Below are 228,395 nucleotides of genomic sequence, written 5' to 3'. Positions count from 1 at the left end.
TGACGCTGGTGAAGGATGCGCGCAAGGTCGGGCGGCTCGGCGAGGGGCTTGCCATATGGGCCGGCCGCTCCGCGCGCGAGGTCGTCGACGCGCCGATGCTTCGGAATGCGGTCGCCAGGGGATCGGTGCTCCGTCCGGGCGAGACGGTGAGCGCGATCAAGGCTGCGTTCCGGGCCGAGAAGGCCGGCGCGCTGGTGCGGCTCGGCAAGGACGTCACCCGCGTCGCCGGCAAGACCGGCACGCGCGGGGCGATGGATACGTTGCGCATCGCCGAAGGTCCGAAGGACGTCGCGCGCGCGGCGCGGCTTGCCGAAGCGCAAGGCAGCAAGACGCGTGCGATCATGAAGCTGCTCGGCCGCGGCGCGCTGCTCTTGATCGGCGGCGCCTTCAATCTGGCGATGTGGCTGTTTGGCGCGATGCTGACGCTGTTCGGTCTGCTGTCGTCCATCAAGGCGACCACCGAGCGCCTGACCCAGGCCTGGTGCGATCGCAGGCGGGCGCGCCGGCTGCGCAAGGCGCGGATCGCAACCGAGGCCGCGCTCGCCAACGCGGTCGCGACGGCCTGAGGCGCGAGCCGCTTCGGGCTATTGTTTGAGCACGATGTTGCCGGAAAACCGCTGCACACTTTTCCGGATCGTGGTCTAAGATCAATTCATTCCCTCAACATCCCCACGGAACTGAAGATGCCGAGCTTTCACAACGGCGCTGTTGAAATTGCCTATCTCGACGAAGGCGAGGGCGATCCGATCATCCTGGTGCACGGCTTTGCCTCCAGCAAGAACGTGAACTGGGTCTATCCGACCTGGGTCTCGGAGCTGCGCAAGAACGGCCGCCGCGTCATCGCGCTCGACAATCGCGGCCACGGCGACAGCGCCAAGCTCTACGAGCCCGCGCAATATTCGATTCCGGTAATGGCCGGCGACGTGCTCGCGCTGATGGATCATCTCGCCATCCCGCAGGCCGACATCATGGGCTATTCGATGGGCGGGCGGATGGCGGCGTGGCTCTCCCTCAACGAGCCGCAACGCCTGCGCTCGGCGATCCTCGGCGGCATCGGCATCGGCGGCCTGATCGAGGGCACCGGGCCCGGCGAGAACGTGGCGAAAGCGCTGGAGGCGCCCTCGCTGGACGAGGTCACCGATCCCGTGGGGCGTACCTTCCGTGCCTTCGCCGACCAGACCCGCTCCGATCATCGTGCGCTCGCCGCCTGCCTGCGCGGCACGCGCGACCTCATGACCCGGGAGCAAGCCGCGCGCATCGACGTGCCGGTGCTGATCGCGGTCGGCTCGACCGACGACGTCGCCGGCTCCGCCAGCGCGCTGGGTGCGATCATCCCAGGCTCGGAAGTGCTCGACATTCCCAATCGCGACCACATGCGCGCGGTCGGCGACAAGGTCTACAAGACCGGCGTGCTTGATTTTTTGTCACGGCGCGAGTGAAGAGCCAGCTGGTTCCACGGCAGGATCCGGGGGCCCGCTCCATGTGGCTGATTGCGTCGCTTGGTCATCCAGGTATAATTGTGCCATTGGCACCTTCGCGCAGCGCATGAGTGGATCTGGGCATCTCGATCATCTGATTGATCGCATCTACGAGGCCGGGCTGATACCGTCATTGTGGCCCGAGGTCCTCAGTGAGATCGGTATCGCGATCGGCGGGAATGGCGGCCTGCTTTTCGCAGTACGTGACGGCTACCTCAGCGCGGTCAACTCCCATAATTTCGACCAGACCATGCCCCTGTTCCTGAATGAGGGATGGAGTGAGCGCGATCCGTTGCTGCCGCGTGCCGCCGCGCTCAATTACGCCGGCTTCCTCAATGATGGAGACCTGCTGTCGGAGGAGGAGATCGCGACCAATGACGTGTACCGCGATTTCTACCGCAGGCACGGGCTCGGCTACCGAGCCGGGACAATCATCCCGATACCAAGCGGCGATTCGATCGCGATCGTCATGCCGCGACACCAGGACAACGGACCGGTGCCGCGCGACGTCGTCTCGTTCCTCGATGACTTGAGGCCGCATCTGGCTCGGGCGTCCCTGACCGCAAGCCGCCTTGGTTTCGAGCACGCGCGCGCGCAAGCCGATGCGTTGCAGGCGATCGGGCTGCCCGGAGCGATATTGCGCGAACGCGGCCGGTTGCTCGCGGCAAACGGCTTGTTCGAAGCGCTGATGCCGTCGCTGTTCCACGACCGCGCCGAGCGGTTGACCTTGACCGATGCTGCCGCGGACGAATTGTTCCTGGCAGCAGTGGGGACGCCGTTGGTCGGCAACAATCGGATCGTCAAGTCCGTCGCCATCGCAGCGGCGATCGATCGCGTCCCGATGGTCCTGCATGTCATCCCGGTGCGCGGATCGGCACGCGATATCTTCACGCGAGCCACCTTCATGCTCGTCGTGACCCCGGTCGACCGCGGCGCGGTACCGAGCGCGGAAGTCCTGCAAGGGCTTTTCGACCTGACGCCGGCAGAGGCCCAGGTCGCACGTGGCGTTGCACAGGCCGCATCGATCGATGCGCTCGCAGCGACGTTCGGCGTTGCGCGAGAGACAGTGCGCACGCAGCTCAAAGCCGTGCTTTCAAAGACCGGTCTGTCCCGTCAACAGGAGCTCGTCAGCTTGCTCGCCGGCAAGGCACTGCGCGGCGGCTAGACGGTTTTTCCATCCGCGGACATATCCCCTCATCGCCCGTCCTGATCCGACACGCGACGGTCTGGATTAGACTTTGGCCCGGTATGCGCAAACTCCCTCGTCACCCAAATGGGTGAAGACTCAAGTCAATCCTCCGGGTTGAAGTTTGTTGGGTTGGATCTTAGGCGAGAAGCGGCAACAATGGCCAGACCGGAGTTTCCGATATTCGAGGTGGTCCTGGTGCAGGGCCGGCGAAGAAGATGGGCCTGGAGCGTCTGCACCAGCGAAGGGGCGGTCGCGGCGCAGGGGCGGGAATCAAGTCGACCCGCCGCCAAGTACCAGGCTGAAAGAGCGCTTTTCATGCTGCTTCTAACCGCGCCCTATCGGTCGCGGCTTCCCGTATAGCGAGGCTCAGCGCGCTGGGTGAGATGACGGCCGATGCTTCACGCTGCCTTGTCGCCGAACGCGGCGGGAAGCGTGTTGAGGAACGACATGACGCGCTGCGTGCGCAGGGGCGGGCGGCGGCCCGAGGTGCGCAGCATCCACAGGGGCTCCCCAGGCGCGCGCCAGGGCGCCAGCACCTCGACCAGCCGGCCGGCGCGAAGATCTTCGTTGACGAGCCACGCCGGCCCCCAGCCGATCCCGAACCCATTCGCGATCAAAGCGAGCGACGCATGCGCGTCGTCGCAAATGTGCTTGGGCTTGGGCGTGAGGCGAATGGGTGCTTTGCCGCGCGGGTCGGCGAAGCGCCAGGTCAGGATCTGACCGCTCGCGGGATTGCGGAAGCCGACATGGTCGTGCGCGGAAAGCTCAACGGGAGTGGCCGGCGCGCCGCGCGCCTTCAGATAGGCGGGCGAGGCGCAGGCGATCCAGGAGAACGTGCAAAGCCGTCGCGCCTGATGGCCGGGCGTGCGGTCGAGGGGCCCTGAGCGGATCGCGACGTCGACGCCTTCCGCGGCGAGATCGAGAATCTCGTTGCGGAATTTGACCTCGATCTCGATTTCCGGCCGTTCCCGCAGGAACGCGGGCAGCCGCGGCAGGATGCAGGCGCGCGCGAACGAAGCGGGGGCAGTCACGCGCACCCGTCCGCCATCGTCGCGCGCGACCTCGCCAAGCGCGGATTGCACACGGGCGAGACTCTCGACCAACGCGCGTCCCGCCGTCATCAGCCTGTCGCCCTCGTCGGTCAGCGCCAGCGAATGGGTGGAGCGATGCAACAGCCGCAGCCCGCGAGCCTGTTCCAAGCGGGCAACCGCCTTGGACATCGCCGAGGTGGTCGTCCCCGCCCGCCGCGCCGCTTCGGCGAAGGAGCCCGCCTCGACCACGCGGACGAAGGCGATCAGACGGGAGAGATCGGGAGGCAAGGTCGTTGTGGACATGCAGTCCACACAATCATGGCTGCCCAGTCACTACAAGAGCCTTTCCGAACCCCCTAATTGGAGAGTGTCAGCGCGCATTCTGCGGCGCTCGAAACATGGGAAGACCGATGAACCCGATCGAAATCACCCTGCAAGCCCTCGACGCCGCCGAGCGCGCGATCCCATCCGGCCAGCCGGTCTACATGCTCAATCTTCTGCGATACCGCGCGCAGGCGCGTTACGAGGATGGCTTCGACGCCGCGCCCTGCTCAGGCCGCGAAGCCTTCAATGAACGCTACAGGCCGGCATTCCGGCGCCTGGCGGCCGGCAAGCCGCTCGTGCGGGTATTCTCCGTCCCGGTCCTGGCGCCCATCGTCGGCTCGCCGGGCGAACGCTGGGACGAAGCGGCGATCAATGAATACGGCGACTTCGCCACCTTCCGCGCGATCGTCGACACCGAGACCTACCAGCGCGACGTCGCTCCGCATCGGCACGCGGCGCTGGAGGATTTCCGGCTGTTCGCGCTCGCCAGGGCGGTGTGAGAAGTTGGCAATGACGTGACAGTTCGTAGGATGGGTTGAGCCCTTGCGAAACCCATCATGCGTCGTCAGCGGCGAACGGATTAATGGGTTTCGCTGGCGCTCTACCCATCCTACGGGCTTAGATCGGTTTAGTCGTCCTCGAAATAGACACGCTTGCTCACCCGTGACTCGAAATCAGCAACTACGAATTCCCAGCGACTAGAGCGCATGAAGTTTCCTGGGTTGTGCGCCATCGCTCGTCCAAAGAATGGCCGGTCGCCGGGGATGTTCGTTCGGAAGACGTGAAATGGAAGACCTTCATAAGTGCCTTCCTTGATTAAATCGTGCGGTCCCAGGTCGTTCTCGCTGACGTTCCACTCAACTAGCTGGTCGCGGCTGGGATGATGCATCCATTGCAGAACCGTAAACGGATTGACTGGTAGAACGACATCGGCGAGAGCCATCAGTTCGAGGCTTGTCTCCTCTGTATAGCAATGAAGATGAACCGACACCGGCGTGTCGCGCAGCGCCTCAAACAGAGGAAAAAAATCGAGATCGCAAGTCATGATGTGAGCTTCATCCATATTGCGGACGGAGGCGTGCTTAAAGACGTCAATAGCGAGTAGAATATCGACCCCCTTCTGCTGGAGTACCCGGCGTGAGGATCTGTTGCGGGTTATTCCCTCTCGCGTATGCATGAAGGGCGTTCGGTTGACGCGCGCGAATAGCTGCTCCTTAGCCCTGAGCTTAGCCGCGTATACGAGAGGGTCTTCGTCAATCTTCAAGGTAGGCAATGCATCGTAGTAGAACGTACGAGCGAAGCCCCCCGCGACTCTTCGATAGTCGACTTCGTAGTTAGTCAGCGAAATCCCAAAAAAGCGCTCGGCCTTAGGGGCCATTGATTCTACAAATCCACCGTCCACAAATAAGTACTTGGTCATCTTGCGTTCCGGTTTTCGCGGCTGGCCCGGGACGATACCCAAGCCCAGTCCCAGGCCCAACTTGATCACTTAAGTTCTCCCAACATTCCGCGACCGCTGGTAGCGCGTGTCACCTAAACGACGCACGTGGCGGCGAGTACGCGTAGGATGGGTAGAGCCCTTGCGAAACCCATCATGCTTCGTCAGCGGCGAACAGATTGATGGGATTCGCTAGACGATAATTGACTCGGCCCGATTGGGGGCGTTGTTTAACCGCCTCGCCGCGCGGCTCGCCGTGCTTCGGCATCTCTTAGTCTGCCGGGTAGGGTGTACAGCGCCTCAAGCATCTCAACCGTGAAGTCCTGGAGGTCCAGAGCGTCGTCTTTGCTAAGCGGCGTGTTGTGGACTGCATCATTTGCATCCTCGCGAATACAGTCGGCGAGCGCTTCGACGCCTTTAGGGAGTAGGTTGTTTGCGAAGAGCCACTCCAGCCTTGGCTTCAAATTAAAACGCGTCCGCTTGTCCGTCGGAGGGCCACCTGGCGCAGCGTTCATCGCGTCTTTTGAGATTTGATCGAGGATCTTACGAAACATAGCGCTTGCTGCGTTCCACGCGCCAAATGAGATGCACTCCGCTGCTTCGTCAAAAATCAACCTGAGATCTGGAGGAGTATGGTCAGGGGAACCGACAGCATCAGGCTTTGGTCGAATGACTTCGCCGAGCAACACCTCGTCATCAAGTAGGGCTTCGTACTTAACAAAACTAGCTGGCGTGTCCTTCCCCGGACGTCGACCAATTTCCCAAGCTGCAGACTTTTGGCATCTCCGGCATTGGAGAAAATACTCCCAGCCAGGCTCTGAATGCGCAGAGAAACCTCTCACATCATGGGTCATCTGTTTCGCGCCGCAGCGAGCGCAATCGGCGGTTATAAAAGCCATTTTCGCCTCCCCGGCGACTCAACCCAAACGCGACGCAGAACGCAATATCCGCGAGCGGTTGCTCACCGCTCTTTCAATTTGCTCCTGAAAGGGTCTTCCCGATTGACAAACCGCGTCCGGCAGCATTTTGGTCGGCTCGGGGTCAAATCTGACCAACGCTCTGTAGTGTGATTTCGAGCAGTGCGGCGGCCTGAGCGCGAGGATGCATGATCCTCATCTCACCCCGCCTTCCCGTCCTCCCCAACCCTCCGTCCCACCGCCATCAACACCACGAACGTCGCAACCCACACCATACGTGCGCCGTAGCGGTCGTGAGGCCCCGAGATCACGGCGCAGATGAAGGCGTTGCCGAGCAGCGCCAGCGTTACGGTCGCCGCCAGCAGCGTCAAATCGTCGAGCCAGCGGTTCGCCAGCGCATGCGCCAGCAGTGCGAGCAGCCCAAGCATCGAGGCCAGCGCCACCGGCACGTGCAGCCAGTTGATCGCGGTGAAGTCGAGCTGCCAATTCTGCTGCCGCGCCGCGCGCATCGGCGCGGCCTGGGCGGGGATATAGCGCTCGATGATGCCGCGGGTGTGCGGGATCCAGCCATCGGTGCCTTCGCCGGTCGCGACATGCAGCAATTGCTGGCCCATGGCGCGCAGCGCCGCGCCGGCCTGCCAGGCCGGATAATCCTTGATCGACTGCACGACGATGTAACCCATCTCGTCGTTCATGCCTTCGAAGCGGCCGAGCGTGTTGAACATACTCTTGCCCCACAGGAACTCGTCGGCGGTCGCCGGCAGCTCGTTGCGATAGGGACAGAGCTTGTAGCGCTCGCGCGGGCAGCGGTCGTCAAGATAGCGCGCGACGATGCCGTCCTGCATCATGCGGCCGAAGGCGACGCCGTAGCCGCCGGGCGTCCAGGCCAGCTTGCCGGACAGCGCGTAATTCGCCGAGACCAGCATCAGGCTGCCCGCGACGATGGTGAGGCTCGCCTGTGCCAATCCGGCCAGCGGAAGGCGCTGCTTAAGGAACGGCCGCGCCATCCAGCCCGCAATGCAAAGGCCGAGCAGCACGCCGAGCGTGGCGCTGTGGGTCGCCGCGGCAAAGGCGGTGAAGACGAACAGCGAGATCTTCTCGAGTGTCGAGGTGCGGCCTGCGCCGATCACCAGCAGGAACAGGGACAGGATCGAGAGCCCGGCAAAGATGTCGGTGAGCAGCATGCTCGCCAGCCAGGGCAACGCGGTCGCAACGATCAGGCACAGGCTGATCGCAACGAAGCGGAAGGTCTGCATCATCGAGAGCACGCGCAGGGTGAGCTGCAGCAGCCACAGCGTCGCCAGCGACTGGACCGCGAGGTTGGTCCAGAAACCAAAACTCTCGCCATAATGCAGATAGAGCCCGAACACCGTGGAGCGGCTGGGAACGAGATAACCCTCGTACCAGCGCGCCAGATAGCCGCCGGTATCCCATTGCAGCAGCGGATAGCCGTTCCAGAACGCCGGCGCGAGCATGAGGAGGGGCAGAGCCATTGCCGCTACGCGCAGCCAAGACGACCCCGCGGCGCGTGCGCGCAATTGATCGGTGGTGATGCTCAAATCCGTCCCCGTCCTCGCCTTGGACCCTGCTCGCAATAGCGGCTCGCAGAGGATTCACCAAGAGTTTGACGCAGCCCGGCTTGAATTTGGCAAAACTCTGACCACCTTGAGCCAACCTCGCGGCTCCCGGGCGTTACAAGAAACCATTAAGTTTCAATGTCTTGCTGAGCTTCGCGGGGCAAGGTGCTGTTCACTCTCAGGCAAGCCGGTCAGGACTTTGCCGCCTAGACTATGCTATAGAACCGGTCAAACGGGCTCACTCGAAGAGCAAATCCAAAGAGCAAATCCAAAGAGAAAATCAATGGCAGTGCATCAGGTCAATCCGGGGGGAAAGCTCGCATCGCTCGATCCGATCTGGGACCGGATCCGGGGCGAAGCGGAGGACATCGTCCGACGCGAGCCGGAGCTTGCGACCTTCATCTATTCGTCGGTGCTGCATCACAGCCGCCTGGAGGACTCGGTGGTTCACCGCGTCGCCGAACGGCTCGATCACTCGGCATTGTCCGGCGAGCTGGTGCGCCAGGCCTATGGCGAGGCGCTGCGCGACGAACCCGATCTCGGCAACGCCTTCCGCGCCGATCTCGTCGCCGTCTATGACCGCGATCCCGCGACCTCGCGCTTCATCGATCCCTTGCTCTACTTCAAGGGCTTTCACGCGATCCAGACCCATCGCCTGGCGCACTGGCTCTATCTGAGGGGCCGCAAGGATTTCGCGTATTATCTGCAGAGCCGCGCCTCCGCGGTGTTCCAGACCGACATCAATCCCGCCGCGCGCATCGGCCGCGGCATCTTCCTCGACCACGCCACCGGCTTCGTCTGCGGCGAGACGGCGGTGATCGAGGACGATGTCTCGATCCTGCACGGCGTCACGCTCGGCGGTACCGGCAAGGAGAACGAGGACCGGCATCCCAAGATTCGCCACGGCGTCCTGATCGGCGCTGGCGCAAAGATCCTCGGCAACATCGAGATCGGCCATTGCGCGCGCATCGCCGCAGGTTCGGTCGTGGTCAAGCCGGTGCCGCACAACGTCACGGTCGCGGGCGTGCCCGCCAAGATCGTCGGCGAAGCCGGCTGCGCCGAGCCGTCGCGCACCATGGATCAGATGATCAACGCCATGGGGCTGTGAGCAAGCTCTTGACGTTGCGAAGGGCCGGATTTTCCGGCCCTTTCCGTCCCCAAATTCTTTGACAATTCATGCTGGCGGTTCGTCGCGTCCCGTCCTAAAACGCGGCCAGCCAATTTCGATCGGAGACTTGCCGTGGACGTCAAAGAAGTCAGAAAGTTAGATGCGTATCTGAAGCGCGTATTCGGCAATCCCAAGATCCGCGTCGTGCCGCGGCCCAAGAAGGACGATTCCGCCGAGGTCTATATCGGCGAGGAATTCATCGGCGTGCTGTTCGTCGACGACGAGGACGACGATCGCTCGTTCCAGTTCCAGATGGCGATCCTCGAGGACGATCTGGTCGATCAGGAGTAGAGAAGTTACGCGCGCCCCGGACGCACCGCATCGCCGCTTCGGCGGTGCGGTGCAGAGCCGGGGCCCATGCAGAGGCGGAGCGCGGGCCTTCTGGATCCCGGCTCTGCGCAGCAGCGTAAGAACGCTGCAGCGCGTCCGGGACACGCATCGTGATCAGGCGCGCCCTTCTCACACCGTCATTGCGGATGCTGCTTCCGCGGAGCACCGCGCCCCGCTAATTCTTCGAAAGAATCCGCACCGTGCCGTGGCATCGGTAACGGTGATCCCCTCCGCATCGACGAGATCGGCTTGCACGACCATGTCGTGCTCCGTTCGCCCGACGAGGCGCGCGCGGCTCGCGGTCGGTCGCGATCTTGCCGACAGGCTGGATCTGCCGTGCTACCGCTGGGACGATCGCAGCGAAGCAAACGGCTGAAGCGTTCGCCCCAAAGCTCTACTTCTTTTCAAGACTGGCAACGCGGCCCGCGCCGCGCTCGATCGAACTTAACCGGCGCTATCGTTTAGGTCACGCGCGCCTGAGCTGGTTCTCAATTACAGACTTCCGAACCGTTCCCCGGCTCCCCGGGAGTACCCAACTTCACCAATCTGCAACCGGGTTTGACTGGGCGACAGCCCATCGTATTGCAGGTAATTTGTCCGCTCGTCTGAGCCCTCGCTGGTCTGGACTCGATCTGCTTCCGCTCCGCATCCCGCTTGTTAGCATCATCGCGAGCTGCAACCGGCTTCTTGTCCTGCACCTTCTCGCATTCATTGTCAGCATTGACGCGATAGCCGGCGCGGCAGGCGATCTTCACGCAAGTGTCGCCATCGGCCTTGAAGCCGTGATCACACACCAGCGGGCAGACCCGACCCGGCTTGGTCTTGATCGCATCGAGCGCCTCGAAGCTCGCGAGCTTGGTGTCGAGCTTCGTTCCCGCATATTTGTTGAACAGCGTCAGCGAACGTTGTGACGACGCATTCCAGTCGCCGTCTGCCGATGCCGCCAGACAACCGACGCGGCGCAGCTCGGACTGAACCAGCTTTGCCGTCTCTTGTGGAGACAGGCTCGGCGGTGATGAGGTTGGTGCGACAGCCGCAACCTGCTTGGTGTCGGTGACCTGCTGCTTCTCGCTCGCCTGCTTCTCGGCGGCGGCTTTTTCGTTCGCCAACCTATCGGCAAGCGCTTTTTCCGCGGCCTGCTTGTCAGCCAGCGCTTTTGCAACAGCGGCCTCGGCGTCCTTGCGGCGCTGCTCGGCTGCGATTGCTTTCGCTTCCTCGATCTGCTTGGCCTTCTCGGCGGGAAGGCGGGCGTTTTCAGCAGCCTTGGCGGCCGCAGCGGCTTTCTCCTGCTCGGCTTTCTTGGCCCGCTCGGCCGCGAGCCGCGCTTTCTCGTCTTCGGCCTGCCGGGCCTTTTCAGCAGCGGCAGCACGCGCATCCTCGGCAGCAATCCGGTTGAGCTGGGCCTTTGCCAGATCTGTGTAAAACCCGCTCGGATAGCGATTGAGAAAGGCGGTCCACACATCGCGCGTGCCAAGCTGGAGCGCCAGTTCGTAGTCGCGCCGGATTTCGCTGTCGGGATTGGCCTGCGGCCCGGCGGCAACCGGCTTGGCAGGGACCAGCGCCACATCGTCGCCGCCGAGCGAGCCGTACACATAGGGCTCCTGCTTGTAGCCGGTGGTCTTGAGCACGTCGTCGCGCACGAAGCCGAACGCCTTGCGTAAGTCCAGGCCGGGCATCGGCAGGCGTTCGACCAGGGCGGTAGCGAATGGGCTGTTCCTGGCATCGCCGTCCGAGGCGGTCGAGCCCGCCTTCGCCGCGAAGGCGATCATGGTGTTCGGGCTGGTCGGCTCGACCTTGGCGAGGCCGCGTCCGATGGCGCGCGAGGCAACCGTGCGCTTCATGGTCTTGGCGAACGGATTGTCGCGACAGGCATCCAGGATGACGAGGCGCAGTTGCTTGGCCGGCTCGATTGCAAACAGAACCCGATCGAGCGGGAACGCCTCGTCGAGAACGTCGGTATCGGTCTCCAAGGCGGCATCGGTCGGGATCAGATAATTGGTGCCGTCGAGCTCGATGCCATGGCCGGCGTAGTAGATGACCGCGACATCGGCCTCGCGGGCCTTGCTGCCGAATTCGCGCAACGCCTTGCGCATGTCGACCACGTTCAGGTCGTGCTTGACGTCGACGACGTCGAACCCGGACTTCCTGAACATGCCGCCGACCAGTACGGCATCGTTCGCGGGGTTCGCCAGCCGCGCCACGTTCTTGTAGGCCGAGTTGCCCATGATGAGCGCGACGCGCTTCTCGGCCAGCGCCGCGCCGGTCCCGAACCAGCTCGCAACAATCAACAAAACCAACAGCCGAAACCGCATTCCAGCCCCCGAATGCAATAGCGTCAGATTATTCGCACAATGCCCCAGTGCAATCCATGATCAGTGACACCAGTCACACATCGGTGCGGCGATCCGGCCCATCCCGGTACCGGGTCGAAACAAGCGCAACCGCATCATTCAAATCGATCTCATCTTGCTCCTGTTTTGCCCGACCGGTCAACGGCCGTTCGAAAAATACGAAAATGTCAGTTGCCGCCGATGCTCGGCTACTGTGCATGGGGTTGTTTTCGCAGTTTTTGTTTTGGGAGCATCAGCCCTGCCGATCGCACGGCAGAGCAGGGCGGCTACGCTCACCCCTTCGGTCCGCGCAGCTGCGCGGTCAGCCGGTCCATCGCGTCCGCCACGTCGTGCCAGTGCGACAGCCAGCTGCGCGGGAAGCGGAAGGTGAGGTCGGCGCCGCCGACGCGGCGCTCGGACAGGCACATGCCCGGCGTCGCCCCATCGCGCGTGCAGCGCGCGGTCAGCGCCGGGCTTGCCGCGGAATAGAGATCCTCGCTGCCGTAGGGCGTGTCGCTGCGGAACATCCGCATGGTCAGGCCGTCCGCTGGGCTTGCCGCGGCCGGGTCGAGATAGCGCGGATAGATCGTGGCCGAGCGCTGCTCGGGCGAGAGCGCATCGTGATGGGCCGCGATCGACAGGAAGATGCGGTCGATCGATTGCACCGCCGCTTCCACCGTGTCGGCGGTGACGTGCTTCGGCGCGCCCGGCGGCTCCAGCGAGGGATAGAGGAAGTCGAGATCGATGCGCTCCTGCGGTCCGGAGTGCCGCTGGATCTTCATGCGGATCGCGTTCACGGGCAGGTTGAACAGCGTGCCGCCGACGCTCACTGGCAGCTTGTCCGGGGCGTTCGCGCCGCGCGGGCCCCAGGTCGGCCACAGCAGATAGGCGACCAGCGCGACCGCGCCGGCCGCGGCAATGCCGCCGAGCACGATCGGGACGACGTGCGCCCGGGTGCGCGTGCGGGGGGACCTGAAGGGAGCTTCCGAAAACACCGTCATGAGCTGGCGCAAGAGATCCGGACGCCGGCCGTTGGCCGGCGAATCAGCGGCGAATATGCCACGCGGCAGCGATTTCGCGCAGCGTTCCGCACCTGCGGCGCGCGGGGACGGCCCTGCGCGGAACCGGCAGCGACGTTAACCTTCCCTTAAGGATAATGTAGCGTTAACCCGCACTCTTTGTCACAGGAAGGCGGTGGCGTTGCGTAAGGGCGGACCGTTCCGATGACACCTGAAGCTCTCAATACTTTCTTTGCGATCTGCATTGGCTTCGCGCTCGCGGGCGCGCTCGTGAACGGATACCAGGCGCTGGCGCAGCGCCCCGCCGGCTTCGGCCTGTTGCAGGACGGCGTGGCGCCGAAGACCTTCGCGGCGGTGCCGTTCCTGGTGTTCGCCGCGCCCTTCATCATCATGCGCAACACGCTGCGCGGCAGGCGGCTGGAAAGCCGCCGCGCCGAGTTCGTGATGATGGCAACCGTCATCGCCGGGTTCTGGAGCATGATGAGCGGCACCTTCTTCCTGATGACGCTGCGCGCGGCCGGCGTTCTGGGCTGACCCCCGGCCGGTTCACCCGGCGCGTCGGTTCCTTTGCCTCCTCGCCGCCGTTTCGCTATGGCTGGGGCGACGTGACAGGAGACCTCCATGGCGATCTACGAGCTCGACGGGCAGGCGCCCGACCTTCCCGCCGACGGCAATTATTTCATCGCGGACACCGCGACCGTGATCGGCCGGGTGCGCCTGAAGCCGGGTGCGAGCGTCTGGTTCGGCGCCGTGCTGCGCGGCGACAATGAGTGGATCGAGATCGGCGAGGGCGCCAATGTGCAGGACGGCTCGACCTGCCACACCGATCTCGGCTTTCCGCTTGTGGTCGGCCGGAATTGCACGGTCGGCCACAACGTCATCCTGCATGGCTGCAGCATCGAGGAGGGCGCGCTCATCGGCATGGGCTCGATCGTGATGAACGGCGCCAGGATCGGCCGCAACAGCATCGTCGGTGCCGGTTCCGTCATCACCGAGGGCAAGGAATTTCCGGAACGTTCCCTGATCATCGGCTCGCCGGCCCGCGTGCTCCGCACGCTCGACGACGCCCAGGTGCAGAAGATGGGGAGCGCCGCGAAGTTCTACGCGGCCAACGGTCCGCGCTTCAAGCAGGGCCTGAAGCGGATCGGCTAAGTGCCTTCGGACTCGCGGGCTTCCCTGGCGCTTGCGATCTTCTCGTGGCCCGCCGACCACAACGCGTGATCGTCGCTGCCGTCCGAATAAGGGTTTGCCTCAGCCGGAATGTTTTCGCGCGCGGCGCGTTCGCCTTCTGCAAAAGGATCGCGATCGGTCATCGGGATTTTTCTCCTTAGCTTTCAAGCTGAGGTGACGGCGTTTGTTCCGGAACTGGATTTCGCCGCGGCGGTTGACCGGTAAAGGAGAACTCTCCATGGCCGCATCGCCTGTCGCCGTCTCGACAAGAACCCTGATCCTGATCCTCGCGCTTGCGGCGATGCCGGCCGTCGCCTTCGCGCAGGCGGCTGGCGGCTCTGGCGGAACGAGCGGTGGCGCCGCAGGGTCGACCGGAGGTGTCGCCAATTCGCCGGCGCCGCCGCCCGGCACCAACAGCCTCGGCACGGCTCAATCGTCCGGCCCCGGCGGCGGAGGCGCTGCCGCCACTGGCGGCGGGACGGACGCCTCCGTCAATGCCGAGAATCGCATGCTCGACAAGAAGCTGAAGAGCATCTGCCGCGGCTGCTGAATGCTCGCGCGGAAGTGAGGCAGTGTGGCTGTCCGGAATGCCCTGATGGCGTTAGCTTGATCCCGCTTTGAAGCGTGGAGCGTGTCCACGCGGAGGATCGAGTGATGTTACGCAGGATGGTGATGGCGGCGCTGACCGTAGCAATGGTCGGGCTGTCAGTGCCGCAAGCGGCCGAGGCACGTGGGTTCCGACATGGCGGCTGGGGCCATGGTGGTTGGGGTCATGGCGGCGGTTGGCACCATGGCGGCCATTGGCGCGGCGGCGGCTTCTGGCCTGGACTGGCAATCGGGGCGGGCATTGCCGGTGCCGGTCTCTACGGCGGCTATTACGGCTACGGCTATCCCTATTACGGCGGGCCCTACTATTATGGTACCGGCTACGGCTACAACGACGGTTATGGCGGCTGCTACGTCGCGCGGAAGCGCGTCATGACGCCCGCGGGCTGGCGTATCCGCCGCGTGGATGTCTGCGAGTAGTGTCCTCGACGAGACCGACGAAAAAACAAGGTCGTTGACGCAGTATACCGTCAACGACCTTGCCAGCCCCGGACATTGAAATCGGCTCACGCCATCCGGTAACCGCGAGCATCGCGCGGAATCACACGGGCGAATGTGATCCAGTTCACAAGTCGAGAAAATTAGTGGCGTGCCGAGAGTTGCTTAGCCGCGCGAGCGCTTGCGCGCGCTGGCCTGGGCGCGCTGCCGCACCGGTTTCCTGCGGGTAACCGCGGGCGCCTCGACGTCGGTGGCTCGCGCGCTGGCGAACGACTGCCGCAGGCCCTCGATGGACTCGTTCAGCGATGCCACCTGCTCGGACAGACGCTTGGTGTCGGCCTGCTGCGCCGCCATCAGCCGCTTCATGGTCTGGAGCTGATCCTGCACCACCTGGAGCTGGTCGATCGATTCCTGCTGGGTCGCCTCCAGCCCCTTGGTCTTCTCGACCAGCTGCTCGGAGGCCTGCGCGGTCCGCGCCTGGAGCTGCCGCGATGCCACCACTCGGTCGGTCTCGGGTGCGGCGCCGGTATAGGCACGCCAGATCGCGATCGAGGTGACGCCGGCGATCAGGAGGAGGAGCGCTGCGGCGGTCAGCGCAATGGGCTGGGCGCCGAGGCGAAGCAGCGGGTTGGACGGTCTGTCCTGGGCGAGATCGATCATCGCTGACAAAACCCAAAATTGAAACTTGGTGAGTGGCGAAGACCGGCAGCCCTGAGGCGGCCGGGGCGTCCCGAAAGCGTTACGTGTCGGCAAGGAATGGGACCAAAAAGAGGCCAAAGGCCAAAAAACCAGCAATCAGCGGGCCTTGGCGCCGCCGAGGCTTCGCCCCGGCCTCAAGGCTGAAACGGCGAAAGCGGTCCGGAATAGGTCTTCGCGCGCGGCGCCGCGTAGGGGCCGAGCCGGGAGGTCTTCAGGCCGAGCCGCACCAGTGATTCCGCCAGCGTCACCGCCGCCGCGACGCCGTCAATCACGGGCAGGCCGTGCGTGGCGGCGAGTTCGGCGGCGAGATCGGCCATGCCGGCGCAGCCGAGCACGATAGCCTCCGCGCGGTCGTCACGGATCGCGGCCTCGATCTCCGCGGAGATCTTCGCCAGCGCATCGCTGTTGCGCTCTTCCAGCGCCAGCACGGGCACCTCGGCGGCGCGGACGCGGGCACAGCGATCGGCGAGGCCGTATTTGCGCAGATTATGCTCGATGGGCACGATGGAGACACCGAGCGTCGTCACCACGGCAAAGCGCGCCGCGATCAGGCTCGCCATGTGGAAGCCCGCCTCGCCGATGCCGATCACCGGCGCTTTGGCGACGGCACGGGCGGCATCGAGGCCGGTGTCGTCGAAGCAGGCGATGATGTGCGCGTCCGCGCCGTCGCGGTCAGCCTCGCGGATGCAGCCGAGCATGCCGGGCACGGCGAAGGCCTCGTCGTAAAATCCCTCGATCGAGACCGGGCCCATCGTCGGTTGCCGCGCGTCGATCTCCGTGCCGGGCAGGGCGACGCTGCGCGCCGCAGCGGCGATCTTCGCCGTCATCGACACGGTGGTGTTGGGATTGACGACGTGCAGCCGCATCGGATCAGACAAGCCCCTCAGACGAGCGCGTTGTTAGACGAGACCCTGGCCGGCGTCCGAGCCTTTGGCCGCCTGCCGCTTGTTGAGCACGTGGATGGTGCCGAGCGCAAGGGCGATCACCGTGAAGGAGACGGCCGAAATCACGGTGCCGAGCGCATAGATGTCGGGGTTCGTCACCGTGGTGGTGAGGCCCTGGAGATCGAGCGGCAACGTGTTCACAGCGCCGATCGCCTGGCTGGAGCGGGCGAGCTCGTCCCACGACAGCGTGAAGCCGAACAGGCCGATGCCGATCACCGAGGGCAGGATGATCGGCAGCACGACATGGCGGAACGTCTGCCATGGCGTGGCGCCGAGATCGCGCGCGGCTTCCTCGAGCCGCGGGTCGAAGCGGTTGAAGATCGCGAACATGATGAGCAGGCCGAACGGCAGCGTCCAGGTCAGGTGCGCGCCGAGCCCGGAGGTGAGCAGGCCCATCGAGGTCTCGAAATTCTCGTTCCAATGCGCCTTGATCAGGTCGTCGATGATGCGGAATTCCAACGAGATGCCGAGCGAGGTGATGATCGAAGGCACGATCAGGCTGGCGATCGCCGTGTAGAACAGGATGCTTTGCGCCCTGAACTTCCTGCGGAAGGCCATGCCGGCGGCGACCGACAGCACGACGGTGACGATCATCACGATGATGCCGAGCAGCAGCGAGCGGCGGAAGGCCGCGCCGAGATCAACGATGCCGGTGCCCTGGAACAGCTTTGCGATCCAGAAGGTCGACACGCCGTTCATCGGGAAGGTGAGGCCGCCCTGCGGCCCCTGGAACGACAGCACGTAGATCGCGATCATCGGCCCATAGAGGAACAGCACATAGGCCGCGAAGAAGATCGCGAGCACGTAGAACGAGCGCGGGCGTCCTTCCGTCATGCTCTAGAGTTCCTTCTTGATGTCGACGATGCGCGACATCATGGTGATGATCAGGAATGTGATGGCGAGCAGGATCACGGCGTTGGCTGCCGCGGCCGGGAATTGCAGCGCATTCACCCGCGTCTCGATGATCTTGCCGGCGGCGGCGATCTGCTGGCCGCCCATCACGCCGATGGTGATGAAATCGCCCATCACGATGGTGATGACGAAGATCGAGCCGATCACGATGCCGGGCTTGGACAGCGGAATGATGACGTTGACGAGGGTCTGGAAGCCGCTGGCGCCGGCATCATAGGCGGCCTCGATCAGCGACTTGTCGATGCGCACCATCGAGTTGAAGATCGGCACCACCATGAAGAAGGTGAACAGGTGCACCAGCGCCAGCACCACCGAGAATTCGGAGAACAGCAGCCATTCGATCGGGTGGTTGATCAGGCCCGTCTTCATCAGGCCCGAGTTCACGAGGCCGTTGCGCCCGAGCAGCGGAATCCAGGCGATCATGCGGATCACGTTGGAGGTCCAGAACGGGATCGTGCACAGCAGCGACAATCCCATCTGCCAGGTCTTGGACCTGACGTAGAAGGCGAGGAAGTAGGCCACCCAGAAGCCGATGAACAGCGTGATGGCCCACACCATGAAGCAGAGCTTCAGCGTCTTCAGATAGGTCTTGCCGATCGTGCAGAGCTCGGGCAGCTGCGCAAGGCAGCCCTCGAACGTGTCGGTGTAGCCGCGGCCGGAGAAAGCCGGCAGCAGCTGGTATTCGTTGTAATCCCAGAACGAGACGATGACGACGAAGGCGAGCGGAATGAGGAAGAAGGCGAGAAACACCAGCATCATCGGCCCGGCCTGAAGCCAGGAGATGAAGGACGGCGACAGGCGCGTCGGCTTGGCGGCGCGCACTGTGCCTGCCCCCGGGATCAGGCCCGGGGCTGCCTGTTGCAGGACTTCTTCGGACATGTCCGCTACGCCGCGATGAACTCGTTCCACTTGCGGACCATGTAGTCGTTCTCGTCCATCACCGCGTTCCAGCAGGCGACGCCGCCCATGCGGTCCTCGTAGGAGCCTCCGTCGCGCACTGCGCCGGCCTTCTCGAGCAGCGAGCCGTCGGGCGCCTTGATGTCCTTCTCGGCCGGCTTGCCTTCCATCCAATAGGCCCACTCGTAGGGCTCCATATGCGCCTTCGCGGTGGAGAGCACGGCGGAGTAATAGCCCTGGCGATTGAGATAGGCGCCGGCATAGCCGGATAGAAACCAGTTCACGAACTCATAGGCCCATTCGAGCTTCGCGCCCGACACGCCCTTGGAGACGCAAAAGCCGGAGGCCCAGGAGCGATAACCTTCCTTGAGCGGCTGGAACGTGCAGGGGATGCCCATCGAGCGCACCTTTGTCACCGCCGGCGACCACATCGACTGGATCACGGTCTCGCCCGAGGCCATCAGGTTGACGCTTTCGTTGAAGTCTTTCCAGAAGGCGCGGAACTGGCCGGCCTTCTTGGCTTCGGTCATCACCTTCATGGTGAGATCGATCTCTTCCTTGGTCATGTTGCCCTTGTCGGCATATTTGTACTTGCCGGAGGCTTCCACGACCATCGCGGCATCCATGATGCCGATCGAGGGGATGTTGAGGATCGAGGCCTTGCCCTTGAACTCGGGGTTGAGCAGCTCGGACCAGGAGCTGATCGGCCGCTTGATCAGGTCGGGCCGGATGCCGAGCGTGTCGGCATTGTAGACGGTCGGGATCAGCGTGACGAATTCGGTCGCCGACGTCGCGAATTTCTTGGAATCCTTGCCCTCGAGGTAGAGCACCTTCCAGGGCGCGGTGCCCTGGCCGCCGATCTTCTTGCCGCCGGGCGTCTCGCCCTTGGTGAAGACAGGGGTGATGTTGCCGAATTCCTTGATCTTGCGGGCATCGAGCGCGAGGATGTTGCCCGACGGCACGATCTTCTTCAGCGAGAAATATTCGGTGTCCAGCACGTCGAAGGAGTTCGGCTGGGTCATCACGCGCTTGGTGACGTCGTCGGTGGTCGCGGTGATGTATTCGATCTTGATGCCGGTGTCCTTCAGGCACTGCTTGGAGATGTCGTCGCCTTCGTTCACGGCGGTGCCGAGATAGCGCAGCACCTTGGCATCGGCCGACTTCACATAGGGAAAGCCGGTGATGGCGCCGGAGCCGGCGGCGAGGCCGGCAAGACTTGCGGTGCCCTTGAGCAGCGTGCGGCGGCTGAGGCCGGTCTTCCTGGTCGTCTCGGTCATTTCCCTCACTCCTCTAGTGTTGCGCATTTTTCCAAGATCAAGGGCGCTATTGCAGGCGTTGCGCCTTGGCGGGGTCCCAGGTGGCCAGCACGCGATCGCCCGGACGGAACGGGTGGACGTCGAAAGTGGCTTCGGGAACGTGGGAGAACAGGGCGGTGCCGTCGTCGAGCGTGAGCGAGACGGCGATGTAGGAGCCCTGGTACTCGGTCTGGGTCAGCAGCGCCGGCGCGCCGAACGCGTCGTCAGCAAACGGCACGATGCCGAGCTGATCGGCGCGCACGGCGATGAGCTTGCCGGCGTCGCTGAGCACGTTGTGGCCGCCGATGAAGCGCGCCACGAATTCGGTGCGGGGATGATGGAAGATGTCGCGGGCCGTGCCCTGCTGCTCGATCCGGCCCTGGTTCATCACCACGATGTGGTCGGCGAGCGCCATCGCCTCTTCCTGGCCGTGGGTGACCTGAATGAAGCTGATGCCGAGCTCGCGCTGCAATCGCTTCAGCTCGCCGCGCATCCTCACCCGCAGGAACGGATCGAGCGCGGATAGCGGCTCGTCGAGCAGGAGAATTTGCGGCTCGGTGATCAGCGCGCGGGCCAGCGCGACGCGCTGCTGCTGGCCGCCGGAGAGCTGCGCCGGCAGCCGGCCGGCATATTGGCTCATCGCCACCAGCTCCAGCAGCTCGCCGGCGCGCTTGTGGCGCGTCGGCTTGTCGATGCCGCGCATCTTCAGGGCAAAGGCGACGTTGTCGAGCACGGTAAGATGCGGAAACAGCGCGTAGGATTGGAACATCATCGCGGTGCCGCGATCGGCCGGCGGCAGGTCGGTGACGTTCTGGCTGCCCAGGATAATGTCGCCCTCGCTGACGGCCTCGTGGCCCGCGATCATGCGCAAGGTCGAGGTCTTGCCGCAGCCGGACGGGCCGAGCAGGCAGCAATAGGTGCCCGCCGGGATCTTCAGATTGACGGTGTCGACCGCCAGCGTCGTGTCATAGCGCTTGGTGACGGCGACCAGTTCGAGAGCGGCGGGAGTGGCCATGGCGTGTCCAAGGAGGGGCGGTGCTGCCGCCCTCTCCGCAAGGTCCGTGCCAACCGCTGCCTTGCCGGCCGAATTGCGAAACTGTGCAGCGGAGTCAGATCGTTAGATCGAATCCGGGCCCGCTGTCCCGTCCGCCCTGTGCGCAATCACCTGCACACGAAACGAGCGCGGATTGTATAAACTTTCGCCTGTGATTGCATACAGCTCGTCGACTAACATTCGGGAGCGAACGTCGTCGATCGAGCCCTCAAGCCCAACCTCGAACTCATGGCCGCCAAGCCCCGTCCCAAATCCGACGCGCCCGATGCGAACGATCGCGTCAGCCGCATCCGGGAGGGTGTGACCGCCGCGATCCTCGAGCATCGCCTGCTGCCGGGCACCAAGCTCGGCGAGGACGAGATCGGCGAGATCTACGGCGCAAGCCGCACGCTGGTCCGCACCGCGCTTCAGCAGCTCGCGCATGAGGGCATCGTCAACATCGAGAAGAACCGCGGCGCCTTCGTCGCGCGGCCGACGCCGGCCGATGCCCGCGAAGTGTTCGAGGCGCGCCGCCTGATCGAGCCCACCATCGTCGATCACGCCGTCGATGCGGTGACGCCGGACTGGATCGATCGCCTCCAGCGGCATCTTGCCGAGGAACGCGAAGCCGAGCTGCGCGGCGATGCCCGCGCCTCGGTCCGGCTCTCCGGGGAGTTTCACCGTCTCGTCGCCGAGATGAGCGGACACAGCATCTATCTCGGCTTCCTGAAGGAGCTGATCGCGCGCTCCTCGCTCATCATTCTGCTCTATCGCCGCCACGACACGCCGGCCTGCGGCACCGAGCACCACGCCGGCATCGTTGCCGCCATTCGCAAGCACGACAAGCAAGCCGCGCGCGCGCAGATGCTGTCGCACCTGGACGAGATCGAAGCCGAGCTGTTCCTAAAAGACCCCGTCGCAGACGAGCTGCGGCTTGCTGACGTGCTGGGGTGATTGCCGCGCCCCGGGGCGCATCATGCAATGATGTGCTGCTGAACCGGGGCTCATCTCTGTTCGCAAACCGGGTCCCGATTCAGCGACGCAGCGTTACACGCTGCACCACGCCCCCCCGGACAGGCTGGGCTCCAAAAAAGTTGCGGCCAGCCATTGGGGGATGGCTGGCCGCGCGCGAACCGGTCTGGGACGGGGAGGGGTGGGGATGTGACCGGGTCGCGTAACCTGTTGTCTCGTTCCTGATCTCTTGCCTAATCTCTGGCGCTGGCGGTGGAGACCGCCGGCTTGGTATCGCCGAGCGAGACCCAGACGTTGGGATCGCTCTGCGACTGGCGCTTGACGAAGCGGTAGCCGGTCTCGGTCCAGGCAACGACGTTCTCGTTCTGATTGTCGAGAACGAACTCGCCCTTGTCGGTCTTCACCGTCAGCACCGCGTGTCCTTCGCCTTTCTTGTCACGCACGACGGTGATGAGCAGGGCCTGGCGCGGCCATCCGGCATCGATCAGCATCTTGCGCTTCAACAGCACGTAGTCTTCACAGTCGCCGTAACCGTCTGATGGCAGCGACCATTTCTCGATCACGCCCCAGTGCTCCTGGTCGGTCAAAGGCTTGACGGTCTCGTTGACCCAGCGATTGACCTTGACGAGGTCGCGCCATGCGCCCTGCGACATCACGATGTCGCGCGGCTGCGCCGGTGCGCCCTGGCACTGGGCGGTGTTGTCCGCACAGAATTCGACCCAGCCGATCGGTGCGCGCGTGGTGTCACCGAGGCTCGCGTAGAGCAGACGGCCTTCGCCGGCCTGCGCTGCCGCGCTGATCCCGAAGAGCATGGCGGCCAGCGCCAGCCCTTTCCCCTGTCCCCTGAAGTCAAACATTGCGGCCCCCGTTTCTTGTTGGGACCACATTTCGCACGGAGCTTTTGCGTTGCCGCTAAGTCGACCAAGTCAAGTCGAGACGAATGCAAGTAAAACCTGCGGCGAATTCGATCTATACTTGAATCGAATTCTCATAAAATTTGAAACAACTGCAATTGATTCAAATTTTATCGATTAACGCGCAAACGCTGCCGGAACCGCCATTTCCATCTGCAAACGGGCCGCGCGTTAACCCGCCCTGGCGCCGTCACGACGCATGAAAAAGGCGGCGTCCGCATTGCGGAGGCCGCCTTCAGGGCTGGAAATTACGGAGTTTTGCCGCGCTGGCGCTTTACCGCGCGGTAACGCTCTCTTCGAGTGTCTCGATCGGCTGCTCGTGCAGGAACTCCAGCGCGAAGCCGTCTTCGAGGTTTCGGACCACGCGGCCCTGGACCCGTCCGAGCAGGACCGTCGATTTCAGCGGCGGCCGGTTCTCCGCGGCGATGGCGGCGCCCGATAGCGAGAGGTCGATGATGCGGCAGGTCATCTTGGTGCCGTCCTCGAGCGTCAGCACCGCGATCGGGTTGCGCGGCACGATACGGTCGTGACGGCGGTCTTCCGGCAGGTTGAGGATGTCGCGGTTGGCGAGCCAGGTCAGTTGGGCCGCAAGCTTGTCGCGCTTGCGGGGCGTCGCCCCGATCGTCATGGCGAAGCCGTTATCGATGATGCGGGTGATCTTGCCTTCGACGCGGCCGATATGGTCGAGATAGGCGACCACGCGGTCGCCGACATTGCCGATGCCGGGGGCGAGCAGCGCAAGGCCGCCCGGCGACATGTTGATCACCTGGCAGGGGAATTCGCGGCGGTCCGGCAGCATGTAGCGGCCGAGCAGGTGCACCTTCACCCGCTGGAAGCGCCGACGCTCCTCGGCGGCCGGAAGAAATTTTTTGTTCGCCAACGCCATTTTCAACACCCGACCCCCCGCCCGGGCGGAGTCCGGGACGACCCTAAGGTGCATAGGGTTAATGCCGCGTTAGGATCGGCCGCGGCGGTCACGGACAGACACAATACGTTCGAAAAGCCACATATGAGGTCCCGCGCGGCCGCCCAAGCCGGCCTCGTCGCTCGCCCAATGCGCGTGGGCGGAGCCCTATGTGCCGAGAGATGGTCGGCCTCGATGGACCTAGTCGATGCTGCGGCGGACATATCTCTCCACCTGATCGACGAGATCATCGAGCGTGCTATCGGCAGTGTCGAGCACGAGACGCTCTCGATCCCACGGTTCATAGTGGTGGTTCACTATCTCTTCCCAGCTTGGGAGCTGGTGGCCGCCAATATCGGCGACGCGGCCTTCCGACCGCTGCCGGTGGATAGCCGGGTCGCTGCAGATCAGTTCGATCTCGACTATGCGTGTCGAATGTTCAACGGCCGTCTGCCGCCAGCCGGCACGGCTTGCGAGCACCGGGTTTACACAGTCGGCGACAACGCTTCGGCGCAGCTTGAGATTTTTGGCGGCGATGGCATTCGCTATGGCATAACCCATAGCGCCGACCGGCAGGCCCGCCCGCCGCAAGGCCTGTTCGATAGCGTCGACACGGAGGTACGTTGCCTTGAGGCGCGTCGCCAACTCGCGGGAGACTGTCGTCTTACCAGTGGCGGGAAGACCACCGAATACGAGCAATGTAGGGGAATGATCGCTGGTCATGTCTGGTGGTCACTTGCCGTTCGTTTGCCGAGTCCCCGAGCACACTTGCAGGCATTTGTTTCGCGTCTGCATGCAACGAGTTCCAGTAGCCTTGATGGCACGGACGCGCACAACAGGGTAGCGGTCGCATTCCGAACTGCTCCACGAAAGGCCGTGCGACTCGCGCTTGGCACGCGCGCGCATCTCACATACGCTTCGCGATACGTCCGCGCCATAAATCATAACAAGCGGGCAGCGAGGAAACAGCCATGCAACAGATCCGCGTCTGCACCCACGCAGGTCCCGGCTCGGAGCCCGTCATCCGCACCGTGCCGTGGCCGAAGGTCGGCAGGAAGGCGGCGCTGATCAAGGTCGGCGCTTGCGGCGTCTGCGGCACCGATCTGCATATCCTGAAAGGACATTGGCCGAAGCCGCTGCCGTGGCCGTTCACGCTCGGGCATGAGCTCGGCGGTGTGATCGTCGAATGCGGGGAGGAGTTCACCGAGGACTTCATGAGCAAGCCGCTGACCGTCGGCTCGAAGGTGATGATCCCGCCGCTGATGCCCTGCGGCCATTGCTATTACTGCATCCACTATCCGCAGACCGCCAATAAATGCCTGACGCCGGTCTATTACGGCCGCTATCTCGGCTTCGACAAGGCGCCGCACATGTGGGGCGGCTGGGCCGAATATGTCTATGTCGATCTCGACATGCTGCCGGGCACCAAGATCTACAAGCTGCCCGACGACATGTCGCTGCGCCTCGGCGCACTGTCCGAGCCGCTGACCTCCTGCATCCGCGCCTTCAACCGCGCCAGCCGCGCCGGCGGTTTTTCCTGGGGCGATACGGTGGTGATCCAGGGCTCGGGGCCGATCGGCATTCTGGCGGTTGCAGCCGCCAAGGAGATGGGGGCAGGGCGCGTCATTTGCGTCGGTGCGCCGGAGCAGCCGCGGCTCAAGCTGGCCCGCGAGTTCGGCGCGGAGGCAACCGTGAACATCGAGGAGCTGACGTCGCCGCTTGAGCGCATCGATCGCGTGCGGAAAATCGTCGGCGGCTTCGGCGCCGATCTCGTGATGGACTGCTCGGGCCATCCGACCGCGGGCCCCGAAGGCATTGAGATGCTGCGCGACGGCGGCACCTATGTCGAGATGGGCCAGTTCACCGACGCCGGCTCGATCGAGACGTCCTGGCACCGCATCTGCACCAAGGACCTCAACGTGCTCGGCTCCTGGGGCTTTACCGGCAACGACCTGCCGCTCGGCGTCGACATGCTGTACCGCACCGCCGAGAAATATCCCTGGCTGAAGATGCAGACCATCTATCCGTTCACGGAGGACGGCGTTGCGCAGGCCGTGAAGGACGCGATGGCGATGAAGACGGTGAAGTCGACCATCGTGCCGTGGCCGGAGCTGGTGGAGTGATGGCCTGGCGCGGTAAGTGATCCGCGGGCCACGTGCCGGCATACCAACGAGAGCCACGATGACAGACGCATCCAACCCGCAGGCTCGATCGCCCTTCCATGCCATCCGCGCGATCGACTACACCGTCATCTTCGTGCGCGACATGGCGGCGATGCGGCGGTTCTACAAGGACGTTCTTGCCTTCCCGCTGCTGCGCGAGCTCTCTGCGAACTGGATCGAGTACGGCTTGGGCCCCAACACGCTGGCGCTGGCGAAACCGAGCCGTACCGCTGCCGATGCGCCGATGCCGTCAGGCAGCGCCGCGCTGCAACTGGCGTTCAGGGTCTCCGCAGCCGAGGTCGATGCGTGCGCCGACGAGCTGGTGCGGCAGGGCGTTGCGCTGGTATCGCCGCCGACGAACCAATCCTTCGGCCACCGCACGCTGTTCTTCCGCGATCCCGATGGCAATCTGCTGGAGATCTATGCGGAGATCTGAGCGCTGCGCGCTCAGCGCAGCCGGCTATGTGACGCTCCCGGTCAGCATGGCCTGCGCCCAATCCGGGCGGTTGTTGGCGAGCGCGCGCGCCGATGCGGCGTCCCAATCATATTCGAGGGCCAGGAGCTCGGCCTGCCAGCGCTTGTTTCTGTTCGTGAGGATTGCGTAGCGGGCGTGAGGTGAGCGGTGCTCGAGTTTTGCGGCGATGGGAAGGTCCGCGAAGACCGGGCAGCCAACGCTTCCCGGATTGAGGACCAGGCGGCCGCCGGGACCCTGAACGATCGCCTGGCGGTGGCTATGACCGCACAGCACCACGCGCGCCGCCGGTTCGCTCGCGAGGCGTGACTCCAGGACTTCGCGGCGTGCCGGCACAAAGCGGCCGTCGTCGAGCGATTCCTCCAGCAGGCACGTCGTGTCGCTCTCGGGCGTGCCATGGCAGGCCAGGATGGCGTCGTCCAGCCGCAGCTGGGAGGGCAGGCTGTGCAGTGCCCGGCGCTGCTCCGCGGTCAATGCGTTGCGGGCGAACAGGCCTGCCGGCGAGAGCTTGTCGTCCGCAAACTCCTCGATCCAGCGGTCATGATTGCCGCGCACGGTCGGCAGCGACAGCGCTTGCAGGGCTTCGAAAGTCTCCTTCGGCCACAACGGGCTGGTGACGCAATCGCCGAGGTTCACGATACGATCGACGCCGCGCGTCTTGATGTCGGCGAGCACGGCCTCCAACGCAGCAAGATTGCCGTGGATGTCGGAAATGACTGCCAATCGCATCGTTGTGCTCTCCATCTCTTCGGGTCCGGATCTCGGCTCAGTCGCGGCCAGATCCGGTTGCGCCGATGTTAGCCAAGGTCGCCGCAAAAATCCGCTGCAACCTCCAAGGCGCGGCTCTCCGCCAAGCCATGCAACATAGGCATGGTGATTCCCGCGCGCTTGGCGTAAAGAGCGGCCAGATCAAATCGCCAGCGTGCGGCCGGGCCGATTGCCGCGCACGTCAGCCTCAGGCCTCTCGGCTCGCTGTGCCGCGCCTGAATTAACCAAGGTTCTCCATCCCGTGTCTTTTCCGGCCCTGACCCCGCCGCTCGCCCGCGCTTTGGCCGAGCGGAACTATGATTCTCCGACCCCCGTCCAACTCGCCGTGCTCGCGGACGAAGCCGCCGATCGCGACCTCCTGGTTTCGGCCCAGACCGGCTCCGGCAAGACCCTCGCTTATGGTCTCGCCATGGCCAGGGACCTGCTCGGCGATGCCGAGCAGTTCGGATCCGCGGCCGCTCCGCTCGCCCTGATCGTGGCGCCGACCCGCGAGCTCGCGATGCAGGTCCAGCGCGAGCTCGCCTGGCTCTATGGGCATACGGGCGGGCGCGTGGTCTCCTGCGTCGGCGGCATGGATCCGCGCCGCGAGCAGCGCGAGCTTGCGGCCGGCGCCCATATCGTCGTCGGCACGCCGGGCCGGCTCTGCGACCATTTGCGCCGCGGGCGTCTCGATATCTCCGAATTGAAGGCGGTCGTCCTCGACGAGGCCGATGAGATGCTCAATCTCGGCTTTCGCGAGGACATGGAATTCATCCTCGAGACCATGCCGGATACGCGCCGCACCCTGATGTTCTCGGCGACGTTCCCGCGCGGCATCGTCGCGCTGGCCAAGCAATATCAGCATCAGGCGTTCCGGATCGAGGTCGCCGGCGACGAAGGCGGCCACGCCGATATCGAGTACCGCGCGATCCGGATCGCGCCCGCCGACGTCGAGCATGCCGTCGTCAACGTGCTGCGCTTCTTCGAGGCGCCGAGCGCGCTGGTGTTTTGCAGCACGCGCGATGCGGTCAGGCATTTGCAGGCGGCGCTGCTGGAGCGCGGCTTTTCCGTCGTCGCTCTCTCCGGCGAATTGACCCAGAACGAGCGAACCCTGGCGCTGCAGTCACTGCGCGACGGACGCGCCCGCGTCTGCGTCGCGACCGACGTCGCCGCCCGCGGCATCGATCTGCCGAGCCTCGATCTCGTCATCCACGCGGACCTGCCCAACGATGCCGAGGTGATGCAGCACCGCTCGGGCCGCACCGGGCGCGCCGGTCGTAAGGGCACGAGCGTCCTGCTGGTGCCGCCGGCGCGACGGCGGCGCGCGGAGCTGCTGCTCAATCTCGCTGGGGTGGACGCGGTCTGGGGCACGGCCCCGCAGGCGGACGAGATCCGCAAGCTCGACCACGAGCGCATGAAGGACGTGTTGTTCACCGAGGAAACGACCGCCGACGATCTGGTGCTCGCGCAGGCGCTGCTCGCCGAGCGGTCGGCCGAGGAGATCGCCGCCGCACTGGCGCGGCTCTACCGCGCGCGGCTGCCGTCGCCCGAGGACATCATCGATCCCGGCGAGCGGAGCGGTCGGCCGCGCGAGGAGCGCGGGCGCGACAGATTTCAGGGCCAAGGCTTTCAAGGCGAAGGTGGCGACGATCGTGCCGCCAGGCCGCGAGCGAAGTCCGGAAAAGCCTCGTCGAAGCACGGCATGGCCGACGGCAGCGTCTGGTTCCGCGCCGCGATCGGGCGGCGCAAGAATGCGGAAGCGCGCTGGCTGCTGCCGATGATCTGCCGCCGCGGCGGCATCGACAAGCGCGACATCGGCGCCATCAAGATCATGGACACCACGACCGAGTTCGAGATCTCCGCGCAGGCCGCGGAATCGTTCGCCGCAAAGATCAAGCGTCCGGACAAGGAAGACAGCATCCGTATCGAGCCGATGGCAGACGCGCCGCAGCGACAGGCACCGCCGGAGCAACGGTCACACGCGCCGGCTCGCGAGCGAGCCGATGGCGATCATCGCGAACGCCGCGACGAGCGACCGCGCGAGACGCGTGAATTCAAGCCGCGCGGCAAACCGCCCGGCGAGCGCGCGCCGCGATTCGACGACGCGCCGCCCTTTGGAAAGAAGAAGCATCGCGACAAGCAGGCCGGCGCGGAGCCCTCGGTGACGCCCTGGCCGATGAAGGGTGCACCGGCAAAGAAGCCGAAGAAGAAAAAGCATCGCGGCTGAGCCGTAGCCGTTCGGGACGGACGGCGATGATGCCGCCGGATGGCAGCGGCGACGTCATCTGCACCGGGGCGGTCGGGCAGGGGCGTTACGCCGCGGTGAGGTCGCGCAGCATATAGGTCGCGCCTTCCCCGTAGGAAGCGAGCTTCGCGCGCAGTGCCGCGTCCGCCGTCACCGGACGGAAGCCGAGATGTTGCCACAGCGGCTGCGTGGCGTAGACCGAGACCAGTGCGAGCGCCAAGATGCCGGATGCGCGCGCGAGCTCCACAATGCCGCCGACATATTCGCGCGCCACGCCGCCGCGCCGGTCCGGCAACACGGCGACATCGTGCACATAGAGGCAGTCCGCGTCTTGGGGGAGTCGTTCGAGCAAGTGGTCGAGCGGCGGGATCTGATGCAGCTTCCAGGGATGCGCGAGGCCGTAGCCGGCGATCGTATCGTCCGCAACGAGCACGCGGCATCCGTCAGGATAGATCTGCATTTTCTCCGCGAACACCTCGGCTCTTTCGGGAAGATCGGGATGAATCTGCGCCGCAATGGCGACGATCGCGCCGAGATCGGATATGCGCGCTGGGCGCCAGTACGGCTTGCTCATCTCGATCCGTGGTTCCGTCTCACATCATCCAGTTTATTCCACCGCGCGGTGGCGCGCAGCGAAAAATTTCTTTGCGGCCGCCTGAGGAATACGAGGCCGCGCCCGGCGTCCTACCCCATGCAAGCCAATTGCATGACAGGAGACATCATGACGTCCTCGATCCGCCTCGCGCTCGCGCTGGCTCTATCGCTCGCGATTGTTCCCGCCGCCTTCGCCGCACCGCCGACCAAGACCGGCAAGACCGACAAGGGCAATGTGCTGACCGATGCCAAGGGCATGACGCTCTACACTTTCGACAAGGATGCCGACGGCAAGTCGGCCTGCAACGGTCCATGTGCGACGAACTGGCCGGTGCTGAAGGCCGAGGCCAGCGACACCGCCGGCGACGGCTACACCATCATCACCCGCGACGACGGCTCCAAGCAATGGGCCTACAAGGGCAAGCCGCTCTACACCTTCGCCAAGGACCAGAAGCCCGGCGACATTACCGGCGATGGCTTCCTGAACGGCGCGTGGCACCTGGCGATGCCGTAACGGCGGGGTACGCAGACACGAGCGTCGGCTGCTCCACGCGGCAGCCGGCGCGCTGCGGTTATCTCGGATATTCCAGCTGCATCGCGACGAAGTCGGCCGTGCGTGGCCCGTAGCGGGCGTCGATGGCGCGCAGGGTCTGGTCCAGCGCCCGCGCCGGCGGCAGGTCGACGGCGGTCGGCGCCGTCTGCTGTGCCGGCCAGTCGGCGACGGCCGCGTCGGGCAGGATGCGAAGACCGCCGCGACTCGTCTGCGCCTCTGTCGTCGCCGCGAAGGTGAGGGCACGCGAGCGATAGGTGCGCGACCACGCATCGGCGACCAGCGCAAGCGACACCTCGTCGATAGCAGGCGTCAGGGGGATTCCGAGTTGCTCACGATTCCAGAATGCGAGCGTGTTGGCGATCGCGGTCAACGCGAACGGGCGGGTGAATTGGAATGCCTCGCTGCGGTGACGCGCATCCCACGCGGCAAGTCCGACCTCGCGGGCGACCGCCTCCGCCTTGGCCCGGCCGGCGATGGCCTCGACCAGGGTCAGGGCCATCGGCATGGATGCGGTGATGCCGGTCGTCGTCGCAACGCCGCGGTCGACCACCAGCCTGCGGTCAGCGACGTAGCGGATCGCGGAATGCTTTTGCAGGTCGCGCACGGAATACCAGTGCGTGGTGGCCTTGCGGCCGTCGAGCAGCCCGGTGTTGGCGACGACCTTGGCGCCGACGCAGACGCCGATGATTGTCGCGCCCTTGCCGGCCTGGCTTTTGATCCACTGCAAAGCCACGGCATCGTCTTCGCGGCTCATCGCGGGCACGATGACGTAGTCGGCGCCGTCGGGATGCGCGGCATCGAACGCGGCGATGGTCGCATGCGGCTGCACTTTCAGCGCGGGATAGAGCGCGACGGGCCCGGGCTGGGTCGCCAAGGTGAGCACGTCGGCGACGTCGGCGCGCGCGAGAATGCCGTATGGCATCAGATAGTCGGTCGTCTCGGTCATGTCGTTGATGCCGACGATGGCGATCAGCGGGCGCTTGCGCTTCGGCGGCTTCAATGCCGCAAGCGTGGCCTCAGTCTCCTCCTTGGATATCGAAGGCGCGGCTTCCGGGGTCGACGAGCCGGGCAGCAACAACAGCCAGGTCCCGCCGATCGCCGCCAGCAACACCACGCAGCCGAGAGCGCTCCATGCCAGAATTCGCCAGCTCATGATGTCACCCGACCGTCGTTAGCTCACGCGATGCGGAAACTAACCCTTCGCGGCACGATCAGGAATGACGCAGATCCCGCAAAAACGGTCGCATGCGCCGGCGCGGCCATTGTGACGGAGTGGGAACTATCTCAGCCCCTCATACACCATCAGCCCGCGGGCGATCTGCAATTTCCGGATCGCGCGCGGCAAGAGTTTCTCCGGCTGGTGCAGGTAGCGCCAGGAGGTGAGGGTGAAGGCTGAAAGCGCGCCGCATTCGTCGTCGAACGGCGCGAGCACGCCGGTCACGCTCACCGGCGTATGCGGGCGGGCGTTGAAGGGCAGCAGCAACAGCTCGAGAGCGGCCTTGCTGCCGTCCTCGCGCGCGGCCGTCACGCCGGCGATCGCACCCAACGCCTCGTCGGCGACGATGGTCGTGATCTCCTCGATCTCGCCGCGGCTCGCATCGTCGAACAGCGCCGCAAAGCCCGTGTCCTTGAGGTCGCGCCCCGCCAGCGCGCAGACGCGCGTGCCGGCGACGCGGAACGGGAAGCCGAGGTTCGGCTCGCAGGAGAGCACGAAGATGTCGCCGAGCAGGCCGCGGACCGCGGCCGGATCGATGTCGGCCCGGTCAGGGGCCCGTGCGGCGCCACGCTTGTCGTCCCAATAGGCGAAGAACGCGCGGCTCGACGGATGTTTCATGACTGAACGCTTACCCCGGGGTGCAACCTCGAAGGGACAGACCTGTCCCGCTTCAGTGCACCCGCGATCCCTTGTGTTGTTGTGCAGGAGGGGATTTGCAGCGTCCATGCCGCACGCGCGTTTTCGCCTCCCTTAAGCCCGCCTTTGCGTCGTTAACGTTAAATTAACTATGCGCTTTGCGTCGGCCGCCGCCCTGTTATGGTGATCGCGGTCGCAAGCCCCGCCGCTTTTCTCCAGGTTCTCGGCGAGGTCTGTACACAGGGCGTCAAACAGTTTGGCCACGGGCCGGGGAGGGGTGGGGATACACCTTCATTCCGGGCATCGGAAGGCCGACACGGACAGGCAGGGCTTTCCCAGGGGCCCTGCCTTTTCCTTTTGTGCACTTGCGCAAGGCCGGGAAAGGCGACTATCTGCAGGTGGATCGCTCCGATCGCCTGAAAGCGAAGCTGCCTTGGATTCCCCGCACGATTCGTCGCAAGATCCTCCGCTCGACCTGCCTGCCGCCCATGAGGAGGCTCCGCACGAGCCGGTGCTGACGCTGCCGCCGGCGCTGACCGCCTATATCGTCCTGCTGGCGGTGATCCATCTGCGGGTGCTGCTGCCGCCGGAATTCGATAACTGGACCATCGACGTCTTCGGCTTCATCCCGAAGCGCTACGATTCCTCCCTGCTCAATCTGGAGATCCCCGGCGGCACCGGGGCCAAGGTCTGGACCTTCGTCACCTATTCGCTGCTGCACGCCAATCTGACCCATCTCGGCTTCAACGTGCTGTGGCTGCTGCCGTTCGGCAGCGCGCTGGCACGGCGCTTTGGCGCCGTCAGGTTCTTCCTGTTTCTGGCGGTGACGGCGGCGGCCGGCGCGCTCGCCCACCTCCTCACCCATGAGCACGCGGTGGCGCCGATGATCGGCGCTTCGGCCTCGGTGTCGGGCGCGATGGCAGCCGCGATCCGCTTCGCGTTCGTTCGCGGCAGCTTCCTGTCGTTCAACCGCTCGGACGCCGATACCGCGGCAAGGGTCCCGGCGCTGCCGCTGTTGCGGGCGCTGCGCGACGGGCGGGTGATCGGCTTCCTCGCGGTGTGGTTTGGCGTCAACATCATCTTCGGCGTCGGGGCGATCGGCATCGATGCCGAAACCACCAGCGTCGCCTGGCAGGCGCATATCGGCGGCTTCTTCGCCGGCCTGTTGCTGTTCACCCTGTTCGATCCGGTGCCGCGCGTGCGAAACGATGCTGCGGATGCGTCATCACAGGACGTTTCAGACCGTATTTGAAGCGGCGCTTGCGGCGCGGCCCGAATTCATCCATCATTTGCGGGAAGAATGTTCCGAAGCTGCGAGCCGCTGGCGGCGATGCTTCGCAAAGCGCCCGAGCGTGAAACCGGCGCCAAACAAAACTGTTAGTTGAAGACTCGAAGACCAAGTTCGGACCGCCGAGAAGGCGGGCGGCTCGGATTCAGGGAGGCGACAATGACGGTACGTTCCATTCTCAACACCAAGGGCCACCAGATCGTAAGCGTCGAGCCCGACGTCAAGCTGGCCGCCGCGGTCAGGCTGCTCGGTGAGAAGAAGATCGGCGCGGTGCTGGTGATGAACCAGAGCCGGCTCGAAGGCATCCTGTCGGAGCGCGACATCGTCCGCGTGCTCGGCGAGCGCGGCGCCGGCGCGTTGGAAGAGCCGGTGGCTCAGGTCATGACCCGCAAGGTCGTCACCTGCAAGGAGACCGACACCGTCGCCGAGCTCATGGAGATGATGACGTCGGGCAAGTTCCGCCATCTGCCCGTGATCGACAACGGCAAGGTGGTCGGCCTGATCTCGATCGGCGACATCGTCAAGCGCCGGGTTCAGGAATACGAGTCCGAGCAGGAAGCCCTGCGCGACTACATCAAGACCGCCTGATCAGGCCTGCTCGTCCGCTTTCGGCGCGGTGCCCGCCGGCGCCGGCGCGAGCACATGGATCGCCTCCTGGATCGATTCCAGCGCGCGCTCGGCGGCGCGCGTGCCATATGCGATCAGGTCTTCGGAGCGGTGGAAGTCGAACCAGCCGAACTGGCCGACCCGCGGCGTGATCAGAAGGTCCGGCGGATCGCCGGCGAGGCGGGCCCGGGTGATGCGGTCCTGCATGATGTTGAAGGCATCGACCATCACCGAGGAAATGCCGGGCCGGCCGTTGCCGCCGAAAAACTCGCGCTTCACCGTCTTCTCCGGCGAGAACAGCCGCGGGAAGCGCCGCTTGGCCGTCCGTTCCTCCGCCTCCGGCATGGCCGGGGTGGGCATTGCCCCGTGCGAATAGATCGTCGTGGAATGGGTGAAGATGTCGCTGGAAAGATTTGCCGCGATGACGATTTCGGCGCCGAGCGCCCGGGCGGCCGAGACCGGCACCGGGTTGACCAGCGCGCCGTCGACCAGCCAGCGGTCGCCGATCAGGACGGGCGCGAAGATGCCGGGCAGGGCGTAGGAGGCGCGCATCGCATCGACCACGCGGCCGCGCGTCAGCCAGATCTCGTGGCCGGTGCGGACCTCGGTCGCGACGCTCGCGAACTTGATCGGGAGATCCTCGATCAGGATCTGTCCGATCGCCTCCTCGAGCCGGGTCGCCAGCTTCTCGCCGCCGAGCAGGCCGGAGCCGTTGAGGCGGATGTCGAGATAGCCGAGGATGTTGCGCATGCCTTGCAGGCTGCGCCCCCATTCTTCGAACGTATCGAGCCGGCCGGCCGCATGGAGGCCGCCGACCACGGCGCCGATGGAGGTGCCGACCACGACGTCGGGCACGATTCCGTTGGCAATCAGCGTTCTCAGGATTCCGAGATGGGCGAAGCCGCGCGCCGCGCCGCCGCCCAGGGCAAGGCCGATCACCGGCCTGCGGATACTGCCGAGACCGACCTTCTCGCCATTCGAGCCGTTTGCGCCCCGACCCTTCAATTTGTCCAGCACCGAAACTCTCCTACGCCGGGGCCAGCCCGTAGCTCAGACTAGGCACCGCACTCGCGCTCCGCCAGAACCAGGGCGAAGCATGGTTTATGCCGCTTTGGAGATGGCACGGGGCAGCAGTATGGCGAGGGGCGGTTGCCTGCGGGGTTAATCACGCAGGCGTCAACCGGGTTCCACCCAACCGTCGGGACCGTATTTCCTGGGGTTTCAGAGGCTTGAATTTGCCGCGTTTTCGGTGAAAAGCAGGAGGCATGACACGCGGGGGTGACGGCATCATCGGATGGCGGCGCAGCATCAGGCTGCTGCCGGCGCTGATGCTCGTCGCGGCCCTCGTTACCTCAGGCCAAGACACTGCGCAGGCGCAGCTTTTCTCCGATCGTCCGCCGCCGGTCCCGCCGGCTTCGGTGCCCGACCCCGGCGGCGCCGTCAGCCTGGCGCCGCCTTCCGGGCCAGGCGCCGGTCCTGCGAGCCTGCCGCCGACCCTGATGCAGCCGGCCACGCCGAGCATGCCGCCGCCCGCCCTCACCACCGTGCCGCCGGCCGCGCCGCTCAATGCGGCCGTGCCCGGACAAGGGGTGCTGTCGCTGAGCGCGAAATACGGCAAGGACACGCCGGCGATCACCAGCGGCCTGGTCTGGCGCGTGTTTGCCGACCGTCCCGACGAGAACGGCACCTTCAAGCTGATCCGCGAGGACCGCAACGCCTCGCCCAACATCGTGCTGCCGCCGGGCAATTACGTCGTGCACGTCGCCTTTGGCCTGGTCAGCGCGGTGCGCACCGTCAGCCTGAAGGCCGAGACCGACCGCGAATCCTTCGTGCTGCCGGCCGGCGGCCTGCGCATCGAGGGCCGGGTCGGCACCAGCCGGATTCCGCAGAACCAGATCTCGTTCGCGATCTACAAGGGCAGCCAGTTTGAATCCGGCGAGCGCGCCTCGCTGGTGCCGAACGTCGCAGCCGGCGACGTCGTGCTGATCCCGGAAGGCACCTATTACATCGTCTCCAATTACGGTGACGCCAATTCGGTGGTGCGCTCGGACATTCGCGTCCAGGCCGGCAAGCTCACCGACGTCACCATCACCCACCGCGCCGCCGTGATCACGCTCAAGCTGGTCAGCGACAGGGGCGGCGAGGCGCTCGCCAACACCGCCTGGTCGGTGCTGACCCCGGGCGGCGACGTCATCAAGGAATCGATCGGCGCCTTTCCGCGCGTGGTGCTCTCCGAAGGAGAGTACCGCGCCATCGCCAAGAACGAGGGCAAGGTCTACGAGCGCGGCTTCAACGTCGTGAACGGCGTTGACGGCGAGGTCGAGGTGGTCGCGCGGTAGGGTCTGGGCGGTGATGCCGCCCGGTCGGACGCTGGACCGATTCCCCTCGCACGGTGCTTCTCATTCCGTGCACCATCGATCCGTCTCCTGTTACCGCTCGTCCGGCGCGCTGGTGCAAGGAGGCTCGTCGGCAGCAAATCCAGTAATTCTGTTTTGAATGATTCTCAGCCACTCCAGGCTTCGCCGGGAGTCCATAAACACCGGCGCCGCCGGCTTATTCCTGACGCCTCGCGCATTCACCACAGCCGGTGGAAGATACCGATTTCCGATCATCAATCTTGTTCTCTTTCCATCCTGCTGGGTTATATGTCGGGCCTTCCGTCCAACGGGGAAGGCCGGCGCAGATTTGTGAATCTGCGAGACCGGCAGGGGAGCAGGGGACCAAGCTCGTCGGCATGTTCGAAGTGATCCTGACCAGGCGCAAGCGGTTCGGCTGGCGATGGCGTGTGTGCGACCAGTCCGGCAAGATTTTTGCCGACGGTTTCGAGCGCACCCGTCCGTCGGCGAAATATCATGGCGAGCGCGCATTGTTCTTCCTGTTGTCGCAGGCCTATCTGCGCAACCGCTCGGCGGCCTCCAGCGAGGACTAACAGCCGGGGCGCAGCTGCCGACGACCGGCTCCACCTCAGATGTCGACGACCAGCTTGCCGTTCGCCGCGTGATCGCGGATCAGCTCATAAGCATCGCCGACGCTCTCCATCGTAAAGCGCCTGGGATCGAGCAGCGGCACGAGCTTGCCGGCTTCGACGAGGCGAGTGGCCTCCGTCATGATGTTTCCGTGGTGCGCGCGGCCTTCGCCCGACAGCAGCGGCAGCAGCGTGAACACGCCGGAATAGGTGGCGGCGCGGAACGACAGCGGGGCAAGCGCGTGCGTGCCCCAGCCCAAGGCACTCACCACATGACCGAAGCGGCGCACCGCTTGAAACGAGGCGTCGAGCACCTTGCCGCCGACGGTGTCGTAGACGATATCGAAGCCGCGGCCGCCGGCATGCTGCGCAACGTAGGCTTCGATCGGGCTGTCGCGGTCGATGAACACCGCGCCAAAGGCTTCGATGGTGCCACGCTGCGACGCCGAGCCCGTGGCGAACACGTCCGCCCCGAAAGCGCGCGCGATCTGAATCGCGACATGACCAACGCCGCCCGCGCCGCCGTGGATCAACACCTTCTGGCCCGCCTTCAGGCCGGCGCGGTCGATCAGACCCTCCCAGGCCGTGATGACGATCAGGGGCAGGGCGGCAGCCTCCCGCATGCTGAGATTGGCGGGCTTCAATGCGAGAAGATCGGCGTCGACCGCGGCGAATTCGGCCAGCGATCCCGGTACGCCGCCGACCCCTCCGGTCATGCCGTAGACCTCGTCGCCCGCCTTGAACCGCGTCACCTCGCTCCCGCTGCGCTCAACGATCCCGGCCAGATCAATCCCGGGAATTGCCGGCAGCGGATGGCGCGCATGCGCGGCCGTACCGGCATGAATCTTGGTGTCGAGCGGATTGACCCCGCTCGCCCGCACCCGCACCAGCACCTCGCGCGGTCCGATCTCGGGTCGGGAAATCGTCGAGAGGCGTAAGGGGCCGTTGTGGGCCTCCAGCACGCCGGCACGCATCGTCGATCGCGTCATCATGACCGTCTTGCTCCAGTTGTCGGCGCCAATATGCTCATGAATTTTTGCATGAAAAGGAACGATGCTGTACGGTAGTCATACATTTTTGTATGGCTGGACGTGTGGTGGACTGGAGCGATCTGCGTATTTTCCTGGCGATTGCCCGCGAAGGCACGCTCGGCGCCGCCGCGCGGAAGATCGGCCAGACCCAGCCGACGATGGGCCGGCGGCTTCGCGCGCTCGAGACGTCGTTGGGTCAGACGCTGTTCCAGCGCACGGCGGACGGCTTCGTGCTGACCGACGAGGGCACGGCTGTGCTGCGTCACGCCGAGCGGATCGAGGACGAGGCGCTTGCGCTGGAGCGTCAAGCGTCCGGTGCGAAGACGCAGCTCGATGGGCTGTTGCGCCTGTCTTCGTCGGACTGGTTCGGCACGGTGATGCTGTCGCCGGTGATCGCCGCGTTCGGCAAGCGTCACCCCGCCGTGACGGTGGAGCTGCTGACCGATGCGCGGCTCTACAGCCTGCCGCGGCGCGAGGCCGATCTGGTCTTCCGCATCAAGCCGTTCAGCGAGCCCGAGGTGATCTCCAGAAAGCTGCTGCACATTCCCTACGCGCTCTATGGCAAGAAGGGCAGCAAACCGCCGCGGGCGGGGGACGGCAGCGGTATTCGCGTCGTGACCATGAATGCCGAATTCGCGGAGATGCCGGACGCGGTCTGGCTGAAGCGCATGCTGCCGAATGCGGACGTCGCCTCACGCAGCAACAACAGGCAGGTGCAGGCCGAGCTTTGCGCGAGGGGTGGCGGCCTTGCCGTGCTGCCGCGGCCGCTCGGCGACAGCGATCGCCGTCTGGTCGCGCTCGACATCGGCACGCAGCCGCCCGGTCGCGACACCTATGTCGGCTATCATCGCGACCTGAAGCGCCTCGCTCGTCTGCGTGCGCTGCTCGATCTCGTGATCGAGCGGCTGGCAGGACCGCCATCGTAGCCGCTGCATCAGGACCACAAGACCTTGCGGTGCCCGGCGGGTGAAACACCCGAGCCCTAGGTCAATCCGTGTCGCCATAAATATTCCGCTTTACCGAATTTCGGAAATGGCGTACGTGTCGCGCAACCCGGCCCAAGGGAGAGGGGCGTATCGCGATCGTCACGAACGCGGGCCGGGCGGCGGTGGACGCCGATGGCATCGGCGCGACGGGTCTTGCAGGGCGGGCAACCGTGAGCAAGACGCCTCGCGCACACGACCGGTGCGATCGGCGTACGGCAAAATCGTGTGGTCCTGGCGCCCGGGGTCTGTGCGCCAAGTGTTGCGGTGATGTGGCGGCCCGACCGGGCCCGCGCATCGATCAGCCGCAAGGCGACGGGGGCAATAGTGCAACGCTCCCTGGGGAGAGCACGACATAAGCCGTTCCAACCACTGCGCAGGGAAGGCCGGGATGTCCCGGTTGCCCTGTTCTCCGCTATGCAGCAGCACACGCAGTCTGCTCTTGGCATGGCGGTCCATGGGAGCCACCGGCTCCCGGCCTTCCCTGCGCCCTCTTTCAATTCAGAGGGCGAAGAGACAAGCAAAGCTCGGGCAACATGCGCCGCGAGGATGCGATCCCATGTCAATCATTCACCGCTCTCGTGCCCCGGACACAGCGCAGCACGAAGTAATGCGCTGCAGAGCCGGGGCCCATGCATCAGCGAGTGCCGTGGCCTGCTGGGTCCCCGCTCTGCGCAGCAACGCGAAGAGCGTTGCAGCGCGTCCGGGACACGAGGCTCGCCTTCGCACCACCGTCACAGTCGCTAACGCGCACTAACCAACACCCGACTTAAAAGTGTCATAATCGCCGAACGGAACCCGCGCTTGCGCGCTCTTTACATGTCGTTAAGTGCGCCTGCATTGGATGCGCCGGCAAAGTGCGTTGGGGACTGCCATGGATGCTGCGAGGAAAGTGCCGGGAAAACCGGCCGCCGAAATGTTCGACGACATCCCGGTGCTTCAGCGCAAATGGCATGCCGCGTTGAAGCCGGGCGACCGGCTGCCGCGCTACGAGGACGTCATGCTCGGCAGTCTTGGGCGGCTCGCCGATCACATCGCGATCTTGAAGAACGACGGCGCGCTCGAACTGTCGCGGAGCGGACGTTACGTGCAGAAATGGCTCGGCGATGAGCGCTGGGACATTGCCGTCGCCGAATTGTCGCCGGATTGCGCCACGGCGCTGTCGGAAGCAGCGACCAGCGCGCTTGCCAACGGGCGGCCGCACCGGGCCAGCGCGCATTGCGTGCGCGACGGCATGGTGCGGACCTACGACGTGCTGGCGCTGCCGACGGCCTCGCGCTGGGGCGCCACGCTGGTCGGCGCCTATGTCAACGAGCGCGGCGCGCAGTACAATCTGCTGGACGCGATCTTCGCCTCGACCGACGACGCGGTGATCTCGCTGGCCACCTTGCGCGATGCTGGCGGCAAGCCGTTCGATCTCCAGGTCGTGCATCACAACAACAGCGCGAGCACGCTGCTGAAAGTCGCGACCGGCAGCCTGTTGTGGCGGCGAATCGGCGAGGGGGCGACGCTGCTGGCCCTGCCCGAGATCATGGACTTTCTGCTCAAGACCCTCGCCGGCGGCCGCGGCGAGCAGCTCGAGATCGAGAGCGAGGGCCGGCACCTCCGTCTCGGTGCCACGGCCTTCGCCGACGTGGTTTCGCTGACAATCTCCGATGTCACCGCGCTGAAGCGGCGCGACGCCTCCTTCCGCCTGCTGTTCGACAACAACCCGATGCCGATGTGGGTGTTCGATGCCGAGACCAGGCAATTCCTCGGCGTCAACGACGCCGCGGTCCAGCATTACGGCTACAGCCGCGCCACCTTCCTGCGCATGAAGCTGCACGAGATCTGGCCGGAGGACGAGTGGGACAGCCACGCCGAGGCGCTCGAACGCCTCGGCGAAGCCTATCATTCCTCGCGCAACTGGCGGCACCTACGCGCCGACGGCAGCGAGATCGAGGTGCTCACCTTCGGCCGCCGCGTCGCCTTCGACGATCGCGACGGTTATCTGGTCGCGGTGGTCGACATCACCGAACGGCGCAAGGCTGAGGCGCGCATCGCGCACATGGCCCACCATGACGGCCTCACCGACCTGCCGAACCGCGAATATTTCCGGGAGCGGCTGAAGCAGGCCCTGGATCAGGCCGGGGACAAGCGCGTCGGCGTGCTCTACATCGATCTCGACCTGTTCAAGAACATCAACGATTCCTTCGGCCACCCCGTGGGTGATCGCCTGCTCAAGGAGGTCGCCGGACGCCTGACCAAGACGGTCCGCGGCCCCAATCTGGCGGCCCGGCTCGGCGGCGACGAGTTCGCGGTGATCCTCGGCGCCGACGTCTCGCCGAACGAGGCCAGCGCCTGCGCTGGCCTGCTGATCGACATGCTGAAGGCGCCGTATGACATCGACGGTCAGGAGATGGTGATCGGCGCCAGCATCGGCATCGCGCTGTCGCCCGGCGACGGCACCACGCCCGAGGAGCTGATGCGAAATGCAGACATGGCGCTGTACCGGGCGAAGTCCGACGGCGGCGGCGTGCACCATTTCTTCGAGCGCGAGATGGACCTGCAGGCGCAGAAGCGCCGCGACATGGAGCTCGACCTGCGTCGTGCGTTCGCCAATGGCGAGTTCGAGCTGCACTACCAGCCGCTGGTGACGATCGCATCCGACCGCATCTCCGGCTTCGAATCGCTCTTGCGCTGGCGTCATCCGGACAAGGGCATGATCTCGCCGGCGGAGTTCATTCCTGTCGCCGAGGACATCGGCCTCATCACCCAGTTAGGGGAGTGGGTGCTGCGCGAAGCCTGCGCAGAGGCAGTCAAGTGGCCCGGCGACATCAAGGTCGCGGTCAATCTGTCGCCGGCGCAATTCCGCAGCCGCAACCTGGTGCAGGTCGTGATCTCGGCTCTGGCGCAGTCCGGCCTGTCGCCGCGACGGCTGGAGCTTGAAATCACCGAGTCGATCTTCCTGGCCGAGACCGATGCCAATCTCGCCATCCTGCATCAGCTGCGCGAGCTCGGCGTCGGCATTTCCATGGACGATTTCGGCACCGGCTATTCCAGCCTGAGTTATCTGCGCAGCTTTCCGTTCGACAAGATCAAGATCGACCGTTCCTTCGTGAAGGATCTGGCGGAGCGGCCCGATTGTGGCGCAATCGTGCGCGCGATCTCGGGCCTCGGCCGCAGCCTCAACATCACCACGACTGCGGAGGGCGTCGAGACCGAGGACCAGCTCGACTGGCTGCGCGCCGAAGGCTGCAACGAGGTGCAGGGGTTTCTGTTCAGCGCGGCGCGGCCTGCGGCCGAGATCGCAAAGCTGCTCGCCGATTTCGGTCGGCGCGCCTCACGGGCGGCGTAGTCCCTCGGGGTAGCAATCGTAGACCAGCGCCTTGAACGCGGGCGTGATCCGGCCGCGCTCGGTCTGGGTCTGCTGCATCATGAGGTAGACCATGTCGAGCTTGGGATCGACGCCGAAATAGGTGCCGCTGCCACTGTCCCATTTCAACTCGCCGAGCGAGCCCGGCGGCGGCGGCTTCGCGTTGCCGGGATCGGTCCGTACCGCAAGACCATAGCCATAGCCGAAGCCGTCACCCGGAAAATAGAAGTAATCGCGTCCGACGCCGGAGCCGGGCCCGATGTGATCCGTCGTCATCGCCTTGAAGGCGGCCGGGCTCAGGTAGCGCTTGCCTTCGAATTCGCCGCCGTTGAGCAGCATCTGCGCGAAGCGCTGATAGTCGGTGATGGTCGAGAGCAGGCCGCCGCCGCCGGACTGCCACTCGGGATGGTCGAGACGCTCGCGCTCGCCGGCGAGCAGGATGAAATCGTTCGGCAGCGGCCGCGCCATCCGCGCCAGCTCGGCCTCCGTCGCCAGCGCGAACTTGGTGCTGGTCATGCCGAGCGGATCGAAGATGCGTGCTTTCAGGAATTCGTACAGCGTCTGGCCCGAGATGATCTCGATGACACTGCCGAGCACGTCGGTGGAATGGCCGTAGCGCCACAGCGTTCCAGGTTGCCGGGCCAGCGGCAGTTCTGCGATGCGATCGGCGAATTCCCTGTTGTTGAAGTGACCCCTGAAAATGTTGGCCATCTTGTAGGCGTGCTCGACCCACTGGCTGCCGATGTAATCGTAGCTGATGCCCGAAGTATGCCGCAGCAGATCCTCGATGTTGACGGGGCGGTCCGGTGGGTCGAGGTCCAGCTCGACCATGCCGCCGGGCAGGGTCACCTCGCGGCCCACCTTGGTACCGGCGAACAGCGGGACGTAAGCCGACACGGGGTCGGTGAGCGCGAGCTTGCCCTCGTCGATCAGCATCATCGCGCCGAGGCACGTGATCGGCTTGGTCATGGAATGGATGGCGAAGATCGTATCGGGCGTCATGGCGAGGCCCGTCCTGGTGTCGCGCACGCCGAAGGTCTTGAGGTAGACCGGCTTGCCGTGCTGCTGCACCAGGATCACGGCGCCCGGCAGGCGGCCGCTCGTCACCTCGTTGTCGAAGAATGCCGTGATGCGGTCGAGCCCGCCCGGCGACGGGGCGGGGATGTCGGCGGAGCGGCCTTGCGCCGCAGTGCCGGCGAGCATCGCGGCCCCGACCAGAAATTCACGGCGTCTCATCGGGCCTTCCTCCCTCGGCGGGATCAAAGCCGCAAGATGCCGCAAGGGTCAACACGCCATCGACTAAAAACGCGTCACGATTTCCGAAAGGAACGGTCGCGGACGGTCTTCGCTCGGCTTGGTCGGCGTGCCGATATGGATGAAGCCGGCGAGCTTCTCTTCCGGCTTGAGGCCGAGGCCGTCGAGCACGTCGCGATCGAACGCGAACCAGCTGGTCAGCCAGCAGGCGCCGTAGCCGAGCGCAGTCGCGGCCGTGACGATGTTCATGGCGCTGGCGCCCGCCGACAATTCCTGCTCGAACGCCGGCACCTTCGGGTGCGGCCTCGTGAAGCTGACGATGCCGATCACCAGCGGTGCATCCATCAGGCGCTTACGCTCGGTCTCGACGTCGGCCGCCGGCGCGCCGGGATTCTTCCGCGCAAAGACTTTTGCGATCACCTCGCCGGCGCGCTGCCGGGCCTCGCCCTCGAACACGATGAAGCGCCAGGGGGCCAGCTTGCCGTGGTCGGGCACGCGCGCCCCGATGGTGAGGATCGTCTCGAGCTCGGCCGGAGAGGGGCCGGGCCCGGTCATCTCGCGCGGCTTGACCGAGCGGCGCGTCTTCAGGAGTTCGATGGCGTCGGGCAATGCGATATCCTCATCGACTGGTCTGCGGGCGTGCCGTGCCGAGATAAGCATGCACGCCCGCAACCGGAAGTGAATTTAGAGCGATTTCAGCGGTCAGAAGGCGCGACGCGCCCGCCGGACATCCGGCGGGGTTGCCTCGTCGACCAGCGCGGCGATCGCCTCGGCGGTCGTCATCACCTTCTGACCCTCGCTGCCGAGCCGGCGGACCGAGACCGAATGCGTCTCGGCCTCCTTCTTGCCGACCACGAGCAGCGCCGGGATCTTGGCCAGCGAGTGCTCGCGGACCTTGTAGTTGATCTTTTCGTTGCGCAGGTCGATCTCGACCCGCAGCCCGGCGCGCCGTGCCTGCTCCAGCACCACCTTGGCGTATTCGTCGCCTTCCGAGGTGATGGTCGTGACCAGCGCCTGCACCGGAGCCAGCCAGAGCGGGAAGTTTCCGGCATAGTGCTCGATCAGGATGCCGATATAGCGCTCCATCGAGCCGCAGATCGCGCGGTGCACCATCACCGGCGGCTTCTTGCCGCCGTCATGGTCGATGTAGAACGCGCCGAACCGCTCCGGCAGGTTGAAGTCGACCTGCGTGGTGCCGCACTGCCAGTCGCGGCCGATGGCGTCGCGCAGCACATATTCGAACTTCGGCCCGTAGAAGGCGCCTTCGCCCGGATTGATCTCGGTCTTGATGTGATTGTTCTGCGACTGGATCTCGCGCAGCACCGTGGCCATCACGCGTTCGGCGTGATCCCACATCGCGTCCGTGCCGACGCGCTTTTCCGGCCGGGTCGACAGCTTCACGGTGAGATCGCCGGTGAAGCCGAAATCGGCATAGGTCGACAAGATCAGATCGTTGATCTTCAGGCATTCCTCGGCGAGCTGGTCCTCGGTGCAGAAGATGTGCGCATCGTCCTGGGTGAAGCCGCGCACGCGCATCAAGCCGTGCATGGCACCCGACGGCTCGTAGCGATGCACCACGCCGAACTCGGCGAGGCGCAGGGGGAGGTCGCGGTAGCTCTTCAGGCCGTGCTTGAAGATCTGCACGTGGCCCGGGCAGTTCATTGGCTTCAGCGCAAACCAGCGCTTGTCCTCGGCCTCGTCGCCGGCCGATTGCGCCGCGAACATGTTCTCGCGATACCAGCCCCAATGGCCCGAGGTCTCCCACAAGACCTTGTCGAGGATCTGCGGCGCGTTGACCTCGCTGTAATCGCCGGTCAGGCGGCGGCGCATATAGGCGATCAGCTGCTGGAAGATGGTCCAGCCCTTCGGGTGCCAGAACACCACGCCCGGGCCTTCCTCCTGGAAATGGAAGAGGTCGAGCTCGCGCCCGAGCTTGCGGTGGTCGCGCTTCTCGGCCTCCTCGATCTGCTTGAGGTAGGCGTCGAGATCCTCCTGCTTGGCGAAGGCCGTGCCGTAGATGCGGGTCAGCATCGGGTTGTTGCTGTCGCCGCGCCAATAGGCGCCGGCCACCTTCATCAATTTGAAGGCGTTGCCGACTTTGCCGGTCGAGGTCATGTGCGGGCCGCGGCAGAGGTCGAACCAGTCGCCCTGGTAATAGATCTTGATTGGCTCGGTGCCGGGAATGGCGTCGACCAGCTCGACCTTGAAGGCCTCGCCCTTGTCGCGGAACACCTGCTTGGTCTTTTCGCGGTCCCAGACCTCTTTCGTGAAGGGTTTGTCGCGCGCGATGATCTCGCGCATCTTCTTCTCGATCGCGGCAAAGTCTTCCGGCGTGAACGGCTCGTTGCGGAAGAAGTCGTAGTAGAAGCCGTTCTCGATCACGGGGCCGATGGTGACCTGCGTGCCCGGCCACAGCGTCTGCACGGCCTCGGCCAGCACGTGGGCGCAATCGTGGCGGATCAATTCGAGCGCGCGCGGATCGTCACGATTGACGAGCTCGATCTTGGCGTCGTCCTCGATGGGATCGTTGAGGTCGGTGAGCACGCCGTCGAGCGCCATCGCGACCGTGCGCTTGGCCAGCGACGGCGAGATGCCCTTGGCGATGTCGAGGCCGGTGATGCTCTTGTCGTATTCGCGCCGGGCGCCGTCGGGGAAGGTGAGGGTGACCTTGGCGGCGGGGGTCACGGGCTTGAGATTGGACAGGCTGTACTGGAAGCCGGACTCGGATTTGGGCTGATCGGTCATTGCTTTTCTCCTGAGGCTCACTCCTGCGAACGAGCGCAGGTAAGCGGGAACGAGCGATATATCAGGCGATTCGGCCTGCGCAATCCGGCAATTCCAAGAAAGTGGCGCGCAAAAACCGAGACGGCGCTTCAACTATTTGGCCGCGTGCCCTTTGACTTGCCGCGGGGCTGCTCTACATGCAGTTGCATGAAAAATCCTCCCGTTGCCGGCCGTTTCGCGCCGACCGCCCTGATGCTTGGCAATCTGGTCACCGGCTGCTCCGTGCTTGCCCCCGCGGGCATGCTGCCGGAATTGGCTGGGGGACTCGATGTCAGCATTCATGCCGCCGGGCTGCTGATCACCTTCGGCGCGGTGACGCTGTGCATCGGCTCGCCGCTGACGGCCTGGCTCACCAGCCGCATCGAACGGCGGACGCTGCTCACCGCGACGCTCGCTGTGCTCGCTTTGGGCAATCTCGCCTCGGCCTTTGCCCCCGATTACACCAGCCTCCTCGCCATCCGCCTCGTCATGCTCGCGGTCGGTGCGCTCTACACGCCGCAGGCCGCCGGCACGGCGGCGCTGATCGTCCCGGCCGAGCGGCGCGGCAGCACCATCGCCTATGTCTTTCTCGGCTGGTCGCTGGCTGCCGCCGTCGGTCTTCCGCTGATCACATTCATCGCCAGCCGCTATGGCTGGCGGGCAGCCTATGGCGAGATCGGCGTGCTCGGTTGTCTCAGCTTCGTGCTGTTGCTGCTGCGCTTGCCGGCGGGCTTGCAGGGAGTGCCGGTGGATTTGAAGACCTGGCGCGAGGTCGGCCGCGACACGACGATTCTGCTGCTGCTTGTGATCACCATGCTGCATATGTCCGGCCAGTTCGTTATCTTCACCTACATGGGCCCGCTGCTCAACAAGCTCACCGGCGCCGGCCCCGATGCGATCGGCACGGTGTTCGCGCTCTACGGCATCTGCGGCTTCCTCGGCGTCGTCATCGCCACCCGCATCGTCGACACCTGGGGGCCCTATCGGACCTCGCTGCTGTTCACCTGCCTGCTGCTGGCGGGGGTCGCGGGCTGGGCGATCGGCGCCGGTACGCTTGCCTTAATGACGTGCGGGGTTGCGATCTGGGGCCTCGGCTTTGCCTCGACCAATTCGATGCAGCAGGTCCGGCTGGTCGCCGCCGCGCCGTCGCTGGCATCGGCGACCGTCGCGCTCAACACCTCCGTCCTCTATATCGGCCAGGCGGTCGGCTCCGCCATCGGCGGATTGTTGTTCGCCCGCGGGCTCCTGCACACGCTCGGCTTCGTCGCCGTCGGTTTCGTCGCGCTGGCGCTGATCCTGGTGGTCCTGACCCGGCCCAATCAGGCCGCTGTCACGGCCTGACTTTCGCGCCTGGCGCGCGCAAGGTGCTTGGCAAACAGCGCGCGAGAGGGCTAGAACGCCGGTCATGGGGACCAAAGAGAGTTGACTGAAATGAGGATGATTCTGGCGGTTGCCGCGGTGCTCTATTCAGCCTCCGCGTTCGCGCAAGCCGACAAGCCACCGATGGTCGGGGACAAGCCCTTGGTGCAGGTCAAGCCCAAAGGGACCAAGGAGGCGACGGCGAAGCCGGCCGCGGCGCCGAAGGGCAAGCCGCAATCGATCGCCGTGCGGCTCCAGGCCTGTCTCGAGATCGACGACGGCACCAAGGACCGCCTCAATTGCTACGATGCCGTGATACCGCCGGCCCCGAAGCCGAAGCCTGCGAAGGCCAAGGGCTACGCCGATTGCCGGTTTTTCAAGGAAGAGGACGAGCGGCTGACCTGCTTCAACGGTTTTGCCGAGAGCATCCCGAAGCTGCCCAAGAACTGATGTCAAGAACTGATGCTGCGGACATGCTCAGCTGCCGATACGGCTGAGCAGCCGCAAGGCCAAAGCATGATCCGGAAAAGTGCGAAGCGGTTTTCCGAATAGATCATGCTTAAACAACAACCTGAAGCGCGATGACGGTTCATCCCAATCGCATCGCGCTTTAACGGCTGGATGCCACGCGCGCCAGCGCCAGCGACGGCGTCGCCGCCATCTTCACCAGCACGTCCTTGAGCGGATCCTGCGTCCAGGCGCGGGTGACATAGTCGCGATGGGTGATGCCGTCGGCGGTCTCGACGAACACCACGCTGCCTGGGCGGAGCGGCTGATCCATGTCCTCGGCGACGCTGATGCCCTTCTGACGGAGCATGCTCATCAGCTCGCGGTCGCGCCGCGCGGTGTGGCGGGTGTAGGCGCTGACGAAGAAGCCGGAACGGTGGCTTTCGATCCAGGACGCGAACTTGTCCAGTTCGCCATAGACGGCATCGAGCAGCACGACGCCGCGGACGCGCTCGCTGATGCCGCCGACCTCCAGGCTCCAGGCCGTCGGCAGGAAGCCGCCGCTATAGCCGACGATCACGATCGGCATGCTGGCGAAGGCGCGCGCGCCGTTGGGATCGCCGGTGACACGGGCGAGGTGCTCGGCCGCTTCAGCCATGAAGCGCTTGAAGCCGCCCGGTTGCCAGAACTTGCCGGCACTGGAATCGGCGGCATCAACCGCCATCTGCGGGGCGAGCAGCACGGCGTTGGCGCCGGAATCGGTGATCTGCTTGGGCACCAGCTGGCGATCGCGCACGTCGCGTTCGAGCGTTGCGCCGTTGCCGTGGAAGAACACCACGATCACGCCCGGCTTGCGCGCGTCGAAATGCTCGGGCACGTGCACCAGCACGCGGCTGTCATTGTAGGTTTCGTCCTGCCAGAACACGCGACCGGAATAGCTGCGGTGGCCGCGGCGGTCGCCCTTGGCAATGTTGAGGAACGGTGCGTCGGAGGCGGGGTTGTTGCCGAAATAGGGAAAGGCCGACGACTTCATGCTGACGAGGGTCGTCAGGCCCTCGCGCGCGGGGCGCTTGTAGGGGACCTGCGGCTCCAGCGAGGCGACTTTGTAAGGTGCCTGCTCAGGCGGCTGCTGCACAGCGCGCTTGGGCGAGAAATCCGACATCTGCCGCTGCAGGAGACTCTCGCTTGCGGACGGAAAGCGCTCACTGAACTGCGGGGCCGGAAAGCGATCCTCGAACGTGTCGCCGCTCGCCACCTTCTGGTTCGTCTTCGCAACGACCTGGACGTTCGCCTGTGAGTTCGCCGCGAGCGCGGCCGGGTTCGGTGCCTTGCCGCATTGAACCAGCGTCAGCGACAGCGGCACCAAGGCTGAGATCAGGCCGAGCCGGAGCGCACGACCGCGCGCATCGGAGGGGATCCGATCGGCACGCATGTCAGCTCTCGGTTTCGGAACGGCCCCGACCATCCACCCATGACCCCAAAGTCACGTCCACTCGGCAATCTCGAGACAATTGAGCCGACCGGCGTTTAGGCGACGTTAAGCGTCCGGAGAAACTTCCCCACATCCGGAACGCTCAAAAGGACCATGCAATCGTGTCCTGATTGTGGGGAGGGTGGACGGGGTTTTCCGGGGCTTATGCCGCTTTTTCTCTCGGTTACGGGAATAGCGGTGCTCAAGTACCCCGTTTCCATTGCCTCATTTAACCCTTGTTAACCCTGCTTGAATTGACTGGGCCAAACTGCACGATGCGCCCGCGAGGCACCACGCCTCAGGTTAAGGACCCCGATGACGGCATCAGATGCGGGAACCGAACCCTGGACTGGCCGGCTGACCGGAAGCGGGACAGGGGTCTCGGTTCTGGTCGCGACCGCCATCGTCGTGGCCGACATGATCGGGGTCGGTGTCTTCACGAGCCTCGGCTTCCAGGTCAAGGATATCCCGTCCGGCTTCTCGATCCTGCTGCTGTGGACCGTCGGCGGCATCGTCGCGCTATGCGGGGTGTTCGCCTACAGCGAGCTCGGGGCGATGTTTCCGCGCTCGAGCGGCGAGTACAATTTCCTCGGCCGTGCCTATCATCCGGCGTTCGGCTTTCTCGCCGGCTGGGTGTCGGCGACGGTGGGCTTCGCAGCGCCGGTCGCGCTTGCCGCAATGGCGTTCGGCGAATATGCCAAGTCGGTCGTGCCCGATCTGCCGCCGATCCCGCTCGCCATCGCCGTGGTGTGGCTGGTCTCGCTGGTGCAGCTGACCGGCGTGAGGCACTCCTCGACCTTCCAGCTGATCGCGACGATCATCAAGGTCGTGCTGATCGTCGCATTCCTGGTCGCCGGCTTCGTCATCGGCGTGCCGCAGCCGATCACCTTCACGCCGCAGCCGGGCGATCTCGCCCACATCGTCAGCGCGCCGTTCGCGATCGGCCTCGTCTTCGTGATGTATTCGTTCTCCGGCTGGAATGCCGCGACGTACATCATTGGCGAGATGAACATGCCGCAGCGGAATCTGCCGCGCGCGATGCTGGCGGGGACGCTGATCGTGCTCGTGCTGTATGTCGCGCTGAACGCGGTGTTCCTCTATTCCACGCCGGTCGGCGCGCTCGCCGGTCAGCTCGATGTGGCCAGTGTTGCCGGCACCGCGATCTTCGGCAGCCTCGGTGGCCGCATCGTCGGCGCGATGATCTGCGTCGGCCTGGTCTCCTCGATCTCCGCGATGATGTGGATCGGCCCGCGCGTGATGATGACGATGGGAGAGGATATTCCGGCCCTGCGCGTGTTCTCGAAGCGATCCACGAGCGGCGCGCCGGCCTATGCCATCCTGTTCCAGCTCGCGGTGGCGACGCTGCTGCTGTTCACGCGCAGCTTCGAGGCGGTGCTCGACTTCATCCAGTTCGCACTGTTGTTCTGCTCTTTTTTCACTGTCGCCGGCGTCATCAAGCTGCGCATCACCGCCCCCGATCTGCCCAGGCCCTATCGCGCCTGGGGATACCCGTTCACGCCCCTGGTTTTCCTGCTCGTGACCGCGTTCATGATGTACTACCTCTTGACCGAGCGGCCGGTGCAGTCGCTCTCGGGGATGCTCGTCATGCTGTCGGGCCTGTTGATTTATGCCGTTTTCCGCAGGCGGCCGGTCGCCGCTGGCAATTCACACACTCGCGAATAGATATGTTTCGACCCCTCAGAATTGCAGCCGCCGCTCTTGCCCTGCTGGCTGCGGCCGTCTCCTCCGCCAGCGCCGCCGACATCACCTTCGATGACACCGCGCGCTTCCTCGCGGGCATGCAGCCTTCGGCGGACTCGCCGCTGCTGCCGCTGACAAGGGAGCCGGGGTGGCAGCGCCATGCCAAGTTCTTCGACGGCGCCTTCGCCCAGCTCGAACAGCGCCAGCTCTCGAAGATCCGCGATTGGGCCGACGTCAATCTCGCCGCGCCCCGGCCGACCATGTTCTACATGTTCAGCGGCCCGGATTTCCTCTACGCCAACGCATTCTATGCCAAGGCCAGCACCTACGTGCTCGGTGCGCTGGAGCCGGTCGGTGCCGTGCCCGATTTGACGCGGCTGCCGCGCGGCTCGATCAGTGCCGCGCTCTACAATGTCGAACGTTCGCTCGGCTCGATCCTGAGCTTCTCGTTCTTCATCACCAAGCAGATGAAGGTCGACCTGCACGCCAATCAGGTCAACGGCACCTTGCCGATCCTCTATGTCTTCCTGGCGCGCTCCGGCAAGACCATCCGCAACGTCGAGATGGTCGCGCTCGACGCCAAGGGGGGTATGCATGCCGCTGGCGACAATCCGGGACCGAACGCCGCCCATGGCGTGCGCATCACCTTCGCCGGCAGCGACGGCGAGGCACGCACGCTGTATTATTTCTCCACCGACCTTTCCAATGCCGGCGCCCGCAACACCGGCTTCCTGAAATTCTGCGAGACGCTGGGGCCGGGCAACAGCCTGCTCAAGAGCGCGTCCTATCTCCTGCACTCCGGAAACTTCACCGTCGTCCGCGACTGGCTGCTCGCCAACAGCGCCACCATCATCCAGGACGATTCCGGCATTCCGCTCGTGAACTACGGGGCGCGGCAATGGCGGTTCTTCCCGTTCGGCCGCTATCTCGGCCCGATCGGTGAATTCCCCGGCCGCTACCAGGAGCGCTACGCCGAGTTGTTTACACGGGCTCAGCCGATCGACTTCGGCGTCGGCTACCGCTGGCGCAAGCACGAGTCGAATTTATTGCTGGCGGTGAAAGTGCCGGGCAGCGAAACGCCGCCAAGCGGGGAGGCGACCTCGTCGGCCGAGCCGGCGCCGAAGCCGCCGCGTCCGAAACGGCTGCGACCGCCCGAGTCGATCCCGCCGCAGTCCGGGCGCTTCTACTGGTTTCGCTAAAGCATGATCCGGAAAAGTGCGCAGCGGTTTTCCGAAAAGATCATGCTTAAACAACAACGTAAGCGCGATGACGATTCGTCCTAATCACATCGCGCTTTAGGCCGTGAACTCAAGAATCGGCCGGGCGGACAGCTCAAGGGCGTCCGCTGCGCCGATGAGATATGACTTGATACCCAACAATATCGGTCCGCGCCGGCCTCCGCGGATTACTTCCGCACGTGATGCTTGGTCGACGTCACCGTGCTCGCTGGCGGCGCGGGCGAGATGGAGAACGTCAGCCAGGTATTCCAGCCGGACGGCCGATTTGCCGCGTCGAATTCTCCATAAGCTTTCACGTTCAAGTAGCCCTGCATGTCTCCGACGGGAAACAGGTAGCCGAATTGCGGGCCGACGCCCAGGACGCGCGAGCGGAATGGGCCGAGAATCGGATGCTGACCGGAATCGTCGGTGATCTGCTGATAAGCATATCCAACGAAGCCCACGAACGCGTGCTTGGAGAGAAACTTGGATACGCCCCAGTCGAAATGAAAATCGATTCCGCTCTGGTACTGGGTGTCAGGGTTCTTGAAATTGTAGGTGAACCCGGCAACACCGGAGAACTCCTGCCCCGTCGCGAGATCGAGATAGGTGTATCCGCCGCCGGCATCGATGGCGCCGTGACCGAGGCCGGTGTTGGCCAGACGGGTCGATTGATAATCTCCGACGGGAATGTCGCCAGTCGCATACGTCATCCAGTTGTGAACGCCGTTGTGCCACTTCAGCGACATCACCGGATAGAGATCGCCGACCGACACCAGCGTGTCGGAGAGACTGCCGGTTCGAATCGAGCCGAACGGGCCGACGTTGGTAGTCAGCGTTCCGTCGATTCCGACGGCGCTCCGCGCGAATGTGCCGGTGAGACCCACGGCCAATTGTCCGCCCAGCACCGGCGTGCCGAACGTATAGCTCGGCGCCAGGATCAGAATATCGGCTTGTGCGTTGAGGCTGGCGTTCAGGCTGACATTGACCGTCGCTGGAAGTTTGCCCGTCGAGATCTGCCGCGACGCGGCGACCCCGCCGGAGCCGCCGACGGAGGTGTGATAATAGACGGTGCCGAGCGACCATCCAGGCATCATCGGCACGGCCGCCAGGCTGCCAAACTGGCCCGGAAGCCAGAACGAAATGCCGTTTTCGTCGGCGAGGGCCACCTGCGGAGAAAGCAAAGCAAGGGCGGCGGCAGCGAGAGCGCCACTCAACCGACGCGCGTGTGTAGCATTGTGCGTCATGGTTGCCGCCTCACAGCCCATCTGATGACGTCTAGCGATCCCGCTGGGGCGAACCGGGGCTTCCGACATGCGATTGCTCAATCCGACAATCCTCTCTTCAACATGGCCGCCTTGCGACCCTCTGCAGCTTCCTCGCTGTCGGCCTTCTTCATTTCCTTCAGCTCGATCGTCACCTGGCTGATCTTGCCGGAGAATTTGAACGGCACCTTGTAGGCTTCAGTTACGGGAGTACCTTCGTCGGCACCGACGTCCGCGCCTTCGTCAGCCGAGAAGCCGCAGCATTGTGTCCGATCGATCCGGCCTGTGGCAACACTCTTTCCGTTGACGAACAGCGTGCCCACGGCGCCCTTGCCGATTCCGCCGCCATCGTAGGCGAACTCGAAACGGATCGTAGACTTGCCGGCAGGTAACCCCTGCGGGGCAGATATCGTAAATCGCTGGAGACCAAGGAAATTGTAGGTGTAGGTCGGTTTGCCGTCCTTCAGATACAAGCTCCAGCCGCCGAACCTGCCGGCCTGGGCGAGGATGGCGCCGCTGGCTCCGGCCTTGGGAATTTCCACATCGGCGGTGATCACATGCGAGCGGTTCTTCGTGTTGATGAAGACGTTCTCCGACATGCCGAGCATGCCCTCGTGAACCGTCAGCGAGCTGCGGCCCGCCATCAAGTCGGGGCGGCCGACGAGGGCCGGGTTCAGTCGCTCCAGAGTTCGGTCGTCGAGCGGCAGCACGGAATATTTGACGGCTTCCTTGAGGAAGAGATCCTGAAGCTCTTTTAGTTTGTCCGGATTCTTTGCTGCCAGATCGTTCGTCAGGCTGAAGTCCGATCGCGTGTCGTACAGCTCCCAGATATCATGCTCGAGCGGCCTGCGGTTCGTCGTTTCCCACGCTGCACGGTGAATCGTGCCGGCCAGCCAGCCGTCGCTGTAAATTGCGCGATTGCCGAATATCTCGAAGTACTGAGTGGTATGCCGGCTCGCAGCGCCGGCATTGCCAAAACTGTAAGCCATGCTCACGCCCTCGATCGGGGCTTGTGGCGTTCCATTCACGCTCTTCGGTTCGGGAATCTTCGTGGCTTCGAGGATCGTCGGCACGATATCGATCACGTGATGCCACTGCGAGCGCACTTCGCCCTTCGCCGCAATGCCCTTGGGCCAGTGAACGACCATGCCGTTGCGGGTGCCGCCATAGCTCGAAGCCACCTGCTTGGTCCACGTGAAGGGCGTATCGCCAGCGACGGCCCAACCGGCAGCATAGTGACTATACGTCATCGGGCTGCCCAGTTCATCATAGTGCTTGAGAATGTCCTGAACGCTCTCCTGCACGCTGTTGAAATAGGTCATCTCGTTGAACAGGCCGTTCATGCCGCCTTCCGCACTCGCGCCATTGTCGCCGACGATGTAGAAGACCAGGGTGTTGTCGAGCTGACCAGTCGCCTTGACGGCGTCGACGAGGCGGCCGATCTCGGTGTCGGCGTATTCGCCAAAGCCGGCGAACACCTCCATCTGGCGAGCGAACAGCTTCCTTTCGTCAGGGCTCAGCGCGGCCCAATCCTTGATGGCTTCCGGCTTGGGCGCGAGCTTCGTCCCCGACGGCACCACACCGAGCTTGATCTGACGGGCCAGCGTCTCCTCGCGCAGCTTGTCCCAGCCCTGATCGAACTTGCCCTTGTACTTCGCGATCCATTCCTTCGGCACGTGATGTGGTGCATGGGTGGCGCCCGGCGCGAAGTACATGAAGAACGGCTTATCGGGCGTCAGCGACTTCTGGTATTGCATCCAGTCGATCGCCTTGTTGGTCATGTCCGTCATGAAATTGTAGTTGGGATCCTTGGACGGCTCGACCTGCGTCATGCCGTCATAGATGAGGGGAGCCCATTGGTTGGTCTCGCCGCCCATGAAGCCGTAGAACTTGTCGAAGCCCTGGCGGGTCGGCCAGCGATCGGTCGGCCCGGAGGGACTCACCTCCCATGCCGCCGTCTCGTGGTTCTTGCCGAAATGGGCGGTGCTGTAGCCGTTCAGTCTCAGCATCTCCGCGATCGTGGCGACGCTGTTAGGGCGCTGTCCGGTCTGCCCGGGAAAGGTCGTCGCGGTTTCCGCGATCGATCCAAAGTTGTTCATGTGATGGTTGCGGCCGCTCAACAACGCAGAGCGAGTCGGCGAACAGAGCGCCGTGGTATGGAATTCGTTGTAGCGCAGCCCTTCATTCGCCAGCTTCTCCACCGTCGGCATGCGGATCGGACCGCCGAAGGCACCGGATTGGCCGAAGCCCATGTCGTCGATCAGCACAATGAGCACGTTGGGTGCGCCGACAGGTGCCCTGACCTCGAAGCGTGGCGGCGGCGTTGCATTGCGGGCGTCGAAGACGGTGCTGTGCGGATATGACGGCTCGGGAATCGGCAGCACTGTGCGATCGGTCGGAAGCACGACCGCGGGTGGAGCAACCTGCTGGGCATTGGCCGGAATCGGCAGCAGCACGATCAAGGACAGCGCGGTGATCGCCGTCGTCATACGTCTCATGTCGGCTACCTCAGCGAAGGAGGAAAAATAGAAATCAATTGACCAAATGGCGGGATGCGACCAGCGCATCCGCAGATCGACAACAGTTCGATGCCGTCTCAGCGCCGCCCGGCGCGATTGACCGGACCGCCGCGATTCACCGGTGTTCCCACCCGTCCGACTCCCGGGGTTGCAACGGCCCGTGCGACCGGCCGCGGCCGTAGCACGACGCCGGGTCTGACGATGCATCCGACGGGATAGTCGACGTACTGGCAGTAGACCACCGCACCCGCCTGGTCTGTGCTCGCGGCTATGAAGCCGGCGACCAGTCCAGCTGTCAGCAGGGCAGAAAATGCGATTGAGCGCTTCATCCCGGTGTCCTCCATCGTTGATTGCCGAATTTGCCCGATCGAACGACCGGCGTATTGAGCCATATCAATTGCTTCGATGACGATCGTCGTTCGACACTTGTTGACAGCGTCGGCGCCTCATCATTGATTCCGAAGGAATTCGCTGGCGCGGCCCTCCCTCATTGGGGAGAGGTTGGCACGCGCTGCAGTGGAATGAGGCGACCCATTGCGCGCAGCTGATCCAGGGTCTTCCCAAAGCAGTCTAGTCCTGCAGGGCGGTCAGAAGGCGTCGCGATCACACGCGCGGCGTTCAACGTTGCGTTAAGCCGTCCCCCCTGACCTTGATAGACTGCCTCACCATTCTCCTTGACGGTGTGGATGTAGCCTACCACCCAAGTCTTGGCATTTTGGCTCCAGCAGATGATGCCCATCGGTATATCCTGGGGAAACGTTTGCGCGACCGATGCGGTCGGTATCATCGCCACCGACGCAATGGCGGCAAATGCCAAGCAAATTTTGAGCATCGCTCTTTCCTTCCAGCAACCTATTTCGAGAAACTTGGTACGGCTCTCCTGATGACTGCTTGAGCTAAATCAACAAAAGCAGGTCGATGGCGGGCTGGGCGATCGCGGAAGCTGAGAAGGCCGACCATCGCCGTCCAAACCCACCCTCTCGCTGGGAGGGTGGTCCTGCAGACTTGACTCGCAGAGCCTGCAGCCGAAGATAGACAAGCCTTATGCCGACCGGATGCAGAGGCTGAAAGGCTGTCGTTGGCACGCAAACGTCGCAAAGCCGGCAGCAAGACTGTCTTGCGGCAAGAACCTGCCGCCAAGCTGTCGCATGTTGTGTCGTCGCAAGCCTGGGAAACATCGAGAACCACGCACTTCTCGAAGCTCCATATATTGTCTTCGATCCTGGCAGTGGCGGCGGCTGTCCTCGTCATAGGCCTCGCCCTTCATCTACTTGGCGGCGGCCCGGCTTGGGATGCCCAATCACCGGCTGCGGCGGCCTATATCGGGAGCGACACCTGCGCCGGCTGCCACCAGGCCGAAGCACAATCGTGGGCCGCCTCGCAGCACAAGGCGGCGATGCAGCACGCCACCGACAAGACCGTGCTCGGCAACTTCAATGATGCGAGTTTCGAATATTACGGCGTGCGTTCACGCTTCTTCCGCAAGGACGGAAAATTCATGGTCGAGACGGACGGCGCCGACGGCAGCCTTTCCGATTTCGAGGTCAAGTACACTTTCGGCCTCGATCCGCTGCAGCAATATCTCGTCGCGTTCCCGGATGGGCGCGTCCAGGCACTGCCGATCGCATGGGACAGTCGGCCGCAAGACAAGGGCGGCCAGCGCTGGTTTCACCTTTCGCCCAATGAAGCCATCAAGCATGACGATATCCTGCACTGGACCAAGCTGAACCAGAACTGGAATTTCATGTGCGCGGAGTGCCACTCCACCGGCTTGCGCAAGAACTACGACGCCGCAAGAGATCGCTTTTCGACGACCTCGGCGGAGATCAGCGTCGGCTGCGAGGCCTGTCACGGTCAGGGCTCGCGCCACGCCGCCTGGGCGCGCGAGCAGCAGAGCTGGTGGCCGTTCGGCAAGCAACAGGACGCCGCCAAGGGCTTGCTGGTGCGTTTCGACGAGCGGCACCGCATCACCTGGCCGATCGATCCGCAGACCGGAAACGCAAGGCGTTCCGCCGAGCCGGCAATACTCCGCAAGGAAGTGGAGACCTGCGGCCTCTGTCACGCACGGCGCGGTGCCTTCGACGAGAATTGGGTTCCCGGCCAATGGCTGTCGCAAACCCATGTCGTCGAGCCGCTCGCGCGCAACACCTATCATGCCGACGGGCAGATCCGCGATGTCGAGGAGCCCTATAACTATACGCCCTTCAAGCAAGGCAAGATGTTTGCGGCCGGTGTCACCTGCAGCGACTGCCACGAGCCGCACAGCGCGAAGCTGCGTTTGCCGGGCGAGGGCGTCTGTCTGCAGTGCCATGCGTCCGACAAATATGCCGACGTGAAGCATCGCCAGCACGCCGAGGGCGAGCCGTCGCCGACCTGTATCTCATGTCACATGCCGGTCAGGACCTACATGGTGATCGATAACAGGTACGATCACACCTTCAGGGTCCCGCGTCCCGATCTGTCCGTCACCCTCGGAACGCCGAACGCCTGCAACGACTGTCACCGCGACAAGTCACCGCAATGGTCGGCGGCAGCCGTCGAGCGATGGTTCAGTCCGCTCCGGAAGGGCTTCCAGAATTACGGAACGGCATTCCATGCCGCCCGCACCGACCAGGCCGATGCCGCCGCGCTGCTTGCCGTCCTTGCGGCGGATCGCAAAGCGCCCGCCGTGGCCCGCGCCAGCGCACTCGACGAACTTGCATCGCGCGTAACGCCGGCGAACATCGCGACGGCCCGTGTCGCGCTGGCCGATCCCGATCCGATGGTGCGGATAGGCGCGCTCGACATGCTGGGCAACGTGCCCGTTGATCGGGTCTGGTTCCTCGTGTCCCCGCTGTTGTCCGATCCCGTCCGCGGTGTCCGCATCAGGGCGGTCTCTCTGCTCGCGGGCGTTCCTTCCGCAAGCCAGCCTCAGCCGGATCGTGCGCGCTTCGATCAGGCGGCAGCGGAGTTCGTCGCCGCCCGGCGCGCCAATGCCGAGAGACCGGAGGCCCGCACCGCGCTCGGAGATTTCCTCGCGCGGCGCGGAGAGATGCAGGAAGCCGAGGCCGAATACCGAGCGGCCCTCAGGCTGAGCCCGCAATATGCGACGGCGGCGATCAATCTCGCCGATCTCGATCGGCAACGCGGCCGGGACGGCGACGGTGAATCCGTCCTTCGCGCCGCGCTTGCGAGTTCACCGCGTGACGCGGCCCTGCACCATGCGCTCGGCTTGACGCTGACGAGGCTGAAACGGTCCGAGGACGCGCTCAACGAGCTCCGTCGGGCGACGGAGCTGGAGCCGGACGAGCCGCGTTACGCCTACGTCTACGCCGTCGCGCTGCATTCCGGCGACCGTCGCGGTGAGGCCTTGACCGTCTTGAAGGAAGCCTTGCGCCGTCATCCTAACGACCTTGATATTCTTCAGGCCCTGGTCTCGTTCAACCGGATGGCCGGAGATACGGCGTCGGCGCTGAAGTACGCGGAACAGCTCGCGACTTTCCGGCCAGCTGACCAGGGTCTTGCGACCCTGATTCAAGAATTTCGCCGAGCCGTCCGGCCCCGCGCGCAGTGAGCAAGACCCGGAGTAGTGGCCGCTGGGGCTTGGGTCGGCAACCGGTGGCTCGCGCAATGTGTCCACGCCTGAGCTACCAATGTACGCTCTGGCTCGGTACGATGAACGCCGTCGAGCTTGGCGGCGTCGCAAGGCTCGATGCCAGGTACCAACCCGAGCCGAGCACGAGCGCCAGCAAGGCGACGATCGCGAGCAGGTCGATGGTGCGGGGGTCGTGGTGCCGCCTGGAGCCGCGGGCGGGCCAAAGCCCAAGCCAATGCCCAAGTCCAAGCCTGGCGTGAAGGTGAGGGCTGATTTTCCAGCGCATTGTTGTTTCCTCCCCAAGGGAGCGTCAAAACAACGCGGGAGCAAAGTCCAAGGTTCCACTCGGGCTTCCGGCCCGCAATCGCAGCAGCTCAGGGCGCATTGACGCCGCGCCATCGGCCATAGCGCCATGGCAGGTACCAGCGCGCGCCTTGCGGTGCGGTCAGCGGCACGTTGTCGATGCCTGACGTGCCGAAGGGATGGCAGCGCAGCAGCCGCGCCAGCGTCATCCAGCCGCCGGCCCACAGCCCGAACCGTTCGATCGCTTCGTCGCCGTAGACCGAGCAAGTCGGCAGGTGTCGGCAATTGTAGCCGACCAGGGGCGACAGCGTGTGGCGGTACAGCCAGATCAGCGCACGGCCGAATCTGCGCGGGAGCCGAAGCGCCCCTTCGACTGAGCTGGAACAATACCCGCAGGCTGAATGCTTCATGTGCGCGGTGCTGCGATGTTAAGCGAGGTGTTGCACGGTTCCAATGCGGGGAACTGTAAGCTGTTGTTTGCGCGCCATATTTTGCATGCTTTCTGGGAGCAGTGCAGCAAGTACCTATGGACGATCTGTATTCCCCCGGATACCATTTTTGTGACGTTCGTGTGTAGACTCATCGGACGCAAAACGGGGCTTGCCTGAATCGCCTCTGGGGCTTGGGGAAGGGACCAGTTTGAAAGTTCTGAAGTCGCTCAATCTTCGCGGCTGGTTGCTGGTGGGAACCGCCGTGTGTGGAGTCGTGCTGGCTGGCGCCGTCGCGACACTCGGGTCGTCGGCCCGAGCGGGTAGCGCGCTCGAAGAGCGCAAGCTGCCGATGAAGTTCAGCTGGGTCGCCTGCGAGCCGAACTGCCGCGGCTGGGTCAGCGCGGTCGGTATCATCACCGCCGACACACCCAAGGCTTTCGAAGAATTTTCTCGCGGACGCCAGCTCGGCGGCGCCACCGTGGTGCTCGATTCCAGCGGCGGTTCCGTCAACGACGCGATCACGCTTGGTCGGCGGTTTCGCAATCTCGGCCTGCTGACCACGGTCGGCGTCAGCCTGCGCGGCGGGCACTCGGCCCGCCCGGCGGTCGCGCCTGAGGCCTATTGCGAATCCATGTGCGTGTTCCTGCTGCTGGCCGGCAAGAAGCGCTACGTGCCGGAAGCGGCTCATGTCCGCGTTCACCAGATCTGGATGGGCGACCGTGCCGACGATGCCAAGGCGGCGAGCTACAGCGCCCAGGACCTGATGATCGTGGAGCGGGACATCGGCCGGCTCGCCAAATATACCTTCGATATGGGCGGCACCGGCGATCTGCTCTCGCTCGCGCTCAGCGTTCCGCCCTGGGAAGATCTGCACGAGCTGGATGCCGGCGAGCTCAAGGTCACCAATCTGGTAACGACCGATCTCGTCGCCGACGTGCTGCCGCATGTGGACATCTCCGCGCCGGCGATGGCGGGGCTTGCCCCGAAGACGCAGGCAAGGTTCGGCGAGGAGCCGGAGCAGCCTTCCAAGTCGACCAAGACGGCGGAAGCCGTGGTGCCGACGGGCGGTGTGGCCGCGCCGGTTGCGCCGACGCCGAAGTAAGATTCTTCGCCGTCATTCCGGGGCGTCGCAAAGCGACGAACCCGGAATCCAGATGTTAAAGCGAAAGATTCCGGGTTCGCGCTGACGCGCGCCCCGGAATGACATCGATGGGCTCAGCCCTGTGCCGCAGCCGGCTGCTTGGCTTTGGCCTCGATCTGACCGATCGCGTCAACCACGGCATCGAAGGTCAGTAGCGTCGAGGCATGGCGCGCCTTGTAGTCGCGGACGGGCTCGAGGAGCTTGATCTCCTCCCATTTGCCTTCAGGAGGCGCACCGTTCTCCTTCAGCATCTTGCGAACAGTCTCGCGTAACTCACGGAGTTCGCTCGCAGTCGAGCCGACAACCCGACTTGCCATGATGGATGAAGAGGCTTGTCCGAGTGCGCACGCCTTCACGTCATGGGCGAAGTCGGTGACGGTGTCCCCGGTCATCTTGAGATCGACCTTTACGGTCGAGCCGCACAGCTTGGAGTGGGCGGTGGCGGAGGCATCGGGATCCGGCAGCCGTCCGAGGCGCGGAATATTTCCGGCCAACTCGATGATCCGCTTGTTATAAATGTCGTTCAGCATGTGATGGAGTCCAGCGCGTCCATGCCCACTTCGGCACCCGATCGGCCTTGGCGGGCGTCGTCCAGGGTCCTATATAGGGTCGGAACTGGTGGAAATACAGTCCAGCGCTAAGAGGCGGTGATCCGGATCCGTGCCGTCGGCGTTTTGAGCTCGGGACCCTTTCCGCCGAAACTGTTCTCTTCAGGCGTCCGGCGGCTTGGCCGCCCCGTCTGCCGGTGACACTCCGGCCCTCAAGGCCGTCGAACGGAGTCGATATGGACGCTGCAATCAAATCCATCCGCCCGGGCAAGCCCTCTGACCGGCAGCCCGAGAGTCGTCCGGCCGAGCTCGATCCCGCTGAATTCCTCGCGGCCGCCGTCCGCGCCGACCAGCCGCGCCCGGCGCGCGCCGAGGCGGAAGCGGCGGTGAAGACGCTGCTCGCCTATATCGGCGAGAACACCGAGCGCGAGGGCCTGCTCGACACGCCGCGCCGCGTCGTCGAGGCCTTCGACGAGCTGTATCAGGGCTATCACCAATGTCCGGCGGAGGTGCTCGACCGCACCTTCGGCGAGACCGCCGGCTATGACGATTTCGTGCTGGTGCGCGACATCGAGTTCACCTCGCAGTGCGAGCATCACATGATGCCGTTCTACGGCAAGGCGCATATCGCCTATACGCCGGTGGAGCGCGTCGTCGGCCTGTCCAAGCTCGCGCGCCTCACCGACATCTTCGCCCGCAGGCTCCAGACCCAGGAGCACCTGACGGCGCAGATCGCGGCAGCGATCGACGAGGTGCTCAAGCCGCGCGGCGTCGCCGTGCTGATCGAGGCCGAGCATACCTGCATGTCGGTGCGCGGCGTCGCCAAGCACGGCGCCTCCACCTTCACCAGCCGCTTCACCGGCATGTTCCGCGACAATCCGGCGGAGCAGGCCCGTTTCCTGTCCCTGGTGCGAGGCACGCGCTGACCTCGCGAATGGATCGGCAAGGTCGTGTCCGTTCACTCCCATGAGATCGAGGAAGGCCTGTCCTTCCAGCCGCGGTTCGACGCGGCAGGGCTCGTGACTTGCGTCGCGACCGACGTTGCCACCGGCGACGTGCTCATGGTCGCGCACATGAACGAGGAGGCGCTGCGCAAGACGATCGCGACCGGCGAGGCCTGGTACTTCAGCCGCTCGCGCAATGCCTTGTGGCGAAAAGGTGAGACGTCGGGTCAGACCCAGCGCGTGGTCGAGATGCGCACCGATTGCGACCAGGACGCGGTCTGGATCCGTGTCGAGCAGATCGGCGCTGCCTGCCACACCGGGCGGCGGTCGTGCTTCTATCGCAAGGTCGAGGGTGAGGACGGAGGAGCCAAGCTGGTCTTCGTCGATGCGGAGCGGCTGTTCGATCCGGACGCGGTCTACAAGACGTAATTGTCATTCCGAGTGCGAAGCGCGAACCCCGAATCCATCGCACGGCATCACGTGCGGTGAAATGGATTCTCCGGTGCGCAATTGCGCACCGTAGCTCGCACCTGCGGTGCGGCCCGGAATGACTTGGAGTGGGCGGCGGCACCAGGATTAACCCCGCATTAACCATACCTGTCCGAGGGTGAGGCGACGGGCGTCCGAATTGCCGGCGCCGCTCAACGCCGCGCGGGGCGGGCACTTCATCATGTCGGTCGACACTTCCAGCGCCACGCAGACCGCCGGTCTCGATCCGGCGCGGGCGCGCGTCGCCGGTGCGATCAAGCAGGCCTCGAACATCTCCGGCGTCAGCTTCCAGTACATGCTGACCACCGCCAAGATGGAATCGGATTTCAATCCCACGGCAGGGGCCACCACCTCGTCCGCGCATGGGCTCTACCAGTTCATCGACCAGACCTGGCTCGGCACCGTGAAGGAGGCCGGCACCCAGCTCGGCTACGGCAATTATTCCGACGCCATCACCAGGACGTCGTCGGGCAGCTACACCGTCGATGATCCCGTGATGAAGCGGTCGATCATGAAGCTGCGCGACGACCCGCAAGCCGCTTCCAGCATGGCGGCGGCGCTGACGCAGTCGAACGGCTTCAAGCTGACCGGCCTGCTCGGGCGCAGGCCGAGCGACAGCGAGCTCTACATGGCGCATTTCATGGGCGTCGGAGGCGCCGCGAAACTGATCGCCAATGCCGAGGACAATCCGCAAGCGGTCGGCGCGCGGCTGTTTCCGAACGCAGCGTCCGCCAACCGTTCGATCTTCTACGCCAGGGACGGCCGCGCCCGCAGCGTCTCCGAGGTCTATTCGGTGCTGGACGCGCGCTATGCCAGCGCGGCCAATTCGAGAGTGACCCGCAGCGCGATGGCGATGTATGGCGGCACGCCGTCGACAACGGAGGTCGCGAGCGCGAATGGCGTGCAGCCGACCGCGCCGATCGTCGACAACGCCGCCTATCTCCAGACCTTCCCGAATACACGTGCGGCGACGCCCGTCAGTGCGATATCGCCCACGACGGTCGCGGACAGTGCGTCGACCACACCGGCCTTCCGCTCGATCTACCAGCCCGGCGACACGCAGCCGGTCTCGACCACGGTGCAGAAATTGTGGGGCAACAACGCCTCGCTGACGTCAGTCGCCTCAGCTGCGCCCGACGTGCGTCCGCCGCAACCGCTTGATCTCTTCAGCGATCGCAGCGGCACGTTCTCGAGCTAGTCGCCGTCTCGTGTCCCGGACGCGCTGTAGCGTGAAACGCTGCTGCGCAGAGCCGGGACCCAGTGCCGCGAGCTCCTCTCGAAAATTCTAGGCCCGGCTCAGCAGCGCGTCACTGATGTGCTGCGCTGCGTCCGGGGCAGGCACCGCAGGCGGCTTTGTTCCCTTAACAAATCCTCAATAAAACCAGCCAGTTATGGTGAACGCTTTGTTAAGCGTCGTGGTTTATTTTGTGTTGCAGGTGACGAGCCGTCACCCTTTTCGTTTGTTGTGTAAGCCGGAAGCAGCATGATTGTTCGGCAGTTCATTAATTGGATCAGGACGGCGTCCGCCGGCGAGCGGGCCGAGGCAACGCGGGCGTTGGCCCGGGCCTGGCTGATCTCAGACCTTTCGGCAGAGGACCGCATCGCCGCCGAAGGCGCGCTGTTGATGCAGCTCGACGATGCCTCGCCCCTGGTGCGGCAGGCGATGGCCGAGGCGTTTGCACGCAGTCCGGACGCGCCTGCATCGATCGTGCGGGCGCTGTCGGCGGACCAGCCGAGCGTCGCGCTGCCGGTGCTGGAACATTCCCCGCTGCTGATCGACGCCGATCTCGTCGACATCGTTGCAACCGGCAATGACGAGGTGCAATGCGCGGTCGCCCGCCGCATCGCGCTGCCGGTCTCGGTCTGCGCCGCCATCGCCGAAGTCGGCTGCGCGGCGGCAGCGCTGGAGCTGATCGAAAATCCCCATGCCGAGCTTGCGCCGTTCTCCTGGAATCGCATCGTCGAGCGCCACGGCCATCTCGCGGCGATCCGCGAGGCGATGCTGGTGCTGGATGACCTGCCGTCCGCAACCCGCGCCGCGCTGGTGGCCAAACTCTCCGAGACGCTGGCGCAATTCGTCGTGGCGCGGAACTGGCTGAGCGCCGACCGCGCCGACCGCATCACGATCGAGGCGCGCGACCGCTCCACCATCAACATCGCGGCACGCTCGCGCGGCGAGGACATGCAGGGCCTGGTGCATCATCTGCGGGTCACGGGCCAGCTGACCGCCGGCCTGATCCTGCGCGCGCTGTTGTCGAGCAATCTCGGTCTGTTCGACGCGGCGCTGGCCGAGCTTGCCGATCTGCCACTGGCACGCGTCACTGCGCTGCTGCACGACCGCGGCGGCAACAGCCTGCATGCGCTGCTTAGGCGTGCCGGGCTGCCCGAGGCGACATTTGCGGCCTTCCAGGTCGCGCTCGATGCCTGCCACGAGCAGGGCTTTGTCGACAGCGACGACGGCGCGGCACGGCTGCGCCGCCGCATGGTCGAGCGCGTGCTCACCCATTGCGAGACCGACCGCGGCGCCACCGAGCCGTTGATGGTCCTGCTGCGCCGCTTCGCCACGGAATCGGCCCGCGAAGAGGCGCGGCTGTTCTGCGACGAGCTGGTCGCGGACGAGCATGCCTACGACGATCTGATCGCGGCGTAGCGAGATGCCGTAGGGTAGGCAAAGGCGCAAAGCGCCGCGCCCACCGCCTCTCAGTTTGATCCGGGATGGATCGTGGGCACGCTTCGCTTTGCCCACCCTACGAAACTGATCGCAATGATGGAGCCGGGCCTGCAGCCACCGTCATTGCTTCGTCGCAAGTGCTGCTCGCAATGATGGGGAGAGGGCTGAACCTTACTCTCCCGGCACGATGCTCGGCGCCAGGATCACCTCGAGATGCTCGGGGCGGTCGCGGTTGACGTGCGCGAGATAGTCGTCGGCGATCTTGCGCAGGCGGCGGCTGAGCTCGGCGGAGACGCTGATGCTGTCGAGCCTGGTGTTCTCGTGCACGATGGCGAGGATGGCGTTGATGTGGTGCGTGAACAGCTCGGCCGGGACCTTTGCCAGGTCAGGCGCGTGCTCGATGACGCGGCACAGGCTCTCGGCGATTCCCGCCGCGGCCGGATAGCCGAATGTCACGGCGTCGCCCTTGATGTCGTGGGCGGCGTGAAACAGCTCGTCGCGCCTTTCCTTGGTGAAGCCGTCATTGCGGATGGCGACATAGGCGGCCGACAGACGGTTGACCTCGGTCGTCATCCAGTCCTTGAACTCGCCGGAAAGACCCGCGAGCGCCTGCTCGGCGCGGCCGACCGGATCGTCCAGGTCCTTCTCGTCGACGCGGCGCAGAACCTTGCGCAGCGGGTTGGGCTGCGTGATGATCTGATGCGTGGCGAAGGCCTTGACCTCGATATCCTTTGCGCTGTTCTTCGCCATGATCTCTGCCTCGCCTGAAGACGTTGCGCTAGATGGTGGAGCGGGCCTTGTCGAGCAGCGAGGGCTGCTGCAGCACCTCGTGCTTTTCGCCGACGCGGCGCTCGGGACCCATATAGGCGGAATTGGTGTTGCGGCGCCGGTCCGGCCCGAAATAGGTCTTGGTCTTGATGAAGGGGCGGGGATTGGCGACCACGTTGAGGATGCGCTGATAGAGCCCCTTGGCCGAGATCGGCTTGGCCAGGAATTCGGTGACGCCGGCATCGCGCGCCACGGTGACGCGGCGCTTCTCGGAATGGCCGGTCAGCATGATGATGGGGGCGTAAGGGTTGCCCTTGGATTCCGGCTGCCGGATCATCTGCGCGAGCTCGAGCCCGTCGAAGATCGGCATCGCCCAGTCGGTGATGACGATGTCGGGCACGTAATGGCTGTACATCTCCAGCGCCGTGGCGCCGTCCTCGGCCTCATAGACTTCGCGCGCGCCGAAGGAATGCAGCAGCGTCCGCAGGATGCGGCGCATGTGCGGATTGTCGTCGCAGACGAGGAAGCGCAGCTTGTTGAAGTCGATACGAAACATGACGCCCGGGCCAAAAGCGGTCAACCTTCGTTAACCATATCGCGCCGGAGGTTAACGAAGGGTTGCGGCCGCGGCTGCGGCGGCGGCCGCGAGGTGGTTCTAGTAGCCGAACTGCTCGCGCAGGATGCGCTCTTCCAGGCTGTGGCCGGGGTCGAACAGCATGCGCATCGAGATGGTCTTGTCGGACAGGACCTCGACCCGGCGGACGTCGCGCACTTCGTCGTGGTCGGCGACCGCGGCCACCGGTCGCTTGTCGCCCTCCAGCACCTCGATGACGACATAGGCCGTGTTGGGCAGCAGGGCGCCGCGCCAGCGCCGCGGGCGGAAGGCGCTGATCGGGGTCAGTGCCAGCAGCGCCGCGTTGATCGGCAGGATCGGACCCTGAGCGGACAGATTATAGGCGGTCGAGCCGGCCGGCGTTGCCACCATGATGCCGTCCGCGATCAGCTCGGGCATGCGCTCGCGCTCGTCGATCATGATCCGCAGGCGTGCGGCCTGATAGGTCTGCCGGAACAGGGCGACCTCGTTGATGGCGTGGTGCAGGTGGACGCGGTCGTTGACGTCGGTCGCGCGCATCAGAAGCGGATTGATCTCGGATTCATGCGCAGCCTCGAGCCGTGCGCGCAGATCGTGGGTCGAATATTCGTTCATCAGGAAGCCGACGGTGCCGCGATGCATGCCGTAGATCGGCTTTCCCGTGCGCATGTTCTGGTGCAGCGTCTGCAGCATCAGCCCGTCGCCGCCGAGCGCGACCACGACATCGGCCTCCTTGGGGTCGCAATTGCCATAGTCCCTGGTGAGCTGGCCGAAGGCGGCCTGCGCCTCGTTGCTCGAGCTGGCGACGAAGGCGATCCGGTCGTATCGCTGGGGCTTGGTCATTGGCTTGTCGGACACGGCCGCTGGCTGGAGGAAGTTCCGCCCGGCTCGTCTATACGAGGTTTGGCTGCATTGTCGAGGATGACCGGCTTTCAAGGCAAACGGGCGATTGTCGGTCCCGAGAACAAAACGGGTTGATTTGAGCCCGGCGGGGATGCGCCATCGACCGTGATCCCGCAAACGGTCGCAATTTCTTGCTAGCTTCGGTGCGGCCCGGCGATGACAGCCGGGCAGGGAGAACGATCATGCCCACGATCTTGCCGAGGCTGCGACGAACCGGGCTCGTACTGGCTGTTGCGGTGGTCGCATGCGCAAGTGTTGTGCGCGCGGAGGATCCGCCGCAGCCGCGCGCCGAGATGACCGCGCCGGCCGGACAGAAGGGAGGGCGCGGCAGCGCTGCGCAAAGCGGGCCGCAGAGTTCGTCCCCGGCCGAGACGCACCGTCTCCCGCCGGATTCGACCACGAAGCAGACGTTGGAGCTGCCCGGCCGTACCCTCAGCTTCGCGGCGACCGCCGGCTCCATTCGCGTGTTCGACGGCAAGGGCGAGCCGCTGGCCGACATCGCCTATACGTCCTACCAGCTCGACGGCGCCGACCGCGCCACGCGCCCGGTCACGTTCCTGTTCAACGGCGGACCCGGGGCATCCTCGGCATGGCTCCAGTTCGGCGCGGCCGGTCCATGGCGGCTGCCGTTCGATGGCGATGCGCTGTCGCCATCGGCCTCGCCCGAGGTGAAGCCGAACGCGGAGACCTGGCTCGACTTCACCGACCTCGTCTTCATCGATCCCGTCAGCACCGGCTACAGCCGCTTCATTGCCAGCGGCGAAGACGCGCGCAGATCGTTCTACTCCGTCGACGGCGACGTCAACGCCATCGCGCTGGTGATCCGCCGCTGGCTCGAGAAGCACGACCGCCTGACCTCGCCGAAATACGTTGCGGGCGAAAGCTATGGCGGCATTCGCGGGCCCAAGGTGGTGCGCCAGTTGCAGCTCCAGCACGGCATCGGCGTCCGCGGCTTGATCCTGGTGTCGCCGCTGTTGGATTTCCGCGAGTTCGCCGGCACCAGCCTCCTGCAATATGTCGCGACGCTGCCGAGCTATGTCGCGGTGGCGCGCGAAGCCAAAGGGCCGGTCAAGCGTGCCGACCTCGCCGACGTCGAGGCCTACGCGCGCGGCGAATTCCTGGCCGACCTCGTCAAGGGCGAGGCTGACAAGGAGGCCACCAATCGTCTGGCCGACAAGGTCGCCGAGCTCACCGGCATCGACCAGGCGGTGAGCCGCCGCCTCGCCGGGCGCTTCGACGTCGGCGAATTCCGCCGCGAGTTCGACCGCAAGAACGGCATGGTGACGGGACGCTACGACGGCTCCGTGCGCGGCTTCGATCCCTATCCGGATTCCAGCAGCTCGCGGTTCGGCGATCCCTCAGGCGATGCGCTCCAAGCGCCGCTGACGAGCGCTGCGGTCGACGTGCTCACGCGCAAGCTCAACTGGCGGCCCGACGGCTCCTATGAGGTCCTGAATGGCAGTGTGGAAGGTCACTGGGATTTCGGCCGCGGCATCAACCCGCCGCAATCGGTGTCCGAGCTGCGCCAGATCCTTGCCACCGATGCCAAGCTGAACGTGCTGGTCGCGCACGGCCTGTTCGATCTTGCCACGCCCTATTTCGGAACCAAGCGGGTGCTCGATCAACTGCCCGCCTTCGTGACGCAGCGCGTCAAGTTCGTGGTCTATCCCGGCGGCCATATGTTCTATTCGCAGGGCGGCTCGCGGCAGGCGTTGCGCAGCGAGGTCGAGCGATTGATCAGGGAGTAGGCCGCCGCTTGCGCGGCGGATAGCGACGGGCGATCTCCTTTGCCACGACGCGCTCCGGCTTCACATTCGCGCCGGCGATCCAGATGTCACTGACCTTGCCGCGCTTGTCGCGGATCCGGCGCACCGGCTCGCCATGGCTGGAATAGCCGGCGGCCCAGGCGAGCTTGCCGGTGTCGCGGCCGGTGACCTCGATCTCGGCGGCATCCATGAACGGATTGTTGAACTGCGGATTGGCGACCAGCACGCGGTTGCCCGCGGCAACGAGGTCGGTCGCGCCCCAGATCGTCCACCAGCGCCCGGTCCAGTCGCGCAGGCGGCGGTCGGGTGCGCCGCGGGTCTTGAAGACGCGCAGGATCTGCATGGCGCCGTCCATCCAGAACGGCGCCGCGCCGTCGATGGAGTTGCTCAGGATGCTGATCGAAAGCTCGCAAGCCGGGATCGCGCAGGTCCGCGAGATGTAGCCCTGAAAGCCGCCGCTATGGCCGAACCAGTCCCAGCCGTCGGTCTTGCCGGCATTGACGCCGAGGCCGTAATAGCCCTCGAAGCTCTGCGGGATGCGCCAGTGATGCCGCGTCATCTCGCGGCGGCTAGCGACGGAGAGCACGCTCTTCCTCGCATTCGGCGCAAGCTGCGCGAAGAAGCGCGCGGTGTCGCCGGCGGTGGCAACGAAGCCGGCGGCCGAAGCCATCGCCTGCGCCGGATTGTCTCCGGGGATCACGCAGCGTACGCCCAGCGGAACCTTTCGTGTGTGGCCGCGCGCGAAGGAGGCGCCCTTGGGAAGCGGCGCATCCGGCTCGGTCTCGCGCAGGCCCGCGGGCCCGATGATCTCGCCCTTGATCCAGACCGAGTAGGGCTGCTCCGTCACCGCTTCGATGACGAGGCCGAGCAGGCCAAAGCCATGATTGGAATATTTGAAGCGGGTGCCGGCCTCGATCGCGGTCGGCAGCTTCAATTCCGCGAGCAGCTCGTTCGCGTCGAGGTAGGGGCGACGATCGATGAACTGGCCGGAATCGACGCCGTCGCGCGTCAGCCCCGCGCTGTGCGACAGCACCTGCGCGATCGTCGTCTCGGCAACGCGGGGATGCAGGCCGCCGACATACTGGCCGATCGTATCGTCGAGCCGGAGCTTGCGCTGCTCGCGCAGTTTCATGATGCCGGCCGCGGTGAAGCTCTTGGAATGGGAGGCGATGCGGAAGCGGTGGCGCGGGGTGAGCTTCTCGCCGGTGTCGAGATTGGAAAGGCCGAATGCATGCTCGGCGACGATCTCGCCGCGATGGGCGAATGCGACCATGACGCCTGGCTGCTGGATTGTCGTCAGTTGGAATTCGATCCAGGAGCCGACGTAGTCGATCGCGGATCGCAGCCACTTGTCCATTGCGCTACCGGTTTGCGGGGATTGGTGCGAGAGGCTAGCCGAGAAAGCGGAACGGGCACAACCCGGAAGGTCGTGCCCGTTCGCCTCATGAAGTTGCGATGTCGTCAGTACACGAGCGTCGCGCCGGTCGGCTTGTCGAGCGCAGCCGCAAGCGAGCGATATTCGGAGCTGTCGGTGCCGGCGAGCGAGGCGATCTTGTTCAGGTGATACTGCGCCTGTTCGCGGTTGCCCTGTTCGAGCTGCCAGAGGCCGTAATATTGCCAGGTGCGGACGTGGTTCGGATCGTCCTTCAGCGCCAGCTCGTAATAGAGCTTCGACGACTGGTAGTCGCCGAGCTTGCGATAGGAGTAGCCGATCAGATTGGCGACGTCGGCGACGTCGTCGCGCTTCAACGACTTCAGCTGGCCGATCGCGCCGGTGTAGTCGTGGTTGTCGTAGATCGCGGTGTAGGCGGTGCGATAGGCGGCGAGGAATTTGGGGTCGTTGACGGAAGAGCTCTTCTTCTTGCCCTTCTTGGTCGATGAGTCCGAGCTCGGCGGCGGCGAAGGGGAGTCGCCGCCCGCGGCATAGGCGCTGGACAGCACCGGTGCGGCCGCCAGCGACATAGCGACCAGTCCCGGCACGACAAGCATTGAGAGTTTGCGCATCTAAATTCTCCCGTATGGAACTTGGCGATCCTACACGATTGCCCGAAGACCGAAACACCCGTCCCGCAGAAACATTCCCGCTTCGCACCATCTGCTCGCCCGGATGCAGATGACAAGCTCGTCATCGAGATGAACGGGAGCCTGCAAGGGGCTTCAGACTGGGTTCAGTGCCTCGCCCCTAGGTTCCGGTCTACGATCGAAGGGTAGGCGAGAGGGTGCCGCCTCGAGATCCTTCCAAGAGGAGACCACCATGCTGAAGACCATTTCCGCAGCCTTGCTCGCGGCTTCCGTGATCGCAGCTCCGGCCTTTGCCGCCGAGGCCGGCAAGACCACCACGATCGCCCCGGTGATCAAGGCGGACCAGGGCCAGACCAAGGCGTCCACCACCGCCGCAAAGCCGGACGCCGCTGTCAAGGCCGACGCCAAAGCCGATGCCAAAGCTGCTGACGTAAAGGCTGCTGACATCAAGCCCGCCGACGTCAAGGCGGACTCCGAGACGGATTCCAAGTCGAAGGCGATGAATGCCAACGCGGCGGCGACGCCGGACGAGCACAAGTCGGCGCCCACGCACAGCCACGACGACAAGCATCTGTCGGCCAAGAAGTCGCAGAAGGCGCAGCCGGACCTGGCCAAGCCGGCCACCAGCGACAAGCGCAGCTGACGTCTGATCCCGCGCGGCGGCACCTTGCATTGCCCGCCGCCGCGTACGGACTTCAGGCCCGTCCCGGCGCCTGTGCGAAAGCGCAGGCGCAGGCGCAGGCGCCGGCGGCGGTGCGGTGCGTTCCCTTTGCGCGGCCTTGGGGCTAGAACATGCCCGGAGTCTGTGCACGTGGAGAGCGCGAGCTGTGGGGCGATTGGCGAAACGTACTGCGCGCCTGGCGTTGATCCTGACCTTGCCGCTGGCGCTTGCGGCCTGTTTCGGCGGCGATGGCGACCGTCCGACCTTCATGGGCGGGACCCAGGCCGGAGGGCCGCAACCGTTTCCCGACAATTTCCGCAGCGACACGCTGGCACTGATGCGCACCTATCTGAACAACCCGGTCGGCGTGCGCGAGGCCAGCATGGCCGAGCCGGTCCAGCGCGAGGTCGGCGGCCGGCAGTTCTATGTGAGCTGTCTGCACTTCACCCCGCGCGAGACCGACGGCAGCTACAAGGCCATGCGGGAACGTGCGGTGATCTTCGTCAACGGACGAGCGGACCGTGTCGTCGACCGGACCAGCGAGCTCTGTGCCGGCGCGGTTTACGCACCCTTTCCGGAACTCGAAAAGATGACGCGGTAGCGCAAAGCCGGCCTTCATGGCCTGGTGCTAGAACGGGATCGCCGGAGCCGCCGGATCACATTTCGGCGAGCTTTGAACGGGGCGGTTTGGCGTTGCGACAAATTGGGACGGCAGGTCTTGCGAGTCGACAAAAACAGTCGGCGGGATGGAACAAACTCGCGTTGTTGCCGACCCGTCACAGTAACGAACGATCAACGTTCCGGCATTGCCGCGGAGCAACCCAATTCACGCCACGTTGTTTCCTGAGTGTCGTAAATGAAAGAACGGGGATGATCATGAAATCGATTTTGCTGGGTGCAGTTGCTCTGCTTGCGCTGGCCGCGCCGGCCGCAGCGGCGGACATGCAGCCGCGCACCTATGCCAAGGCGCCGGCCTATACGCCGCCGCAGGTGATCTATAATTGGACCGGTTTCTATATCGGCGGTCATGTCGGCGGCGCGTTTGCCGGCGACAACAGCTTCCAGTCCAGCGACGCCCGGTTCATGGGCGGCGTGCAGGGCGGCTTCGACTACCAGTTCGCCCCCAATTGGGTGATGGGTATCGAGGCTCAGTACTCGTGGCTGCCGACCAACAACAACGGCGTCACGTTCCCGCTGGGCACGCAGGTGACGTCCAACACCGACCAGATCGGGTCGGTGACCGGCCGTATCGGCTACACCTGGGGACCGACGCTGCTCTACGCCAAGGGCGGTTACGCCTGGCGTAACAACAATCTCGGCGTCAACATCGCCGGCGTGCCGCAGGCCTTCACCACGACCGGCAACAGCAAGGACGGCTACACGGTCGGCGCCGGTCTCGAGTACATGTTCGCGCCGAGCTGGTCCGCCAAGGCCGAGTACCAGTATTATAATTTCGGCAGCACCACCTTCACCTCGGGTCCGGCCGAAATCGTCGGGGTCCGCGGCCGGGAGGACGAGCATACCGTCAAGGTCGGTGTGAACTATCGTTTCGGCTGGGGCGGTCCGGCAGCTTCGCGCTACTGACCGCGACTACGACCACGCTCTGACAAAGGCCGGCTCCGCCGGCCTTTCGTCTGTCCGCCGCCCGCCCGTCGGCCAGCCCTGCATTTGCAATGCGTGAACCATCTGGCGCGTCATTTGCAGACGAACATTCCGGCGCGCGCTTTCTCACGCGCGTCATGGATCTCGGGTAAAGCAAAAATAATTTTTGCCGCTTACGGAACTCGCGCTCCGGAACGCGTTATATGACAATTACCGGGCTGGTGGGACGACGGACATGCGTATCTTGGTGTCGGCGGTGGTGCTCTCGTGCTTCTTGGGCCTGCCGTGCTCTGCACAGACAATCCTCAAATCCGAGCCTCTGATGTTGGCACCTTACGAGGTGGCTTTCGTCAAGGACGCTTCGTGTCCGTCGGGCAAGGTGATGAAAGTCACCGGGGCGATCCGCGGGCTGCACCGCCGCAAGGCCTGCGTGGCCATGCCTGGTGAGCAGGCCTCGCTGGCGACCGCGACGCCCTGATCCCCCTGCGGCTTCCTTCGGCAACCCCTCACGAATTCAGCTCAAGCTCCATCCTGGACTGGCGCTCGGCCTCGGCCTTGTTCCTGGCGGGGTCCTCGCCCGGGGCAGCCCGACAGGGTTTGATCTCGTAATCATTGTCGAGCACCCGGCGCGGCCCCGGGCGCTCCTCGTCGGCGCTGACATCCACGACCAGGCCACTCCGCTGCGCGAGCTTCCAGACGTCGGACTCGCTCGGATAGGCCTTGCTGATCTGGGCGTCGTTGCAGAACAGGGCGTAGGGCATTGCTTTCCGCTCCGGAAAGCCCGTTAACGGCCCTACGTGCCCGGGTGTTCCAGGTGGCGGTTGATCACGGGCCCGTGATCGGGCGCGCCGGGCCTTGAGTCCTTAACGAGTCCTGAATCGCGAAAAAAAGAATCCCCGGGACTCATTTGGCGGAATCAGCGGATGTTTTCCGCCATGACGAGCCACCTGAACACCTCCTGCGGGCACATGCTCCTGCCGCTGACGCTGGCGCTCCTCGGCGCCTGCACTGCCAATCTTTGGCTGGTGTGGTCTTGGCTATAAGTCTTGGCTGTGGGATCTGGCTGTCGGCCCTCTGACGGGGCCACCTTACTTTTTGGCCAGCGGGCCAGGGGCGTCGCGGAGGGCGGCGCGCAATCTGGTCAGGGTTTGCGCACAATGTTCCTCGCGCTCGCGCTCGAACCGCTCCTGATGCTTGCGGAAATTGGCGATGCGGGCCTGCATCTCGGTGCGGAAATCGCCGGTCGTCCGCGGCGGCGAAAGCTGGATGGGCTGAGGCTGCGGAGGGGCCGGGGGTGCCTCGACCTCGACCATGACGGTCTCGACCGCGACGGCCTCGATGGTCGCCGCCGAAGCCTCCGGCGGCGCGCCCGGCCGCAGGAGCTCATCCGTCCTGCCGGTCACCGATTGGACGAAGGCCAGTGTCTGCGCGATCAGCGCGTCGCGTTCCCTGATCCATTTCATGATCCACCTCAGCCGCCGCCATTCCAGCAAAGCGGCTGCACCGAATCAAGACGGTTGACAAGGGTTGCATATTTTTCCCGGTCGCCCGAAAGTGGGCGAATGGAGTCCGGAAAAGAACGTTCGGCCGAAGTGGATGGCTTGAGGCTGATCCGCGCGTTCCTGTCGCTTCCGCCCGACAGGCGGGCGGAGGTGATCGCGTTCGTGGAGGAATTGGCGCGTGCCCATGGCCGGCCCGAGGAGGGCACCAAGGCATCGCCGAGATAAGCTATCGCTCGCGCGGGTTGACGTTGGGCTCGAACGGCGCGCCCACCACCCGAACCGGCCTCTGATCCGAGATCCTGGTGACGTCGATCACAGTCCGCTCGGCCACAGTCCGCTCGGCGACCTGCCTCTCGGGGGCCGGCTGAAACACCGGCTCAAGCAGCGTCAACGTCCCGGCCACGGCGCCACAGAATAGTGTCACCGTCGCCAGCAGAAACATATTCCGGTTTTCTTCGCGAATTCGCATGGGTCGAGAACGAACGACGTGCGTCGTTGGTTCCGCGCGGCCCTCTGTTCGGGACGCGAATGCCGTCGACAGCGCCAGCAGAAATCCCGAGGCGATGACGAACCGCACGGCCGTCATCACAACCTGACCACATCGGCGGCGTTCGCTGTATGATGTCCCGCATCGCAATTTCGACTCGCGCCCGTCAGATGATCGCCAATCGTCCCCCCGTGCTGGCTCACGAACGCTTCGTCGCCGACCGCGATAATTTCGCGGGCCTCGATCTCGCCGCGCGGTTCGAGCGGATCGAGCAGACCAACCTTTGGGGCGCGGCCAGCTCGGTGTCGGGCCTCGGCTCGGAGGACACCGCCACCGCTGCCATCCGCGAGGCGCTTCCGTCATTGCTGCAACGGCTCGGCGCGCGCTCGCTGCTTGATGCGCCCTGCGGCGATGCGGGCTGGATTGGCCGCATCAAGCTCGATCTCGACTACATCGGCATCGACATCGTGCCCTCGCTGATCGCCGCCAACAACCGGCGCGTGGCGGACGGCGAGCTGGCCGGCCGCTTCCTCGTTGCCGATATCACGCGCGATGCCCTGCCGCGTGCCGACCTGATCCTGTGCCGCGACTGCCTGGTGCATCTGAGTTTTGAGAACATCGCCCGCGCCATCGCGCGCTTTCGGGAGAGCGGGGCGCAATTCCTGCTCGTCACCACGTTTCCGGAATGGGAGCACAATCGCGATTGCGAGGACGGCGACTGGCGCGCGCTCGACATGACCAAGGCACCGTTCGACTGGCCCGCGCCGCGCGCGTTGATCGACGAGCGCTGCGAGGAGGGCGACGGCGGCTGGCGCGACAAGAGCCTCGGCCTGTGGCGGCTGGGCGATTTGCCGGATCGCGTCCGCTTGGCCACGGACGTGTGACGGCTGCGGTGTAACGACATTGCGTCGGTGATGGCGGTGCGACCGTCGTGTCCCGGACGCGCTGCAGCGCCTCCGTCGTCGAGGCTTGGTCGCTCGCGTTGTTCACACAGGTGGGGCAGTGGCTGGATGAGAACGTAGCCGGGCGATACGTGAAGCTCGTCATCGGCATGCTTCTCGGGCTTGCCGCGTTTTTCTTCGTCCCGGTGGTTCGCGGAATCCTGGGTCTTTGATGGTGCCGGCTGAGGGGATTGAACCCCCGACCTTCGGTTTACAAAACCGCTGCTCTACCGCTGAGCTAAGCCGGCGACGCCTGAAAGACGCGGGCAGGGCCGGCAGGCGCCGGGGCTGTCCGCCCGTGCGCGCCGCAATACCAGACTTGATCGGAAAGTGCCAGAACCCGAGAGGTCGTGGCACCAGCATGAAATCAGGCGGCCCTCGGGGCCGCCTGATCTCTCGCATCGATTTAGATCGACTTACTGGCAGATGTGCCGGCGGCCGTCTTGTCCCTTGAACCAGGTGCCGGGCGTGCAGACGAAGTCGTTACGCTCGGCATAAGAGCGGGTGTCCCAGCTGCGATTGTCCCAGGAATTATTCCAGCGATTGTCGTAGGCATAGGAATTGTCCCAGGCGCGGAACGGTGCGGTCGCGATCGCGCCGGCGGTGCCGATCGCGGCGCCAGCTACGCCGGCCGCGACGTCGGTCGGCCAGAAGCCGGTGCGGCTCCTGTTCCAGTCGTTATTCCAATCGGCATTGGTCTGCCGGTGGGACACGCGGCGCTGGCGGTTGCCACGATCGGTGTAAGGGTTGCCGGGGCCGAGATTCTGGCAGTTGGCGTTGGGGAATTGCGCCGAGCAGCGGCCGGGTTCGTTGACCACAGACTGCGCCATGGCAGAGCCCGCCAGCATGGTCGCCGCAATCGCCGTCGCTCCGAGAAGTCTAATCGTCATGGTTGTTGGCTCCCATTTTGTTGACGAGAGCTAAACACTCACGGCGCCGGACGTTCCGCTGAAACCGGGAATTTTGAACGCTCAACCGAAGGTGAGCGCGCGGCGCGGTTCCGTGCCGCCGCGACCTGCGGCGTTAACGCTTCACTAGCCCGCTTCCCAGCATTTGAGCGGCGCGCAATCCTTACGCATTAGGCTTACCGGAAGTTGGTGAGCGGGCCTTAACCCTCTCTACGTCGTGATCGGCTAGGTTGCAGCCGCATAACCGGGGTCTCCTCATGCGCGCTGTAGCGCTCGCCGCCTTTCTGATCGGATTGCCTGCGACCGCGTTTGCCGGCGAGGGCTTCGATATCGTCATTCCCGGCCGTCCCGGCGTGCCGATCATCATCAACAATATCGACGCGTCCTATGCGGTGGTCGAGGGTGTCTGGGGACTGGGCAAGAACCAGCAGGTGCAGCCTACGATCTACGGCGGACGCTATATCGCCGAGCGTCAGCCCGACAATGTCGGCCACTATTATCCGACGCTGGGCCTGCGGCCCGGCTACGGCCGGCTCGAAGTCGAGCCGCCCGCGAACCGCAAGTTGCCGAAGCCGGCCGAGAGCTATCACCAGAGCTGGGGCGCGCAATCGGCGCCGCTGCCGGCGCAGATGGATCCGCCCGTCGATCCGCCCCCGGTGATCTACGCGCCCGAGATCAACAATCGTCCGCGGCCGCCGCGACCGCGGCCGCATGTCGAGGTCCCCGGCAGGCCGCCGGGTTAAGAAACGTCAAAATCCAACAACACGGAAATCAACAGGAGAGAGTAATGCGTCAGATGATTTCGGGACTGGTCGCGGCGGCTGCCGTGATGTTCGCCGCCACCGCGCCGGCCGCGGCCTGCGGCTTCAATCCGTGCCAGCCGGTCGCGCCGGTCTATTCCGGCTGCAACACCGGCTGCGGCGGCTACGGGTACGGCTATGGCTATGGCGCCTATGAGCGTCTCGCCGAGCCGACCACGCAATATTACTACGTCAACCAGGGCCCGACCTACACTGGCCCGGGCGCCTTCGCGCCGTATCCGACCTACCGTGAGGACGCGGTCGTCGCGCCCGCAAACTACGGATATGGCTATCGCGCCGCAGTGGCTCCCCATCACCGCCCGTACTACCGTCCGTACCGTTACGGCTACGGTCCGCGCTACGGCTATCTGCCGCGCGTGAACTACGGCTACGCCCACCGCCACGCTCCGCGCTACGGCTACGCCCACCGCCACGCGCCGGCGCCGTACTACGGCGGCCACCGCGTGCTGCGCCGCTATTACTGATCTCTGATCGGTCCAAGTAACGAACGCCCGTCCGCGTGATGCTGACGGGCGTTTTGCTTTTCGATACAAGGCGAAGGAGCTAGCGCTTCATCAGCCCCAGCCGGCTCGCACCGACATAGAGTGCGAGCACGGCGGCATTCGACACGTTGAGGCTCTTGATCTCGCCGGGCATGTCGAGCCGCGCCACGACGCTGCAGGTCTCGCGGGTCAATTGCCGCAGACCTTTTCCTTCGGCCCCCAGCACCAGCGCGAGCGGCTCGCGCAGCGCGACGTCCGAGAGGTCCTCGCTGCCTTCGCTGTCGAGCCCGACGGTCTGGAAGCCGCGTTCGTTCAGCCCGGTGAGCGCACGGGCGAGATTTTGCACGGTGACGACAGGCACCAGTTCGAGCGCGCCTGAAGCGGCCTTCGCCAGCACGCCGGTCGCTTCCGGACTGTGGCGCGCGGTGGTGACGATCGCCTTGACCGCGAACGCGGCGGCCGAGCGCAGGATGGCGCCGACATTGTGGGGATCGGTGATCTGGTCGAGCACCAGCACCATGCCCTCCTGCTTCAGGGTCTCGATATCGGGCGAGGGCAGGGGGTCGGCTTCGGCGAGCAGGCCCTGGTGCACGGCGTCGGGCGAGAGCAGACGGTCGATCTCCTGAGGCCGAACGATCTCGGGCGTGACTGGGGTCGCGATGTTTTCGTCCGCGAGCCGCTTCGCTGCGTTTTCGGTCAGCGTCAGCTTGCGGATCCGCCGCGCCGGATTGGCCAGCGCCATGGTGACCGTGTGCCAGCCATAGAGGATGGCCGGTCCGTCGGGGTGCGAATCGCGGTCCCGCCAGGCCGGCCGGCCGGCCGATTTCCCTGGTCTGTTGAAGGGCTTAGCCCCGCCGCGGGAACCCTTTGGTGCGAATTTTCGATCCTTCATGGGCTCGCTTGTGTCACGGGTCCCGGAATATGGCAATTTGAGCGCCCGCGAGGGCGATTTTAGCTGTTCGCCTCGGTTGACTTTACCCCACCGCTTCGCCCATAACCGCGCCCGGTCGCGCCCCCATCCGGGCTGTCGCGGCCTCACGTTCCATGGCCGTCTTCGGTCCGCCGGCAAGGTCCGGCCCGATTGTGCTGCCGTCGAGCGGGGGAGTGTCCCGAGTGGCAAAGGGAGCTGACTGTAAATCAGCCGCCTCATGGCTTCGCAGGTTCGAGTCCTGCCTCCCCCACCAGCCTTCGCTCGCTTCGCGAGCTACGGCTAGGCAAGCCAGCACAAATGCTCGTGGCGCGAAGTGAGCGAAGGCTGTCGCGCCGTAGCCCGCAGGGCGTAGGCGGACACCGGCTCTCAGCATCGGTCATCCCATCATCTCCCTGGCCATAGGCATCACCTTGCGCCCGTGGCGTTCTATCGCGCGATCCGCACCACCATCTTGCCGAGCGCCGCGCGCGTCTGCATGGCTCTGAACGCCTCCCGGAAATCCTCGAGCGCGAAGACGCGGCCGACCACGGGCTTGAGCTGGCCGTCGGCGAGCCAGCCGGTCAATTGCGACATCAGGCGCTTCTGCAGCTCGGGCTCACGCAGCGGGATCTGAGCGAGGTCGACGCCGAGCAGGGCGCCGCCTTTCAGCAGCGGGAGATTGAAGGGCAGAGCGGGGATGGCACCGGCCGCAAAGCCGACCACGAGATGGCGTCCGCGCCAGGCGATGGATCGAAAGGCCTGCACCGAGATCTCGCCGCCGACGGGATCGAAGATGACGTCGGCGCCGTGTCCTCCGGTCAACTCCTTCAACGTGTCGCGCCAGCCGGCCTGCGTATAATCGATCACGGCGTCGGCGCCGTGCGCCTGCGCGAATTCGCGCTTGTCCGGCGTCGACGCCGCCGCGATCACCCGCGCGCCGAGCAGCTTTCCGATCTGCACGGCTGCGATCCCCGTGCCGCCGGCCGCGCCCAGCACGAGCAGCTGCTCGCCTGCGCAGAGCGAGGCGCGTGCACTGAGCGCATAGAGCGCGGTCAGATAATTGGCGCGAAACGAGGCGGCGACCTCGGCCGCAACGCCGTGCGGCAGCGGATGGAGCGCTGCGGGGCTGACGACGATCTCCTCGGCAAGCGCGCCGGAGCGCGTCATCCCCATCACGCGCATGCCGGCCTGATAGCCGCCGGGTGCCCCGGGCGCGTCCGTCACCACGCCTGCGAACTCCGTCCCGGGAATGAAGGGCAGGGGATCCTTGGTCTGGTAGCGCCCTTCGATCTTCAAGCCGTCGACGAAGCCGATGCCGGCGGCTTCGACGCGGATGCGCAACTGGCCCGGCTCCATGGATGGAGGTGGGACGTCCTTGAGCTCGATCTGATCGATTGGGGCGTATTGCTCGACGACAACGGCTTTCATGTCCCGACCTGTGCTGTTCCAGTTGTCCTGACAGGTCCCACGACCGGCCTCTTGCGTCTACCGCCACATCCCCCGCATCCGCGCGCCGATGTCGATCTTCGGCCCCTGCGCCGCGGTACGCGCGCCACCCGCGGCGGCCTTCGGCCATGCGGTGCGCTCGAACAGGTAGACCAGCTGCTCCGGGATGAAGCGGGTGCGCGAGGCGTAGACGTGGCGGTCGCCCTTGGCAGCCTGGCCGTGGGTGAAGAAGCGCTGTGGCACGACGAGGTGGAGATCGTCCTTGGCGCGGGTCATCGCGACATAGAGCAGGCGGCGCTCCTCTTCCAGTTCAGCGCTGGTGCCGGCGCCGAGATCGGACGGCATGCAGCCGTCGACGACGTTGAGCACGAACACCGATTTCCACTCCTGGCCCTTGGCGGAATGGATGGTGGAGAGGATCAGATAGTCCTCGTCGCGCAAGGGCGGACCTGATTTGTCGCTGGTCGCATCCGGCGGATCGAGCGTGAGCTCGGTCAGGAATTTCTCGCGGCTGGAATAGCCGCTCGCGATCTGCTCGAGCTGCATCAGGTCGGCGCGGCGCGTCTCCGAATCCTCGTGGATGCGATCGAGATGCGGCTCGTACCACAGCCGCACACGCTCGAGATCGACGGGCCATTCCGAATAGCGCAGGTTCTGGGTCGTGCGGACGAAGTCGGTCCAGTCCGCCCCGGTGCGCGCCGGCACCGGAAGCTGGCCGAGCGTATGAAGCGGATCGGTGCTCTCCGCCATCTGGTCGAGCACGCGCTGCGCAGTCGCAGGTCCAATGCCAGGCAGCAGATGCAGGATGCGGAAACCGGCGACGCGGTCGCGCGGATTTTCGGCAAAGCGCAGCAGCGCCAGCACGTCCTTGACGTGCGCTGCGTCGAGGAATTTCAGCCCGCCGAACTTGACGAAGGGAATGTTGCGGCGGGTCAGCTCGATCTCGAGCGGACCCGAATGCGAGGACGTCCGGAACAGCACGGCCTGGTGCTTGAGCAGCGCGCCTTGCTCGCGGTTCGCCAGCACCTCCTCGACGATGTAGCGTGCCTGGTCGGCTTCGTCGTGCACGGTGACGAGCTGCGGTTTGCGCCCCGAGCTGCGGTCGGTCCACAGGTTCTTGGTGAAGCGCTCGCGGGCGAGACCAATCACGCCATTGGCCGCGGCCAGCACGGCCTGGGTCGAGCGGTAATTGCGGTCAAGCGTGATCATCTCCGCGCGCGGCGAGAAGCTCTGCGGAAATTCCAGGATGTTGCGCACGGTGGCGGCGCGGAACGAGTAGATCGACTGCGCATCGTCGCCGACAACGGTCAGTCCGCGCCCGTCGGGCTTCAGCGCCAGGAGGATCGAGGATTGCAGGCGGTTGGTGTCCTGGTATTCGTCGACCAGCACGTGGTCGAAGCGGCCGCCGATCTCCTCGGCGATCAGCGCATCGCTCATCATCTGCGACCAGTACAGCAGCAGGTCGTCGTAATCGAGCACGTGCTGGGCCTGCTTGGCCTCGACGTAAGCGGCGAACAGTCCCTTCAGCTCGGCAGCCCAGCCCGCGCACCAGGGATAATGCTGCCCCAGCACCTTCTCGATCTCCATCTCCGCGTTGACGCACCGCGAGTAGATCGACAGGCAGGTGCCCTTGGCGGGAAAGCGGCTCTCGGTCCTGGACAGGCCGCGCTCGTGCCGGACCAGGTTCATCAGGTCGGCGGAATCCTCGCGGTCGTGGATGGTGAAGGCGGGATCGACGCCGATCCGCTCGGCATATTCGCGCAGCAGCCGCGCCCCGATGCCGTGGAAGGTGCCGGCCCAGGTCAGCGCCTCGCGCATGATCGCGGCGTTGTTCTCGCCGAGCACCTTGCGCGCGATGCGCTCGACGCGGCCGGCCATCTCGGCTGCCGCGCGGCGGGAAAACGTCATCAAGAGGATGCGGCGCGGATCGGCGCCGGCGACGATGAGATGCGCGACGCGGTGGGCCAGGGTGTTGGTTTTGCCGGAGCCGGCGCCGGCGATGACGAGCAGGGGCGCACCCAATGTCGTGCCGTCGGCCACGCCATGCTCGACGGCGCGGCGCTGCTCCGCATTGAGCGTGTCCAGATATGTCGCCACGAATCGCCCCGGTGAAAGGCCGAGAGTCGGCCATCCCATCGCGAATCGCAATGCAGCTGGACGAAACCGGGTTTAGGATTTAGGGGGAAAGACAGCCCAAAGTTCCCGCAACCCATGGCCGAGATGACCGAGCTCAAGCCCGACCAGTTCGAGATGCGGCGGCTGGAGTCGCTCAGCAACACCATTTTCGGCGTCGCCATGACGCTGTTGGCCTACGATCTGCCCAAGGCCGCGGTCTTCAGCACCGCGCCCGACTGGAATGATCTGGCACGGGTCTATTCCGGCAAGCTCGCCGGCTTTGCGCTCAGCTTCATCATCGCCGGTGTGTTCTGGATCAGCCATCACCGCCGACTGGCACGCCAGCCCGTCGGCAGCCGCGGCATGGTGGTCCTCAATCTGTTTTTTCTGCTCTCGATCGTGCTGCTGCCGGTGACCAACGGCCTCTACACCAATTACGCCACGAGCAGCGCAGTGGCGGTGCTCTACGGCCTGCATTTGACCACGATCGCCGGCCTCAATGCCTTGCTGTGGTGGACGATCCTACGCGGCTGGGGCCGCGAGATCATGGCGTCCCTGTTTCCGGTTGCCGTGTTCATCCCGGGCACGATCGTTGCGGCGTTCGCGCCGCATTTCGCGCCTTTCGTGTGGTTCCTCGCGTTTGGCGGGCTGCTGATCCAGCGCTTTTACGTCGAGCCGAACCCGTCGGCCGGCACGTAAAGCTTGACCGGGCGGATTTCGTAGACCGCGGTCGGATTGACCGCCCGCAGCTTCCGCGCCGCGGCGATCGCCTCCTCCTCTGTGGCGCATTGCATCAAATGAAAGCCCAGAAGCTGCTCCTTGGTCTCGGCAAACGGCCCGTCCAGCACCATGCCCGCGCCGGGGCCACGCAGGGTCCGGGCCTTTCGGGTCTCGTCCAGACGGGCTGCCGGTCCAAACTGGCCGCTTTCCCTGAGCGGCGCTTGAACCTCGATGACTTTGGCCACGACGGCGGCGTCCTGCTCCGGCGTCCAGGACATGACCTCGTCTTCCACATGGTAGGCCAGGATGGCGTAAAGCATCGTCACCTCGTTGTTTTTCTGCACAGACACCAAGGACGTTGCACCGCAGGCGGTGCCGACAATCCCGAAGCAAAATATTGCGCCGCCCGCAAGCGACGAAACCGTCCTGAAACCCGATTGCACCCTTGCCGCGTGAACGCGGCCGGAAGCGGTCGCGACTGATGGACCATAAACAACAAGGTTTTGCTGGAGGCGGCAATGTCGGGTCACAACACCAGGATCATTTGCGACGCACGTCGCGCCAAACCATCGGAGACGGCCGATCTGCACGATCAGAGCGGCCATCACCGCTACTACGGCAGCTCGGCCGAGAACGGCGGCGAGCGCATCGTGGAAAGCCGGCGCGGCAAGCGTCCGCGCGCCACCAACGTCTGCGGCTTCTGAAGCTTGCGGCTACCGTCTGCCTGCCATGGACGTCCTGCAGATATCGATCGCGGCGATGCCGTTTCTGGTCTCGCTCGTGAGCCGCAACGGCAAGGCCATTGCGCCGTGCCTGCTCGCGAGCATCGCCACACTGGTGCTCGGCGGGGAGCCGCACCGGGCAGTCATAGCCTGGTGTGTCGGCATATCGATCGCGGCCGTCGCGTTGCGCGAGCGGCTTCGCACGGGCTGACCGAACGAGCGCTCCAACGAGCGCCAAGAAAAAGGCGCGGCGGGGAAACCCCGTCGCGCCCGATTTCGTGCTCGCTGGTCCAGGGCTGAGACCGCCCCGATGCCAAGCTTCTAATCGGAGCTTAGCGGGCGACCCCAGCGAGGTGACAGCGCTTGGTAAGAGACACTGGATCACCTCCTTTCGTTGGTTTCGGAAGATCTCAATATAGGCGGCATGGCGGCGGCTGTTAAGGGGGGCGGCGAGTCCGGAAGGAACCGGTGCGATTCGCAGGGCCGAGGACATGCCGGAACGCGGCGTCCTCAGCAGTTGAGACCGTCGCCCGGCCGTGTTAGGGAGCCCGTAGCGCGGGTGTAGCTCAATGGTAGAGCAGCAGCCTTCCAAGCTGAATACGAGGGTTCGATTCCCTTCACCCGCTCCAATGTTTTCAATCACTTATCGGATTTCTTGATTCCCATTCCGACAAGACGGCAGAATCCATTCCGACAAATGTTCACTTTCTGGCCGTCTGCTTGCGCCGCTTGATGCGCTTCATCTGTGCGTCCTGCTTGGCCTCGTCGTCATGATGAAGGTAGTGCGCCATCGCTTTGGTCGATGACCATTGGCCCTTCTTCATCAGTTGCGTTTCTGTGAGGCCGGACGTGCTCGCCTCGGTGGTCCCGCCATGCCGGCCAAATGACGTGAAGGTGAGCTCAGGACGCAAGCCCGCGGCCAGAATGATCTTCTTCGAAATGCGCTCGACCTGAGTCAGCATTTCGCCCTTGCCGCTCCAGGGCAAACTACTACCATCTCGCCGCAGCATCAGGCCGCCCGTCGGCCGCAATGCTTTCATGGCGTTAAGCTCGGCCATTAGCAGGGGATAAAGCGGTTTGCCCTTCCTGTCGTAGAGGGGCTCCCATGAGCCCGTGCTCGTCTTGTAGTTGATGACATAGACGTGGTTCGGGCGGCTTTCCGGCCGATAGTGCTCCGCCATGAATCGGATGAAGATATGAGCCTTGCGCTGCAGCCATTCCCAACCGATCAGGACACCCGTTGCCAATGACGGATAGCCCAACTCGATCGCTTTCGCACGGAACGCTGCCAGCTCGTCAAAATTAGCATGTGGTGTTTCGCGCGAGGTCGACTGCAGGCCCATCCTCTCAAATGGGTTCTTCGCCGGAAACAGATGTGGGTGCGCCCGTGAGATCGTGTTCCATGCGCCGCGAGCGGTCTTCATCGCGTGGTTCACGGTCGTGCGGCGTTCGACCCTTTCGCCGTTGACATCTTTGTAGAGTAGCTTCTCGAACAGATCGTCCGCAAACGCCGTATCGATGCTCGAAACGCGGAGCGTGCCAAGGCGCCTTCCGTCCTTCAACAGATATTCGCATATCATCTTGATGCCGGTCTCATGCACGCGGCATTGACCGGGGCTCAAAGGCTGCAAACGCTTTGCCGTCTTCTGTTTCCACGTTCGACGATACTCGTGAAACATCCAGTCCAGCGTTCCGATCACTACTCCAATGCCCACGGGATTTGCATCATCACCACCCGTCAGCCAGCTGTCGAACGCAGGCAGCAAGATCTTCTCGGCGCGCTGCACAGCCAACTGGTAATCGGTGCCAAGCGGTTCGTTCTTGACTGGGCAACCTTTTTTACGTGCCCACGTTGGCAGGTCAAAAAAATACGCGAGGCTCCCTTTCTGAAGGCGTTTTCGCCTTGTGTAGCGAGGCAGCGGCAGCGCCGAGCGTCCCATCCTCATCATAGCAAACTCCTGGACACCTCCGGATCGTCCTCAGGATCTATTGGAATCGATCTTTCTTCCCGTATCAACACGGAAATGCGTCCGTCAGGCCAAATCTCGACGCGCACGACTTTGCCACCACTGTCGAGGACACCTCTAACAGCGCGCTTAATGTCTGCTTCAGTAAATCGGACTCTCGACATCCAAGGCGGTGGGTGCGGAAGCTAAGGCGCAGTTGTTCGTTCATTCAATCATGACCCGCAGTGATTGCTCCACTGAAAGTAGAAGAAGCTTGGTGTGTGGTGAAGCATCTGAAGGGGTTTAGACTCGAAGTAAGGAAGAGCGATCAAAGGAAAGGCTAACGATCATATTTCGTTGAGATAGTAAAAGCGGTGAGCTGTGGACTGCGCTGCCATTCTCGCCTGTGAGCGAAAGGCAGCAGCGAGCCTCACGCTTGAACGCGTCCATTTCCTTCGAGATCGTGCAATAGCTGATGTTACTCATCGTGACTGATCGTGCTGCATTGCCAATTTGCGATAGCGATCGCGGTACGACTGGCTGAAGAATCTCGACATCCCTCCTGCCGGCTACCGCATCCTGATACTTCTCCGCGATCTGCTCATGCAATCTTGCCTCCATTGATCGAGGGATCTCGCGCGAATATTGTCATCACGTCGGTTCCGTATCCGCTCAAAGCTCAGAGCGCACAAACGAATTGTGCTGACACTTCAATGCAAGGCGATTGCACCGTTGTGCGACGGATTCTGGCCGTATCGTAACGATGAGGAGGACGGTTCGAACCGATGATGACCTACGGCGGCCCCAAAATGCTGGTTGTTTCCTGAAGCGTCTCGTCCCTCGAGTTTCCATTCGCTATCTCCCAATCACGGCTGGAGTACAATCAGGCCGTCCGCCCCCAACTGACACGACCGTCTTGCCGACGTCGGCCGATGGACCGCGGATCGGGATCCGCCCCGCCTTTAGCAAGAAGAGGGTCGCACTCGATCTTGAATAGCTTGGGACGGGCCCTTTCCTTGGGGCGGCGCTTGTGAAACGCCGGCTATTTTAAGCCATGAGGAATGGCGGCCCGGCCGGAGTTCAAATCCCGTCCATCGCCCGAACAAGCAAATAACCGAACTCGATTGACATTTTGCTGCATTAATTATGCTATGAAACAATGGATATCGAACTTGCCAGAACTTTCATCGAGATCGTTTCAACCGGTAGTTTCATCAAAGCTGCGGACCGCTTGCATGTCGCGCAGACCACGGTCAGCGCGCGTGTGCGCCTCCTTGAGCAGCAGCTCGGGCGGCCGCTGTTCGTTAGAAACAAGGGCGGTGCGAGCCTCACCCCGGCGGGCGAACAGTTCCTTCGTTTCGCGCCGACTTTCGTGCAATTGTGGCAGCGGGCAAAACAGCAAGTGGCAGTGCCGGAAGGACACAGCGCGGTCTTGACGATTGGAAGCGAAGTCAGCTTGTGGCGACCGCTTTTGACCGATTGGGTGAGGGAGATGAGGCGATCACACCCGGATATTGCGCTTCGCGTTCACGTCGACGTCCCTCAGGATTTGGTTACGCACGTTGCTGCCGGGCTTGTAGATATCGCGATCATGTACGCTCCCCAGCATCGACCAGGGTTGGAGGTCGATCTGGTCATGGAGGAAGAGCTCGTTCTCGTGGCAACCGATCTCGCAAAGTATCACGAGAATGATCCTCGATATGTTCACGTCGAATGGGGTTCAGAGTTCGCTCTTCGTCATGCGGTAAGCTTTCCGGAAACCGTGCCGAGCCTCGTAACAAATCTCGGTCCGCTTGCGCTGAGCTATATCCTCCTGGAGGGAGGTTCCGGATACTTCCGAATGCATGCGGTTCAGTCACATATTGCCGAGGGCGCACTTCACCTGGTTCCTGGCGCGCCTCGGTTCTCGTTCCCCGTTTATGCCACACATGCGACCAATGTTGATGCCGCAGCGTTGGAGGCGGCACTCGTCGCGCTGCGCAAGGCCGCAAGCGTCGGGAAGTAGCTCGACAGGAAAGAGTGGCGACTCGTTCAGCAGGAACACGTGCAATCGCGTCAGCATTGGCGAAATGCTAATGGCGACGGTCGCCAAGACCGTCACCATGCATCATCGTCACGCTGTGCCGCCGATTAGGTCGGCGGTGATACTTCGCTCGCTCGCACTTCAAGTACCGCGAGCCTTCGTTCCCTACCACGCTCGGTCCAATGAATTGACTGCCCAGGTCCAAGTCCAATGAGGGCGGTGCCAATCGGACTAAGAACCGAGATGCAGTGAGCGGTTCTGGCTTCGTGCGGAAGAACGAGACGACCGCGACGAAGATGTGAGGTTCCAAGCTCGACGAACTTCACCTCGCATCCGAGTCTTACGGCCGAACTCCATGCTGCGGTGTCTGAAATCAAATCGGCGCGATCGATCTCCTCTCGAAGGGGGCAATCGGTATCGACGCTGCTCATCGGCGAGTCTTGAAGCAGGCTGAGCAGCTTTTGTCGGTCCATCCTCGTTAAAACTATGGACGGTCGGTCAGGACGTCTCTGCCCAGCGTTGGTCATGGTACTCTTCTCCCGGAGAGCAGCATCTTCCTATCGGCAGCGCTCGACGACAAACGAGTTTATTTGACCGTTCGATGCAATGAAAATGCTGGGCTGAGCGACACAGATCCAGTGCGACAGCGTGGCTAGAAAGCGCGCTGTGCAATAGCGGCAGGGCCACCGTGACTACCGCACGACCGTGGAGATTCCGGGTTGGGTTTCACGGGCAGGACCAACTTGATCCGCGATGGGTTTTCAAGCTCGTATCTCATCGCGGTTTCATTCCGCGGAGATCGGATGGTGTCTAAGTACGAAGGTAGGAAGCAGTTCGCGACAAAACGGCGCGGACCAACGGAGTATCTTGATTTCGCGGGCTGTCGCGCCAACTATGTTGGCATGAATATCATTGTGCTCGATCAACAATATTGCGTCGAGGGCTACCTGCAAATAGGCAGGTGACCCGGGCAGCCTTAATGGCTGTCCGGGCATAACTGTTTCTAAAACAATCTTTCCTGCTCTGTCACGAGATGCGTAGCACGCGCTGCGCGCTCGTTTGACATGAGCCTGTCGGCGAACGTGCGCCGCGATACGAAGCTAGGTCAGTCGGCGACGGGGCAAGCTGCCGCACTATCGAGCTAACACCGAAGGAGTTCAAGCGATGACAGAGGCGAGAGAGATCGGGGGAGTGTACATGAATGCGGCGAGCGATGTAGTTGCGACCATTGCGGACCATAGTCGCAAAACCGTGCAACTGGCCGGCAACAATACGTTGCAGTCATTTGCATACCTTGCCCGACTTGCAGGCGCCAAAACTGGAATGGAAGCGATCGAGGTTTCAGACGGGTATTATCGAAATCAGGTAAGTGCGCTGGGGCAGCACGCGAACAATCTAATCGATCTAACCCGGAGGATGCGAAGCATATGTCTAGCCCCCTCTGAACGCCAAGAGGCGGACGAAGGCGTCTTACCAGCTCATGAAAACTGAGGAGTATTGCGCGATGCCGAACATCCGAGTCGAGTCCACCGGGCAATTGCCCTCGATCGGCATAGCGCGACGAGACCATGCGCGCCTTGAACGGTTAGCCGATGATGCCGTGAAAGAACGTCATCCGGTAGGCAGGTTCCTGATGTCAGAGATTCGTCGGGCCGTCGTGTTCGATACGAACCAGATACCGGTTGGTACTGTGCGTCTCAACGAGTGGGTGACCTACAGGGTCGATGGTGGTCGGCACTCCGAAAGCAAAATCCTAGTGTGCCCGCACGATCTTAGAAACGGGCTGATGGAACTATCGGTCCTCTCACCGCTTGGTGCCGCCCTTCTCGGAATGAGCGTTGGGCAGCGTATGAAGTTCTTCAGTATCGGGGGCGGGCTTCATTCCGTCATTGTCGAAAGCGTCCTGGCACCGGCGGGAGCACCCGTGTTGTTTCCGGCACAATCCCGCCGCAGAGCCGGTCGGGCTCCCACTAGCTCTCCGGGGCCCGATGACGACGGCCCTCAGGCGGCTTAGGAGCGCATGTGTTGGAAGAGAGCTGGATCGCTCGACAATTCTTAAAGGAGTGGGAAATGCAGCGCGACAGAGTAGCTGAGATCAGACCGCCGATTGCCATTGATGCTGATCATTTCGCCAGACTATCGGCGCTCTCGTCCATGGCAAGCGGGCCGATGGCCGAGGTATGTGAGTATCTTCGGGAGGAGCTCGACCGAGCGCATATCGTCCCCGCAGATAAACTGCGTCCCGATATCGTAAGTTCCGGCAGTAAGGTGCAATTTCGAGATGAACAGACCGGAAAGATTCAAGAAATCGTCCTAGTTTATCCGCATGATGCCGATATCGGACGCCGACGTGTGTCGGTGCTGACGCCGGTCGGCGCCGCACTTTTGGGGCTTTCGGCCAATCAGACGATTTCATTCCGCACCAGAACCGGCGAAAGGCGCGAGCTCACCGTGCTCAAGGTCGGCCGCGACGACTAGTTGGCGCCGAAGAGAGAACGTGGGCGCGATGGATGCCGTCGCGCCCACTTTGATCCAATCAGCTCTTTGCTGGGCTGCGATTGATTGGCCTACCTAATCCGACCGATATCTATCGTGTCGCGGATGCGCATCGTGCTCGATCTTCCAAAGGGTCCACACGAGGGCAATGCCCAGGCACACAATAATTGCCAAAAGGAGCAATGTCAGTTGGGGCGCTGTGAGCGCGGGGGTGCCCATCGAATGCTTGACGATATGTTCGAGCGGCAGAGGCATTGCATCCGTTCCAATCGTCCGCGTTCAGTGTCCCCATGGGGCCTCCTGAGTAGTCGCCCAGTGTGCGGGTCTTGCAAACGAAAAATGTTGTCAGTTCTCATCGAGGAGAATGTTAGGTGCAACGGCCGGCAAGTCGTGCGCCCATGGTCGTTTAGACTGAAGAAGCCTCGCGCCAGTTTCCTTTGGCTAATCGGCATCAGCTGATGATCATTTTCGCTTGTCAAATGTTGATCGACGTGCAGGTTGACCTCGGCGTGATCCGCGCGCCAGGAGCGGGAAAAATGCCGACCGACCATGCCCCCGAGGAACCATTGCAGGGCCGGCGACGTTCCGAGCTTCAACGTATGTCAAACCAAGGACTCTGATGTACAGAAGGATTCTCCTGGCTTTTGATGGATCACCGGATGGCCGCGACGCACTCGTTCATGCCCAGAGTGTGGCGGCCGCGTGTGGTTCGAGAGTTCATCTCGTTGCGATCGTTGAATCGCCCGAGCGAATGCTCACCGTCGAGGCAGGGGCATTGTCCTTCGTGAATCAGGGAGTAGAGACGCAGGCAGTGCTCGACGAGGCTGTGAGGCAGCTCACGGGCACCGGATGCGCGGCAGCAGGCAAGCTGGACTACGGGAAGCCGGCGGAGCAGATAATGCTCGCCGCCGTTGAGACAGGCGCGGATCTGATTATCGTCGATCGCCGAGATCACGGAGCGCTCGCCCGCTACTTCAATGGCCTGGCAGATAGGTCGACCTTGTCTCCACTGCCATGCAGCGTGCTTGTAGTGGCGAAGTCTGAGCGCACGCAAGCAGTTTAATGCCCATAAGGCTCTGACGAGGTTACCGGGCGCGCAGCCTCAGCATTTCCTTTTGTCAGACCCCAGTGCACCACAAACCCCTCCCGGTCTGACGCCGACTGATGATGCTCGCCTGAATCGGGTTCGCAGCATTGTAACTGTGCGTCAAAAGTCCGCAGCTGCCTTGGGATCGTGTCTTTAGAGCATACATGAGAGCAATGATGTTTAATCGAGTTTCCAAGCAATCTCCTCGCAGCCCGGGGTATCGACAAATCCGCTCGTGAACCGGGCGTGCGCCGCATCGCTTGCTCGCGCCCGGAGGTCCGAAGCCCCAAATCTGGTCCCGCAATGAAGCAGGGGCCTCGTCTTGCGGTCACAACCCTTGCCGCAGGAAATCCATTCGCCAAGCCACGCATTCAGCGCGGTCGCGGAGAAGGTCCGCGGGCTTGGTTGCCCGCCGAGATTGGAGAGATTAGTCGTGACAAGAAGAATTGAGACCCGAGAACAGCGCGAGAGACGGGAACTGGATGAGGAATTGGACAGGCAGCTGGAACAAACATTTCCCGCGAGCGATCCGCCGAAAATCACGCGCTCTGCTCCAGCTAGGGGAGGCAGGTAGGCAGAACGGTCCGGCCCGCGTGGCTTCTGCGACCGCGGGTCATTGACGCCCTGACGGGGGGCTTTCCCCATACTCTCCGCGCAGACAATACAGGCGCGCGGGCGCTGCGATTAGGTGTTTTTGTATCCGCGCGCGAACTTGGCCTTGATCCATCGTGAGCGCGAGAAAAGTTTGCTTGTCACGAGACAGTCAAGTCTCGCATCGCGTTCGGTTGCCGGTCAATGCGAGACTAAGACGCTCGGGAGGTGCTCCGGCCGAGCAAGATCTCCCTAAGAACGACGGCATCGTTGTGAGCAGCATCATGCGCTGCGAAAACGAGGGTAATACGCCCGCGTTGGGCAAGGGCGCGTAGCTCGTCAAGCCGCTCGCGGTGCTGGCGCATCTCTTCCAAGTAACGGCGGCGGAATTCGGTCCAACGATCGGGATTGTGCCCGAACCATTTCCGCAGCCCGGTGCTAGGCGCGATGTCCTTGGCCCACAGGTCGATCGCGGCGTCCACTTTCCTGACACCGCGGGGCCAAAGACGGTCCACCAGAATTCGCGTGCCGTCACCGGAGTGAACATCATCGTATGCGCGCTTCAACTTGATATTCTCCGCGACAATCTTGCTTCCCATCGATGCCTCTCCCTTCTCTCGACCGGTCCGTTCGATTCCGAGCGACGAGCTAATCTGTTCCGATTCTACTAGATGATCTTGTGACTGTATCTGCCTGTGCAGTCTTGCTGACGACGTTGATCGGCTCGCCGGAGGCCTTGGTCGAATTCCGCACGTTGTTTGCGGAAATGGCGATCGAGATGAATAGCGCCCCGACCACCACCCACACCGTCAAGCCACCGATCCCATCCTCTGCCCACGGCGCTGCCGATGAGGGGCGGCCATGCGACGGCAATAGATCGATCAAGCGACCAGCCAGCACGATTGCCTCCGACGGAGACCATTGCTCGCTCTTCGATCGTGAAATCGTCGCGGCAAAGCTTTGTATTGCCTGAGCCTTTGAAAGGTTGGTTAGGCGAGCCGCCTCCTGCCAGGGATCGACGTCCTGGCGTGCGAGTAGTGACAAGACGCTCAAGTTGCTCTGATCTGTCTCGCATATCGAGGCAAACAGGAATGCGTCGTATTGAGAGTCGAGACCGCACAGTCCGGCCATGATATCCTCCGATGACCTCATTGCTTCATCGGCGCTGCGGCGTCCTTCGCGCCGTCGGCGGCATCTGATTGAACATCACAAGATTGATCGATGCCTCTGTGGAACCTTGGGCACAGGGGCACCCCGCCGGGTGTCGTCGGGGGCACCATGCGACTTCACGGAAAAGCGCGTAATCTTGAGGGGATCGCTTGCCGGAAATGTGCCCTCCAGCTCATCGTTCAGTCGACGATCGATCTCTCTCTTCTCCCAATGCGCAAATGATTCTCTGGCGGTCACGACAATCTCTCTTCGTTTCTGCATGTGCCGCGCGACACGAAAGATCTGCTGGCCCCACGTGGCTATGCGGCGATGGCTTCAAGCTGCTCGACTTGCTTGCGGTGTAGCAGCAGCAAGTAGATTAGCTTTGCATTCAGTTTTGAATCGAAGATGTCGACGACGGCATCCTCGATCATGTCGGCCAGCATGGCCTGATTGCGGCTTGCAAATCTGATCCGGCTTCGGAGGCTGCAATCGATACTGGGAACGGCGTCCGCTGCCTTGGCGCGAAGCATGCCGGTCCCGCCTCTCGCGGCAATCTCCTTTCTGAGCAGGATGCAAATCGCTCCCTGGCCCATTTCGGCCTCTAAAGCCATGTCTGCAAGATGAGTGCAAGCCGCGCGACCGATCGCCGCGTATGCGGCCAAGCCGATGTGTTCGCCGTCAAGCAGTTGCTCGAGAAATCTCAGTATCTCCTCTTTGGACCAATAGCCAAAGTAGCCGGAGCTGAGTGCATTCGCCCTGAGAGGAGAGGGCGCAAGCTGCCGTATTGTGACGTCTGCGTTTGTCTGTTGAGGTAGCCGGGCTTTCCGCATGATGTCGTTTCCCTGCGAGAACGAGAAAGAATCCGCAGTCCTTGGCTCATTGAGCCATCGTTGGGCTGCCGCGCACCAGTACCGGCTATTCGGTCGAGTTCTACAAGCGAAAAGTATTGCAAGTTTTCATCAAGAATGTTGTTGGCTTGTGGGAGCACGAGGGTGCGCTCGCGCTAGGCGCCTGTCGCGCTTTCCTGACCTTGCGCCCACGCAGCGAAGATGCGAGCGGCTGTGGCGGCTGAAGTCAGGCCGCGCGTGCTGCAGAACGCTCTCGCTCGATGCGTTCAGTGACGTCGCGGGCCATGGCGACTGAGCCAAGCACGCCGTCGCCGCCCTTCACGAGGGCAAAGGTCATCTCAACGTAGAGTTTGCGTCCGCTCTTATGCAGGGCCCGTGTCAAAGTCGGACGACCTTGCAGCTTCATGACGCCGGTTGACATCGCTGCGTCAAAGCCCCGCCAGTGCGGAGCGCGCAAATGCTCCGGAATGATCAGATCGAGACGTTGGCCGAGCGCCTCTTCAGAGGAGAAGCCGAACATGGCCACGGAGGCGCGATTCCATCGCGCGATATCACCCGATCGGTCGGCGTAGATGACGGCATCAGCAATTTGATCGAGAATTGCCTCAGACAACAGTTCGTTTTGCATGGGGCCCTCCGGTGAACGGTGTCCAATAGCCCTGATCGGGCGGTCGATCGTCAACTCTCGCGAGGCGCCGGAGTTCACGGTTGCGGCACTAGAACCGTTGAACACATCGGAGGCGACGCTCAAGCGTCAGACTCAGGAGGATAGATCAATTTTCTTGATCGTGATGCGCAAACTTTTTCGCTTGTGTTGAGTGAGCCGTGAGCGAAAATAGCGAGGTTCGACCCGCCAGGAGTCCGCCATGAATACGCCCGACGACCATCCGATTGCACTTCCTCCAGTCATGCTTTCAGAAGCGGATCGAGACAGGCTATACGCCATGGCTATCTCCGCGCTGACGAACAGCCGTATGGCGTCGTCCGCATCGAACGTACTACGGGAGATATCTCGGGCGAGAATCGTCCCTGATGACGAGCTCCCAGAGAACGTCGTAGCAGTCAACTCGCATGTGGACGTGCGCGATAATGTTACCGGCACGACAAGGCAGGTCGTCCTCGTCATGCCCCACGAAACGTCGGAACAACCGAACGCGGTTTCGGTATTGAGTCCCCTGGGAGCAGCCTTGATCGGACTATCGGAAGGCCACTCGGTCGATTGGTGTTCAGCAAGCGGCGAGCCGAGCAGCGTGACGGTCCTCCGGTCGACAGCGAGTTCGGAAAAATCGCCAGCCCGTGCCGATCGGCATGTATCGCGCGGTCAGTCCCGTTCATGAAGGATTGGGTCCCATGTGGCACAATTTCGCGGCCGCGCACGACGTCCGTGCTGTCGAGCGTGCTGTCGAGGTCGAGTGTCACATCCGATTGAACGGCGCTTCGTTCCGGCCGAGCTCGCGGTGCTCGGCCGGTCTCTTCGGCGAGTTCTGATATCATTGCCCCTCGCGCCGGCTAGAATGGATCGCCGCGACGAGCAGCGATCCTCTGTGCTCGTTGTCTGCCTCGAAGGTCAGGAGAACTTCTCGGCAAACTGCTTTGCCAGAGCGTCGGCGGTAGCATCTGCGATTTGATAGATGTGATTCTTCATCTCTTCCCAGGTTTGAGCCTCGGCATCGTACTGATGATCGGTCAATTGCTGGATCTGCTGGATGTGATGACTACCGTGGGCCTGGAGCAGGCCGTTCACTGTATCCTTCTGCAGATATGGGTTTGCCTTGCTCAGAAAGCTTGCAATCTCCTCAGCGTTCGACGTCAGAGACTGAGTCGCCGCGCCTTGCCTGGCGGCGTCGCCTGCGACCGTCGCTGCAAGATAAGCTTTTACGGCACCATAGTGCCCCGCAAGGAGCTTGAAGAAGGCGTCCTTGGCCGCTGCGCCGTAGAATGGCTCTACGGTCGCGGCGATGGATTGAGCGTTGGCAACGGCTTGTCGTTCTGCCGTTTTTGCGATCGCTCCCTGTTTTTCGATCGTCGCGAGCGAGACGGCTCTTACCCAGAAAATGTGGCCGATCCAAAGATCGCGGAGCGTGGCCGCCGTCTCGGAAGTCTTGTCGGTGCGAGCGTTTACCTTGTTTGGGCGCGAGCGCCTGGCGGCGGCGAACGCGCTGTTGGAGAGAGGCAGAAGACCGGCAATAGCGGCGCCGACGGTGAGAAGCTCACGACGATGGGCAAGCTGCCGTACTACGTCTCGCGACATCAAAACCTCCTTGGGCGGACCTGAGCCGCTTTGTTGTGTGCTTGAGAGAACTGTATTCATCTGTGGTTGAGGGACGCAAACGAAATTCGTTGCCAGTTCAATGCAAGTTCGATGCAGGTGGATGTTCGACCGACAGCGTCGGATCCCTTGTCGCTTCGTCGCATGTCACACCTTCGAGCATTCTCGAATTGTGCGTTGGTGCCGCACGAAATCCTGCAGCAACAAAACTGATATCAAGTGTTGATACATTTCGTTTGTCAAACTTGATCCCGGACATACGTTGATGACGGCTTAATCGTGCAGATCGTTGCGCCGAACCGCGTGCTGCTGAGGAATGCCGAGATGATGCGAACTTCCGCAAGGTTTCTTTTCGAAACGCTTCGGCGAGCCTTCGATGGTCGGTGGCGTCGACACCGTCCTGAAGGCTCAATGGCTATCGGCCATCTTTGCGCCAGCAGCTTGAACGTGTCGATGAAGGTGCCGGCCGCTCGCGCCGTCCATTGGGCCAAGATTACCAGATGCTCGGGCGGTCAGGCGTGTTGCTGCTGGCCGCGCACGCAAGTACGGAGAGGAAACCCGCAATGTATAAGAAAATCCTGTTGGCTTTCGACGGCTCGCCCGATGGCCGCGAGGCACTGGCGCAGACCGAGACGTTGGCGTCAAGGTGCGGCGCGACGGTTCATCTTCTGGCGATCGTCGACGCTGCCGAAAGCATGCTCATCGGCGAAGCGATGACTTATATCCCGCAAAATCAGCAGTTTGTGATGCAGAAGGTGCTGGACGAAGGCGTCAAGCGTTTCCAGCGCGCTGGATGCATCGCGACCAGCGAGATCCGGCATGGGAGGCCGGCCGAACAGATAGTGCTGTGTGCTCGCGAAATGGGCGCCAAGTTGATTGTTGTGGGCCATCGAGATCAAGGGACCCTTGCGCGCTGGTTGAGCGGATCGGTGGGCGAGTCGATCTTGCATCAGCCGCCCTGCAGCGTTCTCATCGCTATAAAGCCCCAGCGGACGGCGAGCAGCGTCGCGCCGATACCGCAATCGAAGGCGAGGAGGAGAGCATGAGCTTCGTGTTCAGAATCTCTCGTCTGTCGGCGCTCCTGCTGTTTGCCGCTGCCGTCGCGATGCCGTCGGGCGAGGTTCTTGCAAAGGAGATCGTCTTGGGAGCGTCGGTACAACTGACGGGACCCGTCGCCAATACCGGCCGCTACTATCGCGACGCTTATCAGCTCGCGGTCGATCGCATTAATGCCGCGGGGGGCGTCAGGATTGGAAACGATTCATACAAGCTCACGCTCAAGCTGTACGACAATCAGTCCGACGTGAACTTGAGTGTGCGTCAGTACACGCAGTTGGTCTCGCCGGACAAGGTCGACTTCCTGCTGGGGCCGTTTGCGAGCAATTTCGCGCTGGCGGATTCGGCCGTCTCCGAAAAATACCGAGTTCCAATGGTGCAGGGGGGCGGCGCGTCCGACCAGATATTCTCGCGCGGCTTCAAGTTCATCTTCGGGACGCTGGCGCCGGCCAGCAACTATTTTGGCTCGACGATCGAGATGTTGAAGGGGCTCGATCCTGCGCCCAAATCGGTCGCGCTGCTGTATGCGGACGATGCCTTCGACGTTTCGGTGGCGGAGGGGACTCGACCAAAATTAAAGAAGGCGGGTCTGACGCTGGTCATGGACGAGCGATACAGCACGAACGCCACGGACTTCAGTTCACTTCTGTCGCAGATCAAAAGCAAGAACGTCGATGCGGTGCTGGTCGCCGGTCATGAGACCGAGATCCTGAATTTCGTGCGACAGGCGAAGAGCCTGGCCGTCGCTCCGAAGATGTATTCCTTCACTGTGGGCGTTCCCAGCGAGGATTTCCGCAAGGCGCTGGGTAAGGATGCCGATTACGCCTTCGGCATGACGGCCTGGCTGCCTTCGGCAGACCTGAAGGACCGCTGGTTTGGCGATGCCGCGCAGTTCGCGGCCGTCTACAAGGCGAAGTTCGGCTACGACCCCGATTATCATGCCGCCTCCGGCGTCGCCGACGTACAAGCCCTGGTGCAGGCTGCGGAAATGGCAGGCTCCACGGATCCCGTGAAGGTGCGCGACGCGCTCTCGAAAGTGAAGTTCGACAGCCTGTACGGTCCGGTCGAATTCAATGAGAGCGGCCAGATCGATCTGCCCCAGACGGTCATTCAGGTTCAGGGTGACCGCTTGGTCGCGATTTTCGGCGGCAAGGGCAAGATCGCGCCGCCGAAATATCCCATGCCGGCCTGGGACGTGCGCTAGGCAGACTGCAAACGGGCCTTCGGCTGAGAAGAGGAAGATGTGGACCTGCTCGCGCAAGTTCTTGTCAACGGAATGCTCCTGGGCGGTCTGTACGCTGTGATGGCGCTCGGTCTCGCCCTGGTCTGGGGCGTGCTCAATATCGTCAACCTCGCGCATGGCGCGTTCATCATGCTCGGCGGCTATATGTCCTGGTACCTGTACACTTATGCCGGGATCGACCCGTTTCTGGGGCTGCCGCTGACTGCCGTGGTGATGTTCGCGGTGGGATACGGCGTGCAACGAGGCCTTTTGAACCTGATTGTCAGCGCGCCGATGTTCAACACTCTGCTGGTGACCTTCGGGATCGAGGTCGTGCTCACCTACCTGGCTCAGTTGGCGTTTTCAGCCGACTTCCGCACGATCAACCCGTCCTATGCCGGCAACAGCATCGCCTTGAGAACGGTGGTACTGCCGGTGTCGCGTCTTCTGGCGTTCGGCATTGCGATTCTGCTGACCGTCAGCATGTGGCTCTTCTTGCTGCGCACACGGCTCGGACGTGCGATCCGCGCCACCGCGCAAAATCTGGTCGCGGCCCGGCTGTACGGCGTCGAGCCCCGGCACCTCTACGCCATGACGTTTGGAATCGGGATTGCGCTGGCTGGCGCCGCCGGAGGCCTCTACGGAACGGTGTCGCAAATCAATCCCTATATCGGCGCGGCGCTGACGGCCAAATCCTTTGCCATCTCGATCATAGGCGGACTGGACAATCCGCTCGGTGTGATCGTCGGCGGCTTATTCCTGGGAGTCCTGGAGTCCCTGACAGCACTCTATATCGGATCGACCTTCTCCGACGTGGCAAGCTTCGGCGTGCTGGTGTTGGTGCTGATCGTTCGCCCCAACGGTCTGCTCGGGAAAGCGGCATGAAGGCGGCACGCACCATGCTACTTCTGGCCGCGATTGCCGTCCTGGCAGCGGTGCCGTGGTTTGGTTCGGACGTGCTCATCCAATTTGGCATCAATGCCCTGCTTCTGGCCGTTCTGGCGCAAGGCTGGAATGTCATTGGGGGCTATGCGGGCTATGCCTCCTTCGGAAATTCGGTTTTTTACGGGCTCGGTAGCTACGGCGTGGCCATCGCGATGGTGCAGTGGCAATTGCCTTTCGGGGTCGGCCTCCTGTTCGGCGCGGCGCTTGCGGCCGTGTTTGCCGTGCTCATTGGGATACCGGTGCTGCGGCTGCGGGGGCACTACTTCGCGATCGCGACGCTGGCGCTCGCCCAGGTCATGGCCGCGATCGTCTCCAACGTGAAACTGGCCGGGCGGAACATCGGACTCGTCTTGCCGCCCCTCAACAACGACCCGCTGTTTTACGAGTTGTCGCTGCTGCTGCTCGTGCTCGCGACTCTGACCGTCTACTGGCTGACGCGCAGCCGCTTCGGCTTTGGATTGATCGCCATCCGCGAAAATGAGGAAGGCGCGGCGGTGATGGGTGTCAATACGACCCTCTACAAAACCGTGGCTTTTGCCATCTCGGGTGTATTCAGCGCGCTGGCGGGCGGCATTCACGCCTACTGGGTGACGTTCATCGACCCGGAAAGCGCGTTCGATATCGGCCTGAACGTCAAGATGATCATCATGGCGGTATTTGGCGGACCCGGGACGGTTTTCGGCCCCGTCGTCGGGGCTCTTTCGCTTTCGGCGGTTTCCGAGCTTCTGTCGAGCGAGATCACCAGTCTCGCGGGCCTGTTCTTCGGCGTTGTGGTCGTCGTCGCGGTCGTCTTGATGCCGCGCGGCCTGGCCGACATGCTGCGGCGCTTTCGCAGCACGGGCTGGCGTTACTTCGCCGAAAATATTCGGAGCCACCAACTGTGACGGTGATGCTCGAAATCAGCCACGTCACCCGACGCTTTGAGGGGCTGGTCGCCGTCGACGACGTCAGCTTCATGCTGCTGCGCGGCGAGATCCTCGGCCTGATCGGTCCGAACGGTGCAGGCAAATCCACGCTGGTCAGCCTGATAAGCGGAACGCTGGCTCCCAGCTCCGGCGACATCCTCTTCGAAGGAAGGTCCATTGTTCGCTTGCCTGCATATCGCCGTGCAAGACTGGGTATAGGCCGCACCTTTCAGATCATGCGTCCCTTTCCCGGTCTATCGGTTCTGGACAACGTCGCCGTGGGGGCACTGTTCGGACGGGGAGGCGGACAGGCCCAAATGTCGAAAGCCCGCGAGCAGGCCCGCGCTCAGTTGGATTTCGTCGGACTCGCCAAAAATATCGATCAGCGCGCCGACGAATTGGGGGGGCCCGGCCGCAAGCGGCTCGAGCTGGCAAAGGCGTTGGCAATGAAGCCGAAGGTTCTTCTGTGCGATGAGGTCATGGCGGGTCTCAATCAGGTCGAGATCGAAGACGTGATCGAAGTGATCCGCAAAGTTCGCAATGAGGGGATCAGCGTCCTTGTCATCGAGCACGTCATCAAGGCCATCAGGAGTCTGTCGGATCGGTTGCTGGTGCTGAATCATGGCGTGAAGATCGCCGAGGGCGATCCAGGCCGCGTTCTGTCGAACCAAACGGTCGTCGAGGCCTATCTCGGCAAGAGGCGGGCATGAAATTGGACCCGGCAGCCAAAGCGGTCCCGCTGCTTGACGTGCGCGGGGTAAGTGCGGGCTACGGCGGAATGCCGGTCTTGCAGGACGTAACCCTGAAGATCTACGCGGCCGAGGTCGTGACGCTGGTCGGCAGCAACGGGGCGGGCAAGACCACTCTGCTGCGCGCGCTGTCGCGCGTGCTTCCCTGCCAGGGCAGCATGAACTTCAATTCCCAGGACCTCTTGCCGATGACGTCCGACGGTGCCTTTAGAGCCGGCCTCGTACAGGTTCCTGAAGGTCGTCAGCTCTTCGACCGCATGAGCGTACGGGACAATCTGTTGATGGGCGCGTTCGTACGCGCGGACAGGTCCGGAATAAGCCGAGATCTGGACAGAATGTACTCTCTATTTCCGCGCCTGGCGGAACGCCGGCGTCAGCTTGCCGGCAGCTTATCGGGAGGCGAACAGCAGATGTGCGCGATGGCCCGCGGATTGATGGCCGCTCCGATCCTCTTGATGATCGACGAGATGAGCTTGGGACTGGCACCGGTAGTCGTGGAGCAGTTGATCGATGCGCTGGTGGCGATCCGCAGCGAGGGCGTGACAGTTCTGTTGGTCGAACAGGACGTCAATCTGGCTCTGTCGGTTGCCGACCGAGGTTACGTCATGGAAAGCGGCCATATCGCTCGCAGCGGGTCCGCCAAGCAGCTCATCGACGATCCAGAAGTCCGACGTGCTTATCTCGGGCTTTGAGACATCGGCCTGCGACGGAAGGACCGTATCGAGGAAGGTCGATTCGATGCGAAGGGGCGGTGGAGAGATAGTTTCGTGCCATGCCGGAAAGGGGAGTACGTTGAAATGCCGGTTTTGCCCAAGCCGCAATTCGAGCATACCGTCATCAAGCAGGACACGATCGCTAAACTGAAATCGCTGCAACGGAGCAACGACGGCTGCAACGTGCACGGTAGCGCCGAAACGGTGATCTGCGACTTCCTCGACGCAGTCGGCTACGAAGAGATCGCACGCGAATTTCGGAAGGTCCACGAGATGTATCCGGTGGTGGTTCCCAGATACTCGAGGCCTTCCTGGCGATCTTAGGCGAGTGACACGGGCGGCGGGCGCAAAGGCTCGCTAAGGTCTGAAGCGGACATGGCGCTCCGCTGCCGGCGAAGAGGCTGGTCCCGCTCCTTTGGCCCAAGTCTTCAATCGCCAGAGAGCCACATGTGACATCGCGCCATGCAAATGGACCGTGGACCGCAACGTCTCTGATGTCGGCCTGGAAGAAGGACGCGAATTTCAACGATCAAGAATCATGCATTTAAGCTGCAATTAAAATCCATTGCCGCTCGGGCGCTCTGATGGAAGATAGATGCAACCACTTGCTTTGAAGGTCGTGAGGCAAGCAGGTCTAGCGTTCCAAGCTTGATCGGAATTGGCGATGACAACCATGTCGACAGTCGGTGACGCGCACGATGGGGGGCAGGGACGCCCGGGCGGCTGGCGTCGCTATCTCTATTCGACTAACCACAAGGATATCGGCACGATGTACTTCGTGCTCGCCATATGTGCCGGTTTTATCGGCGGAACCTTTTCGGTTTTGATTCGGATGGAATTGCAGCTTCCCGGCCTGCAGATTTTCACAGACCCCCATATCTACAACGTATTCGTGACAGGCCACGGCCTGATCATGATCTTCTTCACGCTCATGCCTGCGATGATGGGCGGATTCGGCAACTGGATGGTGCCGCTCATGATCGGAGCGCCGGACATGGCGTTTCCGCGCATGAACAACATTTCATTCTGGTTGCTGCCGGCGTCGTTTCTTCTGCTCATCATTTCGATGTTCGTCGAGGGCGCGCCTGGATCAGACGGCGCCGGCACCGGGTGGACGCTCTACGCCCCGTTGTCGACCGCCGGTCATCCGGGACCGGCAGTCGATTTCGTGATCCTGTCGATGCATCTCGCGGGTGCGTCGTCGATTCTCGGCTCGATCAACTTCATCACGACGATCTTCAATATGCGAGCGCCCGGCATGACGATGCATAAGATGCCGCTGTTCGTCTGGTCGGTCCTCGTTACGGCTTTCCTGTTGTTGCTCTCGCTGCCTGTATTGGCTGGTGCCATCACCATGCTCCTCACCGACCGCAATTTCGGGACGACGTTCTTCGCGCCTGAAGGCGGTGGAGACCCGATCCTGTATCAGCATCTGTTCTGGTTCTTCGGTCATCCCGAGGTCTACATCATGATTCTGCCCGGCTTCGGCATCGTGAGCCACGTCGTATCCACGTTCAGCCGCAAGCCGATTTTCGGCTATCTCGGGATGGTCTATGCGCTGCTTGCGATTGGGGTCATCGGATTCCTCGTCTGGGCCCATCATATGTACACCGTCGGCATGTCCAGCAGCGCGCAGGCGTATTTCGCCTTGGCCAGCATGGTTATCGCTGTGCCGACGGGCATTAAGATCTTTTCCTGGATAGCGACGATGTGGGGTGGATCGATAACCTTTAGGACGCCCATGCTGTGGGCAATCGGATTCATCTTCGTGTTCACGATCGGAGGAGTTACCGGCGTTGTCCTTGCCAATCCAGGCATCGACCGATCGCTGCAGGACACCTACTACGTCGTTGCGCATTTCCATTACGTCCTGTCGCTTGGCGCCGTGTTCGCAATTTTTGCAGGCTGGTATTATTGGTTTCCGAAGATGACCGGATACATGTTTTCGGAAACCCTGGGCAAACTGCACTTCTGGCTGACGTTTGTCGGCGTCAACATTGCGTTTTTCCCTATGCATTTTCTCGGATTGTCGGGAATGCCGCGACGAATCGCAGACTATCCGGACGCATTCGGCGGCATGAATCAGATTGCCTCCATCGGATCCTATCTCTCCGCCGCCGGACTGATCACGTTCTTCGCAACTATGGTGTATGCCTTCGTCCGGAAAGAGAGGGCAGCGAGCAACCCGTGGGGACTCGGCGCGACTACGCTAGAGTGGACGCTTTCGTCTCCGCCGCCGTTCCACCAATTCCAAGTATTGCCTCGGATTTCGGGAGATCACTAGGGACCCTGCGCACGTTGGCGCGAAGAAGCAGGCGGCTCATATCGCCGCGGAAGCAAGAGGCATGACAGGACGAAGAGCGCTCTTCATCGATGGAGCCAATTTGGATCGGACGGCCAGAAGCCTTGGCTTCGAGATCGACTACAAAAGATTGTTGCTCGAATTCGAAAAATCCGGGAGCATTGTCCGTTCTTACTTCTACTTGGCGATAAGAGAAAGCGCGGCCGGCGACGTTCAGCGTCTCACTGACTGGCTCGAGGTCAATCGGTTCACCGTCCGTATGAAGTTGATCAAGCGCCATGAGGATGAGGGTAGGAGGTCGAGGCGCAGCATTGGTATGGACCTTGCCATTGACGCGCTCGAGATCGCCCCGCGAGTGGATGAACTGTTCCTTTTCTCTGGCGACGGCGATTTTCGTGCCCTCGTCGAGGCGGTTCAGCGTTTGGGGGTCAGAGTCACGGTCGTGTCGAGTGTACAGACCACACCGGCGATGGCATCCGAAGAGCTGAGGCGGCAAGCAGACGCGTTCCTCGAATTAGCAACGCTAAGGAATTCAATCCAGAGATAGACGCGGTGGACGAATGGCGAGAGTTAGCAGCGCAAACTCGATGCAAATATCCAAGTAATTTTCGGGGCTTTGAAATGCCCCCGCTGGCAACCCGCGAGTGCGGCGGAAATCGGCGTAAAGGTAAAGGTCTGCGTGAATAGCACTCCACGCGATGCGCGAGAGTGGCGAGATACAAGCGGCGCCTGAATAGATCTTGCGGGACCGCAATCGCCGATCGAGCCGCGGCGCCGCGCACGGGCACGGGATAGGCTGCAGCTTTATAGAAAGGCGGGGCATGGCGTGGGTGGCCGGCCTAATGCTCCCGCGCAAAGCCTGGTGTACGGTTATAACCGTCTACGTCAGCTCGCTTTGCGGATCGCGATCCCCTTGGAGTTGATACGGCCCATCAAATCTTTCCAAGACTTGACGAAAGACTGGGCGCCGTCGTTCTGCAGCTTGGCAGCGAGTACGTCGATATCGATGCCGGCCTTCAGGAATTCGGCGAGAACCCTCTCGCAGTCTCCTCCGTCAGGATCGAGGGCCGTGTCGACCTCGCCGTGGTCTTCAAAGGCCTTGAGGGTAGCGTCCGGTATCGTATTGATCGTGAAAGGTGCCGCGAGCGCTTTGATGTAGAGGATATCGGGGGCGTGCGGATCTTTGGTGCCGGTGCTGGCCCATAGCAGGCGCTGAGGTAGTGCGCCGGCGTTGGCGGCGCGCAGGAAGCGCGGGGAGGCCAACAACTCTCGATAAGCCTTGTAGGTCCGCTGAGCGACGGCTATGCCGAGCCGGGTTGTCAGCGCGCCCGGAACCTTGCCGGCGACTGCGACATCCCAGCGGCTGACGAAGAGCGAGGCAACCGAGGCCACTGCCGGATTCAGCCCCGCCGCGATGCGCCGCTCGACGCCGCGCAGGTAGGAATCGGCAGCCGCGACGTATTGCTCGCGCGAAAAAAGCAGCGTGACGTTGATGGGAACGCCGGCAAAGATAGCCGCCTCGATGGCAGGCAGCCCTTCCGCAGTGCCGGGAATCTTAATGAACAGGTTGGGCTTGCCGCCACGCCGGTGAAGCTCGAGCGCCGCCTCGACGGTCTTGCCGCTGTCATGAGCTAAGGCGGGCGAGACTTCCAGCGACACCCAGCCGTCGATCCCATTTGTCCGGGCGAAAACAGGTTGAAATAGCTCGGCGGCGCGGGTCAAATCTGCAAGGGCCAGATCGAAAAAAAGATCCTCAACCGATTTTGTCGGCAACGCTTGCCGGGAAATGTCGACGTCATAGGTTGTGCTGTTGTTGATCGCATGATTGAAGATTGCGGGGTTCGACGTGAGACCAGACACCGAGAGCTCGTCGATGTAATGTTGCAGAGTGCCATCGTTGAGCAAATCGCGAGTGATGTTGTCGAGCCACAAGCTTTGACCGAAATCGTGAAGCGTTCTTGTCGGATTCATCGCGCTACCTCCGTGTTGAATGCGACGGGCATAGACGCGGCGCGAGGCGACGGATGTGCTCCGGTCGTCTGGCGACGGGATTGGATGACGCCGCTGTTCACACCGAAGCACCTCAGATATCCAAACACCGCGGTTAACGTCGCGCCGTTAGTGTTGTCTCTTGTCCGCCTTTGACAAGCGATAAATATTGCGCGTCAACCTCAGAAAAGATGATAAGTGCGGATGGACTTGCATCCTTCGATCGCAGCTCGAGCGGCCACTGTTTAATACGGCGTTTCGGTCAGCGGACAGAGCGGCGGCACAACAAAATAGTCAATACCATGTCTCTGAAACTCGTTCATTAGTTGGCACCCGATCAGCAAAGTCAGTGCATGCAAGGCAATTGCAACAGCCCCGACTGGTGGCTGCTCAAGAGCGCAGGCGTAGCCGGTAGGAAGTACGATCGGGCGCTGCGTGCCACGGGCAACCGCTACGGCGACCGGCGACTGTTCGGCCGTCATGAGGGCACGATGCGATTATCTGACCTCTGTCCGACGGAAGGGGTCCGCCATATCGTCGTGACCGCTGCGACTGCTGAAGAACATCAGCGCCATCAGCCCGCAACCGACTAGCATGGAGAAGAATGTTCCGAGGCCAAGGGCTATCCAGCCATGCTTTCCGATTTCCACACCGGTGGTCGCTCCCCACGTGATAAGAGCTCCAGCGCCGGTGAGCAACAATATGGCTGTTAGAATGGTCAACAGAGCGATTTCTGCGCCTTTAGTCTTCCTCATATCCTGCTCCCGTTCTTTCGAGGTTTGCGTGGGCTGCAAGTTTGATGCGGCCGGACTGATCCGTGGCATTTACGAGGAAACACCGTGGCTCTAAGCCGCGCTCGTATGGTGGGTCCAGCGTCGCCGATGGACCGACCTATCTGGCTGTCATCCGAAACCGACAGAACGGTTAGATCTCTTTTGCGCCTGCCGGGTGACTCGAAGTCGATCCGCTGACGCTTTTCGGCTTCGAAATTGGCGATTGATCTCTCCTATGCCGCAGATGGTCCTGGGTCATCATCAAGAGGCTTGCTCTGCCGACGCGACGCCTTGGGCAGGAGTGGCACTGCCTTGGCGTCTGACTGGGCCACGTTTTGCACCCTGACAACGTTCAAACAGCCGGCAACGAAGTATGGCATTTGGTCGCCGACCTGAAGCCCGATCAAAGCCGCACCTAGCGGTGTCAAAACTGAAATGCGGGCAAGATCCGCTTGACACTCCTCGGGCCAGACCAGTTGGACCCTTCGCGGAGGAACGCCCCAGTTGGGGTAGTAGGTGACCCACGATCCTATGGTCACGAATGAGGGGAGATCCTCCGACTCTTCGGGTACGATCTCGGCCCTGTTGATCTCACCCATAAGGAAGATCCCGTCCAAGTCTCCTTGTCGGGCGGCAATGTGGGCGAGCTGTTCAAGCCGTGGATAGTCAGATGCGGTGAGCGCGATTTTTGGAAGAGGCAGCATGACAAACTCCTTCTGCTTCAATTCGATCTCTCGGGTGGAGATCACGAAAGCTGGAAAAGAGCCCGGACGGCGCGCACACCGTCCGGCTAACCGCCTGCATGAAGGAGACCGGCGTGAAGATCAAAGCGCGCCGCGCGCGTATCAATGTCGATGCTATAAGCCATAGTACAACTAATATGGTGTCCTTAGCCCGTCGGCGACATTGCGGCGAAACCGCGCAGTCGCTTGCACTGAAGCCGAGTGAAACCCCTGCTGGGTGAAGTAGGCGGCGGCCATACACAAGTGCACGCACATAGTACGCTGAACAGTATGTCGGTCCGCATCTGAGGACCCTAACGTTCTGTCGCCTGAACAGGGCCGGGCCGGCCTTTGACGTGAATGTGAGCCGCAATTCCGCAGCACGTCGTTATATTGGGCTGTACCCACCCGCGTGGAACAACGAATGGCATCCACGACATGCGACGCCGCTCAGAGTTCAGTGAACCCAAAAACGGCGAGGCCGTTGTGCTGAACGGCTGGCGGGTGATCGCGCTCTGCGGATTGTACGCGCTTTTTGGCGCTCTGGCGGGCGCAATTGCTGCCCTGGTTGGCACTTTTCCTCATTGGATCTGAACCGTTCGATTGTGAACGAGTGCTGGCCTTGGCCCCGGGTATGCCGGTCGACCTCGCACAACGGCGTCCAACCTTACAGTGGCGATGTGCGTCTGTCTCGGCTAAGCAAGCTGGGTCGCGAATACATACTGTCCACCTAGCAGCTGGGGCAGCGAAGGCATGTTCCTCCTTGCCGTTCTCGTCCTTCCTTTCGTCGGAAGCTTCATTGCGGCCCTCCTGCGGGTCCATGCCCGCAATGCTGCGGCATGGCTCGCCGGAGGAGTTGCACTTGCAGCCTTTTGCATCATTGCTGTGGCCTATCCGAGCGTGACGCACGGCGGGGTCGTCGGCTGGCGCACGGCGTGGGTTGCCGAACTTGGGCTTTCGTTCGCACTGAGACTCGATGGCTTCGCCTGGTCGTTCGCCACGTTGGTGACCGGCATCGGATTTCTGGTGGTGCTGTACGCCCGCTATTACATGTCGCCTAGCGACCCCGTTCCGCGGTTCTTTTCTCTCCTGCTCGCCTTCATGGGGGCGATGTTGGGGATCGTGCTCTCCGGCAATCTGATCCAGCTCGTTTTTTTCTGGGAGCTGACCAGCCTGTTTTCGTTCTTGCTGATCAGCTATTGGCATCACAATGCGGCCGCCAGGGACGGTGCACGGATGGCGCTGGTGATCACCTCGAGTGGCGGACTCTGCCTCTTTGCCGGCGTGCTGCTGGTCGGTCACATCGTCGGCAGCTATGACCTTGACAAGGTGTTGACGTCAGGAGAGGCGATCCGTTCGCACGCGCTCTATGTCCCCGCGCTCGTGCTGATCCTGCTCGGCGCCCTGACCAAGAGCGCCCAATTTCCCTTCCATTTTTGGCTGCCGCACGCGATGGCTGCTCCGACTCCCGTATCCGCCTATCTGCACTCGGCAACGATGGTGAAGGCGGGCGTGTTTCTTTTGGTCAGACTCTGGCCCGCGCTCGGCGGATCGAACGAATGGCTGTGGCTGGTAGGATCGGCCGGTCTGGTCACCTTTTTACTGGGCGCGTTTCTCGCGGTATTCCAGCAGGATCTAAAGGGCCTACTGGCTTACTCGACCATCAGCCATCTCGGCTTGATCACGCTCTTGACCGGACTGGACACGCCGTTCGGGCAGATCGCGGCGATCTTTCACATCATGAACCACGCCACCTTCAAGGCCTCGCTGTTCATGGCTGCCGGCATCATCGACCACGAAACCGGCACGCGCGACATCAGGCGCCTGAGCGGTCTCTACGCGTTCATGCCGATCACCGCGACGCTGGCCATGGTTGCGGCCGGATCGATGGCCGGCGTGCCGCTGCTGAATGGCTTCCTCTCGAAAGAGATGTTCTTCGCCGAGACAATCGAAGTCCATGACAATTCATTCGTCGATAAGGCGCTTCCCTACATCGTCACTGCGGCAAGCACTTTCACCGTTGCCTATTCTCTCCGGTTCATTCGCGACGTGTTCTTCGGTCCCGCCCCCGTCGGCCTTCCGCACACGCCTCACGAGCCGCCCCTCCTGATGCGGCTTCCAGCCGAGCTTCTCGTGCTTGCATGCGTCGTGGTGGGCATCGCTCCGGCGTTGACCGTTGCACCGGTCCTCGACACCGCCGCTGGCGCCGTGCTCGGCTCCAACATGCCGGAGTACAGTCTCAGGATCTGGCACGGCTTCACGCCCGAATTGCTGATGAGCGGCCTGGCGATGGTTGGTGGCGTCGGCGTCTATGTGATACTGCGCTCCTACCTTCTCGTTAACGAGGGGCCGCCCCTGCTCGGCCGTTTCAGCGGGAAGCAGATCTTCGACTGGACGATGGTGACGCTATCCTGGCGTCTCGCACGCTGGCTCGAGAGCAAGCTCGGAACGAGACGTCTCCAGCCACAATTGAGAGTCCTGGCCGGTACAGCGTTCCTCTCTGCCTTGCTGCCGCTCTATTCGCGCGGCGTCCCGCTTGCGGATCCCCTGCGCACTACATTCGACCTTGCGTTCGTTTTGCTTTGGACGGTCGGCGCCGCCTGCGCGGTCGGCGCCGCGATCCAGGCCAAGTTTCATCGTGTCGTCGCTCTGATCCTGCTCGGGTCTGCCGGTCTCGTGACCTGCGTCACCTTCGTATGGCTATCGGCTCCCGACGTGGCCCTGACGCAGATCGTCGTCGAGACGGTCACGACAGTGCTCCTGCTACTCGGCTTGCGATGGTTGCCAAAACGTATCGCCCCGGCCAGGGCGGAAGCGCCAGCCGGCAGGATTCGATGGCACCGCGTGCGTGACTTCGCGATCGCGCTCTCCGTCGGCGTCGGATTGGCGACGCTCGCGTTTGCAGCCCTGCAGCATCCCGATACGAACAGCATTTCGCGCTACTTCGTCGAAAACGCCTATACAAAGGGTGGCGGAACGAACGTGGTCAATGTCATCCTGGTGGACTTCCGCGGATTCGACACAATGGGTGAGATCACAGTTCTCGCCGTCGTTGCGCTCACCGTCTATGCGCTGTTGCGCCGCTTCCGTCCGGCGCCTGAGAGCATCCCCATTCCCGAACAGCAGCACGCCCAGGACAGCCACGACGAGGCGCATCCCGACCGACAGAAGGGGGACACCGCCAAGGATACGACGGAGACGGCGGCGCTGATGATGAGGCTGATGTTTCCCGTGATCGGGGTCGTAGCGGTCTTCCTGCTGTTGCGCGGGCACGATCTTCCGGGCGGAGGCTTCGTGGCCGGTGTCGCCATGGCGACCGCGTTCATCCTGCAGTACATGGCTCGCGGCACGACATGGGTGGAAGCTCGTCTGCACGTCATGCCGGTGCGCTGGATGGGGATTGGACTTCTGCTCGCTGGCTGCACGGGGGCAGCCGCCTGCGTGTTCGGATATCCGTTTCTGACCTCGTACTTTGCGTATGCCGAGCTGCCGCTGGTCGGCCGCGTCCCCACGGCGAGCGCATTCCTTTTCGACGTCGGCGTGTTCTCACTCGTGATCGGCGCCACGGTGCTGATGCTCATCGCGATCGCCCATCAATCGCTGCGTCGCTACGCGGTTCCGCCTCAGAGCGGCCGAGGCTTGGCCGGTGAGCCATCGAGGGAGGAACTGGTCTGATGGAGTGCGTGCTCGCGATCGGTATCGGTACGCTCGCGGCGTCCGGCGTTTGGCTGATCCTCAGGCCGCGCACCTTTCAGGTTATCATCGGGCTGTCGTTGCTTTCCTACTCGGTCAATCTGTTCATCGTGGCCATGGGGCGAGTGCGGGCCGGGGCTCCGGTGCTCATCGCAAAGGAGGCTGGAGATCCTGCGCGGTATGCCGATCCGCTCCCGCAGGCGCTTGTACTGACTGCAATCGTCATCAGTTTCGCGACCACCGCGCTCTTCCTCGTGGTGCTGCTGGTATCCCGCGGCCTCGCCCGGACCGATCATGTCGACGGCCAGGAGCCGGAAGCGTGAGCGGCGCCTCTGGTCTGATCATTGCCCCGATCCTCCTGCCCCTGCTGGCAGGTGCCGGCATGCTGCTGCTCAACGGTGAGAGGCACCGGTGGATCGTGGCCGGCCTCAACGTCGGCGCAACCGTTGCCCTCGTTTGCATCGCCACGATCCTGCTCGGAATCTCCGATACCGGCACGAGCGACGTCTATCGTCTGGGCAATTGGCCTGCGCCGTTCGGAATTGTCCTCGTTCTCGATCGGCTGTCGGCTCTAATGCTGTTGCTGACCAATATCCTCGCGCTGGCCTCAGTTGTGTACTCCCTTGCACGCTGGCACCGGGCAGGCGCGCATTTCCATTCGCTGTTTCAATTCCTGCTGATGGGCCTGAACGGCGCTTTCCTCACGGGCGATCTCTTCAACCTGTTCGTGTTCTTCGAGTTGTTGCTGGCGGCCTCATACGGCCTTCTGCTGCACGGATCCGGCCTTGCACGGGTGAAGGCAGGGCTGCATTACATCGTCGTCAACCTCGCCGCCTCGCTGTTGTTTCTGATCGGGGTCAGCCTGATCTACGGCGTGACCGGAACGCTCAACATGGCGGATCTCGCGGCACGCGTGCCGGCGATCGCCGCCGAGAGCCGCGGCTTGCTTGAAGCAGGTGCGGGCGTGCTTGCGATTGCCTTCCTGCTCAAGGCGGGAATGTGGCCCTTGAACTTCTGGCTGCCGACCGCCTACGCCGCCGCAAGTCCGCCGGTGGCGTCGATCTTCGCGATCATGACGAAGGTCGGCGTCTATATCGTGCTGCGCCTGTCGCTATTGCTTTTCGGCGAGGACGCCGGCGCATCGGCCGGCTTCGGCAGGGAGTTCTTGTTGTTGGCCGGCTTGGCAACGGTCCTGTTCGGAGCCATCGGCACCCTGGCCTCGCAAGACACCGCCCGGCTCGGCGGTTTCTCGGTGCTTATATCCTCTGGAACGGTGCTCGCCGCCACGGGGATGGGACAGGTCGGCGTCACCAGTGGAGCGCTCTTCTACCTGGTCAGCTCGACGCTCGGCATCGGCGCATTCTTTCTCTTGGTCGAGCTCATCGAGCGCGGCCGTGAACCTGGAGCGGACATGATCGCTGTCACGCGGGAAGCTTATGGGGAGGAGGTCGAGACAGACGAAGCCGACGGAGATGTGGGCATCGCGATCGTGGCCACCATGGGATTGCTCGGCGTCGCTTTCATCGGCTGTGCGCTGGTTATCGCCGGCTTGCCGCCGCTGTCCGGATTTATCGCCAAATTCGCGCTGCTCGTGGCGGCGCTGCATCCAGCCGACCAGCCGGGCGGGGCCATCCCCGGCGGCGGATGGGCTCTCCTCGCGGTGCTGATCCTCTCGGGTTTCGCGACCTTGGTCGCGATGGCACGCGCGGGGATCCGCATCTTCTGGGCCTCGCCCGATCGCACTGTGCCGCGCGTGCGCGTGATCGAGATGGCGCCGATCATGTTCCTGTTGTTCATCTGTGCTGCGCAAACCGTCTGGGCGGGTCCCGTGATCCGCTTCATGCAGGCCGCGGCGCATTCCCTCCACTCGCCGGCTGACTACATCAGCGACGTACTGGACACCGGCTCTAGCAGCCGACAAGGGGAGGGCAAATGACACGCTTGCTGCCCTTTCCCATTGTCAGCGTCTGCCTGCTCGCGCTGTGGCTGCTGCTCAATCAAGCGGTCACCCTCGGGCACATCCTGCTTGGCTGCGTGGTCGCGCTCGTCGGCGGACGGATTCTGACCGTACTGGAATTACCGAGCCTGCGGGTCAGGCGACCCGGCGTCATTCTGCGACTATTGGCACTGGTCACCGTCGACATCGTCCGCTCGAATCTAGCGGTGGGGCGGATCGTTCTCGGCTTTGGACGGCGACAACGAGCGCCGGGCTTTGTGGAGATTCCCCTCGACATACGCCACCCGTATGGACTGGCCTCACTCGCCTGCATCATTACGTCGACCCCAGGGACTCTGTGGGTGAATTTTGACGCCCAAAGAGGGGCGCTGACCATCCACGTTCTGGACCTTGTCGATGAAGAGGAGTGGGTCCGCACGATCAAGCACCGTTACGAACGTCATCTGCTGGAGATATTCGAATGAGCCAGCTCATGCTGACCTGCTCGCTCCTGGTCGCGCAGGTGTTGCTGGGATTGGCGATCGGCTGCGGCGCTTTGCGCATCTTCCTCGGACCGCGCGCGCAGGATCGCGTTCTCGGTTTCGACACGTTGTCCGTCAACGCGATGTTGTTGCTTCTGACGGTTGGGATTCGAACGGGCGAGGCGCTCTATTTCGAGGCGGCTCTGGCCATGGCCCTGTTCGGCTTTGTCGGTACGGTTGCCTTGGCCAAGTTCCTCCTTCGCGGCGAGGTGATCGAATGAACGGCATCGAGCACTTGCCGCCTTGGGCTGCCGTACTCACTGCGGTCTTCCTATTGACAGGCGCTGCCGTCACGCTGATCGGCTCGCTGGGCCTTTTGCGGCTCGGCACCTTCTACGAGCGGGTCCATGCGCCGACGCTCGGAACGACTCTCGGCACCGTCTTCATCGCCGCCGCTTCGATGATCTGCTTCTCGGTTCTGCAGACCAGACCGGTGCTGCACGAAATCCTGATCGTCGTACTCGGTATCGTGACCACCCCGATCGCGCTGACCATTCTCGTCGGCGCAGCCCGCTTTCGTGACACCGCCGAACGGGCACAGCCGGCGGAACCACAGGATAGGTAGGCCGGGAGCTGCTCACGCGCCGGTTCCAGACGGAGCGCCGCCGCGCAAGGCCGGCTAAATGTCGCAATTGATCTTCCGCGGCGCATGCTTAAATCCATTTTAGGCATGATGCTGAGCTGCGTGCACGTTCGCCGCGACTTCAGCCGGCCGATCGTCGGCCCTTGCCGGCGGCCTGATTTTGCGGATGTCGCTCGAAGCTCTGCGGCATTCCAAATAGAGGACCTGATGACCAAAGTGCGACCAGACATTCAGGAGAACCGGCTGCAAATCGGCATGTGACCCGGGCGATTTCGTATCGCCCGGGCACGGCAACTCAACGATTCTGACCAAGCCAGGAGTTCTTCATGTCCGTCTTTTTGGCGCTGCTCGTCCTGACCTCGTGGATTCTGTTCATCTGGATTTACGATCCCGACGATTTCCGCGCAGCCTTCGCGCGCCGGCCTCCGCGGATTCCGCATCACCCTGAAGGGTGACGCTGAAAGCTGCTTTGTCACCTTGCGCTGCCGCGCGCACGGTCATCGATCGCGACACGCTCCTGCGCTGCGGATCTCGGGGCCGCCTGTGTGTGGCCGGGCCATGAGCCGGCTTTCAAGCAATCAAATCGCCGCCTTGCCGGGATCGCCTCTGCGTGGCTGGCCAATATAAGGGTTCTGACATGATCATCGTCGCTGCGACGGATTTTTCTACGCGTTCTCATCGCGCTTTGCGTCAAGCGGGCCTTCTGGCTCGCGCCCGCCGTGCCGAGCTGCACCTTGTTCACGTCGTTGATGAAGACCTGCCTGCCGATCTGGTCCACATGGAAGAGTGCGAGGCTCAGCGGGTGCTGACAGAGCAAATTGGGTCCATGCCCGAGCTGCCTGACGCGCGTTGTCATGCGACCGTGATCAGGGGGCACCCCTTCGACGGGATCTTGCGCGCGAGCGCCGCGGTCGGTGCCGATCTCATCGTAATGGGCGCCCATCGCAAGCAGTTTCCGCGCGATATCTTTACAGGGACCACTATCGAGCGTGTCATTCGCGGAGGAAAGTATCCGGTGCTCATGGTGAACAACGAAGCGCAGCGGCAGTACGAACGGGTTCTGGTGCCGGTCGACATGTCTGAGACATCGGCCGACGCGATCCGCTTCGGTCTGTCCGCCGGGCTGTTGGACGACGGAGCGACGCTTCTTCACGCCTTCTCGCCGGTGGCTAAGAGACGATTGCTCAGCTCTGGTGCGAGCTCCGATATCATCAGTGGATATGTCGATAGCGAGCGCCACGGGACGATGGAGGAAATGAGCGCTTTTCTCGTGGCCAATGAGTTCGGCCCCCACCGATGGTCGCTTAGGGTCGACGAGGGCCTTCCCATGCAGGTGATCGCGCGTGCGGTTGCGGAAAAGCGGCCGGACATGCTTGTAATGGGTACTCACGGCCGATCTGGGTTGCTCCGAGCGTTGATTGGCAGCGTCACAGAAGAAGTTCTGCGGTCCGTGAACGTGGACGTTCTTATCGTTCCTCCCACACGCCATGACCTCAGACCTCCAAAGGTGGCCACGGCTGCCTCTTCTGAGGCGTGACGGATCGATCGGGAGTTCTCCGTGCAGGTCTCCAGCGCCAGGCGCGGAATCCCCTACACAGCAAGCATGGTGTCCGCAGGCATTCCCATGTCCGCGGATCGCCATGCACCGCGTCCATCCGAAATGGCTCAGCGGCGGCTTCGCCCAGTGTCGCGAACAGATGATTTTCGTTGGGTTCGTTTGGCTGGTCGCGTGATTTTTGGGGGATCGCTGGCCGGAAAAGTGTCCCGCAGTTGCCGGTCCAGTTCCTCGTCCAGCTCTCGCTTTTCTCGCTGCTCGGATGTTTCGTGTTCCTTCGGCATTATCAATCTCCGCGTTTAGCAGGCGATCGGCCGTTTTTGTGCCAGAGAACTTCGTGGCAAACGCACATGGTACTACCAAAAAGCGAGCGGAATTGAGGTTTTTGCTTCGGAAGGGCTCTGAATACTGCCCGTGGAGCATGTTTGCCGCAAGCGCGCGGCAAGGCAGGCCACGCCGTCATCTGCTGCTCACCTGGATTTGGCGTGCCGGTGGGGCGCAAACTGCGTGGCAGGCATAGCCCTTGCTGTACTGATCGCCCAGCAGGAGGACGTGTTTTCGGTGCAGGAATCTTTGGCGCTTGACGAGTGAGTGACTGCGATCATCTCTGGGAAGGGTCTTGTGTTCTTCTTGACGCGCTATGCGTTCCTGACGAAATGTCGCATTTGACTTTGTGCCAGCAATGCCCACTTGAACTTTATCATGTTGAGCTTCGCAGCATTCTTTCAGCGCCTGTGTCTCGCAGGTTACCCGATCGCGCGAGAATAGCCCCGAGCTCAGCGGGCTTGTCCGCTCCGAGCTCGGGGCGCTCCCAGCAGGCAAACTAAAGCGCATCGCGTTCGGTCGAGCCCAAAACGCCTGCAAGCATATCGGACCGCGCCGTACGTATAGGGCGTAGGTGTCCGATGTATGAATCAAGTCCGAGCACCCGAATCCGCCAGTCCAGATCGGCCCAGAAGCTCTGGCCGCTTCATTTTGCGGCCGAGCTCTAATCAAACTGGCGCGCGACGGGAGCCACATCACCAGACAAAGCAGAATCTGCGGCCTGAATCGGCCCAAGGCGATCTTGTCGGGCCACCACCCGAACGAAAAACGGAGAACAGAACGATGTCAACAACATCAGCTAACACGATGCGCAGCGAGATCAAGCCGCCGATTACGCTCACAGCCGATGATTACAAACGGCTGTCACTGCTTGCGCGAGCAGCGGAGAACAAAATGCCTGATGTCGCCTCTGTACTAACCGAGGAGTTGGAGCGGGCACACGTGCTTGCGGATGGTCATCCTGCACAGACTGTTTGCATGGGCTCTGAAGTACGGTTCCGGGACGACTCGAACGGGACCGTTCGGACCGCGACGCTCGTTTATCCGGACGATGCGGACATCTCCCGACGAAGGATTTCCGTCCTGACGCCCGTCGGTGCCGCACTGATTGGCCTTAGTGCCGGTAACTCGATCACTTGGGAGACGCGGACCGGCGATCTCCGGCGATTGACGGTCCTTGAGGTCGGGGGGCCACAAATTGCCTGAGGCACCGAAGGGCACTGGTAATCGCGATGAAACACCGCGGGGCATGCTTATTCGGCGCCCCGCGGAATCAATAACGTCTGCGCTCGGCGCTCGAAACTAGAACGCTATAAACAGAGACGGGTGACAACACTGTGTTGAGTACTTCCCACCACTACGTGGATCCAACGGACGAAGCTCGAGACTTTCTTGAGAGCTTGATCCGCGAAGACTTTGAGCACTGTTATCCCGACGATACAATTGAACAACTTCGGCGGCGGGCCTCCCATTCGAGGTACGACAAAGGACTTCTTCGCGATTGGATGGGCTTAGCGGCGGCGCGAGCCGGGACGTTTTCGGCGCGCATGCGACCTATTCGCGCCGCTTGAACGGATGGCTATTCTGCGGACGAGGAGCGTGGGCTTTTGTGAATGCAGTCGCATCAGCCGAACTATGAGACCGTGCGGAAGATCTATGTCTGCCACTATGACTGAGCACGATGCCTGACGCCGGCCTCACTAAACGACGGCCAGAACAATCGACTTTTGAGGAATTCCTCGATACCGCTGCGGTAGCATCAGCATTCGGGAGGTGAGACGATCGGTACTGGGCGTTGCACGCATTAGCGATGTGGATAAAGGTTAGCAGGTGGACGCGATGGCTCATGTCTCGGCGAAGGAGATCATCAAGGTAAAATGTACGCTATTTGGTCAAATGTTCGAGTCCGGCCAGATCGCGGAAATGGTCGCTCTCTTCTACACCCCGGATGCGGTTCTCGAGGGGCAAAACCTTCCTCCGCAGCGCGGGCGCGCCGCAATTGCGGCGGTGTTCGAGGAGGCGACCCGATTCTACAGAACGATTACGATCGAACACGAGCCGCCGGTGGTCTATGGAGAGATCGCTTTCGGGAGCATCTCCAACACGAATGTACTTATGGACGGAAGCGTGGAGCTCCATCGCGGCCTTATGATCTGGAAGTTGGTCGATGAAAGCTGGTTCGTGGAGCGGGACTGCTTCTTCGGAATGGAAACCGCCATCTTGTCCGGTGATGCCATATAGTGCATCGTTTGACGCTTGAGCATAATCGCCACGCGCCATATCGCCTTTGCTTGGAGCGCGCTCTTAGGGGGACTTGATTGCCGGGCATCTCTCGCACTCATGCGATAAGCGTCCAGGACTACAGGCTGCATTATCTCTCGCTTGCGGCCAGGCACGGTTCGATGCGGGCTGCTGCGGATGTTCTCGGTGTCGCGCCGTCCTCGATCAGTCGTCAGATCGGCCAACTCGAGCGTGATCTCAAGATCGACCTCGTCGAAAGAGGCACGCACAAAATGCAGTTGACTGAGGCCGGAATGGCCGTGGTCGCATACTACGATTCCCGGGTAAAAGAGTATGAGGTTCTGCTTTCTCGTTTGGCCGACATGCGGAACTCGGCCACCGGGACAATCAGATTGGCAGTGGGTGACGGGCTTCTTACCGAAGGGATGTTGAGTTCCATCAGATCGATAAGTGACGGACACGGCGAGTTCATGTTGGACGTTGTCGCAACATCTGCCGGTGAGGTGCAGCGGATGGTCATGGACGACACTGCTGAAATCGGAATCCTTCTCGATTTCCCTGACAATATCAGATTGCGCGTGCAAGGCTCCGTTGTCCAGCCGATCTGCCTTATTGGAAAGCCCCAACATCCCTTGCTGCGGGCAAACCGATCAGTTTCGCTCGTCGAAATATCTAAGGAGCGCTTTGTACTTCCCAGCTCGAATCATCGGATAACCGAGATATTGAGTTCCGTATTTCGTGACAAAGGCGTGTCCTTGCAGGTCGCGTTGTCCTCCAACTCGTTGCAAACGGTCATTGACTCTGTGGTCGCGGGAGTAGGCATCGCAATGTTGCCTCCAATACTCGCGGCGCGAGAAATCGCATCAGGCACTCTCGTTGCTGCCCCTATCGCCTGTGAGGAACTCGCAAGCACGAAGCTCTTCGTGGTCAGCCGGATCGGTCGTAGGCTGAATGCCACCGGGGTAAAGCTCATGGCGGGCCTATGCGGCGCATTGCAACGGGCGGTGGACGACGCGAGTGATCAGCCCTTGGTAGGGGGAGATCATCAGGCCTGAAGCACGTCGGCGGCGCGAACGCCGTGAACGTCGGCGCGAGGCACGCGAACGAGCCAGGGCGAACGCCTCCTGTAGGGCTGCCGCGAGGAGATTCTGGATCACCGATGCCGGCGCGTTCGAAAAACCACAAGAGCGAGCAAATTACCGGCATGCTCCGGTACTACCGCATTCACACGGGTCGCTGCGCCGCTCGTGCCCGCCGCAGCGTCTCCGACGGCAGCTCGCAGAAGTGACGCTTGTAGTTGAGCGAGAACTGGCTGAAGTGCCAAAAACCGTGCCGCGCCGCGATGTCGTAGACGCGGCCTGCGGATCATCGTAGCGCTTGAGGTCGCGGCGCACACGATTGACCCGCATCGTGCGCCAATAATGCATCGGGCTGGTGCCGAGCAACTCCTGTAAGCAATAGCCTAGCTTGCGCGGGCTGACCGCGACCGCCTAACAGGCGGTCAGAATCGAAACGGGACGAACGTCGTTTGCCAACATCATCTCACAGGCCGGGGCTACTGTCCGCTTGGCTTTGCCACCAAGGAGGAGAATACGCCAGCGGCTACTATCCCAACGTCCATGCCGGCGGCGACGGCGTGCCGCGCTACGCAGCCCAGAACCGCAATCGAGAACACCCTGGCACTCCTTCGGTCACACCCATATCTGCAAGCCGGAGGGCTTTCCGATCTAAGGCTTTATGAAGTCGCGGAGCTCCGGCATTTCATCCTTTCAGCATCCACTGCCAAATCGAGAATTGGGCGCCGCGATTCACGATGATCTTAACTGTCTGGGTGCCGCAGCAAGGATCGGGCCGAATCCATTTTGCGCTTCCATGTGAGCATTTTAGCACGATATATCGTGCCGCGGAGAAGAGAGCGATGTTTGGAAGGCGGAAGGGGCGCTCACGCTCACTCGATGCCCGTGGGCGGCGACAATGGTATGAACGCAGCGAGGAATCTGGGAGAGCCATTGACACCCGCATCGCAGAGCTGAGATCTCTTCCGCGGGACCAACTCGCGGATGCGGCATTCATACTCTCCATGGCGGCGAAGAGACAGTCCGAGCTGATCTTGGAATCGATCCCGGAGTCGGCGAAGGGCGAGTTCGCGTCCAGCTCGTCACGCAGCGGGGTTCTGAAGACTCACCACGCGGAAGAAGCTGTCTCAATCTTGCGCCATCATACCGCGATAGCGCGGAGCCTGATAGAGTTCCTGTCAGAGCGGTCGCCTGACGTCCGGTTTAGCGTTCAGCAGAGGGAGGCCGTTGTGCTGCTCGCTGCGATGTTCCGTGAACAGCGGCTCGAAGGCATTCTAGAAGGTCTCAGGCTGGGTGGGCTCCTGAACCAGCCGACCGGGGATCGCCATGCCGGTTTTGACCGGTGGGCCGAAAATGACGAAGGCGGCTAGCTTGCGCTCGGGTGACTGGCAAGGAAGTCGCCCGGTGCCACGGCATTCGCAGAATACGGCAGACTTTCGTCGTCAACCCGTCTGGTTTCGACCTCTGACGGCCGCGCTTTCCTTCGCGCGCTCGAAATGATCCGGCGATAAAGTAGCGTTGAACGCCAGCACTCGTTCGCGCTCTAGCTGAAGTCCCTCGCTCAGCGGCAATTTGAACCCGTCGTCGATGAGACGTTTATACTCCATGACAACCTGCTGATCGGCGCCGACGAAGTCGCGTGCAAGCGCCATCGCCGCAGTTCGCAACTCCCCGGGCTCCACCACCCGATTGACCAAGCCGAGATCGAAGGCACGTTGAGCGTCCACAAAGTTGCCCGATAGGCTGATTTCTTTGGCCCTCTGCGGCCCGATCTGGCGGGACAGACGCTGGGAAATGCCCCATCCTGGCATCAGCCCCACGCGAACATGAGTGTCCGCGAACCGGGCCGTACGTGATGCAATGACGACGTCGCATGCGAGCATCAACTCCATGCCTCCCGTGATGCACAACCCGTTCACCGCCACAATGATAGGTTTGCGGCATTTTTCGATGGCAACAACGGGATTCTCATCCGGAGCCATGACCTCGCCCCCGCGTTCTGACGCCTCGGTCAAATCCATGCCCGCGGTGAAGGCTCGTTCGCCCGCGCCGGTTAGTATCACGGCTCCCACGCGGTGATCAGCATCGATTTCCATAAGTTTGTGATGGAGCGATTTGCGCATCTCGGCGGATAGCGCATTCAGCTTGTTGGGCCGATTCAGCGTAAGTACGACAACGCGGCCGTCTTGTTCGACCAGAAGTGTGTTGCTCATGAGGGCTGTGCTCCTGCTTGCACGCGCGTCGCTCGCTGCGGACCAGATGGTTGTATGAGAGTGCCAGTGGGACCCTAGGCGCCCGAAACTAGACCGGCTTCGAGCCCGCAGCTTCGAGCCGGCGCTTTGCCTCCTTGACCACATCTTCCGGGAGAGGACCTTTGAGCGCCGCCGCGACGTTGTCCCGCACATGATCAACGGTCTTCGTGCCGACGATGGCGGTGTCTAACGCTGGCAGGGCTAACGCAAAACGCAGCATAAATTCCATCCGGTGCATGTCCTCCATGAAATCGTCGAGTTGCGCTCCGTCCCATCGGCCGCTCATTTCCTCGCCCGACATCATGTAGTATCTCTTGTTCCAGTCCAACGGAGCGCCTCGCGCTACGGCACCGCGAATAATGATGCCGGCTCCCGTTTCAGACGCCTTTGTGATGATGTTCTCGTGCTCGCGCTGTACGGCGGAGTAGGGGACTTGGAAGACGTCAAAGACGCCTGAATCCACCTGCTCTATGAGATTTGGAAAGACCCCGGAAACTCCGATGAAGCGAAGCTTGCCTTCCGCCTTCATCTTCAGAAGTTCGCTCAAGGCGCCGTCGATCTCCCAGCTCTTTTTATTCAGGCTGTGATGAAACTGTACAATGTCCAGATAGTCGGTCCGCATCGTGCGGAGACTGTGTTCGACACCCGCGCGGATGTTTGCGGCCGAATTGATGTGAGGAGCGCTCATCGGTTGGCCTGGCACGCAGCCGCACTTGGTGGCCAGGACAAATTCCTTGCGCCGATGTGATATCGCTTTGCCGATACGGGCCTCGCTCGTGCCGTAACAGACGGCAGTGTCGATGAAGTTGATCCCGCAATCGAGTACCGTGTTGAGCACCCGTCCGGCATCCTCATCCGAGATTTCATTGGCGGCGGGAGGGCCGCCGAGATCCATGGCTCCGAATCCGAGCACTGTTACTGATAGGCCCGTGCGGCCGAGTACTCGGCGTTCAATACCAGTCATTGTAATCCACCTCGAAGACGTTCGGCCCATATGATGCGACCGCTCGGGTCGCAATGGCGCTACTCACTGATCATGATTGCACGAACGTGCGAGGTTGCAAAGCTCGTCCTCCACGCGAATATCGACCCACATCGAGAACAAAGGCCCTTGCCTTCATCGCTTGCCCGGTTGGTATGCAGATCAGCAGGCCTGGCCTTGCGGAGAACTTGGCTCCGCCGTCAGATCCCGATTTCGTTGCGGTCGTCGAAGGCTTCGACTTCGTCCTTGAACTGAAACTGGACGGTTCCCGCTCGCTCGATTTTGTTTGACGAAAGTGGTCGAGCACGGTGGGGCCGCAGCGCTCCAAGGGCGGGGGGAGCGCCTATTCCGTGCCGAGGCCTGCGGGCGACAAAAAAGGCCGATTTCGAATGACGAAATCGGCCGAGTCTAGGGAGGAAACGCCCGTAAAGGCGCAAGCGCGAAGACGCTAGGCTTCGCGAGCAGCGAACCTCTAACAGGCCGGCGAAGGCCACACAAGATAAAATCGCACGATCGTACTAATATTTTTTGGTTGAAGAGTGCGACGCCGTTGATCTGTCGGGGACGGCCAGTTAAAGTGAATCGCACGATCGTGCAAATAAAGGCTTGATCCTAGGCCCCGCCACAGGCTTTCCTGCGTGTGGAGCAGCATTTCACCTTCGGAGGTAAACCAGCTGTGATCTACGAAATTCGTACGTACGAAGCGGCCGAGGGCAAGGCCGCCGCGATGAGGGATCGCTTCATCAGTGTCGTGGCATCCAAGTTCTTCCCGCGGCATGGCATTGAGCTGGTAGGTGCCTTTGTCGCTCCTGCGGAGGACGGTCGATTTACATACATGACCAGGTTTCCGAGCGAGGAGGCTCGCAAGAAGGCTTGGAACGCATTCGCGGCCGATCCGGAATGGGCCAAGGTGAAGGAGGAGACCGAGAAGAACGGGCCGCTGCTCAAGAATCAATTTATTTCGGTCCTCTCGCCCACAATGGCCGGACTGGTACTCCAGTGAACCCGGTGGCCGGTTACGAAAACGATGCCCGAGCCAGGAGCGTTCAATGAAAGCCGCGCAATTCGAATATGCGAGGCCTGATACCATTGCCGAGGCGTGCGAGCTTTTGGCGCAGCACGACAATGCGAGGGTGCTCGCCGGCGGTCAGACCCTCGTTCCGATGCTCGCGATGCGATTAGCGCGTCCGTCCAAGCTGGTGGACATCTACCGCATTCAATCTATCAAGGGTATCGAGCCTCGCAATGACGCGATTGTCATCGGAGCGGCCACCAGACAAGTGGAAGTGGAGAGGAGTGCCGCGGCACGTCGCTATCTGCCGCTTCTATCTCGCGCTCTACCTTGGGTCGGACATCCTCCGACTCGCAACAGAGGAACCGTAGGCGGATCAATCGCCAATGCTGATCCATCGGCCGAAATTCCACTTGTCGCGGTGACGCTTGGCGCCGAAATCGAAATCGCCAATCTGGATGGCAAGAGCTCCATGCCCGCGGACGACTTCTTCATCGGCGCAATGGTAACGTCTGCCATGCCCGGCGACTGTCTCACATCCGTGCGCTTTCCTGTCTGGCGGGAAAAACGGATCGGGACTGCCTTTCAGGAGGTGAGCGCACGGAAGTCTGACTTCGCGTTCGTTGCGGCCGCTGCTCAGGTGGCTTTGGACGAGGAGGGGCAGTGCGAGAGGATCGCGCTCGGGGTCGGAGGTCTCGGCGATCGTCCTATCTCGCTTGATGTCGGATCCGCGGTAGGGGCGCGGCTCGACAAGGCTTCCATCGAAGAAATCGTGCGCGGAGCATGCCGACACCTAGAGACCTACGGCGACCTTCACGCATCGGCGGAATATCGGAGCCGAGTTGCGGTTGCGCTCTGCTCTCGCGTCCTTCACGAGTCCGTGGTCGACGCAGGACGCTCGCCGGCGGATTTGGAGAAGGCACAATGAAAGTGTCTCTGAATGTGAACGGTCGCGAGCGCGAACTCGACGTCGAACCCCGAAAGACGCTGTTGGACGCTCTCAGGGATGATCTGCTGCTGGTTGGTACGCATGCAGGGTGCGAGCATGGAGTTTGCGGCGCTTGCACGATCCTGCTCGACGGCGAGCCAGTTCGATCTTGTCTGATGTTCGCGGTCCAGGCCGACGGCCATGCGATCACCACGATCGAGGGACTGGCAACGGCTCCGGGTGAGCTGAACATCATCCAGGACGCTTTTTGTGAAACGCATGGACTTCAATGCGGCTTCTGTACGCCGGGCATGATCCTGGCCTCTCACGCCTTGTTGCAGCGCAACGATGATCCCACCCGCGAGGAAATCGTCGAGGCGATATCCGGCAACATTTGTCGCTGCACCGGATATGGCCAGATCGTCGAAGCCGTCGAGCTTGCCTCCGAGCGTCTTCGAAAGGCCAACGCCCCCCGCATGAAGCCTGTGGAGACGGCAGCGAAGGGGGCTGATCATGCCCCGCAATCGGGCCTTTTGGAAGCAAGCGAGCTGGATGTCTCTCATGGAGTTCGCAATTGACCGCTCCGAAACCTCTTCCGCCTCGCTTCATTTCCGCCAATCGTCGGGTCCGCGAGGACAGGCGCTTCGTGGCCGGGCACGGCCGGTTCGTCGCCGACGTCGTGCGCGAAGGCATGTTGCATGTTGCCCTTCTGCCTTCGCCGCATCCGTCGGCGAAGATACTCGACATTGATACCTCGCAAGCACTTGAGATGCCCGGCGTCAGGTACGCCCTCACGGGAGAGGAGCTTTCGAGAGCAACCGACCCCCTCATGAATGGATTGGACACTCCGAACGTGCGGCGCTACCCGCTTGCGGTCGGTCAGGTCAGGTACGCCGGCGAATGGGTTGTTGCGGTGGTTGCCGACACCCGCGCGGAAGCGGAGGATGCGATCGAGAAGGTCAGCGTCCGGTACGAGCCTTTGCCCTTCGTGCTCGATTCCGAAAAGGCGCTTGATCCGTCGAGCCCGCTCGTTCATCCGCCCCACGGCTCGAACGTCCTGCTGGACAAGACGTTCGTCTGGGGGGAGGTGGAGAAGCATTTTGCCGATAGCCCGCGTCATCTCTCGTTCCGTGTCGCATGGGGGCGGAACTCGACCGTTCCGATAGAGACATTCGGCGTGGTCGCCGAATGGGATCCGTGGCGCGATATGCTGGATGTCTGGGCATCCATCCAGATGCCAAAATACCCTGACCAGATCGCGCGCGCTCTTCGCCTGCCGGCCAATAACGTGCGCGTCCATCAGGACGTCGATGTTGGCGGCAGCTATGGCGTGAAGCGCGGCATCAAGCATACTGTTCTTGTCTCCCATCTTTCTCGCGTTCTCTCCAGGCCGGTGCGCCTGATCGAGGACCGCCTCGAGAACATGAGGGCGGGCGACGCGCACGGCCCGGAGCGGATCTTTGATGTCGAGGTCGCCTTTGACGACGACGGCATCGTCAACTCAATGAAGATGAAGGCCCTCGATAATGTCGGCGCCTACGCCGGGCGGTCGCCCTTTCAATTGGGCAAGCCGATCGGAGCGATCGTCGGTCCGTACAAGATCAAGAGCGTAAGGTATCGCGCTCAGGCCGTCATGTCGAACAAGGCGGCTCAAGAGGCGGTCCGGGGATTTGGGCAGGCTCCGACGAACTATGCAATCGAGACCGCCATCGACAAGGTCGCTTCGGTGCTCGGGCTGGATCGGATCGAAGTTCGTCGTCGCAATTTCATCCGGAAGGACGAGTTTCCCTACCTCATTCCGAGCGGAACGCGGTACGACAGCGGCGACTATCACACCGTGGTCGCCAAAGTACTCGACCACGCGGACTACAAGGCGATGGTCGAGCAACGTGACGCGTTGCGTGCTTCCGGAATGATGGCCGGTATCGGAATTGCCGCATGTCTTGAGCCATCGGGCGGCAACTCCTCCTTCGAGCCCCTTTTGAACGAAAAGAACAAGACCACGACGTGGATGGACTCGTGCCGTATCATGATCGATGCGCTGGGCTTCGTGACCGTGACGATCCACACGACGTCCGCGGGGCAGGGACACGAGTCGCTTGCCGCGACGGTGGTCGGAGAGGTTTTGGAGATTGATCCGGATCTCATCCGCGTAGTCCGGCCCGATTCACTTGCCAGCCTGCCGTCGAACACCCCGGTGGGAAGCCGGATGGCGATCATGTTGGGGGGAGCGGCCTATCATGCCGCCCAGAAGCTGAAGGCCAAGCTTATCCGTATCGGCGCGCACCAGTTAGCATGCGACGCTGGCACCGTCGCTTATTCGGATGGCGCGGTATCGAATGCGGACGGCAAGATGCTAGCCTGGACGGATCTCGTCAACATCGCTCATCGCAACTTCCATCTGCTTCCCGAGGACATGGAGCCGGGTCTGGAAGTGACGCACGTGATGCAGGTGCCGACTGGAGACAAGCTGCCGGTGGACGGCCGGGTACAAATGTATCCGTGTCACTCCTTCGAATTTCATTTGGTGCTGATCGCCTTCGATCCGGTGCTCGGCAAGCCCGACATTCTTCGCTACGTGATCGGTCACGACTGCGGGACAGTCATCAATCCGCATATCGTCAAGGGGATGACGCTTGGCGGAATCGCTCACGGACTGGGTGCGGCTCTGCTCGAGGAGTTTGTGTATGACGCCGAAGGCAACATCATGACCCAGAGTTTCATGGACTACCTGCTGCCTTCGTCTCACGAGATGCCAAAGGTCGAGATTGTCCACCATTGCACGCCGTCTCCCTACACCGTGTTTGGTCAAAAGGGATCGGGCGAAAGTGGATATCTCGGCTCCCCTGCGGCGATTTCAGGCGCCCTCAATGACGCCGTGTCGGCCTGCGGTATCTCGTTTTCCAAATTGCCGATACGCATCTCCGCCATCAGCGACGCCATCGCGGCATCCGCGCTCAACCAAGGAAGATAAGATGATCATCGATTGCCACGCCCATCTCGTGCCGCCGGCGCTGCTGGATGCGATCCGCGCGAGCAAGGCGGAGTTCCCGTCGGTCAAACTGATCGAAGATGGCGGAAGCTTGGGATTCGCCTTCGCGGGAGGCAAGCCCACGAGGCCGGTATCCAAGCCCTTGACTGATGTTCCAGGCAGGCTGCAGTGGATGGCTTCCAACAAGGTCGATCGTCAGGTTGTGGCAGGTTGGCTGGACATGTTCGGCTACGAACTCCCTGCCGAAGAAGGTCTGCGCTGGTCACGTTTGATCAATAGTTCGCTGGCGGACATTGCGAAGGCCGAACCCAAGTTCGTTCCACTCGCGACGGTGCCGCTCCAGGATGGTGGGCGCGCTGCCGAACTGCTTAGGGAGACCCATGGAATGGGCTTCAAAGGCGTCATGATCGGCACACAGCCGAAGGGCAAGGGCGGTGTCTTGGACGACCCCTCGCTCCTTCCGTTTTGGCAAGCCGCGGACGAACTCGGATCAATCGTGTTCGTCCATCCCGTATTTGAGAGCGGCGACGATCGCGTCCACGACTACGGCATGGCGAATGCTGTCGGACGCATCACCGATACGCTCATCGCGATGTCCCGCTTGATCTACGCCGGGCACGTCACGCGGTATTCGAACACGAAGATCGTAGCCGGCATCGGGGGCGCAGCGTTGCCCTACGTCATCGGCCGCCTGCGTCGTAATTACTCGCTGGACAACAAACTTGGCGACCCGGATGCAGCCTTGGCCGCGATGTACTACGACACCATCGTCCAGGATCCCCGAACCCTTCGCTATCTGGCGGACATTGTGGGAGCCGACCGGATCATGATGGGGTCCGACATGCCGTTCCCCATCGGAGATCTGGCGCCGTGCAAGATCGTAGAGGAGACGAAATTCTCCGAGGCAGAGCGCAAGGCGATCAACGGCGGACTGGCGGCGAAATTGTTCGATATGTGAGGTGATGCAATGAAGCTAGACATCGGCGGAGACGAAAAAATCTCCGCGTCGGCCGAGAGGCTGTGGGCGGCGCTCAATGATCCCGAAGTGCTCACAAGATGCATTCCGGGGTGCAAGAAGATGACGGAGATTTCGCCGGATTCCTACAAAGTCGAGATGCAGTTGCGGGTCGCTGCGGTGGGCGGATCGTTCGAAGGGGAGATCGCGCTCTCAGACAAGGAGGCTCCTCGAAGCTGCAACATCAAGGTATCCGGCGCCGGTACGCTGGGCCACGGCAACGGCACGGCGCGCTTCGACATCGAGCCAGACGGCGAGGGCGCCGCAAAGCTCGTCTACAAGGGGGCCGGAGAGATCGGAGGGCTCGTCGCCGGCGTAGGCCAGCGGATACTCTCAAGCGTCTCAAAGCACCTTGTCGGGCGTTTTTTTGTAGCGCTGCGCAAGGAGTTCGAGGCTCCCTTGAATGGAACCGGTGAGCAATGAGCGGATCTGACGGGTGCGTGGTTCGTGTTGCTGTGGATCCGGGTGTCGCGCTCGAAGTTGAAGTCACCGGAGCGAAGGGCCGGCCCTATTTGGTGTTAAGCAACTCGCTCGGTGCCACCCGCGCTATGTGGGATGAGCTGGTTCAGCGTCTCAGACCGGCCGCGCGGATCGTGAGATACGACAATCGAGGCCATGGCCGTTCGGATGCGCCCATGGCGCCTCTGACCCTGGACAGATTGGGCCGGGACGTTCTGACGCTCATGGATCATCTCCAGATCGAGCGTGCGGTATTCTGCGGGCTTTCGTTGGGCGGGCTGGTTGGAATGTGGCTCGGGGCGAACGCGCCAAAGCGCCTGGATGGCCTGATCCTGGCAAACACGGCCGCGAATTTTCCGCCTCCGGATTTGTGGAAGGGGCGGGCGGCCGCGGTCCGTTCCTCGGGAATGGCACCGCTGGTCGAGGCGACCCTAGAGCGCTGGTTCACGAAACGATACAGAGAAGCGGCGCCCACACGGGTGGCCGAGATCGGCAAGACATTACTGGCGACGAGTATCGAGGGTTACGCCTCCTGCTGCGAGGTGCTCGCGCAATCGGACATGCTGCCCGACCTCAGCCGAATAAATTGCCCGGTCCGCGTCGTAGCAGGGCAGCACGATCCGTCAACCCCGCCGAGCCGTGGGAGCGAGATCGCTTCACGCATCGCGGGCGCCGATATGATCACGCTTGATGCGGCGCATCTTTCCTCCATCGAAGCAGCGGACGACTTCGCTGTTCAGGTGCAGGAATTCTTGAACAAGACAAGAAAATGAAAAAAGGAGAAAACGCCATGAGGGGGACGATGAGATTGGCAATTGCGCTGGCGGCGATAGCGCTGTCTGTCGGGTCCGCCCGCGCGGAAGGGTTGGCCAAGATTTCGATCGTCGTCTTTGGCCCGCCCTCGCTTGGGGCGTTTCTGCCGCCGGTCATAAAGGCACAGAAGCTCGACGAGAAGAACGGACTTTCCATCAATTTCCAGGAGCGAACTCCGGACGCTTATACGGCGCAGTTCAACTCCGGCGAGTTCTCAGTTGGCGGCAGCGCGGCACTGCTTTCCATCGGGCTCGCGGATGTTCGCGGTGTCAAGGTCACCTATCTGTTTAATCTGTTCGACTATTGGGGCGGCGTGGTCACGTCGCACGAGGATATCCAGACCATCAAGGACCTGGAAGGGAAGGACATTGCTGCCGCGAAGGGCACCACGAACTACGTGATGTTCGATTGGTTCGCTCGCCAACTCGGCGCTGATACGTCCAAGTTCTCCGTCGTCAATACCGCCACGCCGGGATTGATAGGATACGCGCTCGCGGACCGCGCGACCGCTGTTCAACTTTGGGAGCCTGCGTACACTGCGCTGCATGCGAAGATGCCTGGCATCCGGATGCTGGATCTCAAGATCGTCGATAGTTGGGAGAAGGCGACCGGCAGCCGCAATATCCCGTATCTCGGCGTCGCGGCGCATGCCGCATGGGTAACGCAGAACGGGAAACTCATCCCGAACCTATACGCGACCTACAAGCAGGCCGCGGAATGGGTCGCTACCAATCCGGAGGAAGCTGCCAGGCTGATCGCAATCCGCGGTGGTGAAGAGGAAAAGAAGGCGATCACCGAACTGGTCCGCGCAAACGATCGCCTGGGGATGAACGTCAAATGGGCGTCCGACGTCGCGAACGAGATCCGGAGCGTCTACAGCGCCGGTCGTTCGATCGCGTTCCTTCCCTCCGAACCTTCGAGCGAGACCATTTATTCCGGTCCGAAACAATGACCGGAACCCTAACCACGACGGGCCTCGTGCGGTGAGGGTGGCAATGGCGGAACGGCTGGTGTCCTATGCCCTTCCTTTCATCGTGGTCGCGGGGCTGTGGCAGCTCGCTTCGCTCTTTTTTCCGCCCTTCCTCTTTCCATCTCTCGTGACCGTATTCTGGAGATGTCTCGAGATCATTGGAACCTGGTCGCAGTTCGCGGATGTGCTCGCGACCGTCTTGAGGATCCTAGCCGGCTTGACCGGGGCATTCCTGATCGGCTGCGTCCTTGCCATCATGATGGCGCGGTCGCGCCGGGTGGATAGCTTCATCTCTCCAGTGCTGACTCTATTTCAAGGGATCCCCGCGCTTTCGTGGGTCGTGTTTGCTATCATCTGGTTCCATGGCATCGAAAGCCGCATACTGTTCATCATGATCATGACGACGCTGCCGGCGTTCGCGTTTCAGGTGCTGGGTGCGCTTCGGGCGATGTCGCGCGATCTCTTGGAAATGGTCATGAGCTATCGTCCTAGTCGAGCCAAGCTTCTCCGCGTCATGATCTTACCTGCCGTGTTGCCGGACATCCTGACCGCCTGGAAAGTCAATCTCGGCAATGCGTCCCGCGTCGTCGTCGTAGCGGAGTTGGTCGGCGCGACGGGGGGCGTGGGCTACGAGTTGTTGCAGCAACAACAGCAATTCGACATGGCGGGCGCGCTCGCATGGACCCTGCAACTCGTGTTCTTCGTTTTGATCGCCCAAGCCATCCTGTCCCTAATAGAAAGCCTCGCGTTCCGCTACCGAGTGACATCGGAGCGAACGCTATGACGCAGCCGGGAGAAAGGGCCATTATCGAGCTGGAAGGCGTCTCCAAGGCTTTCGATAAGTCCGGAGGCGTTCCGTCTTTCGTTGCCGTGGAGGATCTAAAGCTCAACGTGCCGGAGGGCCAGATGTTGGCCCTTCTCGGTAAGACCGGGTGTGGCAAGTCCACGATCTTCAACATGATCGCCGGACTGACTGCGCCGACTTCCGGACGCGTGCTCGTGGACGGAATGGACCCGTTCGGACAATTCGACGCTTTCCGGGGAAAGATGGCCATCGTCTTTCAAGGCGATCGCCTCCTACCCTGGCGTACTGCCGTCCAGAATGTTGAATTGGGCCTCGAGATGCTGGATCGTTCGGTTGCGGAGCGCCGTGCCGTTGCGATGCGGTGGTTGGAAACGCTCGGCCTGGCTGGTCACGCTCACGATTTTCCGCATGCATTGTCTGGCGGTATGCGACAGAGGGTCTCGATAGCGAGGGCATTCGCGGTCGATGCAAAGATACTGCTTTGCGATGAACCGTTTTCGGCGCTGGACGAGATGACGGGGCGGGCGTTGCGAGCCGAGTTCGCCAGGTTGGTGAAAAGCAACAACAAGACAGCCGTATTCATTACCCATTCGATCGACGAAGCTCTGGCGATCGGCGATCGAATCGTTGTTCTGAAACGACCGGCCAAAGTCGAGATCGACCACACGTTCGAACCTGTCCAGACCGAAACCGACAAGGAGAATATCCGCAACATGATTCGGACGGCGCTGATTGCGTGATCGACACGTTACGGCCCTAGCTTGTCACCGCGTTAACGCCAGCGGGAAACGGGACGAGGAGTTGTTGCTATTCGACTTTCACGCCGGACTCCCGGGCGATATTCCCCCACCGCTCGAAGTCCTGTTGCAGAACCGCGGTGAATGCCGACGCGCCGTCGCCGACCGGTACGAGGCCGATGTGCTTGATCTGCTCGGAGGTCTCAGGCGACTTGATGATGCGCGAGAGCTCGCCATCTAACTTGTCGACGATCTCCTTTGGCGTTGTCGCCGGCACGAATATTCCGATCCACCCTTGCGCCTCAAACCCTGCAAAGCCAATCTCGCCAAGCGTGGGAATTGCCGGAAGCAGAGGCGAGCGCGTCTCGCCGCTGATCGCGAGACCCCTTATCTTGCCGCCGCCTATTTGAGGAGCTGCGGTAGCGACTTCCACGAATGCACCACTGATCTGCCCACCAAGCAGATCGTTTGTCAGGGGGGCCGCACCTCGATAGGGCACGTGCGTCATCTCGATCCCCGCCTTCTTCTTGAGAAGCTCACCATAAAGATGCGACGTCGTGGCGGTACCATAGGAGCCATAAGAAAACGTCCAGGGGCTCACCTTAGCCGCTTTGACGAAGTCTTCCATCGTTTGGTCGGGCCGCAGGATCGGAACGGCAAAGACCGCGGCTATGAGCGCTGCCTGCGTGACCGGTCGGAGATCACGGAAGACATCGTAGGGAAGCTTCATTCCGACATTTGGCGCTTGCACGAGCTGGGAAATACCAACCAGCACGGTGTACCCGTCTCCGGGCGCCTTCGCGACATAGTCGTTTCCAACGATGCCGCCGCCGCCTGACTTGTTCTCCACGACGACAGGCTGCTTCCAAGCCTCGGACAGTCTGGTCGCGAGCAGGCGGCCAATTGCGTCGGCGGCGCCGCCGGCCGGATAGGGCACCACGAAAGTGAGGCGGCGATCGGGGTAGTTCTGTGCTGACGCGCCGGAGACCGCGACCGATTGCACGAGGAAGGCGATCGCGGCGAACGCGAACAGCACATGGCGGGACGATGTCATTCGGCGTCCTTCTACTGCAAGGAGGAGAGGTTGAGATCGCTGGCGCAGGGCGGCGGGTTCGCCGTGCCTGCCAATTGTCATCGTGGTATCCAAAAAGAGCACGATCGTGCGATTATTGCCTCCGATCTCCTCTTCAAGTCAAGGCGCTGCAATGTAAAAGCGCACAAGTGTGCGAATTTTTATTGACTGGTTTTTGCAGGTGTGAAATCAGGGGTGCTTGGGCCGCATTGCATGCGGCTACACGCCATTCAAGGAGCGAAGCATGGCCGAAGACATTCGCGTCGAGAAGCAAGACGGCTGGATCGAAGTGACGATTCACCGACCGGACAAGCTGAACGCGATCCGAGAGCAGACGGCGATCGAGATTCTGGAGGTCATGACCGAAGTTGAAGCGGATCGGTCCCTCCGGGGTCTGATCATTACCGGTAGCGAGAAAGCCTTTTGTACCGGCGTCGATACGAGTGAGCAGAAGAACGAGCCAGAGGAGGCGTTCGAGCTCTGGCGTCGACGCAAGCGCTCGCGAAAGGTCAATCAGTTTTTCCGAGCCTTGCCGGAGTTCACGAAGCCCGTGATTGCGGCCGTGGAGGGCTTCGCGCTCGGCGGAGGCTTCGAGATCGCGCTTCTCTGTGATTTCATCGTGGCGAGCGAGAGTGCTCAGTTCGGTCTTCCTGAGGCCAAGCTCGGGCTGATGCCGGGCGGCGCCGGCACTCAAACGCTGCCTCGCCTGCTCGGAAAGCCACTGGCCAAGGAACTGATCTGGACTGGCCGGCGCGTCAAGGCGGCGGAAGCACTTCAGCTCAGGATTGCCAACCACGTCGTGCCGGCAGGCAAGGCGGTAGAAAAGGCGCGCGAAATTCTCAAGGCGATCGGCGAACAAGGGCCGCTCTCGGTCATGTTCACCAAATCGGCCATCGAGCGCGGGCTCGATGTGAGTCTCTCGGAGGGCATGTCGGTCGAGGCGGACGCGTTCTTCGCGTTGAGCTTTTCCCAGGATCGAAACGAGGGTCTTGCGGCATTCCGCGAGAAGCGTTCACCAAATTTCAAAGGCAACTAGAGCGAGGCAAAACCGATGGCCAAACGTGACATCGCCGTGGTCGGATACGGCGAAACGAAGGTCGAGCTCCGTGGCGGCAGGAGCTCGTATGATCTCGCCGGAGACGTCTTCGAGCAGATCCTGAAGACGACGGGCGTTCCGAAGAGCGAGATCGACGGAATCTGCGTCTCCGAGACGATGAGTGAAACATCCAATCCGTTCTGGCCAGTGTACATGGCGGAAATGCTGGGTCTCGCGCCGGCCTGGACGCAGGTCAACGGATTGGGCGGGGCGTCGACAATCGCTGGAATCGCCCGTGCGGCGTCTGCCATTCGCGACGGCCTGTGCAACACGGTGCTCGTCATCGCGTCGGATGCGCAATCCAGCTATCCGGCGACCGAGCAGGGGGCTTATCGCTGGGAATTCCAGTATCCCACCGGCCTGCGGGGGCCCGTCGGGGTATTCGGGCTTTTGAGCCAACGCTATCGTCTTCAGTATGGGCTAAAGGATGAGGCGCTTGCCAAGCTCGCTGTCACGCAGCGCAATCATGCGCTAATGAACCCCAACGCTTGCGCCAAGCTGAAAACGCCGATCACGGAGAAGGATTATCTCGGCTCTAAATATGTTTCCGAGCCGCTGCGCATGCTGGACAGCGTTATGGTCTGCGATGGAGCCAACGGAGTTCTGGTGACGTCCACCGAGAACGCGAAACGCCTCGGGCTGAAGAAAGCCGTGTTCCCGACTGGCTATGGCGAGATTGCTAACTTCAACGGGGACAAGGCGAAGTCCGACATCACCGAGACCGGGTTCTCTGTGGCCGGACCGAAGGCGCTCAAACAGGCGGGACTTTCTCCAAAGGACATCCAGCTCTTTGCGCCGTATGACGACTTCCTGATCGCGATCTTGATCCAGCTCGAGCAAATCGGTTTCTGCGGCCGCGGCGAGGGATCCGATTTCATTCTGAAAACCGACATGACGTACAAGGGGACGCTGCCGCTCAACACCAGCGGAGGACAGATTTCGGCCGGCCAACCTGGTTTGGCGGGTGGCGGACTCAACCTCGTCGAGGCGGTCCGTCAACTGTTCGGAGAGGCCGGCGAGCGGCAGGTCAACGATGTCAAGAATGCGATGGTCACCGGCATTGGCGTCATTCCGTACGGCCGCAACTGGGGCGTATCCAACGTGATGATCTTGGAGAAGTGAGATGAGCGAAGCGAAGAAGGTGGCGAGGCCGCTTCCGCGTCCCGATGTCTATCTGAAGACGAAGCCATTCTGGGATGCCGCGAAAGAACACAAGCTTCTTTTGCAGTTCTGCAGGGATACGAACCAGTATCAATGGTATCCAAGACCTGTCAGCATCTACTCCGGGACCCGAAACCTGGAGTGGCGTGAGGCGTCCGGAAGGGGAGCGCTGTACACCTGGACCAATACTTTGGTGCCTTGGCCCGGGCACGAGGACCGTGTGCCCTATGTCTGCGCGCTGGTCGATCTGGAGGAGGGCGTGCGGATACTGGTAAATCTCATCAACTGTGATCCAGCTAAGCTTCGCGACGGGCAACCGGTCAAGCTCGCCTGGGAAAAGCTCAGCGACGATTACAACGTTCCAGTGTTCGAGCCGGCGTAACAGCCGTCGCTTACCGGTGGGGCGTCGTTTCAGGATTGGACGATGCCCCCCGGCATTGCGTATGTGTTGGATGCAGATCGACGCACACATGCAGGTTCGAAGTGCCCCGTATCACGAAGAAGCCGGCCGCCGGCAGCGAAGAGTCCTCGCGTCCCAAGACTCTCAAGCGCCGCAAGGAGCTGCTCGGAGTCGTGTACGAGGCGGTGTCTGAACATGGTGTCGACGGTGTGACGATGCGGCGCATCGGCCAGACCGCCGGTATCAGCACCGGAACGATCAATTATCATTTCAAGAACAAGCACAATCTCCTGATTGCAGCGCTTGAGGCCGCATATGAGCTTCCCGAAGACTGGGAGGTGTACAAGGGTTCGCCATTCTCGCAGCTGCAGCGTTTGGTGTTGGGGTACGTTCTTCGGGCACCGCGCGACCGTTTCTGGCGATTTTGGATAAACTATACGGCTCACGGGACCCGAGACGACGAGATGCGTCGGCATCAGAACGATCGATACGAACGGCAGCTGAAATTCTGGGTCTCCCTTCTGCGGGATGGGATCGCTGCCGGTGAGGTGGATGCGAACATTGATCCCGACATTGCTGCGAACGAGCTGCTCCTGATCGCTCAGGGTCTGGTGGTCCGCCAGCTGCAGCTTCCGACCCAGGCCACGCGCGACGAAGCACGGACAATCCTCTCCGAACGTTTCGACTTATTGTCTGCCAAAAAGTCTGCACGCCAGGCTGCTGCCTCGCACTGAAGATCGTCTACTGGCGTCATAGTACGTTCTTATACGCGGCCGATTGGTGCTCGCGCGGGGACTGTCTCATTAACGTTTGTCCGGAATGCTGATAGCGGCATCGGTATGCGTGCCGGACGAGAGCGGGTTGCCAAAAAGCGCACGATCGTGCGAAAATACTCTGGCCGACGCGCTCCCGCTTCTCTAAGATGCTGCGGTCGCGGATGGGCCTAGTCTCCATTCGGATCAACAGATCGGCATCGAGGGTACAGGGCAATGAACATCGAGGGCAGGCGGGCCGTCCCGTCACGTCGCGAGCAGGCCATGAAGGGAGGAGATGCGGCGTCGCTCCTCGCCCGGATGCCCGAGCGGTATAGTCACGTTGTCCGGGAATGGGCCAGGCGCGAGCCCTCTCGGCTCGCCTTGAGAGCCGGAGCCAGCCGGTTGAGTTACGGCGATCTCTGGGATGCGACGGAGGTCGCCGTGCGATTGCTGCGCAAGCTCGGCGTCGGCGCCGGCGACCGTGTGGCGCTGGTCGCGGAGAACGGGCTGCAAATCGTTCCTTTGCTTTTGGCCGTCAGTGAAATGGACGCTTGGGCCGTTCCGTTGAACGCCCGGATGTCTGTTCGGGAAATCGAAACCATAAGAGTGTTCGCCGGATGCCGGAGGGCTTTGTACTGCGTAGCCGACTCGCAATCCGCGGCCACGCACGCCCAGGCTGATCAGATCGAGCAGGATGTGTTTGTCCTGGGCAACGTTGCGGTGAGCGCGAGAAACGCGTCTGCGGAGGTCGAGCCAGTCTATCCGGACAAGGCTCGCCAAACGGCCGTTTTGGTCTTCACTTCCGGAACGACCGGCGAACCCAAGGGGGTCATGTTGAGCCACCAGGCTCTGATCTACATGGGCGCCAATATGGTGGACGTGCGTAACGTCACGGCGGATGACGCGTTCTATAACTCGTCGCCGGTAAGCCATGCGATCGGTCTTGGGACGGTATTGATGACGGCCTTTTGGGCAGGAGCAAGTGCGGAGCTCGTCTCCCGTTTCACCGCCCAGCATTTCGTTGAGGCGTTGAGGGACGAGCGTATTACCGGCGTGACAGCGGTACCGACCCTCTTCGCGCGGATCCTGGAATATGCCGAACAGAACGACATTTCCTTGCGATCGAAGCGCCTCCGTATCATCGCCACGGCCGGTGCGCCGCTGGATTTGGCGTTGAAGGCGCGCATCGAGGAAGCGTTCGGGCTGAAGATGGGCAACTCCTACGGCATGACGGAGTGCAATCCGGTGGCACGTTCTCCAGGGGGCGTCGACACCAACGAGGTTGGCGACGTCCAACCGGGCATCGAGATCAGGCTCGTGCGTGAGGATGGGCGGGACGTCGCGCCAGATGAGAGCGGCGAAATCTGGGTGAAGGGGCCGTCCCGGATGCTGGGCTACTATCGCAATGAAGGCGCCACGAGCGCTGCGTTGAGAAGCGGCTGGCTCGCGACCGGCGATCTCGGCAGAATGGACGAGGACGGTAAGCTCTACATCGTCGGTCGCTCGAAGGAACTGATCATCCGGAGCGGATTCAACGTATATCCGGTGGAAGTCGAGTCGGTGCTTTCGCTTTATCCCGGAGTTGCCCAGGTCGCCGTTGTGGGCAGAGAAGTTCCTGGGAACGAAGAGGTCGTGGCCTTCGTGCAACCCGCACCGGGCTTTTCGCTGGACATCGCAGATTTGACGCGTTGGGCTACGGAGCGACTCGCGCCCTATAAGCGGCCGGCAGAGATTATTCTCAACTCCGATCTTCCGGTGGGCCCGACCGGCAAAATCTTCAAGGTACGCCTAAAGCAGCTGGCGGCGTCGACAAGCAGACCGAGTTGAGATTGCGTTTCTCTCCTAACAGGATCAAGATTCCCATGTATTCGAGGGTTCAACTCTTCATCGACGGCGAATGGTGCGACAGTATTTCAGGCAAGTTTATTCCTGTTCTTGATCCCGCTACGGAAGAAGCGATCGGCGAGGTCGCCTGTGTCAATACGGCGGATCTGGATCGTGCGATTGCTGCAGCAGTCAAGGGTTTTCGGCTTTGGAGAAAGACGTCGCCGCTAGACCGATCGGCAATCTTGCGCGAAGCCGCCGCATTGCTGCGCCGCAGAGTCGAAGCCATCGCCGGCGTCATGACGAAAGAGCAGGGCAAGCCGATCGCGGAATCGCGGACGGAGATATTCGCATCGGCCGATATGCTCGAATGGTTCGCCGAGGAAAGCCGCCGCACGTACGGGCGCGTGATACCGGCCCGAAGCGAAGGTGTACTCAACCTTGTCTTGAAGGAGCCGGTAGGCCCCGTCGCGGCATTTACGCCCTGGAATTTCCCCGTCAGTCAGGCAGCGCGAAAGCTCGGGGCAGCGTTGGCGGCGGGATGTTCGGTCGTCATCAAGCCGGCGGAAGAGACGCCAGGATCTCCCGCGGAATTGGTAAGGGCACTCGCCGATGCGGGGTTGCCGGCAGGTGTCGTCAATTTGGTCTACGGCAACCCGGCAGAGATATCCGGCTACGTGATCCCGCATCCGGCCATAAGAAAGGTTTCATTCACTGGATCAACGCCAGTCGGAAAGGCGCTTGCTTCGCTTGCGGGGCAGCACATGAAGCGCATTACGATGGAGCTTGGCGGTCACGCGCCTGCAATCATATGCGATGATGCCGATCTGCAGACGGCGGCCACGGTGCTCGCCGCAGGCAAATACCGCAACGCGGGCCAAGTCTGCATCGCGCCGACACGCTTTCTCGTCCAGGACGGAGCATACGATAGCTTCGTGGAAGAGTTCCTCGCGAGAACGAGGCAGTTGAAGGTCGGCAATGGAGCTGAGGCGGAGACCACCATCGGGCCTCTGGCAAATCAGCGCAGACAGGCCGCGCTCGAGTCGCTGGTGGACGACGCAGTACAACGTGGGGCATCCATCTTGGCCGGAGGAAGGCGTCAACACAACAAGGGGTATTTTTTCCCGCCCACCGTCCTCGCCGACGCTCCTCATGACTCCCGCATCATGAACGAAGAGCCGTTTGGCCCGGTCGCGCTCGTGTCACGCTTCAAAGATATCGACGAGGCCTTGGCGGAGGCCAATCGGCTGCCGTACGGGCTCGCGGCCTATGCATATACTCGCTCCATCCGCACATCCACGGCCTTGGCGGAGGGCATCGAAAGCGGAATGCTGTCCGTAAACCATTATGGCCTCGCTATCCCCGAAACGCCTTTTGGAGGCGTCAAGGACTCCGGCTTCGGTTCGGAAGGCGGATCAGAGGCCGTGGATGCATATCTGGCAACAAAGTTCGTCACGCAAGGAAGCCCCGCCGTCGCCTAGCGGGTCCGGAGCAATTTCATGAGTCATTCAAACGCCAGGCCGAGCCGGAGCGGCCCCTTGAGAAACGTCCGGGTTATCGAGTTTGCCGGGATTGGGCCGGGCCCTTTCGCCGCGATGCTGCTTTCGGATATGGGAGCCGACGTAGTGACCGTCGCACGGCCCGGGCAGGGCCGGCGGGCGGAGGGTGATTTTGTCCACCGGGGGAGGCGCGTCGTCGAGCTCGACCTCAAGTCTGAGGACGATAAGGCCTGCGTCGGGGACCTGATCGCATGCTCTGACATTTTGATCGAAGGCTTCCGGCCGGGAGTGATGGAAAGGCTTGGGCTAGGGCCGGATGAAATGCTGTTGCGTAATCCCAGGCTGGTATACGGACGAATGACCGGCTGGGGACAGGATGGGCCGCTTGCCCAAGCCGCCGGTCACGACATCAATTATATCGCGATAACTGGGGCGCTGGATTGCTTCAGGTCGAAGCAAGGCGACCCCGTCTCACCGCTCAATCTTGTCGGCGACTTTGGAGGAGGAGCGCTTTATCTGGTGGCCGGCGTTTTGGCTGCGCTCAATGAGGTTCATGCTTCAGGTCTAGGCCAGGTGGTCGATGCCGCAATGTGTGACGGCGTTTCAAACATGCTGACCTACTTTCAGAGCAGACGAGCGCTCGGTCTATGGCACGATCTGCCTCGCGCCAACGTCCTGGAAGGCGCGTCCCATTTTTACAACAGCTATGAATGCTCGGATGGCAAGTATATTGCCGTGGGCGCAATCGAACCGCAATTCTATGCACAACTTCGCGAGCTGGCTGGTCTGGATGACGTCGCGTACGACCGGCAGCGAGATGCCGAAAAATGGTCGGAGCTAACAAATAAAACAGCGGCGATCTTCAGAACGCGGACCCGCGACGAGTGGGCCGTGTTGCTCGAAAAAACCGACTCCTGCGTGCAGCCGGTCGTGTCGTTGTCCGAAGCTCCGAGCCATCCGCACCTAGCGGCGAGAGGGATCTACATCAAGGTAGGTCGTTTCGACCAACCGGCACCGGCGCCTCGCTTTTCGACGACGCCTTCATCGGTTCAGGGCCCCGCCGGAGCTGAGCCCATTTCAGCAGCCGAGATCCTCGACGGGTGGCGGAAATAGTTGTTTTAGTTGCTCATGTCTCGCGCAGCCGCGCTCAGGATCGCGTCAAGTAAGCCTGAAAACCGTTCGTCGATTTCGCGGCGGCCCAGTTGCATCAGGCGCATGGTCCCGAAATGCGGAAGCGAACGATGCCGGCCTTACGCAATTTCACGAAGTGATGCGAAAGATTGGATTTTCTGCTGAGCGTTTGGAAGGTGCTGCAACGCAATTCGTTCCCAGGGCCGGCATGCGCCAAGTGGCAGGCGATAACGAGTCGCAGGGGCTCGCTCAGGCAGTTGAGCAACGGCGCAAGAGGGATCTGCTCGGAACTCGGATGCCATGGCAAACGGGGCATGCGGCGTATCAGTCAGAATGCGATCGCAGGTCTAACGACTGGTGACGCTCTCGTCGCCCATCAGGTATGCGATCGCAATATTGCACGACCGTGCGAAGTATTCTAGGCCTCCGCTACAGAGGAGTGGTTGATGAAGATAGTTGTGCCGGTAAAGCGGGTGGTCGATTACAACGTCAAGGTCCGCGTCAAGGGCGATGGATCGGGCGTTGAACTCGCCAACGTCAAGATGTCGATGAACCCGTTCGACGAAATCGCGGTCGAGGAAGCGCTGCGCCTGAAGGAAGCCGGCAAGGCGACCGAGGTCGTGGTGGTCTCCATCGGGCCGGCGCAGGCGTCGGAGACGATCCGCACGGGTCTTGCCATGGGCGCCGATCGCGGCATCCTGGTGAAAGCGGAAGGCGCGGTCGAGCCGCTCGCTGTCGCCAAGATCCTGAAGAAAATCGCGGAAGAAGAGCAGCCGGGTCTCATCATCCTCGGCAAGCAGGCGATCGACGACGATTCGAACCAGACCGGCCAGATGCTGGCTGCACTGCTCGGCTGGTCGCAGGCGACGTTCGCCTCCAAGCTCGAGGTCGAAGGGTCCGGCTTCAAGGTGACCCGCGAAGTCGACGGCGGCCTGCAGACCGTGCAGCTGAAGGGACCGGCGATCGTCACCACGGATCTCCGTCTCAACGAGCCGCGTTACGCCTCGCTGCCCAACATCATGAAGGCGAAGAAGAAGCCGATCGCGGAGAAGACCGTCGCCGATTACGGCGTCGACATTGCCGCGCGTCTCGAGGTCCTCAAGACGACTGAACCTGCGGGCCGCAAGGCCGGCGTCAAGGTCAAGGACGTCGCCGAGCTGGTGTCGAAACTCAAGAACGAAGCCGGGGTGCTCTGATGACGACGCTTCTGATTGCCGAACACGACAATGCGTCGCTCAAGGACGCCACCAACAAGGCCCTGACCGCAGCTAGCGCGCTCGGCGCGGATGTCGAGGTTCTCGTTGCCGGCCAGAACGCCAAGGCCGCGGCCGATGCCGCTGCCAAGCTCGCCGGCGTGAAGAAGGTGCGGCTCGCCGACGGCGACCTCTATGCGCACGATCTTGCCGAGCCGCTGGCCGCGCTGATCGTCTCGCTGGCGTCCGGCTATGACGCCATCGTCGCGCCCGCAACCTCGCGCTTCAAGAACGTGATGCCGCGCGTCGCCGCGCTGCTGGACGTCATGCAGGTCTCGGAGATCATCAAGGTGGTCGCCCCTGATACCTTCGAGCGCCCGATCTATGCCGGCAACGCCATCCAGACGGTGAAGTCGAAGGACGCCAAGAAGGTCATCACGGTGCGGACCTCGACCTTCGCCGCTGCGGGCGAGGGCGGCAGCGCGCCGGTCGAGGCCGTTCAGGCTGCGGCCGATCCGGGCCTGTCGACCTTCGTCGGCGAGGAGGTCGCCAAGAGCGATCGTCCCGAGCTGACCTCGGCCAAGATCATCGTTTCCGGCGGCCGTGCCATGCAGAGCCGCGAGAATTTTGCCAAGTACATCGAGCCGCTCGCTGACAAGCTCGGGGCCGGTGTCGGTGCGTCTCGCGCGGCGGTCGACGCCGGCTATGCCCCGAACGACTGGCAGGTCGGCCAGACCGGCAAGGTCGTGGCGCCCGAGCTCTATGTCGCCATCGGCATTTCCGGCGCCATCCAGCATCTGGCCGGCATGAAGGACTCCAAGGTGATCGTCGCGATCAACAAGGACGAGGATGCGCCGATCTTCCAGGTTGCTGATTACGGCCTTGTCGCCGACCTCTACCAGGCGGTTCCGGAGCTTACTAACGCCCTTGAGTGATCCAAGCGGCGTGCCGAACACGGGGTGATCCGCAAATCCGATGGAATCTACAGCGGAATCTTAACCGTTGCCTGTAGGCCACCCTTAAAGGGTCTTTGGTAGATCCCGTAGCTGGGGAGAGCCAAGGATGCTTCGCGACAGGGTCATTGGACAGATGTTTGCCGCGCTCAGCGCGACGAACGAGGCCATTTTGCGAACTCCTTCTCCGGAAGACCTTTATCGGTCCGTCTGCGAGGCCGCCGTAGACGGAGGGGGCTTCGTTGCCGCGGCCATTCTGCTCGAATCCGACCGGGAACTTCATCCGGTGGCTGGCGCCGGCGAGGCCTACAAGGTGCTCCGCCGTTGCCGGATCGAAACGAGTTCCAGCGCGGCCGAGGGACGAGGATTGGCCGGGGAGGCCTTCCGCACCGGAAAGGCGATCGTAACCAACGACTTTCAGTCTGATCCCAGGTTACAGCTTTGGCACCCTCTTGCGGTCGCCATTGAAATCCGGGCGGCAGCGGCGGTGCCGATTAGGCGTCGAGATTGCACTGTCGGCGTCATGCTCGTCTATCTTAGCGAGCCGAATGCAATTACTCCGGACGTCGTGGTTCTGCTCGAACGGATGACAGACAACATCAGGTTTGCACTGGAGAACTTCGATAAGGCTGAAGAGCTTCGGTCCGTCGAATATGCGAGGAACCGTTTATCCCGCATGTATGCATCCCTTTCCGCGATGAATGAAGCGGTTCTTCGAGCGAAGACCCTCGATGAGATGTTCAGTTTGGTTTGCGACGCCGCTTCCGACAGCGGACGCATGTTCGGATCGGCAATATTCCTCCATGATGAGCGCTCGACGAATCTGCAGCTCGTTGCTTGCGCCGGAAAGCAAAACCATCTCTTTCGGGAGACCAGCCTTCCATACGATGCGGATGGTCCGGCATTGGGCCTCCATGGTCCAGCGCTGCGGACCGGGAAACCTGTCATCTGTCTGGACCCCAAGCACGATCCGCGTGCGAGACCGTGGATCGACCTAATTAACAAAGGCGGCGTGACCAGCCTCGGCTTTTTTCCGCTCTTCAGAGGAGAGTGCGCTATCGGCGTATTCCTTTTCTCGTGCAGGGATACGGACGATTTCCAGCAGGACGGTGAATCGCTGGATCTCATGGCGCGCATGGCGCAGAATATCACTTTCGGCATCGACATGTTCGCGGAGCATGCGGAGAGAGAAAAGCTCGCGCGAATGCTTGGGGCACTCAGCGACACCAATGAAGCCATCTTGCGCGCCAAGACTCGGGACGAGCTTTACCCCCTTGTTTGCGAGGCCTCGGCCAGAGGGGGACAGTTCAATTCGACGACTATTTTCGTCGCGAATTCGAATAAGGACCATCTAGAGGTCGTAGCCTCGTTGGGACCGGTCGGTGATCACGCTCGCGAATTGAAGATCCCCGTAAGGGGAGATAGGCCGGAAGTGCATGGCCTGGCTCCGAGCGCCTTTCGAACCGGGAAGTGCTGCGTTGCCAACGAGTTTCAGCGGGACGAGCGCACCGCATTCTGGGCCAGGGAAGAGCAGGAAAATCGGTTCGGGAGCTTCTTTTCCTCTTCGCGTCGCAGGCGATGATTTTGGCGTTCTCCTGTTTCTTTCGTCCGAGAGTGGCACCTTCACACCGGACTTTGTCGAACTTCTCGAGCGTCTAGCCGGCAGCGTCTCTCTGGCGTTGGAGAAATTCAAGAAGGCGGACGAGAAGCGGCTTGCTGACGAAAGGGTGGCGTATCTCGCTTCACACGATCTTCTCACCGGGCTTCCGAACAGGGCGACATTTGGTGCTCTATTGCGCGAGGAGATCGAGATTGGTGCACGAGCCGGAGATAGATTTGCGCTGCTGTTCATCGATCTCGATCGGTTCAAGATCATCAATGACTCGCTCGGGCACGAAGCAGGCGATCGTTTGCTCGTCGAAACGGCACGTCGCCTGAAATCGTCTCTGGGAAGCGATGATGTTATCGCGCGGCTTGGTGGTGACGAATTCGTCGCCATCGTGAGAAATTGCGATCCGCGGTCGATCGAGGATATCGTCTCGAGTCTGTTGAGCTCCGTCGCCGAGCCCATGCGGATCGACGAGCATAATTGCTATACGACGGCTAGCATCGGCATATCCCTCTTTCCGGATCACGGTGCCGACGAACAGACGCTGTTGAGGAATTCAGATGCAGCGATGTATAGGGTCAAGATGGGCGGCAAGAACGGCTTTTGGGTTCACGATGGAGGGGTTGAATCCCCGCCGCTGCAGCCTCAGCCGGCCGACCACGAAGAGGGGCGTTCGTCGCGCCGGGGGCGCAGGCAGCGCTTGGCCTGAGATACGGATCGGATTGCCTACCCCGAGGGTCGATCGTCGACAAGCCCATCCGCTGCGACGGTGGCAGATCCCGTCAACTTGACGTCGCCGAACTCGTCTTTGGCCACCAGCTTCAGCCGTATTCCATCCGCATTTGCCTCCTCGACCGACCCTTCGCAGGTGATCGTTGCGTGAATCTGCGTTCTCGCCACGAACCTCACTCCATAGGTTCTCAATGCATTTGGCCGCAGCACGCCGGTGAGTGCTTGCCCAAGATAGGCCATGACGAGCATTCCGTGCACGAACACGTCCTCGTATCCCGACGCTTTCGCGAAATCCGAGTCCACATGGATGGGGTTCTGGTCGCCGGAGCCGCCGCAATAGAGCGCTAAACGATGCCGGTTTATCGGAGAGTAGGTCTTTCGGAACACGCTCGAGCTCGTGCCGGGGAGGAATGTCATGGATGGCACTAGAGGGATCCTGTCCAGTTGCGGAGGGGGCTCCATGCGTTGTTAGAATGCCTTTAACACGCAATCAAGATTTGTACGATCGTGCGATTGTGGCATAAAGGGGCGAGTATCGGCACTCGTTGCTGCAGTGCAGCGGGTTCAGCCACAAGAATTCGTCCTAGGCAGGAAAACGCGATGAAGGCTTCCGCTGAGATACTGAGCCTGGAATTCGCATCCCTCGCGGATGCCATAGGCGCGCATGCCGTCGAGCGCCCGCAGGATATAGCGCTAATCCTTGGCGAAGAGATGATGGACTACGGAACGCTGTATTCATTGATGCAACGCGTTGCCTGCTCGTTGCAGCGGGAGGGCGTCGTTCCTCAATCGACCATCGCGATATGCGCCCAGACATCGCTGAACTATGCGCTCGTGCTGTTAGGTGCGGTGATGATGGGGGCTATCGTAGCGCCGCTAGTCACGACTTCCACTCCGGAAACCCTGGCGACGATGGTTTCCGATGCAGATGCGAAATTGCTCTTCGTCGATGGCGCCTCGCGCAGGGCGCTGTCGAGCTTGGTCAGGTCACCAAAAATGGTGGATCTTGAATCTCTCCGAACGGACGAGCCTTTGTCCTGGCTCGAGCCGGAAGGCTCTTTGCCGCAGCCGGTGGAGATTCAGCCGGAATGGGCTTTCAACATCCTTTATTCGTCTGGAACCACGGGCGATCCCAAGGGAATTATCCAGACGCACGCGCTTCGATGGGGCGTTCTGCGCCAGCAGGCTGGCCGGGGGTTAGGTTCCTCGACGGTAGCTTTGGCAGCCACGCCACTCTACTCGAATATCACTCTGATGTCGGCTCTGCCCACGCTGGCGCGGGGTGGTTCCGTCGTTCTGATGGACAAGTTCGACGCCGGCGCATTCCTTGCGCTCGCTGAACGGAGGCGAGTGACGTACGCGGTTCTCGTCCCCATTCAGTACCGCCGTATTCTGGACCATCCGTTGTTCGATGCCACAGACCTATCTTCGTTTCAATCCAAGTCCTGCGCGGGAGCGCCCTGTTCGCCAGAGCTCAAACGCGAGATCGCGCAACGCTGGCCCGGTCATTTCTTCGACGTCTATGGCATGACGGAGGGTGGAGCGGTGTGCACGCTCTCGGTAACCGAGCGGCCTGACAAGGTTCATACAGTTGGCAGGCCGCTGCCGGGCCACGAGATATTCATCCTGGACGAGCAAGGAGTGCCTTTGCCCAACGGACAGCACGGCGAGATCGTGGGCCATTCCTACAACATGATGTCGGGATATCACCGGCAGCCGGAGAAGACCCTTGCGGCGGAGTGGCGATCGCCGGACGGACGGCGGTTTATCCGAACCGGCGATGTGGGTTATATCGACGCGGATGGCTTTCTGGTGCTGATCGATCGCAAGAAGGACATGATCATATCAGGAGGCTTCAACATCTATTCCAGCGATCTTGAGGCTGCCTTGAGCACTTGTGCAGGGGTAAGGGAAGCCGCGGTGATCGGCGTTCCGAGCGAACAGTGGGGAGAGACGCCTGTCGGCTTCGTCGTGCCCAAGGAAGGCTGCCTGATCTCCGCAGCTGCTATCCGGGAGGAGGCGAATTCCAGGCTTGGAAAGACGCAGCGAATGTCTGAGGTCATCGTGATTCCCGAATTGCCGCGCAATCAAGCGGGCAAGGTGCTGAAGCGGGATCTCCGCGACCTTCATGCGCGGGAGTGTCAGCCTATCGGAGCGGCCCGAGCCGTGTCTTAGGTCGCAATAGCCGCGTGCCCCGCCATTCTGAGAGCGGAATGTAGGCGAGAGCCTGCAGCTCCCCACGTTTCGGCCCAAGCGCTCGTTGAACGGGGAAAGTCTTCGGTGCTGCGCGCCGCGCCAAATATTGCACGGTCGTGCGAATAGGGATAGGCTGGTTTCGTCGTAAACGTCGCTTGGGAGAAGCGGATGGGGGCATTGAGAAGAATAGACGAAACCTTCGTGGGTCGACGCCGATCGCCGACGTCCATAAAGGTCGAAGCCTCCCAACTGAGGATGTTTCTTCGATCGATCGGTGAGGATCAGCCTATTTTCCACGACCTGGAGGTTGCGCGTGCCGCCGGATTGAGAGGAATCCCGATACCGGCCACATATCTGTTTTGCCTGCACATGTTGAGTGCGAAGGAGCCCTATGAACTGTATCGAGACATTGGCATCGAGCTTGGCCGGCTGCTCCACGGAGAACAGAGCTTCACGTATCGTGCGCAGGTCTGCGTGGGGGACGTTTTGACTTTTGAAGCCCAGATATCCGACGTCGTAGACAAGAAGAACGGTGCGATGACGGTGGTGAGTCAAACAATCCGCGTGAAGAATCAGGACGAGCAGCACGTCGCGGACATGGTGTTGAACACCATCGTGCTCAACCCCGGCTGCGAGAACGCTGCATGAAGCCGTTCAGGGGCGCTGAACATCGTCAGATCTCCTTCTCCGAGCTCTCTTCGCTCGTCGGTCAGGAATTAGGCTGCTCGGAGTGGGTCGAGATCACTCAAGCCGACGTCGACAAGTTCGCTGACGCCACGGGCGATCACGAATGGATCCATGTCGACGTGCCGCGTGCGACAAAGGCATTCGGGGCGCCGGTAGCGCACGGTTACCTCACTCTGGCGCTACTTCCCATGCTGTCCCAAAGCATGATCGAGACCATAGGAATGCGCAATGGCCTGAATTACGGGCTGGACCGGTGCCGGTTCACCAACATCGTGCATGTCGGGCAGCGGGTCAGGCTTCGACAAATGATAGTCGACGTCACTCCCAGGGGGGACGGGTTCCTCGTCGTCAAGGACGTCTCTATCGAGATCGAGAACGAGAAGCGCCCGGCTCTCGTGGCAGAGGTCTTATTTCTCCTGTTCCCGGAAAGCGATGGCGATGTGCCGGCCGAGGTAATCAGCAAATAGAGGGCCCCGGTGCAGTGCCAGCCTGTTCGGCGGCCGATCGGGGAGCATGCGACGAAGGGGGCTCGAGGCTGGACCGGACCTTCCCGAGGGCCGAGGGGACGAAGGCTTGCATCAAACAGCACCGCTTGCGAGCGCCGCCGGCGCTTCACCGAAAGTTGGATTTTATGGTCAAGAAATTTACGGGAAAGCCGGCATTTCTGCTCGTTCACGGCGCATGGCATGGCGCCTGGTGCTTTGCCAAGGTGATTCCGTATTTGGAGCGTGCCGGACATGTCGTAACGGCGCGCGACTTACCTGGGCACGGAGGGCGCGCTCGGTACCCGAACGCGTTTCGACGCCTTCCGTTCGACGATGAGGCCTTCGCGACCGAGCCTTCTCCAATCGCGGCGGTGACGCTTGCCGACTACGTCTCGGATGTCATGCAGACGCTGGACGCGCTCGTCGGCCTCGGTGGACCCGTTATTCTCGTGGGGCACAGCATGGGAGGAATTCCCATAACGGCTGTCGGCGAGGCAGCGCCGGAACATGTCCTGAAGCTTGTCTATCTGACAGCCTATATGCCCGCGTGCGGTGTCCCGGCGATCGCCTACAGTCGGGCTCCCGAGGCCCATGGCGGCAAGGTGGGGGCCGCAATGAAGGCGGATCCCGCGCGCGTCGGTGCGCTGCGCATCGATCCGCGCTCGACCGACCCCGCCTACATGGCAAACCTCAAGCGGGCGTTTGCGGACGATGTATGTGATGACGGATGGACGGTGGCGCAAAATCTTCTGAGCCCGGATGCTCCGGCCCTGCCGTTTGCCACCGCCATCGAAACGACGCGCTCCCGATGGGGAAGTATTCCACGAGCGTACATCAAATGTCGCGGCGACCTCGCCATCGTGCCCCGCACGCAGGAAAAGTTCGTCACGCTCGCGGATGAATTTACGCCTCAGAACAAGACCGAGGTCTACGAGCTCGACTCGAGCCATTCGCCCTTCATTTCACAACCCGAGAAGCTGGCAGCCACCCTCCTTGAGATCGCGTCCAAATGAGCGCGTCATTCGCAGCTCCTTCTTCCGAATTCCCCGATCTGACAGGGGCGGTGGGTTACATCGGGCTTGGTAACATCGGCGAACCGATCGCCACCCGCATAACGGAGGCCGGATTCCGGACGATCGTCTGGAATCGGACCGCTTCGAAGTCGCGCGGCCTTTCCGAGAAGGGAGCCGAAGTTGCGACTTCGCCCGCGGAGATTTCCTCCCGCTGCAAGGTCGTCTGCTTGTGTCTGACGAACGTCGAAGCGGTGGAAGCGGTCGTCTTCGGACCGGATGGGCTCGCCACGCGCACAGGATTCATGAAGATCCTGATCGACAACTCCACAATCCACCCGGATGTGACGCGCAAAATGGCCGAGAGGCTGCGTAAGAAGACCGGAGCGAAATGGTTGGATTGCCCCGTATCGGGCGGACCGGTCGGTGCGAAAGCCGGCACGCTTGCGGCCATGGTCGGAGGAGACGCCGAGGATCTCGCATCGGCCAGGAACGTGATCGCGAGCTATGCCGGCAGGATCAGCCATATGGGACCCGTTGGGTGTGGACAGGTCGCTAAGGCCTGCAACCAAGTCATTGGTTTTGGAACGATGGCCGCCATCGCCGAAGCACTCGTTCTGGCTCAACGCTCGGGCATTCCGATGGACGTGCTGCCTCAATCGCTCGCCGGAGGCTTCGCTGACTCGAACGTCCTCAAGGAATATCTGCGCGCGACCGCGGCGCGAGAGGCAGGGGGAATAGCAGTGCTCATTCGGGCATTGGTCGATGCGAGGTCGGGCATGGCGGGAGATCGATATCGCGATCGGTTCTCCCTCCTGCTGAAGGATATCGCCATCGCTGTCGACCTTGGCTTCTCCACGGGCACGGAGACGCCAATGGCGGATCTCGTCGAGCGTCTGTATCGGGACGTCGGCGAAAAAGGCGCTCCGTAGAGCGCCACGGGCATGCCGCCGCCCCTCCGCATCTGCAGTTCTGTCGAGCAAGCCGCTTGCAAATTAGCACGAGTGTGCGAATAATCTCCGGCCCGCCCGGCGATACGAGGCGGCCGGAGGAGATACACGGGATGCGACAAAATCTGCTGTTCGCCGCGGGTGCGGCTCTCATTTGTCACTTTATTGCTACGGCGGCGCTTGCCCAATCGAAATACGATCCGGGTGCGTCCGACAGCGAGATCAAGGTCGGCAACATCATGCCCTACAGCGGCCCAGTGTCGGCGTTGTCCATCGTCGGCAGGGCGGAGGCCGCATATTTCAGAATGATCAACGAGCAGGGCGGCATCAATGGCCGGAAGATAAACTTCATCTCCTATGACGATGCCTATAGTCCGCCAAAGACCGTGGAGCAGGCCCGACGCCTGGTCGAGGACGACGAGGTTCTGTTCATGGCGGGCTCTTTCGGGACGGCCGGCAATAGCGCGATTCAGAAATACATGAATGCAAAGAAGGTCCCCCAAATCTTCATCGCCAGCGCGGCGGACAAATGGGCCGACCCGAAGCACTTCCCATGGTCAATGGGCTGGATGCCGAGCTCCAGGAGCGAAGCTCGCACCTACGCAAGGTACATCCTCAAGAATATCCCCGACGCGAAGGTCGGAATTCTCTATCAGAACGACGATTTCGGGAAGGAATACCTGATTGGATTGAAAGAGGGGCTTGGCGAGAAAGCGTCTTCCATGCTGGTCGCAGAAATTGCCTACGAAGTGACGTCGCCGACCATCGAGTCCCAGGTCGTCCTTATCAAGTCGAAGGAGCCCACGGTTCTCGTGAACGCGGCGACACCGAAGTTCGCAGCTCAGGCGATCAAGAAGGTGGGAGAGCTCGGTTGGAAGCCCGTTCAGTTCTTGACCAACGCATCTTCCCAGTTCGCCAGCGTGTTGAGGCCCGCGGGTCTGGACAACGCGCAGGGAATCCTGAGCGTGCAATACATCAAAGACCCGGCAGATCCAGCATGGGCGGATGACCCCGACGTGCAGGAATGGCGGGCATTCATGCAGCGCTACTATCCGGATGGGAACAAGGACGACAGTCAAAATCTCTGGGGATACGGGGTGGCGAAGGCCATCGCTCAAGTCATCAGGCAATGCGGCAACGACCTGACCCGTGCGAACGTGATGCGACAGGCCGCCAATCTCGATTTTTACAACGGCGTGACGCTGCCGGGTGTCAAGATCAAGACCAGTCCGACGGACTTTCGGCCGCTTGAGCAGTTTCAAATGATGCGCGTCAAGGGCGAGAACTGGGAGCGGTTCGGAGAGGTCTTGGGAGAGGCATCCTCCGAGTAAAAGGCTCCCATGCGTTAAGGCCTTCGCGCGCTATTGACACAGGATCAATCGGCATGCAAACAATTCGCACGAGCGTGCAAATACTGCATTGGGCCGTTCCGCCGGTGATGGGCCTGGCGGGGGAGCGGCCTCATGATGCGCCGAGCGGGGTGTCTGCCTCGGTCGATGAGACCCTCGAAGATGAGGAAAGGGATGGAAATGAGTGAGCTCACCGAAGCCAATACCAGCAAATTCGTCGAACTTGATGGTCTTAAGATCCACTACCACGAAGCAGGCAAGGGCCCCGCTGTCGTTCTGCTGCACGGTGGCGGGCCAGGAGCGTCCTCTTGGAGCAACTTCAAGGGAAATATCGGGGAGCTGTCGAAGAAATACCGGGTGATCATGATGGATCAGCCAGGCTTCGGCAAATCCGGACGACCGATCTACGAAGGCGAGAAGCTCGGCGCATTCGCCGCGCGTGCGCTGCGGAATCTCCTCAAGCACCTGGGTGTCGAGAGGGCCCACTTGATCGGAAATTCGATGGGTGGGCACGTTTCCATGAAGTTTGCGATCGATTATCCGGAGGCCACGGGCAAGCTCGTGCTGATGGCGCCGGCCATCCAGGTGACGTTCCTGACGCCCGCACCCTCGGAAGGCTCGAAGCATCTTTTCGGGTACTATCGCGGTACTGGTCCGAGCCCGGACAAGATGCGCGCCTTCCTGAGTACGCTGGTTTACAACCAGGCGATGGTAACCGACGAACTGGTGAAGCAGCGGTACGAAATCTCCGCCGAGCCGTCCACGGTCGAATGGACCCAGAAGATGTTCTCCAACCCCGGCCGGTTCGAAGAGCTGTGGCGCGAACTGGACAAGGTGCCGCAGAAGACGCTTCTGCTTTGGGGGCGCGACGACCGTGTCACTCCGCTGGAGCGGGCGCTGTTCATGGTCCAGCAGATGCCGAATGCGGAGCTGCACGTGGTCAGCAAGTGCGGCCATTGGGTCATGATCGAACATCCGGAACTCTTCAACCGTCTCTGCCTGGAGTTCCTCGACAGGGAGTGAGGCGTTTCTGGGCGGGCCTTCGGCCCGCCTTTCATTTTGAGGAGCCGAGATGGATACAACTCTCCAGGAGTCGGAAACCGTCGTCTTGGCGATAACGGAGGTCAAGCCGCGAACGATCGATCGCGCCTTGGCGCTACTGGAAAGAGCCGTTGCGGACCATCCCGCACAATCCGGGTGTGCCGGAGTCTGGCGTACCGACGCCGGCGCGCTCAATCAGATCATCTCGCTGTGGACGGGTTCGGATCAGGCGGAGGCGGTGCGACAGAGCGCGGACGTTCTTTCCTCATTGAACGATATTCGCGTGGGCGGACGGCTCCTGAAGCTGACGGCCGCGCCGTTTTCGCCACCGCTTCTGCCGCGGCGATTGGGCGGCATCTACGAATTTCGCTTCTACACGTTCAGGCCAAAATCGTTCGCAGGGATCGTTGACCGATGGCGTGGCGCGATCGGCCGGCGTCTCGAATTCTCGCCGCTGCTGGGCGTGTGGTGCGAGGAAGGCGCCTCGGTCGACGAACTGGTTCATGCATGGGCATACGAGGACGCTAATGCGTGGCAGAGCGTTCGTCGTGAGGTCATGGCAAAGGGCGTCTGGCCACCGCCGGCCACAGCGGAATCGAGTGAGGCGCTTCTGCGCCAGACCAGTGTGATGGCGCTCCCCGCGTCGTTCTCGCCAATCCGCTAGAGAAATTGTGTTCGCGGCGTGAAGGTGCGTCAGAATTGTCACTTGCACGATCGTGCGAATAATCTACATTGCCGCCCATCGCACGCCGATAGAGCGTCCTCGGTAGGGAGGTTTTGGAATGAGACTGACCGTTCGAACGATGCGCCGAATCGCCTTTGCGATGGCGACCACGATAGGAGTTCTCCCTTCGGTTGGCAGCGCCGGACCAGATGTCCTCCGTATCGCATATATCGACGATCTTTCGGGGCCGCTTGCGGTCATAGGGGAGCGGGGCCTGAAGCACATCGAGTTCATGGCCGAGCGTATAAACCGCAGTGGAGGGGTGGCCGGACATCCCGTGGAGATCGTGCCATTCGACAACGAGAACAATGCCGAAAAGACGCTGATACTGCTCAAACGTGCGATCGATAGCGGGATTGGCGTTGTTTCACAGGGGGCTAGTTCGTCGATCGGATATGCCGTATCCGACATGGTGACGAAGCAGTATCGAAGGCAGCCGGACCGTCCGGTCGTGTATTTGGACTGGTCGAATGCAGATCCGGGCCTGACAAACGACAAGTGCAGTTTCTGGCACTTCAGGTTCACGCTCAATAGCGATCAGCAGACCAAAGCCATGATCTCCTATTTGGCTTTGAAGAGCGAGGTCAGGAAGGTCTACCTGCTCAATCAGGATTATTCGATGGGGCAGTCCGTCGAGGCCAATCTCAGCGATGGGCTGCCGAAGGTGCGGCCGGATATCCAGATCGTCGGCACGGAACGCGTTCCATTGGGGAAGGTCAAGGATTTCGCTCCCTACGTGGCGAAGATTCACGCGTCGGGCGCGGACACGGTCATTACCGCGAATTTCGGGCCAGATCTGTCCTTGTTCGCCAAGGCTGCCTCGGCAGGAGGACTCAAGGCGACGCTCTACACCTTTTATGGCAACACGCCGGGAATGGCGTCGGCCTTACGCGCCGAGGGCAAAGGCATGGTGAACGTGGCTGAGTGGAATAGTCACGTAAAGGCTCCCGAGTTAGAAGCGCTTGCTGCCGACTACAAGGCCAAGAACAAGGCGGATTTCGCCTACTGGCGCATGGCGCTCCAGATGATCATGCTGCAGAAGGCCGTCGAGAAGGCCAATTCTATCCAACCGCTTGCGATCGCCACCGCCCTCGACGGGCTCGTGTATCAATCGCCAATCGGCCCGATCATCATGCGCAAGTCTGATCACCAGGTGGTGGAGCCTGTTTACGTCTCGGTGTTCACCGACGATGCGAGAGTTGATCTCGAGGGAACAGGCTTTGGCTTCAAGATGATCGGCGCGATCGACGCATCTGAGGTGGATGTGCCTACGAGCTGTCGGATGAACGGACCCAAGTCATGACCGCTCCAGGGGCCCCCTCGCAGGAGCGCATATGCAGCTCATAACGGTATCCCTCTTGAACGGAGTTTTCTACGGCCTGCTGCTCTTCATGCTCGCAAGCGGTCTCACGCTGATCTTCAGCATGATGGGAGTGCTCAACTTCGCTCATGGCGCGTTTTACATGCTTGGCGCCTATTTTGCGTTTCAGGCCGGCAGGTGGATAGGCTTTTGGCCGGCATTGCTGATCGTGCCGTTGGTCGTCGGCACCTTGGGAGCGGCTGTCGAGCATTGGGGTCTCCGCAGGATCCATCGGTACGGTCATGTGCCCGAATTGCTGTTCACATTCGGCCTTGCTTTCGTCGTGCACGAAGTCGTGCAGGCGGTCTGGGGACGTTTGCCGGTGAACTACCCGGTCCCGCCGAGCCTTTCGTTTCCGGCTTTCAGCGTCTTTTCGGCCGAGTTCCCCGCCTACCGCTTGTTCATGATGGCCGTGTCGCTTGCGCTGTTCGGAGCTCTGAGGCTGGTCCTGACCCGCACACGGATCGGTCTTCTCGTGCAGGCCGCCTTGGTGCAGCCGGATATGCTTTCGGCTCTCGGACATAATGTACCCCGCATTTTCGCGCTCGTGTTCGGGCTTGGCTGCGGGATGGCCGGTTTGGCTGGCGTCATCGGCGGCAACGCCTTCGTAACCGAGCCGGCAATGGCGGAATCGATCGGTACGATTGCGTTCGTGATCGTGGTCATCGGCGGATTGGGATCTCTGACCGGCGCCTTCATTGCTTCACTGCTGGTCGGCATTGTTCAAACGTTCTGCGTTGCGAGCAGTCTGACGATCGGTGGGCTGTTGGGGTATGTCGGCGTAATTCCTCGAACCGTCTATGGGGATCTGTTGCGGATCAGCTTGCCGAACTTGGCTCCGCTGTTGCCTTACGCGCTGCTCGTCTTGACGCTGGCGATCAGGCCGCGAGGTTTGATGGGACGGCGCGAATGAGCATGGCCATATCGACCGGGAGAGCGGGGATATTTCCTTCGGTCCGCGGCCCCCGGGTCGCCCGAACATTGGTGATCTGGTTCTTATCGGCACTTGCGTTTCTTTGCGTGCCGGCTTTCGTCCACAGCGATTTTCTTCCGGCGCTCCTGGCCCAGGCGGCGATCGCGGCCGTGTTCGCACTGTCCTACAATATGTTGTTCGGGCAGACGGGGCTTTTGTCCTTCGGCCATGCTGTTTTCATGGGGCTCGGCGGCTTCGCGACGGTGCACGGCATGCGTGCCATTGGCGCACACGATCTGTTCGTGCCGCTGCCCGCGGTGCCCATCGCCGGCGCCTTTGGCGGCCTCCTGGCCGGTGTACTCTTCGGTTGGCTTGCCACCCGTCGAGCAGGTACGGCGTTTGCCATGATTACCTTGGGCTTCGCCGAACTCGTGGCTGCGACCGCCTCCGTATTCCCCAGCATCTTCGGCGGAGAGCAGGGCGTCAGTGTGGACCGAACGACTCTGCCGCCGTTCATCGGACTGGATTTCGGGCCTCCGGTCCAAGTCTATTATCTCACCATTGCGTGGTCATTCGCCTGTATCCTTGGCATCTATGGGCTGACCCGAACCCCGCTTGGCCGGCTCGCCAATGCGACACGCGACAACGCCGAGCGGGTGGCGTTCAACGGCTTTGATCCGACGCGAATTCGCTTCCTGATGTACGCATTGTCGAGCCTTTTCGCCGGCGTCGCGGGAGCGCTTTATGCGATCAACTACGAGATCGTGACGTCGCAGAGCCTCGGAGTTCACGCTTCCGGGATGGTCCTGGTCATGACGGTCGTCGGCGGAGCAGGCCAATTCGTCGGCCCGGCCATAGGGGCCGTGTTGATCACAGTGCTGCAGGTCGTCGTCGGTTTCTATACCGACGCGTGGCTGCTCTATCTTGGTTTGATCTTCATGATGACCGTATTGTCTGCGCCGGAAGGGATCTGCGGCCTGATTGCAAAGCACCGACGCGCATTTGCGCCGAGAGTGCTGGCTAGAACATTCCCTGCGGCCGCAATTCTCGCGATCGGCGCGCTTTTGATCGGCACTGGATCTATCGTGCTGGTCGAATTGAGTTGGCGCATTGCCGGCCTTACCGATGACAAGACGCTTCACATGGCCAGTCTCGTGCTTCATCCATCCCAGCTTCGCAGCTGGGCGTTCGGGACCGTGCTGACGTTGTGCGGCCTGCTGCTCATCCGTCATTTTCGATCGGTCATAGCAAGCCGTTTCGCCGCGCCAGCCATGGGCGAGAAAGGTGCCGCGAGATGACGCCGGTGCTACGTCTGGACAACGTCCGAAAAAGCTTCGGGCCCGTAGAGATCATGCGGGGAGCGACACTTGAGGTCGAGCCGGGCGAAATACATGCGATCATCGGACCGAATGGCGCGGGAAAGTCGACCCTGTTCAATCTCATCAGCGGACGTCTGTCCGTCTCGTCGGGAACGATCGAGTTCAAGGGGGAGAATCTCGAAGGACTGAAGCCATTCGAGATCTTCCGACGGGGATTGAGCAGAAGCTTCCAGGTCTCGAATATTTGTCCGCGGTTGTCGGTATTCGAGAACGTGCGATGCGCGCTGCTTTGGCGCTACGGTTGGCGCTATACGTTCTGGAGGAGCATTGACGGGCTTCCTGACGTCAATCAACGGGCGGAGGATGTCATAGCGGAGATCGGCCTGTGCATGCGGGCAGCCGAGCCGGCGGCCGTCCTCACCTACGCCGAGCAGCGTGCTCTCGAGATTGGCGTTACGATCGCTTCGGGTGCGGATCTCATCCTTCTCGACGAGCCGACGGCGGGAATGAGCGCACAGGAAGCCGAGCAAGCGGTGGCGCTGATCCGGCGCGTCAGCGAGAGACGCTCGCTGGTGCTGATCGAGCACGACATGAATGTGGTGTTCGACCTGGCGGATCGCATTTCCGTGCTCGTATACGGTCGCATCATCGCGACGGGGCGGCCAGAGGAGATCAGGAACGATCCCGCGGTAAAGGAAGCCTACCTTGGGACGACCCATTGATGCTTACGGTCAGGCAACTTAACGCCTTCTACGGCAAGAGTCACATCCTGCGGGGCGTGGATCTCGACCTCGAGAAAGGCGAGATCGTTGCGATGTTGGGGCGGAATGGCGTAGGCCGTTCGACCACACTGAAGGCGATCATGGGGTTGGTTCACAGAACCGGCTCAGTCAGGTTCGACGGCAAAGAGACGATCGGCTACCAGCCGTTTTCGATCGCTCGGTTGGGCCTGGGGTTTGTACCGGAAGATCGGGCGATCTTTTCGAACCTGACTGTCGCACAAAATCTCTTGCTTGGCCTGAAGTCGGGAAGGCCCTCAGAGCGCTGGACACTCGATGATACTTGGCAGGTCTTCCCTCGTCTGAAGGAGCGTGAAGATACGCCGGCCGGAGTCCTCTCTGGCGGTGAGCAGCAGATGCTTGCGATCTGTCGTACTCTCATGGGAGGACCGCAGGCGATCATGATCGATGAGCCGACGGAAGGACTTTCTCCTCAGATGGTGGAGCGGGTCGGCGACATTCTTCTGCGGATCGCGCAACGTGGGATTTCGATATTGCTCGTCGAGCAAAAGCTTGCCATCGCGCTTCGCATTTCACAAAGAGTCTACGTCATGGGGCAGGGGCGGATCGTTTTCAGCGGCTCAGTTGGTGAGTTCGCAAGAGACGGTAACGTTGCCAAGCAGTGGCTCGAGGTATGACATCGGCCGCATTGGGTCAGCGAGACATTCGTGTCTGCGACCTTCCCGTTCGGTTCACGAGCATCAAGGAAGCAGATGAATCAAGCCTCGGAAGAGGGGAGCGTAAAGATCGAAGCTCGCGGGCATATTCTGCTCATCGTTATCGATCGACCCGGGAAGCTCAACGGCTTCTCCGCGAAAATGTTGACCGAATTGGCACAGGCTTACGAGCGTCTGGAGAAGGATCCATCGATCTTCTGTGGCCTGCTCTACGCCGAGGGAGCAAACTTCACCTCAGGCATCGATCTGGCGAAGTTCGTGGACAGGATGGCGCGCGGACAACGCGCGTTGCCGTTTCCCGAGGGAAAAATCGATCCATGCGGCCTCAGGCGTCCGTTCCGGACCACCCCGTTGGTCGTGGCCGTGCAGGGGATCTGCTTCACGATCGGCATCGAATTGATGTTGGCCGCCGATGTCGTCGTCGCGGCTGACGACTGCCGCTTCGCCCAGTTGGAGGTGAAGCGGGGGATCATGACGGCTGGCGGCCCGACGATTCGGATGGTCGAGCGCGCCGGCTGGGGCAATGCCATGCGATACCTGTTGACCGGCGACGAGTTCGATGCCGCGACCGCGTTCAGGCTTGGTCTGGTTCAAGAGGTGGTACCAGCCGGGACCCAGTTCGATCGCGCCTTGAACATAGCCGAAAGGATCGCCGCCCAGGCTCCCTTGGCCGTATCCGCCACCATTGAAAACGCCCGCACGGCCGTCGAGCTCGGACCGGAGGCAGCGGTCGCGCAGATCATCCCCACCCAGCAGAGGCTGCTCGCTTCAGAGGATGCGAAAGAGGGGGTGAGAAGCTTCGTTGAACGTAGGGTGGCAAAGTTCGTCGGCAAATAGTCGAGCAGTTTGGTTGTCTCAGGAGGGCATATGGGCGAGTTCATAAAGACCGAAACGGCGGGGCGGACCCTGACCGTTACCATGCAGCGTCCCGACGTCATGAACGCATTGCATGCGCCCGCATGCCGCGAGCTTTCGGCGGTCTTGGACGCTTTTCAGGCCGACCCGGATCTTTGGATCGGCATAATCACAGGTGCCGGAGACCGCGCGTTCTGCGCCGGTCATGACCTGGCGGAAGGCTTCGATGACCCGATGCCACCTACCGGCTGGGCCGGCATGGCCGAACGGAACGATATCACAAAACCGCTCATCGCGGCCGTGAACGGCCTCGCCTTCGGCGGCGGCTTCGAGGTCGCGCTGTGCTGCGACGTCGTGGTGGCAGATGAGCGCGCGATCTTCAGCATGAGCGAGCCGCGTGTCGGCTTTGTTGCGCTCGGCGGAGGCGTTCAGCGGCTCGCAACCCGGCTTCCGAAGTCGATCGCCATGGAACTGCTTCTTACCGGTCGTCGCATGACCGCAGAGGAAGCCCTGGGCTGGGGTATCGTTTCACGTGTCACGGCGGCCGGCGAGGTCATGGCTACAGCGAACCGTCTCGCCGAAGAGATGCTCAAGTGCTCCCCCTTGGCCTTGCGCTACACCAAGGAGCTCGCATACGAGCCGATGGATGGAAGCGAAGCTACCGCTCGGATCGCAGCCGGCCGAAAGCGGGTAGGACCCGCATTGCGGGGCCTGGAGGATACCAAGGAGGGAATCGGGGCTTTCCTTGAAAAGCGCTCGCCGATCTGGCGCGGTCGTTGAACGGATCGCCCATCGCAACCTTCAGTTATCCTTTGAGGTGCAAAGAGTTTGAGGTGCAGAGAGAGCCGGAGCCTGCAATGGCACCGGCACGCAGTGGGGACGATGTCCAGGGTCCGGCGATCAAGCCAGGTCGCCCCTATTGATGGGCTCGGCCAGGCTCTTACTGAGACCAACTTGTCCGCAATTGCGGGAGTTCCGGAGCCCGGAAATCGGCAGCTCGACTAGGCGGCCGCCTTACCTCGACGGGACAGCACGGTGAGTTCTCGCGAACCGTCGACCTCGGCTTTACGCTCGCCGGTTTCCGTTTCAAGGCGTTCGAAGTATTGCTCGAGTAGCTTGCGGCAGTGGGCTTGGCTCCTTTTGTCGGGCTGAAGTATCTGCCGCACCATGAGGCCATGTGCAAAGATAAGGAGCTGCTCGGCCGTATCTGCCGGGTCGAGCTGCTCCGGCAGTTCATTGCCCTTGACGGCCTCTTTTACCAGCTTTGTCCAGAACGCCTGCTGCTTCTTGAACCAATGGACCTGATGGTTGCGGAGCTCCTCGTTCCTCGAACCGTAAACCGTGTAGTTCATCCAGAACCGCCAGAAACGGTCGTTCGGCTCGTGCAGAATATATCCGAAGGCAAATCCCTTCAGCCGTTCAAGCGGCGTGTGCGAAGAGTCCGCATCCGGGAGTGTCTTCTGATAGGCCGCCTGGAGCGCTTCCATGACCAGCCTTTCCTTATTGCGGAAATGATAGTTGATCGTCCCGGTGCTGACTTTCGCCCTCGTCGCGATCTGCCGCATGCTGGCTGCATCGATGCCGAATTCGGAAACGACCTTGTAGACGGTTGTCAGCAGATCGGCTTGCCGGGCGATTCTGCCTGGACGCTTCTGCGGTTTTTTTGCCGTTTTGGCCATGATGTTCCTTCCGCCCGGGAATCCGGCGATTCAAGACCTTTTCACTAGAAAACAGCCGGGACGCAATTGCAAGCCGATGCCTCCGGCAATTGGCGCCTTATCCAGCTCCGGCGCCTTGCCGAGGAGGACGCGGGGGCGACGGATATGCGTGCGGGGGGCGATCCGAGGGCCTCGCTGCATGAACGCGAATGGCTCCGTTGCATTTCGCACAGTCGTGCAAATTGTGCTTGCCCCGAGGTGCGTCCTTGGCCTATGGAGGATTAAGCCCACGAGGGTAGGACCGGAGGATGAAGGTGCGTCACATTTCGCGCCGGCACATGTTGAGAGGGGCTTGTTCGCTTGCGGCGACGGCGTCTTGGGGCATCACCCAGGTTCAGGCTGGGCGTCAAGAAGTGGGCGTTACCGCCACCGAGATCAAGCTCGGTACGACCGGCGCTTATAGCGGTCCGGTCTCGAGCGCGGCGGTCTACAGCGAGGCACAAACGGCATACTTCCGCATGGTCAACGAGCGCGGAGGAATCAACGGGCGAATGATCAACCTGATCTCGCTCGACAATGCATTCAGTCCGGCTAAAGCGCTCGAGCAGACGAGGCGGCTTGTCGAATCCGACGAGGTGTTTGCGATCGCCGGATCGTTCGGATCAGCTCCCGGTTTGGCAGTCCAGAAGTATCTCAATTCGAAGCGCGTTCCGAATCTGTTTCTCACCTCCGGCATCGAGAAATTCAACGATCCGAAGAACTATCCGTGGATCGTACCATTCTATCCGCTGTACGTGGCCCAGGGAAAAGTTTTCGGCAGGTACGTGCTCGAACAAAAGCCGTCGGCGAAGATAGCTCTTCATTACTCCAACGACGATCTGGGCCGGGACTTCGTCAAGGGCATCAGGGCCAGTCTTGGCGATCGGGCTCAGGCGATGATCGTCAGGGAGTTGTCCCACGAGCTCAGCGAGCCCACGATCGAAAGTCAGATGGTCGAGCTGAAAGCGTCCGGAGCCGACGTCCTCGTGCAGATCACCCAATCGAAATTTGCGGCGCAGGGGATCCGAAAGGCGGCTGCGCTGGATTGGCGGCCACTTTACGTCATAGCGGGGAACGCGAGCTCGATTGGTACAACGCTTGTTCCGGCTGGATTAGACAACTCCATCGGCCTCATCACTGCGCGCTGGGAGCGCAATGTCACGGATCCCGCCGAAGCCGACACGCCCGCGGTGAAGGATTACATCGAGTTTGCCAGGAAGTATCTTCCGAACGTCGCTCTCGAGAATACCACCACGGTTCCTGGCTACAACAATGCCTACATGATCGAGCAGGTACTCAAGCGATGCGGCGACGAACTCACGCGGGAAAACCTGCTGAAGCAGGCGACGACCATTCGCGGCATCGTGCCTCCGCTCTTCGTCGACGGGATCGAAGTATCCATTAGCCCGACCGACTACCGTGCGATTCACAATCTTCAGCTTGCCAGATTCGATGGACGAACATGGGTTCCGATCTCGAAGCCCGTCGCGCTCGACGATCTCTAAGAATGTCCTGAACCTTCGATCAAGAATACCTCAAGGAGCGCACAGCGTGATCACGTTTGAATTGTCAGAAGAGCAGCAGATCGCGCAATCGACGCTTCGCGAGTTCGGGCAGAATGTCCTGCGTCCGATGGCGCGAAAGGCGGATGACGACGCAAAGATCGGACGAGACGTGCTCGATACACTTTGGTCGACCGAAATCGTGCAGGCGCAGGCCGCGGAAGAGGGGCGCTCGCCTGTCCTGAATGCCATCTTGCTCGAGGAGCTTGCCGCGGGGGACGCGACTTTGGCGCTGGCGCTCGCGGCGCCGATGGGATTCGTCCAAGCGATTGTGGACCAGGGCTCCTCGAAGCAGCGCGAGGCGATCGTCAAGGAATTCGCAGGTCCGGCGTACAAGGCGGCGGCCGTGCTGGTAATGGAGCCTTCGTTCGACGCCGACGTCTCTCGTCTGCGGACCCGGGCCTCCAAGGCCGGTGACGACTACGTGCTCGAGGGGACGAAGGCGTTTGTGCCGCTTGCGGCCGAATGTTCACATTTTCTCGTCGTCGCAGAAAGCGGAGAAAGCCTCGACGCGTTCATCGTGCCGCGCGGCTCGAAGGGAGTGCGGGTGCAGGACCCGAAGGGAACGCTCGGCCTCGTCGGCCTGGGACTCGCAGAGGTCCATTTTGAGGGCGTCAGGGTGCCTGCTTCCATGCGACTGGGTGAACATAACGGCTGTGACGTTCAGAAGATCATCGATGCCGGAAGAGTGGGGCTGTCTGCCATCGCCACGGGCCTTGGCCGCAGCGTCCTTGAATATGTCATTCCCTATACCAAGGATCGCGTCGTCCACGGCACGGCGCTGGCGCGTAAGCAGGCCATCGCCTTTCGAATCGCCGACATGCACATCGAGGTCGAGGCCATGCGCTGGATGAGCTGGTACGCCGCATGGCAGTTGGAGACGTCGCAAAATGCAACGCGATCGGCTCAACTTGCCTACACCTATGCGGCGGAGCAGGTGCTCGGCATCGCGGACGAGGGGGTGCAAGCGTTCGGCGGCCACGGCTTCGTTAGGGCTCATCCGATCGAGATGTGGTATCGCAACGCGCGCTCACTTTCCGTTCTTGAAGGTATTGCCGGCGTTTGAGAGGAGACGGGACATGGTGGATTTCAGCCTTACTGACGCCGACAAGAAGATTGCCGCTCTCGCCAGAGACGAGGCCGAGATCGGTCGTACGTATTCGCGGTACTACGACAAGCACGAGGACGAAATCGAACCCAAGGTTTTCGCCGAGGTGAAGGATCGTCCCGATCCACTCGAGATGCTCGACGCTATCGAGGCCGAGACGAGCGGCAGGGTGATCGTCGAGCACCTCGTCACGATGGAGACCGCTCGGGGCGACGTCAGGATGCGCAGGATCAAGAAGCATCTTGGCGACAAGATCGTTCGGTACGCGGGCAACGACGAGCAACGCAAGCTGTTCGGCAACAAGCTGTTGTCAATTGCTCTGACGGAGCCGGGGGCCGGATCGGATCCGTCGATGATCCGCGGCAGTGCCCGCTACGACGAGGCGACGGATGAGTGGATCCTCAACGCGGAGAAGATCTACTGTTCGGCCTTCGGAGCGTCCGATGGTGCCTTGGTTCTCGTGCGGGGACAAGAGAAGAACGGCGCGCGACCGTTCATGGGCTTCGTCATCGAGAAAGGCATGAAGGGTCTCACCGAGCTCGGCCAGGTCAAGAAGATGGGTATCCGCAGCTGGGATACGGCCGATTTCGTTCTGCAGGACTGCCGGGTGCCGTCAATCAACAAGATCGACGTCGACTTCAAGAAGACGATGATCGTATTCAACGGAACGCGTCCGGGCGTTGCTGCGATGGGCCTCGCCGTCGCGGGATCTCTGCTGGAATTTACGCGGGAAAAGCTCCTCGGCAAGGAGCAGGTGCTGGATTATGCAAAAGGTATCAGGGCGCGCTCGGCGATCGAGGATCGACTGATCCGAATGGAAGCGCTCTATGAAGCGACTTCGCTGACAATCCTTCGATGCAAATGGCTGGAGCACGTCGGAGGGACCAACAACGGCGCCACGAAGGTCGAGGCGGCGATGTCGAAGGCGCTCGGGGGCAAGGCGGCCCGCAAGATAACGCAAGGATGCATGGAGCTGCTGGGGCCGGAAGGCCTGTCGGAAGAATACCTTGCCGAGAAATGGTTCCGAGACGCGCGCATTTTCGACATCTTCGAAGGCGCCGGCGACGTCAACCGGCTCATCGTTGCGCGGTCTCTTCTGGACTATTCCCAGAAGGAATTGAACTAGCAGGCAGACAGTTTCGTCTCGAAAGGACATCGCATGACGGACGTCGAAAGAAGGCGGGGCGGTCCTTGCGAAGGGCTGACCGTGCTGGATCTTTCCACGATGGTCTCTGGACCCATGGCAAGCCAGATATTCGCAGATCTGGGAGCAGATGTCGTCAAGGTCGAAGCGATCGGCGGCGACGTGATGCGGGCAGTCTTCCCGCACCACAGGGGTTTGGGCGCTTATTTCTCCCAGTATAACCGAAACAAACGCAGCATCGTGATCGATCTCAAGTCGGAGGAAGGCCGCCGGCTGGCAAAGCAGCTGGCGCTGCGCGCCGATCTCCTGATCGAGAACTTCCGCCCGGGCGTGACGGATCGTCTTGGCCTGAGCCACAACCAGCTCAAGGCGGAGAATCCCGGTCTTGTTTATCTGTCGATCAAGGGCTTCGGGGAGGACGGTCCCTATCGCGACCAACCGGCGTACGATCAGGTCATTCAAGGTCTTGTCGGCTTCATGGGCATCCAGGGCGCCGGAGGAAGTCCTGAGCCGATACGCAACGCGGTCGCCGACAAGGTCTCGGCCATGTCGGCAGCGATGTCGGCCTTGGCGGCGCTCTGGGAACGCGAGAGGAACGGGGGCAAAGGCCAGAAGGTCGTCGTCAAGATGCTTGATGCCTGGGCCTCTTTCATCGCGCAAGAGCAGATGAAGAACCACACTTTCCTGGACTCCCGAGAAGCGCCGCCGCCACTGCGCCAGATCTACAGGGTCTTCGATACGCTGGACGGCAAGGTGATCGGATTGATCATCCAGGACGATCAGTTTCGCGGGATCTGCAGGGCCGTGAATCGGGTCGATCTGCTGAACGACCCTCGTTTCGCGAAGCCGGGAGATCGACTGAAGAACGTGGGTGAGCTCAATGACGAGCTGGCGCCGAGCATTGCTCGGATGACGTCTGCAGAGTTCCTGCAGGCGGCCCGCAAGAACGAGGTGCCCATGGCACCGGTGAACAGCCTGGAGCAGTTCTTCGAGGATCCGCAAGCAAAGCACAACGGAACGTTTCCGGTGTTCCAAGACGCCGAATTCGGCAGGATTCGAACGCTCGGCTTTTGTGCCGAGTTTGGTGAGACGCCGGTGACACTGGACGCGCGCGCGCCAAAAATCGGCGAGCACACCGACGAAATACTTCGAGGCATCGGCATCGCAGGCGAGGAAATACAGCGCCTGCGCGGAGCAGGCGTCGTGAGCTGAACCGAGGTCAGGCGTGCCGAACAGCGGAGCCAATCCGCCCGGCCGGGGGAGGTGCCATGGAAACGTTCGACGTCGTCGTGGTGGGGGCGGGACCGGTCGGGCTCACATTGGCCATCGATCTCAGCCGGCGAGGAGTGCGAACGCTCCTGGTCGAGCGGGATCCCGTGACCAAGCCATGGCCGAAAATGGACCGATCCAACGCCCGGACCATGGAATTCTATCGCCGCATGGGCATTGCGGATGAGGTCCGGAAGCTGGGATACCCGCCCGATGCGTCCATGGACGTGTTCATCGTTACGAGGTTGAGCGACACTCCTCTCGCACACCTTCGCTATCCCAGTGTCGCGGAATGCAGAGCGAAGATCGCAAGCTGCGTGGATGGTTCTGAGCCGCTGGAGCCTTATCAACTCGTTTCTCAGAACAAGCTCGAGCCGCTGCTGAAGGAGGTCGCGGAGGCAACCCCAAACCTGACCGTTCGGTACGCGTGCGAACTGACGGATTTCGAACAGGATGAACGAGGTGTTTCGGCCCTGATGTCCCAGGACGGACTCAAACGGTCGGTGCGATGCTCGTACCTGGTCGGCTGCGACGGCGGCACGAGCACGGTGCGGAAGCGCCTGGGCATCAAGTTGGAGGGGCAGGGCGGCATCCGCGCCACTCGGCAGATCTTTTTCCGGTCGGAGCAGCTCTACGAGCTTATCCCGATAGGGAAGGGACGGCACTACTATGTCGCCGATCAGCAAGCGAGCGCATTCGTGGTTCAAGGCGATCGCAAGGAGTTCACTCTGAATTCCGCCCTACCCGAAGGAGCTGACATCGAGCAGGAGGTACGTAAGCGAGTCGGCTTCGAATTTGATTTCCACCTTATCAACGTCTCAGATTGGAAGCTGCATCTGCTGCTAGCCGAGCGCTATCGCGAGCGCCGGGTTCTTCTGGCCGGCGACGCCGTTCATTTGGTGATTCCGACGGGCGGACTCGGAATGAACACCGGAGTAGGAGATGCGCTCGATCTCTCATGGAAGCTGGCAGGCACGATTGCGGGCTGGGCCGGTCCTGCACTTTTGGACAGCTACGAGTGGGAGCGCCGAAAGGTCGGAGCACGCAACGTCAAGGCTTCAGGTTGGGCTGCAGCCGGAATGGGCATGTGGCGCGCGCTTTGGCGCCCGGAGGTGAATCAGGATTCGCCGGCCGGTTCGCAATTGCGGGCTGAAATCGGACGGACGGCTGACCTGCACCATCGCCGTGTTCACGAAATGGTTGGTGTCGAACTGGGGTATAGCTATCACGGCTCCAAGATCATCGTGTCGGAAGCGCACGACGATTCCGATTGGGATACGACCAGATATACACCCCATGCAAGACCCGGGGTGCGGCTGCCGCACATGTGGTTGAAGGACGGGCGCGCGGTACAGGACGTGATCGGAAGTGGCTACACGCTCCTAGACCTTTCGGGAGGTGCCGACGTTCGCGTCATAGAGCAATCCTTCTGCGAGCTCGGCGCCCCGCTCCAGATCCTCAGACTCGACGAGCCACGTCTTCGAGACGTCTACGAGCAACCACTCCTTCTTCTTCGCCCCGACATGCACGTGGCCTGGCGCGGCTCCTCATGTGATCAGGGGGCGGCCGGATTGGTGAGACTTGTGACCGGTCACGGGGATGCCGCATACGGCGCGACAAAGCCTGGCACGCGGGAGATCGCAGAATGACGTGGTCGACCGACGTATTGGTCTGCGGAAGCGGCCTTGCCGGCCATTGTGCGGCATTGGCGGCCGCGGAATGCGGTGCCGAAGTGGTTCTGATCGAAAAGACGGCGTCTGCCGGCGGAAGCTCGGCACTGGCCGGGGGCGGGTTTGCCTTTGCCGGCACCGATCTGCAAGCCGCCCGCGGAATCGTGGACGGACCGGAAGCACTCAGGCGCGACATGAGCGAGGTCGGCGGCGGAAAGGCGGACCCCGCACTCATCGAGACCTACGTCGCCCGGCAACTCGAGACTTACGAATGGCTGCGCAGCAACGGCGTGGTGTTCTCGCTCGGGATCTCGTCGACCCCAGGAGCGGTCCCTCGCGTCCATAGTACGGCTCAGGGCGCAGCCATCAAGGCGCTTCACATGCGAGTGGAGGCCGAGAATCGCATCCAATATGTCGATCGAACCGCCGCGGGGCGGCTGATTACAGTAGATGGAGCTGTCGTCGGCGCGCTTGTGAACGTCGACGGTGCCCCAAAAGAGATCCACGCGCGCAAGGGTGTCATCCTGGCGACGGGCGGCTTTTCTCGCAGTGCCAGACTGATCGAAACCTATGCGCCGGGCCTTTCGGCTGCGTTCAAACTGGGGGGCACCGGAAACACGGGCGATGGCCTCCTGATGGCCGGTCGCGTCGGTGCCGGCCAAGCCGACATGGGCTATATCACCGCCACCTTCGGCGTTGCGGCAAGCCGTTTTCCGGACACCGAGCAGGGACCGGACGAGGACTCAGTTTTGCTGTTCCCGATCTACCGAGGCGCCATCATGGTGAACCGCGATGGCGTACGGTTCGCCGACGAATCGGCAAATTACAAGTCGCTAAGCGCGTCATGTGCTCGCCAACCCAACGGCATCGCATTTCAGTTGTTCGATTCGAACGTCATGGCGCAGTCTGTCTCGACGTCGTCCATCAACAATTATGAGGGAGCGCTAAAAAGAGGATTGATACTGACTGCACTCGATCTCGACCAGCTCGGCAAAATGATCGGCGTGCCGGAGGGAGCGCTGCAGCAGACCGTTCTCAGATACAATCGCGACCTGCTCGATGGCGGAGTGGATCGCGATTTCGGCAGGCGCGCGCCGGCCTATGGCAGCGCGTCGCCGCTGTCCGGCATAGACTCGGCGCCGTTCTACGCGTTTCCTTGCGCGAATGCGATCACCGCCACCTATTGCGGTCTTACAGTCAATTCCCGGATGCAGGTTCTCGATGTATTCGGCGAGATCATTCCAGGTCTGTTTGCGGCCGGCGAAATCCTGGGAGGTTTTCACGGCAGGTCGTATCTCAGTGGATCGGCCCTCGGAAAGGCGGCGATCTCGGGCAGGGTCGCAGGCGCGGCGGCCGGCGATCGGCCGAGGCCAGGCATGCCATCGAGACCCGATCCCGATCGCCATCTTCGTTCCGCTCGATGACAGCCGCACGATTTCCCTGGAAGGAGACAGCAGATGGGGACTGAGCACTCACCGACGGTCTTTGCCCCTCGATTTGCCGGAAAGGTTGTCGTCGTCACCGCGGCGGGAGGTGGGATCGGTGGAGCGACGGCGTTGCGGCTGGCGAGAGAAGGCGCGCAGGCGGTCGTGGCCGTCGACGTGTTGCCCGCCGTTGATCGCATCGAGGCAATGATCGAAATCGCGGGCGCCTCGGCGGTCTGCATGAAAATCGATTGCACCGACGAGCATGCGGTCGCTGCCGCCTTCGATCGCATCTTGTCGCGATTCGGACGCGTGGATGTGCTCGTCAACGGCGTCGGCGGAGGGGGTGGCGGGCGAAACACGGAGTTCGTCGAATCCACATCGCAGACATGGCGAAAGATCGTCGATGTTACCCTCCTCAGCACGATGCTCTGCACTCGCCAGGTCGTTCAGGGAATGCGGGACCGCAAGTATGGAAAGATCGTCAACATCGCTTCGAGCATCGCGCTTGTGCCGACGCCCAAGATGGTTGAGTACGCGTCCGCAAAAGCGGGCGTCATCGGCTTCACGCGGAGCCTGGCCGTGGAATTGGCGCCCTTTGGAGTAAACGTGAATGCGGTGTCACCGGGTCCGATCAAAACGGCTGCCACGGATTCGCTGCCACCCGATGTGCTTGCGCGAAGCGTGAATGCGGTGCCGATGGGGCGGATCGGTCTGCCTGAGGAGATCGCCAGCGCGATCGCCTATCTTGCGAGCGACGAAGCTGCCTACGTGACCGGCCAAAATCTGGCCGTGAACGGCGGTCGCGCGCTGAACTGAGGACAGCAGGCATGGACAAGCTGCAGGGAAAGGTCGCCATAGTGACCGGCGGAGCGGGCGGGATCGGGAGGGCCTACGCGTTGCGCCTGGCGCTCCTGGGAGCCGACGTGGCCATCGTCGATGTCGATCTCGACGTCGCCTCGAAGCACGGCGAGAAGCTCTCCGCCGAGAGTGTGATGGAGGAAGTCAAACGCCTTGGCGGTAGAAGCATCGGAATCCAGGCCGATCTCTCCCAACGGGACGCTGCGCGGAGCGCGGTAAATACGGTGTTTGAGCAGATGGGGCAAATAGACATACTGGTCAACAACGCAGGGGGGGCGATTACTCCGATTGATCGAAGTCGGGCTTCCGAGAGCCCGTTGGAGGACACTGAGAAGCTCTTTGCAGCCAACTTCTACAGCATGGTCCATTGCTGCCAGGCGGCTGTCCCGGTGATGCGCGGACGGGGCGGGGCCATCGTGAATATCGCCACCAACGGCGTTGATAGAACGCCCTCGAGCGGTCGTTTGGCGATGTACAATAGCGCCAAGGCCGCGGTTATCCGATACACGCAAACGCTCGCGGTCGAGCTCGGGCCGGAAGGCATCCGCGTCAACTGCATCTCGCCTGGGATCATCGAAAGCGCGCGCATCAAGGCGCAAGCCGCGTCCCGCAATTTGGGAACGAAAGCCCATGCTGATCTGACACCCATGCGCAGGCTGGGAACACCGGAAGATTGCGCCGGGGTCCTGGAGTTTCTTGTTACCGACCTGTCGCGATACGTCACCGGTGAATGCATTCGGGTGTCGGGGGGCGCTACCCTTGTCTCCGCGGTCTAGGCGCCGGCGGTGTCAGGCCTGGACTGCCTTCCACCATCGATAGAAAGAAGATGACCTGCCATGGAAAGAACCACGCCGGCGAGGGCCGTTCCCGCCTCCACGGTCTTGCTGGTTCGCGATAGACCGGCTTTCGAGGTGCTGATGGTGACCCGGCACCAGCAGTCTACATTTGCTGCCGGCGCTCTGGTCTTCCCTGGCGGAAAGGTTGACCCCGAGGATCGCAATGACGGATGGGGAGAGACGGTCGATGGCTGGCACTCGGTGCCGACTGATCAGCGTGCTCTGCGAATAGCCGCCATTCGTGAGGTGTTCGAGGAGACGGGCCTGCTCATGGCGCAAAGCTCGGCTTCTCGTGACTGCGCCGCTGAAACCGCAACGACCGCGCGCCGCGAAATCCGCGAGGGTCACCTTGATTTTCTGACCTTTGCCCGTAGCGCCGGGATCGTCTTTGACGCGAAACAGCTCGTGCCGTTCGCCCATTGGATAACGCCCGAAGCGATGCCGAAGCGGTTCGATACCCACTTCTATCTGATTGCCGTCGCTTCGGAACAACAGGCCGTTTCCGATGGTCTTGAGATCACAAATGCGGAGTGGATCGCGCCTGCTGAGGCGTTGCGGCTCGGCCGGGCCAGAGAGCGGATTGTCGGCTTTCCGACCCGTCTTAACCTTCAGTTGCTGGCGGAGAGCCGCAATGTCAACGAAGCGCTATCGCGCGCTCAGCAACGGCCCATCGTCACGGTCCAATCCAGGATCGAGCAGCGCCCCGGGGGCAGGGTGCTCACCATTCCCCGAGATGCTGGATATGGGTCAGTGGAAGAGCCCCTCTCGGAAGTGGCAGCCAGAGATCACGCCAGTGTCAGTGTGCCTCGTCGTTCCTAACTGAGGCCTGAAGGCCGCTGGTGGGACTTCTGAAGTCAGCCAATCCGAGACTCGCTTTCTTCATCGCGCGGTCAATCGGTCGAGGATCTGGCGGGAGCCGCGTGGCAGGAGGAAGATCACCAGGAACAGCAGCACGCCGAACACTGCGCCAGAAAGGCCCTTCGAGATGCTCTCCGCCATGTTCGGCACGAAGATGATGAAGGCCGCGCCGACGAACGAGCCGGGCAGCCAGCCGACGCCCCCGACCACCATGCCCAGGAACAACGAGATCGCCAGGGTGATGGTGTAGCTGTCGGGCGCCACGAACTGTACCGCGATGGCGCCGAGCGAGCCGGCGACGCCGGTGATGCCGGCGGACACGCCGAAGGCCAGCGTCTTGTACAAGGCGACGTTGACACCCATCGAGGAAGCCGCGATCTCGTTGTCGCGGATCGCCATGAAGGCGCGGCCGGAGCGGGAGCGCAGCAGGTTGACCGAGAAGATGTAGATCGCGAGCGTCACGGCCAGGGTGAAATAGTACAGCCACATGTCCTGAGACATCGGCAGGCCGAACGGCGCGTCCGGCTTGGTGACGACGAGGCCCTGCACGCCGCCGGTCCAGTGCTCGAGGAAGTTCAGCTTCAGCAGCTGCGGCATCGCGGTCGCGAGCGCAAAAGTCGCGAGTGCCAGGTAGATGCCCGACAACCGCAGCGCCGGTTTGCCGAACAGGTATCCGAAGCCGAAGCAGATCGCGGCGGAAACCGGAATTGTCAGCGCGTAGTTGACGTTGAAGTGCTCCATCAGCACCGCGGAGGTATAGGCGCCGACGGCGTAGAAAGCGCTCTGGCCGAGCGAAAACTGGCCGCTTCCGCCGGTCAGGATGTTCAGCGCCAGCACGGCGAGCCCGTAGATCAGGAGCATCGTCAACTGGAAGATGATGAAGTTCTTGACGAACATCGGCACGATCAACAGCGCCAACAGCACCACCAGCGAGGTGCCGGTGCCCAGCGTCATGGCCCGCTTCGGAACCGCCTCGACCGCCGCGTGGCCTTCGGCGACGACTTCTTCTGCTGCGCTCATGATCAAACTCGCTTGACGATGTGCCGGCCGAACAGGCCAGCGGGTTTGACGACCAGGACGGAGATGATCAGCGCGAGCGCGATCGGGAGCTTCAGCTCATTGCCGACGCCGGGGATGTAGGTGCCGGCGAGATTCTCGAACACTCCGACCAGGAAGCCGCCAACCACGGCGCCGAACGGGCTCGACAGTCCGCCGAGCACCGCGGCGGCGAAGCCGTAGATCAAGACGCCGCCCATCATGTTGGGCTCCAGGAACACCACCGGTGCGATCAGCATGCCGGCGATCGAGCCGATCGCGGTCGCCATGCCCCAGCCGAGCGCGATCATCCAGCTCGTGTTGATGCCGACGAGGCGGGCCGATTCGGGCACCGATGCCGCGGCGCGCATCGCAAGACCGATCCGCGTGTACTGGAAGAAGAAATACAGCGCGAGCAGCAGCGCTATCGTGACGCCGATCATGCCGGCCTGGTGGGTCGAGATCAGCTGGCTGCCGAGGAACGGCGAGGAGCCGAACGGGGTCGGATATTGCTTGATGGTGAAGTCCCAGATCAGGCCGGCCGAGGAGTTGATGATGGCGAACAGCGCGATGAATCCGGCGACATTGGTCAGCACCGGTGCTTTGGCGAGCGGCTTGAACAGGATGCGCTCGATCGCGATGCCGGCGACGAAGGAAAATGCCAGCGTGATCAGGAAGGCGGCCCAATAGGACACGCCCCATTGCATCAGCTGCCAGGAGATGAAGGTCGAGAACATCGCCATCTCGCCTTGCGCGAAGTTGAGATGGTCGATGGCCTGGTAGATCATGACCACGGCGAGCGCCATGCAGGCGTAGATCGCGCCGGTGGCGATGCCGGCCAGGACCTGGTTGGTAAACAGTTCCATTGTCCCGGCTCCCTCAGTAACCCAGATAGGATTTGCGGATTTCTTCGTTGTTCGCGATGTCCTTGGCCTTGCCCGACATCACGATGCGGCCGGTCTCGATCACGTAAGCCTGGTCGGCGAGCTCGAGCGCGAGCTGGGCGTTCTGCTCGACCACCAGGATCGACACCTTGTCCTCGCGGTTGATCTTGCTGAGGATGCCGAACAGGTCGCGCACCACCAGCGGGGCGAGCCCGAAGGAGGGCTCGTCCAGCAGCATCAGCCGCGGCCGCAGCATCAGGGCGCGGGCGACCGCGAGCATCTGCTGCTCGCCGCCGGACAGCGTGCCGGCCTGCTGGGTGTGGCGCTGCTTCAACACCGGGAAATGCGCATACATGCGTTCGATGTCGGAGACGATGCCGGCGCTGTCCTTGCGGGTGATGGCCCCGAGCTGGAGGTTCTCTTCCACCGTCATGTTGGTGAAGGTGCCGCGGCCCTGCGGCACGTGGGCGATGCCGAACCGCACGATGCTCTCGGTGGAGCGGTTGCTGAGCGGCTTGCCTTCAAACTCGACTCCGCCGGTGGAGCGCACCATGTTGCAGATCGCGCGCAGCGTGGTGGTCTTGCCGGCGCCGTTGGCGCCCAGCAGCGTCGTCAGCGAGCCCTCGTTGAGCGAGAAGGACAGGCCGTGGAGCGCCTGGACCTGGCCGTAATAAGCGCGCAGGTCCTTGACGTTGAGCAGTGGCGTCATTGGTCCTTGCTCCCGAGATAGGCCTTGATGACGTCGGGGTCGGCCTGCACCTGGGCGGGGGTGCCTTCCGCGAGCTTCTTGCCGAAATTCAGCGCGACGACGTGGTCGGCGATCGACATCACGAGGCCCATGTGGTGCTCGACCAGCAGCACGGTCATGTGGCGCTCGTCGCGGATTTTGCGGATGAGGTCCCCGAGCACGTAGACTTCCTCGTGGTTGAGGCCGCCGGCCGGCTCGTCGAGCAGCAGGATCTTCGGATCCGCCGCCAGCGCGCGCGCCAGTTCGACGCGCTTCTGCGTGCCGAACGGCAGGCCGGACACGACGGTATGGGCGACATCCTCGAGGCCGAGGTACGCGAGGATCTCCTGCACCTTCCTGTTGATGCTGGCCTCGCTGCGCCGGACCCAGGCAAGCCTCAAGGAGTCGCTGATGATGTCGCTGGAGGTCTTCGCATGGGCGCCGACGCGAACGTTGTCCATTACCGAGAGATTCGGAAACAGCGCCACGTTCTGGAAGGTACGGCCGATGCCGATCTCGGCGATCCGGTGCGGCGGCCGCGTCAGGATGCTTGCGCCTTCCATCAGGATGTCGCCGGACGAGGGCTGATACAGCCGGGACAGGCAGTTGAACAGCGTGGTCTTGCCGGCGCCGTTGGGGCCGATCAAGCCGAGGATCTGGCCCTTGTGCATGTCGAATGACACGCCGTTGAGCGCGACGATGCCGCCAAAGATGACGTTGACTTGGCGTACCGCGAGGAGCGGAATTCTATCGTCGACGATCGAGATTTCCTTGGACCGCCAATGCATGGAGCTCCCCTTGGATCACAGGCTGTGCCCGGATAGTCGCAAATATCGGAACGACTAAACAGGCGTCCTTTCTGATCTCGTAGCTGAGCCTAAAAAATCGCACAAGTGTGCAAATTGAATTTTGTGTCTGGCTGTGAGGGATTTTCGGGGAAAAAGGCGTGCTGCGGCAAAAGAGCCCAGGAGCGAAAATTCGCCCTGGGTTTTCAGATCTAGATATCACCGAGATCAGACCGCGCGGCGCCGCGAAGCGTCGCTGTTCACCAGATCGAGCGCCACGTCGACGATCATGTCCTCCTGACCGCCCACCATGCGCCGTCGGCCAAGTTCGAGCAGAATCTCACGTGAGTCCACGCCGTAGCGCTGCGCGGCCCGTTCGGCATGCCTGAGGAAGGACGAGTAGACGCCAGCAAAGCCGAGGGAAAGCGTCTCCCGATCGACTCGGACCGCGCGATCCTGAAGGGGGCGGATGAGGTCGTCGGCTGCGTCCATCAACTTGAACAGGTTGGCGCCATGGTTGAGGCCGAGCCTGTCCGCCACGGCGACGAACACCTCGATTGGGGTATTGCCGGCACCGGCCCCCATTCCGGCGAGCGAGCCGTCCACGCGCACAGCCCCCTGGTCGACGGCAGCGAGCGAGTTTGCCACGCTGAGCGATAGGTTTTCATGAGCGTGAATACCGACCTCTGTCTCGGGTTTCAGCGCACGCCGTAACGCTTGGACCCGAGCAGCCGCGTCATTCACGAGCAGGGCGCCCGCGGAGTCAGTGACGTAGACGCAGTGGGCACCATAGGACTCCATCAGTCTCGCCTGCTCGGCCAGTGATTCCGGCGGAATCATATGCGCCATCATGAGAAAGCCGGCGACGTCTAGCCCGAGATCCCGCGCAGCCGCGATGTGCTGCTTGGCGACGTCCGCTTCTGTGCAATGTGTCGCAATACGAACCGAGCGGACGCCTGCCTTGGCCGCCGTCCGGAGGTCATGAATCGTTCCGATCCCGGGGATCAGCAACGTCGTCAGTTTGGCATGCTTCAGGACCGAGGCCGCAGCTTCGATCCACTGGAGATCAGAATGTTTTCCGAAGCCGTAGTTGAACGAGGAGCCCTCTAGGCCGTCACCGTGAGCGACTTCCACGGCGTCCACCCTGGCTGCTTCCAGCGCGCCGGCGATGCTCCTCACCTGATCGATGGTGTATTGGTGACGGATGGCGTGCATACCGTCACGAAGCGTGACATCCTGAATATACAGGCGGGGCTTCATGCCACTTTCTCCATTGTCGCTTGCGACGCGAGGCGTTCGGCCGTCGCGAGAGCTGCTGAAGTCATGATGTCGAGATTGCCAGCGTAAGTCGGCAGATAGTGGCCTGCTCCCTCGACTTCGAGGAAGATGCTGACTTTGGTCAAATGCTTCGCCGTTGAGCCGGGGAAGGCCTCTACAGGGTCGAACTGAACGTCCTGCTTCAGTCGATATCCCGGGACGTATCCCTGAACCCGCTCAACCATCTCGTGGACCGACGAGCGGATCGACGCGGTGTCATCGGTCTCAGTCAGACAATAAACCGTGTCGCGCATCACCAGCGGTGGCTCTGCGGGATTGAGAACGATAATCGCTTTGCCGCGTTTGGCGCCGCCAACCGACTCGATCGCCCTGGCGGTGGTTTCGGTGAATTCGTCGATATTCGCTCTCGTTCCAGGTCCCGCCGAGAGCGATGCAATCGAAGCAACGATCTCGGCATAGGGGACAGGCGCAACCCGGCTCACGGCGGCGACCATGGGGATGGTCGCCTGACCACCGCATGTGACCATGTTCAGGTTCGGTTCCCTCAACACCTTGTCGAGGTTCACAGGAGGAATGACATACGGGCCGACCGCCGCCGGCGTGAGGTCAAGCACGAGCTTTCCGTCCTTCTTGAGCTCCGCAGCATGGACTTCGTGAGCCTTGGCAGAAGTCGCGTCGAAAACCAGACCGATATTTGCATAGATGTCGGACTTCTGAAGTCCCTTCAGGCCTTCATGCGTCGTGAATATTCCGAGGCGCTGAGCTCTCGCTAACCCGTCCGAGGATGGATCGACGCCCACCATCGCAGCCATTTCAAGCGCTTTTCCGTACCGCATCACCTTGATCATCAGGTCGGTGCCGATGTTTCCCGAACCTATGATGGCGACCTTCATTTTGGCCATTTATGATCCTTTCGAAGAGCGAAGATGTGGTCGACGGTCAGGCGAAGCGGACTTTTACGGAGCCGAGATCCGAAATTCGCGCCTCGTACTCCTCGCCCGCCGCGGCGCTCACCATCGGTCCCAGCGCTCCAGTCAAGATGACGTCGCCCGCGCGCAGGTGATCGCCGTCTTCATTCGCAGCCAGCCGGCGCACGAGCCAGAGAGCCGCCTTCAGCGGATGTCCCAGGCAGGCAGCCCCGGATCCGACCGAAACAACATTGCCGTTCTTCGTCATGACCATTCCGCAAGTGAGAAGATCGACGTCCGTAAGCCGCCTGATCGAGTTGCCGAGCGCGAAACGGGCGCTGGAGCCGTTGTCGGCGATCGTATCCACGATACTGATCTTCCAGTCCTGGATACGACTGTCGACGATCTCGAGCGCGGGTGCGGCGAAGGCGACGGCGCGCATCAGTTCGGACATTGTCGTGTCGCGACGTTCAAGATCTCGCTCGAGGACAAGCGCAATTTCGGCTTCGATCCTAGGCTGAATGAGAGTCTTGGCCTCTAGGAAGCCGCCTTGCTCGACCTCCATGTCGACAAACAGGGCGCCGAAGTCCGGCTCGTTCACGCCTAGCTGTTGCTGAACTGCGCTCGACGTTAGCCCGATCTTGCGGCCGACAAGGCGACCGCCGGCTCCGAGCCGCCTTGAAGTAAGCTCCGCCTGCACCTGATAGGCCGCGGCCACATTTCCCTGTCCCAGTCGTGCGACGAGGGGGGGAATCTGCGTTCGCCGGCTTTCGGCTTGCTGCAGAGCGTCCGCCGCTTCCAGAATGCTGGCGTCCGTGGTTTTCGATGCGCTTTTCGACATTCTTACTGCCTTTCTGCTGCGGCCCCACTGGGCCTCAATGTCCTTCGGGACCGCCGAAGACCGCCGGCGCTCCGATGCAACTCTCAGCCTCAGCGGACGTCGCGGGCAGATAGACACTATCGACGGCTTCGAACTCGCTTTCAGACAAGTCGACGCGGGTCGCGAACATCATGGGATCGAAGTGCCCGCAGAGTACGGCTGGGTAACGCCACTCGGCACCGGCGAGGCACTTGTCGCCGCATCGGAGCTCGAAGCGCAGCGGATGCTTGCTCCCTGAGCCGCGGCCGCTCTGAAATCCGTCACCGATGCAGTAAGCCTCGAGCCAGATTTCTCCATTCCCTCGCCGTTGCAGCGACACTTCGATATCCAGAAGACCATAAGCGGCGTCAGCCTCGTCATCGGAGTAGAAGTAGGTGTGTGGTATACGCGCGTAGCGAGTTGGGCCCAGCGCCGCCTCGCTGGGTACCTCCGCGTCCGACCGGCCCGGGGTTCTGGGCGGGATACGGCCGAACAGGGCTAACTTCGGCTCGGAACGGCATGTCTTCATCGATTGAAGTCCTTGAATGATACGCCTATCCGCTCGATCATAGGCCGAACAGCGCAGCGGTGTTCGCGGCAAAATCGACTTGAGGAAGGGCGGCTTGCGCGAAGGCCGCGGGTCTGGGCTGCCGGATCAGAAACGGGTAGTCGGAGCCGACGACGAGCCGATTTCTCCCCACACGTGAGGCAAGATAGGACAAGGCCTCGTTGTCGTAGGTGATGGTGTCGTACCAGAAGCGTTTCAGTGTCATCGCCGCAGCTTCGGGAAGATATTCCTTCAGGAGGCTGCCCGCCGAGCAGGCGAAATCGATCCTTGGAAAGATCCAGGCGGTGGCGCCTCCGCCGTGGCTGAGCAGCACCCGCAGTTTGGGAAATCGTTCAAAAATCCTGCCGCCGATCAGGGACACTGCCGCGTAGGCGGTTTCGAGGGGGAAGGCCGAGATGGCGGCGAATTCCCTCTTTCCGCCGATGCGCTCCAAGCCGGTCGGATGCAGCGGGTGGACGAACACGACCAGTCCGAGTTCTTCGGCCGCCGCATAGACCGGGTGCAATCGTTCGTCCCCCAGCGGGGTCCCGTCGATGTGAGTGCCGATCTCGATTCCAAGCAGGCCGTGCGAGCGGACATCGTAGAGCCGTTTTGCCGCAAGTTCGGCGTCCTGCATCGGTACCATTCCGATGCCGCGGAACCTGTCCGGTTTAGCGGAAATCATCCTGGCGATCTTCGCGTTCATGATGCCGCACAGATGATCGGCTTCCTCGGTCGGAAGCCAATGCGAAAGCAATTCCGGCATAGGCGAAAGGACCTGGACGTCGACGCCGTCGTTCTGCATGTCCTTGATCCGTCGATCGACGTCCCAGGAGCGTGAATCGATCGCCCGGAAGACCTTGCCCCGGACCATCACCGCAGCGTCATCGTGCCCGCGGATCTCGATGCTTGGCCACGCATCGCTCTTTGCCGCATCGGCCGGCAGGACGTCCGGGACAACGTGCGTATGGACGTCAATCTTTTGCATTCCCGCCCTCCGGGGGTCATCGAGCGGCCTGGAAGGAGCCTTACGGCCTCCATACCAGTTACCGTGCGGTCAGACGGTTTTTCATTTCCCATCTTTACATTCTCGTTGGACCGTCTATATGCATTTGTCAACGAGAATTTGAACGATCGTGCGAATAGCGAGCAAAGACCGGGAGGTCTTAATTGTCTGACGGCCAGCGATCCATAGCGATCATCGGAGCGGGGCAGGCGGGCGGCCGCGCCGCAGAGGCTTTGCGCGCCGCACAATTCGGCGGGCCCATCACATTGATCGGGGGCGAGCGGCATCTGCCTTACGAAAGGCCCCAGCTCTCCAAATCCATGTTGATCGACGGAGCTGCTCCAAAGTTTATTCGGTCTTTTGAACAATGGGCTGAAATCGACGTCGACCTCCAAGTCGGGACGCATGCGGTCGCGTGTGATCCGGAACGTCGCGTTGTTGCGCTGCAAGACGGTCGGGAGTTTCGGTTCGACAAAATATTGCTGGCGACCGGTACGCGGCCGAGGCGCCTGACCACCCTGGAGGTTGGACCGGTTCCCGTCGCTTACCTCAGGGACATCGACGACTCGATCGCGTTGCGGAACAGGATGGCCGCAGGGGAGCGCGTGCTTCTTGTCGGAGGCGGGGTGATTGGCCTCGAGGTTGCTGCCGCTGCCGTGTCGCGCGGTTGCCCAGTCACCGTCGTCGAAGCGGCAGCAGACGTCTTTGCGCAGGTGGGATCGTCGACCATCAGCGCTTTTTTTCGGCGGCTGCACGCCGACCGGGGCGTGTCGTTCATTTTGGGAAAGACGGCGGTCGCCAATGTCGAAGGTGGAGTTCGATTATCGGACGATACGTTCTGCGCGGCAGATCTGATCCTGATCGGAATAGGGGTTGAGCCCTCGCTCGATCTGGCCCGCGCGCTCGGCTTGCCTTCCGAGTCCGGCATCCGGGTCGATTCTGCCGGCGCGACGGACATCCCGGGAATCTACGCAGCGGGCGACGTTGCGCTGCAGTGGAGCCGGTTCAACGAACGGTGGATGCGGATAGAGAACTGGGCGAACGCTCAGGATCAGGCTGCCGCCGTCGCCAAGTCAATGATCGGTCTGGAGCAATGTTACGAGCCGACGCCGTGGTTCTGGACGGACCAGTACGACGTGAACCTTCAGGTAGTTGGCACCTTGAACGGCGTCGAGGAGATCGTTCGCGGCAACACTGAAGGTCCCAAATTCTGCGTCATCGGTCTCCGCGACGGCGAGGTTGTCGGCGGCGCCACGATCAATTCGCCGAAGGACATGGCCGTGCTTCGGCGATTGGTGAGTATGCGCAAGCGCCCATCACGGAGCGATCTCGAAAACCCGACCTTTGATCTCAAGCGAGCACTCGTATCCTGACTAAAGGAGAAAGACATGAACGCGACCGCCAACCCAAACGAGCCTGCCATTCTCGTCGATCAGTCGAAGAATATCTTCAAGGTGGCAAGAAGAAATTTTGTCGATCCGGAGATTCTCGTCGCCGAGAGGGAGCGGATCTTCGAGCGTAGCTGGCTCTATCTGGGACATGGCTCCGAAATCGCCAAGGCGGGCGATTTCGTTACCCGTAATGTCGCCGGCCGCGGTATCCTGTTCACACGCGATGCGAAGGGCGAGCCGCGCGCAATTCTCAACACATGCCCCCATCGCGGCATGCAGGTCTGCCGGGAAAAGAAGGGGAGCGCAAAATCCTTCCAGTGCTTTTATCATGGCTGGATTTTCGGCCTTGACGGCAAGTTGCGGAGCCAGCCCGGCGAAGAGGGCTACAATGAGGACTTCAAGACACGCGAAACCTCGCACATGACGCCGGTTCCGCGCTTCGAATCCTATCGCGATCTCTATTTCGTCTCGTTCGATCGCAACATCATGCCGCTTTCCGACTACTTGGCTGGCGCGAAAGAATACATCGATCTGATTTGCGATCAGACCAGTCGCGGCATGTCGATCACGCCGGGTACGCAAGAATACTCGATCAGGGCCAATTGGAAGCTCCTGACAGAGAACAGCGTCGATGGCTATCATGCGACGACGACGCATGCGTCCTATTTTGACTATCTCGGCGGAACGACGGGAGCGCCGATCGGCGATCCGGCCACCCGTCCTCCAGGATATGGCTACGACCTCGGAAACGGGCACGCCGTGATCGAGTATCCCGCGCCCTGGGGACGACCTGTTGCTCATTGGATCGCTGCCTGGGGCGAGAAGGGGCGTACCGAGCTTGACAGCATCTTTGCTGAACTTGCGAGCCGGGTAGGACAACAGCGGGCCACGCGCATCGCTAAGCTCAATCGCAACCTGTTCATCTTCCCCAATCTCGTCATCAACGACATCATGGCGGTCACCGTCAGGACCTACTATCCGTCGGCCCCTGACTACATGCAGGTCTCCTCGTGGTCTTTGGCCCCGCAGGGAGAGAGCGAATGGCTGAGCAAGTATCGTCTGCAGAACTTTCTCGAATTTCTCGGGCCCGGGGGATTCGCGACGCCTGACGACGCGGAAGCACTCGAGCATTGTCAGCGGGGCTTCTCCAATTTCAAGGATGTGCCCTGGAACGACATCTCGAAGGGAATGAATACCGACAGGCCGCTACATCGCGACGAGCTCCAGATGCGCGCGTTCTGGACGCAATGGAATCGGATGATGTTCCCGGCACCCGTTCCGCAGAAGTCATCGGTTGCAGCTTGAGGAGGAACGACAATGACAACCGAAGTGACCCGCGCGGATGTTGAGGATTTCCTCTTCCATGAAGCCGATCTGCTGGACCAGTGGCGGCTGCCGGAATGGCTCGAACTCTTCACGGAGGACGCCGAATACCAGGTTCCCTGCATGGATCTGCCGGCCGGCGCCAATCCTGACACCAGCTTGTTCTATATTGCGGATGACCGTTTTCGGCTCGGCGAGCGCGTCAAGCGCCTCATGAAGCGAACGGCTCACGTGGAGTTTCCTCACTCGAAGACACGTCACATCGTCGGAAACGTCCGCCTCAAGTCGCGTTCCGACCATGACATCGATGTTTCGGCCGTGTTCACGACCTATCGCAGCAAAGACGGGGTCACCGATCTCTATCTGGGCAGCAGCGCCTATCGACTGATGCCACATGATGGGAGCTTCAAGATCAAGAGCAAGCGATGTGTTCTGGATGCGGATGCGCTGCGGCCAGCCGGCCGCATCAGCATCGTGCTCTAAGCCCGACACATCAACTGGAGCAACCAATTGTCCCGAAAACTGGAAGGAATGGCGGCGATCGTAACGGGTGCCGCGCAGAACATCGGATTTGCGATTGCGGAGCGGCTACAGAGCGAAGGCGCAAGGCTGCTCATTGCAGACGTTGACGAGGCGGGCATTCGATCGGCGGCGGATCGCCTCGCAACGGCTGGTCGACCGAGGCCGGTGGCGTTCGCCGGCGATCTGTCGAAGGAAGCCATCGTCGAGTCAATGGTCGAATCGGCGTTGAAGAATCTGGGTACGATCGACATTCTGGTCAGCAACGCGGGCGGGGGAATTCTTCGTCCGTTTCTCGAACATACGCCAGAAACTCTGCGCACCACCGTCGATCGCAATCTTTGGACGGCGGTATGGAGTACCTACTACGCCCTGCCCGAGATGCGGAAGAAGAAATACGGCCGCGTCGTCAGCGTCGGCGCAGACTCCATCCGGAACGGTTTGTGGAACCACGCGGGGTACAATGCCGCGAAGGGCGGGGTTCATGGAATGACCACCGGCCTTGCCCGGGAGTTTGCTACCGAGGGCATTACTTTCAACGTCGTCGCCCCCTGTATGGTGGCGACGGAGAACGTGAAGAAGGCCATGGCGAGCGCGCCAGGGTCGATGCGGAAATATCTCGACGTCATACCGATGGCCCGCCCTGCCGAGATGGAAGAGGTCGCATCCATGGTCGCGTATCTGGCCTCGCCGGAAGCGTCCTTCGTCACGGGCCAGGTCATCAGCGTCAACGGCGGGAGCACGATGCTATGAGTTCCGCCGAGACCAGCAATCGTGTGAAGATCTGCCAATCTGTCGAGTTGAACGAGGGAGACATCAAGGGCGTCGATTTGCCAGACGGTCAGCGGGTGGCCCTGTACAGGGTGGGCGAGACGATCTACGCCACTTCCGACACCTGCACGCATGGCGAGGCGTCACTTTCCGAGGAGGGCTTGCTTTCGGGCCACGTGGTCGAATGCAGTTGGCACTTCGGAACGTTCGATGTCCGGACGGGGGCAGCGTTGACGTCACCGTGCACTATCGCGCTTAAGACCTTTCCAGTGGAAGTCGTCGATGGAGACGTCTATGTCTGCTATTGAGCGGAAGAAGCGTCAGGCGAGCCGATCCGGCGGGAAACGTACTCAGGCGGAGCGGTCGCAGGCCACTCAGAAGCTCATCCTGGATGCTGCGGTCCGCATCATGGCGCGCAAGGGAACGGCAGGGTTGAGGACGGGCGACGTGGCCAAGGAAGCCGGCGTCTCGGTCGGAGCTCAATTGCATCATTTTCCGACCAAGCGCAGTCTGGTGGTTGCGGCCTTCCAGCACGTTAACGAGCGCTCCACCGAAATGAGCAACCAGCGCGCTCGGTTTGCCCGGCGTGCGCCGGATCCCGACGCCATCATCGCGGCGATCGTCGCGGACGCTTCGGATTTCTTCTTCGGCAAGGGGTTCTTTATCGAAATGGGTCTCGTTTTCGGCGAGGCCGACGGAGAGTTGCGGAAATTCGTCCGGAAATCGTCCCGGCGATCCCGGTTTTTCGTCGAAAAAACCTGGACCGCCGCGTTGGAGGACAGAGGACTACCCAACGACATTGCGAGCGACATCCTCGCGCTAACACTTGGCATCGTCCGCGGCTTCGTGATGCGGCGTCTTATCGATGACGATCCGGCTCGGCGTGAGCATTTGGTTCGCGTATGGACAGATATGGTCAAAGCCTATCTTTCGACCCAGCTCGCGGCAGAGCAATTGGCGAGATTTTATGCCGCGGCGGATCGCGCCGACGATGACCCCGGATGCCGAAACGCGCCTGTCGTGGCCCTCGCAATGACGCGGACGGCCGGCATCGGGCGACGAAAAAAGACGAAGGAGCGGCCATGAAGAATATCTCCATCGCCCAGGTCTGCTATGTGCGTCTTGGGGTCTCGAACCTGGCGGAGAGTGCGCGCTTTGCCAAGGAAACGGTCGGGCTCGAACCGGTAGGGGGTGCCCATGGCGAAGCCGCGTTCCGCTCAGACAGCATGTACCATCGCGTCTGCCTTACGGAGGGCTCGCCCGATCAGCAAAGCCTGGGGCTCGAACTGACGGACGAGGCCGACTTCCATACAGCCAAAGAGTTGCTCGCAGCGGCAGGATATCCAGTTCGTGAGGCCGATGCGGATGAGTGCAAACGTCGTCATGTGCGACGCGCATTGATCACGCAAGACGGATCGGGCAACGAGATCGATATCGTCGCGCGGCCCGCGCAAAGCGGACGTCGCTACTTCCCGTCGCGGGATGCGGGAATCACCGGTTTCCAGGGGGTGGGCCTGCGAACCGTCGCGCTTTCGCAGGACCTGAAGTTCTGGACCGAAGTGCTGAACGCGCGCGTGAGCGACAGGGCGGGCGACATCACATATCTTCAGATCGACGACCGGCACCACAGGGTGGTGCTCTATCCGTCGAAACGCAATGGCATCCTGGACGTCGCATTCGACGTCGAGAGCTTCGATTGCGTGATGCAGGCCAACTATTTCCTCAAGGAACGTCAAATCAAGGTGCTGCAGGGCCCGGGCCGCGAGACCGCCTCGGGACAGACTTTCGTTCGCTTCCATGGACCGGACAACCTCATGTTCTCGTATGTCCATGGGATGGACAATGTCGGTGGCCGCAGACCGCGTCAATTCAACCTGCGAAACGAGTCGTTGTGCCTTTGGGGAAGCCACTGCGCGGACGTTCCCGAACTCCGCGCGTCCACGATCTAACCGGGAAAGAGGAGGTTCGAATGATCGAGCTGAAGGAGATCACCTACGTCAGGCTGGGCACGGCGGACCTGGAGTCGGCCGAAAAGTTCGCCACGAGCTGTCTCGGACTGGAGGTGTCGGATCGAAGCAGAAAGGGCGTCTATCTTCGGTCGGACGAGCGCGCCCACACACTTTACTATTCGGATGGCAATCCGGAGGAGCAGACTGTCGGTTTCGAGGTTGAAAGCGAGGAACAGCTGCAGGCGGCTGCCGCTACATTGGAAACCCTGGGTCACGCTGTACATGCCGGGACAGCGGAAGAATGCGCTTCGCGGATGGTGAAGGCATTCATCGGATTCAAGGATCCGACGGGCAACAGCATCGAATTGGTGGTGCGCCCAGATCTGAGTGGTCGCCGGTACTTCCCGACCAGGGACGTCGGGATCACGGGATTCAGCCACATAGGGCTGAACACGACGAACCCGGTCCGGGACGAGAGGTTCTGGACCCAGGTCTGCAATGCCAGGGTGAGCGACCGGATTGGAGATCTGGCGTTGCTTCGCGTAAACGCGATACATCATACGCTCGCGCTTGCCCCTGCGACCCGGCCCGGGATTCAGCACGTGAACCACCAGGTCGCGACGAACGACGATGTTCTGAAGTCGTACTACTTCCTGAGCGAGAAGAACGTACCCATCATCTTCGGGCCTGGCCGACACCCCACGTCAGGAGCACGCTTTCTCTATTTCACCGGTCCGGACGGCATGACGTTCGAGTATTCTGTCGGGGTGGACGAGATCGAGGACGAGGAGACGCATCGTCCGCGAAGCTTCGCGTTCGAGCCGACGAGCATCTGCATGTGGGGATCGAAACGGATCGGCGCAGGCATTCCGATGCCGCCCAAAAACTAGTTCTGTAGCGGCTGCCGCGAAGGAGACGGATCGAAGCATGCAATCTTCTTCGACGACGAGCGAGCAAAACGGAGATGTTCCGGAAGGGTTCGTTACCGTCCGGAACGCGGGTGCTTTCGCCGATCGGAATGGGCCACTCTATTTGCGGCTCTCCGATTCCACCTTGGGGTTTTGCGTTTCGTCAGCGCATTGCAATCCCCTCGGTGTTTGCCACGGCGGATGGCTAGGTACCTTTCTCGACATGCAGATGCCGTTGACGGCGATGCGAGAAGGAGGCTTGGAAAGCCAATTCTTGCTGACGGTGAGCCTGTCCATGGACTTTCTTGCGTCCGGCACAAAGGGCTCTTGGGTCGAAGGACAGGCGACGGTGTTGAAGCGCTCCAAGACCCTGTTCTTCATCCAGGGACTGGCGGTGAGCGGTGGGATTCCGCTGCTCCGCGCGAGCGGCGTCTACAAGATGGTTCCCGCCGACCGATCTCGCGATGTACCGAAGGAGTTGAAGTGACAATCTCCCCTTCCGCGAGGGTCATGGAGGCAAGCGGCGAAGAGGGACGATGCGCACCTCTAAACCGCCTGCGCCCCGACGTTGTCAAAACAGCGTCTCGCCTCGCGTGCGCCTTGCCGCAAGATCTTTGGCGATGATGACCTGCTGGATCTGGCTGGTGCCCTCGTAGATGCGCAGCACTCTTACGTCACGGTAGAGCTGCTCGACCATGTAATCCGCGATATATCCGTTACCGCCATGCACCTGAACAGCTCGGTCTGCCACTCGGCCGACCATTTCGGTGGCGAAAAGCTTGCACATCGATGCCTCGCAGGTGATCCGCTCGCCGGCCACCGCCTTTCGCGCGGCGGTCTCCACCATTCCTCGTGCGGCGAACGCTTCGGTCAGGGAGTCAGCGAGCATGGCCTGCACGAGCTGATGGCGCGATATCGGAACGCCGAACTGTTGCCGTCCGTTAGCGTAATCGGTCGCATTCTCGATCAGGCGGTAGGCCAGACCGACGCAGCAAGCAGCGATGAATAGTCTTCCTCTATCGAGCCCCTTCATCGCTGCGTCGAGACCGACCCCGGGCTTTCCGCCCAGGAGAGCATCATCCCCCACGTGGCAATCCTCGAAGACGACATCGCATATAGGCGCTCCATGTTGCCCCATCTTGCGTTCCGGTTTTCCGATCTCCATGCCGCGGGTGCCGGGTTCGACGAGAAATCCGCTCAATGAAGACTTTCCAGTCTCGTCCGTCGTCCGGGCAAATACCGTAAAGAGACCTGCGAAGTTCGCATTGGATATGAAGCGCTTCCGTCCGTTGATCGTCCAGCCCTGGCCCGACCTTTTGGCCGTGGTCTTCACCGCCTTTGCATCCGAACCGACGTCAGGCTCTGTGAGTGCGAAGGCGGCAATCAGTTCACCACTGGCGAGCCGGCTCATATAGCGTTCCTTCTGCCCGGAGGTTCCAGCGTGCCGAAGGCATTGACCGGCCACGCCGTTGTGGATGCTGATGAAATTCCGCATGGCGGGGCTGGCCCGTCCAAGCTCGAAACCGATCAGCACCTCCTGCAACGCATCGACGCCGAGACCGCCATACTCCTCGGGATAGGTTAGGCCGAAAAGACCGATATCCCGCACCTCCTGCAGGAGGTCCGCCGGCGGGCGCTCAAGGCTCGCTATCTCGCGCTCCCGCGGAATGAGGCGCTCGGCGACGAAGCGTGCGACGGTGTCGCGCAGCAGCGAGAAGGTTTCGGAATCTATGGCCATGGGTCGCCTCGCGGAGAGGGGTGATGTTGCAGAACAAATCGCACGAATGTGCGAAGATCGATAATACGGCTTTTCGCACTTGGCAACCGGCCGCAGGGGGAATGGAGGAGTTGCACGATCGTGCGAAATGTGGATAGCTAAGCAAATCGAGGACGCGTCGGGAAAGTAGATGCCTTTGAGCCCTCAGGCGCACGGTACGCCAACCAGCTGCCAAGCCCTCTCCGTCAGTTTATCGAGATGGAGGGGTGCCGCCGTGCTCGGTACCGGCGCTTTCGAATCGCATGTCGAGGCCGCTGGTCAGGCGGCGAGGTTGCAGGACAATGGCCCTCGGCCTGTTGCGAGGAGGGATCTGGCGCAGCCGCGATGGCGTCTATGGATATCGACGTTGCTGGAGTTTTGGGGGCCGGCGGCGTGCATTGCCGGGGCGAGCTTGCTGGACGATGTCCATCAGCCGCGGCGGACGGCCCTGGCGTCAGCAGGTTGACAATTTGCGATCCGGAAGAAGCGAATGACGCACGCGATAAGAGTGTACGAGCATGGTGGTCCGGAGGTCATGCGGTGGGAGCTTTGCGATTTCGGCTCGCCCGGTCGCGGCGAAGTTCTCGTCCGGCACGTCGCCGTCGGCGTAAACTTCATGGATATCTCACAGCGGCGGGGGCGCTCGCCGATACCCATTCAACTGCCGGGCGGTTTAGGCAACGAGGGGGCCGGCATAATTGAGGCAGTCGGACCCGGGGTCGCGGATCTGGCGGTCGGTGACCGGATCGCCTATGCAGGTGGCGGTGCAGGCGCCTATGCGGAGCGACGCGTGATTCCCGCCCACCTGGCAGTAAGACTTCCAGACGAGGTCGCCTTCGAACAAGCCGCGGCCATGATGCTGAAGGGCATGACCGCCCAGGCCCTTGTGAAACGGATTCACAACACGAGGGCCGGAGAGACGGTTCTTTTCCACGCGGCGACCTCCGGGGTCGGACTGATAGCCTGCCAGTGGCTAAAGCATCTCGGAGCGCGAGTTATCGGGACGGTCAGCTCGACCGACAAGGTTTCGCTGGCGCAAGAGCACGGTTGCGATCATGTGATTGTATACAGGCAGGAGAATTTCGAGGATCGGGTGGTAGAAATTACTGGCGGAGCCAAGGTTCCGGTCGTATTCGATAGCCTTGGCGCGGCAACTTTCTTGAAATCGCTGGACTGTATCCAGCCGCGGGGCCTCGCCGTTCTCTACGGGCAGGCGTCCGGTCCGGTCGGACCGATGGATCTCGGCCTGCTCCAATCGAAGGGATCTCTCTTCGTCACGCGACCGAGCCTCAGTGCGTACACGTCGGACCGAGCGAGCCTCCTTGCGACCGCTCATGACCTGTTCGATGTGGTACGAAGCGGAGCGGTGAAGATCACGTTGAGGGGCAGCTATCCGCTACGCGAGGCCGCCGCGGCGCATCACGAAGTGGAGCGACGGAAAGCAGCCGGCTCGACGGTCCTTCTGGTTAATTAGGGCATTTCCCCGACTTCGGAGCCGGCCGGTCCGCGTCAAGCAATGTTATCACGTTCCCAGCAGGGTCGGTGATGTCCATCTCGTACTCGCGCGTCCAAGGTGCGCTTGCTGCGGTGCGAGACAAGTGACCGCTCGAGACGAGATATCGAAGGCATTCCTGGATGCCGTGAACGTGAAATCGGATGTTCGTACGTGTCTCCGCCAGCGCTCCCGGAAGAGGCACCAATTCGATACGCTGCTGCCCGGCCACCGTAAACACCTTGACCCCGTCGGCGCGAGGCTCCTCCTCAAGACCGAGCCCGTCCGTGTAGAACCAAATCGTCTTCTCGATCTTCTCGACCGGCACCATGATCCGGATGGTGTTCATCGGAACGATCCCTTGCAGTGGGGTACTTCACGCATTCTGCGGCGGCGTCATTCTAGCACCGCATCGGGGCAAATCCATCGCATTTTGCACGATCGTGCGGCGCGGAAGCTGCCACCTCTCGATAATTGCACGGTCGTACGAATAATTTACCTGAAATTCACGACAGATGACCAATAAAGCAGCTGGGATATGCCGGCCGCGGCCGCTTGTTTGGGGGCAAGAGATGTTCACTAAGCTATCGATCCGGACCAAGATCGTGAGCGCCTTCTGCGTGATTGTGGCCGTGGCAGCAGGCCTGGGGCTGTTCTCCATTCGGCAGATGGAGCACATCAACCAGCGTACGGTCGACATCGAGACGCGCTGGCTTCAGCGTGTCAGGCTGGCCGGCGAATTGAGGGCTTGGACGCTGACCTATCGGGGCGTAGTGAGGGCCCATATCCTGGCGGTTGACGCTGCGGGGAAAACCGCCATGGACAAGAATTTCGACCTCCTGATGGCGTCTTTGCAGACGACCTTCAATGCTTACGAGCCCATGTTGTCTGAGGGTGAGGAGAGATCGCTTTATGATCAGTTCAAGGCTGCTTGGCTCAACTACTACGCTGGCACGCAAGAGGTTTTGGTTGCGTCGCGAAAAGGAAATGAACCGGCGGCGCGGGACCTTCATGCGAAGATATCTCCTTCGGCTTTGAAGGCGGACGAATTTCTCGCGAAGATCGTTGCATTCAACAATCGCGGAGCTGAGCAAGCTGGGCGGGCGGCGGCCGATACTTACACCTCGGCCTATCGCTGGGTCTTGGCCGGGCTCATCTTGACGATCATCACCGGCTTGATGACGGCATTTACGCTGACGCGAGATGTGTCGCGTGGCATTGCTTCGGTGATTGCTCCGATGCGAGCGTTAAGTGGTGGCGATTTCACGGTTGGGATCCCTCATCAGGGAGAGCGGACGGAAATCGGAGTTATCGCAGATGCCCTGGGGATCTTTAGAGATGCGCTGAAGGAAAAGAAGGCGGCCGATGATGCGGCGTTAGCGAGTTCCCGGGCCGAAGTGCAGCGGTCCGCCAGGATCGAGCGCGTTACGGTCGCGTTCGAGAGCACAATTGGAGAGGTCGTGCGCTCTCTGACATCTTCATCTGTCGATCTGGAGGCGGCTGCCGGTACGCTCAAATCAAATGCCGCTGTCACGCAGGCTGGTTCCGAAGGCGCGGCTGATGCCTCCAAGGAGGTGTCGGCCAACATCGGCTCGGTTGCCGGCGCTACGGAAGAGATCAGTTCCTCCGTCTCAGAGATCGGCAGGCAAGTCCAGGAGTCGAATGCAATCGCTCAGGAGGCCGTGCGCCAGGCGAAGGATACCGATGTGAGCATCTCGACTCTCGTTGCGGCCGCGGCGCGGATTGGCGACGTCGTCCGTATGATAGGCGCCGTGTCCGAGCAAACCAATCTCTTGGCTCTCAATGCCACGATCGAGGCCGCCAGGGCGGGAGAGGCCGGTCGAGGCTTTGCAGTCGTGGCCTCCGAGGTCAAGGCGCTTGCCTCCCAGACATCCAAGGCGACCGAGGAAATTGCGGCGCAGATATCCGAGATGCAGGCAGCGACCGAAAATTCAGTGCGTACGATCAGCCAGGTTGGCGCCACGATAGGTCGAATGTCTGAGACGTCTTCGGCAATCGCCGCGGCGATTGAGGAGCAGGGCGCCGCGACGCGGGAAATCGCCAGGAACGTTCAATACGCGGCGGCCTGCAGCGGCAACGTATCCAGAAGCATTTCAGAGGCGAGCCAGGGCGCCGCGCGGACAGGGGAAGCTTCCAATCAGGTTCTGTCGGCAGCTCAGCTCCTGTCCAAGGAGAGCGACAGGTTGAAGGGCGTCGTAGAGGAATTCCTGACCGCCGTTCGCGCGGCCTGAGGCAAGGCGAGCCGCGCTTGCCGAGGTTCGTGATGCGCGAGGTCCCCGCTTGCTTCGTTCCTTGAACCATGTAAAATCGCACGATCGTGCGATAATGCATGGGCCGGGCCGATCTATTCGTACGCCGGGGGTCAGATAGGAGGAATGGGATTGAAGGCTTACGAGCTACATGATGCCTCCGGAATCTCTGGCCTGCGACTTGTGGATAGGCCGCTGCCCGCCTGCGGACCGCACGATGTATTGGTTCGCATCCGCGCTGTGACGTTGAACTATCGGGATCTTCTCACTGTCAAGGGCGGATATGGCTCGCGTCAGAAGTTCCCCCTCGTGCCTTTGTCTGATTCTGTTGGCGTAGTGGAAGAAGTGGGGCAGGGCATCACGAAGTTTCGCCCCGGAGACCGGGTGATAGCCAGCTTCTTCGAGAGTTGGCTCGGCGGCGATCCAACGACGGAAAAGCTGTCGCGCGCATTGGGCGGCTCCGTTGAGGGCGTCCTCGCGGAATACCGCGTTTTCGCAGAGAGCAGCCTCGTGGCTGCACCGATGCATCTATCCGACCCGGAGGCGGCGTGCTTGCCATGTGCGGCTCTAACCGCCTGGTGCGCAGTGGCAAAGTTCGGGGGGATCGGCCCGGCAGACGTGGTTCTCACCCAGGGAACGGGCGGCGTCTCGCTCTTTGCGCTTCAGTTTGCCAAGTTTTCGGGAGCGCAGGTGATTGCGACCTCTTCCAGCGAAGAGAAGCTTTCCAAATTGAAGGCGATGGGAGCAACCCAGACCGTGAACTACAAGAAAGTGCCTGAATGGGGCAAGCTCGCGCGAGAGATGACAAACGCCCGCGGCGTCGATCTGGTCGTCGAAGTGGGGGGCGTTGGGACATTGAACGAATCGATACGAGCGACGCGGATCGGGGGCGCGATCGCCCTCATCGGGGTCCTCGCGGGCGGCGCAACGAGCGAGCTCCGTTTGCCTCTCATCGTCATGCAGCAACAGCGCATCCAGGGCGTGACTGTGGGGTCCGTCGATGATCTCCGCAGGATGGTTGCCGCCGTTTCAAACAACAAGATGCGGCCCGTCGTCGACAGGATTTTCCCCTTTGAGGCAGCAAAGGAAGCGTTCAACTACATGGCTTCCGGGAAACACTTCGGAAAAGTGGCCATCTCCGTGGGATGAGCCCAGCTGAAGGGTTGAACTGATGATCCGGCACTCGACGCAACGAGCGAAGACAGCAGAATGCTTCCGCGAAGTTCGAGCATATGACGGCGTGCACGAGCCGATCTTCGGCATCTGTCATCAGGGGTTGTTGGACGACCCAACGTCCGCGTCGGGCCGACCCGAACTCCGGAAGGGGAGCTCGACCGATTGATAGACCTTTATTTCGCGCCTACGCCAAACGGGTGGAAGATCTCGATCATGCTCGAGGAGCTTCGGTTGCCATACCGGGTGCTTCCGGTCGACCTGCGCGGTGGTGGCCAGTTCGAACCAGGGTTTTTGAAGATCAGCCCGAACAACCGGATTCCGGCCATCGTGGATCACGCCCCAAGCGACAGCGGAGACCCGCTATCGGTGTTTGAGAGCGGAGCAATATTGATCTATCTCGCCGAGAAGGCGGGTCAATTGCTGCCTTGCACTGCGAGAGGCCGCTCCGGCGTCGTTCAGTGGGTATTGTGGCAAATGAGCGGCTTCGGACCGATGCTTGGCCAGCACGGTCATTTCGCCCTCTACGCGCCTGAGAAGATCCCCTATGCCATCGACAGATATCGCGACGAGGCAGCCAGGCTGTACGGCGTGCTCGATCGCCAGCTTGCTGCAACGGGTGCGTATGTCGCCGGCGATTATTCGATCGCGGATATTGCTTGTTTCCCCTGGGCCATGACCCACAAGGCGCAAGGGTTCACGCTCGATGACTTTCCGGCCGTAAAGCGGTGGTACGCTGAGGTAAGAGCCAGAAGCCAAGTGCAGGCAGGGCTTGCCGTGGGGAAATCTGTCAAGGAACCGCTCGACGAAGAGGCGCGCCGCAATATCTTCGGTGAGCGCGCCAAGCAACTGCTCACCAGCAGAGGCGACGGTGGACTTCGAAAAGGTAGAGGAACTCAGGCCGAATGATCGAATTCTTCTTCGACTGTTCCAGTCCCTTCACTTATCTCGCATTTCATAACATTCAGCCGCTGGCGAGGGAGTTCGGCGTCAACATCGTTTGGCGGCCTATCCTGGTGGGCGCCGTCTTCAATACCATTAATCCGTCGGTGTACGCCAGGCGCGACAATCCGATTCCAGCGAAGACGAACTACCTGAAGAAGGATATCGGCGATTGGGCCCGTGCGGCCGGCCTTGCCATCAAATGGCATCCCGCCGTTTTTCCTGTGAACAGCGTCAAGGCCATGCGTGGCTGCATATGGGTCGGCAAGGAAAAGGCGGTGCCCTTCGCACGCGCAACGTTCGAAGCCTACTGGGGTTTCGACCAGGATATCGCGCAGGATGATGTCTTGAGTGATATCTGCGCGAGAGTGGGGATCGAGCCGAACGAGTTCTTCGCCGGCATCGCCAGGCCGGAAATCAAGGATGAGCTCAAGGCCAATACCGCCGAGCTGATGGAGCGTGGCGGCTTCGGCTCGCCGACCATGTTCGTCGGAGGTACGGACATGTACTTCGGCAACGACAGGTTGGCTCTGGTTCGCGAGGCGCTGGCCCGCCGGGGGTAAGAGACCGGAGAGGGACATTTTCCCAGTTGCGATAATCGCACGACCGTGCGAAAAGGAAGGCGGCCGGTGAGGTAGACTCCGGCCCACGAGGCGTAGAGGAGACGAGCGATGGACTTCAATCTGCCGGCAGAGGATGATCCTCGACGCGTTGAGGTGCGGAAATGGTTCGAGGCGAATCCCAATCCGACCTATGCTCAAATGGCCAAGCAGGGATACGTCGTGCCGCATTGGCCTGCTCCCTGGGGGTTGAGTGCCGAGCCTGAGTTGCAGCTCATTATCGACCAGGAGATTGAGCGCGCCGGTGTCGTGCACCCGATGAAGGTCAATTCGATCGCGGTCAATCAGTGTGGACAATCACTTCTGACCCACGGGACCGAGGAGCAGAGGCAGAAGTTTCTGCCGTCGGCGCTCGCATGTGAAGCCAAGTGGTGCATGCTCTTCAGCGAGCCATCCGGTGGATCGGATCTGGGTGCGATCAGAACGACGGCTCGGAAGGAGGGTGATCACTATGTGATCAACGGTCAGAAGACCTGGAATTCAGTCGCCAACAAGGCGAAGCTGGGCGTTTTGATCGCCCGCACGGATCCGAGCGTACCCAAACATAAGGGCATGTCGGTCTTCCTCATTGACATGAAAACTCCAGGCGTGGAGGTCAGGCCCATCGTCGATATGACGGGGGAAGAGCCAGAGTACAATGAGGTCTTCCTGTCGGATGTCCGTGTGCCGGCTGATCGACTTCTCGGAAGGGAGGGAGACGGATGGCGGATCGTATTGGAACAGCTGCAGACGGAACGCATGGGCATGACGAAGCCGGGGGCCGTGTGGGGCTTTGGTCCCACAGCGCGCGAACTCATGACCGGATTGATGGAGACGGGAAAGATCAAAGATCCGCTGGTTCGCGACGAAGCGGCGAAACTCTACGTCGAGGGGGAACTGCTGAGACTACTGACCTACCGCAACCTCAGCAACCGCATCAACGGCAAGCCGGCGGGTCTTGAAGCGAACGTCGGGAAGATGTTGGCTTCACCACATGGACAACGGCTGTCGGACCTCGCCAAACGAACGCAAGGCCCGGAAGGAATGGTCCGAAAGCCAGACGTGTTGCCGTTGCCAAAGGGCAATTACGGGCTCTTCAGCAATTGGGACTACTCTTACTGGTTCGCCCCTGCTGCGACGCTCGGCGTCGGTACCCAGGAGATCCTCAAAAACGCAGTATCAGAGCGGATGTTGGGTTTGCCTCGCGATGTCGATCCGACCGCCAGAGTACCCTTCGACGAGAGCGCGCGCACACCGCTCAAAGCCGCGAGCTGAGGATAAGGAGTAGTCAGCATGAATTTTACGCTTAGCGAGGAAAACGAGGCTCTGCGGGACGTGGCACGGAACTTCCTTGCCAAGGAAACCAGCCTCGCGAAATTGTTGGTTCCGGGCGCGACTGTGGAGCAATCCGGATACGATCAGCTTTGGCCGAAGATTGTCGAACTGGGATGGCCGGGCATCGTCATTCCCGAGCGCTTCGGCGGCCTCGGAATGACCTATATCGATCTCATCATGATCGTTGGCGAAATGGGCCGGGCCTTGGCCGCTGCACCCTTGTTCGGCACGCTCGCCGGAGCCTGGGCGATCGAACGGGCCGGCAGTGAAAAGCAAAAGGCGGAGCTGCTGAGCGAGGTGGCTGCCGGCAAATTGAAGCTGGCACTGGCCGTTTCGAACTCCGACGGATCGATCGCAGCAGAGCAATCCGACGCCACGGCTCTCAAGGATGGTGGATCCTATCTTGTGTCGGGCAGTAGGTCGTTCGTGGTGGATGCGCAATCCGCCGACAAGATCGTCGTCATGGCCAAAGTTGGCGCCGACGACAAGTTCTTCTTGATCGACAGGAGCGAAGAAGGCATCGCCGTCGAAGTTCTGGACTGGCGAGATCCGACGAGGCAGGTCTGCTCTCTTCGATTCAGCAACGCGCGCGGCAAGCTGCTCGAGGAATCCGGGCCTGACACATGGGGCTGGATCCGCAATCGTCTGTATCTTCTCCTTGCGGCCGAAAGCGCTGCGGGAACGGAGAAGGCTCTGGCCGATGCCGTCGCTTACGCCAAGGAGCGCGTCGCCTTCGGCCGTCCAATCGGCTCTTTCCAGGCGATCAAGCACCAGTTGGCGGAGGTGGCGGGCATCAGCGAATGCGCGACCGCCGGCGTGCACTATGCCGCATGGGCGCTGACCGAGGACGACGCGCGCGTCGATCTTGCCTGTGCGATGGCCCAAAGCTACGCAAGCGAGGCCTATCGGGATGCAACCCACCGCAATATCCAGGTCTTCGGCGCGATCGGGTTCACTTGGGAGATGCCGAACCACTTGTATTACAAACGGGCGCGCGCCAACGCCGAATTGCTCGGAGCGCCGCGGACGCAGCGCGAAGAGATCGTGCGCCTGATCGAGCACAATGCCAAGCTCCTCGCAGCCTAATGGCTGCGGGCGGGGCATCCCCTACTTGCGACACGCGGTCCTGAAGCACCGAAGCCTCTGCTCTCGTCGGCTGCGGTCGCTGTGACCCTCCATTAGTCTGGCTGGAGACCGGCACGGTGCTTGGTGCTTGCGCTGGACCTTCCTTGGCTCCGAGGAGATCTTGAAAAGGGGTACTTCGTGTTCACAAAGCTGAACGACGAGAGCCTCGTCGCCCACTATGAATCGATCCGAAAACAGGTGGATCTCGACCGGTTGCTCGTGAATAGGGGTATAAAGCTCGTCTTCGCTCACGGTGAGGCGGTGAAGAAGCGGGCCGGCGATCTCGAAAGCGAGTTGGCCAGTCGAAAGATCGCAATTCGGCCGATCGAGTGGTGCTTTTGAGACGCAGCTCTAGCTTGAGCCGACCTCCAGCACGATCTTGCCGATGTGGCGGCCGCTTTCCATGTGGCGGTGGGCCTCGGCCACCTGATCCAGCGAAAAAGTCCGGTCGATCACCGGTTTGAATGTTCCTTGCCGAAGGAAGGGGATGGCGTTCGTTTCAACCGCATGGGCCAGGCGAGCCTTGTCTTCCACAGACCGCGGCCGAAGAGTTGAGCCGGTGTAGACGAGACGCTTGAGCATCAGGATGCGGAAGCTGGCTTTGGCGACGGCCGAATCCATAAATCCGATCTGTACGATACGTCCTTCAACCGCGGCCGCCTCGAAATTCTTCTCGATGTTCGCCCCACCAACCATGTCCAGGATGACGTTGGCGCCCGCTCCGTTGGTCGCGTGGAGCACCTCGAGCACGAAATCGTCATTCTTGTAGTCGATTGCGACGTCGGCGCCGAGTTCCCGGCAGATGTCGCATCGCTTCTCGGAGCCCGCAGTGACGATGACCGTCGCTCCAAATGCCTTGGCAAGCTGAATCGCGGTGACCCCGATTCCCGAAGCGCCTCCATGCACGAGCAACGTTTCCCCGGCTTGCAGGTGGCCCCGTTGAAAAACGTTGTGCCAGACCGTCATGAAGGCTTCAGGCACCGCCGCGGCCGCGAGCATGTTGAGCCGGGAGGGAATGGCGAAACTGTGAGCTTCGTGAGCCAGGCAGTACTGTGCATAGCCGCCTCCCGAAACGAGCGACATCACGTTATCGCCAAGGCTAAAGCGCGAGACGCGGTTTCCCCTCGCAACGATTTCGCCTGCGACCTCCAAGCCCAAGATGTCGCTTGCTCCGGCGGGAGGTGGGTAGTGACCGCGTCGCTGCGCGACGTCGCCCCTGTTCACTCCGGCCGCGGTCACCCTCACCAGGACCTCGTGCGGACCCGGCAGGGGGATCGGACATTCTTCGATCAAGAGGGCCTCGGGACCGCCCGGCACGGGGGCCCTCACTGCAAGCATCGTTGAGGGGAGCTTCGGCACGTCGGTCCTTTCGTTGCACCCTGGCAAGACCAGCCCCCTAGAGGCGGATCGCTGCCGCTTCATCTGCTATGCGCTCAATCGGGCGGCCATCGGTTTGGCTCAGCGGCGGTCTTGACCAGACTATCCGCCCAGTAGCTGCGAGGAACCCATAGGCTCGCTGACTAGTCCAGATCAAAGGGCGCCCTATCCTAGGGAAATAGGTGCCGGCTGCGGTTTCGGATTCTCGGCCTTGTCAACGCGTTCGAGCGAACGTTCGACTCCACTGTTTGCAGGTAATTCGAGCAGCAATAATGAGGAATATTCGATCATTCGCGGATTGACAAGAAAAATAGCACGATCGTGCGAAAAGAGCCTGCCGGGAGCCCGCCGGGTGGTTCGTCGTAAACGATTGCACTGCCGGCACGAATTTTTGCACGACTGCGCCGGTAGGACCTGTCCCTTTGCGCTAGTCATATCCAAAACCGGGAGGGACCATATGCAACCGCGACGGCTGGACGACATCATCGTCGATCCCCAAACTTACGCTGCTCCGGAGGCTTACGAGGAGATCTTCGCCAAGCTGCGATCCGAAGAGCCAGTACGCTGGACCGAGCCCGAAGGCTATCGGCCGTTCTGGTTAGTATCGAAATATCACGACGTGCTGGAAATCGAGCGCCAGAACGACAAGTTCATCAATTGGCCGCGGCTCAACCTCGTGTCGGTCGAGGAAGAGGAGAAGGTGCGGGCCGGCTCAGGGAAGGGGAGCACAAATCCACTTCGGATGCTCGTCAACATGGACGATCCGGAGCATCGCCCCCACCGTGCTATTGCTCAGTCGTGGTTCATGCCGCCAAACCTTCGCAAGCTGGAAGGCAATCTTGCGAACTTGGCCAGGGAATTCGTCGACAAGATGGAAGAAATGAATGGATCCTGCGATTTCGTGAATAGCGTTGGCGTATGGTATCCGCTTCGCGTCATCATGCAGATCCTTGGTGTCCCTCGCGAGGATGATCACAAGATGCTTGCGTGGACCAAGGCCGTAACGGGATCGTTCGACTCCGAGATGAGCGGCGCTCTTAGCGGCGTCGCATCGCGTCAGGCGGCGATCCAGGAGTTCTTCCGGTATTTCGGCATACTGTCGGCAGAGCGGCGCAAGAATCCGACCGATGACCTGGCGACCGTCATTGCCAATGCCAAGCTCGACGGCAAGGATATCGGCGAATTTCAGGCGTCATCCTACTACTTCATCATAGCAACGGCCGGGCACGATACGACGAGCTCGACCGTTGCAGGCGGGCTGCTGGCGTTGTTGAAAAGCCCCAAAGAACTCGCCAAGCTGCGGAATAACCTTGATCTGCTCCCGGCGGCCATCGAGGAGATGCTGCGATGGGTGTCTCCGGTCACGCACTTCTTTAGGACGGCGACCGAGGACTATGTCTTGCGCGGAAAGCATATCAAGGCCGGCGACTCCTTGATGTTGAGCTATCCTTCGGCAAATCGCGACGAGGACGTCTTTCCGGACCCGTTTGCTTTCAAGGTGGATCGCACTCCGAACCGTCACGTGGCGTTTGGCTACGGCCCCCATCTATGCCTTGGCATGCATCTGGCCAAGATGGAGATGAAGGCGCTGTACCGGGAATTGCTGTTGCGCCTCGAGGACATCGAGCTTGCCGGAGATCCGGCCTGGATCAAAGCGAACCTGGTCACGGGCCTGAAGCGCCTGCCAATCCGCTATAAGCTCCGGCCAAGCGCGGCCTGATAGCCGCTGTTTTTCTGAAAGAAGCTGCGGAAGGAGTTCGACCGCGGGCTCGGGTGAGGGGCCGCGATGCGCCTTCGCCGGCGCCCGTCGCGATCGCTTCCAGCGGTCGCACGACCGGGACAGGAGCTTTAGTTCTGGATAGTCGGCCGTTCCACGCTGCGACATTCTCGGTATGACTCCCTATTGACCAAATCCGCACGAATGTGCAAATTGGTGGAAACAACAGGTTCGGCAAAAGAACCGGGCCCCATCGGTTGCGCGTGGGTTGAAGGGAGGGAGTCGTATGGAAGGCTACCTGGCCTCGGAGCGGACGGTTTCGCGGGACGTAGAAGCGAGCCAAGCTCCGAACGAGCCTCGCCGTATTCGGCCTCTTTCTGTTGGTGCAGGGCCGGAAATGCCCCAGACTTTCAGAAGACCGATCGAGCCCAGCTATCTTGGCTCCAGCTATCTTGGCTATCGATCGTTTGCCTCTGCGGATGATTGGTTCGAAGCCATATCTCCGCATTTTGTCGGTGCACGATTTGCGCAGCGAACCGGGCGGATTTCCTTGAGCGCTCGCTTCGACGCAATCGCCGATACGACGCTGGTGGACATGCATGTGCGTCAGTCCGGCTTTCGGCAGGGGCAGCGCGGCTTTTACGTGGAGGGATGCGCGAAGCATCGATATTTCGCGCTTTGGCAGGCAAAGGGGGCGGCAAGCCTCGCGCAGTCCCGTAACGTGATAGATCTGACCGCCGGCCGTTGGGTGCTGGTCAAAGCGACATCACCTTGTGAATTCGGCGTGCGGGACGGCGGACGATGCATCGGGATCATGTTGCCCGAACGGCAGGTCGGACGGTGGGCGGATCTCATCGGAGATGGCGGTCGCGTTCTGTCCCCGTGCGAAGATAGTGACATGGCTGCAGCGATGTTGATCGAGTTCCTGGAGCGGTCGACCCAGCTCACTATGCGGGCCCAGCAGTCATTCGAACTGTTGTTGGTCGATTTACTGGACTCTGTCCTGGATAAGTCTGCACCGACATATCAGGGCAGGGGCAAGTCGGAAGTGCTGCCGGCGAAGCTACGACGCGCGAAGGAGTTGGTCGCAGCTCAATTGAGTAACCCAGCACTCAGACCGGAAGACATCGGGCATGCGATCGGGGTCTCTCGTCGTGCCTTGTACAATTTGTTCGGCCAGATAGGCGAGACTCCTATGGGATACGTCCGGGAGCAGAGACTAAAGGAGGCCGCGCGCCGTCTGCGCAATTCAAGTCTGACGGACGCCACAGTCACCAGCATCGCCTACGATCTCGGCTTTGCGGATCCATCGCACTTTGCGCGTTTGTTCCGCGCGCAATACGGAATGAGTCCGCGGCAATGGGGCAATGCGGCAACTGATCGATGAGCCGCGAATTCTGTTGGGGTGACAAGAGGCTTCTCATGGCTTGCGCCGCCATGCGCGACGATTGCATCTCTTGCACAAACTTGTGCACGCACGCACCGGACTCGATAGTCGCGAGAGAATATTGATCGTCTCTCGGTCCTGGTCGGGCGACTAAAAGCTATGCCATTCAGCACTGGAGCGCGGAACCCGTCCGGACATCTTCGACGGATCTGGGCTTGCGTTCCTGAAGCGCGCTTACATCGGCCGTTCCTTTCCAACCAGTCGCAACCACACCCATATTGAGCGGAGGATGTCGTGGCTTTTAGTCTTCTCATCGGCGGACAAATGGTATCGACGCGTGAGACTATGGATGTCATCAACCCGGCGACAGAGCAGGTGCTTGCGAAGTGTCCTGTCGCCTCGCGCACTCAACTCGATGACGCCGTGGCGGCGGCCAAGCATGCCTTCGCGGCCTGGAGCGAGACCCCGATCGGAAGGCGCAAGGATGCGGTTCGTGCTGTCTCGGACATTATAAAGAACAATGCCGCCGAGCTGGCGCGTTTGCTGACCCAGGAGCAGGGCAAGCCGTTGGGCGACGCCACGCGGGAAGTCATGGGCGCGGCGATGTTCTTTCGCAACTTCACCAACATGGAGTTGCCGACGCGGAACGTCAACAGCGAGGGCCGAAAGGTCGAGTTGCACCGGCGACCTTTGGGCGTGGTGGGCGCGATCGTGCCCTGGAATTTTCCGCTTGTCTTGATGGCCATGAAGGTTGCTCCCGCACTCATCATGGGCAATACGGTCGTGCTCAAGCCGGCGCCATCTACGCCGCTTTCAACTCTCAAGCTGGGCGAGCTGATCAGGGAAGCATTGCCGCCAGGTGTGATCAATGTCATCGCCGGCACCAACGATTTGGGGGCATGGCTGACGGCCCATCCGGACGTTCGCAAGATTTCGTTCACGGGATCGACGGCCACGGGTACGAAAGTGATGCAGGGAGCTGCCTCCACGCTGAAGCGCATCACACTCGAGCTGGGTGGTAACGACGCCGCGATCGTCCTAGATGACGTTGACCCGAAGGAGACCGCGCCGAAGCTGTTCCAGGGCGCCTTCACCAACAACGGTCAAATCTGCATCGGCATCAAGCGCCTGTATGTTCACGACAAGATCTACGATGCGATGTGCGACGAACTGGCCAACCTTGCCAAGGGAGCGGTCGTTGGCGATGGCCTCGCGCAAGGAACGCAATTGGGGCCGATGCAGAACAAGTCACAATACGAAAGAGTGCTTAAGATAATTGCGGAAGCCAAAGGGCAGGGCAAGGTGATTGCCGGCGACAGGCCCTTTACTGGACCCGGCTACTTCATCTATCCGACCATCGTTCGCGACATCGCTGAAGGTACGGAGCTGGTCGATGGCGAGCAGTTCGGGCCGGTACTACCAGTGATCCGCTATACCGATCCTGATGATGCCGTGGCGCGTGCAAACGCCTCGCCATACGGCCTGGGTGCGTCGATTTGGTGCGCAGAGCCAGACCGGGCGTATGAGTTGGCCAGGCGCGTGGAGGCGGGTACGGTGTGGGTGAACAAGCATGCCGATATGGCACTCGAAATTCCGTTCGGGGGCGCCAAACAGTCCGGCATAGGGGCGGAGCTGGCCGAAGAGGGCTTGGCGGAATTTACCCAACTGCAGGTCATTAACATGGCGTCGTGACCTGGAACGATTCTCTCCGCAAGAGCTCCCTCGAAAAGCTCTGGCGACCTCTGACGACGTTTCTATTCGGTTCGGCCAACTGGGAGAAGCTGACTATCCTGCTGCAACGACAAGAGAAGGCCGCCGAGCCTGTTCGGCGACTTTCTCTTTGCTAGATCCGTTCAATTCATGCGGTACGAAATCGGCAGGCTCTTTAGCCCTCCAACGAAATTGGTAACCAGCCATTCAGGCTTTCCATTCAGCTCGAGCTGTCCGACCCTGGCGACGATTTCCTTCAACAGGGCGCGGATCTCCATTTTGGCCAGCATCTGACCCAGGCAGAGATGAATGCCATAACCGAACGCGAGGTGACGGTTAGGGCTACGATCGATGCGGAATGAAAACGGATCCACGAACGCGTCTTCGTCGCGGTTGCCGGACCAGTAGCAGAGCATCAAGGAGTCCCCGTTCTTGATCTTCTGTCCGCGGAAGATGCAGTCGGCCGAAGCTGTCCGGAAGAAGTGCTTTACCGGGGTCACCCAGCGTATTCCCTCATCGACGGCCGACGGGATGAGCGATGGATCGGTCCGGAGCCTGGCCAGTTGGTCGGGATGGTCAAGCAGCGCGAGGAGCAGCCCGGACAGGGATGAACTCGTCGTGTCATGGCCGGCAGTCGCTATGAGAAAGTAGTAGGAGCTACGATCGAAATCGCTGATGGGCTTGCCGTCGATCTCGGCATTGGCGAGCAGACTGGCGAGATCGTCCCTCGGCGTCTTGCGTCGCTCGTCCGTCAGGTTCTTGAAATACTCGAAGAAACCGCGAACCGCACTGGTTGCATCTTTCTTTCCGTCCTTGTTCACGTCCGGATCGGCGCCGCCGAAATGCTCCTGCGTTAGCCGAAGCATCAGCGCCTCATCTTCAGGAGGGACGCCAAGGATCATCATAATCACGCGCAGGGGGTACCACATCGCGATATCGCGAGCGAAGTCGCATTCAGAGCCCTTTGCGGCCATTCTGTCTACGAATTCCGAGGCAAGCCTGGCGAGGCCTTCCTCCAAGGAACGGAGCTTCGCCGGCATAAACCAGGCCTGCGTGAGCTGCCGATACAGGCGGTGATCCGGCTCGTCCATATGCACGAGCGTACGGACCGCCTGCACCGAACCCGTCAATTTGCGAACCTGCTCCTCTTGCTCGCGCGTGCGCAGCAGCGTTCGAGGTGCATTTGCAAACAGGTCGGATTGTTTTTCGATGTCGAGGATGTCCGCATGTCTGCTCACAGTCCAGAACGGTCGACATGCGGATGGTTCGGTCCAACGGACAGGGGCCTCACTCCTCAATGTTCGGAAGAGCTGGTGATACACGCTCGGGTCGGCATACGTCCGAGGGTCGGCGATGGCATCATCTACGTTTGCAGCATGCATGTGGCGTTTCCAAATTTGGCCTGCCGAAGCGGCTCGTTCTATGGCCGGTCTCCCGACCTGGCCGCTTGCAAGTATCGCACGATCGTGCAAATCATATAGAAAGTGACACGACATACAAGATCGATCTATGGGGGAATGCCGATGTTGAGACCAGCATCATACCGAGGAAATGCTCTACGGTTCTGGTTGATAGCATTTCTTGCTGCAGCCCCCTTTTGCGGAGGCGCTGCCGCGCAAAAGCTGTATGGCCCCGGCGTATCAGACACCGAGATCCTGATCGGCCAGACGGCGCCATATAGCGGGCCCGCGTCAGCCTTCTCGCGGATTCATAAAACCGAAATCGCCTATTTCGACTATCTTAATGCGAAGGGCGGCATCAACGGACGGAAGGTGCGGATCCTGAGCTATGACGACGGATTCAGCCCTCCGAAAGCTTTCGAGCAGGTTCGCAGGCTCATCGAGCAAGACGAGGTTGCCGGCATATTCAGCTTGCTCGGCACCGCAATCAACATCTCCGTCAGACAATACCTGAATGCCAGGAAGGTCCCTCAGCTGTTTGCTGCGGCCCAATCAAGCAGCCTGGCCGATCCCCAACGCTTTCCCTATACCATGGGATTCCTGCCGACATTGCGTTCGGAGGGGCGGATGTACGGTGAACACATCGCCGCCACGAAGCCGACGGGAAAAATTGCGGTCATCTACCAGAACGACGACTTCGGTAAGGATTTGCTCGCGGGCCTAAAGGAAGGGCTCGGCGCTCAACGCGAAGGAGACATCGAAGCGCAGCCTTTCGAAGTGACGGTACCAACGATCGACGGACAGATTGCCGTCCTTGCGGCCTCGAAACCCGCAGTGCTGCTGGTGTTCGCGTACCCTAAACACGCTGCCCAGGCAATCAGGAGAGTGCATGAGTTGGGGCTGAATGTCGTGAAGTACGTCTTCAGCGGAAATGGCAGCACGTCGACTGTGCAGCCTGCGGGGGTTGACGCATACAAGGGCGTTCTCAGAGCCGCCTTTTTCAAGGAGCCGACGGACCCACGATGGAAAGACGATCAAGAGATGAAGGATTGGCTGGAATTCGCGAAAAAGTACATGCCCGACGCTGATCCGACCGACTATCTGAACTCCTCCGCGCTCGCCTTTGCAAAAGTGCTCGAGCAGGTTCTTCGTCAATGTGGCGACAACCTGACGCGAGAAAACATTCTCAAGCAGGCACAATCGCTGCGCGATTTTCCGCTCCCGCTCGGTCTGCCTGGCTCTCTGGTCAATACGAGCCCCGCCAACTATGAGCCGATCAAGTACATGGAGCTGCAGCGTTTCGACGGCATGACGTGGGTGCCCGTCGAGAAATAGGCCGGCTTGCCTGCACCTGCGGGTGCAGATCGGGCCAGCAGGACCGTCCTGCACAAACGTTCCTTTGTGAATCATCATCGAGCGAGCCAGCCATGAAAGTATTTGCCGCGGTTGCGAGGTCCTCTGAACAGCCATTTGCGATCGAGGAATGCGAGCTCGTTCGGCCGTCAGCCGGCGAGGTCGGAGTGAAGGTTCATGCATGTGGCATCTGTCACACCGATAGCGCGGCGAGGCTTCAACACCTTCCAGTGCCGTTTCCGCAGACCCTTGGTCATGAAGGCTCCGGCGTCGTCGAAGAAGTGGGGAGCGAAGTCACCTCGCTTGTGCCGGGCGATCATGTGATCATGACGTTTGGCTCCTGTGGTCGCTGCGAAAGCTGTGCGAGCGCCAGGCCAGCATATTGCGACGACTTTCTTGCGATCAATATCGCCGGCAAACGGGACGGAGGGGCGCCGCTTCGTCAAAACGGACTGCCCATCGGACAGCATTTCTTCTCGCAGGCTGCCTTTTCCACTCACGCGATCGCAAATCCGCGAAATCTGGTGAAGGTGGACCCTTCGCTGCCCCTGGAATTGCTTGCCCCATTGGGCTGCGGAATACAGACGGGGATGGGAACGGTGCTAAATGTGCTGAAGCCTGCGCCTGGAACTGGAATCGCAGTGTTCGGCGTGGGCGCAGTCGGCATGTCGGCGATCATTGCGGCGAGAATCGTGGGATGTGGCCCCATCATTGCTGTGGACCTTGTTCACGAGCGCTTGGAAGCCGCTCGCTCTTTCGGGGCCACCCACGTGATCGACGGACGCTCGGCCGACGTCGCGCTGCAGATCAAGGCGATCACAGGAAAGGGCGCGCATTTCAGTATCGATACGACCGGCCATCCACCGGTAATTACCGAGGCGACCAATTGCCTTCGGAAGCTTGGCGTAGGAGCCCATCTGGCTGCGCCCCCCAGGGGAACACAGTATTGCATCCCATCTCATGTGCTCTCCGGAGCCGGTCTCACCTGGCGGGGCGTGGTTGAAGGAGACTCCGACATTCAGACATTCATACCGGAGATGGTTAGGTACTACCGGACAGGCCAACTTCCCCTTGATCGAATGGTGACCACGTACCCGCTTGCGTCGATCAATCAGGCGATTGCGGATTCAGAATCCGGAAAGGTTCTGAAGGCTGTTCTTGTCATGCCCTGACGGTCGAACTTCACCCGCACCCGACCGGCCGTATCTTATGCCTGATGACGTCATTGCCGGCTGCCAGCTCGCACCGGCGGCTGGCCGATACCTCGCGCAACCAACGAGTTGAGGTCCGGATGAGCCATTTTTCCGCTGTGCTCGGCGAGTGCCTAGCCTCAGCGCTGCAATCAAGAGGGGCGGCGCCTGGCAATCAGCGCCGGTCACGGCAGTTTGCGCCCGGCTTGAGCGAGCTGTTTTCTATGTGGTTCTTGTCGGCGGCGGCGTCGGCAACGTTTTGCCAGGAAGTTGAGAGGAGGTTTGCTTTCGGGATGATGAAGCAACACTTCAGCGCCGTTGCACGCCTAAGGCGTTGCTGGTTGCCGATTTGCCATTTCGTTTGTTTATCTCGGCCCGGCGTCCCATGGAGCTTCCATCCGGCGGTGCCTTCGCACGACCGAATAACCAACCGAGTATGTTTCGTTCGATGATCGCGCGATCATTAGGAGATCCCAGTACGTCTTCAGTCGTTTTGAAGACGTCGATTTCTTTTTTTCTCAGCCAATTGACAGTGTTGTCGCGCAGTCTCTAGGACCCCACCCTCAGCTCGACGGTGTTCAGATGAGAAAAGTACTCGCTGCAAAGCTGCACGGCATCCATGTTACGGAGGCCGATCTTCAATACCACGGCTCCGTTACTCTCGACCCCGAGCACTGTCACGAGGCCGGCATTTTGCCGATGGAGTTCGTGGAGATCTGGAACAAGAACTCCGAGGCACGCATCTCGACATATGTCATTTTTGGCAAACGCGGCTCGCGCTGCTGTGTCCTCAACGGTGCCGCTGCGCGGACCTGCCAGGTAGGTGACCCACTGATCATCTGCAGTTCGGCATACCTGGACGAGCGGCAAATTGTTGATTTGAAGCCAAGGATTCTCTCGTTCGATCGCAGCAATCAGGTTACTGATCGCCTGACCTACTCGGTCTCCTTGGACTCTGCGGGAAACTACGGTTTTGAAATATTAGGCGAGCTGGGCGACACCAAAGCCTTGCCACTTCGCGGTACAGGATCGAATTGAGATCATCGATGGATGGGAATCGGAAATGAGCCATGTTTCGGAGCAGCCGGCTGAACGTGTTACGATTCCCGTTCTGCAGCGGTGGAAGGAGGAGAGGCGGCGTCTCGTCATGACCACCGCTTACGATGCGGTCGCGGCACGTATCGCGGACCCCGCCGTCGATATCATCCTGGTCGGTGATAGTGTTGGCAACGTTTGCCTAGGATTTGAAAACACACTGCCCGTCAGCGTAGCGATGATGAACCATCATCTTGAAGCCGTTGCTCGCACCAAGCCTCGTGCATTGCTCGTCGCCGACATGCCGTTTCTCAGCTATCACCTTAGTGTCGAGGAAACCATACGGAACGCCGGCGGATTCCTGCAGCGAGGCGCCGCGGCGGTGAAGCTCGAGGGCGGAGGAAACCGTATCGAAGTGGTACGTGCCCTGGTCGACTGCGAGATACCCGTGATGGGCCATCTCGGTCTTACCCCGCAGAGCGTCAATGTCATGGGTGGCTTCAAGGTGCAGGGACGTAGAGCCGATGAGGCGCTGCGTTTGCTCGATGATGCTCATCGTCTGGAGCAGGCCGGCTGTTTCGCGGTGGTGCTGGAAGGAATTCCAGCCGAGCTTGCTGCTCGAGCCACGGAAATCCTGGGCATACCGACGATTGGAATCGGCGCTGGTCCAGGCTGCTCCGGTCAAGTGCTCGTGTTTCACGATGTGCTGGGCCTGACTGAAGGTCGCCGTCCCAAGTTCGTTCGCGCCTATGTTGAGGGATTTCAGCTGTTGCATGATGCGCTTTTGCGGTGGGCGGCAGATGTCCGCAGCGGTGGATTCCCGGGCCTCCAGGAGTCCTATCGGCTTCCCGAAGGCCTTGGCGACGCAATCGCAAACTGGGCGCCCTCCGACGCAGCCTGATGAGGTAATAGCTCGACATGCAAACAATTGTGACGGTCTCTGGGCTTCGCCAGACGCTCGCTCAGGCGCGTCGCGCCGGTGGACGGGTCGGATTCGTGCCGACAATGGGTTATCTCCACGACGGCCACCTCGCGCTGGTTGCGGCGAGCCGCGCGCAATGCGAGGTGACCGTTGTCAGCATTTTCGTCAATCCCACTCAGTTCGGACCAAACGAGGATCTCAGTACTTACCCGCGCGACTTCCTGCGCGACGAGACACTGTGCCGCGATGCCGGTGTCACGATCCTTTTTGCGCCGGATGCACAAGAGGTCTATCCGACTCAATTTGAGACCTACGTTGAGTCGGGCGAGCTGGCGAAGCCATTGTGTGGCGCTTTCAGGCCAGGACACTTTCGGGGTGTTGCGACGGTTGTTTGTAAGCTGTTCAACATGGTGCAGCCGGACGCCGCGTTCTTCGGACAGAAGGACTTTCAGCAATGTGCGGTCGTGCGTCGCATGGCGATCGATCTCAATCTTCCCATTAAGATCATCACCGTCCCAACCGTTCGTGAACCCGATGGGCTTGCGATGAGCAGTCGCAACCGGTACCTCAGCGAGGAAGAACGCCGCCGAGCCCTTGCCATCAGTCGTGGGCTGCTCGCCGCCGTTGATGAATTTCGTTCGGGGGAGCGCGACGTGGAAAAGTTGGTCGCGATTGCCAAGAGGCATTTGGAGGTCGTGGACCGGCTCCAGTACCTCGAACTTGTTGACGGCGATACACTCAAGGCCGCTCACAGTCCGCTGCGCCGGACTGCGGCACTCTGTGCTGCAGCCTATGTCGGTTCGACCCGGCTCATCGACAACGTTATGCTCGCGTTGCCAAGTCCGTAGGGCAATTCAATACTAGCGGAACACACGCCGGCCTATTCGACCGAACGTTTCGTGGCGAGTCTGAAATCCCAGTTGCGACCGGTCCGCCAGCAGAAGTATCTAGTATCGCTGCCTTCGAGAGTTGCTGACTGCAGTGGGGGGCGACGGCAATTCTGACCGCGCGCCAAGCCGGCTTGAGGGGGCTGTCGCAGCCTGGTCACTTGCGCCTCCGCAACCCCGAGTCCGTATGAGCCGGCGAGCCCAGGCGGTCTGATCGTTGCGGCCAGTGCACCCTCCATCAGCCGTCGAGGGCCGCGGCATATTTGCCGAACCCCGCGGCCGGCAGGACTACGTTATCAGGCTCTCCTGGATCGACGTTGCGAGCATCGATCCGGTGCCGTCGTGAATGCGGGCGATCGACAATTAACGGCCACTTTCCGCGCACGGATTCTCGGTTTCGAAATACATCCAGCCATCGGATGAGTTCGTGCGGAGCCAGATCTTCTCTACAATTTTCGCCTCGAGCGGGATGAAGCTGACGGCGGATCGGAAGGCCGCACCGCTGCTGGAGCAGGTACGGTGTCCAGCATGCCGCTCTTGTCGAAATCAGCCGCTTGGCAGGTAGGATGATGCCCCTCGCTTTGCCGCGCAACCGAGGGCGGCATAGCGGATCCAACGGCCGTCGAAGCCATGTGCGACGGTGGGGATCACACCCTGGGCGAGCTCCTATTCCGGGCGAGCAGCGAAGATGCCAGGACAGCGGATCCGTCCGCTGCGAGCGAAATCGAGCTCAGGCCGATGAATTTGTCAGTCTCGACGGAGGTCGATCTTGTAGGGAACTACGCCACGCTCCGCCGTGCCGACGTCCAGTGCGCGGCCAATAGGTGGCAGCGCGCGATGGCGGCAGTCGATGCGTTCGCATGCGCGGCATCCGGGTCCTATTTGATCAACGGCTTGTTTGTCATCTAGGTTTATGCCCTTCGCGTAGACGGTTTGAGCCGCATAAGTGACCTCGCATCCAAGTCCCACCGCCACGGCCCGCGGCCGATCGAGATATGAATTGCTGGGAAGGCTAACTGTCCGCGCTATGCAAAGATAAGTGGTTCCGTCCGGCGTGGATGCAAGTTGGACGAGTGTTCGGCCTGGCTGCGCGAACGACTGATGGACATTCCATAGCGGACAGGGCCCGCCGAAGCGGGCAAATTGAAAGCGCGTGGCGCTACTTCGCTTCAAGACATTTCCAGCGATATCGATCTTCAAGAAGTAGAATGGAATGCCGGGAGAGTGGCGTCGCTGAAGGGTGCTTAGTCGATGGCAAACTTGCTCGAAGCTGGTCTTGAATCGCAGCTGAAGGCGCTCGATGTCGTATTGAGTATCTCGAGCAGCTTGAAGAAACGCCTCGTACGGCATCACCAGGGCTCCGGCGAAATAGTTTGCCAAAGCGACGCGCGCGAGGGCGCAGGCCTCCGGGTTGCTCAATTTGGCGCCTCGGACAAGGCGCTCGATGGTTTCTCCTTGCTCGATCAAGCCGATCACGTGGGCAATCCAAAAGACGCGGCTTTCCAGCGGTGCGCCTTCGGATAAATGTAAGGTCTTCGCATTGCTATCAAGCCGCCAGATCATGCCGGCATCGAGGGGCTGCTGCGAGTGAATAACTCTAATGCCCCGAAAATCACGCAGATATCGTAGGAAGTCTTCGCCGTGACTTCCGGAGCGAAACTGCTGATCTGTTGCAAGGAGCTCGGCCGCTCGATCTAACGGTACAAAATGATTGCGATTGGCCTGCACCCAATCGCGGACCTCATCGTAAGGAAAGCGGCTCGCCGTGCTCGCATCATCCTGCGCGATGGTCGTTTGCAGCGTCCGGTGTTCTTCCTCTAGTGCCAGATAGGCTCTGTAGAGATGAAGAAATCGGTTGGCGATGCTGGGCGCTGAGCGTACCGCAGCGCTGGCTTCCTCACCCGTCACTCCACCTCCAAAGAGAGGGTCGCTTGCGGTTTCGCGGAGCTCGCTCGCAATCCGCATGTCGTCATTGTCGCCGAAATAGGAGACGTCTAGTGCGAACTGTCGGCTGAGCCGAAGCAAAACGTCGCCCGTGATGGGGCGTACATCGGCTTCGATTTGACAGAGATAGCCCGACGATATCCCGAGGGCTCTGGCCAGTTCCGCCTGGCTTATACCGCGCGCCTTCCGAAGTCGGCGGACTCGATCGCCGGCAAAAATGTTAGCTTGGCGCATTTGCAAAATTAGCAGTGCCGAGAGATCTGTAGGCAGAAATCAGCAATTTTGGCCCTGCAGTTTTCTGAGAGAGTTAGCTAAGTTTACATGAAACGTAGAGTTTTGCAAAGGTCGCTTCCAGCACCAGGCATCGGCATAAGGGGCAAGATTGTGTTGGGGATACTCGCTGAACTTGAAGATCGTCGCGCCGGCGCCAAGCTCGGCGGCGGGGAGAAGCGCATCGAGGCGCAGCACGCCCGCGGCAAGCTGACGGCGCGCGAGCGGATCGAGCTGTTGCTCGACAAGGGATCGTTCGAGGAATTCGACATGTTCGTCGAGCACCGCTCCACCGAGTTCGGGATGGAGAAGACGAAGGTACCCGGCGACGGCGTCGTCACCGGCTGGGGCACCGTCAACGGCCGCAAGACCTTCGTGTTCGCCAAGGATTTCACCGTGTTCGGCGGCTCGCTGTCCGAGACCCACGCGCTGAAAATTACCAAACTCCAGGACATGGCGATGAAGGCGAGGGCGCCCATCATCGGCCTCTATGACGCCGGCGGCGCCCGCATCCAGGAAGGCGTCGCCGCGCTCGCCGGCTATTCCTACGTGTTCCGCCGCAACGTGCTCGCCTCGGGCGTGATCCCGCAGATCTCCGTCATCATGGGGCCCTGCGCCGGCGGCGACGTTTATTCGCCGGCGATGACCGACTTCATCTTCATGGTGAAGAACACCAGCTATATGTTCGTCACCGGCCCCGACGTGGTGAAGACCGTCACCAACGAGGTCGTCACGGCGGAAGAGCTCGGCGGTGCCTCGGTGCACGCCACGCGCTCCTCGATCGCGGACGGCGCCTTCGAGAACGACGTCGAGACGCTCTTGCAGATGCGCCGCCTGATCGACTTCCTGCCGTCCAACAACACCGACGGCGTGCCGGAATGGCCGAGCTTCGACGATATCGGCCGGGTCGACATGTCGCTCGACACGCTGATCCCCGACAATCCGAACAAGCCCTACGACATGAAGGAGCTGATCCTGAAGGTCGTGGACGAGGGCGACTTCTTCGAGATCGCGGAAGCCTTCGCCAAGAACATCGTCACCGGTTTCGGCCGCATCGCGGGGCGCACCGTCGGCTTCGTCGCCAACCAGCCGATGGTGCTGGCCGGCGTGCTCGACTCTGATGCATCGCGCAAGGCCGCGCGCTTCGTCCGCTTCTGCGACGCCTTCAACATCCCGATCGTCACCTTCGTCGACGTGCCGGGCTTCCTGCCGGGCACCGCGCAGGAATATGGCGGCCTGATCAAGCACGGCGCGAAACTCCTGTTCGCCTATTCGCAGTGCACCGTGCCGCTCGTCACCGTCATCACCCGCAAGGCCTATGGCGGCGCCTTCGACGTCATGGCCTCCAAGGAGATCGGCGCCGACATGAACTACGCCTGGCCCACCGCCCAGATCGCGGTGATGGGCGCCAAGGGCGCGGTCGAGATCATCTTCCGCAGCGACATCGGCGACCCCGACAAGATCGCCGCCCGCACCAAGGAATACGAAGACCGCTTCCTGTCCCCCTTCATCGCCGCCGAGCGCGGCTACATCGACGACGTCATCATGCCGCACTCGACGCGGAAGCGCATCGCGCGGGCGCTGGCGATGCTGAAGGACAAGAAGGTGGAAGCGCCGGCGAAGAAGCACGACAATTTGCCGTTGTGATGATGTTCAAGAAAATCCTCATCGCCAATCGCGGCGAAATCGCCTGCCGGGTCATCAAGACCGCTCGCCGCATGGGAATTGAGACGGTTGCGGTCTATTCCGAGGCCGACCGCGACGCCCTCCATGTCGAGATGGCCGACGAGGCCGTGCTGATCGGCCCGCCGGCGGCCGCCGAGAGCTATCTGGTGATCGAGAAGATCGTCGAGGCCTGCCGCAAGACGGGCGCGCAAGCCGTGCATCCCGGCTACGGCTTCCTGTCCGAGCGCGAGTCGTTTCCGCGCGCGCTGGAGGCGGCCGGCATCGTCTTCATCGGTCCCAACCCTGGCGCGATCGCGGCGATGGGCGACAAGATCGAATCGAAGAAGGCAGCTGCCAAGGCCAAGGTCTCGACCGTGCCGGGCTATCTCGGCGTCATCGAGGACGGCAACCATGCGGTCAAGATCGCCGACGAGATCGGCTATCCCGTGATGATCAAGGCCTCCGCCGGCGGCGGCGGCAAGGGCATGCGCATCGCGCACTCGAAGGCCGAGGTCGCCGAAGGCTTCAATCTCGCCAAGGCCGAGGCGAAGGCCTCCTTCGGCGACGACCGCGTCTTCGTCGAAAAGTTCATCGTCGATCCCCGCCATATCGAGATCCAGGTGCTGGGCGACAAGCACGGCAACGTGATCTATCTCGGCGAGCGCGAGTGCTCGATCCAGCGCCGCAACCAGAAGGTCATCGAGGAGGCGCCGTCGCCGCTGCTCGACGAGGCCACGCGCCGCAAGATGGGCGAGCAGGCCGTCGCGCTGGCCAAGGCCGTGAACTATGATTCCGCCGGCACCGTCGAGTTCGTCGCCGGCCAGGACAAGAGCTTCTATTTCCTGGAGATGAATACGCGTCTTCAGGTCGAGCATCCCGTCACCGAGCTCGTCACCGGCATCGATCTCGTCGAGCAGATGATCCGGGTTGCGAGCGGCGAGAAGCTCGCCATAGCGCAGAAGGACGTCACGCTGACGGGCTGGGCGGTGGAATCGCGGCTTTACGCCGAAGATCCGTTCCGCAACTTCCTGCCCTCGATCGGGCGGCTCGTGAAGTATCGTCCGCCGGCGGAAGTAAGCCAGGACGGCATCACCATCCGCAACGACACCGGCGTGCAGGAGGGCGGCGAAATCTCGATTCATTACGATCCGATGATCGCCAAGCTCGTCACCCACGCGCCGTCGCGCGCGGCTGCGATCGAGGCGCAAGCGACCGCGCTGGATTCGTTCTATGTCGATGGCATCCGCCACAACATTCCGTTCCTGTCGGCGCTGATGCACCATCCGCGCTGGCGCGAGGGCCGGCTGTCGACCGGATTCATTGCCGAGGAATTCCCGAAAGGCTTTGCGGTGCGCGTGCCCGAAGGCGAGGTCGCACGGCGCATCGCCGCGGTCGGCGCCGCCATCGATCACGTGCTGGGTGAGCGCAAGCGGCAGATCTCGGGCCAGATGGGCGGCCGCGTCGTGCAGCGCGAGCGGCGCCGCGCGGTCTGGCTCGACCGCCAGGAGATCCAGCTCGAGATCGCACGCGAGGGCGAGGCCATTGCGATCCGCTTCATCGATGCCAACGGCAAGGCCGGCAACGCGCATCTGCTGGCCTCGCCATGGAAGCCTGGCGATCCGGTCTGGCAGGGCACCATCGACGGCCATCTCGTCGCGGTGCAGGCGCGCCCGATCCCGAACGGTATCCGCCTCGCGCATCAGGGTGTCGAGGTGCCGGTCTATGTCTGGACCGAAGCGGAGGCGACCTCTGCGCGGCTGATGCCGGTGACGACGGCCTCCGACACCGGCAAGAAGCTGCTCTGTCCGATGCCCGGCCTCGTGGTCTCCATCGCGGTGAGCGAGGGGCAGGAGGTCAAGGCCGGCGAGACGCTCGCGGTGGTCGAAGCCATGAAGATGCAGAACGTGCTCCGCGCCGAGCAGGACGGCACCGTGAAGAAGATCCACGCCAGCGCGGGTGCCACGCTCGCCGTGGATGCGCTGATACTCGATTTCGCATGAATCCGCCGCCAGTCTGTCCTCCGTCCCCGATGCGTCGATCGACGGTTGGACTCCTAGATGGCGCAAGATGAGGAGGAGGACAGTCGTGTTCCCCGATGAGTGGAAGAAGATTGCTGAGAAGGAGTTGAAGGGCGATCCCATCAAGCTTGTGCGGATAACGCCAGAGAATATTGCAATCAAGCCAGTCTATACGGCGGCGGACCTGGGTGGCATTGCGCACTTGGGCTCGTTGCCTGGAACGTGGCCGTTCGTTCGTGGTCCGCGAGCGACGATGTATGCCGGCCGAGCCTGGACAATTCGTCAATACGCGGGGTTTTCGACGGCAGAGGCATCGAACGCATTCTATCGCTCCGCACTAGCATCCGGACAAAAGGGCTTATCAGTCGCTTTTGATCTGGCGACGCACCGCGGCTATGACTCGGATCACCCTCGCGTCGTAGGGGATGTCGGCAAAGCTGGCGTCGCAATCGATTCAGTCGAAGATATGAAAATCCTCTTCGATGGGATTCCCCTTGGGGAAACGTCCGTCTCCATGACCATGAACGGAGCAGTGATTCCCATCCTGGCAGCCTTCATCATCGCCGCCGAAGAGCAGGGCGTTTCGCGCGAAGCTCTGTCCGGAACGATCCAGAACGATATTCTCAAAGAGTTCATGGTTCGAAATACCTACATCTATCCCCCACAACCGTCGATGCGCATCGTTGCGGATATTATTGCGTACACGGCGCACCACATGCCGCGGTTCAATTCGATATCGATCTCTGGCTACCACATGCAGGAGGCTGGAGCGACACTCGTCCAGGAGCTTGCCTTTACGCTCGCTGACGGACGTGAATACGTCCGATCAGCGCTCGCCCAGGGTCTCAACGTCGACGATTTTGCCGGGCGGCTTTCGTTCTTTTTTGCGATCGGAATGAATTTCTTCATGGAAGCAGCAAAGCTCCGTGCTGCCCGACTCATTTGGTCGCGTGTGATGGCGGAGTTTCAACCCAAGAAGCAATCGTCCTTGATGCTTCGCACGCACTGCCAGACATCCGGGGTCTCCCTTCAGGAGCAGGATCCATACAATAACATCGTGCGGACCGCTTACGAGGGGTTGGCTGCCGTGCTAGGCGGAACTCAATCCCTACATACGAACTCATTTGATGAGGCGATTGCGCTGCCAACCGAATTCTCGTCGCGGATCGCTCGCAATACACAGTTGATACTTCAGCATGAAACGGGTGTTACCGACGTCGTCGATCCGCTCGCAGGATCCTACTACATCGAGCGCCTGACGGACGATCTGACCCGCGAAGCTTGGCAGCTCATGGAGAAGGTCGAGGAGATGGGAGGAATGGCGCAGGCGATCGCGACCGGTTGGCCCAAACGGCTGATCGAGGAATCCGCGACACGAAAGCAAGCTGCGATTGACCGCGGAGACCAGGTGATCGTCGGCGTTAATCGGTATCGGCTCGAACAGGAGGAGCCTATTGATATCCTGGAGATCGACAATTCCAGCGTGCGTGCGTCGCAGATCAGGCGTCTCGCAGAAATCAGGAGGGCGCGAGACCCGAAAGAGGTCGAAGCTGCGTTGGACGCGCTAACGCGCGTGGCCACAACGGGGGAGGGCAACTTGCTGGAGGCGGCGACGGGTGCTGCTAGATCTCGTGCAACGGTCGGCGAGATGTCTGACGCAATGCGAAAGGCCTTCGGTGATCACGAGGCGATCCCGGACGTTGTCTCGAGCATATATGGCCCGGCCTATGGAGACGATCCTGAGTTCACCAATATCGCGTCACGGGTCGACGAAGTCTCGCAGGCGATCGGCGTGCAACCAAGGATAATGATCGCCAAGCTTGGGCAGGACGGGCATGATCGAGGCGCGAAGGTTATTGCGTCCGCATTCGGAGATATCGGTTTCGATGTGATTGCGGGCCCGTTATTCCAGACGCCGGCGGAGGCTGCAGTGATGGCGGTTCACGCTGGCGTTCATGTGCTGGGCATTTCGTCACTCGCGGCCGGCCACAAGACGCTTGTTCCGCAGATCGTTGAGGAGCTGAAAGCAGCAGGCGGAAAGAACATCATCGTCGTTTGCGGTGGTGTGGTGCCCCGACAGGACTACGATGAACTAATCCGTGCCGGAGTGGCCGCCATATTCGGACCGGGCACGAATGTGCTAGAGGCGGCCCGAGCCATTCTTGATCTCATTGAGGGCCGGCGAAGGAACCGCTTGGATTGAATTGGCGCTTGGTGACGAGCGATTCTTGCGGGGCCCGCGTCTTGTTCGTCCGGAGATATCGGTTATCTCGACCCGACGGCTTCCTGTTTCTCTGCGATAGGTCGAAAGACCTCATCATCTCGTGCGTCAATATCTATCCGGCCGAGATCGAGGGGCAGCTTCACAAGATGCCAGGCGTGGTCGATTGCGCGGTGTTCGGCATGGGAGAATCTTTAAGCGCAAACTCCGCGATCCATTTTGGGTCAATGCGGGACGTCGGATCTAGAGGCGACCTGATGCCAGCGGATCGCATGATGGCTCGGCCGGATGCCGCCTATTCACCTGCAGGTATGCGTCGTTGACGACGAGAGTCAGCTGCGCCTGGCACGAGCTGAGTTACTCAGCTTGCAATCGTTCGCGCTCGCCCGGCGCATAAAGTTGTTGGACAGTTGGCTGCTCGTACCCGCAGCTGTCCGATTGCGATCTCCGGCAACTGCTGCTCCCGACCTTCCGCATCACGAGGTCTCACTCGCGCAGCTCGGCGAGCAAAGCATGCGCAAGTCCAGTTTGCGACTTCCAAAACTCGCACGACTGTGCAAATAATGCAATAGGGATCGGACGACGAAGAGCGGGGCTGTATTGTGCGGCCACAAGCATCCCGACGAAGAAGACATTTTAGCCAGGAGGATCGAATGCAAGATCAGCTTCCGAGCGCATTTGTGTCGCCGGTCGAATACGAGATGCGTGGACGAGTTGCACGAAAAGCGCTGGTGGGAGTGATCGCGTTGGCGTTTCTCTCGTCGCCGGTGATGGCACAGAAGAAGTACGACACCGGTGCGAGCGATACGGAGATCAAGATCGGTCAGACCATGCCTTATAGTGGTCCTGCATCGGCATTCGCGATGATCGGCCGCATCCAGGCTGCCTATTTCAACATGCTCAACAAGGAGCGCGGAGGAATCGGTGGTCGCAAGATTACGTTCATTTCGCTCGACGATGCCTATAGTCCGCCTAAGACGGTCGAGCAGACCAGAAAGCTCGTCGAGGATGACGAGGTATTTGCCATCGCGTCATCCCTTGGTTCGCCGACAAATTTGGCGATCTCGAAATATCTGAATGCCAAGAAAGTGCCGCAGATCCTGGTGATGGCAGGCACCACGAAGCTCGACGACCCGGTAAACCTGCCCTGGACGACGACTTTTTATTCGTCCGCCATCGTCGAGGCCAGAATCTATGCCGACTACCTCCTGCGCTCCAAGCCCGACGCCAAGATCGCAGTAATTTTTCAGGATGACGATTTCGGTCGCAATTATCTATCTGGTCTCAAAACCGCATTTGGCAGCAAGGGGACCATGATCGTTGCGCAGGCGCCCTACAACATTACCGATCCTACAATCGATTCCCAGATGGTGAGTCTGAAGTCTTCCGGCGCGGACGTACTCTTTGTTGCGGCGACACCGAAGTTCGCGGCCCAGGCGATCCGCAAGGCCCATGAGCTTGCCTGGAACCCGCTAAAAATCGTGGTAACGGCTTCTTCGCAGCTCGAGACGGTCCTGAAGCCGGCCGGACTCGACGCATCCAGGGATCTCCTGACATCTCAGTGGATCAAACAGTCCGATGATCCCGCTTGGCATGATGATCCCGCCATGAGGGAGTTCCATGCCTTCTTCAAACAGTGGGTGCCGGGTGCCGATCCGAACTACGGAAGCGCAACCTACGCGTACTCGACGGCCCAAATGATTGAGGAGGTCCTGCGCAGGTGCGGCGACGAGTTGACCCGGCCGAATTTGATGAAGCACGCGACAAGCATCAAGGACTTCCAGTTGCCGCTGTTTCTACCTGGTGTGAAGGTGAATGTGTCTCCCACCAGCCGTATCGGATGGCGCCAAGCCAGGCTGTTCAAGTTCGATGGCAGCAACTGGCTTCCCATCAGCGATGTCATCACGGTACATGAGAACGACACCAAGATGTGAGGGGAAGCGTCACCAAGCCCCGCTACTGCGGATGGGCGATCGCATCATCGAGCCGGATGGTCCGCAAGTCGGCGCCTTTCGAAGGCAGGATATCGGGCTCGCTGAACTCTCTGCGCCGGCAACAAGCTGGGGACCTGCTGCTCGGAAAATTAGTTCGGGCTAATGGGTCATGCCGGATATGACCGCGCTGGGTGTCACGGAGGTGGCTTAGGTCGTCTCAGCGGCCGTAGCACTGCCGCACGAGACTTGCAGATATGTCTCGGCTATGAAGCGGCACCTGAGGCAAGTTATGCCGCGGTCGCAATCGCGGCAAGAAACTGGTCGATTTCCGACTGAAATTGTGCGCTATCCTGTGAGAGGAGCCGAGCTGAAGACAACAATTGCGCTGCCGCCGCACCGGTCGTGCCAGCCTGTTCGTCCACGCCCTTGATAGTGCTGGCGACCTGATCCGTGCCGAGCGCTGCCCGTTGCACATTTTGGGCGATCTCCTGAGTCGCAGCTCTCTGCTCCTCGACTGAGGCTGCAATGACCGCGGTCGTTTCCGAGATCTGACCTATGGTCCGGACGATTTCTCTCGTCGAATTGACGGCCTCGGCGGTCGCTGCATGGATTCCGCTTATCTGGATGCTAATTTCTTCGGTTGCTTTGGCGGTTTGTGCCGCCAACGCTTTGACCTCTTGTGCAACGACGGCGAAGCCTCGTCCCGACTCTCCTGCTCGCGCCGCTTCAATGGTCGCGTTGAGGGCAAGCAGGTTTGTTTGTTGCGCTACCGAACTGATGAGCTTCAGGACGTCGCCTATCTTGGCAGAGGCCTCCGAGAGAGCCGCGATCAGGCCGTCCGTCTGCCTGGCTTGGTCGACTGCTGTGCTCGCGATTTCGCTCGACCGGCTGACCTGGCGGGAGATCTCGCCCACGCTGGCAGAAAGCTGCTCGGTTGCAGCTGCGACTGATGAAACGTTGGCGGATGCGTCAAGCGACGCTTTGGAGACTGTCTCGGAAAGGCGAGCGGTTGCGCCGGCGCTTTCCGTCATCGTGCCAGCAGCTTCCGCCAAGTTCGTCGAGGATCCTGAGAGCGATCCAATGAGCTCGCGGAAGCGCACGCCAGCCTGTTCGACCGAACCTTTCCTGGCCAGCCTGAAAATCCCAGTTGCGACCAATATGCCAGCACAAGTATCCAGCATCGCGGCCTTCGAGAGGTTCTTGACTGCGGTGAGGGTGACGGCCAACCCGGACCGGGCGCCAAATCGGCTTGGCTTGGGTGCTGTGGCAACCTGGTCAACTAGAGCCCCCGCCACCGCCAGTCCGTATGAGCCGACGAGCCACTGCGGTCCGATCTTTGCGGCCAGTGCACTCTCCATCAGCCGCCGGAGGGCTTCGGCATACTCGCGGCCGAACTCAGCGGCCAACAGAGCGTCCCAATGTCGTACATAGGCGGCGATGACGGGCTCAAACGCCGCCGAATCGTGCTTGATGGATCCGTCAAGCATGGCAACGTTCTTGAAGTGCAGTCTTGCAAGTTCAGGGACGTGTCTCATGAGCGCCGGCCTGAGGCAACGGAGCTCTTCGCGCATCGAGTCGTCCAGATTTGAGCTTTTCAAGTAGCCGATCAGCAGCTCTTCGATCATCCTGGAACCAGCCTCGAGTTTGATAAGATTAGCTTGAGTTTAGGCGCGTCAGGTGAATATTCTGTAACCATTTGTACGATCGTGCGAATGCAAGGCGTTGCCAGGCGGGCTTTGAGTTCGGCACCCAAGGACTGAATTCTTCACGTGACAGGAGGTGAGTGGATGCAGTTTGGAACGCAGGATTCTCTCCGGGTATGACAGCCTGCGGGAAACGATCTGTCGAGGATGAAGGCCACGTTTTCGTGCGGCGGGGGCACATGCCCTCGCGCTTCATCAAAGAGGCAGATATAGCCATCGCTATTGCTAGAACGCCTTTAGGTCCATATCCCACCTGATGCGCCAAGGACCAAAGGATTGCTTTTCATTATTGCACGTATGTGCAAATATTGCAACGGCAGATAGAGCGCCGGGAGGGCGTGACCACGTTCGTGTCTCGTTAGGGGCCAACGCAACAAAGGTTGGACCAATGCGAATGTGCTTCGATCCGGGCACATGATCTCCTCCTGAACCGGGCCTGGCGCCGCGCCACCGAGCAGCGTGGCGAACGCTGGTCTTGTTGGCTAGGGGGGCGTTAGCAATTGGTTGACAGCAGCGGACGTGACTTTCGACGCGCCATGAACACGATGAATCTGGTCGAGTATACATTCCAGGAGTTCGTTGATGCCATCCACACGGCGGGCGATGCGACCGCATTTGAACGCGTTGCCGCACGGTTAGCTCAAAAGCTCGGGTTCCAGCGATTTGCCTATCTTCGCCTAACCGGCGACACGCCCTTGCTGATCTCATCGTACCCGAAATCTTGGACCAGCCGCTACTTTCAACTTGGATATCAGCAGCTCGATCCCGTGGTTCTTCGTGCCCGAGTGGAACGTGACCTTTTCAGCTGGGGAGGGGCCATGCGCGCGGCCGCTGGGAATCGAGCACAGCGTCAATTCTTTGATGAGGCGACGACCTTTGGGCTCCGATCCGGGATTACGGTGCCGATTAGAGGCAGCTTCGGACGGATAGCCGCATTCACGCTGGCGACGGATGATCGCGAGATCAACCTGGATCGGCATGTCGGTGAATGGCGCGATGTCGTCCATCAGGTGGGACTATATTTTCATGTCCACGTGGCCGCGAAGTTAGAGACTCCTTCTGTCGCACAAGAGCACGCTGAAAGTGAGCTGACCCAGCGCGAGCGCCAGTGTCTTGCATGGACCGCGCAAGGAAAGACGGCCGCCGATATCGCCGTTTTGGTTGCCATTTCGCCGCGCACTGTTGTCTTTCATCTCGAGAACGCGCGCCGCAAGCTCGGCGCGGCGTCGATTGCCCAATGTGTTGCGGTTGCGTTGCGCCGTGGCCTCTTGACCTGATCGAGTTTCGATCAACCCACTCGACGAAATGGACGGGAATGCAATGGTCCGAACCCGGGCCAGACGACTGCTGCGTTGTGTCCAAACCAAACTGGTCTAGCGTGATCCAGCTGATCAAACCGCACCTGCAAAATCTGACAGGCGATCAGCAGCGCGTTTTCTGGTTTCAAGACCTCCCGGATAAATCGAGGAGGTCGGCATGCACGCCATCGCGCTTCACAGGTCCCAATTTGGTCGTCATTTGGATTTGCTGACATCGATGTATCGCCTTCGCCGCCGTGTCTTCAAGGACCGGCTGGACTGGAGCGTCTCGGTCTCGGGAGATCTGGAAATCGATGTCTATGATGCCCTCAGTCCGACCTATATTCTCGCCGTTTCGGACGAAGGCGAAGTCGTGGGCTGCGTCAGACTTCTGCCGACGACCGGACCAACAATGCTCGCTGATACCTTCTTCAGCCTGTTGGGCGATAGGGCGGCGCCAAGCGACGAGCGGATCCTCGAAAGCTCACGGTTCTGCGTCGACACCGTGCGGTGTGTCGAGCCCGGCCGGAGCGGGTTCAACCGAGCAACCTTTGTGCTTTTTGCAGCGATGCTCGAGGCGATGCGCGCAAAAGGAGCGCACTCGATCGTGACCGTGACGGATGCGCGGATGGAGCGCATTCTGAGGCGAGCGGGTTGGCCTTTGGAGCGGGTGTCTGAGCCGCAGCCGGTTGGACCAACCATGGCGCTCGCGGGTTTCCTTCACGATTCCGATCAGGCGCTCGAAGCCATGTACCGGCAAGCCGGTGTCGACGGGCCGGTTCTTGTCGCAACTGGGTCGGAACGCAAGGCCGCCTGATTTCTCCCCGGCGACGAAGAGCCTACAATAATGCTGGCGGACCCGCGTCACAGCTGCCTTGTCTTCTTGAACTTGACGCGGGACCACAGGGCGGAAGATCAGGCGATCGCTCTGCGCCGGGCCGGAAGTCTGGCTTTGCTGCCGGCTTGTCGGGAATTGTTTGGCGTTCCCGTCATCGCAATCGGTGAGTGTGATCGGAGTCTCCTGAACGATCAAATTTCCGCTTCTATCGAGTGCCTCGATATCGATGCCTTGTCCTTATGGCGAGATCCACGACTTGCGGCTCTGCTTGCGGAATCAGGCGCTGGTGTCGTCTTCCTGGGCGGATCATTCCTGGAGGAGGAGGTCCTGATCGCGGCATTGGAGGGAGCGAGGTGCGGCTACGATATCCGGCTGCTCTCGGACTTATCGGTGGACCGTCACGAAGCCGATCGTCCCCTCGTTCTTGCCCGGCTCGCCCACCACGGCATCCTCGCGACGACAATCAGGCAAGCTCTCCTGGAATGGGCGATCGTGTTCGGCAATGACGCTGTGAGCCGAAGGATACTCGAGCTGCTTTCGTAAGGAGAGCGTGCCGGAGGAGCCGATGACGACAGTGAAGAAGACCGCGCCTACGCAGCGGTCCTGTCTTCTTTATCTGCGCCGCGCATGACGATGTTCAGCACATCATCGGGCAGAGGCCGCTGCAGCGCCTTTGCCTCGTCCCAAGGAGCGCGCATCCAGACGTCACGCTCCTCCTCGGTGGTCAGGATCACAGGCATCGCCTTCGGATGGATCGGCTCGACGAGGCAGTCGGGAAGGTGTAAGAAAACCGTAGACGAGGTGAGGGCCCGGCATCGGCTTCGACTTGGTGCCGCGATCGCCCCCGAAACTCAGTCCAGATGCCAGCGAAGCAGAACAGTGGCTGGCTTTCCTCGAGCGCGAACCAGAAGACGTCCTTCTGCTTCGTCTCCGGACTAGGCTCGGGTGCGTACTCGGCGCAGCTGTTGGCCGCACCAGGCACCGGTGTTCCGGCTTCAGCCATCCGCGCCAATCTCTAACCTGCTCGAGATGACTCTAACGAGCAGGTGTCGTCTCTCCTCCCCAGGCGCAGAACAGACTTCGGCAGTCGCGGCGATCACTGGCGATTTACCCGTTGGTCATCCCTTAGGCAGCGACTG

Annotated in this window: 220 protein-coding genes, 3 tRNA genes and 3 pseudogenes (1 of these 226 cut by a window edge); 149 read left to right on the top strand and 77 right to left on the bottom strand. The window is 61.8% G+C overall.

Features of this window, described 5'->3' with window-relative positions; translation table 11 throughout:
- The 3 genes from WI560_RS20525 to WI560_RS20515 form a co-directional block, all read left to right on the top strand.
- Positions 1–566, top strand: the 3' end of a protein-coding gene (locus WI560_RS20525) for a hypothetical protein (RefSeq protein WP_375304626.1). It extends 571 nt beyond the left edge of the window; 566 of the gene's 1,137 nt are visible here — the last part of the coding sequence; its start codon lies off the left edge, out of view; it ends in the stop codon at positions 564–566.
- Between the two features lie 117 nt (positions 567–683).
- Positions 684–1,439 (top strand): alpha/beta fold hydrolase, encoded by a 756-nt coding sequence (locus tag WI560_RS20520; protein ID WP_375304625.1) that lies wholly within the window; start codon positions 684–686, stop codon positions 1,437–1,439.
- Positions 1,414–2,643, top strand: a complete 1,230-nt coding sequence (locus WI560_RS20515; protein ID WP_375304624.1) for a helix-turn-helix transcriptional regulator — start codon at positions 1,414–1,416, stop codon at positions 2,641–2,643. The genes WI560_RS20520 and WI560_RS20515 overlap by 26 nt, the downstream gene beginning before the upstream one ends.
- A 422-nt stretch (positions 2,644–3,065) precedes the next feature.
- Here the strand turns inward: WI560_RS20515 and WI560_RS20510 are convergent, their stop codons facing one another.
- Positions 3,066–4,001 carry a LysR family transcriptional regulator gene (locus tag WI560_RS20510; RefSeq protein WP_375304623.1) on the bottom strand — a complete coding sequence of 312 codons (936 nt, stop codon included), beginning with the start codon at positions 3,999–4,001 and terminating at the stop codon, positions 3,066–3,068.
- A gap of 107 nt (positions 4,002–4,108) precedes the next feature.
- Between WI560_RS20510 and WI560_RS20505 the strand changes: the two genes are divergently transcribed.
- Positions 4,109–4,522 (top strand): hypothetical protein, encoded by a 414-nt coding sequence (locus WI560_RS20505; RefSeq protein ID WP_375304622.1) that lies wholly within the window; start codon positions 4,109–4,111, stop codon positions 4,520–4,522.
- 128 nt (positions 4,523–4,650) lie between these two features.
- Here WI560_RS20505 and WI560_RS20500 read toward each other — a convergent pair whose 3' ends face one another.
- The 3 genes from WI560_RS20500 to WI560_RS20490 all read right to left on the bottom strand — a co-directional run bounded on the left by WI560_RS20500 (position 4,651) and on the right by WI560_RS20490 (position 7,936).
- Entirely contained in the window at positions 4,651–5,511 is an 861-nt protein-coding gene (locus WI560_RS20500; protein ID WP_375304621.1) for an NYN domain-containing protein, read from the bottom strand.
- 179 nt (positions 5,512–5,690) lie between these two features.
- Positions 5,691–6,359 (bottom strand): DUF4145 domain-containing protein, encoded by a 669-nt coding sequence (locus WI560_RS20495; protein ID WP_375304620.1) that lies wholly within the window; start codon positions 6,357–6,359, stop codon positions 5,691–5,693.
- Between the two features lie 218 nt (positions 6,360–6,577).
- Positions 6,578–7,936: a hypothetical protein gene (locus tag WI560_RS20490; RefSeq protein WP_375304619.1), complete on the bottom strand. Its 1,359-nt coding sequence runs from the start codon at positions 7,934–7,936 to the stop codon at positions 6,578–6,580.
- 301 nt (positions 7,937–8,237) lie between these two features.
- Here WI560_RS20490 and cysE point away from each other — a divergent pair, with 301 nt between their 5' ends.
- Both cysE and WI560_RS20480 read left to right on the top strand, forming a co-directional pair.
- On the top strand, positions 8,238–9,062 hold the full coding sequence (gene cysE, locus WI560_RS20485) for a serine O-acetyltransferase (RefSeq protein ID WP_257180669.1): 825 nt from the start codon (positions 8,238–8,240) through the stop codon (positions 9,060–9,062).
- A gap of 132 nt (positions 9,063–9,194) precedes the next feature.
- On the top strand, positions 9,195–9,413 hold the full coding sequence (locus WI560_RS20480; RefSeq protein ID WP_007602550.1) for a DUF3126 family protein: 219 nt from the start codon (positions 9,195–9,197) through the stop codon (positions 9,411–9,413).
- A 527-nt stretch (positions 9,414–9,940) separates the two neighbouring features.
- Here WI560_RS20480 and WI560_RS20475 read toward each other — a convergent pair.
- Both WI560_RS20475 and WI560_RS20470 read right to left on the bottom strand, forming a co-directional pair.
- Entirely contained in the window at positions 9,941–11,764 is a 1,824-nt protein-coding gene (locus WI560_RS20475; RefSeq protein ID WP_375304618.1) for a caspase domain-containing protein, read from the bottom strand.
- A gap of 311 nt (positions 11,765–12,075) precedes the next feature.
- Positions 12,076–12,783 (bottom strand): hypothetical protein, encoded by a 708-nt coding sequence (locus tag WI560_RS20470; RefSeq protein WP_375304617.1) that lies wholly within the window; start codon positions 12,781–12,783, stop codon positions 12,076–12,078.
- 222 nt (positions 12,784–13,005) lie between these two features.
- On the opposite strand from WI560_RS20470, the gene WI560_RS20465 reads away from it, so the two are divergent.
- Both WI560_RS20465 and WI560_RS20460 read left to right on the top strand, forming a co-directional pair.
- Positions 13,006–13,335, top strand: a complete 330-nt coding sequence (locus WI560_RS20465; RefSeq protein WP_028137247.1) for a DUF6949 family protein — start codon at positions 13,006–13,008, stop codon at positions 13,333–13,335.
- 87 nt (positions 13,336–13,422) lie between these two features.
- Complete coding sequence (locus WI560_RS20460; protein WP_028137246.1) at positions 13,423–13,953, top strand: gamma carbonic anhydrase family protein; 531 nt, start codon at positions 13,423–13,425, stop codon at positions 13,951–13,953.
- On the opposite strand, the gene WI560_RS20455 is transcribed toward WI560_RS20460, so the two are convergent.
- On the bottom strand, positions 13,950–14,114 hold the full coding sequence (locus tag WI560_RS20455) for a hypothetical protein (protein WP_257180666.1): 165 nt from the start codon (positions 14,112–14,114) through the stop codon (positions 13,950–13,952). The genes WI560_RS20460 and WI560_RS20455 overlap by 4 nt on opposite strands.
- Positions 14,115–14,209: 95 nt before the next feature.
- Here WI560_RS20455 and WI560_RS20450 point away from each other — a divergent pair, with 95 nt between their 5' ends.
- Both WI560_RS20450 and WI560_RS20445 read left to right on the top strand, forming a co-directional pair.
- Entirely contained in the window at positions 14,210–14,521 is a 312-nt protein-coding gene (locus WI560_RS20450) for a hypothetical protein (RefSeq protein ID WP_375304616.1), read from the top strand.
- 104 nt (positions 14,522–14,625) lie between these two features.
- The gene (locus WI560_RS20445) at positions 14,626–14,997 is read left to right on the top strand and encodes a hypothetical protein (RefSeq protein ID WP_375304615.1); all 372 of its coding nucleotides are present in this window, start codon (positions 14,626–14,628) and stop codon (positions 14,995–14,997) included.
- A gap of 183 nt (positions 14,998–15,180) precedes the next feature.
- Here the strand turns inward: WI560_RS20445 and WI560_RS20440 are convergent, their stop codons facing one another.
- The 6 genes from WI560_RS20440 to WI560_RS20415 all read right to left on the bottom strand — a co-directional run bounded on the left by WI560_RS20440 (position 15,181) and on the right by WI560_RS20415 (position 20,777).
- Positions 15,181–15,675 (bottom strand): hypothetical protein, encoded by a 495-nt coding sequence (locus WI560_RS20440; RefSeq protein ID WP_375304614.1) that lies wholly within the window; start codon positions 15,673–15,675, stop codon positions 15,181–15,183.
- A 173-nt stretch (positions 15,676–15,848) separates the two neighbouring features.
- The gene (locus WI560_RS20435) at positions 15,849–16,580 is read right to left on the bottom strand and encodes an aspartate/glutamate racemase family protein (RefSeq protein ID WP_375308879.1); all 732 of its coding nucleotides are present in this window, start codon (positions 16,578–16,580) and stop codon (positions 15,849–15,851) included.
- A gap of 33 nt (positions 16,581–16,613) precedes the next feature.
- Positions 16,614–17,492, bottom strand: a complete 879-nt coding sequence (locus WI560_RS20430) for an ABC transporter permease (RefSeq protein WP_375304613.1) — start codon at positions 17,490–17,492, stop codon at positions 16,614–16,616.
- Positions 17,493–17,495: 3 nt separating this feature from the next.
- Complete coding sequence (locus tag WI560_RS20425) at positions 17,496–18,449, bottom strand: ABC transporter permease (protein WP_375304612.1); 954 nt, start codon at positions 18,447–18,449, stop codon at positions 17,496–17,498.
- A 5-nt stretch (positions 18,450–18,454) separates the two neighbouring features.
- Complete coding sequence (locus WI560_RS20420) at positions 18,455–19,744, bottom strand: PotD/PotF family extracellular solute-binding protein (RefSeq protein ID WP_375304611.1); 1,290 nt, start codon at positions 19,742–19,744, stop codon at positions 18,455–18,457.
- 46 nt (positions 19,745–19,790) lie between these two features.
- Positions 19,791–20,777, bottom strand: coding sequence for an ABC transporter ATP-binding protein (locus tag WI560_RS20415; RefSeq protein ID WP_375304610.1), 987 nt, complete (start codon positions 20,775–20,777; stop codon positions 19,791–19,793).
- Between the two features lie 267 nt (positions 20,778–21,044).
- On the opposite strand from WI560_RS20415, the gene WI560_RS20410 reads away from it, so the two are divergent.
- A complete protein-coding gene (locus WI560_RS20410; protein WP_375304609.1) occupies positions 21,045–21,749 on the top strand; it encodes a GntR family transcriptional regulator in 705 nt (234 codons plus the stop codon).
- Between the two features lie 251 nt (positions 21,750–22,000).
- Here WI560_RS20410 and WI560_RS20405 read toward each other — a convergent pair whose 3' ends face one another.
- The 3 genes from WI560_RS20405 to WI560_RS20395 form a co-directional block, all read right to left on the bottom strand.
- The gene (locus WI560_RS20405) at positions 22,001–22,624 is read right to left on the bottom strand and encodes a transglutaminase-like cysteine peptidase (protein WP_028137233.1); all 624 of its coding nucleotides are present in this window, start codon (positions 22,622–22,624) and stop codon (positions 22,001–22,003) included.
- A 331-nt stretch (positions 22,625–22,955) separates the two neighbouring features.
- Positions 22,956–23,567: a PilZ domain-containing protein gene (locus WI560_RS20400; RefSeq protein ID WP_024340745.1), complete on the bottom strand. Its 612-nt coding sequence runs from the start codon at positions 23,565–23,567 to the stop codon at positions 22,956–22,958.
- 219 nt (positions 23,568–23,786) lie between these two features.
- Positions 23,787–24,308, bottom strand: coding sequence for an AAA family ATPase (locus WI560_RS20395; RefSeq protein WP_375304608.1), 522 nt, complete (start codon positions 24,306–24,308; stop codon positions 23,787–23,789).
- 248 nt (positions 24,309–24,556) lie between these two features.
- Between WI560_RS20395 and WI560_RS20390 the strand changes: the two genes are divergently transcribed.
- Together WI560_RS20390 and WI560_RS20385 are read left to right on the top strand one after the other, a co-directional pair.
- Positions 24,557–25,708, top strand: a complete 1,152-nt coding sequence (locus tag WI560_RS20390) for a zinc-binding dehydrogenase (RefSeq protein WP_375304607.1) — start codon at positions 24,557–24,559, stop codon at positions 25,706–25,708.
- Positions 25,709–25,766: 58 nt separating this feature from the next.
- Entirely contained in the window at positions 25,767–26,183 is a 417-nt protein-coding gene (locus WI560_RS20385; protein ID WP_375304606.1) for a VOC family protein, read from the top strand.
- A gap of 24 nt (positions 26,184–26,207) precedes the next feature.
- Here WI560_RS20385 and WI560_RS20380 read toward each other — a convergent pair whose 3' ends face one another.
- On the bottom strand, positions 26,208–26,948 hold the full coding sequence (locus tag WI560_RS20380) for a metallophosphoesterase family protein (RefSeq protein ID WP_375304605.1): 741 nt from the start codon (positions 26,946–26,948) through the stop codon (positions 26,208–26,210).
- A 280-nt stretch (positions 26,949–27,228) separates the two neighbouring features.
- Here WI560_RS20380 and WI560_RS20375 point away from each other — a divergent pair, with 280 nt between their 5' ends.
- Positions 27,229–29,193, top strand: a complete 1,965-nt coding sequence (locus WI560_RS20375) for a DEAD/DEAH box helicase (protein ID WP_375304604.1) — start codon at positions 27,229–27,231, stop codon at positions 29,191–29,193.
- An 85-nt stretch (positions 29,194–29,278) separates the two neighbouring features.
- Here WI560_RS20375 and WI560_RS20370 read toward each other — a convergent pair whose 3' ends face one another.
- Positions 29,279–29,785: a GNAT family N-acetyltransferase gene (locus tag WI560_RS20370; RefSeq protein ID WP_375304603.1), complete on the bottom strand. Its 507-nt coding sequence runs from the start codon at positions 29,783–29,785 to the stop codon at positions 29,279–29,281.
- A 147-nt stretch (positions 29,786–29,932) separates the two neighbouring features.
- On the opposite strand from WI560_RS20370, the gene WI560_RS20365 reads away from it, so the two are divergent.
- The gene (locus tag WI560_RS20365; RefSeq protein WP_375159759.1) at positions 29,933–30,319 is read left to right on the top strand and encodes a hypothetical protein; all 387 of its coding nucleotides are present in this window, start codon (positions 29,933–29,935) and stop codon (positions 30,317–30,319) included.
- Positions 30,320–30,377: 58 nt separating this feature from the next.
- On the opposite strand, the gene WI560_RS20360 is transcribed toward WI560_RS20365, so the two are convergent.
- Positions 30,378–31,511 carry a DJ-1/PfpI family protein gene (locus WI560_RS20360; protein ID WP_375304602.1) on the bottom strand — a complete coding sequence of 378 codons (1,134 nt, stop codon included), beginning with the start codon at positions 31,509–31,511 and terminating at the stop codon, positions 30,378–30,380.
- Between the two features lie 126 nt (positions 31,512–31,637).
- Positions 31,638–32,192: a PAS domain-containing protein gene (locus WI560_RS20355; protein ID WP_257195996.1), complete on the bottom strand. Its 555-nt coding sequence runs from the start codon at positions 32,190–32,192 to the stop codon at positions 31,638–31,640.
- 451 nt (positions 32,193–32,643) lie between these two features.
- Here WI560_RS20355 and WI560_RS20350 point away from each other — a divergent pair, with 451 nt between their 5' ends.
- Together WI560_RS20350 and WI560_RS20345 are read left to right on the top strand one after the other, a co-directional pair.
- On the top strand, positions 32,644–33,462 hold the full coding sequence (locus WI560_RS20350) for a rhomboid family intramembrane serine protease (RefSeq protein ID WP_375304601.1): 819 nt from the start codon (positions 32,644–32,646) through the stop codon (positions 33,460–33,462).
- A gap of 195 nt (positions 33,463–33,657) precedes the next feature.
- Complete coding sequence (locus WI560_RS20345) at positions 33,658–34,086, top strand: CBS domain-containing protein (RefSeq protein WP_257180645.1); 429 nt, start codon at positions 33,658–33,660, stop codon at positions 34,084–34,086.
- Here WI560_RS20345 and WI560_RS20340 read toward each other — a convergent pair whose 3' ends face one another.
- On the bottom strand, positions 34,087–35,121 hold the full coding sequence (locus WI560_RS20340) for a patatin-like phospholipase family protein (protein WP_375304600.1): 1,035 nt from the start codon (positions 35,119–35,121) through the stop codon (positions 34,087–34,089). It abuts the gene before it with no gap.
- 248 nt (positions 35,122–35,369) lie between these two features.
- Here WI560_RS20340 and WI560_RS20335 point away from each other — a divergent pair, with 248 nt between their 5' ends.
- Positions 35,370–36,443 carry a hypothetical protein gene (locus WI560_RS20335; RefSeq protein WP_375304599.1) on the top strand — a complete coding sequence of 358 codons (1,074 nt, stop codon included), beginning with the start codon at positions 35,370–35,372 and terminating at the stop codon, positions 36,441–36,443.
- A gap of 395 nt (positions 36,444–36,838) precedes the next feature.
- Complete coding sequence (locus WI560_RS20330; RefSeq protein ID WP_028137218.1) at positions 36,839–37,033, top strand: hypothetical protein; 195 nt, start codon at positions 36,839–36,841, stop codon at positions 37,031–37,033.
- Positions 37,034–37,068: 35 nt separating this feature from the next.
- Here WI560_RS20330 and WI560_RS20325 read toward each other — a convergent pair whose 3' ends face one another.
- The gene (locus tag WI560_RS20325; protein ID WP_375304598.1) at positions 37,069–38,061 is read right to left on the bottom strand and encodes a zinc-dependent alcohol dehydrogenase family protein; all 993 of its coding nucleotides are present in this window, start codon (positions 38,059–38,061) and stop codon (positions 37,069–37,071) included.
- 104 nt (positions 38,062–38,165) lie between these two features.
- On the opposite strand from WI560_RS20325, the gene WI560_RS20320 reads away from it, so the two are divergent.
- The gene (locus tag WI560_RS20320) at positions 38,166–39,026 is read left to right on the top strand and encodes a LysR family transcriptional regulator (protein WP_375308878.1); all 861 of its coding nucleotides are present in this window, start codon (positions 38,166–38,168) and stop codon (positions 39,024–39,026) included.
- Between the two features lie 931 nt (positions 39,027–39,957).
- Complete coding sequence (locus WI560_RS20315; RefSeq protein ID WP_375304597.1) at positions 39,958–42,420, top strand: putative bifunctional diguanylate cyclase/phosphodiesterase; 2,463 nt, start codon at positions 39,958–39,960, stop codon at positions 42,418–42,420.
- Here WI560_RS20315 and WI560_RS20310 read toward each other — a convergent pair.
- The 3 genes from WI560_RS20310 to thrS form a co-directional block, all read right to left on the bottom strand.
- Positions 42,406–43,674, bottom strand: coding sequence for a serine hydrolase domain-containing protein (locus WI560_RS20310; protein WP_375304596.1), 1,269 nt, complete (start codon positions 43,672–43,674; stop codon positions 42,406–42,408). The two genes, WI560_RS20315 and WI560_RS20310, sit on opposite strands and share 15 nt — an antisense overlap.
- 63 nt (positions 43,675–43,737) lie before the next feature.
- Complete coding sequence (locus WI560_RS20305; protein ID WP_375304595.1) at positions 43,738–44,301, bottom strand: nitroreductase; 564 nt, start codon at positions 44,299–44,301, stop codon at positions 43,738–43,740.
- A gap of 93 nt (positions 44,302–44,394) precedes the next feature.
- Positions 44,395–46,437 carry a threonine--tRNA ligase gene (gene thrS / locus WI560_RS20300; protein ID WP_375304594.1) on the bottom strand — a complete coding sequence of 681 codons (2,043 nt, stop codon included), beginning with the start codon at positions 46,435–46,437 and terminating at the stop codon, positions 44,395–44,397.
- A gap of 186 nt (positions 46,438–46,623) precedes the next feature.
- On the opposite strand from thrS, the gene WI560_RS20295 reads away from it, so the two are divergent.
- Both WI560_RS20295 and WI560_RS20290 read left to right on the top strand, forming a co-directional pair.
- A complete protein-coding gene (locus tag WI560_RS20295) occupies positions 46,624–47,796 on the top strand; it encodes an MFS transporter (protein ID WP_375304593.1) in 1,173 nt (390 codons plus the stop codon).
- 90 nt (positions 47,797–47,886) lie between these two features.
- Positions 47,887–48,264 (top strand): hypothetical protein, encoded by a 378-nt coding sequence (locus WI560_RS20290; RefSeq protein ID WP_375159773.1) that lies wholly within the window; start codon positions 47,887–47,889, stop codon positions 48,262–48,264.
- Positions 48,265–48,424: 160 nt separating this feature from the next.
- On the opposite strand, the gene WI560_RS20285 is transcribed toward WI560_RS20290, so the two are convergent.
- The gene (locus tag WI560_RS20285; RefSeq protein ID WP_375304592.1) at positions 48,425–49,693 is read right to left on the bottom strand and encodes an alpha/beta hydrolase; all 1,269 of its coding nucleotides are present in this window, start codon (positions 49,691–49,693) and stop codon (positions 48,425–48,427) included.
- Positions 49,694–50,047: 354 nt separating this feature from the next.
- Here WI560_RS20285 and WI560_RS20280 point away from each other — a divergent pair, with 354 nt between their 5' ends.
- Positions 50,048–51,415 (top strand): APC family permease, encoded by a 1,368-nt coding sequence (locus tag WI560_RS20280; protein ID WP_375304591.1) that lies wholly within the window; start codon positions 50,048–50,050, stop codon positions 51,413–51,415.
- A 2-nt stretch (positions 51,416–51,417) separates the two neighbouring features.
- Positions 51,418–52,632 (top strand): hypothetical protein, encoded by a 1,215-nt coding sequence (locus WI560_RS20275; RefSeq protein ID WP_375304590.1) that lies wholly within the window; start codon positions 51,418–51,420, stop codon positions 52,630–52,632.
- A 206-nt stretch (positions 52,633–52,838) separates the two neighbouring features.
- On the opposite strand, the gene WI560_RS20270 is transcribed toward WI560_RS20275, so the two are convergent.
- The 3 genes from WI560_RS20270 to WI560_RS20260 form a co-directional block, all read right to left on the bottom strand.
- Complete coding sequence (locus tag WI560_RS20270) at positions 52,839–53,897, bottom strand: transporter (protein WP_375304589.1); 1,059 nt, start codon at positions 53,895–53,897, stop codon at positions 52,839–52,841.
- A 77-nt stretch (positions 53,898–53,974) separates the two neighbouring features.
- Entirely contained in the window at positions 53,975–56,641 is a 2,667-nt protein-coding gene (locus WI560_RS20265; protein WP_375304588.1) for an arylsulfatase, read from the bottom strand.
- A gap of 280 nt (positions 56,642–56,921) precedes the next feature.
- Positions 56,922–57,266, bottom strand: a complete 345-nt coding sequence (locus WI560_RS20260) for a hypothetical protein (protein ID WP_211419096.1) — start codon at positions 57,264–57,266, stop codon at positions 56,922–56,924.
- 564 nt (positions 57,267–57,830) lie between these two features.
- Here WI560_RS20260 and WI560_RS20255 point away from each other — a divergent pair.
- Positions 57,831–59,987 (top strand): tetratricopeptide repeat protein, encoded by a 2,157-nt coding sequence (locus WI560_RS20255; RefSeq protein ID WP_375308877.1) that lies wholly within the window; start codon positions 57,831–57,833, stop codon positions 59,985–59,987.
- Between the two features lie 73 nt (positions 59,988–60,060).
- Here the strand turns inward: WI560_RS20255 and WI560_RS20250 are convergent, their stop codons facing one another.
- Both WI560_RS20250 and yidD read right to left on the bottom strand, forming a co-directional pair.
- On the bottom strand, positions 60,061–60,294 hold the full coding sequence (locus WI560_RS20250; RefSeq protein ID WP_375304587.1) for a hypothetical protein: 234 nt from the start codon (positions 60,292–60,294) through the stop codon (positions 60,061–60,063).
- Between the two features lie 88 nt (positions 60,295–60,382).
- Positions 60,383–60,721, bottom strand: a complete 339-nt coding sequence (gene yidD / locus WI560_RS20245; protein ID WP_375304586.1) for a membrane protein insertion efficiency factor YidD — start codon at positions 60,719–60,721, stop codon at positions 60,383–60,385.
- Positions 60,722–60,950: 229 nt separating this feature from the next.
- On the opposite strand from yidD, the gene WI560_RS20240 reads away from it, so the two are divergent.
- Positions 60,951–61,844: a hypothetical protein gene (locus WI560_RS20240; protein WP_375304585.1), complete on the top strand. Its 894-nt coding sequence runs from the start codon at positions 60,951–60,953 to the stop codon at positions 61,842–61,844.
- A 113-nt stretch (positions 61,845–61,957) separates the two neighbouring features.
- Here the strand turns inward: WI560_RS20240 and WI560_RS20235 are convergent, their stop codons facing one another.
- Positions 61,958–62,413 (bottom strand): iron-sulfur cluster assembly scaffold protein, encoded by a 456-nt coding sequence (locus WI560_RS20235; RefSeq protein ID WP_028137200.1) that lies wholly within the window; start codon positions 62,411–62,413, stop codon positions 61,958–61,960.
- A 254-nt stretch (positions 62,414–62,667) separates the two neighbouring features.
- Here WI560_RS20235 and folE point away from each other — a divergent pair, with 254 nt between their 5' ends.
- The 4 genes from folE to WI560_RS20215 all read left to right on the top strand — a co-directional run bounded on the left by folE (position 62,668) and on the right by WI560_RS20215 (position 66,514).
- The gene (folE, locus tag WI560_RS20230; protein ID WP_028137199.1) at positions 62,668–63,357 is read left to right on the top strand and encodes a GTP cyclohydrolase I FolE; all 690 of its coding nucleotides are present in this window, start codon (positions 62,668–62,670) and stop codon (positions 63,355–63,357) included.
- A 24-nt stretch (positions 63,358–63,381) separates the two neighbouring features.
- Positions 63,382–63,804, top strand: a complete 423-nt coding sequence (gene hisI, locus WI560_RS20225; protein ID WP_375304584.1) for a phosphoribosyl-AMP cyclohydrolase — start codon at positions 63,382–63,384, stop codon at positions 63,802–63,804.
- Positions 63,805–64,003: 199 nt separating this feature from the next.
- The gene (locus WI560_RS20220; RefSeq protein ID WP_375304583.1) at positions 64,004–65,062 is read left to right on the top strand and encodes a transglycosylase SLT domain-containing protein; all 1,059 of its coding nucleotides are present in this window, start codon (positions 64,004–64,006) and stop codon (positions 65,060–65,062) included.
- Between the two features lie 285 nt (positions 65,063–65,347).
- Positions 65,348–66,514 carry a DUF2336 domain-containing protein gene (locus WI560_RS20215; RefSeq protein WP_375304582.1) on the top strand — a complete coding sequence of 389 codons (1,167 nt, stop codon included), beginning with the start codon at positions 65,348–65,350 and terminating at the stop codon, positions 66,512–66,514.
- 192 nt (positions 66,515–66,706) lie between these two features.
- On the opposite strand, the gene WI560_RS20210 is transcribed toward WI560_RS20215, so the two are convergent.
- The 3 genes from WI560_RS20210 to WI560_RS20200 form a co-directional block, all read right to left on the bottom strand.
- Positions 66,707–67,285, bottom strand: coding sequence for an Hpt domain-containing protein (locus WI560_RS20210; protein WP_257195979.1), 579 nt, complete (start codon positions 67,283–67,285; stop codon positions 66,707–66,709).
- Between the two features lie 28 nt (positions 67,286–67,313).
- Positions 67,314–67,859, bottom strand: a complete 546-nt coding sequence (locus WI560_RS20205; RefSeq protein WP_011088265.1) for a response regulator — start codon at positions 67,857–67,859, stop codon at positions 67,314–67,316.
- Positions 67,860–67,958: 99 nt separating this feature from the next.
- Positions 67,959–68,738, bottom strand: coding sequence for an NAD kinase (locus WI560_RS20200; protein WP_375304581.1), 780 nt, complete (start codon positions 68,736–68,738; stop codon positions 67,959–67,961).
- A gap of 242 nt (positions 68,739–68,980) precedes the next feature.
- On the opposite strand from WI560_RS20200, the gene WI560_RS20195 reads away from it, so the two are divergent.
- Positions 68,981–70,546, top strand: a complete 1,566-nt coding sequence (locus WI560_RS20195) for a S10 family peptidase (RefSeq protein ID WP_375304580.1) — start codon at positions 68,981–68,983, stop codon at positions 70,544–70,546.
- Here WI560_RS20195 and WI560_RS20190 read toward each other — a convergent pair.
- Positions 70,536–71,921, bottom strand: coding sequence for a serine hydrolase domain-containing protein (locus WI560_RS20190; protein WP_375304579.1), 1,386 nt, complete (start codon positions 71,919–71,921; stop codon positions 70,536–70,538). The genes WI560_RS20195 and WI560_RS20190 overlap by 11 nt on opposite strands.
- Before the next feature lie 104 nt (positions 71,922–72,025).
- Positions 72,026–72,568, bottom strand: coding sequence for a tetratricopeptide repeat protein (locus tag WI560_RS20185; RefSeq protein ID WP_375304578.1), 543 nt, complete (start codon positions 72,566–72,568; stop codon positions 72,026–72,028).
- Between the two features lie 250 nt (positions 72,569–72,818).
- On the opposite strand from WI560_RS20185, the gene WI560_RS20180 reads away from it, so the two are divergent.
- From WI560_RS20180 to WI560_RS20165, 4 genes are all read left to right on the top strand, one after another.
- Positions 72,819–73,229, top strand: coding sequence for a His-rich protein BRANT (locus WI560_RS20180; protein WP_375304577.1), 411 nt, complete (start codon positions 72,819–72,821; stop codon positions 73,227–73,229).
- A gap of 184 nt (positions 73,230–73,413) precedes the next feature.
- Positions 73,414–73,848, top strand: coding sequence for a hypothetical protein (locus WI560_RS20175; protein ID WP_375159785.1), 435 nt, complete (start codon positions 73,414–73,416; stop codon positions 73,846–73,848).
- 275 nt (positions 73,849–74,123) lie between these two features.
- On the top strand, positions 74,124–74,831 hold the full coding sequence (locus WI560_RS20170) for an outer membrane protein (RefSeq protein WP_375304576.1): 708 nt from the start codon (positions 74,124–74,126) through the stop codon (positions 74,829–74,831).
- A gap of 253 nt (positions 74,832–75,084) precedes the next feature.
- On the top strand, positions 75,085–75,327 hold the full coding sequence (locus tag WI560_RS20165; protein WP_028137189.1) for a DUF6719 family protein: 243 nt from the start codon (positions 75,085–75,087) through the stop codon (positions 75,325–75,327).
- Between the two features lie 28 nt (positions 75,328–75,355).
- Here WI560_RS20165 and WI560_RS20160 read toward each other — a convergent pair whose 3' ends face one another.
- The 3 genes from WI560_RS20160 to WI560_RS20150 form a co-directional block, all read right to left on the bottom strand.
- A complete protein-coding gene (locus tag WI560_RS20160) occupies positions 75,356–75,610 on the bottom strand; it encodes a hypothetical protein (protein ID WP_375304575.1) in 255 nt (84 codons plus the stop codon).
- A 327-nt stretch (positions 75,611–75,937) separates the two neighbouring features.
- Entirely contained in the window at positions 75,938–76,312 is a 375-nt protein-coding gene (locus WI560_RS20155; RefSeq protein ID WP_375304574.1) for a hypothetical protein, read from the bottom strand.
- A gap of 265 nt (positions 76,313–76,577) precedes the next feature.
- Entirely contained in the window at positions 76,578–76,928 is a 351-nt protein-coding gene (locus WI560_RS20150) for a hypothetical protein (protein ID WP_375304573.1), read from the bottom strand.
- An 80-nt stretch (positions 76,929–77,008) separates the two neighbouring features.
- Here WI560_RS20150 and WI560_RS20145 point away from each other — a divergent pair, with 80 nt between their 5' ends.
- Positions 77,009–77,722 carry a class I SAM-dependent methyltransferase gene (locus tag WI560_RS20145; RefSeq protein ID WP_375304572.1) on the top strand — a complete coding sequence of 238 codons (714 nt, stop codon included), beginning with the start codon at positions 77,009–77,011 and terminating at the stop codon, positions 77,720–77,722.
- A 230-nt stretch (positions 77,723–77,952) separates the two neighbouring features.
- On the opposite strand, the gene WI560_RS20140 is transcribed toward WI560_RS20145, so the two are convergent.
- Positions 77,953–78,027: transfer RNA gene (locus WI560_RS20140), tRNA-Thr, on the bottom strand.
- A 168-nt stretch (positions 78,028–78,195) separates the two neighbouring features.
- Positions 78,196–78,669, bottom strand: coding sequence for a hypothetical protein (locus WI560_RS20135; RefSeq protein WP_375304571.1), 474 nt, complete (start codon positions 78,667–78,669; stop codon positions 78,196–78,198).
- Between the two features lie 275 nt (positions 78,670–78,944).
- Between WI560_RS20135 and WI560_RS20130 the strand changes: the two genes are divergently transcribed.
- Together WI560_RS20130 and WI560_RS20125 are read left to right on the top strand one after the other, a co-directional pair.
- Positions 78,945–79,430, top strand: a complete 486-nt coding sequence (locus WI560_RS20130; protein WP_257180613.1) for a hypothetical protein — start codon at positions 78,945–78,947, stop codon at positions 79,428–79,430.
- A 44-nt stretch (positions 79,431–79,474) separates the two neighbouring features.
- Positions 79,475–79,972: a hypothetical protein gene (locus WI560_RS20125; RefSeq protein WP_375304570.1), complete on the top strand. Its 498-nt coding sequence runs from the start codon at positions 79,475–79,477 to the stop codon at positions 79,970–79,972.
- Between the two features lie 79 nt (positions 79,973–80,051).
- On the opposite strand, the gene rlmB is transcribed toward WI560_RS20125, so the two are convergent.
- Entirely contained in the window at positions 80,052–80,882 is an 831-nt protein-coding gene (gene rlmB / locus WI560_RS20120) for a 23S rRNA (guanosine(2251)-2'-O)-methyltransferase RlmB (RefSeq protein ID WP_375304569.1), read from the bottom strand.
- Between the two features lie 206 nt (positions 80,883–81,088).
- Between rlmB and WI560_RS20115 the strand changes: the two genes are divergently transcribed.
- A tRNA-Tyr gene (locus WI560_RS20115) sits at positions 81,089–81,174 on the top strand.
- Positions 81,175–81,347: 173 nt separating this feature from the next.
- Here WI560_RS20115 and WI560_RS20110 read toward each other — a convergent pair.
- A complete protein-coding gene (locus WI560_RS20110; RefSeq protein ID WP_375304568.1) occupies positions 81,348–82,328 on the bottom strand; it encodes an NADPH:quinone oxidoreductase family protein in 981 nt (326 codons plus the stop codon).
- A 57-nt stretch (positions 82,329–82,385) separates the two neighbouring features.
- A complete protein-coding gene (locus WI560_RS20105) occupies positions 82,386–84,443 on the bottom strand; it encodes an ATP-dependent helicase (RefSeq protein ID WP_375304567.1) in 2,058 nt (685 codons plus the stop codon).
- A 123-nt stretch (positions 84,444–84,566) separates the two neighbouring features.
- Here WI560_RS20105 and WI560_RS20100 point away from each other — a divergent pair, with 123 nt between their 5' ends.
- Positions 84,567–85,160 (top strand): TMEM175 family protein, encoded by a 594-nt coding sequence (locus tag WI560_RS20100; RefSeq protein ID WP_375308876.1) that lies wholly within the window; start codon positions 84,567–84,569, stop codon positions 85,158–85,160.
- Here WI560_RS20100 and WI560_RS20095 read toward each other — a convergent pair.
- Positions 85,127–85,501 (bottom strand): YciI family protein, encoded by a 375-nt coding sequence (locus tag WI560_RS20095; RefSeq protein ID WP_375308875.1) that lies wholly within the window; start codon positions 85,499–85,501, stop codon positions 85,127–85,129. The genes WI560_RS20100 and WI560_RS20095 overlap by 34 nt on opposite strands.
- Positions 85,502–85,699: 198 nt before the next feature.
- On the opposite strand from WI560_RS20095, the gene WI560_RS20090 reads away from it, so the two are divergent.
- The 3 genes from WI560_RS20090 (at position 85,700) to WI560_RS20080 (ending at position 86,532) form a co-directional block, all read left to right on the top strand.
- Positions 85,700–85,885, top strand: a complete 186-nt coding sequence (locus WI560_RS20090; RefSeq protein WP_257180603.1) for a hypothetical protein — start codon at positions 85,700–85,702, stop codon at positions 85,883–85,885.
- Positions 85,886–85,910: 25 nt separating this feature from the next.
- Positions 85,911–86,114 (top strand): hypothetical protein, encoded by a 204-nt coding sequence (locus tag WI560_RS20085; protein WP_257180602.1) that lies wholly within the window; start codon positions 85,911–85,913, stop codon positions 86,112–86,114.
- Positions 86,115–86,458: 344 nt separating this feature from the next.
- A tRNA-Gly gene (locus WI560_RS20080) sits at positions 86,459–86,532 on the top strand.
- Positions 86,533–86,604: 72 nt separating this feature from the next.
- Here the strand turns inward: WI560_RS20080 and WI560_RS20075 are convergent.
- Positions 86,605–87,852: a hypothetical protein gene (locus WI560_RS20075; RefSeq protein WP_375304566.1), complete on the bottom strand. Its 1,248-nt coding sequence runs from the start codon at positions 87,850–87,852 to the stop codon at positions 86,605–86,607.
- Between the two features lie 1,156 nt (positions 87,853–89,008).
- On the opposite strand from WI560_RS20075, the gene WI560_RS20070 reads away from it, so the two are divergent.
- Complete coding sequence (locus WI560_RS20070; protein WP_375304565.1) at positions 89,009–89,854, top strand: LysR family transcriptional regulator; 846 nt, start codon at positions 89,009–89,011, stop codon at positions 89,852–89,854.
- 125 nt (positions 89,855–89,979) lie between these two features.
- On the opposite strand, the gene WI560_RS20065 is transcribed toward WI560_RS20070, so the two are convergent.
- Complete coding sequence (locus tag WI560_RS20065; RefSeq protein WP_375304564.1) at positions 89,980–90,303, bottom strand: GreA/GreB family elongation factor; 324 nt, start codon at positions 90,301–90,303, stop codon at positions 89,980–89,982.
- A 766-nt stretch (positions 90,304–91,069) separates the two neighbouring features.
- Here WI560_RS20065 and WI560_RS20060 point away from each other — a divergent pair.
- The 4 genes from WI560_RS20060 (at position 91,070) to WI560_RS20045 (ending at position 93,431) form a co-directional block, all read left to right on the top strand.
- Positions 91,070–91,363 carry a phasin family protein gene (locus tag WI560_RS20060; RefSeq protein ID WP_375304563.1) on the top strand — a complete coding sequence of 98 codons (294 nt, stop codon included), beginning with the start codon at positions 91,070–91,072 and terminating at the stop codon, positions 91,361–91,363.
- Positions 91,353–91,886, top strand: a complete 534-nt coding sequence (locus WI560_RS20055) for a GreA/GreB family elongation factor (protein ID WP_375304562.1) — start codon at positions 91,353–91,355, stop codon at positions 91,884–91,886. The genes WI560_RS20060 and WI560_RS20055 overlap by 11 nt, the downstream gene beginning before the upstream one ends.
- Positions 91,887–91,897: 11 nt before the next feature.
- A complete protein-coding gene (gene rnk, locus WI560_RS20050; RefSeq protein WP_375304561.1) occupies positions 91,898–92,350 on the top strand; it encodes a nucleoside diphosphate kinase regulator in 453 nt (150 codons plus the stop codon).
- A 637-nt stretch (positions 92,351–92,987) separates the two neighbouring features.
- A complete protein-coding gene (locus tag WI560_RS20045) occupies positions 92,988–93,431 on the top strand; it encodes a universal stress protein (protein WP_375304560.1) in 444 nt (147 codons plus the stop codon).
- An 827-nt stretch (positions 93,432–94,258) separates the two neighbouring features.
- Here WI560_RS20045 and WI560_RS20040 read toward each other — a convergent pair.
- The 4 genes from WI560_RS20040 to WI560_RS20025 all read right to left on the bottom strand — a co-directional run bounded on the left by WI560_RS20040 (position 94,259) and on the right by WI560_RS20025 (position 96,674).
- Positions 94,259–94,645: a DUF488 domain-containing protein gene (locus WI560_RS20040; RefSeq protein WP_375304559.1), complete on the bottom strand. Its 387-nt coding sequence runs from the start codon at positions 94,643–94,645 to the stop codon at positions 94,259–94,261.
- Positions 94,646–94,694: 49 nt separating this feature from the next.
- Positions 94,695–95,177, bottom strand: a complete 483-nt coding sequence (locus WI560_RS20035) for a hypothetical protein (RefSeq protein ID WP_375304558.1) — start codon at positions 95,175–95,177, stop codon at positions 94,695–94,697.
- 338 nt (positions 95,178–95,515) lie between these two features.
- Positions 95,516–96,028, bottom strand: a complete 513-nt coding sequence (locus WI560_RS20030; protein ID WP_375304557.1) for a hypothetical protein — start codon at positions 96,026–96,028, stop codon at positions 95,516–95,518.
- A gap of 244 nt (positions 96,029–96,272) precedes the next feature.
- A complete protein-coding gene (locus WI560_RS20025; RefSeq protein WP_375304556.1) occupies positions 96,273–96,674 on the bottom strand; it encodes a PAS domain S-box protein in 402 nt (133 codons plus the stop codon).
- A 238-nt stretch (positions 96,675–96,912) separates the two neighbouring features.
- On the opposite strand from WI560_RS20025, the gene WI560_RS20020 reads away from it, so the two are divergent.
- Positions 96,913–97,383, top strand: coding sequence for a GreA/GreB family elongation factor (locus tag WI560_RS20020; protein WP_375304555.1), 471 nt, complete (start codon positions 96,913–96,915; stop codon positions 97,381–97,383).
- A 230-nt stretch (positions 97,384–97,613) separates the two neighbouring features.
- Here WI560_RS20020 and WI560_RS20015 read toward each other — a convergent pair whose 3' ends face one another.
- On the bottom strand, positions 97,614–98,297 hold the full coding sequence (locus tag WI560_RS20015) for a hypothetical protein (RefSeq protein WP_375304554.1): 684 nt from the start codon (positions 98,295–98,297) through the stop codon (positions 97,614–97,616).
- A 581-nt stretch (positions 98,298–98,878) separates the two neighbouring features.
- On the opposite strand from WI560_RS20015, the gene WI560_RS20010 reads away from it, so the two are divergent.
- The 9 genes from WI560_RS20010 (at position 98,879) to WI560_RS19970 (ending at position 106,754) form a co-directional block, all read left to right on the top strand.
- Complete coding sequence (locus tag WI560_RS20010; RefSeq protein ID WP_375304553.1) at positions 98,879–99,361, top strand: universal stress protein; 483 nt, start codon at positions 98,879–98,881, stop codon at positions 99,359–99,361.
- A gap of 59 nt (positions 99,362–99,420) precedes the next feature.
- The gene (locus WI560_RS20005) at positions 99,421–100,575 is read left to right on the top strand and encodes an amino acid ABC transporter substrate-binding protein (RefSeq protein ID WP_375308874.1); all 1,155 of its coding nucleotides are present in this window, start codon (positions 99,421–99,423) and stop codon (positions 100,573–100,575) included.
- A gap of 39 nt (positions 100,576–100,614) precedes the next feature.
- A complete protein-coding gene (locus tag WI560_RS20000; protein WP_375304552.1) occupies positions 100,615–101,478 on the top strand; it encodes a branched-chain amino acid ABC transporter permease in 864 nt (287 codons plus the stop codon).
- Positions 101,475–102,422: a branched-chain amino acid ABC transporter permease gene (locus WI560_RS19995; protein WP_375304551.1), complete on the top strand. Its 948-nt coding sequence runs from the start codon at positions 101,475–101,477 to the stop codon at positions 102,420–102,422. Before WI560_RS20000 ends, WI560_RS19995 begins: the two co-directional genes overlap by 4 nt.
- On the top strand, positions 102,419–103,153 hold the full coding sequence (locus tag WI560_RS19990) for an ABC transporter ATP-binding protein (RefSeq protein WP_375304550.1): 735 nt from the start codon (positions 102,419–102,421) through the stop codon (positions 103,151–103,153). Before WI560_RS19995 ends, WI560_RS19990 begins: the two co-directional genes overlap by 4 nt.
- Positions 103,150–103,884: an ABC transporter ATP-binding protein gene (locus WI560_RS19985; RefSeq protein ID WP_375304549.1), complete on the top strand. Its 735-nt coding sequence runs from the start codon at positions 103,150–103,152 to the stop codon at positions 103,882–103,884. Before WI560_RS19990 ends, WI560_RS19985 begins: the two co-directional genes overlap by 4 nt.
- A gap of 105 nt (positions 103,885–103,989) precedes the next feature.
- Positions 103,990–104,229 (top strand): hypothetical protein, encoded by a 240-nt coding sequence (locus WI560_RS19980; protein ID WP_375304548.1) that lies wholly within the window; start codon positions 103,990–103,992, stop codon positions 104,227–104,229.
- 340 nt (positions 104,230–104,569) lie between these two features.
- Positions 104,570–106,189 carry a cytochrome c oxidase subunit I gene (ctaD, locus tag WI560_RS19975; protein ID WP_375304547.1) on the top strand — a complete coding sequence of 540 codons (1,620 nt, stop codon included), beginning with the start codon at positions 104,570–104,572 and terminating at the stop codon, positions 106,187–106,189.
- A 61-nt stretch (positions 106,190–106,250) separates the two neighbouring features.
- The gene (locus WI560_RS19970; RefSeq protein WP_375304546.1) at positions 106,251–106,754 is read left to right on the top strand and encodes an NYN domain-containing protein; all 504 of its coding nucleotides are present in this window, start codon (positions 106,251–106,253) and stop codon (positions 106,752–106,754) included.
- A 338-nt stretch (positions 106,755–107,092) separates the two neighbouring features.
- On the opposite strand, the gene tal is transcribed toward WI560_RS19970, so the two are convergent.
- The 3 genes from tal to WI560_RS19955 all read right to left on the bottom strand — a co-directional run bounded on the left by tal (position 107,093) and on the right by WI560_RS19955 (position 109,694).
- Positions 107,093–108,178 carry a transaldolase gene (gene tal / locus WI560_RS19965; RefSeq protein WP_375304545.1) on the bottom strand — a complete coding sequence of 362 codons (1,086 nt, stop codon included), beginning with the start codon at positions 108,176–108,178 and terminating at the stop codon, positions 107,093–107,095.
- Between the two features lie 515 nt (positions 108,179–108,693).
- On the bottom strand, positions 108,694–108,951 hold the full coding sequence (locus WI560_RS19960) for a hypothetical protein (protein WP_375304544.1): 258 nt from the start codon (positions 108,949–108,951) through the stop codon (positions 108,694–108,696).
- Positions 108,952–109,202: 251 nt separating this feature from the next.
- Positions 109,203–109,694 (bottom strand): GreA/GreB family elongation factor, encoded by a 492-nt coding sequence (locus tag WI560_RS19955; protein ID WP_375304543.1) that lies wholly within the window; start codon positions 109,692–109,694, stop codon positions 109,203–109,205.
- Between the two features lie 750 nt (positions 109,695–110,444).
- Between WI560_RS19955 and WI560_RS19950 the strand changes: the two genes are divergently transcribed.
- The 12 genes from WI560_RS19950 (at position 110,445) to WI560_RS19895 (ending at position 123,011) form a co-directional block, all read left to right on the top strand.
- Positions 110,445–113,366 carry a monovalent cation/H+ antiporter subunit A gene (locus WI560_RS19950; protein ID WP_375304542.1) on the top strand — a complete coding sequence of 974 codons (2,922 nt, stop codon included), beginning with the start codon at positions 110,445–110,447 and terminating at the stop codon, positions 113,364–113,366.
- The gene (locus WI560_RS19945) at positions 113,366–113,707 is read left to right on the top strand and encodes a Na+/H+ antiporter subunit C (protein ID WP_375304541.1); all 342 of its coding nucleotides are present in this window, start codon (positions 113,366–113,368) and stop codon (positions 113,705–113,707) included. Before WI560_RS19950 ends, WI560_RS19945 begins: the two co-directional genes overlap by 1 nt.
- A 59-nt stretch (positions 113,708–113,766) precedes the next feature.
- Positions 113,767–115,320, top strand: a complete 1,554-nt coding sequence (locus WI560_RS19940) for a monovalent cation/H+ antiporter subunit D (RefSeq protein WP_375308873.1) — start codon at positions 113,767–113,769, stop codon at positions 115,318–115,320.
- Positions 115,317–115,805, top strand: a complete 489-nt coding sequence (locus tag WI560_RS19935) for a Na+/H+ antiporter subunit E (protein ID WP_375304540.1) — start codon at positions 115,317–115,319, stop codon at positions 115,803–115,805. Before WI560_RS19940 ends, WI560_RS19935 begins: the two co-directional genes overlap by 4 nt.
- On the top strand, positions 115,802–116,083 hold the full coding sequence (locus tag WI560_RS19930; protein ID WP_375304539.1) for a K+/H+ antiporter subunit F: 282 nt from the start codon (positions 115,802–115,804) through the stop codon (positions 116,081–116,083). The genes WI560_RS19935 and WI560_RS19930 overlap by 4 nt, the downstream gene beginning before the upstream one ends.
- Positions 116,080–116,427, top strand: a complete 348-nt coding sequence (gene mnhG, locus WI560_RS19925) for a monovalent cation/H(+) antiporter subunit G (RefSeq protein ID WP_375304538.1) — start codon at positions 116,080–116,082, stop codon at positions 116,425–116,427. The genes WI560_RS19930 and mnhG overlap by 4 nt, the downstream gene beginning before the upstream one ends.
- 344 nt (positions 116,428–116,771) lie before the next feature.
- On the top strand, positions 116,772–116,900 hold the full coding sequence (locus WI560_RS19920) for a hypothetical protein (RefSeq protein WP_375304537.1): 129 nt from the start codon (positions 116,772–116,774) through the stop codon (positions 116,898–116,900).
- A gap of 182 nt (positions 116,901–117,082) precedes the next feature.
- Positions 117,083–117,982, top strand: coding sequence for a universal stress protein (locus tag WI560_RS19915; RefSeq protein WP_375304536.1), 900 nt, complete (start codon positions 117,083–117,085; stop codon positions 117,980–117,982).
- A 1,125-nt stretch (positions 117,983–119,107) separates the two neighbouring features.
- Positions 119,108–119,530, top strand: coding sequence for a nucleoside diphosphate kinase regulator (gene rnk / locus WI560_RS19910; protein ID WP_375304535.1), 423 nt, complete (start codon positions 119,108–119,110; stop codon positions 119,528–119,530).
- 633 nt (positions 119,531–120,163) lie between these two features.
- Positions 120,164–120,565, top strand: a complete 402-nt coding sequence (locus WI560_RS19905; protein WP_375304534.1) for a nuclear transport factor 2 family protein — start codon at positions 120,164–120,166, stop codon at positions 120,563–120,565.
- A gap of 77 nt (positions 120,566–120,642) precedes the next feature.
- Complete coding sequence (locus tag WI560_RS19900; protein WP_375304533.1) at positions 120,643–121,620, top strand: LysR family transcriptional regulator; 978 nt, start codon at positions 120,643–120,645, stop codon at positions 121,618–121,620.
- A 1,055-nt stretch (positions 121,621–122,675) separates the two neighbouring features.
- Complete coding sequence (locus WI560_RS19895; protein ID WP_375304532.1) at positions 122,676–123,011, top strand: hypothetical protein; 336 nt, start codon at positions 122,676–122,678, stop codon at positions 123,009–123,011.
- A 72-nt stretch (positions 123,012–123,083) separates the two neighbouring features.
- On the opposite strand, the gene WI560_RS19890 is transcribed toward WI560_RS19895, so the two are convergent.
- Positions 123,084–123,854, bottom strand: a complete 771-nt coding sequence (locus WI560_RS19890) for an enoyl-CoA hydratase (protein ID WP_375304531.1) — start codon at positions 123,852–123,854, stop codon at positions 123,084–123,086.
- Between the two features lie 88 nt (positions 123,855–123,942).
- The gene (locus WI560_RS19885; protein ID WP_375304530.1) at positions 123,943–124,857 is read right to left on the bottom strand and encodes an aldo/keto reductase; all 915 of its coding nucleotides are present in this window, start codon (positions 124,855–124,857) and stop codon (positions 123,943–123,945) included.
- 694 nt (positions 124,858–125,551) lie between these two features.
- On the opposite strand from WI560_RS19885, the gene WI560_RS19880 reads away from it, so the two are divergent.
- The 10 genes and pseudogenes from WI560_RS19880 (at position 125,552) to WI560_RS19835 (ending at position 134,609) form a co-directional block, all read left to right on the top strand.
- Positions 125,552–125,878, top strand: a complete 327-nt coding sequence (locus WI560_RS19880; protein ID WP_375304529.1) for an NIPSNAP family protein — start codon at positions 125,552–125,554, stop codon at positions 125,876–125,878.
- 46 nt (positions 125,879–125,924) lie between these two features.
- On the top strand, positions 125,925–126,815 hold the full coding sequence (locus WI560_RS19875) for an FAD binding domain-containing protein (RefSeq protein ID WP_375304528.1): 891 nt from the start codon (positions 125,925–125,927) through the stop codon (positions 126,813–126,815).
- Positions 126,812–127,279, top strand: a pseudogene (locus tag WI560_RS19870) ((2Fe-2S)-binding protein); the annotation flags it as partial. The gene WI560_RS19875 and the pseudogene WI560_RS19870, both read left to right, overlap by 4 nt.
- 110 nt (positions 127,280–127,389) lie before the next feature.
- The gene (locus WI560_RS19865) at positions 127,390–129,789 is read left to right on the top strand and encodes a xanthine dehydrogenase family protein molybdopterin-binding subunit (RefSeq protein WP_375304527.1); all 2,400 of its coding nucleotides are present in this window, start codon (positions 127,390–127,392) and stop codon (positions 129,787–129,789) included.
- 1 nt (position 129,790) lies between these two features.
- Positions 129,791–130,765: an amidohydrolase family protein gene (locus WI560_RS19860; protein WP_375304526.1), complete on the top strand. Its 975-nt coding sequence runs from the start codon at positions 129,791–129,793 to the stop codon at positions 130,763–130,765.
- Positions 130,766–130,774: 9 nt separating this feature from the next.
- Positions 130,775–131,245 carry a carbon monoxide dehydrogenase subunit G gene (locus WI560_RS19855; protein ID WP_375304525.1) on the top strand — a complete coding sequence of 157 codons (471 nt, stop codon included), beginning with the start codon at positions 130,775–130,777 and terminating at the stop codon, positions 131,243–131,245.
- The gene (pcaD, locus tag WI560_RS19850) at positions 131,242–132,054 is read left to right on the top strand and encodes a 3-oxoadipate enol-lactonase (protein ID WP_375304524.1); all 813 of its coding nucleotides are present in this window, start codon (positions 131,242–131,244) and stop codon (positions 132,052–132,054) included. The genes WI560_RS19855 and pcaD overlap by 4 nt, the downstream gene beginning before the upstream one ends.
- Positions 132,051–133,046, top strand: coding sequence for an ABC transporter substrate-binding protein (locus WI560_RS19845; RefSeq protein WP_375304523.1), 996 nt, complete (start codon positions 132,051–132,053; stop codon positions 133,044–133,046). Before pcaD ends, WI560_RS19845 begins: the two co-directional genes overlap by 4 nt.
- 43 nt (positions 133,047–133,089) lie before the next feature.
- On the top strand, positions 133,090–133,848 hold the full coding sequence (locus tag WI560_RS19840; protein WP_246918937.1) for an ABC transporter permease: 759 nt from the start codon (positions 133,090–133,092) through the stop codon (positions 133,846–133,848).
- Entirely contained in the window at positions 133,845–134,609 is a 765-nt protein-coding gene (locus WI560_RS19835; protein ID WP_375304522.1) for an ABC transporter ATP-binding protein, read from the top strand. The genes WI560_RS19840 and WI560_RS19835 overlap by 4 nt, the downstream gene beginning before the upstream one ends.
- Before the next feature lie 67 nt (positions 134,610–134,676).
- Here the strand turns inward: WI560_RS19835 and WI560_RS19830 are convergent, their stop codons facing one another.
- Entirely contained in the window at positions 134,677–135,660 is a 984-nt protein-coding gene (locus WI560_RS19830) for a Bug family tripartite tricarboxylate transporter substrate binding protein (protein WP_375304521.1), read from the bottom strand.
- A gap of 262 nt (positions 135,661–135,922) precedes the next feature.
- Between WI560_RS19830 and WI560_RS19825 the strand changes: the two genes are divergently transcribed.
- The 11 genes from WI560_RS19825 (at position 135,923) to WI560_RS19775 (ending at position 148,008) form a co-directional block, all read left to right on the top strand.
- Positions 135,923–136,714 carry an enoyl-CoA hydratase/isomerase family protein gene (locus tag WI560_RS19825; protein ID WP_375304520.1) on the top strand — a complete coding sequence of 264 codons (792 nt, stop codon included), beginning with the start codon at positions 135,923–135,925 and terminating at the stop codon, positions 136,712–136,714.
- 15 nt (positions 136,715–136,729) lie between these two features.
- Positions 136,730–137,896 (top strand): thiolase family protein, encoded by a 1,167-nt coding sequence (locus tag WI560_RS19820; RefSeq protein WP_375304519.1) that lies wholly within the window; start codon positions 136,730–136,732, stop codon positions 137,894–137,896.
- Position 137,897: 1 nt separating this feature from the next.
- Entirely contained in the window at positions 137,898–138,317 is a 420-nt protein-coding gene (locus WI560_RS19815) for a Zn-ribbon domain-containing OB-fold protein (RefSeq protein ID WP_246918932.1), read from the top strand.
- A 101-nt stretch (positions 138,318–138,418) separates the two neighbouring features.
- Positions 138,419–139,069 carry a TetR/AcrR family transcriptional regulator gene (locus WI560_RS19810; protein ID WP_375304518.1) on the top strand — a complete coding sequence of 217 codons (651 nt, stop codon included), beginning with the start codon at positions 138,419–138,421 and terminating at the stop codon, positions 139,067–139,069.
- A gap of 423 nt (positions 139,070–139,492) precedes the next feature.
- Positions 139,493–140,917: a class I adenylate-forming enzyme family protein gene (locus tag WI560_RS19805; protein ID WP_375304517.1), complete on the top strand. Its 1,425-nt coding sequence runs from the start codon at positions 139,493–139,495 to the stop codon at positions 140,915–140,917.
- A gap of 35 nt (positions 140,918–140,952) precedes the next feature.
- Entirely contained in the window at positions 140,953–142,395 is a 1,443-nt protein-coding gene (locus tag WI560_RS19800) for an NAD-dependent succinate-semialdehyde dehydrogenase (protein WP_375304516.1), read from the top strand.
- 18 nt (positions 142,396–142,413) lie between these two features.
- The gene (locus WI560_RS19795) at positions 142,414–143,526 is read left to right on the top strand and encodes a CaiB/BaiF CoA transferase family protein (RefSeq protein ID WP_375304515.1); all 1,113 of its coding nucleotides are present in this window, start codon (positions 142,414–142,416) and stop codon (positions 143,524–143,526) included.
- A gap of 464 nt (positions 143,527–143,990) precedes the next feature.
- Positions 143,991–144,740 carry an electron transfer flavoprotein subunit beta/FixA family protein gene (locus WI560_RS19790; RefSeq protein WP_375304514.1) on the top strand — a complete coding sequence of 250 codons (750 nt, stop codon included), beginning with the start codon at positions 143,991–143,993 and terminating at the stop codon, positions 144,738–144,740.
- Positions 144,740–145,672, top strand: a complete 933-nt coding sequence (locus WI560_RS19785) for an electron transfer flavoprotein subunit alpha/FixB family protein (protein ID WP_375304513.1) — start codon at positions 144,740–144,742, stop codon at positions 145,670–145,672. The genes WI560_RS19790 and WI560_RS19785 overlap by 1 nt, the downstream gene beginning before the upstream one ends.
- Before the next feature lie 127 nt (positions 145,673–145,799).
- Positions 145,800–147,272 carry a GAF domain-containing protein gene (locus WI560_RS19780; RefSeq protein ID WP_375304512.1) on the top strand — a complete coding sequence of 491 codons (1,473 nt, stop codon included), beginning with the start codon at positions 145,800–145,802 and terminating at the stop codon, positions 147,270–147,272.
- The gene (locus WI560_RS19775) at positions 147,169–148,008 is read left to right on the top strand and encodes a diguanylate cyclase domain-containing protein (RefSeq protein WP_375304511.1); all 840 of its coding nucleotides are present in this window, start codon (positions 147,169–147,171) and stop codon (positions 148,006–148,008) included. Before WI560_RS19780 ends, WI560_RS19775 begins: the two co-directional genes overlap by 104 nt.
- 17 nt (positions 148,009–148,025) lie before the next feature.
- On the opposite strand, the gene WI560_RS19770 is transcribed toward WI560_RS19775, so the two are convergent.
- A complete protein-coding gene (locus tag WI560_RS19770) occupies positions 148,026–148,418 on the bottom strand; it encodes a MaoC/PaaZ C-terminal domain-containing protein (protein ID WP_375304510.1) in 393 nt (130 codons plus the stop codon).
- A 213-nt stretch (positions 148,419–148,631) separates the two neighbouring features.
- Here WI560_RS19770 and WI560_RS19765 point away from each other — a divergent pair, with 213 nt between their 5' ends.
- From WI560_RS19765 to WI560_RS19695, 15 genes are all read left to right on the top strand, one after another.
- On the top strand, positions 148,632–150,206 hold the full coding sequence (locus tag WI560_RS19765; RefSeq protein WP_375304509.1) for a class I adenylate-forming enzyme family protein: 1,575 nt from the start codon (positions 148,632–148,634) through the stop codon (positions 150,204–150,206).
- Positions 150,207–150,395: 189 nt separating this feature from the next.
- Positions 150,396–150,875: a MaoC family dehydratase N-terminal domain-containing protein gene (locus WI560_RS19760; RefSeq protein ID WP_375304508.1), complete on the top strand. Its 480-nt coding sequence runs from the start codon at positions 150,396–150,398 to the stop codon at positions 150,873–150,875.
- On the top strand, positions 150,872–151,381 hold the full coding sequence (locus tag WI560_RS19755) for a MaoC family dehydratase (RefSeq protein WP_375304507.1): 510 nt from the start codon (positions 150,872–150,874) through the stop codon (positions 151,379–151,381). The genes WI560_RS19760 and WI560_RS19755 overlap by 4 nt, the downstream gene beginning before the upstream one ends.
- A gap of 164 nt (positions 151,382–151,545) precedes the next feature.
- Complete coding sequence (locus WI560_RS19750) at positions 151,546–152,412, top strand: alpha/beta fold hydrolase (RefSeq protein ID WP_375304506.1); 867 nt, start codon at positions 151,546–151,548, stop codon at positions 152,410–152,412.
- Complete coding sequence (locus tag WI560_RS19745) at positions 152,409–153,341, top strand: NAD(P)-dependent oxidoreductase (protein WP_375304505.1); 933 nt, start codon at positions 152,409–152,411, stop codon at positions 153,339–153,341. The genes WI560_RS19750 and WI560_RS19745 overlap by 4 nt, the downstream gene beginning before the upstream one ends.
- A gap of 131 nt (positions 153,342–153,472) precedes the next feature.
- A complete protein-coding gene (locus tag WI560_RS19740; protein ID WP_375304504.1) occupies positions 153,473–154,690 on the top strand; it encodes an ABC transporter substrate-binding protein in 1,218 nt (405 codons plus the stop codon).
- Between the two features lie 198 nt (positions 154,691–154,888).
- A complete protein-coding gene (locus tag WI560_RS19735; protein ID WP_375304503.1) occupies positions 154,889–155,731 on the top strand; it encodes an alpha/beta fold hydrolase in 843 nt (280 codons plus the stop codon).
- A gap of 49 nt (positions 155,732–155,780) precedes the next feature.
- Positions 155,781–156,413 (top strand): NIPSNAP family protein, encoded by a 633-nt coding sequence (locus tag WI560_RS19730; protein WP_375304502.1) that lies wholly within the window; start codon positions 155,781–155,783, stop codon positions 156,411–156,413.
- 118 nt (positions 156,414–156,531) lie between these two features.
- A complete protein-coding gene (locus WI560_RS19725) occupies positions 156,532–157,776 on the top strand; it encodes a branched-chain amino acid ABC transporter substrate-binding protein (RefSeq protein WP_375304501.1) in 1,245 nt (414 codons plus the stop codon).
- A 31-nt stretch (positions 157,777–157,807) separates the two neighbouring features.
- A complete protein-coding gene (locus WI560_RS19720) occupies positions 157,808–158,746 on the top strand; it encodes a branched-chain amino acid ABC transporter permease (protein WP_375304500.1) in 939 nt (312 codons plus the stop codon).
- Positions 158,743–160,044, top strand: coding sequence for a branched-chain amino acid ABC transporter permease (locus WI560_RS19715; RefSeq protein ID WP_375304499.1), 1,302 nt, complete (start codon positions 158,743–158,745; stop codon positions 160,042–160,044). The genes WI560_RS19720 and WI560_RS19715 overlap by 4 nt, the downstream gene beginning before the upstream one ends.
- Positions 160,041–160,787 carry an ABC transporter ATP-binding protein gene (locus WI560_RS19710; RefSeq protein ID WP_375304498.1) on the top strand — a complete coding sequence of 249 codons (747 nt, stop codon included), beginning with the start codon at positions 160,041–160,043 and terminating at the stop codon, positions 160,785–160,787. Before WI560_RS19715 ends, WI560_RS19710 begins: the two co-directional genes overlap by 4 nt.
- Positions 160,787–161,482 carry an ABC transporter ATP-binding protein gene (locus WI560_RS19705; RefSeq protein WP_375308872.1) on the top strand — a complete coding sequence of 232 codons (696 nt, stop codon included), beginning with the start codon at positions 160,787–160,789 and terminating at the stop codon, positions 161,480–161,482. Before WI560_RS19710 ends, WI560_RS19705 begins: the two co-directional genes overlap by 1 nt.
- Positions 161,483–161,512: 30 nt before the next feature.
- Positions 161,513–162,358 (top strand): crotonase/enoyl-CoA hydratase family protein, encoded by an 846-nt coding sequence (locus WI560_RS19700; RefSeq protein ID WP_375304497.1) that lies wholly within the window; start codon positions 161,513–161,515, stop codon positions 162,356–162,358.
- 30 nt (positions 162,359–162,388) lie between these two features.
- Positions 162,389–163,156 carry an enoyl-CoA hydratase-related protein gene (locus WI560_RS19695; protein WP_246916610.1) on the top strand — a complete coding sequence of 256 codons (768 nt, stop codon included), beginning with the start codon at positions 162,389–162,391 and terminating at the stop codon, positions 163,154–163,156.
- A 221-nt stretch (positions 163,157–163,377) separates the two neighbouring features.
- On the opposite strand, the gene WI560_RS19690 is transcribed toward WI560_RS19695, so the two are convergent.
- Entirely contained in the window at positions 163,378–164,055 is a 678-nt protein-coding gene (locus tag WI560_RS19690) for a TetR/AcrR family transcriptional regulator (RefSeq protein WP_375304496.1), read from the bottom strand.
- 287 nt (positions 164,056–164,342) lie between these two features.
- Between WI560_RS19690 and WI560_RS19685 the strand changes: the two genes are divergently transcribed.
- From WI560_RS19685 to WI560_RS19645, 9 genes are read left to right on the top strand one after another with little or no spacing between them, the layout of a single operon-like run.
- On the top strand, positions 164,343–165,578 hold the full coding sequence (locus WI560_RS19685) for an ABC transporter substrate-binding protein (RefSeq protein ID WP_375304495.1): 1,236 nt from the start codon (positions 164,343–164,345) through the stop codon (positions 165,576–165,578).
- 46 nt (positions 165,579–165,624) lie between these two features.
- Positions 165,625–166,701 carry an acyl-CoA dehydrogenase family protein gene (locus tag WI560_RS19680; protein WP_375304494.1) on the top strand — a complete coding sequence of 359 codons (1,077 nt, stop codon included), beginning with the start codon at positions 165,625–165,627 and terminating at the stop codon, positions 166,699–166,701.
- A gap of 13 nt (positions 166,702–166,714) precedes the next feature.
- A complete protein-coding gene (locus tag WI560_RS19675; protein WP_375304493.1) occupies positions 166,715–167,869 on the top strand; it encodes an acyl-CoA dehydrogenase family protein in 1,155 nt (384 codons plus the stop codon).
- Between the two features lie 33 nt (positions 167,870–167,902).
- On the top strand, positions 167,903–169,099 hold the full coding sequence (locus tag WI560_RS19670) for a CaiB/BaiF CoA transferase family protein (RefSeq protein ID WP_375304492.1): 1,197 nt from the start codon (positions 167,903–167,905) through the stop codon (positions 169,097–169,099).
- A 56-nt stretch (positions 169,100–169,155) separates the two neighbouring features.
- Positions 169,156–170,805, top strand: a complete 1,650-nt coding sequence (locus WI560_RS19665) for an FAD-dependent oxidoreductase (protein WP_375304491.1) — start codon at positions 169,156–169,158, stop codon at positions 170,803–170,805.
- Positions 170,802–172,250 (top strand): FAD-binding protein, encoded by a 1,449-nt coding sequence (locus tag WI560_RS19660; RefSeq protein WP_375304490.1) that lies wholly within the window; start codon positions 170,802–170,804, stop codon positions 172,248–172,250. Before WI560_RS19665 ends, WI560_RS19660 begins: the two co-directional genes overlap by 4 nt.
- Before the next feature lie 33 nt (positions 172,251–172,283).
- Complete coding sequence (locus tag WI560_RS19655; RefSeq protein WP_375304489.1) at positions 172,284–173,069, top strand: SDR family oxidoreductase; 786 nt, start codon at positions 172,284–172,286, stop codon at positions 173,067–173,069.
- An 11-nt stretch (positions 173,070–173,080) separates the two neighbouring features.
- Positions 173,081–173,887, top strand: coding sequence for an SDR family NAD(P)-dependent oxidoreductase (locus WI560_RS19650; RefSeq protein ID WP_375304488.1), 807 nt, complete (start codon positions 173,081–173,083; stop codon positions 173,885–173,887).
- A gap of 60 nt (positions 173,888–173,947) precedes the next feature.
- Entirely contained in the window at positions 173,948–174,766 is an 819-nt protein-coding gene (locus WI560_RS19645; protein WP_375304487.1) for an NUDIX domain-containing protein, read from the top strand.
- Positions 174,767–174,826: 60 nt separating this feature from the next.
- On the opposite strand, the gene WI560_RS19640 is transcribed toward WI560_RS19645, so the two are convergent.
- The 9 genes from WI560_RS19640 to WI560_RS19600 form a co-directional block, all read right to left on the bottom strand.
- The gene (locus tag WI560_RS19640; RefSeq protein ID WP_375304486.1) at positions 174,827–175,825 is read right to left on the bottom strand and encodes a branched-chain amino acid ABC transporter permease; all 999 of its coding nucleotides are present in this window, start codon (positions 175,823–175,825) and stop codon (positions 174,827–174,829) included.
- 2 nt (positions 175,826–175,827) lie between these two features.
- Positions 175,828–176,706, bottom strand: a complete 879-nt coding sequence (locus tag WI560_RS19635; protein WP_028138572.1) for a branched-chain amino acid ABC transporter permease — start codon at positions 176,704–176,706, stop codon at positions 175,828–175,830.
- Positions 176,707–176,719: 13 nt separating this feature from the next.
- A complete protein-coding gene (locus WI560_RS19630; RefSeq protein WP_375304485.1) occupies positions 176,720–177,433 on the bottom strand; it encodes an ABC transporter ATP-binding protein in 714 nt (237 codons plus the stop codon).
- The gene (locus WI560_RS19625; RefSeq protein WP_375304484.1) at positions 177,430–178,239 is read right to left on the bottom strand and encodes an ABC transporter ATP-binding protein; all 810 of its coding nucleotides are present in this window, start codon (positions 178,237–178,239) and stop codon (positions 177,430–177,432) included. The genes WI560_RS19630 and WI560_RS19625 overlap by 4 nt, the downstream gene beginning before the upstream one ends.
- Positions 178,240–178,464: 225 nt before the next feature.
- Positions 178,465–179,496 (bottom strand): 4-hydroxy-2-oxovalerate aldolase, encoded by a 1,032-nt coding sequence (dmpG, locus tag WI560_RS19620; protein WP_375304483.1) that lies wholly within the window; start codon positions 179,494–179,496, stop codon positions 178,465–178,467.
- Positions 179,493–180,416 (bottom strand): acetaldehyde dehydrogenase (acetylating), encoded by a 924-nt coding sequence (locus WI560_RS19615; protein ID WP_375304482.1) that lies wholly within the window; start codon positions 180,414–180,416, stop codon positions 179,493–179,495. The genes dmpG and WI560_RS19615 overlap by 4 nt, the downstream gene beginning before the upstream one ends.
- Positions 180,417–180,453: 37 nt before the next feature.
- Positions 180,454–181,263: a 2-keto-4-pentenoate hydratase gene (locus WI560_RS19610; protein ID WP_375304481.1), complete on the bottom strand. Its 810-nt coding sequence runs from the start codon at positions 181,261–181,263 to the stop codon at positions 180,454–180,456.
- Between the two features lie 34 nt (positions 181,264–181,297).
- Positions 181,298–181,810 carry a hypothetical protein gene (locus WI560_RS19605; RefSeq protein WP_246916573.1) on the bottom strand — a complete coding sequence of 171 codons (513 nt, stop codon included), beginning with the start codon at positions 181,808–181,810 and terminating at the stop codon, positions 181,298–181,300.
- Positions 181,811–181,847: 37 nt separating this feature from the next.
- Positions 181,848–182,816: an amidohydrolase family protein gene (locus WI560_RS19600; protein ID WP_375304480.1), complete on the bottom strand. Its 969-nt coding sequence runs from the start codon at positions 182,814–182,816 to the stop codon at positions 181,848–181,850.
- Between the two features lie 182 nt (positions 182,817–182,998).
- On the opposite strand from WI560_RS19600, the gene WI560_RS19595 reads away from it, so the two are divergent.
- The 9 genes from WI560_RS19595 to WI560_RS19555 are packed head-to-tail and all read left to right on the top strand — an operon-like array spanning position 182,999 to position 190,182.
- Entirely contained in the window at positions 182,999–184,207 is a 1,209-nt protein-coding gene (locus WI560_RS19595) for an NAD(P)/FAD-dependent oxidoreductase (protein WP_375304479.1), read from the top strand.
- Positions 184,208–184,222: 15 nt separating this feature from the next.
- Positions 184,223–185,530 (top strand): Rieske 2Fe-2S domain-containing protein, encoded by a 1,308-nt coding sequence (locus WI560_RS19590; protein ID WP_375304478.1) that lies wholly within the window; start codon positions 184,223–184,225, stop codon positions 185,528–185,530.
- Positions 185,531–185,542: 12 nt separating this feature from the next.
- Positions 185,543–186,031, top strand: coding sequence for an aromatic-ring-hydroxylating dioxygenase subunit beta (locus WI560_RS19585; RefSeq protein ID WP_246916565.1), 489 nt, complete (start codon positions 185,543–185,545; stop codon positions 186,029–186,031).
- A 27-nt stretch (positions 186,032–186,058) separates the two neighbouring features.
- Entirely contained in the window at positions 186,059–186,820 is a 762-nt protein-coding gene (locus WI560_RS19580) for an SDR family NAD(P)-dependent oxidoreductase (RefSeq protein ID WP_375304477.1), read from the top strand.
- Entirely contained in the window at positions 186,817–187,146 is a 330-nt protein-coding gene (locus WI560_RS19575) for a non-heme iron oxygenase ferredoxin subunit (protein ID WP_375304476.1), read from the top strand. Before WI560_RS19580 ends, WI560_RS19575 begins: the two co-directional genes overlap by 4 nt.
- On the top strand, positions 187,133–187,924 hold the full coding sequence (locus WI560_RS19570) for a TetR/AcrR family transcriptional regulator (RefSeq protein WP_375304475.1): 792 nt from the start codon (positions 187,133–187,135) through the stop codon (positions 187,922–187,924). The genes WI560_RS19575 and WI560_RS19570 overlap by 14 nt, the downstream gene beginning before the upstream one ends.
- Entirely contained in the window at positions 187,921–188,787 is an 867-nt protein-coding gene (locus WI560_RS19565; RefSeq protein WP_375304474.1) for a VOC family protein, read from the top strand. The genes WI560_RS19570 and WI560_RS19565 overlap by 4 nt, the downstream gene beginning before the upstream one ends.
- A gap of 20 nt (positions 188,788–188,807) precedes the next feature.
- Positions 188,808–189,677, top strand: a complete 870-nt coding sequence (locus WI560_RS19560; RefSeq protein WP_375304473.1) for a VOC family protein — start codon at positions 188,808–188,810, stop codon at positions 189,675–189,677.
- Positions 189,678–189,714: 37 nt separating this feature from the next.
- Positions 189,715–190,182, top strand: a complete 468-nt coding sequence (locus WI560_RS19555; protein ID WP_375304472.1) for a PaaI family thioesterase — start codon at positions 189,715–189,717, stop codon at positions 190,180–190,182.
- An 84-nt stretch (positions 190,183–190,266) separates the two neighbouring features.
- On the opposite strand, the gene WI560_RS19550 is transcribed toward WI560_RS19555, so the two are convergent.
- Positions 190,267–191,433, bottom strand: coding sequence for an acyl-CoA dehydrogenase family protein (locus tag WI560_RS19550; protein ID WP_375304471.1), 1,167 nt, complete (start codon positions 191,431–191,433; stop codon positions 190,267–190,269).
- 508 nt (positions 191,434–191,941) lie between these two features.
- Between WI560_RS19550 and WI560_RS19545 the strand changes: the two genes are divergently transcribed.
- A complete protein-coding gene (locus WI560_RS19545) occupies positions 191,942–192,925 on the top strand; it encodes a quinone oxidoreductase (RefSeq protein WP_375304470.1) in 984 nt (327 codons plus the stop codon).
- Here the strand turns inward: WI560_RS19545 and WI560_RS19540 are convergent.
- Entirely contained in the window at positions 192,918–193,292 is a 375-nt protein-coding gene (locus WI560_RS19540; RefSeq protein ID WP_375304469.1) for a VOC family protein, read from the bottom strand. The genes WI560_RS19545 and WI560_RS19540 overlap by 8 nt on opposite strands.
- 223 nt (positions 193,293–193,515) lie before the next feature.
- Here WI560_RS19540 and WI560_RS19535 point away from each other — a divergent pair, with 223 nt between their 5' ends.
- The 7 genes from WI560_RS19535 (at position 193,516) to WI560_RS19505 (ending at position 200,729) form a co-directional block, all read left to right on the top strand.
- Positions 193,516–195,195, top strand: coding sequence for a methyl-accepting chemotaxis protein (locus tag WI560_RS19535; RefSeq protein ID WP_375304468.1), 1,680 nt, complete (start codon positions 193,516–193,518; stop codon positions 195,193–195,195).
- A 150-nt stretch (positions 195,196–195,345) separates the two neighbouring features.
- Entirely contained in the window at positions 195,346–196,362 is a 1,017-nt protein-coding gene (locus WI560_RS19530) for an NAD(P)-dependent alcohol dehydrogenase (protein WP_375304467.1), read from the top strand.
- Positions 196,363–196,551: 189 nt separating this feature from the next.
- Positions 196,552–197,295 (top strand): glutathione S-transferase N-terminal domain-containing protein, encoded by a 744-nt coding sequence (locus tag WI560_RS19525; protein WP_375304466.1) that lies wholly within the window; start codon positions 196,552–196,554, stop codon positions 197,293–197,295.
- Positions 197,292–197,891, top strand: coding sequence for a 2-hydroxychromene-2-carboxylate isomerase (locus WI560_RS19520; protein ID WP_375304465.1), 600 nt, complete (start codon positions 197,292–197,294; stop codon positions 197,889–197,891). The genes WI560_RS19525 and WI560_RS19520 overlap by 4 nt, the downstream gene beginning before the upstream one ends.
- Positions 197,892–197,999: 108 nt before the next feature.
- Positions 198,000–199,202 (top strand): acyl-CoA dehydrogenase family protein, encoded by a 1,203-nt coding sequence (locus WI560_RS19515; RefSeq protein ID WP_246916538.1) that lies wholly within the window; start codon positions 198,000–198,002, stop codon positions 199,200–199,202.
- Positions 199,203–199,220: 18 nt separating this feature from the next.
- Positions 199,221–200,348 (top strand): acyl-CoA dehydrogenase family protein, encoded by a 1,128-nt coding sequence (locus WI560_RS19510; protein ID WP_375304464.1) that lies wholly within the window; start codon positions 199,221–199,223, stop codon positions 200,346–200,348.
- A 120-nt stretch (positions 200,349–200,468) separates the two neighbouring features.
- On the top strand, positions 200,469–200,729 hold the full coding sequence (locus WI560_RS19505) for a hypothetical protein (RefSeq protein ID WP_375304463.1): 261 nt from the start codon (positions 200,469–200,471) through the stop codon (positions 200,727–200,729).
- Between the two features lie 9 nt (positions 200,730–200,738).
- Here the strand turns inward: WI560_RS19505 and WI560_RS19500 are convergent, their stop codons facing one another.
- On the bottom strand, positions 200,739–201,746 hold the full coding sequence (locus tag WI560_RS19500) for an NAD(P)H-quinone oxidoreductase (protein WP_375304462.1): 1,008 nt from the start codon (positions 201,744–201,746) through the stop codon (positions 200,739–200,741).
- A 475-nt stretch (positions 201,747–202,221) separates the two neighbouring features.
- On the opposite strand from WI560_RS19500, the gene WI560_RS19495 reads away from it, so the two are divergent.
- The 3 genes from WI560_RS19495 (at position 202,222) to WI560_RS19485 (ending at position 206,560) form a co-directional block, all read left to right on the top strand.
- Positions 202,222–203,484 (top strand): cytochrome P450, encoded by a 1,263-nt coding sequence (locus tag WI560_RS19495; protein WP_375304461.1) that lies wholly within the window; start codon positions 202,222–202,224, stop codon positions 203,482–203,484.
- Positions 203,485–203,767: 283 nt separating this feature from the next.
- The gene (locus WI560_RS19490; RefSeq protein WP_375304460.1) at positions 203,768–204,868 is read left to right on the top strand and encodes a helix-turn-helix transcriptional regulator; all 1,101 of its coding nucleotides are present in this window, start codon (positions 203,768–203,770) and stop codon (positions 204,866–204,868) included.
- Positions 204,869–205,162: 294 nt separating this feature from the next.
- Positions 205,163–206,560, top strand: coding sequence for an aldehyde dehydrogenase family protein (locus WI560_RS19485; RefSeq protein ID WP_375304459.1), 1,398 nt, complete (start codon positions 205,163–205,165; stop codon positions 206,558–206,560).
- Between the two features lie 161 nt (positions 206,561–206,721).
- Here the strand turns inward: WI560_RS19485 and WI560_RS19480 are convergent, their stop codons facing one another.
- Positions 206,722–207,960: a cytochrome P450 gene (locus tag WI560_RS19480; protein WP_375304458.1), complete on the bottom strand. Its 1,239-nt coding sequence runs from the start codon at positions 207,958–207,960 to the stop codon at positions 206,722–206,724.
- 141 nt (positions 207,961–208,101) lie between these two features.
- Between WI560_RS19480 and WI560_RS19475 the strand changes: the two genes are divergently transcribed.
- The 5 genes from WI560_RS19475 (at position 208,102) to panC (ending at position 213,326) form a co-directional block, all read left to right on the top strand.
- Entirely contained in the window at positions 208,102–209,313 is a 1,212-nt protein-coding gene (locus tag WI560_RS19475; protein ID WP_375304457.1) for an ABC transporter substrate-binding protein, read from the top strand.
- A 92-nt stretch (positions 209,314–209,405) separates the two neighbouring features.
- A complete protein-coding gene (locus WI560_RS19470) occupies positions 209,406–210,503 on the top strand; it encodes an NAD(P)-dependent alcohol dehydrogenase (RefSeq protein WP_375304456.1) in 1,098 nt (365 codons plus the stop codon).
- A 600-nt stretch (positions 210,504–211,103) separates the two neighbouring features.
- Positions 211,104–211,559 carry an aspartate 1-decarboxylase gene (gene panD / locus WI560_RS19465; RefSeq protein ID WP_375304455.1) on the top strand — a complete coding sequence of 152 codons (456 nt, stop codon included), beginning with the start codon at positions 211,104–211,106 and terminating at the stop codon, positions 211,557–211,559.
- Between the two features lie 25 nt (positions 211,560–211,584).
- The gene (gene panB, locus WI560_RS19460) at positions 211,585–212,457 is read left to right on the top strand and encodes a 3-methyl-2-oxobutanoate hydroxymethyltransferase (RefSeq protein WP_375304454.1); all 873 of its coding nucleotides are present in this window, start codon (positions 211,585–211,587) and stop codon (positions 212,455–212,457) included.
- A 17-nt stretch (positions 212,458–212,474) separates the two neighbouring features.
- Positions 212,475–213,326, top strand: coding sequence for a pantoate--beta-alanine ligase (gene panC, locus WI560_RS19455; RefSeq protein ID WP_375304453.1), 852 nt, complete (start codon positions 212,475–212,477; stop codon positions 213,324–213,326).
- A gap of 786 nt (positions 213,327–214,112) precedes the next feature.
- Here panC and WI560_RS19450 read toward each other — a convergent pair.
- Entirely contained in the window at positions 214,113–215,543 is a 1,431-nt protein-coding gene (locus tag WI560_RS19450) for a short-chain fatty acyl-CoA regulator family protein (protein ID WP_375304452.1), read from the bottom strand.
- A gap of 150 nt (positions 215,544–215,693) precedes the next feature.
- Between WI560_RS19450 and WI560_RS19445 the strand changes: the two genes are divergently transcribed.
- The 5 genes and pseudogenes from WI560_RS19445 (at position 215,694) to WI560_RS19425 (ending at position 223,417) form a co-directional block, all read left to right on the top strand.
- Positions 215,694–217,226, top strand: a complete 1,533-nt coding sequence (locus WI560_RS19445) for an acyl-CoA carboxylase subunit beta (RefSeq protein WP_375304451.1) — start codon at positions 215,694–215,696, stop codon at positions 217,224–217,226.
- A gap of 2 nt (positions 217,227–217,228) precedes the next feature.
- The gene (locus WI560_RS19440) at positions 217,229–219,244 is read left to right on the top strand and encodes an acetyl-CoA carboxylase biotin carboxylase subunit (protein WP_375308871.1); all 2,016 of its coding nucleotides are present in this window, start codon (positions 217,229–217,231) and stop codon (positions 219,242–219,244) included.
- 67 nt (positions 219,245–219,311) lie between these two features.
- Positions 219,312–221,465 (top strand): methylmalonyl-CoA mutase, encoded by a 2,154-nt coding sequence (gene scpA, locus WI560_RS19435; protein ID WP_375304450.1) that lies wholly within the window; start codon positions 219,312–219,314, stop codon positions 221,463–221,465.
- 45 nt (positions 221,466–221,510) lie between these two features.
- A pseudogene (locus tag WI560_RS19430) lies at positions 221,511–221,686 on the top strand (long-chain fatty acid--CoA ligase); the annotation flags it as partial.
- A gap of 498 nt (positions 221,687–222,184) precedes the next feature.
- Entirely contained in the window at positions 222,185–223,417 is a 1,233-nt protein-coding gene (locus WI560_RS19425) for an ABC transporter substrate-binding protein (RefSeq protein ID WP_375308870.1), read from the top strand.
- 287 nt (positions 223,418–223,704) lie between these two features.
- Here WI560_RS19425 and WI560_RS19420 read toward each other — a convergent pair whose 3' ends face one another.
- A complete protein-coding gene (locus WI560_RS19420) occupies positions 223,705–225,042 on the bottom strand; it encodes a methyl-accepting chemotaxis protein (protein WP_375304449.1) in 1,338 nt (445 codons plus the stop codon).
- Positions 225,043–225,656: 614 nt separating this feature from the next.
- Between WI560_RS19420 and WI560_RS19415 the strand changes: the two genes are divergently transcribed.
- The 3 genes from WI560_RS19415 to WI560_RS19405 all read left to right on the top strand — a co-directional run bounded on the left by WI560_RS19415 (position 225,657) and on the right by WI560_RS19405 (position 227,799).
- Positions 225,657–226,397: an autoinducer binding domain-containing protein gene (locus WI560_RS19415; protein WP_375304448.1), complete on the top strand. Its 741-nt coding sequence runs from the start codon at positions 225,657–225,659 to the stop codon at positions 226,395–226,397.
- A 199-nt stretch (positions 226,398–226,596) separates the two neighbouring features.
- On the top strand, positions 226,597–227,235 hold the full coding sequence (locus WI560_RS19410; protein ID WP_375304447.1) for an acyl-homoserine-lactone synthase: 639 nt from the start codon (positions 226,597–226,599) through the stop codon (positions 227,233–227,235).
- A 30-nt stretch (positions 227,236–227,265) separates the two neighbouring features.
- Complete coding sequence (locus WI560_RS19405; protein ID WP_375304446.1) at positions 227,266–227,799, top strand: hypothetical protein; 534 nt, start codon at positions 227,266–227,268, stop codon at positions 227,797–227,799.
- A 47-nt stretch (positions 227,800–227,846) separates the two neighbouring features.
- On the opposite strand, the pseudogene WI560_RS19400 reads toward WI560_RS19405, so the two are convergent.
- A pseudogene (locus WI560_RS19400) lies at positions 227,847–228,267 on the bottom strand (SOS response-associated peptidase family protein); the annotation flags it as partial.
- Positions 228,268–228,395 lie beyond the last annotated feature (128 nt).

The organism is Bradyrhizobium sp. A11 (assembly GCF_042077125.1).
In the GTDB taxonomy this organism is placed as follows: domain Bacteria; phylum Pseudomonadota; class Alphaproteobacteria; order Rhizobiales; family Xanthobacteraceae; genus Bradyrhizobium; species Bradyrhizobium japonicum_B.
The sequence above is the reverse complement of the archived record's forward strand: the minus strand, read 5'-3'. Positions and strand labels throughout refer to the sequence as shown.

Coding starts and splice junctions, on each gene's coding strand:
- WI560_RS20520 (WP_375304625.1), top strand. CDS start 684: ATGCCGAGCTTTCACAACGGCGCTGTTGAAATTGCCTATCTCGACGAA.
- WI560_RS20510 (WP_375304623.1), bottom strand. CDS start 4,001: ATGTCCACAACGACCTTGCCTCCCGATCTCTCCCGTCTGATCGCCTTC.
- WI560_RS20505 (WP_375304622.1), top strand. CDS start 4,109: ATGAACCCGATCGAAATCACCCTGCAAGCCCTCGACGCCGCCGAGCGC.
- WI560_RS20495 (WP_375304620.1), bottom strand. CDS start 6,359: ATGGCTTTTATAACCGCCGATTGCGCTCGCTGCGGCGCGAAACAGATG.
- cysE (WP_257180669.1), top strand. CDS start 8,238: ATGGCAGTGCATCAGGTCAATCCGGGGGGAAAGCTCGCATCGCTCGAT.
- WI560_RS20475 (WP_375304618.1), bottom strand. CDS start 11,764: ATGCGGTTTCGGCTGTTGGTTTTGTTGATTGTTGCGAGCTGGTTCGGG.
- WI560_RS20470 (WP_375304617.1), bottom strand. CDS start 12,783: ATGACGGTGTTTTCGGAAGCTCCCTTCAGGTCCCCCCGCACGCGCACC.
- WI560_RS20465 (WP_028137247.1), top strand. CDS start 13,006: ATGACACCTGAAGCTCTCAATACTTTCTTTGCGATCTGCATTGGCTTC.
- WI560_RS20460 (WP_028137246.1), top strand. CDS start 13,423: ATGGCGATCTACGAGCTCGACGGGCAGGCGCCCGACCTTCCCGCCGAC.
- WI560_RS20455 (WP_257180666.1), bottom strand. CDS start 14,114: ATGACCGATCGCGATCCTTTTGCAGAAGGCGAACGCGCCGCGCGCGAA.
- WI560_RS20450 (WP_375304616.1), top strand. CDS start 14,210: ATGGCCGCATCGCCTGTCGCCGTCTCGACAAGAACCCTGATCCTGATC.
- WI560_RS20445 (WP_375304615.1), top strand. CDS start 14,626: ATGTTACGCAGGATGGTGATGGCGGCGCTGACCGTAGCAATGGTCGGG.
- WI560_RS20440 (WP_375304614.1), bottom strand. CDS start 15,675: ATGATCGATCTCGCCCAGGACAGACCGTCCAACCCGCTGCTTCGCCTC.
- WI560_RS20435 (WP_375308879.1), bottom strand. CDS start 16,580: ATGCGGCTGCACGTCGTCAATCCCAACACCACCGTGTCGATGACGGCG.
- WI560_RS20430 (WP_375304613.1), bottom strand. CDS start 17,492: ATGACGGAAGGACGCCCGCGCTCGTTCTACGTGCTCGCGATCTTCTTC.
- WI560_RS20425 (WP_375304612.1), bottom strand. CDS start 18,449: ATGTCCGAAGAAGTCCTGCAACAGGCAGCCCCGGGCCTGATCCCGGGG.
- WI560_RS20420 (WP_375304611.1), bottom strand. CDS start 19,744: ATGACCGAGACGACCAGGAAGACCGGCCTCAGCCGCCGCACGCTGCTC.
- WI560_RS20415 (WP_375304610.1), bottom strand. CDS start 20,777: ATGGCCACTCCCGCCGCTCTCGAACTGGTCGCCGTCACCAAGCGCTAT.
- WI560_RS20410 (WP_375304609.1), top strand. CDS start 21,045: ATGGCCGCCAAGCCCCGTCCCAAATCCGACGCGCCCGATGCGAACGAT.
- WI560_RS20405 (WP_028137233.1), bottom strand. CDS start 22,624: ATGTTTGACTTCAGGGGACAGGGGAAAGGGCTGGCGCTGGCCGCCATG.
- WI560_RS20400 (WP_024340745.1), bottom strand. CDS start 23,567: ATGGCGTTGGCGAACAAAAAATTTCTTCCGGCCGCCGAGGAGCGTCGG.
- WI560_RS20395 (WP_375304608.1), bottom strand. CDS start 24,308: ATGACCAGCGATCATTCCCCTACATTGCTCGTATTCGGTGGTCTTCCC.
- WI560_RS20390 (WP_375304607.1), top strand. CDS start 24,557: ATGCAACAGATCCGCGTCTGCACCCACGCAGGTCCCGGCTCGGAGCCC.
- WI560_RS20385 (WP_375304606.1), top strand. CDS start 25,767: ATGACAGACGCATCCAACCCGCAGGCTCGATCGCCCTTCCATGCCATC.
- WI560_RS20380 (WP_375304605.1), bottom strand. CDS start 26,948: ATGCGATTGGCAGTCATTTCCGACATCCACGGCAATCTTGCTGCGTTG.
- WI560_RS20370 (WP_375304603.1), bottom strand. CDS start 29,785: ATGAGCAAGCCGTACTGGCGCCCAGCGCGCATATCCGATCTCGGCGCG.
- WI560_RS20365 (WP_375159759.1), top strand. CDS start 29,933: ATGACGTCCTCGATCCGCCTCGCGCTCGCGCTGGCTCTATCGCTCGCG.
- WI560_RS20360 (WP_375304602.1), bottom strand. CDS start 31,511: ATGAGCTGGCGAATTCTGGCATGGAGCGCTCTCGGCTGCGTGGTGTTG.
- WI560_RS20355 (WP_257195996.1), bottom strand. CDS start 32,192: ATGAAACATCCGTCGAGCCGCGCGTTCTTCGCCTATTGGGACGACAAG.
- WI560_RS20345 (WP_257180645.1), top strand. CDS start 33,658: ATGACGGTACGTTCCATTCTCAACACCAAGGGCCACCAGATCGTAAGC.
- WI560_RS20335 (WP_375304599.1), top strand. CDS start 35,370: ATGACACGCGGGGGTGACGGCATCATCGGATGGCGGCGCAGCATCAGG.
- WI560_RS20330 (WP_028137218.1), top strand. CDS start 36,839: ATGTTCGAAGTGATCCTGACCAGGCGCAAGCGGTTCGGCTGGCGATGG.
- WI560_RS20325 (WP_375304598.1), bottom strand. CDS start 38,061: ATGATGACGCGATCGACGATGCGTGCCGGCGTGCTGGAGGCCCACAAC.
- WI560_RS20315 (WP_375304597.1), top strand. CDS start 39,958: ATGGATGCTGCGAGGAAAGTGCCGGGAAAACCGGCCGCCGAAATGTTC.
- WI560_RS20310 (WP_375304596.1), bottom strand. CDS start 43,674: ATGAGACGCCGTGAATTTCTGGTCGGGGCCGCGATGCTCGCCGGCACT.
- thrS (WP_375304594.1), bottom strand. CDS start 46,437: ATGACCGATCAGCCCAAATCCGAGTCCGGCTTCCAGTACAGCCTGTCC.
- WI560_RS20295 (WP_375304593.1), top strand. CDS start 46,624: ATGAAAAATCCTCCCGTTGCCGGCCGTTTCGCGCCGACCGCCCTGATG.
- WI560_RS20290 (WP_375159773.1), top strand. CDS start 47,887: ATGAGGATGATTCTGGCGGTTGCCGCGGTGCTCTATTCAGCCTCCGCG.
- WI560_RS20285 (WP_375304592.1), bottom strand. CDS start 49,693: ATGCGTGCCGATCGGATCCCCTCCGATGCGCGCGGTCGTGCGCTCCGG.
- WI560_RS20280 (WP_375304591.1), top strand. CDS start 50,048: ATGACGGCATCAGATGCGGGAACCGAACCCTGGACTGGCCGGCTGACC.
- WI560_RS20275 (WP_375304590.1), top strand. CDS start 51,418: ATGTTTCGACCCCTCAGAATTGCAGCCGCCGCTCTTGCCCTGCTGGCT.
- WI560_RS20270 (WP_375304589.1), bottom strand. CDS start 53,897: ATGACGCACAATGCTACACACGCGCGTCGGTTGAGTGGCGCTCTCGCT.
- WI560_RS20265 (WP_375304588.1), bottom strand. CDS start 56,641: ATGCATCGTCAGACCCGGCGTCGTGCTACGGCCGCGGCCGGTCGCACG.
- WI560_RS20260 (WP_211419096.1), bottom strand. CDS start 57,266: ATGCTCAAAATTTGCTTGGCATTTGCCGCCATTGCGTCGGTGGCGATG.
- WI560_RS20255 (WP_375308877.1), top strand. CDS start 57,831: ATGCAGCACGCCACCGACAAGACCGTGCTCGGCAACTTCAATGATGCG.
- WI560_RS20250 (WP_375304587.1), bottom strand. CDS start 60,294: ATGCGCTGGAAAATCAGCCCTCACCTTCACGCCAGGCTTGGACTTGGG.
- yidD (WP_375304586.1), bottom strand. CDS start 60,721: ATGAAGCATTCAGCCTGCGGGTATTGTTCCAGCTCAGTCGAAGGGGCG.
- WI560_RS20235 (WP_028137200.1), bottom strand. CDS start 62,413: ATGCTGAACGACATTTATAACAAGCGGATCATCGAGTTGGCCGGAAAT.
- folE (WP_028137199.1), top strand. CDS start 62,668: ATGGACGCTGCAATCAAATCCATCCGCCCGGGCAAGCCCTCTGACCGG.
- WI560_RS20215 (WP_375304582.1), top strand. CDS start 65,348: ATGATTGTTCGGCAGTTCATTAATTGGATCAGGACGGCGTCCGCCGGC.
- WI560_RS20210 (WP_257195979.1), bottom strand. CDS start 67,285: ATGGCGAAGAACAGCGCAAAGGATATCGAGGTCAAGGCCTTCGCCACG.
- WI560_RS20205 (WP_011088265.1), bottom strand. CDS start 67,859: ATGTTTCGTATCGACTTCAACAAGCTGCGCTTCCTCGTCTGCGACGAC.
- WI560_RS20200 (WP_375304581.1), bottom strand. CDS start 68,738: ATGACCAAGCCCCAGCGATACGACCGGATCGCCTTCGTCGCCAGCTCG.
- WI560_RS20195 (WP_375304580.1), top strand. CDS start 68,981: ATGCCCACGATCTTGCCGAGGCTGCGACGAACCGGGCTCGTACTGGCT.
- WI560_RS20190 (WP_375304579.1), bottom strand. CDS start 71,921: ATGGACAAGTGGCTGCGATCCGCGATCGACTACGTCGGCTCCTGGATC.
- WI560_RS20185 (WP_375304578.1), bottom strand. CDS start 72,568: ATGCGCAAACTCTCAATGCTTGTCGTGCCGGGACTGGTCGCTATGTCG.
- WI560_RS20180 (WP_375304577.1), top strand. CDS start 72,819: ATGCTGAAGACCATTTCCGCAGCCTTGCTCGCGGCTTCCGTGATCGCA.
- WI560_RS20170 (WP_375304576.1), top strand. CDS start 74,124: ATGAAATCGATTTTGCTGGGTGCAGTTGCTCTGCTTGCGCTGGCCGCG.
- WI560_RS20165 (WP_028137189.1), top strand. CDS start 75,085: ATGCGTATCTTGGTGTCGGCGGTGGTGCTCTCGTGCTTCTTGGGCCTG.
- WI560_RS20160 (WP_375304575.1), bottom strand. CDS start 75,610: ATGCCCTACGCCCTGTTCTGCAACGACGCCCAGATCAGCAAGGCCTAT.
- WI560_RS20155 (WP_375304574.1), bottom strand. CDS start 76,312: ATGAAATGGATCAGGGAACGCGACGCGCTGATCGCGCAGACACTGGCC.
- WI560_RS20145 (WP_375304572.1), top strand. CDS start 77,009: ATGATCGCCAATCGTCCCCCCGTGCTGGCTCACGAACGCTTCGTCGCC.
- WI560_RS20135 (WP_375304571.1), bottom strand. CDS start 78,669: ATGACGATTAGACTTCTCGGAGCGACGGCGATTGCGGCGACCATGCTG.
- WI560_RS20130 (WP_257180613.1), top strand. CDS start 78,945: ATGCGCGCTGTAGCGCTCGCCGCCTTTCTGATCGGATTGCCTGCGACC.
- WI560_RS20125 (WP_375304570.1), top strand. CDS start 79,475: ATGCGTCAGATGATTTCGGGACTGGTCGCGGCGGCTGCCGTGATGTTC.
- rlmB (WP_375304569.1), bottom strand. CDS start 80,882: ATGAAGGATCGAAAATTCGCACCAAAGGGTTCCCGCGGCGGGGCTAAG.
- WI560_RS20110 (WP_375304568.1), bottom strand. CDS start 82,328: ATGAAAGCCGTTGTCGTCGAGCAATACGCCCCAATCGATCAGATCGAG.
- WI560_RS20100 (WP_375308876.1), top strand. CDS start 84,567: ATGACCGAGCTCAAGCCCGACCAGTTCGAGATGCGGCGGCTGGAGTCG.
- WI560_RS20095 (WP_375308875.1), bottom strand. CDS start 85,501: ATGCTTTACGCCATCCTGGCCTACCATGTGGAAGACGAGGTCATGTCC.
- WI560_RS20090 (WP_257180603.1), top strand. CDS start 85,700: ATGTCGGGTCACAACACCAGGATCATTTGCGACGCACGTCGCGCCAAA.
- WI560_RS20085 (WP_257180602.1), top strand. CDS start 85,911: ATGGACGTCCTGCAGATATCGATCGCGGCGATGCCGTTTCTGGTCTCG.
- WI560_RS20075 (WP_375304566.1), bottom strand. CDS start 87,852: ATGATGAGGATGGGACGCTCGGCGCTGCCGCTGCCTCGCTACACAAGG.
- WI560_RS20070 (WP_375304565.1), top strand. CDS start 89,009: ATGGATATCGAACTTGCCAGAACTTTCATCGAGATCGTTTCAACCGGT.
- WI560_RS20065 (WP_375304564.1), bottom strand. CDS start 90,303: ATGAGCAGCGTCGATACCGATTGCCCCCTTCGAGAGGAGATCGATCGC.
- WI560_RS20060 (WP_375304563.1), top strand. CDS start 91,070: ATGAATGCGGCGAGCGATGTAGTTGCGACCATTGCGGACCATAGTCGC.
- WI560_RS20055 (WP_375304562.1), top strand. CDS start 91,353: ATGAAAACTGAGGAGTATTGCGCGATGCCGAACATCCGAGTCGAGTCC.
- WI560_RS20045 (WP_375304560.1), top strand. CDS start 92,988: ATGTACAGAAGGATTCTCCTGGCTTTTGATGGATCACCGGATGGCCGC.
- WI560_RS20040 (WP_375304559.1), bottom strand. CDS start 94,645: ATGGGAAGCAAGATTGTCGCGGAGAATATCAAGTTGAAGCGCGCATAC.
- WI560_RS20035 (WP_375304558.1), bottom strand. CDS start 95,177: ATGGCCGGACTGTGCGGTCTCGACTCTCAATACGACGCATTCCTGTTT.
- WI560_RS20030 (WP_375304557.1), bottom strand. CDS start 96,028: ATGCGGAAAGCCCGGCTACCTCAACAGACAAACGCAGACGTCACAATA.
- WI560_RS20025 (WP_375304556.1), bottom strand. CDS start 96,674: ATGCAAAACGAACTGTTGTCTGAGGCAATTCTCGATCAAATTGCTGAT.
- WI560_RS20020 (WP_375304555.1), top strand. CDS start 96,913: ATGAATACGCCCGACGACCATCCGATTGCACTTCCTCCAGTCATGCTT.
- WI560_RS20015 (WP_375304554.1), bottom strand. CDS start 98,297: ATGTCGCGAGACGTAGTACGGCAGCTTGCCCATCGTCGTGAGCTTCTC.
- WI560_RS20010 (WP_375304553.1), top strand. CDS start 98,879: ATGTATAAGAAAATCCTGTTGGCTTTCGACGGCTCGCCCGATGGCCGC.
- WI560_RS20005 (WP_375308874.1), top strand. CDS start 99,421: ATGCCGTCGGGCGAGGTTCTTGCAAAGGAGATCGTCTTGGGAGCGTCG.
- WI560_RS19995 (WP_375304551.1), top strand. CDS start 101,475: ATGAAGGCGGCACGCACCATGCTACTTCTGGCCGCGATTGCCGTCCTG.
- WI560_RS19985 (WP_375304549.1), top strand. CDS start 103,150: ATGAAATTGGACCCGGCAGCCAAAGCGGTCCCGCTGCTTGACGTGCGC.
- WI560_RS19980 (WP_375304548.1), top strand. CDS start 103,990: ATGCCGGTTTTGCCCAAGCCGCAATTCGAGCATACCGTCATCAAGCAG.
- ctaD (WP_375304547.1), top strand. CDS start 104,570: ATGACAACCATGTCGACAGTCGGTGACGCGCACGATGGGGGGCAGGGA.
- WI560_RS19970 (WP_375304546.1), top strand. CDS start 106,251: ATGACAGGACGAAGAGCGCTCTTCATCGATGGAGCCAATTTGGATCGG.
- tal (WP_375304545.1), bottom strand. CDS start 108,178: ATGAATCCGACAAGAACGCTTCACGATTTCGGTCAAAGCTTGTGGCTC.
- WI560_RS19960 (WP_375304544.1), bottom strand. CDS start 108,951: ATGAGGAAGACTAAAGGCGCAGAAATCGCTCTGTTGACCATTCTAACA.
- WI560_RS19950 (WP_375304542.1), top strand. CDS start 110,445: ATGTTCCTCCTTGCCGTTCTCGTCCTTCCTTTCGTCGGAAGCTTCATT.
- WI560_RS19945 (WP_375304541.1), top strand. CDS start 113,366: ATGGAGTGCGTGCTCGCGATCGGTATCGGTACGCTCGCGGCGTCCGGC.
- WI560_RS19940 (WP_375308873.1), top strand. CDS start 113,767: ATGCTGCTGCTCAACGGTGAGAGGCACCGGTGGATCGTGGCCGGCCTC.
- WI560_RS19935 (WP_375304540.1), top strand. CDS start 115,317: ATGACACGCTTGCTGCCCTTTCCCATTGTCAGCGTCTGCCTGCTCGCG.
- WI560_RS19930 (WP_375304539.1), top strand. CDS start 115,802: ATGAGCCAGCTCATGCTGACCTGCTCGCTCCTGGTCGCGCAGGTGTTG.
- mnhG (WP_375304538.1), top strand. CDS start 116,080: ATGAACGGCATCGAGCACTTGCCGCCTTGGGCTGCCGTACTCACTGCG.
- WI560_RS19920 (WP_375304537.1), top strand. CDS start 116,772: ATGTCCGTCTTTTTGGCGCTGCTCGTCCTGACCTCGTGGATTCTGTTC.
- WI560_RS19915 (WP_375304536.1), top strand. CDS start 117,083: ATGATCATCGTCGCTGCGACGGATTTTTCTACGCGTTCTCATCGCGCT.
- rnk (WP_375304535.1), top strand. CDS start 119,108: ATGTCAACAACATCAGCTAACACGATGCGCAGCGAGATCAAGCCGCCG.
- WI560_RS19905 (WP_375304534.1), top strand. CDS start 120,164: ATGGCTCATGTCTCGGCGAAGGAGATCATCAAGGTAAAATGTACGCTA.
- WI560_RS19890 (WP_375304531.1), bottom strand. CDS start 123,854: ATGAGCAACACACTTCTGGTCGAACAAGACGGCCGCGTTGTCGTACTT.
- WI560_RS19885 (WP_375304530.1), bottom strand. CDS start 124,857: ATGACTGGTATTGAACGCCGAGTACTCGGCCGCACGGGCCTATCAGTA.
- WI560_RS19875 (WP_375304528.1), top strand. CDS start 125,925: ATGAAAGCCGCGCAATTCGAATATGCGAGGCCTGATACCATTGCCGAG.
- WI560_RS19860 (WP_375304526.1), top strand. CDS start 129,791: ATGATCATCGATTGCCACGCCCATCTCGTGCCGCCGGCGCTGCTGGAT.
- WI560_RS19855 (WP_375304525.1), top strand. CDS start 130,775: ATGAAGCTAGACATCGGCGGAGACGAAAAAATCTCCGCGTCGGCCGAG.
- pcaD (WP_375304524.1), top strand. CDS start 131,242: ATGAGCGGATCTGACGGGTGCGTGGTTCGTGTTGCTGTGGATCCGGGT.
- WI560_RS19845 (WP_375304523.1), top strand. CDS start 132,051: ATGAAAAAAGGAGAAAACGCCATGAGGGGGACGATGAGATTGGCAATT.
- WI560_RS19840 (WP_246918937.1), top strand. CDS start 133,090: ATGGCGGAACGGCTGGTGTCCTATGCCCTTCCTTTCATCGTGGTCGCG.
- WI560_RS19835 (WP_375304522.1), top strand. CDS start 133,845: ATGACGCAGCCGGGAGAAAGGGCCATTATCGAGCTGGAAGGCGTCTCC.
- WI560_RS19830 (WP_375304521.1), bottom strand. CDS start 135,660: ATGACATCGTCCCGCCATGTGCTGTTCGCGTTCGCCGCGATCGCCTTC.
- WI560_RS19825 (WP_375304520.1), top strand. CDS start 135,923: ATGGCCGAAGACATTCGCGTCGAGAAGCAAGACGGCTGGATCGAAGTG.
- WI560_RS19820 (WP_375304519.1), top strand. CDS start 136,730: ATGGCCAAACGTGACATCGCCGTGGTCGGATACGGCGAAACGAAGGTC.
- WI560_RS19815 (WP_246918932.1), top strand. CDS start 137,898: ATGAGCGAAGCGAAGAAGGTGGCGAGGCCGCTTCCGCGTCCCGATGTC.
- WI560_RS19800 (WP_375304516.1), top strand. CDS start 140,953: ATGTATTCGAGGGTTCAACTCTTCATCGACGGCGAATGGTGCGACAGT.
- WI560_RS19795 (WP_375304515.1), top strand. CDS start 142,414: ATGAGTCATTCAAACGCCAGGCCGAGCCGGAGCGGCCCCTTGAGAAAC.
- WI560_RS19790 (WP_375304514.1), top strand. CDS start 143,991: ATGAAGATAGTTGTGCCGGTAAAGCGGGTGGTCGATTACAACGTCAAG.
- WI560_RS19785 (WP_375304513.1), top strand. CDS start 144,740: ATGACGACGCTTCTGATTGCCGAACACGACAATGCGTCGCTCAAGGAC.
- WI560_RS19780 (WP_375304512.1), top strand. CDS start 145,800: ATGCTTCGCGACAGGGTCATTGGACAGATGTTTGCCGCGCTCAGCGCG.
- WI560_RS19765 (WP_375304509.1), top strand. CDS start 148,632: ATGAAGGCTTCCGCTGAGATACTGAGCCTGGAATTCGCATCCCTCGCG.
- WI560_RS19760 (WP_375304508.1), top strand. CDS start 150,396: ATGGGGGCATTGAGAAGAATAGACGAAACCTTCGTGGGTCGACGCCGA.
- WI560_RS19755 (WP_375304507.1), top strand. CDS start 150,872: ATGAAGCCGTTCAGGGGCGCTGAACATCGTCAGATCTCCTTCTCCGAG.
- WI560_RS19750 (WP_375304506.1), top strand. CDS start 151,546: ATGGTCAAGAAATTTACGGGAAAGCCGGCATTTCTGCTCGTTCACGGC.
- WI560_RS19745 (WP_375304505.1), top strand. CDS start 152,409: ATGAGCGCGTCATTCGCAGCTCCTTCTTCCGAATTCCCCGATCTGACA.
- WI560_RS19740 (WP_375304504.1), top strand. CDS start 153,473: ATGCGACAAAATCTGCTGTTCGCCGCGGGTGCGGCTCTCATTTGTCAC.
- WI560_RS19735 (WP_375304503.1), top strand. CDS start 154,889: ATGAGTGAGCTCACCGAAGCCAATACCAGCAAATTCGTCGAACTTGAT.
- WI560_RS19730 (WP_375304502.1), top strand. CDS start 155,781: ATGGATACAACTCTCCAGGAGTCGGAAACCGTCGTCTTGGCGATAACG.
- WI560_RS19725 (WP_375304501.1), top strand. CDS start 156,532: ATGAGACTGACCGTTCGAACGATGCGCCGAATCGCCTTTGCGATGGCG.
- WI560_RS19720 (WP_375304500.1), top strand. CDS start 157,808: ATGCAGCTCATAACGGTATCCCTCTTGAACGGAGTTTTCTACGGCCTG.
- WI560_RS19715 (WP_375304499.1), top strand. CDS start 158,743: ATGAGCATGGCCATATCGACCGGGAGAGCGGGGATATTTCCTTCGGTC.
- WI560_RS19710 (WP_375304498.1), top strand. CDS start 160,041: ATGACGCCGGTGCTACGTCTGGACAACGTCCGAAAAAGCTTCGGGCCC.
- WI560_RS19705 (WP_375308872.1), top strand. CDS start 160,787: ATGCTTACGGTCAGGCAACTTAACGCCTTCTACGGCAAGAGTCACATC.
- WI560_RS19695 (WP_246916610.1), top strand. CDS start 162,389: ATGGGCGAGTTCATAAAGACCGAAACGGCGGGGCGGACCCTGACCGTT.
- WI560_RS19690 (WP_375304496.1), bottom strand. CDS start 164,055: ATGGCCAAAACGGCAAAAAAACCGCAGAAGCGTCCAGGCAGAATCGCC.
- WI560_RS19685 (WP_375304495.1), top strand. CDS start 164,343: ATGAAGGTGCGTCACATTTCGCGCCGGCACATGTTGAGAGGGGCTTGT.
- WI560_RS19675 (WP_375304493.1), top strand. CDS start 166,715: ATGGTGGATTTCAGCCTTACTGACGCCGACAAGAAGATTGCCGCTCTC.
- WI560_RS19670 (WP_375304492.1), top strand. CDS start 167,903: ATGACGGACGTCGAAAGAAGGCGGGGCGGTCCTTGCGAAGGGCTGACC.
- WI560_RS19665 (WP_375304491.1), top strand. CDS start 169,156: ATGGAAACGTTCGACGTCGTCGTGGTGGGGGCGGGACCGGTCGGGCTC.
- WI560_RS19660 (WP_375304490.1), top strand. CDS start 170,802: ATGACGTGGTCGACCGACGTATTGGTCTGCGGAAGCGGCCTTGCCGGC.
- WI560_RS19655 (WP_375304489.1), top strand. CDS start 172,284: ATGGGGACTGAGCACTCACCGACGGTCTTTGCCCCTCGATTTGCCGGA.
- WI560_RS19650 (WP_375304488.1), top strand. CDS start 173,081: ATGGACAAGCTGCAGGGAAAGGTCGCCATAGTGACCGGCGGAGCGGGC.
- WI560_RS19645 (WP_375304487.1), top strand. CDS start 173,948: ATGGAAAGAACCACGCCGGCGAGGGCCGTTCCCGCCTCCACGGTCTTG.
- WI560_RS19640 (WP_375304486.1), bottom strand. CDS start 175,825: ATGAGCGCAGCAGAAGAAGTCGTCGCCGAAGGCCACGCGGCGGTCGAG.
- WI560_RS19635 (WP_028138572.1), bottom strand. CDS start 176,706: ATGGAACTGTTTACCAACCAGGTCCTGGCCGGCATCGCCACCGGCGCG.
- WI560_RS19630 (WP_375304485.1), bottom strand. CDS start 177,433: ATGACGCCACTGCTCAACGTCAAGGACCTGCGCGCTTATTACGGCCAG.
- WI560_RS19625 (WP_375304484.1), bottom strand. CDS start 178,239: ATGCATTGGCGGTCCAAGGAAATCTCGATCGTCGACGATAGAATTCCG.
- dmpG (WP_375304483.1), bottom strand. CDS start 179,496: ATGAAGCCCCGCCTGTATATTCAGGATGTCACGCTTCGTGACGGTATG.
- WI560_RS19615 (WP_375304482.1), bottom strand. CDS start 180,416: ATGGCCAAAATGAAGGTCGCCATCATAGGTTCGGGAAACATCGGCACC.
- WI560_RS19610 (WP_375304481.1), bottom strand. CDS start 181,263: ATGTCGAAAAGCGCATCGAAAACCACGGACGCCAGCATTCTGGAAGCG.
- WI560_RS19605 (WP_246916573.1), bottom strand. CDS start 181,810: ATGAAGACATGCCGTTCCGAGCCGAAGTTAGCCCTGTTCGGCCGTATC.
- WI560_RS19600 (WP_375304480.1), bottom strand. CDS start 182,816: ATGCAAAAGATTGACGTCCATACGCACGTTGTCCCGGACGTCCTGCCG.
- WI560_RS19590 (WP_375304478.1), top strand. CDS start 184,223: ATGAACGCGACCGCCAACCCAAACGAGCCTGCCATTCTCGTCGATCAG.
- WI560_RS19585 (WP_246916565.1), top strand. CDS start 185,543: ATGACAACCGAAGTGACCCGCGCGGATGTTGAGGATTTCCTCTTCCAT.
- WI560_RS19575 (WP_375304476.1), top strand. CDS start 186,817: ATGAGTTCCGCCGAGACCAGCAATCGTGTGAAGATCTGCCAATCTGTC.
- WI560_RS19570 (WP_375304475.1), top strand. CDS start 187,133: ATGTCTGCTATTGAGCGGAAGAAGCGTCAGGCGAGCCGATCCGGCGGG.
- WI560_RS19565 (WP_375304474.1), top strand. CDS start 187,921: ATGAAGAATATCTCCATCGCCCAGGTCTGCTATGTGCGTCTTGGGGTC.
- WI560_RS19560 (WP_375304473.1), top strand. CDS start 188,808: ATGATCGAGCTGAAGGAGATCACCTACGTCAGGCTGGGCACGGCGGAC.
- WI560_RS19555 (WP_375304472.1), top strand. CDS start 189,715: ATGCAATCTTCTTCGACGACGAGCGAGCAAAACGGAGATGTTCCGGAA.
- WI560_RS19550 (WP_375304471.1), bottom strand. CDS start 191,433: ATGGCCATAGATTCCGAAACCTTCTCGCTGCTGCGCGACACCGTCGCA.
- WI560_RS19545 (WP_375304470.1), top strand. CDS start 191,942: ATGACGCACGCGATAAGAGTGTACGAGCATGGTGGTCCGGAGGTCATG.
- WI560_RS19540 (WP_375304469.1), bottom strand. CDS start 193,292: ATGAACACCATCCGGATCATGGTGCCGGTCGAGAAGATCGAGAAGACG.
- WI560_RS19535 (WP_375304468.1), top strand. CDS start 193,516: ATGTTCACTAAGCTATCGATCCGGACCAAGATCGTGAGCGCCTTCTGC.
- WI560_RS19520 (WP_375304465.1), top strand. CDS start 197,292: ATGATCGAATTCTTCTTCGACTGTTCCAGTCCCTTCACTTATCTCGCA.
- WI560_RS19515 (WP_246916538.1), top strand. CDS start 198,000: ATGGACTTCAATCTGCCGGCAGAGGATGATCCTCGACGCGTTGAGGTG.
- WI560_RS19510 (WP_375304464.1), top strand. CDS start 199,221: ATGAATTTTACGCTTAGCGAGGAAAACGAGGCTCTGCGGGACGTGGCA.
- WI560_RS19495 (WP_375304461.1), top strand. CDS start 202,222: ATGCAACCGCGACGGCTGGACGACATCATCGTCGATCCCCAAACTTAC.
- WI560_RS19490 (WP_375304460.1), top strand. CDS start 203,768: ATGGAAGGCTACCTGGCCTCGGAGCGGACGGTTTCGCGGGACGTAGAA.
- WI560_RS19480 (WP_375304458.1), bottom strand. CDS start 207,960: ATGCATGCTGCAAACGTAGATGATGCCATCGCCGACCCTCGGACGTAT.
- WI560_RS19475 (WP_375304457.1), top strand. CDS start 208,102: ATGTTGAGACCAGCATCATACCGAGGAAATGCTCTACGGTTCTGGTTG.
- WI560_RS19470 (WP_375304456.1), top strand. CDS start 209,406: ATGAAAGTATTTGCCGCGGTTGCGAGGTCCTCTGAACAGCCATTTGCG.
- panD (WP_375304455.1), top strand. CDS start 211,104: ATGAGAAAAGTACTCGCTGCAAAGCTGCACGGCATCCATGTTACGGAG.
- panB (WP_375304454.1), top strand. CDS start 211,585: ATGAGCCATGTTTCGGAGCAGCCGGCTGAACGTGTTACGATTCCCGTT.
- panC (WP_375304453.1), top strand. CDS start 212,475: ATGCAAACAATTGTGACGGTCTCTGGGCTTCGCCAGACGCTCGCTCAG.
- WI560_RS19450 (WP_375304452.1), bottom strand. CDS start 215,543: ATGCGCCAAGCTAACATTTTTGCCGGCGATCGAGTCCGCCGACTTCGG.
- WI560_RS19440 (WP_375308871.1), top strand. CDS start 217,229: ATGTTCAAGAAAATCCTCATCGCCAATCGCGGCGAAATCGCCTGCCGG.
- scpA (WP_375304450.1), top strand. CDS start 219,312: ATGAGGAGGAGGACAGTCGTGTTCCCCGATGAGTGGAAGAAGATTGCT.
- WI560_RS19425 (WP_375308870.1), top strand. CDS start 222,185: ATGCGTGGACGAGTTGCACGAAAAGCGCTGGTGGGAGTGATCGCGTTG.
- WI560_RS19420 (WP_375304449.1), bottom strand. CDS start 225,042: ATGATCGAAGAGCTGCTGATCGGCTACTTGAAAAGCTCAAATCTGGAC.
- WI560_RS19415 (WP_375304448.1), top strand. CDS start 225,657: ATGAACACGATGAATCTGGTCGAGTATACATTCCAGGAGTTCGTTGAT.
- WI560_RS19410 (WP_375304447.1), top strand. CDS start 226,597: ATGCACGCCATCGCGCTTCACAGGTCCCAATTTGGTCGTCATTTGGAT.
- WI560_RS19405 (WP_375304446.1), top strand. CDS start 227,266: ATGCTGGCGGACCCGCGTCACAGCTGCCTTGTCTTCTTGAACTTGACG.